This is a genomic window from Enterococcus ureasiticus (genome assembly GCF_001730285.1).
Lineage (GTDB): Bacteria > Bacillota > Bacilli > Lactobacillales > Enterococcaceae > Enterococcus_L > Enterococcus_L ureasiticus.
In genome coordinates this window covers 288,358-519,043 of sequence record NZ_MIJZ01000012.1, presented here as the reverse complement: position 1 = coordinate 519,043, position 230,686 = coordinate 288,358, and the positions used below count along the sequence as shown (strand labels likewise).

The following is a 230,686-nucleotide window of genomic DNA, read 5'->3' as shown; positions in this document are numbered from 1 at the left end:
ACCAAAACATTATATCTAATGAGACATGGCGAAACACTATTCAACCAACAGAAAAAAATCCAAGGCTGGTGCGATTCACCACTAACAGAAAAAGGAATCAAACAAGCCCAAATTGCTGGGAATTATTTCAAAGATGATGCCATTACTTTTGATAGCGCGTACGCTTCTACTTCTGAACGTGCTAGTGATACTTTAGAGCAAGTAACAGATATGCCCTATAAAAGAGTTAAAGGGTTAAAAGAATGGAATTTTGGCCGTTTTGAATCAGAAAGTGAGTCACTGAATCCACCATTACCATATGGGGATTTTTTCGCGGGATATGGCGGAGAAGAAGAATTTCAATTTAGAGAAAGAGTATCTGAAACCTTGATGGACATCATGAAAGAAGCGGGTGAAACAGTTTTAGCTGTATCTCACGGTGCAGCCTGTCGTCAGTTTATGCGAAACTGGGCCCATACCAGTGAAGTTGATCAAAAAGAGCGATTGGGAAACTGTTGCATTTTGAAATTTGAGTTTGAGCATGATACATTTACATTGATAGAAATCATCAATCATGATTTTTCAAGTTTGGAATAAAGGATTAAGGGAGTGAAACAAAGTGAACAGTAAAGAAGCAGCTGAAATGTTTGACCTAACGACAGATACGGTTCGTTACTATGAAAGAGTGGGTGTCATTCCACCAATCAAACGGGATAAAAATGGCTACCGTGTATATACTACGAGAGATCTTAATTGGATTTATTTGGCAAAAAGTTTACGTCAGGCTGGAGTGTCGATCGAATCACTGATTGAATTTGCTACCCTTTCTCAACTTGGCGGAAATGTTGAGAATGCTCAAAAACAAATTCTGCATGATCAACTACAAGAAATCACTGATAAGTTAGAAAAAATGACTAAAACACGAGATTTACTCCAGTACAAAATCGATACCTATGACGAGCATATCGCCAAGTTTAAATCAGGAGAAGTAACCTCAGATAATGTGGAAGAACTTTGGAAGGTAAACGTCAAAAAGTAAGAACAAATCGCTTGCTATGAAGTGGACTTCATCGTTTATAGTATTCTTGTTATGAAATAAGAAGGAGGAAATAAATATGCAAACCGTCACATTGAATAATGGAGTAGAAATCCCGATTTTAGGTTTTGGGACTTATCAAATCACTGATCCAAAAGAAGCAGAACAAGCTGTTGTAGATGCAATCAAAGCAGGATACCGTCATATCGATACAGCCCAATCTTATATGAACGAAGAAGCAGTTGGTCGTGGGATTGCGGCTTCAGGCGTTTCCCGTGAAGAATTGTTTATTACCACTAAAATTTGGGTCGAAAATGTTTCGTATGAAGGCGTCAAAAACTCTTTTCAACGCTCGCTGGATCGTTTAGATCTTGAATATGTGGATTTACTTTTATTGCATCAACCATACAATGATGTTTATGGTGCTTGGCGTGCGATGGAAGAACTACAAGCAGCTGGGAAAATCCGTGCAATCGGTGTGTCAAACTTTGCTGTGGATCGAGCAGTTGATTTAGCTGAGTTTAATAAAGTTGTTCCCCAAGTTAATCAAATCGAGATCAATCCGTTTAATCAACAAACAAAAAATATCGAAGCCTTGAAAGCTGAAGGAATCATACCAGAAGCTTGGGCGCCCTTTGCGGAAGGGAAAAATGACATTTTTACAAATGAAATTTTAACTAAGATTGGCAATAAATACCACAAATCAGTTGCTCAAATCATTGTCCGTTGGCTGATCGAACAAGAAATCGTTGTTCTTGCTAAGTCAGTGAAACCTGAACGCATGGCTGAAAATTTAGCTGTTTTTGATTTCGAGTTATCGGATGAAGACAAAGCAGCAATTGCAACGTTGAATGAAGGTGAAAGTCAATTTTTCTCTCATGCAGACCCAGCAATGATCAAATGGATGGCCAGCAGAAAAATGAATGTTTAATTGAAGACAGATAAATAAGGTCAAAAACTTCGTAGAGTCTACAAGTTTTTGACCTTATTTTTTTAGTTTTAAAAGAGAATGCCCCACTAAAATTTTGCTATAATGTTTAAGTGCTGTTTCCTGAAACCCTTGATAAATCAACATGATACGAATTGTATCAGATAAAAATCTAGAAATGATACGAAAAGTGGCTACCTTTTACCATATGTTATCAAGATAATAAAAAAGAAAGAGGTGATACCATGAACATTGGCGACAAAATCAAAGAACAACGCTTAAAAAAAGAACTGACTCAAGAACAATTAAGTGACTTATTAAATGTTTCTCGTTCTACGGTTTCTAGCTGGGAAGTCGGCAGAAATTATCCGGATTTAGAAACGATTGTAGCGATCAGCGACCTGTTCGGTATCTCTCTTGATAACTTATTACGGGAGGACACAGAAATGACAAAAGATTTATCGAAAAAAATGAGATGGAACAAGTATTATAAGCGGATATTATTAGTTATTGGCATATTAGCCTTGATCTATGTAGGGTTTAATACAAAACTGAGAATGGATGAAAAGCATTATTTAAAGAATCTTGCTGTGCATTCATGGGAGCAAGATGATTATCGGTACTCAGGGAGCTATGCTTTAGAAGAGGATGGCGTTTTGTATACAACCTATATCATAGAAACAGGATTCAATCCTATCCCCTTAAAAGAACACAATCCATGGGTAATCGCTCGAAAAGACAAGTTAGTAGTTGAAGTCAAAGAGAATGACAAACGTTATGTAGTGATTTCAAAAGCGAATGATCCAAAAGTGAAATATGATGCAACAGTTGAAGTAGCTGAGACTGGAAATTTAATAAAAAGCGATCCGAGTTGGTCAGATGCAAAAGAACAGTCTTTAAAAGCTTATTTGAAAAAATACCAAAAAGAATATGTAGAATTGCTGAAAGAGACGGTAAATAAAAGAAAAGAAATCGTTGATTAATTAATAACTAAAAGCGATCCACAACCTTTACTAAAAAAGGTTATGGATCGCTTTGCTATTTTAACGGCTTATTTTTTGCTATTCCGATACAAAATATCTTCTGAATCACCATTAGACCAAATTTTTCCAGAAGTCGCATCGAAATCTTCATTGTCTAATTGAATACAGCGGATCCGTTGATTATTGTATGTTTTATAATAATAATTCAGTGAGCTGTTCACCATAACAGAAGTGTATTGCGTATAATCATAGGCTTGCGTTGTTTTTACGACACCTTTAGGAATGTCAACATTAGCAAGGACATGAAACATTGAAGTCACGCCATCTAATTCTGTTTGAACATCTTGTAAGCAAGCTTTTAAGAAAGTAGCTCTGACAAATCTTGATGGCGGAGTAAAGTCACCAGGAAGACCAAAAGCACCAGCGCCTTCACCAAAAGGTTTCATGACCATATCTTTTAAATGTACTTCAGTTTTTTGTTCAGGTTGAAGACCAATGTAATTTCTTAGATTTGTAGTGTGCCATTTATAATCTGGGCTATTTGTCATGACACCGATCGTATTTTCGTGAATGTGTAATGTTTGTTCTGTGTATTCAATGACAATACTTTTTCCTGTTTTATCCGTCACGACCCAATGAAGAGGCAAGACGATTCCTAAGAAATCCAAGGCTGTGTTTTCAACTTGAGCATTTTCCATTATTCGAGTTACTTCTGCAAGTGTTGAACAGTTAGAGAGTAAAAATGGGACAACATCGTGCGGTGCTAAGGAGTATTTTTTATCGCTGTCTTGACTGTTATAATCAGCATAGCCTGAAAAATAAAGAGCAGCGCAAGAAAGTCCTTTTTCGTTCAAACCATCAGCGAAAACAAAGTGTTCCTTATCTACTTGACGCGCCATTCCCACAAAGGCATATTCGTTTTTTCGATCATAATTTTCATCATTAGCGAATACAAATTTTTTTCTTGGAATAAACGTTGGCTCAGCATCTAAAACAACTGCAAAATCCATTGTTCTAGCTAATAAAACATATTGATCTTTCGTTGTCATTGTCACACTTGTACACATCGATTATCGCTCCCTCTTTTATATGAAATAAATAGTATATCTAAAAAATAAGATTATAAGCTAAAGTGAACTTTCTAAAAGTTTAACGTAGTTTAAATTTATTATCAAATAAATAGTATAAAAGATTTTAATGGTGATGGAAACATATATAGATCGAGTAGCTTTTAAAATATATTCGTTATTGTTAAAAATGCCCAACAAAGGATTGTGGCAAACCAATTATAGATAGTAGGTATTATGAATACGAATAGTTGTTAATCATATTCGCATTCGTTTTTGATTTAAAATAAATAGTCACGCAATGTTGAACTTTTTCTTGCCCTTGTAAGGGATAACCAAAATCATAAAGGATAAAGCATTCAACCACATCAGAGAAGGAAATTCTTATTCTTTCCCACAAATTTAAAATATCAATTAAACACCCAATAAACAATACTTTCTTGTAAGTACCCTCTATTTTCTTTATGTCTAAATCCTCTCTCGGTAGAGTGCTGTCTGGTAAAATCATTCCCTCTAAAATATCGTTATTTTTAGTTAAACAGGAACATTGAGCAACAGAAAAATAATTGTTTTTTGATTCTGAATGAATTGCATTTAGAAGTTTTACTCTACTCGAAAAGAAGATAAAAGTGTAATTTACATACTCCTCAACAATTTCTAAAGAATGTTCAGTATCAATTTTTTGGTATTTTTTTATAATGTTTAAAAAATTGTTTGAATCATTGATTATTTTCTTTAATTTTTTCATTTGAATTTTTGATTGATAAATTTCATCGGTTATTACTGATTCAAATGTTGATAAATCACTATCGTATTGAGCAGATGAAATTTTCTGCAAGGGAACATTTAATGATCTAGCAGTTAGAAGCAATTCTAACTTGTCTAGTTGATCCCAACAATAGTAACGATAACCATTTTTTTTTCTAACTCCAGGTTTCAATAATCCAAGTTTGTCGTAGTATCTTAATGTATCGATTGAGACATTATATAAACTAGCTACTTCACCGATTGAAAAAAATTCATTCATAAAAACTCACTTCCCCTAGACTCTAGAGCAACTCCATAGTTTATAGTTGTTGTATTACATTCTTGTTTTACAAGAATGTATATAAAATACTCTACGGAATGCATATATCTATTTTTTATCAAATTATCTTATCATAATTGTTATAACGTAACAATTTAATATTTTTTTCGTCTATATTTTGAAAATATTTTTAAATAGGATCCTGAGGAAGTATTTATTGAACAGAGGATGGAATGATAAGTTGTTGAAATGATGGCTAAGTAATTTTTTAGAGATAGTTATGTAAAAGTAAGGGTATATCAAATTCTGAAGGAGAGAAAAATTTATATGAAAAAAATGTTGCGATTCGTTATGGTACTATTTATAGTAGCAAGCCAAATCCCTTTTAGTGTAGTATTTGCAGAAACCAAACCATTGATAAGTTATGGAAATCAATTTATAACCAATGTTAAAATAGTAGATAAAAATGGGAATGAAACATCTAACATTCCTATTAATTCAAATTTCAAGGTACGATATGACTGGTCAATACCAAATGATATCGATGTATATGAAGGCGACCAAATGGAAATTATTCTTCCCTCTGAACTCCAGACTATACAGAATACAGTTCTTGAATTTAAAGATTCAGCGGGAAACATTATAGCTTATGGACAAGCCACTAGCTCAGGTGGAAACAATTTTGTAGTGACTTTTACCGATTATGTAGAAACACACTCCAATATTAATGGTTTTTTTGAGTTTTATGTTGAATTTTCAACACAAGTAAAACCAGGCGAAGTAATTGATATAGTTTTTGATATTTCAGGAGCAACAGTTACGATACCAGTAACGCCAGAAGAGCCGGATCCAGGTCCTGGACCAGATCCTGAATCTAAGCCAGAGGAAGATAAGTTTTACAAATCTGGATACTTTGAGATGGATGGACCGGGGACACTTTCATGGTTTGTAAATATAATCCCGCCAAAATTTCAAGAAAATCCAGTATTTCCGAATTTATATGAACCACTGAACAACGTCACTTTATTTGATGAATTAGGAAACGGTCAGGAATTAATTAAAGGAACGGTACAAGTACGTCGAGCTTATGGTTGGACTGGTGGGGTTGTTTCAACAGGGGAATGGGAAGATTTCCCTGTGACAAACTATGACATTGCAAAAGGGACTTTTGAAGTGGAGCTAGGTAATATGGATGATGGTCTAGGAAGGCAAGTAAAATATATTACTCAAATCACTGATCCTTATCAAGAAGTTTTTGATAATAAAGTTACTGCCACCGCTGAATCGTATGAGAGAGAATCAAGTAAAACAATAAAATCAGAGGGAGGATCTGCTGGAGGCTCTGGAACAGTTGCAGGTTTTAGTGTCATTAAGCAAGATGGAGAAGGGAAACCTTTAAAAGATGCAGTTTTTGATCTGTATAGATATTCAAATACGGGAGAAAGAATGCTCGTTGTAAAAGATTTAGTATCAAACTCAGAAGGTGAGGTAAGCTATACTGGACTTAAGTTCGGTAAATATGAGCTAGTTGAAACCAAAGCACCATTGGGATTTGTTTTACTTGAAACGCCTTATGAATTCAATATTATAAAATCTGGTATAAATCAACTCGAAGTACCGATAGTAAATAAAAAAGAAATCACAGAAATCAAAGGCACAAAAACATGGGAAGACAAAGACAACCAAGACGGCAAACGCCCAGAAAAAATTACAGTCAACCTATTATCCAACGGCGCATTAAAAGAAAGCAAAGAAGTAACTGCCACCGATAACTGGGCCTACAGTTTTATAAACTTGCCTAAATATGAAGAAGGCGAAGAAGTAGTCTATACGATAACGGAGAATGCAGTGCCTGACTACACGACTGAAATAAACGGAAGTAATCTAATCAACCGTTATACACCAGGCAAAACCAGCGTGACTGTCACCAAAGTCTGGGACGATAACAACGATCAAGACGGTCTACGTCCATCAAGTATAAAAGTTCAACTATATGGTGACGGCAAGGCAATAGGGAACGAAGTCGAACTGACCTCAACGAGTAAATGGACCCATACATGGCGTGAGCTAGATGAAAAAGCAAATGGAAAAGCCATTGAGTATACCGTAAAAGAAATCAGTAAAGTAGATGGCTATACAACGGTAATAGAAGATAAAGATAAAAGCAATATCATCATTACAAACAGTCATACGCCTGGAAATACAGAAATCAAAGGCACAAAGATATGGGAAGACAAAGACAACCAAGACGGCAAACGTCCAGAAAAAATCACGGTCAATCTATTAGCCAATGGCGTACTAAAAGAAAGCAAAGAAGTATCTGCCGCCGATAATTGGGCTTACAGTTTTACAAACTTGCCTAAATATGAAGAAGGCGAAGAAGTTGTCTATACGATAACGGAGAATGCAGTGCCTGACTACACGACTGAAATAAACGGAAACAATTTAATCAACCGTTATGCACCAGGAAAAACCAGTGTGACCGTCACCAAAGTTTGGAACGATAATAACGATCAAGACGGTCTACGTCCATCAAGTATAAAAGTTCAACTATATGGTGACGGCAAGGCGATAGGGAAAGAAGTCGAACTGACCTCAACGAGTAAATGGACCCATACATGGCGTGAGCTAGATGAAAAAGTGAATGGAAAAGCCCTTGACTATACCGTAAAAGAGATCAGCAAAGTGGCTGGCTATACAACGGTAATAGAAGATAAAGATAAAAGCAATATCATCATTACAAACAGTCATATGCCTAATAAAGTTGAAAGTGCAACTAGTAAGAAGAAAGGGGAAAAATTAAACATAAGCTCAAACGAGAAGCGTTTACTGCCAAAAACGGGTGAACAAATTACTTCATCTATAGCTACTTTAGGAGGTATTTTAGTAATAATATCGCTTTTTGTATTTTCTCTAAAGAAAAACTTAAAAAACAAATCATAGTTTAAAAATTTTAGTTTCATTATAGAAGTCACTATGAGGAGCCAGTAAATACGCAATTTTTCCTCCACCTCCCGTACAAAATTGTATTCATTTGTGCGATCATAATTTTCGTCATTAATAAATAAAAAGATTCCTCAAAACTTTCTATAAGTAAAATCCAAAATAGTGTATTTATACAGAGTTTCAAGATTTAATGCTATGATGAGTTTATAGTTTATCCGTTAGCGAAAAGAGGAGGAGTTACGATGGGGGAACAACAAGCAGTAAAAAGTGTTCGTTTGCGAGCCATGGTTCATTTTAGTAGTTTGATCTATCTTGCAGTATTGCTATTTTTAGTAGTTAATCAACAAGGATTTATTGAAAGGATCGTTCGAAAAAATTTCAGGATCACGTTTAATAACGTATTAACTTTTTTTTCATCTAAAGATTGGCAAGCAAGCCTTGTCGATAATGTTCGGCAGATGATCAATCAATTAGCACTACTAGTGATTATTCAAAGTGTTGTTATAGTGATAGGATTAGTGCTGATCGGGTATTTTTTATGGCGTTTGAGAAAGAACGATCGTTGGCATTTGAGCGAAAAATTACTTGTTATTGGGTATGTATTTTTAATAATCAGCCTTTTGACGATTTTAACAAAAATGGCGATTGAAACGTATCAAACGTATACGATTATCGATCAAAGAATCAATAGTCTGAGCATAAATGAACTAAACACATTTCAAGAAAAGCTTTCTGATATTTTCCTTCAAAGCACTTTTAAGCTAGAGCAGTTGATTCCCAGCATAGCATCATTATTCGAACAACTGAGAGAATTGATCCAAACAACCAAAAATATCGCAGGAATTCCAAATCTGGTACAACAAACTTGGGAACAGTTACTTGTTTTGAAAAACTGGCTGGTTGGGTTAAGCATTAGCTCAGTTGGAATTATTCTGGTAGGGCATTTAATTGAAGGTATTCGTATCATTAAAAATAGTCAGTGGATAGAAGCGAAATTACAGCGGACGAAAAAAAGTCGACAGATCGAATTGAATGAAAGATTGGTAGAAGTGATTGAACAGCAACAACAGCTGATCGAGCTTTTGTCAGAGGATAAAAGTAAAACATAATCAGTATAACAAACGAGTAAAAACAGTTTATTTCCAAGTTTTTACTCGTTTTTATTATGTGAGTTATAGAAGCTAGTAATAGTAAGCTTTTTTGATGAGAACATCAAAATTTTCTCTGCGTGCATCTTCTTTGAAAATCACATCTGTCACATCTCTAGCAGTGATTCTCATTTCTTTGGTCAATTCAAAACCACCGGATAAATCTGCACGTTTCTCTTCCTTTTTTTCATCAGTGATCAAAGGGGGATTATCTAACGAAAAGTAACCAACAAAAATATCCTTTCTTGAAAAAGAAATCGAAGCACAGTTTAATCCAAAATTTACATGTCTCTTGAATCAGGTCAATACGAATGCTACTTGTTTTTTTTAGAAGAATTTGTTTCTCTGAAAAAGAAGTATTCGAAAAATCTTTATCGTATATTAAAACAGTTTGAGAAAAAGGGATATTGGGAAGTACCAATCGAAACATTGACTTTTTTATTAGGAATTCCTAAAAATTATCAAGTAGGATAAATTGACCAAAAGATCTTAAAACCAGCACTTGAAGAAGTAAGTGTATATTTTGATCATTTGTCGGTTTTTTTTATGCAAAATCAGCCGTTAAGAATTGAAATCATCATAATTTAATCTAAAGTGTATATGTTTTGACACAGATTCATTTATTGTTTAACATCAAAAAAGTTGCTTTTTATAAAAGTAATAAAGAATACATACTGGTCTATATCAATCAAAAGAAAGGGACGATGTATAAAAGATGTTAAAAAAATTATCATGGTGTTTAGTAATGTTTGTAGGTTTGTTAGGATTAGTCGGATTTAGCGAACAGTCATTAGCTGCGGAATTAAATAGTGGAGGATTTGTTGATTCGATCCACTTTGATAAAACCGAACTAATGGATGGAGAGCTGACCTCGATTCGGGTAACCTTTAGTGAAAAGTCGGATACCAAGCTAAAAGCTGGAGATGTCTTGACGCTATCATTACCTAAAGAGCTTGAAGGATTAGTAGAATCCGACAGCACGCCACGTGAAATTGATTTAAATGGGTTAGGTGCAACCCGTGTTTATAAAGATAAAGTTGTTTGTATATTTAATGAAAAAGTGAATCAGTTGGATCGTGTTCGCGGCGAGTTTACTTTTGGTGTACGTGTAACAAATATTGAGGAAAATACAACGAAGGAAGTACCAGTAAATTTGGGAACCTCTGTCACTGTAGCAAATATAGTGGTCAATGGACGTTCTGACGGTGATGTTGAAGGAGAGCTGCCGTTCTTTTATAAAACAGGCGATCTATTAGGGAAATCAGGTCAAATCCGTTGGTTCTTAAACGCTAATTTGAATAAAAGTGACCTTGCTAAGGATATTGTTTTGACAGATAAATCAGGTGGCGGCCAAGTATTAAATAAAGATAGTTTTACGTTTACTATCGATAATTATTTAGGGCAATCAACAGTAAGTTTGGAAGAGTTTGAAAATCAGCGATATGGAACAGTTGAGTTTGGAGAAGATAATGCTTTTGTGATCCGTTTATATCGCGACAAAGCACGTTTGGCTTCATTTTCAATCATGTACACAGCAACTATAACTGAAACTGGGAAAAAACAAGCGAACTTTACCAATGATTGTCAAATCGATTACCAACTTTTATATGAAAAAGCAATCAATGAAACGGCAACGCATAAAGTGAAGAATATCTTTTTAGATGGAAATGCTATCGGGGATGAAACTCAATTGATCAAAGAACCAATCGAACAAGAAGAACTCATCGAAGATGAATCAGGTCAGCTAGAAGAAATCACACCGCTTGATCCAGAACGACCGAAAGAAACCAAAGAAGAAGAATTAAATAAACCAAAAGAAGAGCGCCCAGAAATCCATGTTGGTGAGCAAACAGAACTCATCGAAGATGAATCTAGTGAGCTAGGAGAAATCCAACCGATCGAGGAAGAAACGGCAAAAGAAAGTAAAGAAGAAGAGCTAAATAAAGCCAAAGAAGAACGTCCAGAAATCCATGTTGGCGAGCAAATCGAACTCATCGAAGATGAATCCAACGAACTAGGAGAGATTCAACCAATCGAGGAAGAGAAGGTAAAAGTAAGCCAAGAAGAAGAATTAAACAAAGCCAAAGAAGAACAACCAGAAATTCACGTATATGAACAAATCAAAACAATAGAAGATGAATCAAGTGAGTTAGAAGAAATCAAACCAATCGAACCAGAGACCGTTGAAGTAACGGAAGTCCCAACGCTAGAACCTGCAATTTCTGGTAAAGAGGTAGAGGTACACCAAGATAAGCCTGTAAAAGAGGATATTAAACCAAATGGGCATGCAGAAGGTGAACTAATATCAGTAAAAGAAGAAAAAAAACAACCGAAAGCAAATAAAATTCTTTTGAATGCATCTAAAGCTCAATCAAAAGAACAATTACCAAAGGCAGGAAGTAAAGATAGCTACGTTACGATGATTGCTGGTTTTGTAGTCATTTTCCTAACTATGAGTGTTTTTGCATTCAGCCATAAAAGAGTCTAATAATTCGATAAACAAAAGTAATCTGTATAAGCAGGCCACTAAAACTTGGCTGTCTATACAGATTATTTTATGGTTTAAAAAGTAAGCGGTAAAAAATCTCGGTATAAAGAGAATACTTAATCTAATAAAATAGAAGTTAGTTTATTTTCCAGCGAATACGAACTGCCAAGTAATACCAAATTTATCAGTTAGCCATGTTACTTTTTGGAAAATCCCAGCAGGTTCTGGTCCCATCATAACAAAGCCATCTGCAGCTAAAGCTGAGAATACTTGATCAAATTCTTCTTCACTGTCCATTTCCACATATAAGGAAAGATTCCAACCTGGTGCAACTGGATTTTCTGGTCCCATTTCTAAAAAGTAGATTGGGGTTCCATTTAAATCTAATTGTCCGTTTAAGATACGTTCAGGGTATTCATCATAATAAGTGACTGCTTGAATCTTGGTGTTTGGAAATGTTTCTACATAGAAATCCATTTGATTTTTAGCATGTTCAGCTACTGATATAAACGTTATTGGTTGTTTCATTTTGGTCACACTCCTTTTATTTTTACGATAACAGATTTAGCCTTAATATCAATTGATGCGCTCAAAATTTTACAAGAAAAACGGTGTAAGTAACTTGGCTTCGCAAATTACTTATACCGTTTTGTATCAGAAGTGCCTTAAGAAAGATTTTCCCCATTCGATTCGATTACTTGTTTGTACCAATGGAACGATTTTTTTCGACTTCTATCAAGCGAACCATTTCCTTCATCATCGCGGTCAACATAAATGAAACCATACCGTTTACTCATTTCTCCCGTTCCAGCGCTGATTAGATCGATACAGCCCCATGGTGTATAGCCAATCAAGTCGACACCATCATCAATTGCTTTTTCCATTTCAATAATATGGCGTTTGAAGTAATCGATACGGTAATCATCATTGATCGAGCCATCTGCTTCTACTTCATCGAAGGCACCAAGACCATTTTCTACGACCATTAACGGTACTTCATAACGAGAATAGAGTTGATTTAACGTATAACGCAAGCCAACAGGATCAATCTGCCAACCCCAATCACTGGTTTCAAGATATTCGTTTGATACGCCGCCAAACAGATTCCCACCGGTTTTATCGTCACGAGACTCTAAATCATCTGTGATACAAGTGGTCATGTAATAGCTAAATGTATAATAATCCACTGTTCCAGCTTTGAGAAGTGCTTTATCTTCTTCTGTGATTTCTACCTGAATAGTATTCTTTTCAAAATAACGTTTCATGAAGTAAGGATATTTTCCTTTGACTTGAACATCGCCACAGAAAAAATTGAATTTTTCGTTGATTTGCTGTGTTTTCAAGACATCTTCTGGTCGACAAGTTTTTGGATACATAGTGATATAGGCTAACATACAGCCGATTTTAAAGTCTGGATTGATTTTGTGACCCGCAATAACGGCTCGCGCTGAAGCTAGAAAAACATTATGCAGTGCTTGGTATTGTTCAGTTTCGGTATAGTCACGATTGAATAAGCCACTGATTCGTTTACCATGATCCATTGTACCAAAGTTGATTTCATTGAACGTTAGCCAATATTTTACTTTATCTTTATAGCGCTCAAACAGAGTCGTAGCGTAATGCTCGTAAAAACCAATCGTCCGTTTGTCTAAAAAACCATCATAGTTTTTTCCTAAGCTAAAAGGCATTTCAAAGTGGGAAATCGTGACAAGTGGTTCGATCCCATATTTAGCGAGCTCATCAAAAACATCATCATAAAATTGTAAACCTGCTTGATTGGGAGTTGCTTCATCTCCATTAGGAAAGATCCGAGACCAAGCAATCGACATCCGGTAAACTTTAAACCCCATTTCTGCAAATAAGGCAATATCTTCTTTGTAACGATGATAAGAATCGATCGCCGTATGACTTGGATAGTAATATTGGTCTGTATCGATCTCTAAATCGAATGCGCGATGTGTATTGGCTGTTCGACTTCCAGCCCGATTATGATCGCAAATAGAATCTCCTTTGCCATCTTGATCCCAGGCACCTTCACATTGATTAGCAGCTGTTGCGCCGCCCCATAAAAAATTCTTTGGAAAACTCATGTATTTTTACTCCTTTATAAATAAAATTAGTTTTGATTCAATACAATCAATTTGAAATGATCGCAGTGATTAAGAGGTCACCGTGCTTGATTGATGTTTCAGAAGTCGCGATCACATCAGCATAGTCGGGTGTATTTGTAATGATGATCGGAACTTGTGTGCTGTAGCCTGCTTCCTCAATCGCTTTAATATCAAAGGTAACCAGTTTATCGCCTTTTTTGACTTTCGCATTTTGCACAACGAATGATTCAAATCCCTCGCCCTCTAATTGAACAGTATCGATGCCGATATGGATCAATAGCTCAGTTCCATTATCTGAAATTAAACCAATCGCATGTTTGGTAGGGAAAAGAGTCATTACTGTCCCATCAAATGGTGCTACAATTTCGTCACTAGTCGGTTCGACCACCACTCCTTTACCCATGATTCCTTCTGAAAAGGCCCCGTCTCGTGCTTCACTTAACGGCAACACTTTACCTTCTACAGGAGAAAAAACGTCGTCTTTCGCTAATTTCTTTTTGTGTCCTGTAGCGGCAAGTTTTGCTTCTTCTTTTGATAATTGAATTGTCGGTTCATCATCTTTAAAGCCTAATGCCCAAGCCAAAGCAAAACCAGCTGCAAGTGCGCAAATATCTAATATCACATTGTAGATAGCAAATTTTATATCGCCATCTGGTGAAATGGACGATGTATATCTAAAAATACCAAGACCACCCATTTGATAACCTTGAATGCCTAAACCCATGGCAATAGCACCAGTCACACCACCAACAATACAAGAAGCCCAGAAAGGTTTCTTTCTTGGTAAGGTGATCCCGTAAATTGCCGGCTCAGTCACACCAAACAGTCCTGAGATAAAGGCTGGAATGGATAATTCTCTTAATTTCAAATTTTTCGTTTTTAACATGACCGCAAGTACTGCACCTGTTTGAGCAAAAGATACGCTTCCTGATCCAGTTAAAAGAGAGGTTGGTTGCCCTTGAGATAGTGCAATGATAACAAATGGAATAAGCGCCCAATGCATCCCGAACATAACGAGAATTTGCCAAGAGAAACCAAGGATTGCACCAAAGATGATCGGATTGAATGCTTGAATGGCAAGTAACCCATTTCCAAGTCCGTCAGAAACAACATTCATGATCGGTCCAATGACTAGGAAAGTTAGTGGAATCGTGATGATTGCCGTAAAGAATGGGACTAAAAATAGTTTTACAACGTCTGGGATGACTTTTCTTAACTGCTTTTCTAAGAATGCTGCGAATGCAGTTGCTGCAATAATAGGCATAACGGTTGAACCGTAACCCGCTACTGGAATCGAAAACGGAATCCCAAAGAAATTCAATCCACCACTTTCCGCAAATGTTGCTGTAGCAGAACCGTCAATAAATCCAGTGTAAACCAGACTGGAAGCAATCATCATTCCTAAGAATGGTGAACCGCCAAACTTCTTCATTGCTGTATAGCCAATAAAAATCGGCAAGAACAAGAAGAGCCCATCTCCCATTGCATTAAAGACTGCATACGTTGGACTGGCTGAAAAACCAGCTCCTAAAGCAAAGGCCAAAATAGCATTGACCCCTTTTAACATACCTGCTGCAGATAAAGGTGCCAGAATAGGTTGAAAAATGCCTGAAATCATATCTACAAATCGATCGAATAAATTCCCTTTAGGTCCATTGTCCGCAACAGGTTCTAAAACGCCTAAGACAGCATCAACATCTTTGCGAACGTCAGGTACATGATTCCCAATCACGACTTGATATTGTCCGCCAGCTTGCATGACTGTCACGACCCCATCCATATTTTTTAAGGCTTCGGTGTTTGCTTTACTTTCATCTTTTAATTTAAACCGAAGGCGTGTGATACAGTTTGTTAAAGAATTGACGTTTTCTTTGCCCCCAACTTCTTTTACAATATTTTTTGCAAGTTCTTCGTATTTACCCATTTTCGTTCCTCCAAATGATTTATTATTTTTTATTCAGAGGTCTCGCCAACTTAATGTCACGATCCAGCGCCTTTCCACAGGCAAACGATTTCCTACGCTCCTTTTTAGGGAAATAATATAGATGAAGAGAATTTCTCTCTAACTAACTTGTTTTATCGATGATTCGAGCTAAATGGATGGTGATATAGACTTGCTCATCCTTTGATATCGTGTAATTGCGTCTATTTTTTAACAATTCAGTGACTTTTTTTGTTGCCTCGAAAGCTTCTGGGTATTGATTTGTGACAAGTGAAAACAGCTCATTTTCGACTTGGTCTGCAGAGGTCTTGGCGGGATGAGCTTTTAATACTCGTTCAGTGAAGAATTTTAAATGTGTAATAAATCGCTGAAAATAAATATCATTTTCAGCAAAATTAATTCTGAGTGTATATTTGATGATGGTCAATATTTCTTCAATCAACTGAGTCAGACTGACGGCATCTTCATGGTTGCTGTCGAGTTGAGCATTTGTGATGTGCAAAGCTAGAAAACCTGCTTCATCATCAGTCAAATTTACATGTAGTTGCTGATTGACCATTTGGATAGCCGAACGTGCTATATCTAATTCGACTGGAAAAAAACGTTTGATATCCCATAATAAAAAGTTTTTTACTTGGATATTCTTTTCAGCTCGTTGGATAGAGGAGTGTAAGTGATCGGCAATCGCAATAAAAGACGACTCATTTAATTCTTTTTTTAATACATTTTTCGCATGGGATAATATTTTATAGGAAATCTCAATAATTTCTTCTGGGATTTCTGCAAATAATTGTTCGATTTGTTCAGGTTCAACCTGGTTCTCTAATTTAAAAACCTTCTCGATTTTTGCTGTGTCAACTTCTGAGCCAGCTTTCATCTGGAATCCCAAGCCATTGCCCATAAGAATGACTTCTTCATTATCCTCATTACGAACAATGACCACATTATTATTTAAAATTTTTAGAATTTCCAAAGCATACGACCTCCTTTTACATTGACTAAAGAGATTGAAAATAGAAAAAAACCTAAACGAGTCCCTTTTCAGGCATTGTTCAGGTTTAGCTTAACTTAATAATCACTATCCATACAAGACAAATATACACCACTAAGAAAGCGCTGTCAATCGAGTTTTCATAAAAACTATGGGGAAGGATAGAGCAGAATTTTTAAAGGCAAGAGTGGTATACACCCCATTGCTGTTACTAATGTCTAGCAATGGGGTGTTTGCTAATTAAGCATTGATGTTCATTGAGTTGAATGAGGGAATAGTCCATAGAAAAGTAAGTGCAAAAGTTGTTCTATTTGTTCAGAACTGTTTTCGTGAATATAGTGATTCGTCTCATGAAAAAATAACTTAAAATGAGTGATTAAAATTTCCTCTGAGTATGCAGAAGAAATGTAACCTTCTTTTTTTCCTTGGTCTATTAATTTGCTGTAAAAAGACTCCATTTTTTCTTCTGCTTCATGAAGGAAATAATGAGTTGTTATGGGATTTTCTTGATTTAAGGTTATCAGAATTTTAATGTTTTTTGCTTCGTGCATCATTAGATCCTTTATCTTTTGGCTAAAAGAAAGCTCAGAATCCAGTATCATTTCATATTCTGCAATTCTCGAATCAATCCAGTGATCAACTGTTTCTTGAAACAACTGTTCCTTGGTACCAAAATAATTATAAATCGTTGCAGGTGAAACGCGAGCTTTACGTGCAATTTCATCAACTTTAACTTTGTCAAATCCGTATTTCGTAACTAATTCAAATGAAGCTGAAAAAATTTGCTTTATTTTTTGTTGTTTTCTTTTATCAAATCCGTCCATATTTTGCTCACCTCCTAGTTATTATAAAATAGGTTTTGTAGTTATTCAATAATTTAACTACATTTCTTGTTGAAAAAAACAATTTATAGTTATATACTTAATGTATCTATTTACTACATAACTATTTCAAGGAAAGAAGGAAAGAAACATGGATATTGAGATTCCAACGATTTTACACGAGGTTTTTGGTAAGCGGCAGCGCGTAACGCAGCTAATAGGTATTTTGTCCTTTGGAATAATTCTTACTACACTGTTGTTTATGTATTATCCTAGTGTTTATTTACAAATTTCTTTGTGGAGGAGGATAGCAGCATTTGTGTTCGTAGTTGATATTTTTTCTGGATGTATTGCGAATTTTACCAAGTCTACCAATAACTATTATGCAAACGATAAATTGAAACAAATCATATTTTTATCTATTCATTTCCATTTGATCTTAGTGGCAATTTTTCTAGGAATTTCTATTTGGAGTTTTTTATTGGTTTGGTTATATACAATTGTGTGTTCTTTCATCATTATTTTTTTAAGGAAAGATGATCAAATTTTTGTAGGAGGATTCTTATTATGTGTCGGACTAGCGGCTATTGTCATGCTTGAAATGGAAGGATTCATGATGATTGTTAGTATGCTTTTTTTGATTAAGGTATTATTTAGTTTTAGTGTGGATCACTATCAAAAATAAGCCAGAGTGATTTAATCTGAGCATTACCTAGAAAACTTATTTGATAAAACTAAATCTATTTGTTCAGATACTCAGAAATTAAAGGACAGAAAGAGAAGGCATTATTTAGCAGAATACTCAGTACTAAATAACGCCTTCTCGTCTAGTCAGCTGTTGTAACTTTTAAGTCTTTGAAAAATGCTTCCGTGCCAATATCAACAAATAATCCAATCTTGCCTCTAGTATCAGCACCGTGTTTCATATTTTCCACTACTAAAACAGGTTCTTCGCTATTGTTTAGATAAAATTCTCCTTGAGCCCCGTTGATCACAGCTTTTAAGCTGATCCATTCATCAAGTCCAATATCAGCCGGACCTTCAAAATCGGTAATACCAAGATTTCGAAAATAGTCAAACGTGTATTTAGGATAGGAAAAATATTGAACCCCACGATTTTTTCTTACAGGATCTTCTATGCGGCCATTTGTCGGTCTGACGTAGAATGATTCAAATTTTGTATCTGTGTCATTGATTCTAAAGGCAATCCCAATAAAACCACGCGCAAAATCTGGCGCATCTGGTAATAAGCGACTTAACATTTTCACTTCGATTGTGCCATTATGAAAAGATGATTCTGCTAATTTAGCATATGTATTCTCATCAAATTCCATCAGCTTGTCTTTTTTTACAACTCTTAAAACAGGTTCGCCGTGTAGCTTTGTATACTCAACGTCGGTATGAACAGCTTCGATGGGTGTAGTTTCAGTATTCATTTAGATATCCTCCTCATAATTGCGTATCGCTTTAATAAAAGTATAGACAATTTTCCAGAAAATGTTAAGTAGGCACTAATTTGTAACTATCTATCCAAGCTGCTTTTTATAAAACTGCCCCCATTGTCTCATGGATTCAATAACAGGGAGCAACGTTTCTCCTAGTGGTGTTAATTGATATTCAACATGAGGCGGCACTTTTTGAAAATCGACTCGTTCTACAATGCCATCTACTATCATGGAATTAAGACTCTCAGTCAACACTTTTTGGGAGATTCCAGATAATGAGCGTTTTAGCTCAGAATTTCTTTTTGGCCCAGTGATCAGATCTCGCAAAATCAATGTTTTCCATTTACTGCCGATCAATTGAACAGTAGTCGCCACGTCGCAAAGCGGCATTTCTTCTTTTTTTATCATTGAAAATCAGCTCCTATGTATGATGTCTAAGACACTAGCGTCTAGGTTTATTATAGTTTTTTTAGCAACTGAAAATAGATAATTAGACTTAGGAAAATTGACTCTAAAGGAGGGTGCTCTTTTTTTCTTAAAGAGTAGAGTGATAAAAAAATTAATCACTACTACAATATAGTAAGCAACAAGCGTTACTACAATTTTAGAAGTAATATCTTTATGGCTGAAACTCCTTGTTTAGAGCTTCAGCTATTTCTTGACGTATCATTATTATACCAAAGTAATGGGTGTTAGGAATAAACTATTTCACTTTAGACAGTTGTTTATAACGATAAAAAGAAACTGTGAATTCTTTAGTATTAAAGGAATCAGGGTTTTTATATTATTCTTCATTGTTAAATTTTAAAATTCCATATCGTAATCAGCAATAAATAAGTTTATAATAGATGACAGTATACAAATATCGGAGGGTTCTCACGTGAAAAAACTGGGTTTTGATCCACAAAAGTACATTGAAGAACAATCAAAATATATTCTTGAAAGAGTTAATCACTATGATAAATTATATTTAGAATTTGGCGGTAAATTAATCGGCGATATGCATGCAAAACGTGTTTTACCAGGATTTGATGCGGATGCTAAAATCAAACTTTTGCAAAAATTAAAAGATCAAGCAGAGATTTTGATTTGTGTTTATGCAGGTGATATCGAGCGGAATAAAATTCGTGGGGATTATGGCATCACTTATGATATGGATATTTTACGCCAAATCGATGAATTAAGAGAATACGGCTTAGCCGTTAATAGTGTGGTCATTACGCGCTACAGCGGACAGCCTTCTACAAAAATGTTCATTAACAAGTTGGAACGAAGAGATATCAAAGTGTATAAACATGGGGCGATTGAAGATTATCCATCAAATCTTGAAAAAATCGTCAGCGAAGAAGGCTTTGGTAAAAATGATTATATCCCAACAACGAAACCAATCGTGGTCGTGACAGCACCAGGACCTGGTAGCGGGAAATTAGCAACGTGTTTGAACCAACTGTATCATGAAAGTCGTAACGGTAAGACCGCCGGCTATTCAAAATTTGAGACTTTCCCAGTTTGGAATGTTCCGTTGAAACATCCACTAAATATTGCCTATGAAGCAGCGACCGTTGATTTAAAAGATGTGAATATGATCGATTCATTCCACTTTGATAAATACCAACAAGTTGCTGTTAACTATAATCGTGATGTGGAGACCTTCCCAGTAATCAAACGAATCATTGAAAAAATTACCGGCGAAGAATCGGTTTATCAATCGCCAACGGACATGGGAGTTAACCGTGTCGGGTTTGGGATTATCGATGATGATGTAGTGAAAGAAGCCTCTAAACAAGAAATCATCCGTCGCTGTTTTGCCACAGAATGTGACTTTAAAAAAGGCTTGATCGATGAAGAAACAGTTAATCGCATTAAATTGATCATGGAAGAAGTCGAGCTTAAAAAAGAAGACCGCAAAGCGGTATTGCCTGCTAGAGAATATTCAGAACGATTAAGAGAACAAACCCAAAGTAATGATACACCTGCCGTTATTGCGTTTGAGTTAACAGATGGCAGAATTGTAACAGGAAGAACCAGTAGTTTAATGGATTCTTGTTCATCGGCTATTTTGAATTCTATTAAGACATTAGCCAATATATCGGATGAAATTTTATTGCTATCTCCAGTGATTCTTGAAACGATTCAAACGATGAAGAGAAAAGATCTACACAGTAAAATTACAGCTTTAAAAGCTAATGAAATTTTGATTGCTTTAGCGATTAGTGCCGTTACGAACCCGACAGCACAATTGGCGTATGATAAGTTATCTGAATTAAATGATGTACAAGCACATTCTACTGTGATGTTGAGTAAGAATGATGAGCAAACTTTGAGAGAGTTAGGATTGGATATTACGAGTGACGCAGTTTATCCGTCTGAGAATTTGTATTATATTTAGGTTGGTGTGACATTTAGGTATTAATAGAAATAACAGGATATGATCATTTATATTGCTAGTATTTAACTAAAAGACAAGTAGTCGACTATCTGACCACTTGTCTTTTTTTAGACGTTTGATGCAAATTGTTTTTTTGTACTATGCGAAAAAAAGTTTATATTGCTTATCTTTGTGCTATTATTAAATTAGGTTTATTAGTAATCGATGTGGTAATGATGGCAAAAAAACTTATTTCAAGCTTGTTCTAACTAAATTATTATTATGAAGCCAAGAGATACAGTAGTAAATTAAACACAATGGTACGATCAATGATAGTGTACCAGTAAGAGGAGAATCTGCTTATGAACATTTAAAATTACTTTACTTTGAAAGAATTAAGAAAAAATCAAAGAGACAAATTTCTGTTTCTTGATAAGTAAAGGTGAGAAAAAAATGGAAAAGAATAGAGCGTTCAAAAAGCTTGTTATCGGTCAAATGTTTGCGAATATTGGCGATATTATTTACACAATTGCTGTTGTGAGTTCGGTTTTTACATTAACAAACTCTGCATTAGCGGCTTCCTTAGCACCCGTTATTATGACTGTTGGGACAGTATTTTCAGGATTGCTAACGCCGGTATTAATTAATTATGCTACATTGACAGATATTTTACGAAAAACTCAATTATTTAAAACATTTATATTAATAGGATTGGCTGTTTATTTAAACTTAAAAGTAAATACTGAAAATCTGTTCTTTTTATATGCATTTATTTTTAGTATTTCTTTTTTGGACGGTTGTGCAGAACCAATCACGAGGGCACTTATACCTCATTACGCTGCAAAGTCTTATTTGATTCGTGCGAATAGCATTTTTAGTACAATGCTTCAAATTGTCAGTATCGGCGGATGGGCAGTGGGCTCTTCTTTATTGATACTTTTCTTTATATCAGGCCTAATATGGATCAATGTTGGGATATTTACTATTGCTACGTTAGCTTTTTGGTATTTACCAACCGTTTCTACGACTGATAATGCTGATGGAGATAGATGGAAAGACCTGATTTCTGGATGGCAAGAAATACGCAAAAAACCGATTATATTTACAATTGTGAGTATGGATATCCTTGAGAGTATTGCGAATACGGCGTGGATATCAGCCGTTGTATTGGTTTTTGTGAAAGATGTTTTACATGTTTCAGAGAACTGGTGGGGCTACATTAATGCTACTTATTTTCTTGGTGCTGCTCTGGGAAGTATAATTGTATTTTATTTAAATGTAATGGTTGACAAGAATAAATCTAAAGTAATAGTCATCAGTTCAATTTTTGGAGGAGTCATTACATTACTCGTTGCTTTAGGAGGAAATCCGTTTCTTATTTTAGTGTATTCAATTCTGATAGGTGTCTTTTTGCAAATTAAGAATATCCCTCAGGCGACGATCTTACAACAGAAAGTCGATAGAAATAAATTAACATCCGTGTATGCTGCAACAGGTATATTAAATACTGCAACTTTTTCTTTATCCTCACTGTTGATGGGAGCTGTAGCAGATACGTTAGGCGTGAATATTGTTTTTGTCCTTTCAGCAATACTCTTATTTGTGGTTGCTTTTGTAGCGAGAAATAAAAGGAAATTGCTAGATGAGTAGGCAAAGGGAGTAAAATGTCAATTCAACTAATAGTAATGAAGGTAGTTTATAGAATTATAGTGACTATTATGAGATCTGAAGGGAAGTCTACCTCAGGTCTCTTTTCTTGTTGAAAAAAATTGTACTAAATGAATAAAAAAGCCGTGGCCCCTTTTTCAGTAAAGGTTTCATGGCTTTATTAATAGATGTAATTTGATAAATTAAAGTCAGAATTTCTAGAATTAAAAAACGACGTATCATTTATCTGTCATTTTAGAGTTATATTCATTATATAAGCACTGTTTAAATCTATTCTTGAGCGTATAACCAATAGAACGATAACTTATTGCCATCAGGATCAGAGAAATCAACGTATCGAATGATACCTGGTACATCCTCTATCACCTCGTCAACGATTACGCCAAGTGTTTTTAAACGTTCAAATTCTGTGTCTAAATCTTCCACCTCTAAACGTAAAACGTTCTCTGAAATAGTCATTTTTTCTTCGAACAGTTGAATCCAAACCGAACCAATTTGATACTCAATAACGCCTTCAACAGGGATAAGTTTCTCATCACTCATAAGAAGTTTTTCATACCAACTTGCAGCTTCCTCCAAATTACTTACTGGTAGCCCTACAGTGATACTCTTTACATTTAAACTCATAACTATTTCCTCCATTCCATCAACTTACGACTAGTTTATCATTTCACGGTCAAATAATATTATCCTAGATTGTGTTCTTTAAACGGGAGATCAAAAGTTTCCCCACATTCACTAATATGGGTGGGTCTTCTGGTATTGGTTCTCTTAACTTAATCGTGTAATGATTGCCAGAACAATTCGGGAAAGATAATCTTTCATCTTCTTTACCTCGTAAACTATTGCCTAAGTTAAAGTAAGATAGAACATTATTTGAACGGCTTATCCCGCAAGCCAATAAATAATAGTCTCCACTTGGAATATTTTTCAATGTATTTCCTATTAAATTTTTAGTAGCTAATCCAGATATAGGCATATGATTCGGTATAAGTGTATGGAAAAGTCCAATAAATAGGATCCCTTTTTCAAATCCAGCCGGTGCTTCAATCGTTACTGTACAAAAAGAATGACTCTTTTCTTCAAAATGCGCTATCGACTGATCCTTATCATCCGTTTCAAAACGTTTCATATCATCAAAAAGTTCACTCATTTCCGTTTTGTACTTTCTAGGTGAACTACCTGTATATTTTTTAAACGCATTCGTGAAACTACCACTGCTTTCAAAACCTGACTGTTCTTGTAGGTCGATGACTCTCTTTTCTTCATCGAGTTCAATGATTGCCTTTTCAACTTTTAAACTAGAGAGGAATTCAACAACACTGAATCCATTTATTTCTTTAAACTTCCGACTAAAGTGATGTTTATCATAACCAAAGTGAACGGCAATTTCCTCACTTGTCATTTTTCTACGAACAGCTTCTTCTGAAATGAAAGAAAGAATTTCAGGCATCTTCGTTTTCATTTTTGTTCCTCCTTCTCAGAGCGCTAGTTTCTAAAAGTCGCAGCAATAAATAAACTATATCAACTACTTAGTTTACACAAAAAGAAAGAGTTTTCCAATAACATTTAAACGATTCAATGGTTTATCAAAAAGTTACAAGTATACTGAATAATCTGATAAAGTCTATAGTTTTCAATATGGTATTCTTATCTTACATAATATTTTTAAAAGCAATTATATGGTTGGGCAATTTAGCTAAAAAGATGAATATTATGTAGAGGATAAAATCAACTAATCTATCAAAGGAGACATTCAGATGGCAGATAAAATCAGTACCGATGCAGCAACCGTAAATTCCTTAACGAGTAAATTTACAAGCAGTCTCTCATCCTTATCATTCAAACCAAAACAAGCAAGTAGCATGAGCTTTTCTGAAAGTAGTGCAGCTAGTTCAATGAAAAGTAGTGTTTCTTCTCTAAGTTCTATCGTTTCAACTTTCAAAAGTAATGCTTCTAAAGATATTGGAAACTTAGAAAAAATACACCAAGCCATCAAACAGGCTGAAAAAAATGCAGTAAAGTAGGTGCTTTATGGAAGAAAAACAACTACAAGTAAAAATCGAAGAATATGAAGAGCGAAAAACAGCATTAAAGAAAAAAGATACCGAAAGTGATTTTCTAATCAATGATCTACAGCGTGTTTACCAACAACAAGCCGAAATCTTAGAAGAATTTCTTTATTACAGCAAAGGAACGGAAGCAGAACGTTCAGCTAGGATAGATTTAGAAATGCTAGAAGACGAACGAACAGAAGCCTTTCGAACCTTTGATGCTGGCAAAGAAGAGCTAACAGAATTAGTCAGTCAAACAGAACGTAAAAAAATCCAAGCAGAAGACGACCTCCTATGGCTGCAGAAAAAGAAACAAGCACAAGAGGAGGAAAAAGATGCCTAAATTTAGATATACGGAATGGCAAAATGTTGCCAGTGAAGTCCAAACGTTGCGTTTAACTGTGTTAGATCAACTAAATTCTTTTAAAGAGGCGCAACAAGCATTTCAAAGTGCAGGGAAATTATCTGGTACAGGGTGGGAGTCTACCAAAAGTTATTTCGATGCTTACTCAGAAGTGTCAACGACAGTGGGCAATGCCTTAAACACTCTTGATGATGCGATTACCTCTTATTTAAGCGCCTTTACTTCAGAAGTTGGACCAGCAGAAAATGATTTAGATACTGCAAAAATGGAAGGGCTAAAAGCTGAGTTACGTCGTCTACAAGCAGAAAATGATGTGATTATGGAAGCTTTAGCGAAAACTTTTGAAGATGTCCCATTTGTGAATCAATTTTTTAATAAGAGAAGCATGCTAGGGACCGCTAAGAAAATTGAAATTCTCGAAAAATATAGTGCCTTTGAAGCAGCACATGGTAGTGATTTCTCAGATGTCCAAACAGTTATTGCTTCGATTGCCGAAGGATTAGCCTTTCTAGGCAGTGCTGGAAATTTTTCAGGCGGTAAAGATGGTTATAAAACCATTGATTTTAAAAATCAAAAATGGTATAAAGCACTAAAGGACTTTAACAAAGCACAACCGAAAGACCGGATCGATGTGGTGATCAAAGAATTATCGAATGGCGTTGAATATCAGATTTATCGCAATGGGAAACTGGATGTTCAAAGAACCAAAGAGTTGCATGAATTGTTTCGTGTTCATAATATTGAATTGTTTAAAGAGTATGGGCCGGAGATTTTTAAAATTCTGACGAATATTGATGATATTGAGATTCTGCTTGCGAAAGATTCAACAACGATGCAGCGCTCATCTTCTGGTGTGTTCTTACTACTCGCAGTATTGCCGATCGATCGAGTGAAGGATATTTTGAAGTCGGCTAAGTTGCTTAGAAATGGTGACTATACGCTTGATGCGATTAAGTTGACTGCTAAAGAGTGGGAAGCGTTGAAGGAGTTTGAGAAGTCAGCGGATGTTGTTAAGACTGTTGATAGAGGGAAAGATGTAGGGAAAGTTGTTAGAGCTGAATTTGGAGATGCAAAAAAACTTAATGATCATTTTACAAAACATGGTGGAGAATTTAAAGGGTTATATTCTAATGCAGATGAATATCTTGATGGTGCAAGGCATGTAATGAAAAACGGAGAAAAAGTTCAGTACAATTATACCTTAAAAGATGGAACAGTAGAATTAAGAACTGGCTATGTAAAATTTATGGGGAATTCTGGTAAAGGAAAAGCTAAGTTTGAATTTGTTGGAACAAATTTAGCGGGGGATATAACAACTTACCACGTAAAGCGTGGAGAGGACATATACAAATTATTGAATGGCAACAAACATATAAACATAATAAATCCATTAGAATAGGAGAATCTAAGTGAAATATAAAGCTAAAATAATTTCGGAAAATCCCGATATTGAAGAAGAAGTAAGAATTGAAATTGAAGGTATTGAACTTTTATGTTTCGTGGAAGAATATAAATGTCCTATAGAGATTGGTAAGTTGTACGATATTGAATTGGATATAGTAATCTTTGATGATTTAGAAATTGAAAAAAGTGATTTGAAAATTAAAGAACTGGTTCAACAGGGGGATAGCTTTTCATACTACATTCACGGTATTTTTTATCCTGCAGACCAAATAATAGATGCTGGGATAGATATAGATCTGGAAAATGAAGATTTCTCAGATTTTTGGTATTTGGAAAAACAATTTGTCAAAATGAGAGTGGATAGAATTAATGTAAACATTTTAGAAGAAAGCAACGATTAAATGGATTATATAAAAATAACCGAAAACATAGGTTATAGGGAAGAGTATAACTTTTACTACAACGATAAAGAATTTTGGATAAGGGAAAATGTATGTTTGAAGAGTACGATGTTGTATACAGTACAATAGATATAGATAATAAGGTTGTTGTTGGAACTAAAGGCGTAATAATGATGATATTAGATTTGGAAAATGAAGTATATGAAGTGGAATTTGTAGATAACGAAAATGAAACAATTGAAGTTATTGAAGTTAAAGGAACGAAGATAAGAAAGGAAAAAAATTAGAAATCAGAATGATAGAAGTCTTAAAAAAGAGAAAAAACTTAAATATAAATGATGACTTTAGAATTGAAAAGTGTTGGAATGAGATGACAGAATTACTATCTCAAAATGAGGGTGAGACGATACGTTATCTTGTGGACAGTAATAAAGATGATTTATACTATATCAGTGAAATTTTTGAAGATATATCTGAAAAACTTCAAAGTGAACAATTTATTAACTGTTTGAGAGAACTAGATAAAAAATTTCCTGAGTTAGATATGTCTAAAGATATTGATATCGCTGAAAGTTATATTGAAAAATAAATAAACATCTAATTTAGAATCTTATTGATATCAGAGAATACAAAATACTGATATCAATAAGATTTTTAAAATCCTTTTAGTGGTGAAGGCAGTGCCAAATATGCTTTTGTAGGATTAGATAGGACAACTGGTAATATAACAACGTTACATTTGAAATCTGTAAAAGAGCTTGCTAAAAAAGCACCTAGCTTAGGTTTAAAACCATAGGAGGATATATATAATGATTATTGTAAAAAAAGTAAATTGGATAGATATAGATTCAAAAGAGGCAGATATTTTACTTTCAGATGGTACGTATTCCATTGAATGTTTTTGTAGTGATTGTACTCTTTCAGAAGGTGACGCATTTTCAGATATTCTTTATGGATTTAATGTTAGAAATATCATGAAAAGCTTCAATGAGGAATACGTAATAGATGAAAAAAATGGTAGCTACTCTATTCAAGGGAAACTTGTAGATAAGGACAGTGAGATTTTACAAATAGGAGAGCTTAAAATAGATATATCTGATGGCGATATACCTAAGGACATTGATAAAAATGATTATGTGGAAGTTGACATTTCAAGAATTGACATTTATTAATTAAAATAGTAGTTTTTTCACTTCCCTAAAGTATTATTCAACTAAAAAAAGTCTAAAAGTATTTTTGTTAGACTTTTTTTAGTTGAAAGTTAATTTAAATACATAGAAGTTGGTATAAAGGACTTTAGCAAAGCACAACCGAAATAATTATTTAAAGGATGTTATCAATGATTCTTCCAATATTTTAAAAACAGAAACAAGAAGCTATGTGGCTAAAGAATTACTAGGTCGGCCAACCATAAATTATACAGCTACTGTAAGAGAAATTTTTTTAAAAGATCCAAGCAGAGGCGTAAAAATAGAATCTATTTGGGATGGAGACAGATTACTAACAATAATTGTTAAAGGTGGGAAATAAATGGATTCTTGGAAAATAGAGTATTATGAGTCAGCAATTGAATTAGAGAAAAACTTGGGTAAGGATTCTTTCTTATTTAGTGAAGAAGTGTCTGAAAGTAACAAGTTTATAAAATTTAGTAACAATTTATCTGAGGTGGGATTTATTTATTATGATATTGGTTTGGAACCACAAATAAAATTACTAACTCAGTCAAATAAGATATTTTTAGGAATAAATAGTATTTTTGCGTGTATAGACTATACTACTAAATCTGTGCTGTTTGAAGAAAAACTACCTTCATTATTATATGATATATTAATAGATTCTGATTCAAACTATATTATATACGTTTGTGAGTTAGATATATTTGTTTATAAAAACGATGGTTCTTTTTTATGGAAAACAGGATTTAGAGATATAATTGAAGATTATTATTTAGAGGGAAATGATTCTATTTGTATTGAATGTAGTGATGGAGACAATACAACGTTTTCTTTAGTTTCAGGGAAAGTAAGCTAAAAAAGTATTCTGTCAGTAGAGGAATTAAAAGAATAGATATTAACTGATATGCTAAACTCACTCAAAAGCTTTTCGGATAATTGATTTGCAATTTTAGTAGGCTTAAGTAGAAAATATAAAATTATTGAAACGGTCTTAGTGAATGAAAATCGCTGATGCCGTTTCGTAATATATATTTCAACTAACCAACTAAGTGAGTAGGAGATAAAAATGAAAAAAGAAGATTTGATAGAATTTCTGAGTTCAACAATAGAGGAAGATGCAATTGTCTCAAGACTATATAACTTATTTCATGTTGAGTATAAATATGAAATAAAGTTCTTAGATACTTTAGTTCAATATGGAGTTAAAAAGCATTACTTTTCTATAGAACGCGTAGCACATTCAGATGAGACCTACGATAAAGTAGAGTGGAAAAGTGATAATAATTATCAAGAAGTTATTATGACTGATCATGAAGAAATTGTAGAATGTCTGTTTTCAAGTAATCCACAGATACCAGAAGATTTCACAAAATTTCTAAGTAACGAATAATGTGGAATAAGTAAAGCGGGTAATCAAGTTATCAAAAGGTTTCATAGTATTTGTAAACTACAAAGCTGATAAAACAGATATGCAAAAGCAAGATAGATTTACTTCAAAATAAAAATATAAAGCTGTCCAATGGAGAAAATATGAATAACATTAAAATAGAAAAAAATTGGGAAGATTCAAATTTATTAGAAATAAAAGTTAGTGCTAAATCAAAATATATTTCAGCTTATCAATTATGCTATATTGAGAATACAGACTTAGAAATTATTGGAAACAGAATTAAGGAATTTTCTTTTAAATTTAATGATAGTTGTTATGTAGAGTTTGGAAAAAAAGAAGGAGATTTCACGCCAGCTTTTTCGCTGAATTTTTCTCCAGCAGATGCAACAGGAAAAATAGAAATAGAAGTAGACATGGAAATAGATGATAACGATGAACGTAAACATAGATGCTGTTTTTATCTATACAGTGAAATTGGTCTTATAGAGCAATTTGCTAATGGATTGATTCAGATGTCTACGCAAAATGATATAGATGAAATAAATTTAAATATTTAAAGAAAAATAGATCAGTTTAATTGAGGCACTATTTTATTTAGGAGTACAGCAATGAAAAAAATAAAACTATAGTTAGAGTATCACTGTTTTCCTATATGGATATATGCAGATGGGCATTTTCTATATAACGATATACCTAAAGAGTTAGTGGAAGATAAAGAATTAGAAAGAAAATAGTTTCCTTACAAGAAAAATATAATGACCTATTTATTGATACAGATACTGAGTTCAAATACATTGGGTTTAACTCGGATATAGAAAAAGAATTATTTCTTGATGAGTTCAATCAAATAGCAAAGTATCTACAAGAAGCACTTGGAGAAGAATATGCAATAGAGAATGAGATTAAAATCTAATTCATATAGTAGTGGCGAGGTCTAGGGGATTTCCTCTAGGCTTTTTTACGTTGCGCTGGTTACAAGAAAAAAATAATAATCGTTCTAAATATCATGAATATTCTCATTCTACTGCTGATGTGTAATCAAAAAACAAGTAGCTGGTTATCCAACTACTTGTCTAAATCTATCGTTCATTAGTAACAGTTCGGCTAATACTGATGAACTTTAAAATCCCATTTTGCAGCTAGGATTTTAAATCAAAATGTTTTTCAGTTTTTCTTTGCTTTTAAGTTTATGTGTTTCTCGAGTTAATGTTTTTAGTATTCGCTCATGCTCATAGAAGAGGTTATCGGGAATAGAATGATTATGGGTGTTGTTTTTTAGTAAACTGAATGTTTCGTGCCAGTTCTTTAATTGTTGGATTGAATGATTTAGTTTATGTAGGTCTTGATAGGTGATCATTTTTACAGGGTGAGCCATGTTGAACCTCCTGATGATTTCTATTTTTTCGTTTATCATTTTTGTTCTTAAATCTATTTTAGAGTTTATTGCTCTAAAAGTCAATAGAGTTTATAACTCTATCGTAAAATAATTAAAAAGGAGACAGGTCATGCATTATATAAAGCGGATAAGAGAATTACGTGAAGATAATGATTATACACAGAGAGAGGTTGCAGCGTTGTTGAGTGTTGGACAAAGAACTTATGCTGATTATGAATATGGAAAAACGAGAATACCTTTAGGTTCTATGATTATCCTTGCTAAATTTTATGACGTTGATATGAATTATATTTGTGGGATTAGTCATGTGAAGAACTCATTTCCTAAAAAAAAGTTAGTTTAATGCTAAATGATAGATAGTTAATTTAAGAGTTTATAGCTCTAAATGATAATTGAGTTTATAACTCTAGGATAGAATAATCAAAAAGAGGGATGGCTATGGATTATATTAGGCGAATAAGGGAATTACGTGAGGATAACGATTATACGCAAAGAGAAGTTGCAGCATTGTTAAACGTGGGTCAGAGAACCTATGCTGATTATGAATATGGTAAGACGAGGATACCTTTAGACTCTATAATTAAACTTGCTAAATTTTATAATGTTGATATGAATTATATTTGTGGGGTTAGTGATATGAAAATGCAATTTCCAAATAAGAAGGGGAAATGAAATTGCCAATAAACATGAATAAATTATCTTCACGACAAGACGAGATTTTAGATGTCATTGATAACATTTTAGATATTGAGAAAAACAAAAACAATTAAAGACGATGAGTTGGTAGAAGTTTGCATACGCAAGCTTCTTTTTTTACGTGTTTTACTTTTCCAACCGTATGTCTCTCTGTAATGTTCCATTCTGCCCTTTCGAGTTCGGACGATGCAATTTAGCAATTTTGTTTGATTGCCTACAAGGAATCAGGCAAGCCTTCGAATACTTCGCCCTTTCCGTCAATCAAAAAAATTGCTGTGTCAATTGCGCCGAAAGCGAAGAGCAAAATGAACCATTCATTGAAAGTTGATACATAAATTTTGAAAACTAAAAGAGAAGAGAAAATCGTCAGGATTGCATCCTAACAACCTGCGCCTCAGCTCGAAACAAAATGGATGGTCAAAAAGACAAAGAGAGGAAGAATATGATGGAATTAGTAAAAGTAACGGAAAAAATGATGATGGAGCAAGATGGGAAAAGAGTTGGCGGAGATAGCGATCATTGGATATATTTAACTAATTTGAAAGCTTATAATGAAGGATTTTTGTTAGGTGTGTATTTACACTTTCCATTTGATGAGGACGAATTGGCACAAGCCTATCAAACAATTTGTGTAGGAAATGAGTTTGTAGATGAATTTGGTTATTCGTATGAAGAATATTTCATTACTGATTATGACGTGCCTTTTTCTGTTGGGGAATATGACTTTCCTCAATCTTTAGCGGAAAGGTATGATGGTTTAGAAGAATATATGAGTTATCCAGATGAAGTTGTTCGGGTGATTGCTAAGCATCAGGGAGAATCTCCAATTATATATGAGTTATATGAAGGTATGACAGATGAAGAAAGGTTGGGATATATTTTAGTTGAAGAAGGTTTGATAATGGTTCCTGAGCATTTGAGAAGTTATATTGATTATGAAGCAATTGGAAGAGATCATGCAATAAATACGAGCGGAGAATTTGTGGGTGAGTATTTTGTAGAATTTTTATAAAGAATTTAGAGCTGACTTGAAAGTTGGCTCTCTTTCATTTTTAACTATCTGATACGGTTGTCTTTTTTATTATACATATAATTATTTTTATGGTGCTTCATTGAACTCATGAAATAGCAAAAGATTTTTTTGTTTTTACTTTGGGTCTGTTTTTCAATTATTCTAATCTATTTTTCTAAAGTGGTTGTACTGTCTAAAAAATCTTGATAGAAGACATTAAAAATATATGAGTTGGCATTAAATGCTTTGATTTTCTATTTCTTATTTAAAGGAAGTACTCTATTACCGAAAAAAATATTTAATAAGAATAAGGTATATATAATGATAAGTGATTTCCTTAATTGGTAGGTTATTTTTTGTTAACATTATTTCTTTTTATTTTAGAAGCATTAGATGTAGACAATATTGACAAAAATATTCAACTAAATAACACTGAATAACTTTATCTGTATTGTAGTTGATTATAATGTATAATAGATGGTGAAGACTAAATGTTAACATATTTATTCAATATGACGATGGGAAAATGAATAGACTACAAAGAGGAATATAAGTCACTTAGATTATCTAGAGTGAGTAATAAAACTTTACAAAATCGCTGATTGATTATAGTTTTCGATTTCGAAAAAGGATATGTAGATTTTCTATAAATTGAATGTATTTTAAAGTTAACTATATTGATGGGGGTAGGAAGAATATGAGCAGTCGATCAACTCAGGAAAAAATGGCGGCAGACGATAAAATTATTGCTTTTGATTTTCAGTTTCATTATTTTTTACTACAATTATTTTCTTTAAAAACTAATGAAAGTGCTGGATTTGAATATAAGGAAGATGTTCACATAGATCATAGTGATGGATATAGTACATATATTCAAGTAAAACATACGGCCATTGGACAAAATATAACTGATAAAGATGAAGCCTTATGGAAAACGATTTGGTCATGGTTAAATATTATACAAGATAAAGATTGTGGTGGAAAATCTTTATCTGGCCAGTTGGATTTTATTGGACGGACAAATTTTTTGCTCATAACAAACAAACATGATAATCAAAGTAACTCGGTTTTGAAATCATTATCCAATTTTAAAAGCGGTAGTATCACATTGGAACAGGTGATCCAAAATTTAAAAATTTTAATTAAAGATGAAGAAAATCAATCTGAAACAGAGCGCCGAATTACAAAAATTTTAGAACAAGAAAAATCCTTGTTGGATGTTTTTTTCAGAAGTATCGAATTTTCTACAGATTTTTCTGATATTGATCAGCAAATAAAAAAAAGATTAACTGAAATCTATGTTCCAGAAAAGTTACAAACGGGAATGCTTGAAGCTATTTACTATAGAGTCAAACATAATTTATATGAAGTGGTCATGAAAAAAGAACACTTGAGTTATTCTCAAAAAGAATTTTCGGATATAGTAAATAGATATAATCATGCACCATATCTCAATAGGATGCCTGTATATCAAAATTTTGATATCGCTAATGAAGAGAAACCATCCAGTGATATGCTGTTCATTAAACAATTAGAAGATATTGAAGAATTAGATTTAAATGATGATAGAGAAGAAGAATATGTACTAAAACTCTATGAAAATAAGTTACTTTACGAAAATAATAGAATGAGATGGATTCAAGAGTCAGAATTACCTGAAATGGATATTAAGGAAATCGAAGATCAAGCCGAGGAAATATGGATTGATGAATTTCATAAGAGGTATAGAAAGCATAGAAAAAAGAAACTTGATAAGGAGTCCGTGAAAGATACTGCTCGTGAATTATTTTATGAAGTTAAGAAGACGGAATTAGAATTTTCTATGGATGTATCCTCTTCTAGGAAGTTAGGTGAAGGAGTATTTTTATATCTTTCAGATGTTCCAACAATTGGATGGCACTATGATTGGAAGGAGAAGTATAGTAATGCAAACATACAATAATTATTTTTTCTCTGCCGTGGCTATGTTTTCTGTCTTAAAACATAAAAATAAATGGAAACTTAGTGAAGTTGCTTTAATTCTTCCTATGATAACGCAACCAAAAATTGTTAAGTCGTTAAACTTAAGAAGAAAAGATATGTCTTTACTAGACTTAATAGTAGATAAATCTGACTATTTTTATAATTTCAATAAAATGTTTCATTCATATAGATTTACAAGTGCTAATTGTGTATCTTTACTTATTCAAATGGATTTGATAAATTTTGACAAAAATAGTGAAGAAATAATAATCAATGAGAATTATCCGGTAGATAAAATAAGTAGCATAGTAAATAAAGATAGTCGTCTCAAAGCAATAGATAAAAGTAGTGAAAAAATCTGTAAGATGTTGAAAGAAAAAATAAGTATATCAGAGATATACATACAACTTGGGGTGATATTGTGAGATTTTGTATTAATAAAGTTTTATTGTGGCAAAAAAATGGAAAATTACGAGAGCTAAAGTTTAAAGAAAATAAAATTAACGTTATTACAGGAGACAGCAGTACGGGAAAGTCAGAAATTATTTCTATTATTGAATATTGTTTGTTTTCTTCTGAAGCGGATATCACCGAAGTAAAAATTAATGAAAATGTAGAGTGGTATGGAATTAATTTTACAATTGAAGATGATTGTTATACACTGGCGCGTTATCGTATAGAAGATGATGAGCCCTCTAAGTTGTACTATTTTTCTCAACTAGGGTCTATACCTAAAATAGGAGAGATTGCTACAAATGCAGCAGAAGAAACATTAAAACCTATGTTAGAAAGAAAGTTTGGAGTCTCAGATAAGACTATTTTTCAGTATGGTGGAAAAGAAATTAAGTTAGGAAGTAAAATTTCTTTTCGGTATTTTTTGATGTTTTGTATTCAGTCAGCAGATGTAATTACAAGTACAAACATATTTTTTGATACAAAAAACAAGACTAAATATCAGGAAGCTCTTGATAGAATATTTGATTTAGTATTAGGAATCATTGGAGAAGAAGATCTTGCACTCAGAGAAGAATTGAGTAAATACAGAAAAAAATTGACGGCTCTGGAGCGTCGGAAAGATAGAATTGAAAAATCATATGAAGATGCTAGAAAAGAGATAAGATTGTTAGCTAAAAGAGCTGCACATTTAGGTTTAATGACAATAAGTGACGAGAATCTTGAGTTTTTATTATCTGAATTACGTAGAATTCAAAATAATTCAAATCAATATGTAACTTCAGATGACCAACTTGTCAAAGAGTTAAATAAAATGATAAAGTTGAGAAATGAGAAGGTTCGTTACAAAAATAGGTTACTATCTTATTTGGAAGAATTTGAAATTTATATTAAACTTATAAGTGCTGAAAAAGAAAGTATTATCACTGCAAATTACATTACTGAAAAGTTTGATAGTTTATTAGAGTTGCCAGATGTAAACTATCTTCTTGGAGTTCTAAACTATGAATTAGATAGTATAAGTGAAACCATTAAAGAGAAACCTAAGGTGAGAAATAAAATAATTTCGAAACTAAATAAAATAGAGAACGAGATTCAGAATTTAAAGAAAAGTATAGAATTACTAAGTAGAGAACTTACCATAAGCAATGATATTCTTCAAAAGCAATGGACATTTTTAGGAGAATTGCATGTAAGGCTAAATGCTATTGATTTAAAAGAAGATATTAGTCAATTTGATGAAGACATAAAGCAATTTGAAAGTATGATACTTGATCTTGAAAATAAACAATCTTCGTATCCTGATAAAAAGCAAAAGGCTATTTCATTATTAAACGAGTTAATTCAAGTGTATTTAGATCAGGCTAAAGAGTCAATGAGTGACTATGCAGGGTACCTTTCTGACTTTGATTATAGGCAAAAATCATTACGATTAAGAGCGCCAAAATCAGAGAAACCGACAAAAGTTGGTAGTAGCTCAAATCACATGTTTATGCATGTCAGTTTGTTTTTGGGACTTCAAGAATATTTTATCAGGAATAACAATAAATATATTCCGTCATGGTTAGTACTTGACCAACCTAGTAGACCATATTATGGAGGAGATAGTGATGATAAAAAATTAGGAGAGGGTGTTAGTTCTGTTGATCCAAAAACGGATACTGCTAGAATTTTAAATATGTTGAGTCTTTTGGTGAATTTTGCTCATATTGTTAATGATGAATTACAAAAAGAATTTCAAATTATTATGTTAGAACATATACCAATATCAATGTGGGAAGATAATCCGAAACTAAAGGATAAAATTTACTTAGTTGAAGAATTTCGTAATGGGAATGCATTGGTGTTAGAATAGTAAAAATAAATTAAAAATTTGTTGTACACAATTAGGTATAAAAAAGTAGGAATAATAAAAAAAACCCTTGTCAATCATTATCTTGACAAGGGTTTTTGGTAGGGAAAATGGTAGGGAACCATATCATTTTCAATGAAAATCAAGCATTTTAAAAGTTGAAAAACGTTGATTTATCGGCATTCCCCATCCTTATTATGTTGGCTCTTTATTCCCACTCCACAGTAGCAGGTGGCTTACTCGTAATATCATAAACAATCCGATTCACATGATCCACTTCATTCACGATCCTCACAGAAATCTTCTGCAACACATCCCAAGGAATTCTTGCAAAATCAGCTGTCATCCCATCAATCGAAGTCACAGCACGAATGCCCACAGTATAATCATACGTACGACCATCGCCCATCACACCCACACTACGGATGCCAGGTAACACAGTAAAGTACTGCCAAATATCACGATCTAAACCAGCATTGGCGATCTCTTCACGTAAAATCGCATCAGAATCACGCACGATTTCTAATTTTTCTTCAGTAATTTCACCAAGAACACGAATTCCTAAACCAGGACCAGGGAATGGTTGGCGCCAAACTAGCGCTTCAGGCATGCCTAATTCGATTCCTAAGGCACGAACTTCATCTTTAAACAACGTATTCAACGGTTCAATCAATTCAAATTGCATATCTTCCGGCAATCCGCCCACGTTATGGTGAGATTTGATTGTTTGCGCTGTTTCAGTTCCGCTTTCTACGATATCTGTATAAAGGGTTCCTTGCGCTAAGAAATCAATGCCATCAAGTTTTGTTGCTTCATCATCAAAAAGATAAACAAATTCATTTCCAATGATTTTACGTTTTTTCTCTGGATCAGAAACGCCAGCTAATTTATCTAAGAAGCGTTTTTTCGCATCTACTTTAATGATGTTTAAGCCAAATTTCCCACCTAAACTGTCCATTACTTGTTCTGCTTCACCTTTACGCAACAAACCATGATCCACAAAGATACATGTTAATTGATCGCCGATGGCTTTTTGTAAAAGCACACCAACAACGCTTGAATCCACGCCGCCTGAAAGACCAAGAAGAACTTTTTTATCGCCGACTTTTTCACGGATCTTGTTGATTTCCATTTCGATGAAGTTATCCATTGTCCAGTTGCCTTCACATTTACAAATATCAAAGGTAAAGTGACGTAATAAGTCATTCCCATATTCAGAATGACGAACTTCTGGATGGAATTGTACACCGTAAAGGTTGCGAGCAGTATCTTCAACTGCAGCAAACGGACAATCTGCGCTAGTTGCGACAGTTTCAAAGCTATCAGGGATAGCAGCGACTAGGTCACCATGACTCATCCAAGCGATTTGTTTTTCAGGTGTTCCTTTAAAGATAGGTGAATCAGGAATCAAAAGTGATAGCTCTGACTTGCCGTATTCACGGTTGCCGGCAGGCTCAACTTTTCCGCCTAAATTATGCATCATCAGTTGCATACCGTAACAAATCCCTAGAATTGGAATGCCTAATTCATAAATTTCAGGATCGATACTAAACGCATTTTCATCATAAACACTATTTGGGCCACCAGAGAAAATAATTCCTTTTGGTGCCATTTCGCGAATTTCATCCGCTGTGATTCGGTGGCTCAATAATTCTGAGAACACGCCAAATTCACGAATACGTCGAGTAATCAATTGGTTATATTGACTACCAAAGTCTAAAACAATAATTTTTTCGACAGTTGTCAAATCGGCAACATTGGTCACATTTATTACCCCTATCCATTTAGATTTATCTAATAAGAGGTTGTAAAAAAAGCGTTTAGGTTCGAGCAATTGGACTAAATCATGTGGAATCCGTTTTTTGGATTTTATATGATTTAGGAAATTGCCGAGAAACCTGCTTTTTTTACACCGTTTATGGAGAATTTTCTGTTAGGAAAATTCTGACCCCTTTAGAATCAAGTTAAGTATTACATGTTTCTTTTAGTATTTCCGCATAAATATCTCATCAATTATATGATTTTCAGTCTTATGAAGTATAATATCCGCTCTGCCTCGAGTTGGCAAGATATATTCCTCTAAGTTTTTCAAATTCACCGTTTTCCAAACTTCTTTAGCCATTGCAAAGGCATCTTCACGATTGCCGATCGCATATTGATAATAGTAATTATCTGGATCAAGAAAGGCCGTATCGAGTAAGGCACCAAAACGTTCAAGGTACCATTTTTCGATCAATTTCGGTTCAGCATCTACAAAGACCGAAAAGTCAAAGAAGTCGCTGACGTAAATTTGCTGATTGGCAGGCAATTGCAGTGTGTTGATTCCTTCAACGATCAGAATATCTGGTTGTTGGATCACTTCATATTCGCCTTCCACGATATCATAAACACTATGAGAATAAAGTGGTGCTTTGATTTCTTCTTGGCTGTTTTTGACTTGGTTTAAAAAGTCGATCAACTTTTCCATGTCGTAGCTTTCAGGAAATCCTTTACGATCCATAATACCTTTTTCTTCCAACACTTTATTCGGATATAAAAAGCCATCCGTCGTAATCAGTTGGACATTGCGGCGTTTAAAGGTTCTGGATAAAATCAGCTGCAACAAGCGGGCAGTTGTACTTTTCCCAACAGCCACACTACCAGCGATCCCGATGATAAAGGGCGGAACAGGTACATATTCATGCAAAAACAGCCCTTTGCTAACAGTCAAAGATTCAAATTCTTTCATATATAAATGAATCAGATGTGTTAAAGGAACGTAAATGTCCTGCACATCTTGAAGTGAAATTTGATCGTTGAAGCCTTTAATATCTTCTAATTCTTCTTCTGTCAGCGGCGCTTTGCCGTTATGATAGAAGCCCTGCCATTCCTTCCGTGAAATGGGGTAATAATTCATTTTATCGTCCATCGGTTCCTCCACCAAAGCCAACATTTCTTTCCGCTCTTATTTTAACATAATTTAGCTAGACCTAACACAAATTCCTGAAATAATTCTTTGCTTCAGCAAAACAGTCTTTTCAATGGTATGATAAATAAAGAAAACTAGTTTGGAAAGGAAATTGCCAGATGAAAAAAATTGTTTTATTTGGAGATAGTATCACTGCAGGATATGGCGAAGAAGCAATCACACCAATCTTACAGAACTTGATCACAGAAGAGTTAGCCATTAAAAATTATGAAGAAGTTACGATCGTGAATGCAGGTATGCCAGGAGATACGACACAAGGTGCAATGAACCGTTTGGACAAAGAAGTATTGGCAGAAAAAGCAGATATCGTGACGATTTTCTTTGGCGCTAATGACACGAATAGCGATAACTTAGTTCCTTTAGAAAAATATGCAGAAAATATCGAAGCAATGATCACTAAAATCGGTAAAGAAAAAGTCATTCTACTTACACCGCCTTATGTGGATTGTGCTAGAAAACCAACACGAGATGATAAGCGCATTCGTGAATATGCAGAACGAGTGAAAGTGATCGGGGCAAAATATGAAATCCCTGTGATCGATGTATACAAAGCGATGGTCGTTTATCCAGGCACAGATGAATTTCTGCAAGCAGACGGGCTGCATTTTTCAAAAACAGGTTATGATTTATTAGCTGCCTTGATTGTTCGAGAAATAAAAGGTAGACTGGTGACAAAAGAAAATAGTTAGGAAGAAGAAAATGACGAATCATTATTATACAGAAAATCCAGATCTAGCGCATGATTTAGAGCAATGGTCGTTTGAGTTAAGAGGAAAGAAATTCCAATTTTTAACAGATAGTGGAGTGTTTTCCCGTAATACAGTGGACTTTGGTTCTCGTGTATTGATCGATGCATTTGACTGGGAAGAACTACCAGAAGGAAAGTTACTGGATGTCGGCTGTGGCTACGGTCCAATTGGTTTAACGCTTGCAACATTCAGTGGTAGAACGGTGGAAATGATCGATGTCAATCAACGAGCTGTTGCATTGGCACAAGAAAATGCCAAGAAAAATCGGGTAGAAAATGTTGATATTCATACATCGAATATTTACGCTGATGTTCATGAAAAACAATATGCAGCAATCATCAGTAATCCGCCGATTCGTGCAGGAAAAAAAGTGGTTCACGAAATTTTAAGTGAAGCTCATCCGAGACTTTTGGTTGGTGGGACGCTGACCGTAGTGATTCAGAAGAAACAAGGTGCGCCAAGTGCTGAGAAAAAAATGGAAGCAGTCTTTGGTAATGTAGAAATCGTAACGAAAGACAAAGGCTATTATATTTTGAAAAGTGTTAAAGAAGCATAATTTATAATATAAAAAAAACGAGACCATCGAAACGAGGGTCTCGTTTTTTTGCGTATTATTCTATGACGAGCTGTAAAAAAACTATGTATAAATAGCTTTCCAAGTGCTAGCTTCGTTAAATTTTTTTACAAGTGAGAAGGCGGTGTCAGATCTGTCAAACGGTGCCACATAATTTGCGATGATGAGATCTGCGATTGTATCAATGTGGCATTTAAAAAGCTGCAATAGCATCGATTTCTACCTTAAAATCTGGATCAATCAGCCCTGCAACAACGACTAACGTAGCAGTTGGTTTTGACTCCCCTATAAAATCTGCTAATACACTTCTAACGCTTAGTAAATAAGAAATATCTGTAATATATATAGTGATTTTGACTAAATCATCTACTGTTAAATCATGCTCATGTAAAGCGGCTGTGATTTTTTCCAATACAACCTCTGTTTGTTCTTCAATACTTTGTGGTGTGAGTCCCTCTTTGCTTGGTGTTTGACCAGAAATATATAAGGACTTGTTGCTAGCAATTTTTGTGTTTTGATAGATTTGCATGATATTTCCTCCAATCGAGTTTATAAGTTCATTGTATCATACTGATTAACAGTGCTTCGTTAAGTAGGCTATTTGATGCGTTTTTCTCAACATCTATATTTTCTATAAGAATATCTATATTTTGTTTATTTTTATTCCTAATTGAAAGCGCTACAATTCTATTGTAGACAATTTGATGAAAGGAGTTGGGGAAATGAAGAAGAAGTCAAAGAGCTCGCTTTTCTTTACAAATGTTTGGCGGTATAAGGCGTTGATCTTAATGGCTATTCCTGCGATGGTTTGGATGATTTTTTTCTTTTATATTCCAGTTTTGACCAATGTGGTAGCGTTTAAGGATTTTCATATTTCACCAGATGGATTTATTGCTAGTTTAAAAGCGAGTCCTTGGGTTGGCTTAGAGAATTTCAAGTTTTTGTTTTCTTCTAATGATGCGTTTTTGATTACTAAAAATACAGTGTTGTACAACGTGACCTTTATTGTTTTGAACCTTGTCATTTCTGTATTTTTTGCAATCGTGATGAGTGAACTGCGGAATAAGCGTTTGGTGAAAGTGTACCAAACGATGTCTCTTTTGCCGTACTTTTTATCTTGGGTTATTATTGGGTATTTTGTTTATGCCTTTTTAAGCCCGGATAAAGGGATTTTCAATCAGTGGATCACAAGTCGTGGAGGAACACCGATCAATTGGTATAGTGAACCGAAATTTTGGCCGTTTATCTTAGTCTTTATCGGAACGTGGAAAGGAATTGGGTATAATAGTATCATTTATTTCGCCTCTGTTATGGGGATCGATCCGACTTATTATGAGGCTGCGATGGTGGATGGTGCCAGCAAGTGGCAGCAAATCAAGAATGTTACGATACCTCAATTATTACCTCTAATGACGATCTTGACGATTTTAGCTGTGGGAAATATCTTTAGAGCGGATTTTGGTTTGTTCTATAATGTTCCGAGAAACTCAGGTTCGTTGTATCAGGTTACGTCTGTTTTAGATACGTATATCTTTAACGGTTTGACTGCTACCGGAGATATCGGGATGACAGCTGCCGCTGGGTTGTATCAGTCAACGGTCGGTTTTGTCTTGTTGATGGTCACAAATGGAATCGTTCGTCGATTCGACAATGACTCGGCATTATTCTAAGGAGGAGTGAAAACATTGAGGAAAAAGCCAGTTTCAAAAGTAACAATTCGTTCGTTTAATAAACCAGTCAACTTCTTTTTTAATATTTTAATCGCTGTTTTTGCTCTGTCATGCATTTTGCCGTTCTTGTTTGTCGTGGCGATTTCACTTACTAATGAAACAGCGCTAGCAGCGAACGGTTATAGCTTTTGGCCTAAGGAATTTAGTTTATTCGGCTACACTTATTTATTTGATCAGATGCAGGACAAAATTTTTCAAGCGTTATTTGTGACAATGATAGTTACAGTCGTAGGAACCTTGATCAATAGTACAGCGACATCACTGTATGCGTATGTAATTTCAAGATCTAATTTTCCATTCCGTCGTTTTTTCACTGTGTTTTGTTTGATCACCATGTTATTCTCACCAGGAATGGTCGCAAATTATATCGTGATGACGAATTTACTTCAATTAAAAGATACGATTTGGGCATTGATTTTGCCAATGGCGGTCAGTCCGTTTAATATTATTGTGATGCGAACATTTTTCAAACGATCAGTGTCAGATTCGATTATCGAATCGGCTAGGATCGATGGCGCTTCTGAGATGCGGATTTTTATTCAAATCGTGTTACCGTTAGCAGTGCCGGGGATTGCAACGATTAGTTTATTTGCAGCTTTAGGTTATTGGAATGATTGGTTTAATGCACTCTTATATATTCAAAAAGATAGCTTAGTTCCACTACAATATTTATTGATGAAGATTCAAAATAATATTCAATATCTGACTCAAAATGCCGGAGCAAGTAGTCAATTATCTGGCGGGATGGCGGCAATACCAGGAGAATCTGCTCGTATGGCAATCGTAGTTATTTCGACATTACCAATTGCGATCAGTTATCCATTTTTCCAAAAGTATTTTGTCAAAGGGTTAACGATTGGCGGAGTTAAGGAATAAAATATAGGAAATGAGGATGAAGAGAAATGAAGACGTGGAAAAAAGTAGTCGGTTTAAGTACAGCAGTTGTTCTTTTAGGTGCATTAACAGCGTGTGGTGGTGGAAGTAAAGAGAAGACTAGCGGAAGCAGTAAAAAGTCAGATGATAATACATTGTTGATGTATCAAATTGGTGATAAACCAGATAATTATGATGCATTGATGGACGTTGCCAACAAAAAAATTGAAGAAAAAACAGGGAAAAAACTAAACATTCAGTACATTGGCTGGGGCGATTATGAGAAGAAAATGAGTGTTATTGTCTCTTCTGGTGAAAATTATGATATTGCTTTTGCGGATAATTATGTGCCAAATGCTCAAAAAGGAGCGTATGCAGATTTAACTGAACTTGCGCCGAAGTTTGCGAAAGATGCTTATGATCAGTTAGATGAAGCGTATATCAAAGGAAATTTAGTGGATGGTAAACTATATGCGTTTCCAGTCAATGGTAATGTCTATTCACAACAAGTTTTGACATTCAATAAACAATATTTAGATAAGTACAACTTGTCGATCGATGGGATCAAAACATATAAAGATGCGGAAAGTGTGCTAAAAACGTTCCACGAAAAAGAACCGAATATCGCAGCGTTCGCAATCGGTCAAGGATTTAAAGTGCAAGGCGATTTTGATTTTCCAATTGGAAATGGTTATCCGTTTGCCGTTGATTTAAATGGTGATACGAAAAAAATCATCAACCAGTACGAAAACAAAGACTTTATGGATTCCCTAAAAACAATGCATAAATGGTATCAAGCAGGCTACATTCCATCAGATGCAGCAACAAGTAATACAGAGTTTCCATTAGAAGGAAATACATGGTTCATTCGTCAAGAAACACAAGGACCTTATGATTATGGTGATACGATTTTAAGTAATGCGGCAGGTCAAGAATTAGTTTCCAAAGCATTTACTACACCGTTAAAATCAAGCGATCAAGCACGAATGGCGAACTTTGTGGTTTCAAATACCTCTAAAAACAAAGAAAAAGCTGTAGAAGTTTTAGGTCAAATCAATAGTGATCCAGAATTACTGAACGGTTTAGTTTGGGGAATAGAAGGCGAAGCTTGGGAAAAAATTCCTGGTAAAGAGGGTAAAATCAAGCTCTTAGATGGCTATAAACCCAATACGCACTTATCTGCATGGAATACTGGAAATAATAAAATTCTCTATACACAAGATAGCATCACAGATGAAATGATCAAAGAACGTGATGAATCGATTGCTAAAGCAGAGACGTCTCCGATTTTAGGATTCAACTTTGTAACATCTAATGTAAAAACAGAGATGAGTAATATAGCCAACGTTATGAGCCAATATTTGGATGGATTAAACACAGGGACCGTTGATCCAGAAGAAACAGTTCCTAAATTAAAAGAAGCACTTGCTAATGCTGGTTACGACAAAGTTCTGACTGAAATGCAAAAACAATACGATGACTTTTTGAAACAATAGAACAGACCAAGTAGACGGAACCAAGTGATTCGATGATGCATCGTTTTTACTTGGTTCTTTTATAAAAAATAATATCCTGTTTAAACTGCGTAGTATATTATATGCAGTAGTTTTTTATTTGGAATATTCGTAATAGTTATTTATTATACTAATAGAGAAGTAGAAAGGAAGAGTTAGATGGTTGGAAAAGCGTTAGAAACGTTATTCATTAAGATATGGGTCATCGTAAAATTAAATTTATTCTTTTGGTTGTTTAGCTGCTGTGGCTTGATTGTGGCAGGTGTGGGACCAGCCTTGAAAACAGTCAACGAATTATTTGTCAGTCATGAATATAACTACAAAGACATTACGTTAAAAGAAGGTTGGATCAGTTTTAAGCGTAATTTCATTAGGGGAAATATTATTTTTTATGCGTTACTTTTATTGTTAGCATTATTAGCATATAATCTATTTTTATCGGTTCAAATTCAGGGATTGTCGTTTTTGATGATTGATTTTCTCTTAGTTTTTGCCATGATCTATGCAGCTGTTACGTTCCAATACTCGTTATTATTAGATAGCTATTATGAAATTGGTTTAAAGAACTTGTTAAAGCTAGCATTTATCTCAACGTTATCTAATTTTACAAATTTATTAAAAATTGCGATTGGTGTAAGTGTGATTTTATTTGTCACGTGGAAATTCAAAGGCTTGATTTTATTTGGCACTTTTTCTATGATTCAAATCTGGAGTTTCACTGCGACCAAATCGTGGCGGCAAACAATCGATCAACGATTGGAACTTCATGCGTAAAAAGAAACCTTCTTCCTTTAATGAAAAAACTTTGCTGAACCGACTGCTGAAAAATTATGCCTTGATTCTGGTTTCGCTGATTTTGATCGGTATGGTCAGCATTGGGATGAATACCTATTGGCAATCGATGGGAAGAGGGGAGAATACAGCGCAAGAAGCAGTCGATACGATCGGCCAATCGCTCAACGATAAGAATTTACAAGGGAAAACGATGTTGAACGGTTTAACCGATAATCAAGAGAAAATCAACAACTTAAATCGCTACATGGATTTTTCGATTTCAAATTATTTGAATTATTCTTATGATCAACAATTGGAAACGGGAAATTACCTATTTTTACCTAGCCAGGTGAAAAATTTTTATACAATGTATGACAATATCGAATCGATCATTATGGTATTGAACAATTATACCGACTACTATCTTTCAACAGCTGAAGATAAGAGCGGTAGAAAAATCAGTGGAACCCCTCGTTTAAACAACAAATTTTATTTAGCTTATCCCATCACTAACCCAATAACTTTGGAAGTATTAGGGAGCTTCTATGTTGAATTTTCTAAAAAAGATATCGTGGATAGTTTGACTCATTTAACGACATTTGATGGATTATCCGCTTATGTATTTTCAAATACAGGCTATCAACTATTGACGTATACAGAGAAAAATGACGCATTTGATCAACAGCTGATTCAGCAAAAAATGAATGAAACCTCTCAATTGCCAATTCAAAAGTTGGAAGAAAAAAACATATTGGAGCATCTGCAAACAACGAGCGGTTTTGATATTTTAGTAATCGTTTCTAAAGAAAAGATTTTGAAGCATGTTTTTTTTGATTTGCGTATTTTAATGTTAGGCGGTTTGGTTTTAATACTATTATTGTTGTATTTATTGTATCGAACTTTTACTAAATATTCTCAGCAAGTCGATATTATTATGGACTCGATGGCGCTTGTTTCTAAAGGGGATTTGAATACACGAATCAATGATCAGGAGACACAGTTTGAATTAAAGGAGCTTTCCAAAGGCATCAATACGATGTTGGATAACATTGAACAGTATATTGCAGATATCTATAAACTAGAAATCAAGCAGCAAGATGCTCATATGAGAGCACTGCAGTCTCAAATTAGCCCCCATTTTTTATATAACACATTAGAGTATATTCGGATGTATGCATTAAGTGAGGGGAGCGAGGAACTGGCAGATGTTGTGTATGCATTCTCAACCTTGCTAAGGAATAATACGGATCAAGCGAAAACCACAACACTGGAAAAAGAACTGAGTTTTTGCGAAAAATATGTGTATTTATTCCAGATGAGGTATCCAGATCGGATCGCTTATCACTTTGAAATTGATGAAGTATTAGAGGAACTAGTTTTACCAAAATTTTCGATTCAACCATTGATTGAAAATTATTTTGTCCATGGGATTGATTTTTCTAGAAATGATAATGCAATCAGTGTCAAAGCTCATTTAGTAAATGGACAAGTGCGAATTTTGATACGTGATAATGGTAAAGGTATCTCTTTACAGAAACTGAAAGTAATTCAAGCTAAACTTGCAAGCGAGCAGATCAAACTACACGATTCGATTGGGTTGCAAAATGTAAATGAACGGTTACGTGCTTATTTTGGTCCTTCTTTTTTAATGGCAATCACACAAAATGAAACAAAAGGCATTGCAATTGAACTTTCTTTCAATGATCCTACTTCATAAAAAGTAAGGATAGCGATCAACTCATAAAAATATTCTCTGTATTTCACAGCAAAATCATTCTGTGAAGAGTGATTGTAGGAGTAAAGGAGTGATAAAATGAATTATAACGTTTTACTAGTGGATGATGAATATATGATCGTGAATGGGTTAAAAAAAATTATTTCTTGGGAAGCTGAAGGTTTTTCAATCAAAGGGACAGCTAGAAATGCGAAAGAAGCTTTAACGCTGATGGAGACAGAGTCCATTGATTTAGTGATCACAGATATCACTATGCCGGAAATGACAGGGCTAGAGTTTATTGAAGCTGCTCAAAAAGAGGCACGTCAATTTGAATTTATGATCCTTTCAGGTTATCAGAAATTTGATTTTTTAAAAGGGGGATTACAGCTGGGAGCCATCAATTATTTGATGAAACCTGTGGACAAATTAGAACTTTTAAAAAGTGTCAAAAAGGCAAAGAAACGTTTAGATAATCGCAATCAACAGGAAACTAGAAATGACTTATATAGTGAAATTTTATTGTCGCAATGGGTGAATGGTGAGATCGATACGGATAGTTATGAAGAATTGGATCAAGTGGTCAATACGGCAGAAAAAGCTGATTGGACGGTTTTGTTAGTTGAAGTAACCCGTGAAAATAAGGTCAAAGTGATCAAGTGGCTGGAAGAACAACAACAATCATTATTTTTCTCACGAAATCTAGGCGATAAAAGTTTGATTGTACATATTTTTAAAGGTGGTAAATATCAATTAAATCAGCTTCTAACAGCAAATCCTTTACAAACAGATGAGGATGATAGTTGGTTGATAAGTGTTGGTGAGACCGTTAGTGACTGGGAAGATGTCCCAGATAGTTATGAAAAAGCTAATCAAACATTGCAGCGCTATAAGTTTTATGAAGCAAGTGGCAGTAATGTATTATATTCTGTCTTTTCAGATGACTTTGATCTGTCAGCGGACATCATAAATTTTAACAAAACATTGATGGTGGGAGATTTTACCACGATTGAGACGACGATTGCTGAAATCTTTGCGAAAACTCAAAAAATCGGTGCTCGTCCAGAAGATGTTCGCCATATTACTTTTATGCTTTTTATGGATATTTATCGCAGGTTCAATCATTTAGATGAAGAGGAATACCAGCAAGTTTTGGATGATATCAATCATTCATCGAATGCAGATAAACTACATGAGATCTTATCGATTACAGTTAGACAAATAACTCGGGAAAAGATGGCCTACGATTATTCAGAAAATGTTCAAAATGTTATCGATAAAATCCGTTCTGAATACACGAGTGAATTAACCTTAAAATGTGTGGCTCAATCGCTACATCTTAATGTGATGTACTTAGGACAGCTATTTAAGAAGGAAACCAAGAAGAGTTTTTCTCAATATTTGAACCAATACCGTATGAAAAAAGCACAAAATCTGTTACTGTATTCAGATGATAACGTCAACGAGATTGCTGATAAAATTGGCTTTAATAACAGCACATACTTCTCGCAGATTTTTAAAAAAATGAACGATCTTACACCAAAAGAATTTCGAGAAAAATACAAACATCATTATGATTCAGTGGGTGAAGAGTGAGTAAGAAGGAGTTTTATTTTTCTTGCCGACCATTAGGAATTAAAGAGCGAAACAAAACAGATAGTTCGTTTTGTTTCGCTCGTTCTTTTGTCTAAAATGAATCTAGTTAAATACTAAATGGAAGTTGTTCTTCTGTATAAATTCTTGGTCTAGGTACAATCCCTAAACTAAAATCAATCGTTCCTCCGTTCGTTAAGGTGTCGTGGTCAAAAACTAACCTTTCATGAAGCGAACCATTGTAAAGAATATGATCTACAAATTGTTGCTGCTCTTGATTTTGGCTAGTAGAAATCGTCAAGGTTTCACCACTAGATAAATGAATAACAGCTTTATCAAACAAAGGCATCCCAATCACATATTCGCCAGAACCAGGACAAACAGGATAAAAGCCCAATGAACTAAAAATATACCAGCTGGCCATACTGCCGTTGTCTTCATCACCAGGGAAACCAGTTGGACTATCATTAAACTCTTGAATCATTAATTGTTTTAGTAAAGGCTGTGCAAACTCTGGTTTACCAAGATAACTAAACAAGTATGGGAAATGGAAACTTGGCTGATTAGAAATCGCTACCTGACCAAACTCTATCGCCGCCATTTCACTCATTTCGTGAATTTCAAAACCATATCCAGCGACGTTGAACGTCGGTGCCTGATTACATAAATCAATTAACTTCTCCTGAAATTTTTCTGGCCCACCAAAGGCTGTAATCAAGCCTTTAAAGTCGTGATACACAGCAAAACTGCTTTGCCAAGCACTACCTTCAGCATAATCGCCACCCCATTGATGACTGTTAAAAGGTTCTTTGAAAGCTCCGTTTGTTTGTTTAGCCCGCATAAAACCTGTGTTAGGATCAAAAATTGTTAAATAATTCTTGGCTTGTTTTTCATAATGCTCAGATGTGGTAGGTTCATTCAATGTCTTGGCAACTTGGCTGATGCAAAAGTCGCTATAACAATAATCCAAGGTATGATTTACTGACTCATGATAATCGGCAGGAACATAACCGTATGTCAAATAATCTTTGGTTCCTTGTCTACCGTAATTTGAATTTTCACTTTGAATCGTTGCTCCTTTGATCATGGCATTTAAAAATTCAGGCATCAAATCAGGGCGAATATTTTTTACTGCGGCATCAGCAATTACTGCATCGATCAACGTTCCTGGCATCAAGCCCCGCTCATCTGGCGAAAGCCATTTAGGTAAATAACCACTTTCCCGATAACTATTCAAAAAGCCTTCCAACATTTCTGCATATTTTTCTTGCGCAATCAATGAATATAAAGGATATACCGTCTTGTACGTATCCCAGAAACCATTATTAGTATAAAGAAATCCTGGTTTTACTTCTTTGGCTAAGGTATCGTAATGAATAATTCGTTCATCAGAATCTTTTTCGTAGAATGTTTGTGGGAATAAAAAGGCGCGATATAGATTATGATAAAAGGTTGAACGACGTTGCTGATTTTTGTCCTGAATGTCGATTTTATTCAGATAATGCGCCCATTGTTCGTTTGAATCTGATAGATAATCTTGAGGTTGCCAATGAGCTTCACGCGATAAATTCAATTTAGCTTGTTCTAAACTGATAAAAGAAGTACCAAACTGTATAACCTGTTCCTCAATATCCCCAAATGAAAGAGTAATACAATCATCTTCTCCCTTTAACTCAAGAGGGGATTCAAAAAACAAAGGTTGCTTAAAGTACATCGTAAAATAAAAAGAAAAATGATTATCCTCACAACCTGCGTAGTTTATTATAGAGCCGGAAATCGTATGAGCATCCTCGATGTTAAGCGTGTATTTTCCAGGTAATGAAAGCAAAAAACCAGCATCTGATTGTGTATAGCTTGTCGTTAAAACACCGCCATACATACTTGGAATCAGACGAGTAGTCAGTTGATACCGTTGAGCAGTAATTTCTAGATAGCTAGGATTAAAAACGCTTTCATCTGGTCGGTAAGAAGACTGAGCGTGAAATAAAGTCGACTCACTTAGCGTCCCATTAAAAGGCAACATAACCAAATAACTAAAATCCCCCATCCAAGGACTAGGCTGATGGGTCAAACGAAAACCTTGAAAAACGCGATCACGAGGATTGAACCACCAACTGCCGTTATCTCCGTTAGTTTGAGGTGCAAAATAGTTCATACCGAAAGGCACACCAGTATAGGGTAAACAATTACCATTTGAAAAAGAATGTTGATTATCGGTTCCATGTCTAGTATCGATCAAAGTTGATTTCATCTATTAAGTCTCCTTTGTTGAGTGTCGAATAATTTGTTTTACTGAAACTTGTTGATCTGTTGGGATCACTTTCTTTTCGATCCATTCGATCAGCATTGTACCGGCAAGTTTGCCCATCCCTTTGAAATCTTGGGCGATCGTTGTTAGTGAAGGATCAATCAGTGAAGACGCTTGAATATTATCAAAGCCGACAACTGACAGCTGAGTTGGTATATCAATATTGGCTCGTTTAGCTTGATTCATTAAAGAAATCGCCACTAAGTCATTTTCGCAGACCACTCCGGTAATTTCGTTTTCACGAAGATAAGCAATAACATCGGCATTTGAAAAGGCTTGCTTGTCTGTTAAAGCCGTATGAAAAGATAAGTGCTGCTCTTTGGTTGCGTGTATATAGCCTAAATAACGCTGACGCACAGATTGAGGCAAAGTGGGTTCTCCAAAAATATAAGCGATTCGTTGATGTCCTAGAGCAGCTAAATAATTTGTGGCCATTGCGCCACCAGAAAAGTTATCTGATTGGACAGTAGGATAAGGTAGATCGTGAATCTTTTTATCTAAAATGATTACCGGGAATTGCTGAATAGATAGCTCAAATAACGTATCTAAAAAATCTTCAGTGTTGTGAGCATAGTAGATCATTCCATCGAAATCCTCAATGATATCAGCTGCTTGCTTGTTGATCAGAAATTCAGCTGAAGACATGATCACTTCATAATGATGTTCGCTTGTTACAGGTGCCAGACCTTCATTGAAGTTACCAAGAGAAAGATCGTTAACAAATGGAATCAAAAATAAAATACGAGAAACTTTTTTCTTCCTTGGTTTATGCTTTTGTACATAACTGCCTTTTCCTTGGATGCGATAAATCAACCCTTGATTTTCAAGCTCTGTTAGTGCGCGTTTAGAAGTGATGCGACTGACGTTATAGGTTTGGGAAAGTTCCTTCTCTGTAGGAAGTTGTGCATTTTCAGGTAATTGACCAGTTTCGATTGCTGTTAATAAATCGTCTATGATTTTTTTATATAAAGGTTTTGACATCGTTGTTCTCCTAAATGTGAAATGATATATCATTGTTGTTAGTGTAACATAGAAAGAAAAAGAGTTCAATTCAAAAATGTTTGATAAAACAGTAGACAAAACGCTTTCATTAGCATATACTTTCGTTGTGAAATGATATATCAACTATCAGGAGGTAAGTATGACTTATAAAAAAATACCCGAATCGGTTCAAGAATTTATGAATGAGATTACTCAATTGTGTGGAGAAGAACATGCTGGCTGGGCTGAAAATTTTAATGCAGCTTTTGCAAATACACTGACCACAACGGTGAAAAGACAAGCGGATGGCACCACTTTTTTATTAACAGGTGATATTCCTGCAATGTGGCTGAGAGATTCAACTGCTCAAGTTCGTCCTTACTTAGTTATCGCAAAAGAAGATGATGAACTAAGAGACATGATCTGCGGACTGGTCCAACGGCAATTTTACTATATCACGATCGATCCATATGCGAATGCATTCAATGAAACGCCAAATGGTGCTGGACATCAAACCGATCATACTAAGATGGATCCATGGATTTGGGAGAGAAAATATGAGATTGATTCATTATGTTATCCTGTTCAGTTAGCTTATTTATTGTTTAAAAATACTGGTAGCAAAAAGCAATTCGATGAAAATTTTGTTGAAGGCGTGAAAAAAATTCTGACTGTATTTGCGACAGAACAAGAACACCAATATTCTCCTTATACATTTGAACGAGATACAACTCGATTAGAAGATACGCTTCCAAATAACGGTCGAGGCAGCGAGGTCGGCAAAACAGGAATGACGTGGTCGGGTTTCCGTCCTAGTGATGATGCTTGTCGCTACGGCTATTTAGTTCCATCAAATATGTTTGCAGTGGTTGTTTTAGGATATATCGAAGAAATTTTTACAGAGATATTATCAGACCCGCAATTGGTGAAACAAGCGGCTTCACTTAGAAAAGAGATCGATGCAGGAATTAAAGAATACGGAAAAACAGATAATCAAGGTGGAGAACTTGTATATGCGTATGAAGTAGATGGCTTAGGGAACGCCAGCATCATGGATGATAGCAATATTCCTAACTTACTTTCAGCACCGTATCTAGGTTATACAACAATTGATGATTCGGTTTACCAAGCAACGCGTAAAACGGTTTTAAGCAAAGAAAATCCTTATTTTTACGAAGGAAAGTGTGCAAAAGGAATTGGAAGTTCTCACACCCCAGAAAATTATATTTGGCCGATCGCCCTTGCAATGGAAGGGATGACCACAAAAGATAAGGCAGAAAAAGAACGGATTTTGAATTCTTTAGTTGCAAATGATGGTGGAACTCATTTAATGCATGAAGGATTTGATGTGGATAATCCTGCGAACTATACACGGGAATGGTTCTCGTGGGCAAATATGATGTTTTGTGAATTAGTGATGGATTACTTTGACATTCGAGTAGAGGGATAAAAGAAGGAAATGGAGCGTAAAATCATGAAGAAAAAAGTTTATATCATTTCGCATTCTCATTGGGATCGTGAATGGTACATGCCTTACGAACAGCACCATATGCGATTAGTCGAGCTGATGGATGATGTGTTGGAGCTGGCTGAAAATGATCCAAACTTTAACAGTTTCCATCTAGATGGACAAACGATTATTTTAGATGATTACTTACAAGTTAGACCAGAGCAAAAAGCGGCCGTTCAAAAAGCGATTACAGATGGAAAATTGCGAATTGGGCCATTTTATATCCTGCAAGATGATTTTTTGATCAGCTCTGAATCTAATGTCCGTAACATGCTGATTGGTAAAAAAGAGAGCGAAAAATGGGGACCGGCAGTTAAATTAGGTTACTTCCCAGATACCTTTGGCAATATGGGACAAACACCACAAATGATGAAGCAGGCAGGTTTAGATGCAGCAGCTTTTGGAAGAGGCGTAAAACCAGTTGGCTTTAACAATGAAGTATTGGATGATGAAAATTACACGTCTCAGTATTCTGAAATGTGGTGGCAAGGACCTGATGGCAGTACTATTTTAGGCTTGTTGTTTGCTAATTGGTATAGTAATGGTAATGAGATACCAGCTGAAAAAGAAGCTGCTTTAGCTTTTTGGACACAAAAATTGGCGGAAGCCGAAAAGTTTGCGTCTACTGATCACTTGCTGATGATGAATGGCGTCGATCATCAACCGGTTCAAAAAGACGTTACAAAAGCAATCGCCTTAGCGAATGAACTATTTCCTGATTATGAATTTATCCACTCGAATTTTGATGAGTATTTAGAACAGATGGGCCAAGATTTACCAGAAAAAGTTGGAACGGTTCATGGAGAATTAACGAGTCAAGAGACAGATGGATGGTTTACTTTAGCGAATACGGCTTCAGCGAGAGTTTATTTGAAACAATGGAACACGAAAGTAGAACGACAACTAGAAAATGTGACAGAACCACTCGCTGCAATGGCCTATGATTTAACGCAAAGTTATCCTCATGATCAACTAGATTATGCTTGGAAATTATTGTTGCAAAACCATCCACATGACAGTATTTGCGGGTGTTCTGTGGATGAAGTACACCGTGAAATGATTCCTAGATTTGAAAAAGCAGATGAAGTTGGGAAGTTTTTAGCTGAAGAAGCATTGACCCATTTGGCTAAGGCAGTTGATACAGAAAAATTCCCAGAAGCGAGTCATCCGTTTGTTGTGTTCAATACATCTGGCTATCAGAAATCAGAAACTGTAAAAGTAAAAGTAGAAATAGAGAGAAAACAATTCAGAGAAGGGATTCCTCATGAACTGTGGGAAGAACTTTCTGAAAGTGAGACGCCAATAGTTGAAGTAGTCGACTCAGAAGGACAAATAATACCAGCCCTGATTTCAAATCCTGAAGTTAGTTTTGGCTATGATTTACCTAAAGATCGTTTTAGAGTACCGTATATGGCTAAATATGTCGAGGTTGAGATGGCAATAAAAGATATGCCAGCCTTTTCATGGAATACTTTTGCACTACAAGAAACGGAAACACAAGTAAAAGAAACAGATTCAATGATCAAAGATTCAGAAAAGTATGTATTGGAAAACAGTTGTCTAATCGTCACGATCAATGAGGACGGTACGGTAAAAGTCATAGACAAATCTTCAGGCAGAGAATATGACAAGTTATTGACGCTCGAAGACACAGGTGATATCGGCAACGAGTATATTTTTAAACAACCAGAAGGTGCGAACCCTATTTTATCTGGTGGACAACCAGCAGAAATTTCTGTAGTTAAAAATGAATCATTTGTGGCCCAAGTTAAAATTATCCAACGTATGATGTTGCCAGAAGCGGCAGAAGATTTGTTGGAGCAAGAACAAAAAGCTGTAGTTGATTTCCGTTATCGAAAATCTGGACGTTCATCAAAACTGAAAGAAGTAACGAGCGAAACCCTCTTGACGATGGAAAAAGATTCTACTCACTTACGTTTTGAAACGACCTTTGATAATCAAGTGAAAGATCATCGTCTGCGGATGCTATTTCCAACAGGAATTCAAACTGATACACATGAAGCTGACAGCATTTACGAAGTGGTTACAAGACCTAATCAAGTTAGCAAAAGTTGGGAGAATCCAACAAATCCTCAACATCAGCATGCATTTGTCAATATTCATGATGAAAAATCGGGCGTGACCGTTTCTAATTTTGGTTTGAATGAATATGAAATTTTACCTGGAAATAATACGATTGCTTTAACACTTTTAAGAGCTGTTGGAGAAATGGGTGATTGGGGATATTTTCCAACGCCAGAAGCACAGTGTTTGGGCCAACATACATTTAATTATGGTATCGATTTTCACGGAGAAGAAGCAACTCGATATGCTACTTATCAACGAGCATATGCGGCACAAATTCCTTTTAGTGTGAAGCAAACAACCAAACATGCCGGTCAATTAAAGGCTAAAGATACTTATTTAACTGTCAAAGGCCAAACTTTTGCTGTAACAGCAATGAAAAATAGTGAAGATAATTGTATGCTTGTTGTCAGAGGCTTTAATATGAGTGGAAAACAAGATGAAATTGAACTCGAAAAAAATACTAGTGAAGCATCTTATTTATTGAATTTACTAGAAGAAAAGCAACCTGAGAAAGTAATGAAAACTCTAAATGCTTATGAAATTCGCACAATTGGGTTTGACCGATAAGAAGGAACGGTGATTTTGATGGAGTATTATGGATCAATCGAAGCTGGCGGCACAAAATTTGTTTGTGCGGTAGCGGATGAAGAATTAAAAATTGTTGAACGAATCAGCATACCTACGACAACGCCAGAAGCGACGTTGACTCAAGTCGATGCATTCTTTGGTGCATATCAATTAAAAGCTCTCGGAGTAGGTTCGTTTGGGCCAATTGAGGTCAATCGTCAATCAAGCACTTACGGTTATATTACATCTACGCCGAAACCGGGCTGGAAAAATGTAAATCTTTTAGGCGCATTAAAAGAACGTTACGATATCCCGATAGCTTGGACTACGGATGTCAATGCGGCAGCTTATGGTGAGATGCATTTAGGTGCTGGGAAAAAAACGCAAAGCTGTATCTACTTAACAGTAGGCACGGGTATTGGCGGCGGTGCTGTTGTGAATGGTAATGTTTTGCAAGGATTTAGTCATCCAGAGATGGGGCATATCTCTGTTCAGCGCTATAAAAATGATGGATTAGAAAGTACGTGTCCTTACCATGACAATTGTCTAGAAGGTCTGGCTGCTGGACCGGCTTTAGAAAAAAGAACAGGAGTCAAAGGCCAATTATTGGAGATAGATCATGATGTTTGGGAGATCGAAGCTTTTTATCTAGCTCAGGCTTTGATGAACTACACATTAGTGCTTTCGCCAGAAAAAATTATCTTGGGCGGCGGTGTAATGAAACAAACGCACCTTTTCCCAAAAATTCGTGAATCATTACAGCAACAACTAGGTAGTTATGTTTCGCTACCTAATTTAGAAAATTATGTTGTCGGCTGTGATTTAGGCGATAATAGCGGAACGATGGGCTGCTTGTTGTTGGCAAAGGAACAAAGAGGTCTAGAATGAAACAGCCTAGAATATCTTCTTTAGCTAAGCTACAAAAAATCTACTTCTTTTTAGATCAGTCTTTTGCGAAAGAAAAGGAAAAAATTGCCTATCTATACTCGCAGTTATTAAATAAAAAAATCTACTTTGTAGAGACAGTTGAAGAAGCTCAAGTTGTCGTTAACTCTTCCCCAAATTTGAAAGCATCTTTTATTCTGAATGAGGGAGAGACAGTGGTGATACAAGCTAGATGTTCGTTGACAGCTTTTCGAGCCACTATGTACCTAGCAAAGCTATTAAAAACAGACGCTGAAATCAAATCAGGAACATTTCACGACGGTTTGGCTGAGCGGATAATTATGTTGGATATTGGCAGGAAATATTTTTCCCCTTCAGGGCTACGTCTGATTTTGGAGCAAATGGCGTTACATGGATTTAATTACTTACAGTTGCATTTTTCCGAGAACACTGGTTTTCGGATTGAATCAGAGAATTATCCAGAGCTAGTTTCAGAAAAATATTTAACAACTACTGAAGTAAAAGAACTGATTCGTTATGCTGAATATCTATCGATTGAAATTATTCCTGATATTGATACGCCGGGACATATGGAGCACTTGTTGAAAGAATCTCCCGAGTGGCAATTATCTATAGAAAATAAGTATGGAGAAATCCACAAAGTTTCGTCTGCCTTAGACATCACAAACGAACAAGCTGTAGCATTCTCACTTTCGCTGTATCAGGAATATATGCTGTTATTTGCTGGCAGTCGATATTTTCATATTGGTGGAGATGAGTTTGTTGATTTTGATCAGATTAAACAGTATCCTGCATTGGCGGACGAAGGAATAAAAAAATTTGAAGCGTATGTCAATACCGTTGCGGATTTTGTTAAAGGTCACGGTTTTATTCCTAGAGTTTGGAACGACGCATTTTTCAGAAGGGGTAAAAGCTCTACACTGACAAAAGAAGTTGAGATCACCTACTGGACTAAGTGGCAAAAACAAATGGCCCCTGTGCAAACGTTTGTGGATGAGGGCTATTCCGTCATTAATTTCAATGATAACTATCTCTATTACGTACTTGGAGAAAATGCGGGATACACGTATCCGACAACTGAGAAAATAAAGCAAGAGTGGCGTCCAGATTTATTTGCTTCACAACAGCAGATACCCTCAGAACAACAGAGCAAAATCAAAGGCGCTGCGTTGGCAGTCTGGTGTGATAAGCCGGAAGCGAAAGACGAAAAAGAGATAATAACAGATCTTGAAAAATTAATGGAAGGTCTCTCTTTTCATTTGTATAACGTTTAATCAGAGGATGGCTGAAATATAAAGCGTAAAGCTTAATGTTTCAGCTTTTTTTATGGCGGGTCATGAAAGAAACCTATGCTTTTTGATATAAATACTATAGTTTGTCTATTTATAATCAATAAAGAAAGCGTTAACATTTTGTGTAAGAATGAATAATGCTGGAATTTTAGGCAAATGACCAAAGGAGGTTCATTCATTGAAAAGAAAAACTTTGAAAAGTGTGTTTTGCTACTCAGCTACCGTGCTTGCTCTTACGTTTGGAGCAAATCTGTTGTTTACGCCAAATGTTTACGCAGAGTCATATGAATCAAGAACCAATAAGGATAGTGGTATTCCATTGTTTGATCAAGTACCAGAATCGACGGCCTTATTTCCTGAAACATTATTGAATTGGAATCCCAAAAGTGATCCAGATGCACCCTTTAATGTTTCCAAAGTTCCTTTAAGTACACGAGTACAAGGAAAGAAAATGAATCTTGATCAAAGTACCGAAGCAAAAGTATTATCAATCGCAATTGTAAACCAGCATACAAAAGGAACGCCATCTCAAGGTGGAACGGATAAAGCCGTGTATAATTTTACAAATTGGCAATATGTTGACACATTAGTTGCGTGGGCAGGTTCTTCTGGTGAAGGGATCATTGTTCCGCCGAGTGGAGATGTGACCGATTCGGCGCACAGAAATGGCGTGCCTGTAGTTGGAACGGTATTTTTCCCACCAGAAGCTTATGGTGGTAAGAGTGAATGGGTAGAACAATTTGTGCAAAAAGACCGGAAAGGTAATTTTCCGATGGCGGATAAGCTGCTGGAAATGTCTTCAAGCTATGGCTTTGATGGTTGGTTTATCAATCAAGAAACCAATGTCAATGAACAGACAGCCAGCGCTATGAAAGAGTTTATGCTTTATTTACAAGCTCGCAAACCAAAGAATCAGCAGGTTATTTGGTACGACTCTATGATTCCAAGCGGCAATGTAGCTTGGCAAGGAGCGTTGAATGACACGAACCAAGGGTATTTCCAAGAAGGTAAGAAGCGTGTTTCAGATAAGATGTTTATTGATTTCCGTTGGCAAGGACTTGTTTCATCCAGAGAAAAAGCAGCTCAATTAAAACGTGATCCATACGATCTTTTTGCTGGAATCGATGTACAGGCTAACGGTGTAAATAGTAGACGCAAACCAAGCAGTATCATGGGAACTGATGGCAATCCTCTCGTTTCTTTAGGACTTTATTGTCCCGATTGGACGTTAAGAGATGGCGGACAATATGATATTGATCGTTATTGGGAAAATGAAAAGCTACTCTGGATAAACCCGCAAGGAGATCCTCGCGCTGTGGAAAGTCCGAAAACTGAATGGCAAGGAGTCTCTCGCTATTATGTAGAAAAAACACCAGTAACAAGTTTGCCGTTTCTAACGAATTTTAATGTGGGAAATGGGGATGCTATTTATAAAAACGGTACGAAAGTTAAGGAAGGAACCTTTAACAACCGTAGTATTCAAGATGTTATGCCAACCTATCGCTGGGTCATTGATAATGATGAAGAGAACCAATTAGAAGCTGCGATCAGCTATGAAGATGCTTTTAATGGCGGTTCTTCGATCAAGCTAACAGGTCAGATGACAGCGGACAAACAAACCTTTATCAAGTTATATGCTGCCCAAGTAAAAGTGACTGCGTCAGATACAGCAACTGTTGTGACCAAAGGAGCAGACGAAACCTCATTAGTTTTAGAGCTAAAAGGAAAAGAACAACCGCTAACCATTCAAGGGACGCAACGACCTCTAGAAAATGGTTGGGTAGAAACGACGTATTCGTTAAAACCAGCAGCTTGCCAAACAATCACAACAGTTGGCTTGAATCTAAAAAATGCCCAAACAGAAGCGGCTTCGATTTATTTAGGTCAATTAAGAATGGGCAAAGAAAAAGCTACTCCGGTTAGTGCGATCAGTAATCTTACTTTTTCAGGAAAAACAATTGTTGATGATTTGACTGAAAGCATTCGGATGCATTGGGATACAAAAGGCAAGAATACTGCATCTTATCGCATTTATCGAGAGGTAGATGGTCAGCTACAGTTTGAAGGAGAGACGGCTAACACGTCGTACACATTATTAAATCAAGAACGAACAGGAGATACTGCGACGTATCAAGTGATTCCAGTCGATCATTATGGTCGTGAAGAACAACGAAAAGGTGCCGCAGCCGTTTATACGTTTGAAGCATTGAAAAAACCTGAGATAACGATCAATGCCAGTAACACATTGATTTCAGTGGGCGAAACGATTACCTTATCAGCAGATGTTTCAAAATCGACAGATACAGTCAGTTGGGAAGTAGTTGGGGCAACACCTGAAAGTGCATCAGGCAAGGAAGTATCTCTATCTTTTGCTAAAGCAGGCATATACACGGTAAAAGCAATTGCGGCAAATGCAACAGGCGAAACGGAGAATATCAAAGAAAACTATCTTCATGTTTATGATCAAAATGCAGGAATCAAAATAGAAAATCTTTCTACCTTACCAACGACAACCGCTACTCAAGGTTCTGGGTATACCAATGACCGTGAAAGTTATCGTTTTGCTCTGGATGGGAATTTAAATACAAAATGGTGCGATAATGGTAGTGAAAAGCCATGGATGATCGCGGATCTTGGAGCACTGAAAACAATTTCGGGTTTTGAGCTTTTCCACGCTGGGGCAGGTGGTGAGAGTCCAGAATGGAATACTAGAGACTATGATATTTCTGTGAGTAGTGATGGCAATGACTGGACAACCGTTGTTCAGCATCGAGGGAACACAGCTAATAGCAGTAAAGATGCGATTGGACTGGTTGAAGCGAGATATTTCAAACTTTCTCTAGAAAAAGCAGAGCAAAATGGAAAAACAGCAAGAATTTATGATTGGCAGATTATTGGCGTTAATCAAACAGGAATCATCAAACCGTAAGTATGAAGTTAATCTGAACAAAAAAAGGCAGAATGGATCGAAATTAAAGATCCATTCTGCCTTTTTTAGCGGTCGTTCAACTAATAATTGTTCGTTAGTTGATCATGAAGAATTTGTTTTTCACTTTCAGAAATAAAAGCTCCATTAACTGCATTATGATTCAATTGTTCCATATCAGCATATGTAATGCCGTACCATTCATGGAGTTTCATATATTCATCTGTTAACGTTGTATCTGATACTGTGCGATTGTCTGTGTTGACACAAACCTGAATGCCAGCGTCAAGAAATGCTTTAAAAGGATAGTCTGCTAATTTAGTGACAGTCTTTGTTTGAAAATTGCTGGTTGGACACATTTCGATCAAGATATTTTTATCCTGTAATAAGGAAAAATATTCTGGTGTGTCCTTTACAGCGATACCATGTCCGATTCGTTTAGCACCTAAATGAATTGCGTCGGCAACATTTTTTCCACACCTGCATTCGCCTGCGTGAAGAGTCAATGGGATATTCAATTGGTTGACAAGCCCCAGTGTTTCTTCAAAAGTGTATGGCGGGAAATCAATTTCATTTCCTGCAAGATCGAATCCAGCAATACCGTCTGTTTTAAATTGTTCAGCCAAATAAACGATTTTTTCGATATCTGCTAACTCTTCATGGCGCATGCCGCATAAGAGCGCATTGCTTTTTACGTCAAATTCTTGTTGCCCATATTCGAGGCCAGCTAAAACGGCTGTTACGATTTTAGGTAAAGAAAGTCCTTTTTCAGTGTGGAGAGAGGGTGCAAAACGAACTTCGATATAGCGAATATTTTCTTCAGCTGCTTGACTGATAATGTCAAACGCAGCGGCTTTTAAAGCGGCTTCTGTTTGCAAGCAAGACAAAACTAAATCAAAACGTTCTAAATAATCATTTAAATTTTGGCAATCGGCAGGTGCTACTAGTAGATTTTTTAATTGTTCGTTATCTGCGGGCAGTGAAATACCTTGGGGCTCTGCGATTTTTCGTAATGTTTCTGGACGGATAGAACCGTCTAAATGACAGTGCAACTCTATTTTTGGTAGTTTTTTGACATGCTCACGTTTCACGATATCATCCTCTCTTTTCTTGTAGAACGATTACTCTTGTTCGATATGTATTTTGAAGACTTTAACACGCAGAGGTGGCTCTGTCAATAAGTGGAAGAGGCGCTTTGAAAGTAGAGTGGTTTTTTCATACATTTTAAAGTAAAATAGTCCAGTAGAAAACGATCTTTTTAGATTACTTATTGGAGGGATTTTTTTGTTAGGAGTAGGTTTATTATTTGTGGCGATCACGCTAATCAGTAATGGCTATTGCGGTTTAGTTGGAGTGGATAAAAAATCAACAGGCTTGATCAACTTATTTACAGGAAGTTTGTCTTTTATCATTAATACGATTTACCTAATTAGAGGTGCTTATTATGATGCAGGAACAGGCTATTTATTCGCGTTTACCTATTTGATGGTTGGGGTGATTTATGTCTTTGGTCTGGACATGCGGATTTACGGGATATTCGCTTTATTTGTTGCGGTGAATACGATTCCGGCAGCGTATATTTCCTATATAGTAGATGGTGATTGGCGATTTGCTCTGATTTGGTTATCTTGGGGGATTTTATGGCTGACGGGATTCATTGAATATGTCTTGAAAAAGGAAATTGGTAAACCTGTATTGTATTTTGCTATTTTTGAAGGGATCGTTACTTGTTGGATTCCAGGTCTTTTAATGCTAACCAATAATTGGTAAAGATCAGGAATAGAGAGGGAAACGAAACAGTTAACTGAGTATTTTTGGGTTAAGTTTAGGTGTTTTTTTAGTTAAGCTATTTTATTTTATCAAATTCTGATAAACTAGAACCATTCAAAAAGTAATTTGAAAACGTTGACATGGTTGGTAGGTCTTGTCAACGAAGGGAGAATGAAGTATGAAATTGACCATTAAAGAAATTGCGGATATGGCGGGTGTATCGGTGACGACCGTATCTCAAATCATCAACAACAAAGGTAGCCGATTCAGTGAAAAAACGAGAAACAAAGTCTTATCTGTAGTAGAAGAATATGATTATAAACCGGATTATTTTGCATCGAACATCATTACCCGACATTCGAAAACGATTGGTATGGTCGTACCTGATGTGACCGACTTTTTCTTTGCTAAAGTGATCGAGGGTGTCGAAACATATCTAAATTCGTTAGGCTATATGATTTTATTATGTAATTCCAAGCATGATGAAGATAAAGCAGCACAGTACGTAACAGAACTTGTTCATCGCTCAGTTGACGGGATTATTTTTGCAACACCTAATATTTTACCTGCTAATCACATTTTGCGTAATAAAAGCAAACGGAAAGTCCCTGTGATTCTCGTCGATCGCGGCATCAATCCAAGAGAAAGTGGCCGCTTGATCGTGAAAGAATATGAGGGCGCTTATCAGGCGGTGAATTCATTGATCGAACAAGGTCATAGGCATATCGCGATGCTGAAAGAAAATGATGGTTATTATCAACTGACTGAAAGAGTGACCGCTTATCAACATGCACTAAAAGATCATGGAATCCCAGTCAGAGAAGAGTACATGAGTAGTGGAGATTTGAATTTAGGTGGCGGTTATCTAGCAGCTAAAAATGTATTGAAGAATTCCAGAATTACAGCTATCTTTTGCGGGAATGACGAAATGGCGATGGGGGCTTATCAGGCGATTGAAGAATACGGTAAGAAGATTCCTGATGATATTTCTATTATTGGATTTGATGGGTTGGAAATTTCGGAATATTTGGTGCCAGGTTTAACGACGGTTTATCAACCTAGCTTTGATATTGGCTTTTATGCAGCGCAATTTTTAGTGGAGGCAATCAATCATCCAGAGAAAAAAATACCGAATAAAATTTTTGATACAACATTTATTTTAAGAAATAGCACGAAATCGATTGACAATTAGAGTGTTTTGATTTAATGTTCGTGTTATAAGCGTTTTCATTTTATGTAAGCGTTAGTAAACTGTTTTACTAAAAGGTTTTAACCTGAATGGTTTTAGTGTATAATACATCCTTGGGGATTGATTCGGAGGAAAAAAGCATGAGAATGGTAGATTTGATCGAGAAAAAACGTGATGGACAGGTCTTAACAGATGCAGAAATTCAATTCATTGTTTCCGGCTATACCAAAGGGGATATTCCGGATTATCAGATGAGCGCATTTTTAATGACTGTTTTTTACAAAGATATGACGGATAAAGAAATTACGACCCTGACATTAGCTATGGCAAATTCAGGTGAAATGATTGATCTTTCATCGATTCAAGGCATCAAAGTAGATAAGCATTCCACGGGTGGCGTTGGGGACACAACGACCTTGATTTTAGCACCGCTTGTTGCAAGTGTGGGTGCGAGTGTTGCTAAAATGTCCGGCAGAGGACTGGGGTATACCGGTGGTACGTTGGATAAGTTAGAAGCGATTCCTGGATTTCATGTAGAAATACCAGATGAAGAATTTATTCGTTTGGTAAATGAAAGCCATGTAGCGGTCGTTGGTCAATCAGGTGATTTAGCCCCAGCTGATAAAAAACTATATGCATTGCGTGATGTTACTGCAACAGTTAATTCAATTCCGTTGATTGCAAGTTCTATCATGAGTAAAAAAATTGCATCAGGTGCTGATGCGATCGTGTTGGATGTTACGACAGGCGAGGGTGCTTTTATGAAAAACATTGCTGAAGCACGCCGCTTAGCTGAAACAATGGTTCGGATCGGCCGCTTAGCTAATCGTCAGACGATGGCAGTAATCTCAGATATGTCCCAACCGCTAGGTGAAGCAATCGGCAATAGCTTAGAAGTTGTTGAAGCAATTGAAACACTTCAAGGCAAAGGACCAGAAGATTTGATGGAAATGTGCTATATCTTAGGTAGCCAAATGGTTGTTTTAGCTAAAAAAGCTGACACATTAGAAGAAGCGCGTGCAATGCTAAAAGAGGCACTAGAATCAGGTGAAGCACTGGATAAATTCCGTGAGATGATCCGTAATCAAGGTGGAGATGATAGCATCATCGATCATCCTGACCGTTTATTAACAGCCAAATATCAAATAGAATTACCAGCCAAAACATCGGGAGTTGTGCAAAAAATCGTTGCAAATGAAATTGGTATTGCCGCGATGCTTTTAGGTGCAGGTCGCGCAACGAAAGAAGATTCAATCGACCATGCAGTCGGAATCAAGCTCCATAAAAAAGTTGGTATGCCTGTTGAGACAGGTGAGTCATTGCTTACTATCTATTCAAATTCAGAATCAATTGAGGACGTAAAAGAACTTTTATATAAAAATATCGAAATCGGCAGTTCTGGAACTGAACCTGAGCTGATTCATGATATAATAACAGCATAAAGGATGTGTAAAAAAATAATGGAAGTAAATCAAATGATTGACCACACTATTTTAAAAGCAAATGCGAAAAAAGAGGACGTTTTACGAATTGTTGAAGAAGCGAAAAAATATGAATTCTTCTCAGTTTGTATCAATCCATGTTGGGTTGCTTTAGCAAAAGAACACTTGGCAGGAACTTCTGTTGATGTTTGTACGGTGATTGGTTTTCCTTTAGGAGCCAACACGTCAGAAGTAAAAGCCTATGAAGCGGCAGATGCCATCAATAATGGTGCAACAGAAGTCGATATGGTTATTAATGTCGGTGCGCTGAAGTCTAAGCAATACAAAAAAGTTTTAAAAGATATTCAAGCAGTTGTTGATGCAGCGAAAGGTAAAGCCTTAGTTAAAGTAATCATCGAGACGGCTTTACTTACAGATGAAGAAAAGGTCAAAGTTTGTGAACTTGCGAAAGAAGCAGGTGCAGATTTCGTCAAAACATCAACTGGCTTTTCAACAGGCGGAGCAACTGTAGCCGATGTTAAACTGATGCGTGAAACAGTAGGACCGGATATGGGTGTAAAAGCTTCTGGTGGTATCCATAATGAAGCAGAGGCAATTGCTATGATAGAAGCAGGTGCTACACGTATCGGAACAAGTGCTGGTGTTGCAATCATGGAAGGCGCTACCGGAGCAGGTTATTAATCTAAAAAAGAAAGTGGCGGACAAATGACAGCAAAACAAGAATGGCTAGCTATTGCAGATGATGCATTAACAAAAGCATACGTACCTTACTCTCATTTTCCAGTGGGGGCTTGTCTCGTTACCAAAGAAGGACAAACTTATCAAGGTGTCAATATCGAAAATGCTTCATACGGATTGACAAATTGTGCCGAACGAACAGCGATTTTCAAAGCTGTTTCAGAAGGTGAACGCGAGTTTCAACATATAGTGATTGCAGGAAATACACCTGAGCCGATCTCTCCGTGCGGTGCATGCCGCCAAGTGATGGCTGAATTTTTTGCGCCTGAAATGCCGGTTACATTAGTCGGTGAAAATGGTGTGACTAAAGAAATGACTGTCGGCGAATTATTGCCATATGCATTTACAGAAAAAGATTTATGAGATCTAGCTACACGAATCAAACCTCTTCTTAATTGCATAAAAACACAAAGAACAAAGTAATTTGATGTTGAAAAGTACAAGACAAACGAAGAGAGAGTTGTTTCATTATTGCTTAGAAACACAAAGAACAAAGTGATTTGATGTTGAAAAGTACAAGACGAACGAAGAGAGAGTTGTTTCATTATTATCTTGTTTCATTCAGTCATCCGGCTGTTGAAAATATAAAACTATTTTAGGGGGCTTTACAGAGATGAAAAAAGCAAAATTATTTGGTTTTGGCTTGACTGCACTGGCATTAACACTTGTGTTAGCGGCATGTGGCGGGGGTAAAAAAGATTCAACAGATGGAAAATCAGCAGATGGAGACGCAGATCATAGCGTTGTTATCGTTACTGATATTGGCGGGGTAGATGACCGCTCGTTCAACCAATCAGCTTGGGAAGGTTTACAAGCTTGGGGTAAAGAACATGATTTGAAAAAAGGAGCAGATGGATTTGACTACATTCAATCAAACGATGCTTCAGAATACGTAACAAATATTGATACAGCCGTTTCTAACGGATTTAAAACAGTCTTTGGTATTGGCTATCTATTAGCGGATTCTATCAGTACTGCAGCTGATGCAAATCCAGATACACAATTTGGTATCATCGATAGTGTCATCGAAGGAAAAGACAATGTAGTATCTGCAACATTTAAAGATCAAGAAGCATCATACTTAGCTGGTGTAGCAGCCGCATATACAACAAAAACAAACACTGTAGGATTTATCGGTGGTGAAGAAGGCGCGGTTATTGACCGTTTTGAAGCTGGTTTCCATCAAGGTGTAATCGATACAGCGAAAAAATTGGACAAAGACATCAAAGTTGAAATCGAATATGCTGCTTCATTTGGAGATCCTGCTAAAGGGAAAGCATTAGCTGCTTCTATGTACCAAAAAGGCGCAGATATCATTTTCCACGCTTCAGGCGGTACAGGCCAAGGAGTCTTCCAAGAAGCAAAAGACTTGAACGAAACAGGTTCAAAAGACAAAGTTTGGGTTATTGGTGTAGATAGTGACCAAGATAAAGAAGGTAAATACAAAACGAAAGACGGTAAAGAAGATAACTTCACTTTAACGTCAACACTTAAAGGTGTAGGTGCTGCAGTACAAGATATCTCTAATCGTGCATTAGAAGATAAATTCCCTGGTGGCGAACACTTAGTTTACGGTTTGAAAGACGGCGGTGTTGATTTGACAAAAGGTTACTTGTCAGAAGAAGCACAAAAAGCTGTTGATGCAGCGAAAGAAGAAATCATTGCTGGAAAAATCACTGTTCCAGAAACACCAAAAGAAGTAAAAGAATAAATGTCTCTGCTTAGCGCTGTGGTAGTAGCAGCGCTAAGATTTTCTTAAGTATTTAAAGAAGGAAAGCGAATCATATACCTAGTCATTTTCTTTCTTTAAGTGCCTAAAAGCTACTTTATTGTTAAGAAGTACCGTATTAATAGATGATGTAAGTGATTAAATTGTTAGGAAGTGAAAAATGTGGCTCAGGAAAACTATGTAATTGAGATGCGCAATATCACTAAGCAGTTTGGAACATTTAAGGCTAATGATAATATCAACTTAACTGTCCGGCCTGGAGAAATCCATGCATTGCTTGGAGAAAATGGTGCAGGGAAATCGACCTTGATGAATATTTTATCTGGTTTGTTAGAACCAACATCAGGTGAAATCTTTATGAACGGTTCAAAGGTAACGATCAATGGACCAACCGCAGCGAATCGTTTAGGAATTGGGATGGTGCATCAGCATTTTATGCTGGTTGATGCATTTACTGTAACTGAAAACATTATTCTAGGTAGCGAACCGACGAATGCTGGTGTATTGGATCGCAAAAAAGCAACGGCTGAAATCGAACGGGTTTCTGAACAATATGGTTTATCCGTGGATCCGAGTGCTTATATTCGTGATATCTCTGTAGGCGCACAACAACGAGTAGAAATTTTGAAAACGTTGTATCGTGGAGCCGATGTCTTGATTTTCGATGAGCCAACAGCTGTTTTGACTCCTCAGGAAATCGATGAATTGATGGAAATAATGCGTGGACTTGTTCAAGAAGGCAAATCGATCATCTTGATTACACATAAATTAGATGAAATCAAAAAAGTAGCAGATCGTTGTACAGTTATTCGCCGTGGTAAAAGTATTGGTACAGTCAATGTTAAAGATGTTTCTTCACAACAATTAGCAGATATGATGGTAGGACGTTCTGTTTCATTTAAAACAGAAAAGAAAGTAGCAGATCCTAAAGAAGTCGTTCTTTCGATCAAAGATTTGGTCGTTAAGGAAAGTCGTGGCTTAGAAGCAGTCAAAAGCCTTAGTCTAGATGTACGAGCTGGTGAAGTAGTCGGGATTGCTGGGATTGACGGGAATGGACAAACAGAATTGATTCAAGCGCTAACTGGATTACGTAAAGCGGAAAGTGGCTCAGTTGAGTTGCGAGGAACGGCGATTACGAACAAACAACCTCGTGTGATTACAGAAGCAGGTGTTGGACATGTGCCGGAAGACCGTCATAAATATGGATTGATTTTGGATATGACATTAGCTGAAAATATTGCGTTACAAACTTACTATAAAAAACCATTAAGTAATACAGGCGTTTTGAATTACAATCAGATCAACTCATACGCTCGTAGATTAATTGAAGAATACGATGTTCGAACAGTAAATGAATTGGTTCCTGCTAAAGCATTATCAGGAGGAAATCAGCAAAAAGCAATCATTGCGCGAGAAATCGATCGTAACCCTGATTTGTTGATTGTCTCTCAACCGACTCGTGGATTGGATGTTGGAGCGATTGAATATATCCATAAACGTTTGATTGAACAACGAGATAAAGATAAAGCGGTATTGGTTGTTAGTTTTGAATTAGATGAGATTTTAAATGTTTCTGACCGTATTGCAGTTATTCATGCAGGAAAAATCGTCGGAATCGTTGATCCAAAAGAAACAAGTGAAAACGAATTAGGGTTATTAATGGCTGGTTATTCATTAGAAGAAGCTAGAGCCGAATTAAGTCAAAAGGCGGGTGAGGCAGTTGAATAATCGATCAGAAAGAATACGGAATATTTTAGTTCCTATTTTATCAGTATTGATGGGATTTATTCTCGGTGCAATTATTATGTTGATTTCAGGTCAAGATCCGATTGCTGGATACCAAGCGATGCTTAAGACTGCATTTCAAAGTCCAAAAAGTATCGGGGAAATTTTTGTAACAGCAGGACCGTTGATTTTTACTGCATTAGGATTTGCGGTAGCAAATTCAGCCGGTTTCTTTAATATCGGACTTTCAGGTCAAGCATTATGTGGCTGGGTAACAAGTATTTGGGTGGCACTTTCGATGCCCGACGCCCCTCGGATGGTCGTTTTACCCTTAGCCATTTTGACCGGTGCATTAGCTGGAGCAATGGCGGCGGCTATTCCAGGATTGTTACGTGCTTTCTTTGGTACAAGTGAAGTAATCGTTACGATCATGCTGAATTACGTTTTTCTTTATACAAGTACCCACATTGTTAATAATGTAATGTCAAAAGATTTGATGACCAATAAGGGTGTTACAAAAGTAATTGGTGAAAATGCCAGTTTGCGTACAGGATTCTTGAAAGAATTGAGTAGCGGCTCACGTTTGAACATTGGTATTTTTATGGCTCTTATTTTCTTAGTTTTAATTTGGTTCCTGATGAAGAAGACAACCTTGGGTTACGAGATTCGTTCAGTTGGGTTGAATCCATTCGCTTCAGAATATGCTGGGATGAGCAGTAAACGGACAATCGTGATGTCAATGGTGATTTCTGGAACATTAGCTGGTCTTGGTGGTGTTGTTCTAGGTTTAGGAACATTTGGCAACTTCTTTGTTCAAGGTTCTTCATTGAGTATCGGATTTGACGGAATGGCTATTTCCTTACTGGGAGCAGGAAGCTCAGTCGGGATATTCTTATCGGCGATCCTCTTCAGTGTGTTGAAGCTAGGCGGACAAGGAATGCCACTTCGTGCTGGTGTTCCAATTGAACTAGTGGATGTCGTAATTGCGGCGATCATTTTCTTTGTTGCAATTAACTATTTAATTCGCTTCTTATTAGCAAAAGCTTCAGGTAGCAAAAAAGAAGTAGCGATTGTGGAAGAATTAGTTGGAAAATCAGATCCGACAAGTCAAGAAGGAGGAAAAATCTAATGGATATTGCATTAATCGCTGTATTAGCGCCGATTATTACACAAACTTTGGTTTATTCTACTCCTTTAGTTTTCACGGCTTTGGGTGGGACTTTTTCCGAGCGCGGTGGTATTGTAAACGTAGGGCTTGAAGGAATCATGGTGATGGGAGCCTTTAGTTCGGTTGTATTTAATTTAACCTTTGCTGAAACCTTTGGTGCGGCAACACCTTGGCTTGCTTGTTTGGTCGGTGGTGTGGTTGGGATGCTGTTCTCACTGCTTCATGCAGTTGCAACGATCAATTTAAGAGCAGATCATATCATCAGCGGAACCGTGGTCAATTTGATGGCACCAGCTTTAGGGATTTTCTTGATTAAAGTAATTTATGGAAAAGGCCAAACAGATACAATCACAGAATCCTTTGGTTACTTTTCATTTCCAATATTGAAGGATATTCCGATTTTAGGTGATTTATTCTTCAAACAAACGACTTTGCCAGCTTTTGTGGCGATTTTAGTTGCCGTTCTTTCTTGGTTTGTATTGTTCAAAACGCGTTTTGGGTTACGCCTTCGTTCAGTAGGTGAAAATCCACAGGCAGCAGATACACTTGGAATCAATGTGTATGTCATGCGTTATGCAGGTGTTTTGATTTCAGGCTTTTTAGGTGGTATCGGCGGCGCAGTCTTTGCTCAAACGATCGCTGGTCGTTTTGCAGTCACAACAATTGCTGGACAAGGATTTATTTCAATGGCAGCGATGATTTTTGGTAAATGGAATCCGCTAGGTGCAATGGGTGCGGCTTTATTCTTCGGTTTCGCTCAAAATATCAGTATTGCTGGATCAAATTTACCAGTAATTTCATCAATACCAGCTGTTTATTTACAAGCAGCGCCGTATGTTTTGACCATTATTGTGTTGGTTGTTTTCTTAGGAAAAGCTTCTGGACCAAAAGCAATTGGAAAAAATTATATCAAATCTAAATAAAGTAGTATAAAAGGGCGGGGCTATGGGACAATTTCTGAAGTCATGCCCTTTTTATCAATAGTAAGTAAAAATAAGAAAGAAGGATGGTTATGTTTAAACGTGTGCATTTAATAGTTATGGATTCTGTCGGAATCGGGGAAGCACCTGATGCTGAAAAATTTGGTGATGTAGGCAGTGATACATTGGGTCATATTGCCAAAGAAGCAGGTTTGACGATTCCTAATTTAGAAAATCTAGGTCTGGGAACGATCGCACCTCTTCATAATGTCGAAGCAGTAGCAGATCATAAAGGCTATGCAACAAAACTAGAAGAAATTTCGGTAGGAAAAGACACGATGACAGGACACTGGGAAATCATGGGCTTGAATATTCAAAAACCTTTCCGAGTATTTCCAGACGGATTTCCAGACGAATTATTAAAACAAATCGAAGAATTTTCAGGACGTAAAATTGTTTGTAATAAACCCTATAGTGGTACAGCGGTTCTAGACGATTACGGCAAACATCAAATGGAAACAGGTGATTTAATCGTTTATACATCTGCCGACCCAGTATTGCAGATCGCAGCACACGAAGAAATTATTCCGTTGGACGAATTATACCGAATTTGTCAGTACGTTCGTGATATTACCAAAGATGAACCGTATATGATCGGTCGTATCATTGCTCGTCCATATGTTGGTGAACCAGGGAACTTTACTAGAACAAGTAACCGTCACGATTATGCATTAGATCCATTTGGACATACAGTACTTGATTCGTTGAAAGATAACGGCAAAGAAGTGATCGCTGTTGGGAAAATCAATGATATTTTCAATGGTCAAGGCATTACAGATTCTGTTCGTACGAAAAGCAATATGGATGGTGTCGATCAACTACTTAAGGTGATGAAACGTGATTTTGAAGGATTAAGTTTTACTAACTTAGTTGATTTTGATGCATTATATGGTCACCGTCGTGATGTAGTTGGTTATGCTCATGCGATCGAAGCCTTTGATTTGAGACTTCCAGAAATCATCGATTTAATGGAGGAAGATGATCTGCTGATGATTACAGCTGACCACGGGAATGATCCAACTTTCCCTGGAACAGATCACACAAGAGAGTACGTTCCATTATTAGTTTACAGTAAAAAAATGAATGGACAAGGTAGCTTGCCGCAAGGTCATTATGCTGATATTTCGGCAACTGTGGCTGAAAACTTTGCTGTTCCAAAAACAGAAAATGGCGAAAGCTTTTTAAATAAACTGGTATAGGAGAGAAACGATGACAAAACTAGGTGAGATGTTAAAAGAGACAACGGCATTTTTAAAAGAAAAAGGCGTTGGAGAAGTTGAGTTTGGCTTGATTTTAGGTTCTGGTTTAGGTGAGCTGGCAGACGAAGTAGAAGATGCCATTGCCATCCCTTTTTCAGAAGTACCTCATTTTGCGGTTTCAACGGTTGTTGGACATGCTGGTAAGTTAGTTTATGGTACACTTTCTGGGAAAAAAGTATTAGCGATGCAAGGTCGTTTTCATTATTATGAAGGCCATTCAATGCAAAAAGTGACGTATCCAGTTCGTGTGATGGCAGCAATGGGTGCTCATTCAATCATAGTAACTAATGCTGCGGGCGGCGTAAACGAAAACTTCACACCAGGGAATTTGATGTTGATCACGGATCATATCAACTTTACTGGAGATAATCCATTGATTGGGGAAAATGATGAAGCTATGGGACCACGTTTCCCTGATATGAGTCATGCTTATACACCTGAATACTTTGGAATTGCTAAAAAAGTAGCAAAAGAACAAAATGTACCGTTGCAAGAAGGTGTTTATATGGGGTATTCTGGACCAACTTATGAAACACCAGCTGAAATCCGGATGTCTCGTGTGATGGGGGCCGATGCAGTTGGTATGTCGACAGTATCCGAAGTCATCGTTGCAGCACATAGTGGGTTGAAAGTCTTAGGGATTTCATGTATCACAAACTTAGCTGCTGGTATGCAAAGTAGTTTAAACCATGCAGAAGTTGTAGAAACGACTGAGCGTGTTAAATCTCAATTTAAAGAATTAATCAAAGCAACATTAGCTGAACTATAAAAGTTTCATTATAAAGGAGAAAAAATATGAGTGTTCATATCGAAGCAAAACAAGGTGAAATAGCAGATAAAATTTTATTACCGGGAGATCCGTTACGTGCAAAATACATTGCCGAAACATTTTTAGAAAATCCAGTATGCTACAATCAAGTAAGAGGAATGTTAGGCTATACAGGTACCTATAAAGGCGAACGAGTTTCTGTTCAAGGAACTGGGATGGGGATGCCTTCTGCAACTATTTACGCCCATGAATTAATCAATTCTTATGATGTGAAAAAATTGATTCGTGTCGGTACTTGCGGTTCGATTTCTGAGAAAGTCCATGTGAGAGATTTAGTGATCGCTCAAGCAGCAGCGACACCTTCTTCAATGATCCGTAATGATTTCCCTAAATATGATTTTCCGCAAATCGCTGATTTTGATTTGTTGTTGAAATCATATACAACAGCAAAAGAAAAAGGCTTTGTTACTCATGTGGGAAATGTTTTGTCTGATGATGTCTTTTATAAAGATAGTATGGACGGCGTTTTTGAGCTAGGTAAATTAGGCGTCCTAGCAATTGAGATGGAGGCTGCAGCATTATATTATTTAGCAGCAAAATTTGATGTACAAGCGTTAGCGATCATGACCGTTAGTGATAGTTTGGTAACGGGTGAAGAAACAACTGCTGAAGAACGTCAAACAACATTTAATGATATGATCGAAGTAGGATTGGAAACGGCGATCAATAGTTAATAATCAGAAGAGGCCGAGACCAAAGTGTTTAGCTCCAAGAAATAAGAGGGAATTCACGAAAATTGCTCTTCAAATTTTTGTGAATTTCAGCTTATTTTTGAAGGAGTTGCTTTTTTCTCGCCGTTTATTTGGATTTAGAGCGTGACACAAAACTGATTTTTCGTTTTGTCCCACGCTCTTTATTTACTGAGAGCAAAACAAGAGACGTTTCAGAGATCTTGTTCTATCATAGAATACGAAACCTAAATTGAATGGAGGAATAAAAATTGGATAATTTTAGATTTTATGTACCCACAGATATTCGTTTTGGGAAAGACCGTTTGGCAACAGAGCTGACGGATGTGCTAAATACTTACGGCAAAAATGTACTGTTAGTTTGCGGTGGCGGTAGTATCAAGAAAAATGGATTATATGAACAAGTCATCAACTTGCTTGAGAAAAATCAAAATAAAGTGATTGAATTGAGTGGTGTAGAACCAAATCCTCGTATCGAAACGGTTAGGCGCGGTGTAGCGTTATGCCGTGAAAATGATGTGAATGTAATTTTAGCTGTAGGTGGCGGTTCAACGATTGATTGTTCTAAAGTGATTGCAGCGAGCTTTTACAGTGAGGAAGACCCTTGGGAAGTTATAGTAGGACGCAAAGGATTCCAAGGTGCTGCTTTACCGATTGTTACGATCTTAACTTTAGCAGCAACAGGCAGTGAAATGAATATTGGAGCTGTCATCACAAATTTAGCAACAAACCAAAAATTAGGTGTTGGTGGACCCGCAATGATGCCGAAAGTTTCATTTTTGGATCCAACCACGACATTTACTGTACCAGCTTATCAAACAGCTGCAGGTTCCGCTGATATCTTAAGTCATCTATTTGAAAGTTATTTCAACATAACGGAAGGGACAGATGTACAAGACTTTGTTTCAGAAGGATTGATGCGTGCGGTCATTAAGAATTGTCCGATTGCACTTTCTACACCTGACAATTATGATGCCCGTGCTAATCTGATGTGGTCAAGTAGTTTAGCGTTGAATGGATTGACAAGAAACGGCAAACATGGTGTTTGGTCATGTCATGCGATGGAACATGAACTAAGTGCTTTTTATGATATTACTCACGGAATTGGGCTAGCTATTTTAACGCCGCGTTGGATGGATTATGTTCTTTCTGAAAAAACGGTGACTAAATTTGCTCAGTTTGCTCATAATGTTTGGGGAATTGTTGAAGAAGATCCAATGCTTGCAGCGAAAAAAGGGATTCAAGCAACATATGATTTCTTCAAAGCGTGCGATATTCCTATGACATTACCAGCTGTTGGGATCGATGAGGAAAAATTTGGAGAGATGGCCAAACAAGCTGTAGCCCACAGTACAATCAAAACAGATGCTTTTGTTCCTTTAACAGAATTAGATGTTGAAGCAATTTATCGAGCATGTTTAACGGAATCTAGTTTTGTGTAACTAAAATGAACTACTTGAGAAGGGAATAATTCTATGAAGCAGTTGTTTGATGAAACATATTCCGAAAATCGAACGCTTTGGTATGCTTATTTCAAAGATATAGAACAACCAGATTTAATTGAAATGATCGATCAGATTATTCGAACTGATTTGAAAGCATCTAACGATGTTTTAGCTACAAGTTGGATATTTTACCGTGAAGAGTTACAAAAAGATGCGCTACAAGAGGGAGTGAGATCCTCGATCATGGTACGTTTGGTGGATGGACAATATTATGTGCACTATAATATGTCTGATTTTGAATTTGTAACACAGCGGGAAGCTATCGCAAATTGGCTGCAGCACTTAAAAGATGATTTAGAGAAATAAGTAAAAAAGACTCCCGAAACTTTCCAGTTTCAGGAGTCTTAATTTTTTTTATAAGTAGTATTTTTTAGCTACTGTTAGGTCGTCGTTTAATTCATAAACAAGTGGTTGACCTGTTGGGATTTCAAGATCCATGATATCTTCATCTGAAATACCTTCAATATGTTTTGCTAAAGCACGTAAAGAGTTACCGTGAGCTGCTACTAAGACCGTTTTGTTGTCTAATAAAGCAGGTGCAATTTCGTCTTGCCAGAATGGCAATGCACGTTCAAGAGTAACTTTTAAGTTTTCTCCACCAGGAATATCGCGTTGGTCTAGCATTGCATAACGACGATCATTTGCTGCAGAACCTTCATCAGTTACTTCCATCAATGGAGGTAAAGTATCATAAGAACGACGCCAAATGTGTACTTGGTCATCTCCGTATTTTTCAGCAGTTTCTTGTTTGTTTAAACCTTGCAATTTACCATAATGACGTTCGTTTAAGCGCCAAGATTTGATTTGTGGAACCCATAATTGATCTGAGTTTTCTAAAAGTAAGTTACATGTTTTGATAGCACGAGTTAATACAGAAGTATACGCTACATCAAATTCAATTCCAGCTTCTTTGATTTTGCGGCCGCCTTCGATTGCTTCTTCAACACCCTGTGGTGCTAAATCTACGTCAGCCCAACCTGTAAATTGATTCAACGCATTCCATTCACTAAGTCCATGACGAGAAAATACTAATTTTGGCATGTATAGCTCTCCTTTGAGTTGTAGTTTCTGAAACTTTCATTTCCTGTTCTATTGTACACCGTTTTAAAATAGATTTCCATTGTAAATTAGTAAAAAATACTGGAAATCCCAGCTAGTATAGTTCGGTCACGCTAGCTTAATCTGGGCGAAGTGGAACAAATAAGAAGAGTGCAGCCTAATGACTGTACTCTTCTGGAGAATTACTCTGACTACTCTTGAGAAATCTTAGCAATATCCGCTTCAGATAAATTGATGTATTTGTAGCAAGTTCCGACAGAAACATTGCATTTTGAAGAAATGAATTGGATTGTTTCCTTCTTTTCGTGATACAAGTGTCGGATTTTTTTTACGGTTCTTGTATCTATTTTAGGCCGTCCACCAATCTTGCCTTTTCTTCGGGCATTGTTCAATCCGATTAAAGTACGCTCCGTGATTAGATCGCATTCCATCGTCGCCAAACCGTTCATTAACTTGAAGTAAATTTCCCCCATTGGATGCCGAGTGTCGATTTCTTCATCAAGGCTGACTAAATGAATACCGGAGCCTTTGAACGCTTGTGTCAGCTCAGTCAGTTGACGTGTAGAGCGTCCTAGACGGTTTAAACGGCAGATGACTAAGGTGTCGCCCGCGCCTAAACTATTGAGAACAGTCTCAAGCTCAGAGATGGGAGGATTGTCATTTGTGACGTCGAAAGATTCATGATAAACTTCGTTGCAACCGAAGTCAGATAAGATTTTGATCTGAGCATCTAAATCATTGTCAGTGATTGTTGTACGTGCATAACCAATTATTTTCATCGTTCGTCCTTTCTAGTAAAAAAGTAAAATAGGATACTAAAAATGTAGCATATAAACGGATGAAATGATAGCTGTTTTTTTATCTTTTTTTAATCTTATTCTTTCTTTTCAAATCGTCTTCAAATAATTCTCTATTTTGGTACGTGAATGGTTTTAGGGCCTGTTTCTCCGCCGACGATCACAGTTGAAACGATGTTAAGGAATAATCCATGTTCAACGACACCAACTAACTGGTCTAAATAACTACCTAAAGCGATGGGGTCAGTGATTTCTTCTAAATGAAGATCGATGATATAATGACCGCCATCAGTGACCAATGTTTTTTCAGTAGACGTTGTACGTAAAACAGGTGCATAACCCTTTTCTTCGAATAAACGAACCAGTTGTTGGCTACCGTAAGGAACAACTTCGACAGGCAATGGGAATTTACCAAGTTTTTTTACAAGTTTCGAGTCATCAACGATCCAAATACATTTTTTTGAGTACGACGCGACGATTTTTTCGAATAATAAAGCAGCACCGCCGCCTTTGATACCTTGGAAATCTTCGCTGATCTCATCTGCTCCATCAATCGTCAAGTCGACATAAGGAACATCGTCGATCCCTTTTAAAGGAATACCTAATGCTAATGCTTGGCGCTCAGTTTCTTTTGATGTAGTGACACCAACGATCGATAAACCTTCTTCTTTCACACGGCGGCCGATCTCATCCACCATAAATTTCGCTGTAGATCCTGTTCCTAAACCTACGATCATCCCATCTTCTACATATTTTGCTGCTTCGATTCCTGCCATTTGTTTAAGATTCAATATAAACATCCTCTCTATTCAACTCTCACACAAATATAATACATGCAAGCAATCAAAAAAGATAGCCGATTGAATGGGTTTAGTCAGTTTTTTAATCCTAAATTTATTTAATGAAATGGACATTATAGGTTGTGATATCGCAGGGGGTGTTCTGTCAGAGATTGTTTTTGTCATTGTTCTACATAAATAATAGTAGATTTTCATCACTGAGGCGGTAGAATATGTCCGAAAAATATTGTTTAACTGGAGTAACTTGTGTTGTTTTACGAGGAACATATTTTGGTGAAAAACGAAGCAAATAAATAGCGCAATGAGCAATCGTTTTTTTGAATAAAGAGATTGACAAACGAATTATGGCATGATATGCTATCAAAGGTGCTTTATCTACAGGTCTCTCGTTGGAGACGTGCTGACTGTCTATCGAAGCATATTTGATAATGAGTGCAGAGATTGCATTATTTTTTATCGCTAAAAAAGAACCACCTGGATGTGTGGAACTAGATGCGAAATGAGGAAGGAGGAAACAAGGAATGCCTACAATTAATCAATTAGTACGTAAACCTCGTAAATCAAAGGTGGAGAAATCTAATTCACCAGCGTTGAACAAAGGATATAATAGTTTTAAGAAATCTCAAACGAACGTAAACTCACCACAAAAGCGTGGGGTTTGTACTCGTGTGGGAACAATGACACCTAAAAAACCTAACTCGGCTTTACGTAAATATGCCCGTGTTCGTTTGTCTAACTTAATCGAAGTAACAGCTTATATCCCAGGTATTGGTCATAACTTACAAGAACATAGCGTGGTACTATTACGCGGTGGACGTGTAAAAGATTTACCAGGGGTACGTTATCATATCGTACGTGGTGCGCTTGATACAGCCGGTGTTACAGATCGTAAACAAAGCCGCTCTAAATATGGTACTAAAATGCCTAAAGCTGCTAAATAATTTGACAATCACTAAGGTCTTATATAATAAAGAATTTTCGGAAGGAGGAGTTACGGATGCCACGTAAAGGTCCTGTTACAAAACGCGATGTTTTACCAGATCCAATTTATAACTCAAAATTAGTAACTCGCTTGATCAACCGTGTAATGGTTGATGGGAAACGCGGGATTGCTGCTAATATCATCTATAATTCATTTGATATCATCAAAGAATCTACAGGTAACGATCCATTGGAAGTTTTCGAGCAAGCAATGAAAAACGTTATGCCTGTACTAGAAGTAAAAGCTCGCCGTGTTGGGGGTTCTAACTATCAAGTACCAGTTGAAGTTCGTCCAGAACGTCGTACAACTTTAGGTTTACGTTGGGTTGTTAACTATGCTCGCCTACGCGGTGAACATACAATGGAACAACGTCTAGCGAAAGAAATCATGGATGCTGCCAATAACACTGGTGCTTCTGTTAAAAAACGTGAAGACACACACAAAATGGCGGATGCTAACCGTGCGTTTGCACATTATCGTTGGTAAGATCCTCTCTGTATGTAATTTAACTTTACAGCAGACAGTCACTTTACAATCGATTTAAATAAAGAGAGGAGAACAACCTAGAATGGCAAGAGAATTTTCGTTAGAAAACACTCGTAATATCGGTATTATGGCTCACGTTGATGCGGGTAAAACAACAACAACAGAGCGTATTTTGTACTATACTGGTAAAATCCATAAAATTGGTGAAACGCACGAAGGTGCATCACAAATGGACTGGATGGAACAAGAACAAGAACGTGGTATTACCATCACATCTGCTGCGACAACTGCAGAGTGGAAAGGTTACCGTGTAAATATCATCGATACACCAGGACACGTGGATTTCACTATTGAAGTTCAACGTTCACTACGTGTATTAGATGGTGCTGTAACCGTTCTTGATTCACAATCAGGTGTAGAACCTCAAACTGAAACAGTTTGGCGTCAAGCAACTGATTATAAAGTTCCACGTGTTGTTTTCTGTAATAAAATGGATAAAATCGGTGCGGATTTCTTATACTCTGTAAACTCATTACATGATCGTTTACAAGCAAATGCACATCCAATCCAATTACCAATTGGTGCAGAAGATAGCTTTACAGGGATCATCGATTTAATTACGATGAAAGCTGAAATCTATACAAATGACTTAGGTACAGACATTCAAGAAACTGAAATTCCAGAAGAATATATGGAACAAGCGATTGAATGGCGTGAAAAATTAGTGGAAGCTGTTGCTGAAACTGATGAAGACCTAATGATGAAATATCTTGACGGTGAAGAAATTACTATCGAAGAATTAAAAGCGGGTATCCGCCAAGCAACGATCAACGTTGAATTCTTCCCAGTAATGGCTGGTTCTGCCTTTAAAAATAAAGGTGTTCAATTAATGCTTGATGCAGTTCTTGATTACTTGCCATCACCACTTGATATCGAAGCGATCAAAGGGATCGACGTTAAAACAGACGAAGAAACAACTCGTCCTGCTGATGACGAAGCACCTTTTGCATCATTAGCATTTAAAGTTATGACTGACCCATTCGTAGGTCGTCTAACATTCTTCCGTGTTTATTCTGGTGTCCTTGAAAGTGGTTCATACGTATTGAACGCTTCTAAAGACAAAAAAGAACGTATCGGTCGTATTTTACAAATGCACGCGAACACACGTAAAGAAATTGACAAAGTGTTCTCAGGAGATATCGCTGCCGCTGTTGGATTGAAAGATACAACAACTGGTGATACTTTATGTGCGGTAGATTCTCCAGTAATTCTTGAATCAATTGAGTTCCCAGAACCAGTTATCCAAGTTGCTGTTGAACCTAAATCAAAAGCTGACCAAGATAAAATGGGTGTGGCTCTGCAAAAACTTGCAGAAGAAGATCCATCATTCCGCGTTGAAACAAACGTTGAAACTGGTGAAACAGTTATCTCTGGTATGGGCGAATTGCACTTAGACGTATTAGTAGACCGTATGAGACGTGAGTTCAAGGTTGAAGCAAACGTTGGTGCTCCACAAGTATCATACCGTGAAACTTTCCGTGCTCCTGTAACTCAGGCAGAAGGTAAGTTTGTACGTCAGTCTGGTGGTAAAGGTCAATACGGACATGTCTGGGTTGAATTTACACCAAACGAAGAAGGTAAAGGCTTCGAATTTGAAAATGCTATCGTCGGTGGTGTGGTTCCTCGTGAATACATCCCAGCGGTTGAAAAAGGCTTGGCAGAATCTATGAACAACGGTGTTCTTGCTGGATATCCATTAGTTGATATTAAAGCAAAACTTTACGATGGTTCATACCATGATGTCGATTCAAATGAAACAGCCTTCCGTGTAGCTGCTTCTATGGCACTACGTGCGGCTGCTAAAAAAGCAATGCCTGTAATTTTAGAACCAATGATGAAAGTAACGATCACTGTACCAGAAGATTACTTAGGTGATATCATGGGACACGTTACAAGTCGTCGTGGACGTGTTGAAGGTATGGAAGCACACGGTAACTCACAAATCGTTAACGCGATGGTGCCTCTAGCCGAAATGTTCGGTTACGCTACAACATTACGTTCAGCAACACAAGGTCGCGGTACGTTTATGATGGTCTTTGACCACTATGAAGATGTACCAAAATCTGTACAAGAAGAAATCATCAAGAAAAATGGCGGAAACAACGCTTAATAGTTAAGAAATAGCTACATGCTTATTTATGACTAGGATTTTCTAACGATTTCGGTTAAACTAATTAAAGATGATCAGGTAGTTGTCACTATCTATCAAATAAAATAAAATTCATATATTTTAGGAGGAACATTTAAAATGGCTAAAGAAAAATTTGACCGTTCTAAACCCCATGTAAACATTGGTACTATTGGACACGTTGACCATGGTAAAACTACATTAACTGCTGCAATTGCAACTGTGTTAGCTAAACACGGTGGTGGAGATGCTGCATCATATGCTGATATCGATAACGCTCCAGAAGAAAAAGAACGTGGTATCACAATCAATACTTCTCACATCGAATATGAAACTGATATTCGTCACTATGCCCACGTGGATTGCCCAGGACACGCGGATTACGTTAAAAACATGATCACTGGTGCTGCACAAATGGATGGAGCTATCTTAGTAGTATCTGCTGCTGATGGTCCTATGCCTCAAACTCGTGAGCACATCTTGTTATCACGTAACGTTGGTGTACCATACATCGTTGTTTTCTTAAACAAAATGGATATGGTAGATGACGAAGAATTATTAGAATTAGTAGAAATGGAAGTTCGTGATCTATTATCAGAATACGATTTCCCAGGTGACGACACTCCTGTTATCGCTGGTTCTGCTTTGAAAGCTTTAGAAGGCGACGCTTCATACGAAGAAAAAATCATGGAATTAATGACTGCAGTTGATGAGTACATCCCAACTCCAACTCGTGATACTGACAAACCATTCATGATGCCAGTCGAAGACGTATTCTCAATCACTGGACGTGGTACTGTTGCTACAGGCCGTGTTGAACGTGGAGAAGTTCGCGTTGGTGACGAAATCGAAATCGTTGGTATCAAAGAAGATACTGCTAAAACAACAGTTACTGGTGTTGAAATGTTCCGTAAATTGTTAGACTACGCTGAAGCTGGCGATAACATCGGTGCTTTATTACGTGGTGTAGCACGTGAAGATATCGAACGTGGACAAGTATTGGCAAAACCTGCTTCAATCACTCCACACACAAAATTTAAAGCTGAAGTTTATGTTTTATCAAAAGAAGAAGGCGGACGTCACACTCCATTCTTCACTAACTACCGTCCTCAGTTCTACTTCCGTACAACTGACGTAACTGGTGTAGTTGAATTACCAGAAGGTACTGAAATGGTAATGCCTGGTGATAACGTTGCAATGGACGTTGAATTAATCCACCCAATCGCTATCGAAGACGGAACTCGTTTCTCTATTCGTGAAGGCGGACGTACTGTTGGTTCAGGCGTTGTTTCTGAAATCACTAAATAATTTAAATTTAACGATTTAATATAAAGGAACAAAACCGACGTAAAACATCGGCGTACTCGGACGTAAGTCGAAGGGAATTTCCCTTCGGCTTTTTTATTTTGATTTCAAAACTCAAGATCAAGACAAAGAAACAGCTAACTGATGCCGTGATCAGTTAGCTGTTTTTTCGTCTATTTAAAGAATAAAAACCAATACTATAGTAGATATGTTCTTAATTAGTATTCAAAATAGATAATTAGCACCACTTGAGCATCAATAGTATAAAAAAGTGAGCTAATGTATTTAAAAGGCGTTTGAATGTTCATTTCTTTTTTTTGAATTATAGTAATATTGTTTTACAAGGTTGATTTAGGAAAAATACAAAAAAAATATAATTATTATAGTGTTTTTTCTAATAACAAACATATCTCAAATGCAATTAATTCGAGATATAAAATATAGTCTGTTACTTAATGAAATTAATTGTACCCTATTTATATTCAACCGTCTAGACTAGTTTCTATCAGGTTTTTATGCAAATTTAACAATTTTTGATAATAAAATAAAATAAAATTTGAATTTTTGAATTTTTATTGTTTTTTTTATATCGATTTTTGAATATTAGCCGTCAAGATAACCGTCAAATTTTATAAGAAATGGGGAGTTATTTGTGGTAAAAAAAGGCGAAAATATTTATAAAAGAAAAGATGGTCGCTGGGAAGGCCGCTTTACAAAAAATAGAACCACTAAGGGACGGATCATCTATGGCTACGTTTATGGTAAATGCTATTCCGAGGTCAAAGAAAAATTATCCGTGAAAAAAGCACAGTATATTTTCTCTAGTCAGCAAGAAAGTAACTATTCCGGTACAGTTGAAGAGTGGATCACTTATTGGTTAGAAAAATCAATAAAGGAATCGATTAAGATGTCCACTTATTCTAATTATAGAGGGAAGATTGAAAAGCACATCATCCCTCATTTAGGAAACATACCGTTGAAAAAATTAAAAAGAGAAGATATAGAAACGTTCATTCGCCACTTAGCATCTATTCAATTGTCAAATAGTACTATTCAAAATATTGTGAATCTGCTGAAAAGTGCAATAAAAGAAGCTATCAGGATGGAAAAAATCTATCATAACCCATGTAAAAACGTATTACTACCATCCGCTCAGAAAGCTTCTGTCCAAGCACTACCTATAAACAATCAAAGAAAGTTAGAACGAGCAGCTCTTCAAGAAGAAGAAAGTTCAGCGATCATTATTGCCTTATATACAGGGATGAGAATTGGAGAAATCAGCGGACTTCGTTGGACAGACATTGAGTGGAACAAAAATATCATTTATGTACGTCGAACGATTTCTAGAATTCCTTCAACCACACATGTCGGGAAAACAGAACTGGTGATTGATTTACCAAAAACGAAGACATCAATTCGAGCAATTCCACTTTCGAAAAATTTAAAAAAGTACCTTCAAATAAAACGTGAAAATGCAACAGGTAGTTACATCGTGAACTGTAAAGGAACTTTTACAGAACCCCGGATCATCAGCTATCGCTTTAAAAAAGTACTTAAGAACGCGGGTATTGCTCCAATTAGCTTCCATAGCTTACGACACAGCTTTGCAACAAGATGTATCGAAAAGGGAGTCGACATTGCAACATTAAGTAAAATTTTGGGACATGCATCAGTCAAAATGACGTTAGATACGTACGCAGATTCAATGTGGGAAACTAGGAAATCAGCTTTAAATGTCTTAGATAAAAATTTAATCATTTAAAAAAATAAATTAGATAAGCCGTCATCAAAGCCGTCAGCATTTATGAGATACGCGATGCTAAAAGGGTTTAAAAGGTTATATCTCGAATTAATTGCATTTGAGATATTTATTCGTGAGAAATTTAAAAGGAATAGCGTCAATAAACGTACATTTTATTTTAACATAAGGAACAAAGAATTGATAAACTAATCTTTAGACATAGAAAAGAGGAAAGAAATTATGTATAAAATCGGCTATCTACCATTATCAACAGCAACTGAAAAAGAGTATGCGACTGGCTTAGAACAAGTTTTTGAGGATGTCAAAACTCTTGAACAAAGTCGTATGAATTTCGAAGAAATAAGCCAATTAGATGCAATTGTGATTCAAGATGATGAAAATCATTTTGTAGAGGATGTTTGCGAACTCTTAGTTTACCTTAGAAATAATGCTAGAACATTGATCTGGATTGTTTCAGAACAGTTACCTAAGATAAACAGAAAAATCTACTCAAAATTAGGTATCGATGGATTTGCCTGTAAAGAAAGCGAACCAGATGAGCTAGCATCATTACTTTTAAATGGGTTAAAACGCATGAATGCTAAGCCAAAAAGTAAAAAACAAGAATCCGGTGTTGCGCTTGATTCTAATAACTTAAATATTGTAGTAAATGGTCAAGCAATCTGGCTAACTAAATCAGAGTTTTTACTCACAGAGCTTCTATATAAAAACATGAACAACGTGGTCACTTACGAAGAGATACGACAACATCTTTGGGCAGAAAGTGTGGGAAATCAGCAGTACAGGATTACCAACTTAGTCTTTCTTTTAAGACAAAAAATGAGAGTAAGCCCGATTGATGTGATGACCGTCCGTTCCAAAGGGTATATGTTAACGATATAAAGGCTGCGTTTTGGGCCTAACAATAAACATTGTTGAAGGAGGAGACATAATTGACCATTTTCAAAGCGCCTCACTTCGAGGAGGTGAAATACACAATGGATTGTCAAATTAGGACGAGGAAAGTAAAGAGAGGTGAGAAAAAATAATGAAGTTGATACAGTCTGAAAAAATGAAAAAGCGTTTAATAGTAGGGGCTGTGCTAACACTATTAGCAGTAGCAGGTGCTTGGCAATGGAAAACAACCAACCTTTCAGCTGCACCGAAAGAAGAAACAAAAACGGAAAAAGAAACAAAAACGAAAGAAAAGAAAGAGCAAGCCGTACAGAGCAATGATGAGCAGGCAACGGCTACTCGTACAGCACAACCAATGCCACTTGTTTCAAATGAAGAGGGACTCAAAGCAGAGCCTAAAACTTTTAGAATCAACCAAAATGCAGCTTTTCCGACAGCAGGTAGCTCAAAAACAGAATTGGAAAAACTTGTTTCTGGTCTTGAAATTCCACAACCAGCGTCTGGAATTAATTGGAAATATGTAACTGAGTCTGGTGAGGGAGTAGCAACGCCAAGTAGTGCCGAGGTTGGTTTTCAGATGATTTATGTAGAAATTACAGAAATGTATAGTCTAACAAGCATTGTAGTACCAATTCCAGTGTCTGTAACGAATGCTGATACAACAATGATGCTTGCAAACACCGTAGCATTGCAGACGGATACTTTTAACACTCAAATCATTTTGTATCAAAGTGAAACTATTGGTAAAAGTAATGACGAGCTGAAAGAGCTTATCATGACAAAAAGTAATGCGCGAGCATGGGATGTAGTTACGGGGGAAGCTGTATCAACAACTGTTTCTCAAACAAACACTCAAGCAGGTACAGCCGCTGCTTATACTGCGACATTCCGTGTTGAGGCAAATGGTATACAAGGAACGACGCTGAAGAATGTGATTGTCTATGGTGCCAACCTGAAATCGCCGTATTATTTTACCACGGAAGTGAATACTACACTTGATATGGGAACGAATGCTAGCAATCTATTTACCTCATACAGAACAACAACAAACACAGCTGCGTCAAGTTCAACTTATGAATGGGTGACCAGCGAAGGAGAACCAACAAATCCAGTCAATACCTTCAAACCAAGTGAACAAGGTTTCCAATGGGGTTATATTAAAATGACCGAAAAACTTAATCCTCAAATTAGTGGGATTATTCGAATACCGATTATGGTAACTTATATCAATGTATCAGTCGTGGTTAATGGTAAAGCTGGATTGAGCTACACTGGGAGTTCACTAAATGCTAGTGAGGTTAAGGGAAAAACAGTGGATCAGATTATGAGTTTATTGATGAGTAAATACGACCTGAAAGTGTGGGATCTTAAGACTGGAGAAAACTTAGATTTCCAAGCGACAACTCCCAACATCAATCAAGGGTTTCGAGGTAATGGAGACGTGAATCTTAAGATCACATACGGTACAGAGACTTTGAATTACACCATTAGGGCTCTAGTAGTTCCAGATGATGTGTTTGGAGTTAACGGCAGGGAAGGATGGGAGGATCTTCCAATAGGCGCACCTAATGGGCTGCTTGTCAATCCGATTAACAAGTCCAGAATAGGCTTCGCAGAACGTGGAATGCCCGCCTATGGTTCAATTCATGGATTTTTTATTCAAGATGAAAATCAAAAAGGCTATGTTTGGTCATCAGGTACTAATGGGGCTGGGAACGGACGGGTTTCTGATATCCCTGGTGTTGGATCAACTCCTTTGTACGGAACTACATGGAATAGAAATTTTGGATTAGGGTATAAAACTATTAGTGACATAGATGCGCGATTCTCTTTCCGTAAAGGGGATTCATTGAAGCAGGTATTGGTAGACTCGAAGAATAAGGTTCTATATGTCTATGATATAAATTTAGCTGTAAACCTAAATTTTTCAATTTCACTAAACATGTATAATTTAGACACAACGACCCGCAAATTTTCTATGTTAGAAAGTGTGGATACAGATTATCTTACCGATAACGTGCCTATTTATGCATTAGGAAATAATAGTGGTTTTTATATGGAACCACAAGCGAATAGACGATTAACGATTAAATTAAAAGATAATCAAGGGAATTGGTTATCTGATTATACAAAATATATTGCCGGAGATAATAAGAACATCGGAACTAATGGCAACTTTAACTATTTCGGTAATAATTTTTCGGGAACGGGAACGGAAGCTAGGAACTTAAAACAAGGTGCAACAATCATTAGTGGTGTCGATTCGGCTTATCAACTGGGTGCGCCATGGAAACCTATTCCAATGGATGGTGCATTAAAAACAGGCTATCAGGTCTTTGTTGGAGAAGAAATGCCGTATATGAAATTAAAAGCGACACCTGAGACATGGAACATTTATCAGGACGATAGCAGCACGAGTTTTGAAACAGACTATACATTAAGCCAAATTCCCGAACCTACATCTTATGGAACAGTTTATGTAACGTATCCAAACAATCAAAAAGAAACAATCGGTTTTGAATCTAATGCAAATAAAACAACAACGGGACATGTATCTATCCCTAGAAGTACTTTACCAGCTGTCATGAATGATGTTTCTGCTTCAATCAAAACGTATCAAACAGAGCTGGTTGCGATTAATGAAGCGCCTGGAACGATGAAGGGGCTACCTTCTGAAGACTATTCGGTGAATATCAACGTTTATAACTTAGGTGTAACACTAATCGCACAATCAATCAAGAAGGACACTCCTTGGACAAAATCTGCTGCTTCGTTAGTAAAAGATCCAGTAATTCTACCAGGGCATACCGCTACGTTTGAATTTGTAGATGGAACACCAGATACATCGACAGTAGGTGTGCAAATGATCAAAGTTCGTATGACAGATAGTGACGAACCTACCCAAACCAAAATCATTGAAGTTCCATTGAACGTAACAGCAGCTGCACCGCCAACTACAGGTTTGACGATAGCTGCCAATGATTTCACTGTGAGGAAAAGTACTTTAGAAGGCTTATCTACAGATGAGATCAAAGCATTGATCTTGAAAGAATCAAAAGCAATTGGTTGGGATAACGGGACTGGACTAACAGAGGGTGTTAGCGTATTAGTAAATGAAACGACCCTAACAGCTGAATCAGATTCTTCTGGTAGCTATACAGCAAAAATTCGTGCAGAAAAAGGCTCAGACAATGCATCGAAAACAATTAATATTAAAGTAAATGCTGGTTTAGATGCAGCGGCTGTATTGCAGACGGTTACCTTAGGAACAGGTGCTGACTATTGGACAGCTGCACGATTAAAAGCATCGGTCAAAGATGTAAAAATAAGTGATACAGCAGTAACTGATTATTCTGTAACCTTACTAGAAGCGCCAGTTACCAAACGTATTTCAACTACTGCAAATCCTACAGTACCAATGCTGGTGAAAGTAACAGATAATCAAAATCCATCAAATACATTAGAGATTACAACAACAGTTAGAGTCACTTGGGGGAATGCAATTGCCTTTGGTGGCAGCAATACAATCGTCACTTCACCAAATGCGCAATCAAGCTTTGTCTTGTCACTTCACGAAGATAGCGATGGAAAGCCAAGACTTGTCTCTGGCTATGGAAATTTACCAAGCGCTAATGAAGGAACACCATTGTCAAGTAGTACAGGAGCGGCGCCTTATTATCAAGTGACACGCTATGATCTATCTGGACAAGCAACAGGGGTTACAAATGCTAAGGAAGTCACAAGTGGACCAAACGCGGTTGGAGATGTGACCTTCCAAGGATTAGGAACCAATACACCAGCGCAACTAGTGGATACTTTTGGTACTAACGGTCAACTAACGGTCAACTATGGTGATGTTCTGCGTCTCTATACGAAAGACGGTCAACGTGCATTGTATACAAATAATGCAGGTCCAACACAATTATTAGGTGGAGTACCAGATGATGAAACAGTTTTTGTGGTCGTAACAAAAAATGGATTTGAACCATTGTATTTCAACCAACTAGATGCAAAAGATATTTCGATTTCTTCCGAGTTAACAAGTTCAGAAGCAGGATACAACGACAGCTATACAAGTATTAGCTCATATTTCTCTATACCGAATGGTGTATCAGGAACGAACTATACAAGAGTTGCAGCTGCTGGTTTTAAAACATATCCTAAGTTGAACTTAGCCGTTGGCGAAGAAGAGACGGGAAGTGTCTACGTAACAGAACCAACAAGTGCATTAAGCAATCAATACTTGAAATATGCTTACGATGTTACGTTTGTTGGAACAGGACCAGAATTACAAATTGTAGGACCTCTTGCGCCATTAAGCTTTGGAACACAAAAAATCAAGTCGTATACACAAGAAATTAAACGGACGAATTCAGGCTGGGGCTTTACTGTTCTAGACAGCCGCTTAGTTAAAAACGGCTGGGTAATCCAAGCGAAAATGGAAAATCCATTTGAAACAGGTAGCGGAGAAAACATCAAAGAACTTAAAGGTGCTGCACTACAGCTTAAACAAGCAGGCAAAACCTTGAGTTTAAATGACGATTTCCAAACAATCTACCAAAAAGATGCTCCAAGTGCGAGTAACTTTGTATCATGGAGTGCAGATGAAGGCTTCTCTTTACAAGTACCGTCAGGTGCGATTGATAAAGATGCCACGTATAGCAGTCGAGTAGATATGATCTTGACAAATGCACCGACAGAATAGGAGGGAACAAGATGAAGAAGAAAAGAATGAAGTACCTGATTGCCTTCCTTAGCACGTTCCTTCTCATTCTTTTAGTACCTCATGAGGTGTTAGGAGCTGAAAGTGCAGAAATGGATGGTCAAGTAGGGATCCACTTTGAGAATGACTATACACCAACGTCATCTAGTGAATCAGAAGAAATACCCGAAGGCAAAGACCCTGAAAAAGTACTGCCGTCAACTATAAAACCTGTTGGCGGTCAAACAGGGAAGCTACTGAATACCGGAGAATTGGTCACCGCTGGATTTAGTCTGACAGGACTGTTCTTGATCGGTGCAGTACTAGTACTGTTTTATTACAAACGTAGGAAAGAGCAACACCAAAATAAATAATAAAAGAAAATGGAGAGATAATAATATGAAATCAATTAAATTAATGAGTTTAGGTTTAGTAGTGTTAAGTGCAGTAGCTTTAGGAGCGCCATCAGTGCAAGCAGCTGATCCAGTAGCAGAAACAAATGCAGATGTAAAATTTGTAGAAGATAAAGACCCAATAACACCAGATAAACCAGATGTAGTTGATCCAACTAAGCCGACTGAACCTGGTAAAGGTATAGACCCTGATGGTAACGGTAGCGGTGGTAATGGAACGAAATCATTTAATATCAATTGGGTATCAAATTTCAAATTTGGTGAGATCAAAATTGGTAGTACAAATATGACTGCTTTCGCAGCACCAACAACATTAAAATGGACAGACGGATCAGAACCAACAACTGGATTGGCGAACTTCTTGCAAGTAACAGATAACCGTGGGACAAATGCGGGATGGAATGTTTCTGTGGAAGGATCTGCTTTTAAAGAGTTGGATGAGTCAAGTAACCCAACAACGACTGAGCTAAAAGGCGCAAGCATCACCTTGAATGACGCACAAATCGTGGGTGATACAGATGGCGCAGCCCTAGCACCAACTGCTGTATCTGTTGGTGAAGATATTTTAGCAACTGGTTCACATACTGTTTTGGATGCTGGAGCTGGTAAAGGTCAAGGAACATGGGCTGTGACTTGGGGAGCAGATACGGATAAAACGACATTAAAAATGAATGATGATAAAACAAATGCAACTGCTGGTGTTCAATTATCTGTACCAGTTACAGCACAACCAAAAGCAGATAAAAGCTATCGTTCAACACTAACTTGGAAATTAGTAACTGCACCAACTAACTAAGAAATCAAACTAAAAAAAACAGAATTAGGAGAGAATATTATGAAAAAAATGACTTTATTAAGCTTAGGAATCATCAGTTTTAGCGCATTAACATTAGGAGCATCAGCAGCATTTGCGGAAGAGGAAGTAACAAATCCAAATCCAGAAGCAAAATCAGACGCAACAGTATTATTTGAAGCAGACGAAACTGGAAAACCGCCAGTTGTACCACCGACAGATGGCAACGATAAAGATGGTGAAATTGATGAAACAGAAACGGACGGAAATACTGGTAACGGTACAGCGAGTTTTAATATTTTAGTTTCTAATTTCCGTTTCAATGATCGTGCAGACGACGATGGTGAGGGCGATATTGAAAACTTCACTAAATTTAAACCGATCAAATTAAGCGGAAATGGTATGAAATTATGGGCTAAAGGAACACAATTAGGTGTAAAATTTAAAGACGATGAAGATACAACGATTTATAAAAACGTCCCTAACTTTGTTCAAGTAGTTGATAACCGCGGTAAAATGAGTGGTTGGAATCTAAGTGTTACTGCAACACCATTTTCAGGTAAAAACGAAGCTGATATGACGATTACATTGCAAGGTGCTGTTTTAAGCTTAAATAATTTAAATCTTAAAGGACCTACTGGTGTTGCAGCGCCAAGTATTCTACATCAAGGAGTAGAGATTGGTACTGATTCTAAAACGCTACTAAGTGCAGATCAAAGTGTAGCTCAAGAAAATAAACAAGGAACTGGTTCTTGGTCATTGAAATTTGGTAATGAAGAAACTATTGCTCCAAATAACTATGCAACATTAGTACCAGATACTGGCGTACAATTAGATATCCCAGCAAGTGCGCAACCACAAGCGGGTGTTGAATACAAATCTGAATTAACATGGATCTTAGCAGACGGACCAGTATCTGAATAGATAGGTAATTTTCGTGACTGGGACGTAATTCTAAATGTTATATCCCAGTCGTAATGAATCTGCATAAACGACAGAGTTAAAAGCAACTCTATTAAAATAAAATTAGTCTTTTGGAGGAAACAAACAAATGAAAAAAACAGCAATTTTAGCATTATGCTTAATCAGTACAGGAATTTTAGGCGCAAAAAGCGTTCAAGCGGAAGAAGAATTTTCAGCAAAAGCAACGACAGATGCAACAGTTACTTTAGAAGCAGATAACGGTGGAAATGAAGGCGAAAAACCAACAGGCCCTGGTGGTGGAGATGGCGGAGACGGTGGTGGCGAAATCGATCCAACAGATCCAGGAGAAGGTGTCGTTGATCCAGAAATGACCACGTCTTTACGTTTAAGTCTATTAACAGCTTTTGATTTTGGTGAAATCAAAATGTCTGGTAATACGCAAGATTACACAGCAAAATTACCAAAACTAAATTTTGTAGAAGGTGGACTAAAAGAACGTCCAAACTTTGCTCAAGTAACAGATAACCGTGGAAACAATGCTGGTTGGACACTAACAGCAAAAATCTCAGACCAATTTAATAATAAGACCTCTGTTTTAACAGGTAGCACGATTACATTGGATAATGGTTGGGCACAAGCACAATCTGCTGATAATGCAGCTAAACCAACTGTTGCTAAACCAGTTATTTTAACATCAGATGACGATGTATTGATTGCAGGTGCCGAAGAAAACACCGGTATGGGAACATGGAATATCTTATATGGAACTCTTTTAGAATCAGATAAAGAGACATTAGGTGATGCAGCTACTAGTGTACACTTAACAATTCCAGGTTCTATTAAAAAGACTGCAGGTAAATATACTGCTAAAATCGAGTGGACATTGAATAATACACCACTAACAAATTAAAATCATAAATGAGGAGAACGCAACAAGCTTATACGCTTGTTTTTTCTCCATTTTATAAGGAAGTGTAATCATTGAAAAAAGTATTTCTATTTAGCGCATGCTTAGTTGCGGTGTCACTGATCCCTATGGCAGCATCTGCCGACGATAGCAGCAGTATTGAATCAAATGCCTATGTAAGTATTGAAAAAAATGATGGTTCAGAAATTGAAAAACCAGTCAATCCGATTGACCCGACAAAACCAGTCAAACCAGTACCAGAGATTGATGGAGAAGAAAATCCTCATCCACCAAGTACGAAGGGTCCATTGAGCATTAATTATGTTTCAAATCTAAGATTTGGGAGTCAAAAAGCGCAAGGAAATGACGCTATCTATAAAGTGAAACCGGATCAGTTAATGGATGATGAAGAAACAGTTATTGAGGTGCCAAACTACATCCAGATCACAGATAACCGTGGAACTAACGTTGGTTGGCGCTTAACGGTTAAACAAAATGGTGCGTTTAAAAATGGTAGTAACGATTTAGCTGGAACAGAACTTGTTTTCACAAATCCTGTGTTAAGTGCTAAATCAGGTAAAACAGAAACAGCACCGACAGCTAATCCGACATTTACCTTAACCGCGGATGGTCAAGAAGCGCTAGTGATGAACGCAGAAGCAGGTCACGGGATGGGCACTTGGGCAGATCGTTTTGGTGATACTAACGACCAAGCTACTAGTAGCATCCAGTTAAAAATTCCTGGAGATTCAAAAAAAGTTGCTGGATTGTATAAGACAAGTCTTACTTGGACATTAAGTGACAGTCCACAACAATAGACGCAGTAACTAAAACAAGCATTAAAGAAGCAACACCTAGTTCTCGGAGTTGAACACGTCTGTCCCAGCCTCAAGTTCATAGTGTAATTATTTATAATTTACTGCACAAGGGATACATACTTTTTTGATAGGACCTTGTGCAATCAAAGTAATCGATAGTTGAGAGTGAAAGTTACTTCTTTGGTAGTGAGCAGATTAGCTGAAGAAGTCGTTCGCTACCAGCGAAGCGGTTTTCGGCATAAGTCTTCTCTGAGTCGATAAAATGAAACAAAAAATAAAGGGGCAATTTAAACGATGAATAATAAAAAAATGACAAGTGTTTTCTTAGGTATACTAACATTAGTAGCTATGGTAGGAGTAATGTTTACAAGTACTTATAAAGCAGAGGCTGCGACACCGTTTTTAAATGACTTAAGCGTGAAAGAGAGCACTGACAGCTACGTTGTCCGTTATAATTTGACCAAAGTCAAAAAAGGGGCGTCTATTCACTTATCAATCATGAGCCAGCAGGGAAAAGAACTTGCTGACAAGGGGATCATCGCTACACCTGAAAAAGCAGGTGCATATGAATTCGAGATCAGTAAAAAAGATATCAATTTAAATGAAGGATTCTTCATCGAATACCGTACGAACAATGACAAAGTTTTAGATGGATTGGGAAAACATTTAGTTAGTGTTAACGGTATCAATTATTTCTAAACGATTTTATTAAGTTTTAGAAATAAGAGGTTGGGGCAGGCGTGTTTAACTCCGAGGACTAAAGGAATCCCCATATAGTTGTTAATAAATATAAAGAAATTCACGGAAGACTAGAATATAGCTTCCGTGAATTTCAAGTTGTTTTGTATCTTTTATTATTTATATAAAAATTATATTCCAAGCCATTATTCAATATATAAATAAAAAAAAGATATAAAAAGCACCAATGTAGAATATAAACGTTCTAATGTTCACTTTCATTTTTTTTATTGTAGTAATATTACTTTATAAGTTGATTACTAATAGAAATATCTATTAGATATTACATTTTTTTGATGAAGGAGTGAATAAACTATTTCCCCAAAAAACAATAACAAAAAGAATACAATACATAAACGAGTGATTCGTTAGTAGTAAGCGATAACCGTCTTACATGAAATTAATTGTACAACTAAAAAATAAGTTGATAAGAAAAGGAGAAAACAGTATGAAACGATTGATACCAGTTATTTTGACTATGATAGGATTTGTCGCGGTTGGTTTTACAGGAGGACAACATGCATCGGCTGAAGAAATGAGTTTTTCTGTAGAAGCAAAATTACCAGAAAATCAGCGAGATAAAAGCAAAACCTATTTTGATTTACGTGTAAAACCAGGTGAAACTCAAGAACTAGAAGTCGAATTAAAAAATAACACTGATAAAGATGTTACAGTTCAGACTAAAGCGAACACGGCCATCACAAATGACAATGGTGTCATCGATTATGGTGCCGTTGATCCTAAACTAGATAAAACATTGGCCTATCCATTTGGCAAACTTGCAAAAGTTGATCCTGAAGTTCAACTTGCGCCAAAGGAAACTAAATTACTTAAAGTACAAGTAGCACTTCCAAGTGAAACATTCAACGGAATTATTCTAGGAGGCTTACACTTCACTCAAAAAGAAGAAAAAGCTGGAGAAAACAAAGAATCGGGCGTACAAATTGAAAATAAATTTGCCTATGTTATCGGTGTCCGTTTATCAGAAAATGACGATGAAGTAAAACCAGAGTTGCAGTTGACAGGTGCCAAAGCAGGACAACGAAATTATCGTAATAATGTATTGGGAACTTTACAAAACCCAACACCCCGTATTCTAGGTAACATGACGGTAACTGCAGATGTTTTTGCAATCAACAATCAAGAAGCACCTGTATTCCATAACAAACAAGAAAATTTAAATATGGCACCTAATTCAAGTTTTAATTACGGAATTCCAACGGCAAACAAACCATTTAAAGCTGGAAAATATATATTAAAAATGGCAGTAGAAGCAGCCGGAGAAAAATGGGAGTTTGAAAAAGAATTTGAAATCAAAGAAGATGAAGCGAAAAAACTGAATGATGACGCTGTAGAACTCGCAGAAGAAGATAGCGATTATACACTTTATTTCATTATCGGTGGAGCAGTATTTGGCGTTGTGATCATTGGATTGATCATTTGGATGATACGCCAAAGAAAGAAACATCAAGAAGAATTAAGAAGAAAAGAAGCGCGTAAAAAAGCGAAACGTGCGCGTAAAAATAGAGAACAATCAGGTAATAAGAAGAAAAAACCATCTGAGAAAAGACAACCAAAATAAAAAATAACTAATAAAACCAGATAGCATCAAACTGTGACAAAATCGGGAAACGAAGGTGCAATGCACCGAATAACCTGTTCACTTTTTTTGTGAAACTGTGTTTAAAATGGTAGGTAAAACTATTTAATGGTTTTACCTACCATTTTTTGTTATATTAATTCTTATAAGAAGCTTGAGTAGCTTCATTTAGAATGATTCAATTTTCGACTATTCTTTACTTTCTTATTTGATATAGAATCGGTACAATGAACTAGAGGAGTTGGTGCAGTATGTTTGATATTATACGTGTTTATCTAATAGAAGATGAATTTGTTTATAGAAAAAAACTACATGATTTTATTTCTTCACTCCAGCAAAAATCTTTTCAATACACAGTACACATTACTTCAATAGAAGAACTAGAGACTTTTTATTACAGTGAAATAGAAGCATTAACTATTGAGGATAACGATGTTTTTATTGTGGATATTGATTTAAAGTCTCATTTTTCAGGGATTGATATTGCTAAAAAAATTAGAGAAAAAAATAAAAACAGCTTCATTATCTTTTTAACTAATTTAGAAAATAAAGGGATTGAGATTATTAACCAAAACATTCACGCCACATCTTATCTAATAAAAGGAATTGGTTTGAACGATCGCACAGTTGGTAACTTGTTTGCTACTATTAAAAAGGAAATTGTAAATCGGACCCAAGATACCGAAGAATACATTTCTTTAAAAAAATTTGGAAAAACAATATTTGTAAAATATAAAGATATACTCTATATTCAAACGGCATCTGGCATGCGAAATATGTTAGTAGTCAAAACGATTCAGTCCGAACAAATGATAGAAGGCTCGATCAATAAGCTGAAAGAACAAATAGATCCTCAATATCTCTATACCGGTTTACGCTCTTATATTATTAACTTAACCCATGTTTCAGCATTAAGTCGTCCAGAGGGGCTGATCATGTTTGATGATGGTAGTGAATTAGAGGTCGGTTCAAGAATAATTAATAAATTGAAAAGTGTATTATAATCACAATTCTTGAATGGGCGGAAAGAGGCGTTTTATGGGAGTAACAATGGAAGTGATGTTAATATCCTTGAATTATATTCAAGTTCTTTGGTTATTAGGGTATAAAAAGTATTTTAGTTTTCGACAGGTTATTTTTCTAACAGGCTATACACTGGTTGAAGTTCTGATCTATTACGTTTTTCAGGATAGTAGAGCAATCAATTTACTGATCATTTTTGTAGGGCTTGAATTTCTGTTTATTATTCGCTTTTTACAAAGTTGGATATTGGCAGCGCTCTATTTTCTTCTGCAAAATACGATGATGCTTCTTGCGGGGCTGATTGCATGGGACTCACTGTTTATTTTATTGATCAGACGTGTCATCACGGTAGAACAATTCCGACAAATGGATGATATCGCTTGGATTTTTCAACAATTATTACTATTTATTTTTATCCTTATTACGAAAAAAATAAGTAGCAAATTTAATATATTTGAATCTGTCTCACAACTTCAAAAAAAATACATTACGCAATCTATTCTTTGTATTGTTGTGCTTTATTCACTAAATGTCATTCGAACTATTAGTCTTCTACAAATGCAAATTGTAAAATTTGCTTACTTAACAGGTATATTATTAACATTTACAGGTGTTTTTTGTTACGTGATTTATCTGGTCAGTCGATTTTATCAACAACAGCAAAGTATTCGAATTCTTTCTGAGAAATCATTTCAAGAGGAAGAAAAATTACATTTAGCTAATGAGTTTAGGCATGACTACCGAAATATGCTGGTAAGTTTACTGACGTATTTAGAGCAAGGTCAGGTTGTGGAAGCACGCGATTATGTGTCTTCAATCGTCGACTATTCAAATTCTTTTATTGAAACAGATGCTTACTCTCAAGTTGCTGCTATAAAAAGCCCGCCAATTCAAGGGTTGTTGATAAAATTTATAGAAAGTTGCCGTGACAAAAAAATACCAGTACATTTCGTAGTAAAACAAGAAATTTCAGAGCTAGACATTACAATCAATCTATTGGATTTTATTCGTTGTTTGTCAATTCTTTTGGATAATGCAGTAGAAGCATCGAAAGGGATTGAACATCCCTTGATTGAAGTGACAATGGATATTTATGAACAATCAACCGTTGTGGAAGTTAGAAATACATATGTAGGCAATTTATCTATTGAAAAACTACTTAAAAATAATTTCACAACGAAGGAAGGACACCAAGGGAAAGGGCTTCATATTTTTACTAAGTTATTAAAGCACTATCGAAAAGCGTCATATGCTTTTGATATAGAGGATGACTTTTTCGTCGCGAGTTTTTCTTTGCCGAAAATCATGAAAAATATGTAAATAGAACTAAAAAACGTAATTCTTCTATAGTAGTAATTCAAATCAAATTTTTCTGAATTCGCTAAAGTGAATCAAATACTATAAAAAAGACTGTGTTTATTACTTTTTATGTAATAAGCACAGTCTTTTTATGAACGAGTACTCCTTCAGCAAAAAAACAAGTATATAAATATCCTGTTACTTCTATTATAAAGAGGAAACTTAAACCTAAATTGTAACCAATTAAAAAAGTTACTAATGAAAAAAATACCTATAAGAAAAAAACGGATCTTTTCTAAAAAAATCCTTGCTATTACTATGTTTCTATAATATAATTACAAAGGTGCTATTTATAGAAGTGTGAAAAGCACTGGTAAATCAAGCTTTTGATCTACCGGCTAAGAAACGAGAGGTTGCGACACGCCCGGGCGCTTTGCCACGAACGAGCGTGACGGAAAAATTTTCGTGGAGCTATGTCTACTTTCAAAATAGGCGAAGGAGGGAACAAGATGGCAAAACAAAAAATTCGTATCCGTTTAAAAGCGTATGAACACCGTATTTTAGATCAATCAGCGGATAAAATTGTAGAGACAGCAAAAAGAACTGGAGCTGACGTATCAGGACCAATTCCATTACCAACAGAACGCTCACTTTACACAGTTATTCGTGCGACTCATAAATACAAAGATTCACGCGAACAATTCGAAATGCGTACGCACAAACGTCTAATCGACATTGTGAACCCAACACCAAAAACAGTTGATGCTTTAATGAAGCTTGACTTACCATCTGGTGTGAATATTGAAATCAAACTATAAAATCAAGACAATGGAGGTGTACTCATGACCAAAGGAATCTTAGGGAAAAAAGTGGGAATGACACAAATCTTTACTGAGTCTGGTGAATTAATTCCAGTAACAGTAGTTGAAGCTACGCCAAACGTAGTTTTACAAGTAAAAACTGTTGAGACTGACGGATACGAAGCTATCCAAATCGGTTACCAAGACAAACGTGAAGTTTTATCAAACAAACCTGCGAAAGGTCATGTTGCAAAAGCAAACACGGCTCCTAAGCGCTTCATTAAGGAATTCAAAAATGTTGAGCTAGGAGAATATGAAGTAGGTAAAGAAATTAAGGTAGATGTTTTCCAAGCAGGAGACATTATTGATGTTACAGGAACTTCGAAAGGTAAAGGATTCCAAGGCGTTATCAAACGTCACGGACAAAGCCGCGGACCAATGTCTCACGGTTCTCGTTACCACCGTCGTCCTGGGTCAATGGGTCCAGTTGCGCCTAACCGTGTATTTAAAAATAAAAAACTTGCTGGCCGTATGGGTGGCAACCGCGTAACAATTCAAAACCTTGAAATTGTTAAAGTGGACGCTGAAAGAAATGTAATCATGATCAAAGGTAACATTCCTGGAGCGAAAAAATCATTAATCACAATCAAATCAGCTGTGAAAGCTAAATAAGCGTAGGGAAAGGAGGAACTAAGGAATGCCGAATGTAGCATTATTTAAACAAGATGGAACTCAAAATGGTGAAATCACTTTAAACGAAGAGATTTTCGGAATCGAACCAAATGAAACTGTTGTCTACGATGCAATCATCATGCAACGTGCTTCATTAAGACAAGGTACACACTCAGTAAAACACCGCGGAGAAGTTCGTGGCGGTGGCCGTAAACCATGGCGTCAAAAAGGAACTGGTCGTGCTCGTCAAGGTTCAATTCGTTCACCACAATGGCGTGGAGGTGGCGTAGTCTTCGGACCAACACCACGTTCTTACAGCTACAAACTTCCTAAAAAAGTTCGTCGTTTAGCAATGAAATCTGTATTGTCAGATAAAGTTGCTGAAAACAACTTGGTAGCAGTTGAAGCTTTAGGCTTTGATGCACCAAAAACAAAAGAATTCAAACAAGTTTTAACAAACTTATCTATTGATGCGAAAGTATTAGTTGTTTTAGAAACAGGCAATGATTTTGCAGCATTATCTGCTCGTAATCTACCAAACGTTTCTGTAGTAACTTCTGATAACGTAAGTGTTTTAGATATCGTTTCTAATACTAAAGTATTGGCAACACAAACTGCTCTTACTCAAATTGAGGAGGTGCTTGCATAATGAACTTACTAGACGTAATCAAACGCCCAGTGATCACTGAAAAATCCATGCTTGCTATGGACGAAAAGAAATACACTTTCGAAGTGGACACTCGTGCAAATAAAACTTTAGTAAAACAAGCTATTGTAGCAGCATTTGATGTTAAAGTTAAAAACGTAAACATCATTAACGTGCGCCCTAAATTTAAACGTATGGGCAAACATGCTGGTTACACAAAAAAACGTCGCAAAGCTGTTGTGACATTAACAGATGATTCAAAAGAAATTCAAATTTTCGATGCTGCTGAATAAGCAGTCCATGTTAACTATTAAATGGGAGGGAAAAAGACGTGGCGATTAAAAAGTATAAACCTACCACAAATGGCCGTCGTAATATGACAGCATCTGATTTCGCTGAAATCACGACATCAACACCGGAAAAAACGTTGTTGGCGCCATTAAAAAACCATGCCGGTCGTAACAACAATGGTCGTATTACAGTTCGTCATCAAGGTGGCGGTCACAAACGTCAATACCGTATGATCGACTTCAAACGTAATAAAGATAACGTTGTAGCGGTTGTCAAAACTATCGAGTATGATCCAAACCGTTCTGCTAACATCGCGTTAGTACATTACGAAGATGGAATCAAAGCATACATTCTAGCACCAAAAGGATTGGAAGTAGGCATGCGCCTTGTTTCCGGTACTGAAGCAGATATTAAAGTAGGGAACGCACTACCATTGGAAAATATTCCAGTAGGTACTGTTGTCCACAACATTGAAATGAAACCTGGTAAAGGCGGTCAATTGATTCGTTCTGCTGGAACAAGTGCTCAAGTACTTGGTAAAGAAGGCAAATACGTATTGATCCGTTTGAACTCTGGTGAAGTTCGTATGATCTTAGCAACTTGCCGTGCAACTATCGGTTCTGTTGGTAACGAACAACACGAATTAATCAACATTGGTAAAGCAGGCCGCTCTCGTTGGATGCGTAAACGCCCAACTGTACGTGGTAGCGTAATGAACCCGAACGATCACCCACACGGTGGTGGTGAAGGTAAACAACCAATCGGACGTAAAGCTCCAGTATCACCTTGGGGTCAACCAGCTATCGGCTTGAAAACTCGTAACAAAAGAGCAAAATCCGACAAATTTATCGTTCGTCGTCGTACTAAATAATTTTTTTGACCATGTGTCGTACATTTTGAGAGGAGGTTCACCATGGGTCGTAGTTTAAAGAAAGGGCCTTTCGCAGATGAGCATCTAATGAAAAAAGTAGAAGCTCAACAAGGTGCCGAAAAGAAGAAAGTAATTAAAACTTGGTCTCGCCGTTCTACAATTTTTCCAACATTCGTTGGATTTACAATTGCCGTATATGATGGACGTAAACACGTTCCAGTATACATCCAAGAAGACATGGTAGGACATAAATTAGGTGAATTTGCACCAACTAGAACTTATCGTGGCCACGGAGCCGACGATAAGAAAACTAGACGTTAATTTTGAGGGGAGGAAATGCAAATGTCAGAACAAATTACATCAGCTAAGGCAACTGCTAAAACAGTTCGCACTTCACCTCGTAAAGCCCGTTTAGTAATCGATCTTATCAGAGGTAAAAGCGTTGCGGATGCAATTTCTATCTTGAAATTCATGCCAAACAAATCTGCTGGAATCATTGAAAAAGTTTTAATGTCAGCAGTTGCTAACGCAGAAAATAACTTTGACTTAGACGTTGAAAACTTAGTAGTATCTGAAGCATTTGTTAACGAAGGACCAACAATGAAACGTTTCCGTCCACGTGCAAAAGGTTCAGCATCACCAATTAACAAACGTACAAGTCATCTTACAGTAGTCGTATCAGAAAAATAATCTGTTTTAAACAGATGTCACTTGATAAGAGGAGGTCCATTATTCTTAATGCATTAGCATTTTGAAATAGTGGCAACCGAACCTTAAAAGATTAAGAGGAGGGACAATCAGTGGGTCAAAAAGTACATCCAATAGGAATGCGTGTAGGCATCATCCGCGACTGGGATGCAAAATGGTATGCTGAAAAAGAGTATGCTGAGTTCTTACACGAAGATTTAAGAATCCGTAAATTTATCGCGACAAAACTTGCTGATGCCGCTGTGTCTACAATTGAGATCGAGCGCGCTGCAAATCGTGTGAACATTTCAATCCACACAGCTAAACCAGGTATGGTTATCGGTAAAGGCGGATCTGAAGTCGAAAACCTAAGAAAATCATTAAATTCATTGACTGGTAAAAGAGTTCATATCAACATCATTGAAATCAAAAAACCAGATTTAGATGCAAAATTAGTAGGCGAAGGAATTGCACGTCAATTAGAAAACCGTGTTGCTTTCCGTCGTGCTCAAAAACAAGCGATTCAACGCACTATGCGTTCAGGCGCTAAAGGAATCAAAACACAAGTATCAGGTCGTTTAAACGGTGCTGATATTGCTCGTTCAGAAGGTTACTCTGAAGGTACAGTTCCACTTCACACTTTGCGTGCTGATATTGATTACGCATGGGAAGAAGCAGACACAACTTACGGAAAATTAGGAGTTAAAGTGTGGATTTACCGTGGAGAAATTCTTCCAACGAAAAAAAACACTGAGAAAGGAGGGAAATAATCATGTTAGTACCTAAACGTGTAAAACACCGTCGTGAATTTAGAGGTAAAATGCGTGGTGAAGCCAAAGGTGGAAAAGAAGTAACATTTGGTGAATGGGGCTTACAAGCAACTGAATCTCACTGGATTACTAACCGTCAAATCGAAGCTGCCCGTATTGCTATGACTCGTTATATGAAACGTGGCGGGAAAGTATGGATTAAAATTTTCCCTCACAAATCATACACAAGTAAAGCTATCGGTGTTCGTATGGGTAAAGGTAAAGGGGCTCCTGAAGGCTGGGTTTCACCAGTTAAACGTGGTAAAATCATGTTTGAAATCGCAGGCGTACCTGAAGAAGTAGCTCGTGAAGCTCTTCGTCTTGCATCCCACAAATTACCGGTGAAAACCAAAATTGTAAAACGTGAGGAAATGGGTGGTGAATCGAATGAAGGTTAAAGAAATCAGAGAATTAACCACTGCCGAAATGCTTGAAAAAGAAAAGCAATTCAAAGAAGAATTATTTAATCTTAGATTCCAACTAGCAACAGGTCAATTAGAAAACACTGCACGTATTCAAGAAGTACGTCAATCGATTGCACGCATCAAAACAGTATTGCGTGAACAAGCTAACTAATAGTGGAAGGAGGCCAAACGCGTATGACTGAAGAAAGAAATCAACGCAAAGTTTACCAAGGTCGTGTTGTTTCAGATAAGATGGATAAAACTATCACTGTTGTCGTAGAAACAAAGAAAAACCATCCTATTTATGGTAAACGTATGAAATATTCTAAGAAATATAAAGCTCATGATGAAAACAACACTGCAAAAGTTGGAGACATCGTAAGAATCATGGAAACTCGTCCATTATCAGCTACAAAACGTTTCCGTTTACTAGAGGTAGTCGAAGAAGCAGTTATTATCTAATAAAAACGAGATTTTCCTATATAGATTGAGACATAAAATCTGAAAGGGGGATACACATCGTGATCCAACAAGAAAGCCGATTAAAAGTCGCAGATAACTCAGGTGCTCGTGAAATCTTAACGATTAAAGTACTAGGTGGTTCTGGACGTAAAACTGCTAATATTGGTGACGTGATCGTTGCTACCGTTAAACATGCAACGCCAGGTGGGGTTGTCAAAAAAGGTGAAGTCGTAAAAGCCGTTATCGTTCGTACTAAATCAGGAGCTCGTCGTACAGACGGTTCATACATTAAATTTGATGAAAATGCTGCTGTAATCATTCGTGATGATAAGAGCCCGCGTGGAACTCGTATCTTCGGTCCTGTTGCACGTGAATTACGTGAAAACAACTTCATGAAGATCGTTTCTCTAGCACCAGAAGTATTATAATCAGGACACGTATCAAAGGAGGTGCGAAACAGTAATGTTTGTTAAAAAAGGCGATAAAGTGAAAATTATCACTGGTAAAGACAAAAATAAAGAAGGCGTTGTATTAGCAGCGTTTCCTAAAAAAGACAAAGTCATCGTTGAAGGTGTTAACATCATGAAAAAACACCAAAAACCAAATCAAGCAGCGCCGCAAGGCGGAATCCTAGAAGTCGAAGCGCCGATTCATGTTTCTAATGTAATGGTGATTGACGGAACAGGTGTAGCTGGTCGTGTAGGTTACAAAGAAGTCGATGGAAAAAAAGTCCGTGTTTCTAAAAAAACCGGTGAAGTCTTAGATAAATAGATTAAAAGGAAGGAGGGGCTTACTAAATGAACCGCCTGAAAGAAAAATATATTAAAGAAATTACTCCAGCATTAGTGGAAAAATTTAATTATAGTTCAGTTATGCAAACACCAAAAGTTGATAAGATCGTTATTAACATGGGTGTGGGTGACGCTGTTTCAAACGCAAAAAATTTAGATAAAGCAGTTGAAGAATTAGCATTGATCACAGGTCAAAAACCATTGATCACTAAAGCTAAGAAATCAATCGCTGGTTTCCGTCTACGTGAAGGCATGCCAATCGGTGCAAAAGTTACTTTACGCGGAGAAAGAATGTACGAATTTTTAGATAAATTAGTATCTGTTTCTCTACCTCGTGTACGTGACTTCCACGGAGTAAGCAAAAAAGCTTTTGACGGACGTGGTAACTATACTTTAGGTGTTAAAGAACAATTAATCTTCCCAGAAGTTGATTATGATTTAGTAGATAAAGTACGCGGTATGGACATCGTTATTGTAACGACAGCAAACACAGATGAAGAATCTCGTGAATTGTTGACACAATTAGGTATGCCATTCCAAAAATAATAAAAGGAGGCGAACTACGTGGCTAAAAAATCAATGATTGCTAAAAACAAACGCCCTGCAAAACATTCAACACAAGCATATACTCGTTGTGAACGTTGCGGACGTCCACATTCAGTTTATCGTAAATTTCATCTTTGCCGTATTTGCTTCCGCGAACTTGCCTATAAAGGTCAAATTCCCGGCGTGAAGAAAGCTAGCTGGTAAACAAGTAAACTCGCATAAAGGAGGTAAATAGTTCAATGGTCATGACAGATCCAATTGCAGATTTTCTAACGCGCATTCGTAATGCAAACATGGTTAAACATGAAAGCTTAGAAGTGCCTGCGTCAAAAATCAAACGTGATATCGCTGAAATCTTGAAACGTGAAGGTTTTGTACGCGATGTAGAATATATCGAAGATGACAAACAAGGCGTGATTCGTGTTTTCCTAAAATACGGTAAAAACGAAGAACGTGTTATCACAAACTTAAAACGTATCTCTAAACCAGGTTTACGTGCTTATGTCAAATCTGACGAAGTACCTAAAGTATTGAATGGTCTAGGAATCGCGATTATCTCTACTTCTGAAGGTGTTGTAACTGATAAAGAAGCAAGAGCAAAAAACATCGGCGGCGAAGTAATCGCCTACGTATGGTAATTTAAAAAAACACACAAGGAGGTGTCTCTAAGTGAGCCGTATTGGTAATAAAATCGTTGTACTTCCTGCTGGCGTTGAAGTCAAACAAGAAGGAAACAACATTACTGTAAAAGGACCTAAAGGTGAATTAACACGTGAATTCTCTTCTGATATCACGATGAATATCGAAGGGAACGAAGTAACATTCACTCGTCCAAACGATAGCAAAGACATGAAAACAATCCACGGAACAACTCGTGCAAACTTCAACAACATGGTTGTTGGTGTAAGTACAGGCTTTGAAAAAGGTCTTGAACTTATCGGGGTTGGGTACCGTGCTCAAATGCAAGGGACTAAATTAGTTCTTAACGTTGGGTATTCTCATCCAGTAGAAATCACACCACCAGCTGGTGTAACTGTAGAAGTACCTTCGAATACACAAGTAGTTGTAAAAGGCGCTAACAAAGAACACGTTGGTGAATTAGCAGCAAATATTCGTGGTACTCGTCCTCCAGAACCTTATAAAGGCAAAGGAATCCGTTATGTTGGCGAATTCGTACGTCGTAAAGAAGGTAAAACTGGTAAATAATAGCAGCTTGAGAGTTATTTTTCAACTTAGTTTGAAAAATAACAATCCGTTGTCTATCGCAGCTTAGTAGCTAGCAAATATAAAGAGGTGACAATTGTGATTACAAAACCAGACAAAAATAAAACACGTCAAAAGAGACATCGTCGTGTACGTAACAAAATTTCTGGTACTGCTGAGTGCCCACGCTTGAACGTATTCCGTTCTAACAAAAACATCTACGCGCAAATCATTGATGACGTAGCGGGTGTAACGCTAGCAAGTGCCTCTGCCTTAGATAAAGAAATTTCAGGTGGAAACAAAACAGAAACAGCCGCAGCTGTTGGTAAATTAATCGCTGAACGTGCCGCTGAAAAAGGCGTTAAAGTAGTAGTCTTTGACCGTGGTGGATACCTTTACCATGGCCGCGTGCAAGCTTTAGCTGAAGCAGCGCGTGAAAATGGACTAGAATTTTAGGAGAAGGAGGAACACCATTCATGGTTTATATTGATCCAAAACACTTGGAATTAGAAGACCGCGTGGTTTCTATCAACCGTGTAACTAAAGTTGTTAAAGGTGGACGTCGTCTACGCTTTGCAGCACTAGTTGTTGTGGGAGATAAAAACGGTCACGTTGGCTTTGGGACTGGTAAAGCACAAGAAGTGCCAGAAGCAATCCGTAAAGCAATCGAAGACGCGAAGAAAAACTTAGTTGAAGTGCCTATGGTTGGTTCTAGTATCCCTCACGAAGTGATCGGGGTATTCGGTGGTGGCCGTATCCTTATGAAACCTGCAGTAGAAGGTTCTGGGGTAGCCGCTGGTGGACCAGTTCGTGCCGTATTGGAATTAGCTGGTGTAGCTGATATCACATCAAAATCATTAGGTTCGAATACACCAATCAACGTTGTTCGCGCAACTGTTGATGGTTTAAAACAATTAAAACGTGCCGAAGAAGTGGCAGCACTTCGTGGTAAATCTGTAGAAGAAATTTTAGGATAAGGAGGACAAAAGAATGGCTGAATTAAAAGTTACATTAAAACGCAGCATCATCGGACGTCCTCAAAACCAAAAAGATACAGTAAAAGCATTAGGTTTAGGAAAAGTAAACAGCTCTGTTGTCAAACCTGCTAATGAAGCAATCAAAGGTATGATCAACACTGTGTCACATTTAGTGGACGTTGAAGAAGTTTAATTTACAATAGTACATTGTTAAGGAGGTGCCAAACCAATGAAACTTCATGAATTGAAACCTGCTGAAGGTTCACGCCAAGTACGTAACCGTGTTGGACGTGGTACTTCATCTGGTAATGGTAAAACATCTGGCCGTGGACAAAAAGGGCAAAAAGCTCGTTCAGGCGGTGGTGTAAGACTAGGATTTGAAGGGGGTCAAACTCCATTATTCCGTCGTTTACCAAAACGCGGCTTCACGAACATCAACCGTAAAGATTATGCAGTCATCAACCTAGATGTCTTAAATCGTTTCGAAGATGGAACTGAAATAACACCTGCAGGCTTGATCGAAGCTGGAATCGTGAAAAACGAAAAAGCTGGAATCAAAGTTCTTGCCAATGGTGAATTAACAACTAAAAAATTAACTGTGAAAGCAGCTAAATTCTCTAAAGCAGCAGAAGAAGCAATTGTTGCAGCTGGTGGAACAATCGAGGTGATCTAATGTTTAAACTATTAAAAGATGCTTTTAAAGTAAAAGACATTAGATCAAAAATTTTGTTTACTGTATTCATTCTTTTTGTATTTCGTTTAGGTGCGCACATAACTGTACCTGGCGTAAATGCAAAAGGTTTGCAAGACTTAAGCAATTTGCCATTTTTAAATATGTTGAATATGGTCAGTGGTAGTGCTATGCAAAACTTCTCTATCTTTTCGATGGGGGTTTCGCCTTACATTACAGCATCGATCATCATCCAATTATTACAAATGGATATCGTACCAAAATTTGTAGAATGGTCGAAGCAAGGTGAAGTTGGACGTAAGAAATTGAATCAAGCAACAAGATATCTAACGATTGTCTTGGGTATTGCTCAATCTATTGGGATTACTGCTGGATTTCAACAATTAAGTTCAGTTGGGATCGTAAAAAATCCTAACATCAACACTTTTGTGATGATCTCTGTAATTTTAACTGGTGGAACAATGTTTGTTACATGGTTAGGAGAACAAATTACTGAAAAAGGAATCGGTAATGGGGTTTCAATGATTATCTTCGCTGGGATTATTTCTCGGTTACCAGAAGGAATCAAAGAGATCGTTGATGATTACTTTATCAATATTGAATCTTCTAGAATTTGGCAATCTGCTATTTTTATTGCAGTTTTAATCATTGCAATTTTGGTTATTGTTACATTAGTAACATTTTTCCAGCAAGCAGAACGAAAAATTCCGATCCAATATACAAAACGTGTTTCTGGTGCGCCTACTAGTAGTTATTTACCGTTAAAAGTAAATGCTGCAGGGGTTATCCCAGTTATCTTTGCTAGTTCGTTGATTGCAACGCCGAATGCTGTTTTACAAGCCTTTTCTAAGAGTTATTCTGGTGAAGGTTGGTATGATGTAATGACGCAAATTTTTAGTTACAATACCGTTCCAGGTGCGATTATTTATACTGTACTGATCGTGGCTTTCACATTCTTCTATGCTTTTGTTCAAGTTAACCCTGAGAAATTAGCGGAAAACTTACAAAAACAAGGAAGTTATATTCCAAGCGTACGACCAGGTAAAGGGACAGAAGAATATATTTCTGGAATGTTAATGAGACTAAGTGTTGTCGGTTCGATATTCTTAGGTTTAGTTGCGCTATTACCGATCATTGCTCAAATGATTTGGAAATTACCGCAGTCTATTGGTCTAGGAGGAACGAGCTTGCTGATTGTAATAGGTGTTGCTTTAGAAACAGCGAAACAATTAGAAGGTTTAATGTTGAAACGTCAATATGTTGGCTTTATCAATAAGTAGGAGTCGTGTGTTGAGGATCATCCTCAGCACCCATTCTCTCGCTAGGCTAGCTTCAAAAGCCAGCCTTTAAAATTAGGAGGAAATGAAATGAACCTCATTTTAATGGGATTGCCTGGGGCAGGCAAAGGAACTCAAGCAGAACAGATCGTGGATACTTATGGTATTCCTCATATTTCTACAGGAGATATGTTCCGTGCTGCTATGAAAAACGAAACTGCTCTTGGCTTAGAAGCGAAATCTTATATCGATAAAGGTGCTTTGGTTCCGGACGATGTAACAAATGGAATTGTCAAAGAACGTTTGGCAGAACCTGATACTGATAAAGGTTTTTTATTAGATGGTTTTCCACGTACTTTGGATCAAGCAGAAGCATTAGATAAAATGTTAACAGAATTAAATAAAAAAATTGATGCTGTCATCGACATCCATGTTGAAGAAGAGATTTTGGTTGAACGCTTAGCTGGCCGGTTTATTTGCCGCTCATGTGGAGCAACGTATCATAAAATCTTCAATCCTCCTACTGTAGAAGGAACATGTGATCGTTGCGGCGGACATGAATTTTATCAAAGAGAAGATGATAAGCCTGAAACGGTCAAAAACCGTCTGGCAGTCAACATCAAAAGCAGTGCACCTATTTTAGACTTTTACAAGGCTAAAAATGTATTGCATACAATAGATGGGAATCGCGAGATCGATACTGTTTTTTCTGAAGTGAAAGAAATCATTGAAAAAAAATAGTTATCTGATTTGCCGCATGCTTACCATTTGTGTTTGATTCAGATTCTCTTGCCAAATAGAATAGTTTATGATAGAATATATCAGTCCGACTTCTACCTTTTTGTGGGAGCTTAATTGAAAATTCTAGGTGGGAGCTGAAGTTTCCGCCATTTTATCGTGTGAAAATGCGAAACAAGTACAAGGAGGTACTGTGCGTGGCTAAAGAAGATATGATTGAAGTCGAAGGTACAGTCGTCGAAACTTTGCCGAATGCAATGTTTAAAGTTGAACTAGAAAATGGACACCAAGTTCTTGCTACTGTTTCCGGTAAGATTCGTATGCATTATATTCGTATTTTACCTGGAGATAAAGTAACTGTAGAGTTATCTCCATATGATTTAACTCGTGGTCGAATCACTTATCGCTTTAAATAATTGTACTCCGTAAAATTCAGGGAGGTATTATCATGAAAGTAAGACCATCAGTAAAACCAATGTGTGAACATTGTAAAGTAATTCGCCGTAAAGGACGTGTTATGGTCATTTGCCCAGCAAATCCAAAACATAAACAACGTCAAGGATAATAGGAGGTGTAACGTAGAATGGCTCGTATTGCAGGAGTAGACATCCCTCGTGATAAACGTGTAGTGATTTCCCTTACTTACATTTTTGGTATTGGTAACACTACTGCTAAAAAAGTTTTAGCAAACGTTGGCGTATCTGAAGATATTCGTGTTCGCGATTTAACAAACGAACAAACAGATGCTATCCGTGCGGAAATTGATAAGTTAAAAATTGAAGGTGATCTTCGTCGTGAAGTGAACTTGAACATCAAACGCTTGATGGAAATCGGTTCATACCGTGGAATCCGTCACCGTCGTGGATTACCAACTCGTGGACAAAACACGAAAAACAATGCACGTACTCGTAAAGGCCCAGCTCGTACTGTAGCAGGCAAGAAAAAATAATTCCTAAGTGAAGGAGGTTAGATCTTCATGGCAGCAAAAAAAGTTAGTCGTAAACGCCGTGTGAAAAAGAATATAGAAACTGGGATTGCACATATCCATTCTACATTCAACAATACAATTGTAATGATCACTGACAGTCATGGTAATGCATTAGCATGGTCATCTGCAGGTTCATTAGGTTTTAAAGGAAGCAAAAAATCAACACCGTTTGCAGCTCAAATGGCCGCAGAAGCTGCAACTAAAGCAGCACAAGAACACGGACTTAAAACTGTTGATGTAACAGTTAAAGGACCTGGTTCTGGACGTGAAGCAGCGATTCGTTCATTGCAAGCAACAGGTTTAGAAGTGACTGCAATTCGTGACGTGACTCCAGTTCCTCATAATGGATGCCGCCCTCCAAAACGCCGTCGTGTTTAATGAGTGCCACTCATTCTGAGTTTGAATTAAGAACGTCATTGAACAAGACACTTTTCGTTTTGAAAGGGGTATAGATAAGAATGATTGAATTTGAAAAACCAAGAATCGAAAAAATTGATGAGAATAGAGATTATGGCAAGTTCGTCGTTGAACCACTGGAAAGAGGTTACGGGACTACTTTAGGCAATTCTCTACGTCGTATTTTATTATCTTCTTTGCCGGGAGCCGCTATTACCAATATTCAAATCGATGGTGTGTTGCACGAATTCTCTACCATTAAAGGTGTAAGAGAAGACGTAACTCAAATTATCTTGAATATCAAAGGTTTAGCATTAAAGCTTTATGCAGAAGAAGAAAAAACCCTTGAGATCGATATTACAGGACCTGCTACAGTAACTGCTGGCGATATTATCGTTGACAGCGATGTTGAGATCTTGAATAAAGATTTAATTATCTGTAGTGTCTCTGAAGGAGCTACTTTCCATGCTCGCTTAACAGTGAAACCTGGTCGTGGCTATGTTCAAGCAGACGAGAACAAAAAGGAAGATATGCCAATTGGTGTTCTACCTGTTGATTCCATCTATACACCAGTTCGTCGTGTGAACTACCAAGTAGAAAACACTCGTGTTGGTCGTCGTGATGACTTCGACAAATTAACAATGGAAATATGGACTGATGGTTCAATCATTCCTCAAGAAGCCCTTAGCTTAGCTGCTAAGATTATGACGGAGCATTTAGACATCTTTGTTAACCTTACTGATGAAGCGAAAAACGCTGAAATCATGGTTGAAAAAGAAGAAACACAAAAAGAAAAAATGCTAGAAATGACCATCGAAGAACTAGACTTGTCTGTTCGTTCATACAATTGTTTAAAACGTGCAGGTATCAACACTGTACAAGAACTTACAAATAAATCTGAACCAGAAATGATCAAAGTACGTAATTTAGGTCGTAAATCTCTTGAAGAGGTTAAACTAAAACTACATGATTTAGGTTTAGGCTTACGTAAAGACGATTAATACTTTTTACGAAGGAGGAAAACCAACGTGGGTTATCGTAAATTAGGACGCACATCAAGCCAACGTAAGGCAATGTTGCGTGACTTAACAACTGATTTAATTATCAATGAACGTATCGTGACGACTGAAGCTCGTGCGAAAGAAATCCGTTCTACAACAGAAAAAATGATTACTTTAGGCAAACGTGGAGATCTTCATGCTCGTCGTCAAGCAGCTACTTTTGTACGTAACGAAGTTGCTAGCGTACGTGAAGAAGACGAAAAAATCGTTGTTGAATCAGCTTTACAAAAGTTATTCAATGACCTTGCACCTCGTTACGCTGAGCGCCAAGGTGGTTACACTCGTATCTTGAAGACAGAACCAAGACGCGGAGATGCAGCACCAATGGTAATTATCGAATTTGTTAAATAATCAAACTATACCGTCACTTTATAGATGATTCTTTTAGAGTGTTATGATGTTGGAGGCGACTCCTAGTCTAGCTCAACGCTTTCCCTGTCGAACTTGGTTTGGCAGGGGAGCACTCATCATATTATAAGGTGTATTTTTTTGTCCTGAGAATTTATTCTCAGGTTTTTTTAGTTGTTTAAAAAAAATTTGAACATATTTTCAATTTTTGAAAAATAGATCATGATTCACACCCCAGCTCACTTTAAGAGACACATATGGTAATATGAAGACACTAAAATGAAAGGGGATACATTTATGAAAAAAATAGTTTTTAGTGGGGTAATTTTATGTAGTAGCTTATTTTCTTTTGCTTTTCAGTCACATGCAGCCCAGACATCTATAGAGAAACCAGGCTACACGTTGGATTTTAATGATGAATTTGATGGTGATCACTTAGACACGAGTAAGTGGACAGATTATTATCTTCCACATTGGACAAGTAACCCTGAAAATGCAAAAGCAAATTATCGTTTTGAAAATGGCACACTAGTACAGTATATAAAAAAAGATCAAAAACCCTGGTCTCCCGAATTAGATGGAAATGTAAAATCCAGTGCAATTATGTCATTTAATAAAAACTGGATTCATAATTTTAGCGGTAGCCAAAAGGTTTTAAGTAATCAAAAAGAATGGACTGGTTACGCTACTACTTATGGTTATTTTGAATTAAGAGCAAAACTATCCAATGTTGGTGGTGGTGGACACCAAGCGTGGTGGATGGTTGGAATGCAAAATGATACAAATGACTGGTTTAATTCGAAACAAACTGGAGAAATTGATGTTATAGAAACTTTTTTTAGCAAACCTAATACTTGGCGAATTGCTGCATTTGGTTGGAACGACCCTGCCTTTCAAACTAATTGGAAATTAATTGAAGATCCTGTACCATATGGAAATCAGACGGAAGAATTTCATACCTACGGTTTAGATTGGTCACCAGGCTCGTTGAAATTTTACTATGATGGCGTATTATATAAAGAAATAGCACAGGCACCAGATTATCCAATGGGAACAATCTTAAATATTTATACGGATGCAGGCTCTGGTGTTGGGAATGATAAGTATCCGAAAGAATGGGCAATCGACTATTTTAGAGTGTATAAAAAAAATGAAGGATATGATATTTTAAAACAACCTATACAAAGTAGAGAGACTAAGGAATACGTCAGTTTTGATACAAGTTCTGATAAGGTGAAGCTAGTCACTTCTGCAGGAGAAAATGAGCAATGGCAATTGGTACCTAAGGGAGAATATTTTCTGATCAAGAATGTTAAGACAGGAGAATTATTGCACAACGAGCATCAAAAAGACTATGTTGAACATGGTGCTGTTCCAGAGACATTTTACAGTGCTCAATGGAAAAAACAATCCGTTGATGGATATGTTAGGCTGATAAATAGATGGAAATCAGATCAGGTCATTCATATTGAAAATAACTTGGGGTACTTAGAGAGCGGTCCTATTCATGAAGGCGCATGGCGAAGCCAGTGGTCAATTAAGTAGAGAGGCAGAAGCGTTTGATTTTAAGAATTAAATGCTCCTGTTCTACATCGATTTATTTCCGAATAATTACTTTTGTGTACTCTATATTTTTCATATTTTTAGGTGACAGGGACATGGCTCTAAGTGCTATGTCCCTGTCACCTATTTATTTGAGTACTTACTAATCAGATATTCTATTAAATTTAAACTATTACCATAAAAGTAATTCAAATTTTTGTTTTCTTGATCCAAGCTAGCTGGTCCACTTTCTATAATAAAAGAGAGATCTCCTTCTCTGGCATAGGAGCTGTTTGGTGTGGCAGTAAAAGTAATCACATTCCCATTAAATTTTCTACATTCATTGATTTTAATCAGGCCATGGTCATTTTCACCTGACTGTGAGAATGTCAAAAGAGTGTGTGGCGTATTATCAGAAACTAGACTTATTTCAACACCGTCAAGATTAACAGCGTAGATTTTGTTTAACAATAATTTTCGATAAGCATAATTTACAAGGAATTGACAAAAACCTTCTCCAAAAAGATAAATTTTACGCTGAAAGAGTGCATCTAAAAACAATTGATCGATTGTTTCCCAGCTCTTATTGCATGTCACAAATGGTAAATCAGGTAGATGCTCACTTTGTTTGTTCGAAAATTTAGTAGATAAGAAAAAAATGAGTTCCTTGAAGTTGTTAAAGCCACCTCTTTTCGCCAAACGGCTAATGGAAGCAGGAGAAGTAAAATTTATTTTAGCAATATTACGGATATCCAAACTTTCATTGTTTTTAATAGCTCCAACTATCCGTTCAATCATTATTTCATCATCATTGCGAAACGTATTTCCTGGTATAAGACGATCTAAGTAATAAATAATAGACATATGATTCCTCCGGCTGTGAAAATATTTTCTGTTGTAGAAAACGGTATCATTGTTGCTTTTATTGGTTGCTGTGCCCTATTGAATATAATATACTTCATTTGTAAATAGAAAACAACAGAGAATTGAAATCATTTTCACTTATAGAAGAGAGGTTTTTAGTATGAAACAAGTAATTATAAATGCAGATGACTTTGGTTACTCAGCGGGTGTAAATGCGGGAATAATAAAGTCATTTAAGGAGGGGGTTTTATCTTCAGCTACACTGATGGCAAATATGCCTGGACGAGAAGAAGCTATTCAATTAGCCAAAGAGCATCCAACTTTAGGGGTTGGCGGACACTTAGTGTTGACTTGTGGGGAGTCATTAAAAAATAGGAAGACTATTACGGATTCGACGGGTAATTTTCTTAATTTGAACCAATATAAGAATTATCGGTCTCAAATGGATTCGGAGGAGATTTTTGACGAATGGAGTGAGCAGATTGATTATTTATTAGGAAAAGGTCTAGTCCTCACTCATTTAGATAGTCATCATCATGTTCATACATTTAAAGAGAACTTAGCCATTACTAAAAGAATTTCTGAAAAGTATCATTTGGCGTTTAGAAATGCATTTAATTTAGAAAAAAATCTTACGTTAAATTACCAAAAACAAATCACAGGATTTTACGATTTAATGAATTATCCGAATATCCGTAATATAGGGATTCCATATGAGCAGAATAAAGAGAACTGCTTAAATGAAATCCAAACAGTTTTGAATCAGCTGGAAAATGAAGAAGTAACTGAACTGATGGTACATCCTGCTTTTGTTGACGAGACATTGTACAATAATTCTTCTTTTAATTTGGCAAGAATGAAAGAAGTAGAGGTATTATGTGATGCAGAATTGAAAACGCTTTTAGAACAAAATGGAGTGGAAATAATCAATTATCAGGATGTAGTAGCTCCTACTTTAAAGTAACATGATGAAAAAATCATAAAAATGAAATACCATTCGGGAGGGAAGGTCAATGAAAGAAAAGTTAATGAAGTCGGCCGCGGTTTTTTCAAAAGCAATTATTCAACCAGTGATGTTTATGGCTGTAACAGGGATTATCCTATCAGTTTGTGCCATCTTAAAGCTAGATATGATGCCATCGGTTACAAAAGATATCGGAAATTTTGTTTTTAATATTTTGTCTGGAGGAATGATTGGGCAATTAAGTAGCATCTTTTGTGTAGGGATTGCTGCTGCTCTAGCTAAACCAAAATATAAAACGGATGCTGCAATTTTAGGAATTATAACGTATTTACTATTTTTGTATGCGAATCATTCTTGGTTAGATATTACTGGACGTTTAGCTGAAACGGGAGAACAAGGATTGTATGGGACCGGGCAAGGAATGGTATTCGGTATCCAAGTAACGGATATGGGTGTTTTTCTAGGGATTTCTTTAGGAGTACTAGTGGGATGGCTAGTTAATAAATTTGGTGATATCAAGTTACATCGATATCTGGCTCCGTATTCGGGGACGAAAACTGTGTATATATTTATTGTGTTTATAACAATTCTGTTTGCTATGGGGATCACGTATGTTTGGCCCGTAGTCAATTCGCTTGTTGAATCAGTTGTAAGAACAACGACAACAGCTGGGTCAGTAGGATTCTTTTTCTATGGATTCTTAAATAGATTGTTATTACCATTAGGCTTACATCATTTCTTATGGATGCCGCTATTTTATACGCCTTTGGGTGGAACAGCAGAAATTGCGGGACAAGTATACAACGGTGCTTTTAATATTTGGCTAGCTGAATTGGGCAATGCTAGTCAAATTACAACGATGCATCCATCAATTGGTTATCTCTCTAATTTCGGCTCAATTTCATTACCGATTGGAATTGCATTTGCTTTTTGGAAAACTTCACGACCAGAAAACCGTAAAAAAGTAGCTGCGTTGTTGATTCCAACTGTTACAACAGCCTTTTTAGCAGGAGTGACTGAGCCGCTTGAATTCCTATTTCTTTTCCTATCACCTGTATTATGGCTAGCTCATTCAGTTGTTTATGGATTGAGTTTATTCCTAACCAATTTAGTTGGAATCAATATTCAGTTTGATACAGGAATCAATATGATCATTAATAGTTTGGCTTTTCCTATTCGATTAGGACATCAGTATTTGATTCCAATTATGTTTATTGTTACTGGCGTTTTAGAGTATTTTGTATTCAAAACCTTAATCGTTAAATTAAATATTCCAACATTAGGAAGAGAAAATCTAGAGGATACGGCAGAAGAAAGTACAGCTGAAGTAATCGAAATACAAACACAGGATGAGAGATTTGAACCACAAATTCAAAATATTGTGGAAGGCCTAGGCGGGGTAGATAACATTTTAGATATAATCAATTGCTATACTCGACTTAGGATAGATGTAGAGGATGAATCAAAAGTAAACTTGGATATACTCAAGGAAAAAGTCAAGGCATCTGGGATTGTTGATAAAGGAAAACATATTCAAATTATTATAGGTGTCGGAGTGGAAGAAGAACATGAGAAAGTCGAAGCTTATATGGAATATCTAAGAGCAAAAAGTTAAATGATAGTAAGACACACAATGAAAGTATGTAATAACTACAGGAGGTTTTTTTATGAGTAATAAATTTGTCATGGTGGGCGGAGGTTCTACCCAATCACCAGGGATTTTAGAAGTCTTAAGACAGCGAGCAGAAGAATTAAATTTGACTGAGTTAGTGTTATATGACATAGATGAAGAAAGGGTTTCTCTTTTAGGTCAATACACAAAGATGTATTATCAAGAAACAGGTTCAAAAATAAAAGTATCTTTTACTACCAATATAGATGAAGCTTTAGTCGATGCAGATTTTTTATTTATGCAAATTCGTCCAGGGTTGAATAGACAACGAGCAATTGATGAAAAAATATGTCTAAAACATGGTGTGGTAGGACAAGAAACATGTGGATTAGGTGGTTTTTCTTTTGCGATGAGAGTGATTCCCGCTGTGTTGGAAATTATAAAAAAAGTGAAAGAAATCTGTCCGAATGCGTGGATTTTAAATTATACAAACCCAGAAGCAATTTTATCAGAAGCAATTTATCGGGTATTTCCAGAAGCGAAAGTATTATGTATTTGTGATATGCCAATTTCTATTGAAGGTGCGATTGCTAGCTACTTTAACAAAGATTTACGTGATTTAACCTTTAAGTATTTTGGAATGAATCACTTTGGTTGGTGGACCAACATTATTGATGCTGACGGCACGGATTTATTACCTCAGTTAAGAGAAGATGTCATAAGCGGAAAAATTGATACGTTGTTGCAGTCTAATGAAGAAACAAAAGAAGACCAGTATTGGATTGACACGTATCGCCAAATGATTAGTCTATTTAAACGATTTCCCGAGTATTTTCCTAATTGCTATTTGCAATACTACTTGACGCCAGATGAAATGGTAGCCCATGAAGATCTTAACTTTACACGTGGAGACTATGTTATGCAAGGGAGAGAAAAAAGAATATATGATGAATGTCGCCGTGTTATCGATGCAGGATCTGCAAAAGACTCATCCTTACATGCAGGTGTACATGGGAATTATATTGTAGATATTGCCTATGCGATTATTCATAATACCAGAGAACGATTTACCGTGAATCAAAAAAATCATGGCGCGATTTCTAACTTCGATTCGGAAGCTGTTATTGAAGTTCCAGCATATGTTGGGAGTATGGGAGCTGAAACAATTAATATTGGTGAGATTCCTACTTTCCAAAAAGGGCTAATGGAAATGCAAAAAGCGTATGAAAAAATGACCGTAGATGCCGCTTTGTCTGGTTCATATCAAGCAGCCCTTGAAGCAGTGTTGCTTAATAAGACGATCCCGAATTATACAGTAGGAAAAAAAGTATTAGATGAACTTTATGAAGTAAATAGAGAATTTTGGCCAATATTGATTTAATTTACAGTAAATAAAAAGAGCGAATATCTGTTGAAATTTTTAAATATATGGTTACTAGCTAAAAGTTTAGCGTGTAGGACAAAAGGGGGTGTCTTATACGCTGGACTTTTGTTGTGTTATTGACTCTAAGTGTAAATTTTAGTATACTTTAACCGGTCGGAATTTTCTGACAAAAAAGAGTTATAAGGAGTAGTAACATGGCGCAAATGACAGCTTTTACGTTGCTGATGGGAATTTTATATATCGGTGATGTTGTATCAAGTAAAACAAAAGCATGGATTTCCTCTGTTTTTGTCTGTGCAGTATTATTTGTTATAGGTTATTGGACATTTTTTCCAGAGAACATCGTTGAGATTGCTGGGATCCCGCCAGTAGTTGCAACATTATTGATGTATCTGCTGATTACAAATATGGGAACATTATTATCGATCAAAGAACTAGCAAATCAATGGAAAACAATCGTGATCACACTTTCTGGGATTCTAGGAATCGTTGTATTATTATTGACGGTAGGTTCATTGGTTTTTGATTACAAAACTGTTCTAGTCGCTGTTCCACCACTCGTTGGAGGTGTTGTGTCTTCACTGATCATGTCAGAAGCGGCTCAAACAGCTGGCTTAACGTCACTATCAGTATTAGCAATTTTGATTTATGTGATGCAGGGCTTCGCTGGTTATCCGTTAACTTCGATCATGCTGAAAAAAGAAGGAAAACGAATGCTTGAAAAGTACCGCAGTGGGGAATGGATACCTGTTCACGAACAAGAAAATGGACAAACTGAAACTGATGAAGAGATACCAAGGTTATTTAAAAATATTCCGGCAAAATACCACACTGATTTTTCTCGGATCTTTCGGTTGGCAATTGTGGCATTGGCTGCGTATTATGTTTCAGCGTGGTGTGCACCTTTTGTTTCAATTAGCCCATTTGTTTTATGTTTATTCTTTGGTGTTGTAGCGTCTTCACTAGGCTTTCTAGAGAAACAACCATTGAAAAAAGCGAATAGTTTTGGTTTTGCGATTTTAGGATTAATGTTATTTATTTTTGATGGATTGAAAAAAGCCACGCCAGAGATGCTAGAAGAATTATTTTTACCAATGGTCGGTATTATTGTGATCGGTGTTATTGGGATGTATATCTTTTCTGCAGTCGTCGGGAAGTTGTTAGGTGTTAGTAAAGAAATGGCTTTTGCAGTTTCATTAACGGCCCTATACGGATTCCCAGCAGATTATATCATTACAAATGAAGTCATTCAGTCATTGACCGAAGATGAAAAAGAAAAAGAAGCACTGACAAGTCACATGATGCCGCCGATGTTAGTGGCTGGATTTATAACAGTTACGATCGTATCCGTTGTTCTTGCAGGAATCTTTTCAAGTATCTTATTGAGTCTATAGAAATGAGGGAATAAAATGAAAGAATTAAAAGTGTTGATTCAAAAGTATAAGAAAGAAATGATCGATTTTAGAAGAGATCTCCATCAACATCCTGAATTGCAATTCGAAGAATTTAGAACAACAGAAAAAGTTGCTGAAACGTTAGAAAAAATCGGTATCCCTTATCGTAAGACGGAACCAACAGGAATCATTGCAGAACTTGTTGGCGGTCAACCAGGAAAGACCGTTGCTTTACGGGCGGATATGGATGCGTTACCTGTTCAAGAATTGACTGACGGAATTTCTTACAAGTCATTGGAAGATGGAAAAATGCATGCATGTGGTCATGATGCCCACACAGCAATGCTGTTGACTGCAGCAAAAGCGTTAAAAGAAGTACAAGCAGAGATCAAGGGAACTGTTCGTTTTGTTTTCCAACCATCAGAAGAAAATGCTCAGGGAGCTAAAGCAATGGTCGCTCAAGGTGCAGTTGAAGGTGTGGATGATGTTTTTGGGATTCATATTTGGTCACAGATGCTTTCTGGAACGGCTTCTTGTGTTGTGGGCTCATCATTTGCTTCAGCAGATATTTTCTCAATCGACTTTAAAGGGCGCGGTGGACATGGTGCAATGCCGGACGCTTGTGTAGACGCAGCTGTGATTGCTTCTTCTTTTGTGATGAATGTGCAAGCAGTCGTTTCTAGAGAAACGAATCCGTTAGATCCGGTTGTCGTGACTGTGGGTAAAATGGATGTTGGTACACGATTTAATGTGATCGCTGAAAATGCTCGATTAGAAGGCACTGTGCGTTGTTTTAGTATTGAGACGCGTAATCGTGTGGAAAAGGCTTTAAAACGCTATGCTGAGCAAACAGCAGCTATGTACGGTGGCACAGTTACTGTAGACTATAATTATGGTACAGTTCCTGTAATCAATGATGAAGAAGACGCATTATTTGCTCAAGCAATCATCAAAGAAAGCTTTGGTGAGTCAGCGCTGATTCAAGAACCCCCAACCACAGGAGGGGAAGATTTCAGCTACTTTACTGAGAATATATCGGGCTGTTTTGCTTTGGTCGGTTGTGGAAATCCAGAAAAAGATACACAGTGGGCTCATCACCATGGACGCTTTAATGTGGATGAAGATGCTATGGAAATTGGTGCGGAATTATATGCGCAATATGCATTTGAGTATTTGAATAAATAGCGACTGCTTAAAAGGATGTGAGAAGACTAATTTAGTTTTCTTTCATCCTTTTTAAGTTACTATAAGTAAAATAAGTTAATTAGCTAAAAAAACTTTCTGTCATGACAGATAAGAATACACATAAATTGACTTATTTTGTTATAATAGAGAATAGTGCAAGGTTAAGAAGAGATGATTGAAAAAACACTGATTTTTTGTTAGTGTTAGAAAGACTAAATAATTGAGGGAGTACGCGATGCAACCGATAATTGAATTAAAAAATATCGATTTTAACTATCAACCAGAAGATGCTTCTCCCGCTTTGAAAGATGTATCTTTTTCCATCCAACAAGGTGAGTGGATTGCAATTATTGGACATAATGGGTCCGGGAAATCAACATTGGCAAAAACAATCAATGGATTGCTGTTACCTGCTTCAGGCAGTATTTCAGTTGGTGGTAAAGAGCTGAATGAAACCAATGTTTGGGATATTCGCAAAATGGTAGGAATGGTGTTTCAAAATCCTGATAACCAGTTTGTTGGATCGACAGTAGAAGATGATGTTGCATTTGGCTTAGAGAACCAAGGGATTCCTCGTGATGAAATGCTTGGCAGAGTTAATGATGCGTTAGAAAAAGTTCGAATGAGTACTTTTGCTACACGTGAACCGGCTCGTTTGTCTGGTGGCCAAAAACAGCGTGTAGCAATTGCTGGTGTTGTGGCTTTGCGCCCAGATATCATCATTTTGGATGAAGCGACAAGTATGCTTGATCCTGAAGGACGGGAAGAAGTTATTTCAACAATCAAAAAAATTAAAGAAGAAAGTAATTTGACGGTTATTTCAATTACCCATGATATTGATGAAGCGGCAAATGCCAATCGAATTTTAGTGATGAAGCAAGGGGAATTGGTTAGTGAAGGCACACCAGAGAAAATTTTCTCAGCTGGAACTGAATTGATCCAGATGGGTTTAGATCTTCCTTTTCCAGAAAAACTAAAAATTGCTTTAAAACAACGTGGCGTTGATGTGCCAGATGACTATTTGACTGAAGAAAGGATGGTGGATTGGTTATGGACATCCGTTTTGAACAAGTAGATTTTACGTACCAACCCAACACACCATTTGAACAACGGGCATTATTCGATTTGAATTTGACGATAGAAAATGGTTCTTATACAGCGATCGTTGGGCATACTGGTAGTGGGAAATCCACTTTGCTGCAGCACTTGAATGCTTTAGTAAAGCCAACAAAAGGTACCGTAACGATTGGGGATAGAGTGATCGTTCCTGAAACAAATAATAAAAATTTAAAGCCAATTCGTAAAAAAGTTGGTATTGTCTTTCAATTTCCGGAAGCACAATTATTTGAAGAAACAGTCGCAAAAGATATCGCCTTTGGTCCAAAGAACTTTGGCGTATCAGGAGAAGATGCTGCGAGATTAGCTGCTGAAATGCTTGATTTAGTTGGCCTAGATGCTAGTTATTTAGAACGCTCTCCATTTGAATTATCAGGGGGCCAAATGCGTCGTGTAGCGATTGCTGGTGTTTTAGCGATGGAACCGGAAGTGTTGGTTTTGGATGAACCTACAGCAGGGCTCGATCCACAAGGACGCAAAGAAATGATGGAAATGTTTCAGCGCTTACATGAAGAACGTGGAATGACGATTGTTTTGGTAACTCATTTAATGGATGATGTGGCTAATTATGCAGATCATGTGATCGTATTAGAACAAGGTCAAATCGTTAAGGCAGGCACACCACAAGAAGTTTTCCAAGATATTGATTGGCTGAAGGAAAAACAATTAGGTGTACCAACTGCTGCGACCTTTGCAGAAAAATTACAAGCGAAAGGTTTTTCTTTTGAAGAATTACCATTAACTGCTGAAACTCTAGCGGATGATTTATTAAAAGGATTGAAAAAGGCAGGTGAAGGCCTGTGATGAACAAACTGATTTTTGGTCGTTATATTCCGGGAGATTCATTTATTCATACGATGGATCCAAGAGCAAAATTGATCGCTAGTTTTTATTTTATCGGTATCATATTTTTAGCGAATAATTGGCAAACGTATGCCGTACTAGCTATTTTTACATTATTTGCAATTTTTCTTTCCAAAGTGAATATTCGCTTCTTTATTCGCGGAATCAAACCGCTGATTTGGCTGATTTTATTTACGGTCGCTTTACAGATGTTGTTTACTCAAGGTGGAGAAGTATACTTTAATTGGGGGATTTTTACGATCACGGAATTTGGGGTGATCAATGGTTTGTTTATTTTCTGCCGTTTTGTGTTGATTATTTTCATGTCTACATTATTAACACTAACAACACCACCTCTTGATTTGTCAGATGCGATCGAGTATTTATTGCGTCCGCTAAAAGTGGTGCGTTTTCCTGTTCATGAAGTCTCATTGATGTTATCGATTGCTCTTCGTTTTGTCCCAACATTGATGGATGAAACAGAAAAAATCATGAACGCTCAACGTGCCCGTGGCGTCGATTTCGGTGAAGGGAATTTGATTCAGAAAATGAAAGCTGTTGTTCCATTATTGATTCCACTGTTTGTTAGTAGTTTTAATCGAGCAGAAGATTTAGCAACTGCAATGGAAGCACGCGGCTATCAAGGTGGAGACGGTCGGACGAAATATCGGATTCTTCATTGGCATTTGACTGATACAGTTGTGATGCTGGCATTTGCTGTGTTAACTGCAGTGTTGATTTTTATAAGAAGTTAGAAGTAAAGGTGGAAAAGAAATGCCGCGCTATAAAGCAATAATCGCGTATGATGGAACGAATTTTAATGGATTTCAGTCTCAACCAAATGGACGAACGGTTCAAGCAGAAGTTGAAAAAACATTAAGAAAAATGAATAATGGTAAAACAATCACGATTTTTGGTTCAGGTCGGACGGATGCCGGTGTTCACGCTTTAGGACAGGTTATTCATTTTGATTACCCACAGGCGAGAGAGTTAGAGAGGATGCGTTATGCATTAGATACTCAAACACCTGAAGATATTGCGGTGAGAAGTGTGGAAATCGTTTCAGATGAGTTCCATGCTCGTTATCATGTTATTGAAAAGACCTATCAATTTCGGGTAGATATTGGTAAACCAAGAAGTCCGTTCAAACGATTTTATGCTAGTTATTTTCCTTATGAAGTCGATACTGAGAAAATTCAACGAGCACTGACCGATTTAGTAGGAACACATGATTTCACGTCATTTTGTGCTTCTGGAACTGAGATAGAAGATAAAGTTCGAACGATTCATGAAGCAAGTCTTGAGGTCAATGAAGCTGGGAATGAATTGATTTTTACGTTTCGCGGGGATGGTTTTTTGTATAAGATGATCCGAATTTTAGTAGGAACGCTACTTAAAATGGGAAATGGACGAATGGATGAAACCCTTATTCCTGAAATTATTGCAGCAAAAGATCGAAATTTAGCTGGACCAACGGCTCATCCAGAAGGATTGTATTTGGTCGAAGTGAAATATGAACAATAGGAAAAAAGTTCTTAGCTTTAATAGGCTGAGAACTTTTTTCTAGTTATGAGTGAGGGTAAAAAATTATTGATTCCCTTCTTCTGCATGTAATTGTTCGGCCTGTGTCCTGGAAACTCGTTCGGAAATTTTCAAGAATGGAAGATAGAAAAATAACGTTACTATCAGAATGATGACCTGTAAAAAAGCGACTTTCCAATCACCGGAACTGGCAAGGAACCCGCTAATAATCGGGGGTGTTGTCCAAGGAACTAATACAGAGAGTGGTTTAACAAAGCCAATTGCAGTAGCAAAATACCCAATTAAAGCACCAATTACTGGACTAAAAATAAAAGGAATCATCATTGGGATATTAAAGACAATCGGTAAACCAAAAATAATAGGTTCATTTATTTCAAAGATACTTGGTGCAACAGACAAACTAACCACATCTTTATAAGGTTTATATTTAACAAATAAAATAACTGCAAGGATCAAAGCTATAGTACCACCTGTTCCGCCCATTTGACTATATACAGTAATGAACGAACTATTGATAATATGAGGTGCTTCTTTTCCTTCGTTAATAGCCGCCATGTTTTCATTCATATTGACTAATAAAAGTGGATCGAGTAAAGAACCATTGATGACTGTTTGATGAATTCCTAAGGTAAATAAGAAATTACCTGTAGAGTAAATCAATAAAAAACCTAAAAGTGATGTATTAACTTTTCTTAAAGGTTCTTGAATTAATGTCGAGATCAGTGTGATAAGGTCAGTATCAAAAAGAGTAATTAAAATTGCTGAAATAACAGCAAAAAAGCTTAACGTGATGAGTGAAGGAAGCAGTGAACTGAAACTACGACCAACAGCTGGTGGCACTTGATCGCCTAAATTGATCTGCAACTTTTTGATAGAAGAGATTCGCATGTATAGCTCCGTTGCAAGTAGACCGATAATAATTCCAGAAAACATTCCTTGTGTACCTAAATTACTATAGGTCAAAATTCCATCAATAGTGACAGTTGTTTCTGAACCAACCGGAGCTACAGTATACGTCATCGCCATCATGATAACCAAGGTTGATGTAGCGACGGCAGTAGCGGAAATTGGATTATTAAAGTTTTTATTTTTTGCAAGATAATAAGCAATCATTGGTGCGATCAACAATCCAGCAATATTCAATGTGCCATTTGTAATCACGTTCCCAAAAGTTTGCAACTTAGATAAAGTGTCGTCTTTAAAAGCAAAAGGAAACAAAACATTATTTACTAAAACAGCTAAACCAGCTAAAATAAACATCGGCATAATGGTGGTAAAGGCATCTCGCAAAGAGCGAAGATGCACTTGATTCCCAACTTTGATAGAAAATTCCGTGAATTTATCTAGAAAACTTTTTTTGTTTGCTTCCATAACGACTATTCCCCTTTGCTGTAAATGCTCTCTCCATTAGTAGCTATCACCTGCTTAAACCAGTCGTAACTTTTCTTAGGGACACGTTTCATATCTAGTAAATCATGATTTGTTCGGTTGACATAGACGAGTCCATATCGTTTCCGCATATCTCCTTGAGAACTTAAGATATCAATCAATCCCCAGCCAAGATAACCAATAACGTCTACACCATCAATAAACATGGCATCATACATTGCTTTTAAGTGATCACGATGGTAGTCGATTCTGTAATCATCTTGGATTGGATTTATACCATTCCATTCTTCTTGAACGCCAATACCATTTTCAATAGGAAATACTGGTAAACGATAGCGTTGGTACATTTTATTTAAAACGTCTCTAAAGCCGAGTGGATCAATTTGCCAATTCCATTCGGTTGTACCGATATTGGGATTGTCTTCTTTAGCATAATCAAGGAAAAAGTTTGGCGGAGTTCCAACTGGGATTTTCTCAGCATTAATAGTTGTTGATGCATAATAACTAAAGCTTAAGAAATCGTTTTTTTGCCTTCCAATATCTTCTAATTCACCAGGAAGAATCCCCATGTCGATTTGATTATTTTTTACAAAGGTCATCATTTCGTGAGAATATACACCCTTAGTATAGGCATCGAGTAGCGTATAATTAACAAATTCATCCCATTTTCTAGCAGCTAAAATATCTTTAGGATTGCTTGTAGCGGGATAGACTTCGGAATAAGCGAGCATCCCACCAATTTTAGCATCTGTAGTTTCATGAATATAGTTAGCAATTCGAGCATGAGCGGTCATTACATTGTGTAGAATTTTATAAAGATCATCAATAGATCGTTCTCCTTTTAAATAACCACTAATTTTGAATGCTTCTGAAACATGGTACAAATTTTGCTCATTAAAGACGATCCAATACTTAACTTTCTCGGCAAAACGATCAATCATTTCTTTTCCATAACGAACAAATGCATGCAATACCTCTTTACTCATCAAGCCATTGTATTTTTCTGCTAGACGCAAAGGCATATCAAAATGATACAAACAAATCATAGGTTCGATACCACGAGTCAACAATCCATCGATTAAACGTTCATAGTAGGCAATTCCTTCTTCGTTGAACGCGCCATCACCATCTTTGACAACACGGCTCCATGAAATCTGAAAACGATACATATTCATGCCTAAATCTTTAATGTAATCCAAGTCTTCATCAAAATGGTGGAAGTTATCATTGGCATAATGCCAGTCACTAGCAAATTCAGAGGCTTCACGAATGTCATAAACAGATAAGCTCTTTCCGCCTTCATCCCATCCGCCTTCCGTTTGCATACTTGATACAGAGTTCCCCCAAAAAAAATTTTCAGTAGGTTTCATACTGATCCTCCTATTTCCATTTTTGTAGTAAACGTTTACAAAAAGAGTTTACAATATAAAAAAAGAAATGTAAAGTCATTGTAAAATAAATGAACAACATTTCGGAGAGTTGATAATGCATATAATCCGTTTTATAATGAACGAAAGAGAAATGAATGCGAGGATTTGTTATGTCAAGATACAAAGAAGTTGCGGATGATATTCGTGCAAAAATCATTAATGGTTTCTATAACAGTGAAAAGTCAATGCCAGAGCAAATAGTTTTAGCTAAAGAATATAAAACAAGTCGAATGACAATACAAAAAGCATTGGAGATTTTGAGAATTGAAGGCTTAGTATATAGTCGCCGTGGTTCAGGTACATTTGTGAGGAAAAATGCTCGTACATTATCAGAACTTGATAGTAAAGCAGATATTTATGATGGCGTGACCAAACATTTAGGCTCAAAAGGAAAAATAACAAGTAAAATTATTTCCTTTTCAATTCGTTTTCCTAATGAAATTGAATGCGAAAAACTAATGATCGATCCCTCAAAACCAGTGTATGATATTATTCGTCTGCGTTATTTTAAAGGGGAACCATTGCTATTGGAGTATACAATCATGCCGATTGAAGTAATCACTGGTATCACAGAAAAAGTGTTGTATCACTCGATATATAGCCATATTGAAGACGTATTAGGTTTTGGTATAGGGGTTGCTAATCGAAGAATTCATGCAGACCGACCAAATGAGAACGATAAAAAATATTTGGAATGTGAAGATATTGACCCCATTTTGGAAGTGGATCAAGTTGTATTTTTAGATTCAGGTGTTCCGTTTGAATATTCGCAAACACGCCATAGATATGATAAAGGAGATATCGTTGTAGTGAATTTAAATGCAAAACGAGGCTAAAAATAATTAAATAAATTTTACTAAAAAGGACTGAGATGCAGCGATAAAAAAAGCTGAGTTTCAGTCCTTTTTTATAACTAAATATGTGAAAAAGAATAAAAAAAGATAATATTTGTAAATAAGGACATTTAAGAGTAGAATACTTACTATATAAGGGTTTTTCCTTAACAAAATGGAGAGATTATATAAATAAATGTTTTATTATATATTTATATGTTTAACATTCTTGGTTTTAGTTATTTATTTAGTGTGAAAATAGCCTTGTTTTTTTTGAATAGAAATCAAAAAACATTTAAAGAATGTTGGTTAAGTCAATATAGATGTTTTTTTTATACGTAATCATATAAAAAAATCATATAAATTATCGAGGTATTTTATATATAGTAAGACAGGAGGATGACAATGCTTGGAGTTATTTTATTGTATGTAGGAATGGTATTGATGAGTAATGGGCTGTATCGGCTTCAAGGAACCAAAGATAAATCCATCGTGGTCATGAATCTATTTACAGGCGGATTAAGTTTATTTTTAAATTTGGTGGCACTATCTTATGGAATAGTTGCTAGCAAAGATTCGTCTTGGTTCTATGCAAGTGCGACGGGGTTATTATTTGCGTTTACTTATCTTTATACAGCTATCAATGCTATGTTTGATTTGGACCAGAAACTCTATGGCTGGTTCAGTTTATTTGTTGCCATTAACGCTATTCCAGCAGGAATATTATGTTTTTATGGATATGGCGGCAATGCATTATTTGGAATAATTTGGTTTCTCTGGGGAATCCTATGGTTTACAGGATTTCTTGAAAATACATTTGGAAAAAATCTAGGGAAATTTGTAGGTTATCTATTAGTCGGTGAAGGAATTGTTACAGCTTGGATTCCAGGATTCCTGATGTTACTTGATTTATGGCCTAAATAAAAATAAGAGGGGAGCATTTAATATGCAGTTGACAACAAGAGAACAAGAAAAAATGATGATCAGTTTGGCAGCAATGATTGCCCAACGAAGAAAAGACAAAAAAATTAAATTAAACCATCCTGAAAGCGTAGCGCTAATTACCGATTTAGTTTTAGAAGGAGCACGCGAGGGAAAAACGGTTTCGCAATTAATGAATGATGGCAGAAATCTTTTGACAAAAGATGATGTTATGGAAGGTATTTCTGAAATGATTCCGATGATCCAAGTAGAAGCAACTTTTCCAGATGGAACAAAATTAGTGACGATTCATGATCCGATCCAATAAATGTATGGTTAGTTATTTGATGAAGGAGGAAAAGATATGATTCCAGGAGAATATAAATTAGCAAAAGAGCAAGTAGTTTGTAATGAAGGATACGATGCAATCACATTAGAAGTGAAAAATGTTGGTGACCGTGCTGTTCAGGTGGGCTCACATTTTCATTTTTATGAAGCGAATGAAGAGGGTTTGAAATTTGACCGTGAAAAAGCAAGAGGGAAACGTTTAGATATTCCAGCAGGAACGGCGATTCGTTTTGAGCCGGGCGAAACACGAAAAGTAAATCTAATCGATGTAGGCGGAAAGCGCCGCATTTTTGGCTTCAATGATAAAGTGGACGGCTATTTGGATGATAATCGGGTACAATAAGTAAAAATGAGGGAAAAGAGGGAAAAATATGAGCTTTAAAATGGATAGAACTAAATATTCGCAAATGTTTGGCCCGATAGTCGGAGATAGTGTTCGATTAGGGGATACTGATTTATTTGCGGCAATTGAAAAAGATTATACTGTTCACGGGCAAGAAAGTAAGTTTGGTGGAGGAAAAGTGCTAAGAGATGGCATGGGACAAAGTGCTACTGAAACTCGTGCAGCAAATCCTTTAGTTGCAGATACAATCATAACGAATGCGACAATTATTGATTACACTGGAATTATTAAAGCTGATATAGGTATTCGTGACGGCAAAATCATAGCAATTGGTAAGGGCGGAAATCCAGATAATATGGATGACATAGACTTTGTTGTTGGTGCTAGTACAGAAGCGATATCCGCTGAAGGTCTGATCGTCACAGCAGGTGGATTGGATATTCATGTACATTTTATTTCACCAGGATTAGCACAAGCAGGACTTGATAACGGTATTACAACATTATTTGGTGGGGGAACAGGACCAGCTGATGGTACTAACTCAGCCACTACTTCACCAGGGAAATGGCATATCGAACGAATGCTCCAATCGGCTGATAACTTGCCAATCAATATGGGTGTGATGGCTAAAGGTGCAGGAGCTGTACCAGAGACTATTACTGAACAAATTGAAGCAGGTGCAATGGCGATAAAAACCCATGAAGATTGGGGAGCAACTAGTGCAGGGATTGATAACTCACTGAAAGCGGCTGACAAATACGATGTTCAATTTGCGGTCCATACAGATTCGCTAAATGAAGGTGGGTTCGTTCAAAATACATTAGATGCATTTCAAGGTCGAACAGTGCATACCTTCCATACTGAAGGTGCTGGTGGCGGACATGCGCCAGATATTATGGTTGTAGCAGGACATGATAATGTTTTACCTTCATCAACAAATCCAACAAATCCTTACACGATCAACGAAATTAGTGAATTATTTGATATGGTTATGGTTTGTCATAATTTAGATCCTAAATTGCCAGAGGATGTCTCTTTTGCAGAGTCTCGTGTACGTAAACAAACGATTGCTGCAGAAGATGTTTTACACGATATGGGTGCACTAAGTATCATGACGTCTGACGCGATGGCTATGGGACGTGTTGGTGAAGTTGCCATGCGCTGCTGGCAGTTAGCGGATAAAATGAAAAAACAACGTGGTTCATTAGATGGAGATAGTGAATTTAGCGATAATAATCGTATCAAACGATATATTGCCAAGTACACAATAAACCCAGCTATTACTAACGGTGTATCAGATTATATCGGTTCGGTCGAAGTCGGTAAATATGCTGATTTAGTGATTTGGGAACCTGCGAAGTTTGGTGCAAAACCAAAAATGGTATTAAAAATGGGGATGATCAGTTACGGTGTTATGGGAGATGCAAGTTCAAGTCTACCTACACCACAACCTCGCTTAATGAGAGATCTTTTTGGTGCATGTGGTAAAGCTGTGACTGCCACGAATATCACATTTGTTTCGCAGTTCGCGTATGATCATGGAATCAAGGAAACGATTGGACTAGAAAAAATTGTTTTGCCTGTCCATAATACAAGAAACTTGACTAAACGTGATATGAAATTAAATAATTTTAGTCCAAAAACAATTACCGTTGATCCACATACCTTTGATGTGAAAATTGATGATGAATTGATTACTTGTGATCCCGCTGATACTGTAGCTTTAAGCCAAAGATATTACTTATTCTAAACAGAAAAATCCTGGAACAAAAGTGGCAAGCTATCAAAAATTCTTTTAAAAGAAATGTTATATATGTGCATTTAGAAGAAATTTTAAGAAAGCTATTGCCACTTTTGTTCTGTTAAATTATCAATCTGTTATTACAGGAGGAAGAATATGATTTTAACAACTATTGATTCAAACATTGATGAAATCGATGATATCACTAAATACCATGTTGAAACAGTTGTGTTAAGCAGCGATGATTTAAATAAAAGAATTTTACGAGTGACCACGGACCATAGCAATGATTATGGTATTCGATTAACAAGTGAAAGTGAAGCGTTACGTAATGGATCGATCTTCTTCATCGATGACCACAATGTTTTAGTCATTGCAGTACGTTCGGAAGAAATGATTATTATTAAACCATCAACGATGGATGAAATGGGCGAAATTGCTCATTTACTTGGAAACACACATAAACCTGTCGTTGTGGAAGATGGAAAAATTGTGTTAGAAGTAGATCCAACCGTAGTTGATCTTTTGATTAAAAAGAATATAAGCTACGAGATAAAAAAAATCAAATTAAGAAAAGCTCTGAAACATGTGGACTTGTCACATGAACATTAAGGCAAAAGGGTTTGGAAATTTTTTAGATGTTGTACAAGTCTGTGATTCTACTTTTCCTATAGGAACGTTCAACCACTCTTTTGGCATGGAAAACTATTTAAGAACAGATAAAATAGTAAATGCAGATGATTTTGAAATTTGGTTGGATACATATTTAAAAACACAATTTAAATATGGTGAAGGATTACTTATAAAACTTTGTTTCAAAGCGTTGGAAGAAGAAAAGATAGAAGATATTTGGGAATACGATAAAATCATCACATGTTCTTCGCAAGCCGCTGAAACAAGAAACGGGACGAAAATGATTGCGAAACAAATGATTGATTTAGTTCAAACATTACATGATATTCCATTACTAGATGAGTATAAGCAACGAATCAAACAAACGAGTGTTTATGGAAATCCAGCGATTGTATTTGCTATTTTTGCACATTATAAAGGGCTAGAAGTAGACGAAGCAACGTTACTTTACGGCTATAGTATAAACTCTACAATGATTCAAAACGCTGTAAGGGCGGTACCACTAGGACAAAAAAGTGGACAATTAATCTTACAAAGAACAATCCCATTGTTAGAAGAGATTTTAGCAGAAATTGAGCAATTAGACTCTTCATATCTAGGGGCAAATGTACCTGGAATTGAATTATCCCAAATTAATCACGAGACACAGATTTTTAGACTTTTTATGTCATAGGAGGAAATAAAAGATGAAAAAAACAGTAATAATTGGTGTCGGTGGGCCTGTTGGATCAGGAAAAACGCTCCTGATTGAACGCTTAGTTAGACAAATGAATGAGGACTTAAACGTTGCTGTAATCACAAATGATATCTATACAAAAGAAGATGCAAAATTTTTGTGTGATAACTCTGTTTTAAGTGAAGATCGTATTATCGGTGTTGAAACAGGCGGTTGTCCACATACTGCCATTCGCGAAGATGCATCAATGAATTTTGCGGCAATCGAACAATTAGAAGAACGTTTTGAAGATTTAGATGTTATCTTTTTAGAGAGTGGTGGCGACAATTTAGCAGCAACATTCAGCCCAGAACTAGTCGATTCATCCATTTACATTATTGACGTGGCGCAAGGAGAAAAAATTCCTAGAAAAGCAGGTCAAGGAATGATCAAAAGTGATTTATTTATTATCAATAAAATCGATTTAGCTCCTTATGTAGGTGCTGACTTAGAAGTTATGAAAAAAGACACGGAAGTCTTCAGAGATGATAATACCTTTTTATTTACTAACTTAAAGGACCAAGAAGGGGTAGCAGCTGTAAATGAGTGGATCCGCAAAAATGTTTTACTAGAAGGATTATAATATGAGGCAGGATACAGACGGACTTATCGAAATGGCATTTTCTAACCGGAATGGTCGGACAATCGCTTCCAGAATTTATCATGAAGGAAATTCTCGTGTATCATCGAATATTCCTTTAGCAGCTGAAAAAACGCCCTACTACTTTTTTATTAGTACTGGTGGAGGTTTCATTGAGGGAGAAAAATATGAACTTGATGTGAACATAGCCGAAGAAGCGCACGCTATCGTAACAACTCAAGCTCCGACATATGTATACAAATGCGATAATAACATACAAACAACACAAAAAACACAACTTGTTTTAGAGGAAAATAGTACATTTGAATATTTAACGGATGAAGTGATTCCTTATAAAAATTCAATCTATAAACAAGAAACGATCATTCATATGAAAGAAAATGCTAATTTAATCTTGATGGATGGTGTAACAGCAGGCTGGTCTGCTGATGAGCAACCATTTCAGTATGCCAAATTACAGATGAAAACGACTATATTTATGGATGAGGAATTAATCTATAATGATCATTTAATATCGGAACCGTCGAAAAATGAGATGTCTGCACTCGGTTATTTTGAAGAAAATTTGAATTATAATACTCTGATTATTATCAGTCCTCAATGCACAAAAGAGGTTATTGAAACAATCAGAAAAAAATTAGACATGATTGAGACGACTGTCAATTATGGCATTTCAAATCTAGAAAAACCTGGTTTTGTGCTTCGAGTATTGGGAAAAAGTGGAGAAGAAAATCGCCATATTCTTATGCAAGCATTAAATCATTTTCGAATAGAACAGCTTAATTATCCTGAATTGATTCTCAGTAAAAATGACAGCTATGTTCATAGTTAGTTGATGAGATAGGTGTTTTTTTATTGAATCTTTAATAGGAAATATAAATGTATTTTTTCTATTATATGGTAAAAAGGGGAAATTAGTATGGAAATGGCTAAGAAGACATTTAAAAATGAAATTATTGATTATTGGTCGGAGAGATCTGAAACCTATGGACAACAGCACCATGAAGAATTGCTAGGGGAACAAAAATCGCTATGGCAAAATGTTATTGTCAATGCGTTGACCGCAAATGAGCAACCTGTTCAAAAAATTCTTGATATTGGTACGGGACCAGGTTTCCTATCTATACTGCTTGCTGAAAAAGGGTTTGAAGTGACGTCAATCGATATGACAGAAGAAATGCTGATACAAGCAAAGTTAAATGCTGGTGATCTTGCTGAAAAAATTGAATGGAAACTAATGGATGCTCATAATTTGACCTTTGATACAGCAGATTTCGATGCAATTGTCACAAGAAATGTCACATGGAATCTAGAAGAACCAAAAGAAGCGTATAAGGAATGGTATCGAGTATTAAAACCAGGCGGTATCTTACTAAATTTTGATTCCAATTGGTACAAATATCTTTATGATGAAACCCTCCGAGAGAAATATGAAAAAAATAGAGAATTAACACAAGAAATGGCCATCAAAGATTATTATGTAGGAACAAATATTGATTGGATGGAAAACTTAGCCAAAGAAATGCCTTTATCAAAAATTACTCGTCCTAATTGGGATAAGAAGGTATTGAAAGAATGCGGTTTTCAAACGATTGCAATCCATGAGAATATGAATGATCAATTACTAAGTGATATTCAAAAAATTAATTTTTCGTTTTCACCTATATTCCTGATACAAGCAGTAAAATAATGAACAAAGGAGATGAAATGAGTTGTTGTTAAAGGAAAAAAAATGGGTTTTAGTCTTCGTTTTTACTTGTTCTATCATGCTAATAATACTAGCAGGCTGTAATGCATCAAAAAAAGATAGCCAATCTTCTGGTCAAATAAATTATGGAAGTACAAAAGATCCACGAGATATTAATCCACATTTATATGACGGGGAAATGGCTGCGCAAAATATGGTTTTTGAAGGATTGACTAAAAATGAAGACGGGAAAGTCAAACCTGCTTTGGCAAAAAGTTGGGATATTTCTGAAGATGGAAAAGAATATGTCTTTTATTTACAAAATAACGTGAAATTTACGGATGGAACTGCATTTAATGCTGATGCTGTGAAGAAAAATTTTGATGCGGTTTTAGCAAATATAGAACGTCATGCTTGGTTAGATATGGCCAACGAAATTGAATCGACACAAGTAATTGATGATGAGACATTCAAATTGACCTTAAAACATCCCTACTATCCAACCTTGACTGAGCTTGGCTTGACTAGACCTTTTCGCTTTATTTCGCCTAAAAGTTTTATTGACGGAGAAACTAAAAACGGTGTATCAAGTTATGCAGGTACAGGGCCCTATATACTTGAAAAACACAAGGACAATCAGTACGCACAGTTTGTAGAGAACAAAGACTATTGGGGCGAAAAACCTAAAAATTCAAAAGTGAATTGGAAAGTTATTCCAGATTCACAAGCATTATTACTTGCCCTAAAAAAAGGAGAAATTGATCTTATTTACGGTGCAGATGGTGACCAATTAAATATGGATGCTTATAATTCAATGAAAGCAGATAAGGCTTCTTTTACAGCACTATCAAGTCAACCTATAGCTTCTCGTGCAATACTATTAAATAGTAAAAGAGAAAATCTGAACAACTTAAATGTAAGAAAAGCAATTACTTACGCAGTCAATAAAGATAATATCATTGCAGGGGTATTAAATAATTCAGAAGACAAAGCAGACATGTTATTGTCAAAAACTGCCCCTTATAGTGATATTGAGTTAACAAAATATGATTACAACATAGAAAAAGCGAAACAGTTACTAGATGAAGCTGGATGGAAAGTAGGAAAAAATGGGATTCGTATGAAGAATGATAAACCCTTGGCACTAACGTTTTCCTATAATTCTCAAAATGCACAAGAAGGAACGATTGCCCAATCTATTCAAGCTGATCTTAAAGATGTAGGAATTGACCTAGCAATTATTTCTGAGGAAAAGCAGAATTTTCTTGATCGTCAACAAGATGGGGATTTTGATTTACAATATTCACTTTCATGGGGAACCCCATATGATCCGCAATCGTATCTCTCTTCATGGCGAATACCAGCACATGGAGATTATCAAGCACAATTAGGCTTAGATAAAAAAGCCTGGCTAGATGAGAAAATTACACAAGTGATGATTGAGTCGGATGAAAAACAAAGACAAACTGATTATAGTGAAATATTGACGTATATCAATGATCAATGCGTATACATTCCTATTTCTTATTCGAAAACAAAAGCAATTGGCACATCAAATCTCAAGAATATTGAATTTAATGATTCACAGTATGAGATACCATTTGAAAAAATGTTCTTGGAATAAGGATGGGAAGTTGGATGGAAATGATTAAAGCTATTATTAAAAATTGTGGAAAAATTCTCCTTCTTCTGTTTTTAGTAACATTTATTCCTTTTTTTCTATTGACGTATCTATCTAATGACCCAGCAGAAGTAGCATTACGTGTTCAAACTATCACACCAACTGAGCAAAATGTGCGGCAGATGCGTTCAGAATTGGGGCTAGATCAGCCTTTTTTTGTAAGATATGTTGAATGGATTCGACATGCATTAAAAGGAGATTTAGGTAAAAGCTACGCTACTGGTAAAAATATTATGGGAATGATCAGTGAGGCTTTACCTTATACATTATTTTTGGCTATCGTGACCTTGATCATCGTTTTTGCTACGTGTTTAGTACTAGGCATTTTAGCGGCTAACTATCAAAATCATTGGACCGAAAAAACCTTAAGGATGATTACGTTTATCTTAGATGCGATTCCTTCATTTTGGCTAGGGTTGCTATTGATCTTTTTATTTTCTATAAAGCTAAATTGGTTTCCAACAGGCGGAGCTGTCGGTTTAGTGTCAGTTTTTTTGCCAGCGTTGACTCTTTCTTTGGCCTATTCTAGTTCATATATACGACTGATTCGGAATGATTTATTGCAGAATAAACAATTACCTTATGTCGACTATTATTTTACAAGAGGATTTTCAAAAAGAGCAATCACGAAACATTTATTGAAAAATTCTTTACGCTCTTCTATCGTTTCAATCGGAGTAAGTATTCCAAGACTCATCGCGGGTAGTGTCATTATAGAAAGTGTTTTTGCTTGGCCTGGGATGGGACTTCTATGTATTATTGCAATAAGAAACCGTGATTTACCTGTGTTACAAGCGTATATTGTGATTATGTCTTTGTTCTTTATTAGCAGTAGTTTATTGATCGATTTGTTAATCAAACGGATTGATCCAAGACTAAGAGAGCGAGGCAGATAATGGAGACAGTGAAAAAAATAGTTCAGGATAAAGTAGTACTTGTTTCTGTTATTTTCTTAAGTCTTTTAACTTTTGGGATTATTTTTGCTGATGTATTGTCGCCATATGATCCAAATAAACAAGAGATTATGAATAAATTGGCACATCCAAGTAGTGAACATTTTTTTGGAACAGATTTGTTAGGTCGAGATATCTTTTCGAGGGTCTTGTATGGCGGTAGGGTGACGCTACTGCTATCATTTTTTATTGTTTTCTTGATTCTTTTGATGGGCATCATTTTTGGCGGGATTTCTGGGATTTTTGGTGGTAAGATCGATGCAATAATGATGCGTTTTTGTGACCTGATACTTTCTTTACCAAATGAAATGATGTCTTTATGCATTATTGGTATTTTAGGTCCCAGTTTGCTGACGATTATTTTAGCACTGACGATTGTAAGATTTCCTTGGTACATTAAAATGATTCGGACGGAAGTCCTTAATTATAAAACTAAAAATTATGTTATCTTCTCAATAAGTTCTGGAAAGTCCAAATTCTGGGTATTTAAAGAGCATATTTTTCAACCCATTATCCGTTCAACCATTGTTTACTCTACATTAGATATCAGTGCGGTGATTATGAGTATCAGTGCGCTATCTTTTTTAGGCATTGGAATTCAACCGCCAACAGCTGAGTGGGGCAGAATGTTAAATGAATCAAGAGAAATCGCAGTAGTTGAGCCTTGGCAAATTATTCCTGCGGGCGCCACAATATTTATCGTGATCGCAATGCTTAATTATATAGGGGATGCTGTCGCAGAAACGATCAACGAAACAAGTAGCGAATAAATGGAGGAGGAAGCAATGGGAAATACACTAATTTTGGGAATTGATGATCTGACAGTGGATGAAATCAAAACCAATAAACAAGTGCTTGCCAATCTAACATTTCAAGTGGAGAGAAACGAATTTTTAGGGATTCTGGCACCAAGTGGGAGTGGGAAGACCACACTGCTTAAAACGATCATGAGAATCTGTCCAAAATCACTTCATACAAGCGGCATCATCACCTATCATTCGGATACTCACGATAAAATCCTTATCCAGGAGAAAAACAACGTGAATGATTCAGCAGTATTAAGCCGGGAATTAGCGTACATCCCACAAAATGCATCAGAGGCATTTGATCCAATTGAAAAAATGGCTGTTCAATTTAAAGAAACATTGGCAGAAAATCAGTTTCCAATAAGTGAAAGAACAGAAATGATCCAACAATTATTGGAAAGTATGGATTTACCTGAGAGTATTTTAAAAAAATATCCATTTCAATTGTCGGGCGGCACGTTACAACGTTGTGCAATTGGTTTAGCACTTATTTTAAAACCTAAAGTCATTGTTGCAGATGAGCCAACAAGTGCATTGGATACTGTAAACAGAAAGAGAGTGTTGGATATTTTTTTGCAATTAAAAAAACAGAATAAGACGACACTACTCCTAGCGACACATGATATTGCAATTGTAGATTATTTGTGTGATACGGCGCTTGTTTTGCAAGAAGGTAAAAAAATTGAGCACCAAAAAGTAGATAAATTGGCTATTGATTCAATCACCTATTTAGGAAATATGCGTAGAATAAAAAATAAAATTGGCTCGACATTTTGGGGATTAAAAGATGAAAAATTGGCTGGTTCTTGAGCAAATATCAAAGACGTATTATAAAGAGAAGTTGTTCAAGTCAAAAGAAAAAATCGATGGTGGACTAAAGCCGTTGTCATTTTGCGTTTCAGAAGAGATTGTTGGCATTCTAGGGGAAAGTGGTAGTGGAAAAACAACGTTGGCTAAACTAATTGCTGGTATTGAAAAACCGGATAAAGGTTCAGGCAAAGTTGTTTTGAAATTGGGCGAATTACCCAAAGAAAAGAATCCTGTGAGCATGATATTTCAAGATTATGTATCTGCAATCAATCCAGAGTTTACCGTAGAAAAAGCATTATTAGAATCAATTAGTGGGAAAAATAAAAAAGTAGAATCAAAAGAAAAAATAATCGCAATTTTGAATAAAGTGGGATTATCAGAAGAGTTATTAGATAAGAAACCAAGAAAGTTAAGTGGTGGACAGATTCAACGTATTTGTATTGCTAGAAGCATTTTGACAGAAGCAAAGGTATTGATTTTTGATGAAGCATTTAGTTCGTTAGATTTAGTCAATGTGGATCGCTTACTTGAGTTGTTAAATAATTTAAAAAAGGAGTTTAACTTGTATTATATAGTGGTTACACACAATTTAGAAGTAGCGACTTATTTTTGTGATAAACTTATTTTTTTAAAAGAAGGACACTTAGAAGAAGTGATAGAAACAAGTCGTCTGATGCATACGAAATCATCCTATGTTCAAGCACTAATCGATGCTCAGATTTAATACTCAATAAATAGAATAAGTTGTTATCGATTCATTAACATGTAATTTTGTATTTAAATAGTCTCAGAGAAAGGAATGAACTTTATGGCAAATTCAATTAATACAGGTGATACAGCATTTATGATTTTATGTACGGCAATGGTGAGTTTAATGACACCAGGATTAGCTTTTTTCTATGGAGGCTTGGCGCGTAAAAATAATATTTTGGTTATTATGGGACAATCATTTATTTCAGTTGGCGTAACAACGTTAATGTGGATTTTTGGCGGATTTGGACTTGCTTTTGGATCAGATTTTCACGGCATTATTGGAAATCCGGCCGATTTTTTCCTTATGAAAAATGTGGGCACATTAGCGAATCTTTTACATGGCGCAACGATTCCATTTTTGATGTTTTTTGCCTTCCAATTGATGTTCTGTGTTATTACAGTTCCTCTTATGACAGGAGCTTTTGCTGATCGATTGACTATGAAGGGCTATATTTTATTATTAATTGGCTGGAATTTATTGATTTATTTTCCTGTCTGCCATTGGGTTTGGGGTGGTGGATTCTTAAGTGATTTCAATTTCAAAGACTTTGCTGGGGGAACAGTTATTCATACGACAGCTGGATTTGGTTCTCTTGCAACCATTCTTTACTTAGGGCAAAGAAAGTTAACGGAAAAACAAAAAAATCAACACAATAATTTGATGGTTGCTGCAATTGGAACAGGCCTTTTATGGTTTGGCTGGTTTGGGTTTAATGCTGGTGGTGCATTACGTGCAGACGTTCAAGCAGCGAATGCATTTGTTTCGACCTTTGTTGCATTAGCTACCTCTTTAACTGTGTGGATTTTATTTGCAAAATTCAAAAAAGGTTACTATGATTTTGTTGATATATTGACAGGTTCCGTTGCAGGACTAGCAACGATCACACCTTGTGCGGGATATGTAACACCAGCACAAGCAATAGTAATTGGTGCTATTGCGGCAATTATTTGTACTCTTGCTGTTGATTTTCGTAAGAAAAAAGGATGGGATGATGCATTAGATGTTTGGGGTGTTCATGGTGTCGGAGGATTCACTGGAACTATTTTAATTGGCATCTTTGGAACCGGGGCTTCATTGGTAACATCCGTTGGCTTGAAGGCACTACTTGTTCAAATTTTAGGTGTCTGCTTTGTTGCCGCCTATGCGTTTATTGTAACCAGACTTATTTTGATTGTTGCATCAAAAATTACTAGAATAGAAACAACAAAAGAAGAACAAGAAAAAGGATTAGACGTAGAATTTTTTCACCAGTCTACTTATGATGAGTAAACTTCACATTATATGAGTAGTCAATATAAGGGTCGGAGCAAAGCGAACAAAGCTTACTCTCGACCCTTATATTTTTTACTGTTTAGTCTTGAATCATATTCTTTTTCTCAAAAAGTTGCTGTAATGTCCGATATAAATCAGCTAACTCTTCTTCATCATAAGATAAATCCCAGAAGTAAAGTGGTAATTCTGGATATTTTTTTCTAGGTAATAGAGAAGAACTGATCACTAAATCATATTGTTCATTTAAGTCTTCCTGATAAGGAGCAGAATCTACAAAGCCTAAATCATTTAAAAACTGATAGATCCTTCTAACTAAAAGAAAATTATGTTCAAAAGCAACGCCGATTTTTAAATGCTCAGAATGTTTTGGTTTATCATAAGCAGGGAGTAACACACTTTTGAACGTTTTGACCAGTGAGTTTTTGATCGTATAAATAAATTTATATTCTTTTTCCTTTGCTTTTTCATCAAAGAAGGCTTGAATCTTTGTTTCAAGAAGCTCGTCTGCTTTTTTCTTTTTACGTGGTAATTCCACCAATGTTTGAAGATTAGGGAAAGGTTGGCGCAAGACAAAAAAAGTAAAGGTAATATTAAGCAAATTCCCAATAATAATGGGTTTATTGAGAACTTCTGGCTCTTTTTTGAAGATATCAATCTTAGCATATTCCAGAAATTCCTGAACCAACTCATACACAGGATTTGGTCGTGTTGAGAAATCATGTAGTGTTTGAGACAGTGATGGATCATCATCTAGGGTATAAAAAGGAGCATAGTGAGCTAAGAAAAAGATAAAACTGCTTTCTCCTTTACTGTATTTAGGAGGTAATGCTTGAACAGGACCGAGCTCTTTATTCAGACGTTCAAAATCATAGTAAGGGTTATCCATCATCAAAAAGTCATACTTGTCATCATAACAAACATAAATTTTTTTGCGAGTACGACAAAGAAAAATCGCCGCAAAATAGGTCAATTCTTTAGAACCTAAATATGTTCTGGATAACGGAAAATATTCAGAAAATGCACTGGCAAGTCTTTCTGCATCTTCACGGGCAACAATTTTAAATGGCCAAACAGTTCCTCTTGTTCCTAACCACAAAGCATCGAAAAGTGCGACTCTGACAGCACGTTCATCACCAGTCAAGTTTGCTTCGGTATATGTAAATCGCAGATTATATTGTTTTACGTGTTTTTTCAAAGGCAGCATCTTTCTAGAGACTGTCGAACGACTCACGTAGTAACGTTGACAAAAATCATCTATGTTAGGAGAATCATGGTTTAAAAAATAAAGAATAAATTGAAATGGAACCGATTTTTTTAATAGAAAATATCGGTATTCATCAATTGTTACAAGCAATTTAGTACTGTCGATTTTTCCTGCTTTTTGCAAAATCGATTGGTGAGTATAGATTACTTTAGCTAAATCATGATTGATTTCATTTATGATAATAAATGCCTGCTGATAATTCAAAGATAGTTCTTCAGATAATTGAGTAATAGAAATATCTGATTGACTGATTTGTGTAATTCGTTTGAATACTTTAAATTTTGTAAGCATTCCCGAATCCATCATCAATTCCTCATATAGCATGCTAATCACTTCCTTGCCCCTATTCTACTGTACTTTATGGTCAATTGTCAGCTAAGACGATAATTGCAGGATATTTAGTTATTTATTTTAGTCAAAAAGATTAAAATTATATCAGAAAGAACAAAAGATAAAATAGAGATGAACATTATTTCTCTTTTTGGCCAAAAAAAGTATCTGTATGAAAGATAAGATTGTGTACGAATTAAGTCAAAAAAGAGATAAGATAAAACCCAATGAGCTCTATCTTATCTCCGTTATCAGTTAAGAATTGTTTCTTTTTTTAGTTTGACCCAAATCAAACCAATCATAAAACCAAGGACTGAGGGAACGACCCACCCCATACCAATTGCAAATAAAGGCAAGTAATTCTCAGCGGTTTTTAAAAGGGTTGTAACAAGTGCATTTGATTTGATAAAATCAGGCGCACTATTCAAAGCGTCAAGTAATGCAGCAAATAGTGTCACATATGTCGTCATGCGATAGACTTCCTTACGATGGTGAAAAAGCGGGCTGATGATCACTAAAATCATCAATGTCATTGCTAATGGATAAAGAAACATCAATACAGGGACTGAAAATTGAATAATATTCGTTAACCCAACATTGGCAAACAGACAGGGTAAAATACTAGCTGCTGCAATGTAAAATGCATAAGAACCTTTTGGAAATAGCTCGCTGAACGTTTCAGAACAAGCTGTAATTAATCCAATTGCTGTTTTCAAACATGCGAGAATCACAATAAACGCAAGCAAAATACTACCTAAATTGCCCAAATAATGGTTAGCAATCTGGGCTAAAGCAATCCCACCATTCTCACTAAGAGGGAATTTGCCTAAACTCATCGTTCCCATATAGGATAACAATGTATAGATGATTCCCATCAAGACAATACTGATTGCACCAGATTTTATTGTATCTTTAGCAATATCATTTGGTTTTTCTACACCCATACCTCTAATCGTCGAAACAATGATGATTCCGAAAGCCAGAGAAGCTAATGCATCTAATGTATTATATCCTTCAGTAAAGCCCTTGAAAAAAGGATTTGTTGCATAAGTTTCAGTGACAGGCGCAGAAGATATAGATCCTAACGGAGTCAGGAAAGCAAATAAAATCAAAATCGCTAATAAAAATAGAAATAATGGATTTAAAAATTTGCCAACATAACCTAATAACTTAGTTGGTTTACGTGAAAAGGCCCAGGCAACTAAAAAGAACAGCGCTGAAAAGATTGCTAAAATCAATTTATGCTGATCACTTGGAATAAAAGGCGCTAACCCAATTTCAAATGATGTCGTTGCTAAACGCGGTAATGCAAAGAACGGACCGATCGTCAGATATAATAATACAGTAAAAGCAACGGCATAGCGTCGGTTGACCCGAGTCGCTAAATCAAAAACCCCATTACTTTTGGAAATACCGATAGCAATCACACCTAAGAACGGTAAGCCGATTCCTGTAATCAAAAAGCCCAGATTAGCTAGAAAAATGCTAGCGCCAGCCTCTTGTCCCATATGAACAGGAAAAATCAGATTTCCCGCTCCGAAAAATAAGCCAAATAGCATGGAACCTACATAAAGGTAATCACGCCACGATAATTTCTTTGTCACATTTCAACACTCCTTAAACTTTGTCCTTACTAAAAGTACCAGAATAAGAAGAGCACAGCAAGTTAATTTTCAGAAAAAGCTTGAGGTTTTCTGAGAACATTAAAGAACGCTGAGACTAATCGACAAAATAGGCAAATTGATAATCATCACAGAATGTTCCGTTGATAAAAAATTCATCTTTAAATAAAGCCTCTTGGATAAACCCATTTTTACGGTAAAACTGAATTGCTTTAGTATTTGGTCCCATGACACGCAAAGAAATTTTATGAATCCCTTCTTTAGCTGCGGCATCTTTTAAATAATCCAGTAATTGTCGACCAATACCCAATGACTGACTATCTGGATGAACACCGATACCAAACATCCATTGTTTTTTATGAGAAAGCAGAGGTGTTGGATGATGAACATCAACAAATCCATGAACGTTGTCCCCATCAGCAGCGACAAAAATGATTCGTCCATCTGTTTTTTCTTTGTATTCATCAACAGACTCATAATAATGAAGTACTGGAGAATTTTCATTTGACCAAATCGTATTTTCTATCTCGAGTAATGCTGGAAAATCACTTTCTTTAATTGGTCGAACCATTATATTTTTTTTCATTCTATACCTTCTTTTGTAGTATTTATTTCAGAGAAACGTTCTTCTAGTTTTTGTTTATGTGAGGTTAAAATATCTTCAAAACGAATATCGTATTTGTCGGCCAAAATAAAAATATTATCTAAAACATCGCCGAGCTCTTCGGTTAAATCCTGAACTAGACTTTCTGTTGTTTTTTCTTCTTCATCTGGACGATCACGACCAATTTCTATAGCACGTACAGCACGAGCAACTTCTCCAGTTTCCTCAGATAAAAAGCCTACACGAATAAACGAATTGAGTTCGTACCATCCTCTTTTTTTGTAAAATTCACTGATCCATTCTTGGTAGTGTTGAAGTTTCACATAAATCCCTCCAGTCTATTTTACTATGGTAGCATAGAGAATCGGAAAAGTGAAAACACCCAAGTAAATGTTTTTTTAAAATAACAGTCGTTTTGTATGGAAGGTTTATAAAAATATTATTTAATTGTGGAAAAAAATTTCTCTTTCTTGGATAAAATACTGTTTAGATGTTTATTTATAAGGGTTTGTATAATTTTTGTATAATTTCCCCTTGCGTTTACTTTTATATATCAAGATGCTATTATGAGTTGGAAAAATAACTAATTAGGAGCGTTTTATGAAAAAACAAACAAAAGTCGTTTTGGTGAGTGGTTTAATTTTATTAGGGGTTCTAATGAATAGTGGTCAAGTTTTAGCGTATGAAGCAGGTGATGTTGATCCAATTCAAAATAATCAGCAAATCTTGGATAAAGTGGACAATGGTGATATAGAATTAAAAGGTTGGATAGGAACGTTTGATCCAACAGAAGCACCAGATCCAGAACAGCCAACACCTAGTGATACAGATGCTTCATGGGTCAATGTGATGATGCCTGTTACTGTTTTATTTGGATCATTAGAATCAGATAAAGGATCTGTTTATGGACCAACATATGAAATTAAAAATAATTCTGTTAAAGGTGTTAAAGTCTCAGCACAAAATGTGACAGCTGTTGCTAATGCGATTGATTCAGGGCTTGATTTGAATATGGTAGCAGATAACGGCGCAGTGACTATTCCTTTGGTCAAAACGGATGGCTCACTTTTAGATACTGCAACAGAAGTTAAAGCCTTGACTACAGGGGGAAGTGTTGATTTCACTTTACAAGGACAATTTTCAGGTGTTTATCCGACTGTTGAAACGGGCCCGCTTACACCGAAATACAACTTATCTTTAAAGTTTGACGTACAATAATTCAACTAAGAATTAAACTTCTTTATCCAGTTTAATCGAATGAAGAGGTTGAAAATAAGAAGTGAAGCATACATATCAACTTTCTTCATTCGTAAAACTTTTTAAGTGAGGTAACAATGATCATGAAAAATAAACAATACATATTTTTGGTGTTTCTCCTTACGTTCCAATCACTAGGACAAATTAGTCCAGTATTTGCTGAAACAATTGCAAGTGAAGAAGAAAATTTGAGTGAACTGGAGAACGACCAACAAAAAAATGAACTTCAAGATAACTTACATATAATAGAACTTCCCAAAGTCAATACAGATTCTCCAAATCAACCAGCAAGTGACTATTCCGAAACAGAAGCTCTCGATAAGTTAGAACCACCCAAAAATGAGAATCAGCTGGAACCCGTTGCACTAGCTGAAGAAATAGTTATTGAGGGATACACTTATGTAAAAGTGAGCACGCGCCAAGCATTTCTAGAAGCAGCCAAATTGAAGAAAAATATTGTATTGACTGCAGATGTAGAATTGCTATCAGGTGATCAAGCTGAAATAATTGCTGGTTTTCGCTTACTGGGGCGTGTCAATAAAGCAGATAAAAAAAATAAGCTGACGTTAAATACTTTTGCTGAAACAGAACAGCACAGGGGGCTTTATGCATTAGATGCAACATTTGGGTATGGTGATGTTTTTGTGTCAGATATTGTTATTGATAACAAAGACAATGGCGGGATTATTTCATTTGAAGAAAAGATTATAGGTACACAATATTTTGATGCTGTGGAGTATACGTCTAATGGTGGTCAAGCCTTTGTTGCTAAAAACGGAATAATCGTTATCAACGATTCTAGTTTCACTCAAACAAGCACTCTAGAACGCTACAATAAAGCATTTGCGGAAACATCTCATTTATTCTTATCTGGAAAAACAACCATCAATCACGATGGTTTCTCCAATGATGTTCGAGTAGGTCCTTTTTTATCTATACAACAAAGCTCAATAAGTTCTGGAAGGGTTGAGATTTTAGAAAATGCTGTCGTTTCAATTGAAACCAAAAAGTCGTTTGTTTCAGGGACTGGCTATGAAAACTTTACATTAGATGTTGGGGAGAACGCGACATTCACATTGAAAGTTTCTGGTGATTTAATTGAGTCACCAACTTCTAAGAGACCGTTACATTATATATTTGGGGAAGGATCTTCTGTTACTCTAATGGATGAAAGTAAAAAAAATAAAAAAACAGGGATGGATTTGACAAGATTCATTCCGTTAAGAGGTACGACTGGTGAATTTGTGATCAGTGCAGGGATGGATTTGGTGGTCGATTCGAATAATCGTTATAGTATATTTGAACAAGAATCGCTAGAAGATGCTATTCCAATTGTGATTCCTGCAACCACCAAAAGAGTGATTCTTCAAAATGGACGTTCTGACAGTAATCCTGCTACTACAGGGAAAATTTTCAATTTAATCGGCAATGGACAAGGAAATCTGTTTGTGAACAGCAGCCGAATTGATTTATACCGTAAAGGAAATTTATCTGTTGCAACAGGCGCATTTATTAATGTGACGGCCGCAATCAATCACGATGGACGGGAAAAAGGAAATACTCAGATTATTTCCTCTACAAATAGTAACTTTGCTGATACTTACGCTGCAATTTATGATGACGAGACAGCCAAAGTTAGATTTGCTGCAGAAGTGATTGTTCCGCTAACCGTTGAAGAACTAAAAGATACAGCAACGAAAATTACAGGAACCTCTCACCCAGATGCTACAGTAAATATGAAGGGATTCTTCATAGATGGCACTCCTTTTGAACAAGCTATAAAAGTTGCTAAAAATGGTACGTTTACCTATGAATTACCTCAAGCACTTCAAGTAGGCTCAACGGTAAAATTTTCAGCTTCTGTTGGAGGAGAAGGCGCCGTAACTCAAATTGATAAACAGGTTATTGATACGTTACCGCCCACCGCTAAACCAATACTACAAGGCATTTCGATCAATGAAATCGCTGAATTAGATGTCTCCAAATTACTAAAAGATATTCATGACAACAGTGAAATACCTCCAACTGTTGAAGTGATCAATCCATTAGAAGCAAAGGTTGGACGACAAGAAGTGATGGTTAAATTGACAGACTCAAGTAATAATACTAGTGAAATCATGGTTCCGATTTTTGTGTATGATGACCATAGTCAAGTGGTTTTAACCTCAGAAACAACAGGATTTTTACTTTGGGGATTAGATATAGACGTTTATCCAGAAGATGTGACAGGTGATATATCGGATTATTTAAATCAACGAATTGAAAGAAAGATTTGGTCCGAAAAAGAAGAACTATCAAACGATGACTTTAAAGTTCAATCAACAGATTTAGAGGAAATCCCTTTACCGGGAAAGTATCAAGCTAGTTTTGCATACAAGGAACAAATTCTGATCATAAAAATTAATGTGCTGGATAAAAAGGAAAAAATCAACGTTATGATTCCAAAAAAAGTTTTGTTTGGCACTAACGATCTACTAGCCAATCAAATTATTTCTCCCCAATATGAAGTGAAAAACAACAGTTCCGCTCCGATTACATTACGTGTTTTAGGGCTGACAGAAGAAGCCGTTTCAGATTTTGAACTCGTCGATTTATTTGATAAAGATAAACAGAAACAACAAGCAAGTATGAGTATTAAAACCGAAGATGCAGAAGTCCATTTAAATACAGCAATGGATGAACAAGTTTTAGGTCAACTCTCCGGAGAAAGCAGTAAAACCTTCACTCTTCAAGGGTCATATTTTGGCACATACGAAAAATTGTTACAACCACAGTATAAAATTAAACTAGGATTTCAGGTGAATGATGAAAACTAAAAGACAACGAATGTATTTAGATCCAAAAAAATACACAACAAAGCAAGAGTTGATCACAGCTATAAAAAAAGTGGACCCAAAAATTGAGGATATAAAAGAATTTGACTTTGAGGTAGCGACCAATCATATCCCATTGCTCATAGAAGTTAAGAAAAAAGATAGCGAGCAATTCCAGGGCATTTCAATACAAAAACATTCTTTTAAAAAATGGTTATATCTGACTTTATTAATCGTCTTGATTTGTACTTTAGGAGGTTACTTATGGCACATAAAAAATCAAGAAGAACTAGTTCAGACAAGCATAATCCCAAGCGAACTTGCGCCGGATATCAAGGATGCAAAAAAAATCGATAAAAATGAACTAATCAAAAAAATGCAATCGGCTGTAGATGATGGTTATTTTAATCTGCAGATGGATACTGAACTGATTTTCAATTCAGCAAAAGAAAATGGAAAAATCCAGATAATCAATCCAGAACAAAACAAAAGTATCATTGCAGTAGAAGTTTTTTTACAAGAGGAAAATGATTTGATCTATGAATCTGGCAGTATCTACCCAGGTCAATATATCAATAAAGGAAAGCTAACGAAGGATTTAGCCCAAGGGGAATATCAAGCATATGCTAAGGCGAAGATCTATGATCAAAAGACAAAAAAGGAACAAACAACCTCGATTGTTAATTTAACTGTTCAAGTAAAAAACTAAGAACCTAAAAAATGATAAAATAAGATCTGAACAAAATGCTAGATGTGTTGTTTAGGTCTTTTTCTGCAGAACTAAGAAGTGCCAAAAATAAAATAGTAGAAGTGGCGCAAAATGATTATATTTGTAGTATCATAATCAAGTGTAAGGAACAGTTAGAAAAAATGGAGGGGATAGAACAAATGACTACATTTTATTTTGTTAGACATGGTAAGACTGAACTGAATTTAAGTTTACGATTCCAAGGCGGAGATATCGATTCACCCTTATTGCCAATCGGAATTGAACAAGCGATTCAAGCAGGACGCTATCTAAGTGATATTTCGTTCGATGTAGTAGCTGTCAGCACTCAAAAAAGAGCAATGGACACCGCAAATTACATTCTTAAAGAAAATAATTTTTTAGATGGACTAACACTTCAGTACCATGACAATTTAAGGGAAATCAAATTCGGTAAACGTGAAGGTGTCGAAATTGATCATACAGATGAACAAACAGATCATTTGCGAACGCGACCAGACTTATATGATCCTACAGCTTTTATGGGAGAAACGATTGATTCTTTAGTGACACGTTCAACCCAGACCATAGAAAAACTCAGTGAAGAATATCCAGATGGGAAGGTGTTGATCGTCGCTCACGGCGTTTTACTGATTACACTGATCAATTCACTAGTAGGAAAAGAAAAAGCAAAATGGCGTGAAGGCGGACCGCTTGCGAATACAAGTATCACGATTTTAGAAAAAGAAAATAATCAAAAGAACTATACGATAAAATCATTTAACGATAGTTCATATCAAACGAAAAATGAAGAGGCATAAAAAATTTAACTAGCGTAAGTGGGGATTTCATGAAGAAAATGGCAGTTTATTGTGGTGCCAGTTTAGGAAACAAGGAAATTTATAAAGAGCAAACAAAAGAATTAGGACAATGGATGAGTCAGAACGATTACGATCTTGTTTATGGCGGAGGGAACGTTGGCTTAATGGGTATTTTAGCGGACACGGTCATTGAAAATGGTGGGAAGGCAATCGGAGTTATGCCAACTTTTTTATTAGAGCGAGAGTTGGCGCATCAAAATATTACTGAGATGCATATTGTGAGTGATATGCATGAACGCAAACGTAAGATGATCGATTTAGCAGACTGTTATTTAGCGTTACCTGGTGGTCCTGGAACATTAGAAGAAATATCGGAAGTCGTTTCCTGGGGACGTGTAGGGGAACATCAAAATCCATGTATCTTTTTTAATGTTGATGGATATTATGATTTACTAGCTGATTTCTTTGATAAAATGGTTTTAGATGGATTCTTAACAAAGGAAGATCGGTCCAAAATTTTCTTTTCGGATTCGTTGGATGAAATCCAACAATTTATTGATGCATTCATACCACCAGCGGTTAGACAATATAAATAAGCAAAAACTCGTTTGAATATGTACCATTCAAACGAGTTTTTTGCTTAGGATTTAGATAAGATACGGTGTAAAAATTCTTTCGTTCGAACTTCTTTTGGATGAACGAAAATATCTTCCGCTGTTCCTTCTTCCGCGATCACACCTTTATCCATAAAAATCACACGATCAGAAACTTCTTTCGCAAATTCCATTTCATGGGTTACGACGATCATCGTTAACCCTGTATGAGCTAAATCCTTCATTGTTTTCAATACTTCGCCGACCATTTCAGGATCAAGTGCTGAAGTGGGTTCATCGAAAAGCATCACATCAGGATTCATCGATAATGCTCGAGCTATTGCGACACGTTGTTTTTGCCCGCCAGAAAGTTGAGAAGGTTTTGCATCTACAAAACGCTCCATACCAACTTTTACAAGATTCTCTAGAGCAACTTTTTTAGCTTCTTCTTTATCTCGTTTTAAGACGGTAATTTGTCCAGATGTACAATTTTCTAAAACATTCATATTATTAAACAGGTTGAACGATTGGAATACCATACCTAAGTGCGTTCGATATTTTGGTAAGTTATAGCCACGTTCTAAGACATTTTCACCATTATAGATGATTTTGCCACCTGTAGGTTTCTCTAATAAGTTTATGCAACGTAAAAGGGTTGACTTACCCGAACCAGAAGAGCCGATGATCGTCACGACTTCTCCTTTATTTACTGCCACATTGATATCTTTTAACACTTCATTTTCACCAAAGCTTTTTCTTAGATGCTCGACTTCAATAATTTGGTTCATCATGCTCTCCTCTTAGCTTTCTTTTAGATTTTCTGCTTCATCTAGTTTTACATAGGCAGAAGGTCCATCCATTTTCTTCTCAACGACACGTAATACACGAGTGATTGCATAGGTCATGATCAAGTACATGATCCCAACGATCGTAAATGTTTGGAAGAATTGGAAGTTTGCGCCAGATGCAGAATTCCCTTGGAAGAATAAGTCAGCTACTCCAATAACACTCAAAACAGCTGTATCTTTAATATTGATGACAAATTCATTCCCTGTAGCGGGTAAAATATTACGCAATACTTGAGGAACGACAACTTTGCGCATCGTTTGGCCATGTGTCATCCCAATTGCTTGTGCTGCTTCAAATTGCCCTTGATCAACAGCGAAGATTCCACCACGGACGATTTCAGACATATAAGCACCAGTATTGATAGAAACGATAAACAAGGCTGCGACTGTTCGATCCAGAGAAATCCCGAAGGCTAAGGCTAAACCATAGAAGATAACCATTGCTTGTACCATCATTGGTGTACCACGGAACACTTCAATATAAATAGAAAGCAAGGCATTGCCTAATTTTTGGAAGAAACGTTTCACTTTATTTTCAGATTCTGGAACCGTGCGAACAACGCCGATCAATAAACCTAAAGCCGTTCCGACAAAGGTTCCTATCAAGGCGATAAATAAGGTTAAACCTGCACCACGTAAGAACATACCACCATATTGATCCCAGATGTTTTTAAAATCAGCTAAAACACCCGTTTTTTCGCTATCACTTGTTTCAGCCGCAGGTTGATCTTTGACAGCTTGATCCATGATTTTTGTCCGTTCATCTGAGGAAATACCAGATAGGATCTGATTGACTTTAGCGATTTCAGGATCAGCTTTACGCATACCCACTGCGATTTGAACATCTTCTGCATTTGTTTGGAAACCATTTTCTTTAGAGAACTCAAGCATTTCTAAGTCTTTATTAACACTTGTCGCCGTTACGCCTTCTGGACGTTCACTGACATAGCCATCGATCATACCAGAAGCAAGTGCCGTTCTCATCGCGGAGAAATTATCCATCGCTTGTTGTTTGCTAACGCCAGGAATTTGATCGATTACACTATAATGGAAAGTATTTAACTGCGCAGTGATTTTGGCACCTGATAAATCTTTCAAATTTTTCGCATCTGCAAACTTGCCTTTTTTCTGAACGACAACGACTAATTGTGATTCATAATAAGGATCAGTAAAGTCGATTTCTTTACGACGTTCAGCAGTTGGGCTCATCCCAGCAATGATCGCATCGATTTTTCCAGATTGTAAGGCAGGGGCTAAACCGTCCCATTTTGTTTGCACGATAACGAGTTTTTTATCCAGTCCATCCGCAATTTTTTTCGCGATTTGGACATCATAACCTCCTGCATAGGAAGAATTTCCTTGAATAGGTACAGCGCCATTTGCGTCTGTTTTTTGTGACCAGTTAAACGGGGCGTAGCCTGCCTCCATCCCAACACGGAATTCACCGTTTGTATTTGTTTCTGCTTGGCTAAATATTGGCGCACAGAACACGCTTAAAATGATTGCGAAGAATAAGCCAAGTGAAAATGATTTCTTGTTCATGTTTTTCTTCCTTTCTTTTAACTCTTGAATTTTTTCTACTATAATTTAGTTTAAAGAGTTTTGAAGAATGTGTCTAACATATTCTTCTTTACGCAAAAAACAACCATACAAAAATGCATGGTTGCCTACTATCGTCAGGTACTCTCAACAAAAACATAGCGCAACTTAGCATCACTACTAAGACAGTCCGTAAGTTGTTCGCTTACGTCCCAACACATAACAGGGAGGCTGTTATGCATTTCGGCGATTTTTCCTAGACTTGCTTCGACGTGTCCTCTCACTCCGCAAGCTTAATAAAAAACGCAACCTCTACCTCAATTTGAGGTACTATTTAATTATCAGATTCAAGTTCATAGTGTACGATAATTACCTTGAAAAGTCAATATTTGGCTTAGGTAGATTGAGTATTTTCTAATCTACGTGATAACGAGAAAAGGCAGGCATTCTTTTTCAAGTACTTGGATATTGTTGAAAAAGAAACAAAAAGTCATTATACTAGAATAAATGATTCAACGGTGAAAGGGAGAGCGGTCATGAATAAAAAACAACAGACAACGTTGGAATTGAGAAAGCTATTTAACAAACTATCTTGGTTAAATAAACAAAAGATGGAAGCAGCGCTTAAAGAATACAAACCTTCTGAAGTTCATTGTATCGAATCAATCGGTAAAACTGTAGATCCCAATGTGACTAAACTTGCGGACTCTTTGTATATGACAAGAGGCGCTATCAGTAAAATTACGAAGAAACTTCTAAAAAAAGACTTAATCGCAAGCTACCAAAAACCAGAGAACAAAAAAGAAATCTATTTTCGGCTTACGGAGCAAGGGCAGCGGATTTTTAATATCCATGAAACCCTTCATAAAGAGTTTCGAGAACGTGATCAAGTGGTCTTTGAAGATGTTACGGAAAAGCAATTTGATGACATGCTTCGTTTCGTAGAAAAATATAGTGAGCATTTAGATGAAGAAATGAGGAAACAAGGCATAGATATCAAGTCAGAATAAAATATTTCTATTCAGCAAGCCAATTCTTTAAGAGTTGGTTTGTTTTTTTTGTTGACAAAGAAACAAAACGGAAGTAAGATGTATATGTTTCCAAGGAAACTAAAAATGATCAAGGAGAACTATCTATGTCTAAATTTAAATCACAAAATAAAATAAAGAGGGAGCCAACCAAAGATAAACATGCGTTAGTCTTTGGACTGATCTCTGTATTTCTAATCGGAATAGGATTTAGTATCATCACACCTGTCATCCCGTTTTTAGTCCAACCGTATATCGTTAATCCAAATAATCAAGCAATTGTTGTTACCCTTTTAATTTCAGTGTATGCTGTCTGCATGTTTTTTTCAGCCCCAATTCTTGGCGCTTTAAGCGATAGGTTCGGGCGACGTCCGTTGCTATTATTCAGTCTTTTAGGAGCTGCAATGGGCTTCTTAGTTTTTGGAATCGGCGGTTCTTTATGGGTGTTATTTGCTGGACGAATCATTGAAGGGATCACAGGAGGAAGTATTAGTACCATTTTTGCTTACTTTGCCGATATCACCCCAAGAGAACAACGAACGAAATACTTTGGCTGGGTCAGTGCAGTCACAGGCGTGGGTTCGGTTATGGGACCTGCATTAGGTGGTGTGTTAGCGGCAAAATTTGGATATGCTGCGCCCTTGTATTTTGGTGCGGTGATCACATTGCTGAATGTTGTTTATGGCTACTTTTTTATGCCGGAAAGTCTAGATAAGAATAATCGTCTAAAAGAAATTACTCTCTCAAGATTAAATCCGTTTCTTCAACTATTCCATGTATTATCTATGAAAAATTTAAATCGTCTGCTTATCTCCGCATTCTTACTTTGGATTCCGAGCGGTTCGCTACAGGCTATTTTGTCACAATTTACAATCGATACATTTAATTGGAAACCTGCTCTGATCGGTCTGGTCTTTTCGATTATGGGGATTCAGGATATTCTTTCGCAAGGCTTTATTATGCCGCGGCTCTTACTGAAACTGAGTGATAAACAGATTGTTATTTTAGGTATGAGTTCAGAGATTATAGGGTATGGCCTGATTGGGGCATCTGCAGTATTTTCTTTCTATCCATTTTTCATTGTTGGGATGTTTATCTTTGGTTTTGGTGATTCGATTTTTGGCCCAGCTTTCAATGGAATGGTCTCAAAATCAGCTGATTCGAGTGAACAAGGCCGTGTTCAAGGCGGGAGCCAATCGATTCAATCGTTAGCAAGAATCATCGGACCAATTATTGGTGGGCAACTTTATGTAATACTAGGATCGGCTGCACCTGCTTTTATGGGAATGATTTTGCTTGCAGCTGCAATTGCTGTTTTGGTTAAGGGAAGGGCAGCAGCTTAGATCAAAAGCATTAACCGAGTACAATTTTCCTATGTAGAAGAAAGAGAAAACAATCATACATCGCCTTCTTTCAAGAGTAAATAGACAAATTGAATTATACTCGTTCAGGCTATGCATTTGGTAAGAAATTACGTACTTTTCCTGTTGATTGTAGCGCTAAAATAAGGTATAACTATATGTATAGGAACGTTAATTATCCTATGAAGTTTAAAACAAATAGTTGCTTACCTAGTGTTAGCATAAATGGTAGAATTATGATGAAACGGTATGAAAGAATCGATAAGCAACTATTTGAAATCAGCAGACTCTGCAAAATCTGCTATTTTTTGCTTAAAAACCCATCTTCCGCCAGACGGATTTTTAAGAGTACTGATGTACTGAGAATAAATCGTTACATTGCACCACCCAATCAAGTAAACTTAAGAAATTTTTTATTTATCTGTTACCGACCATTTTTATACGCATTGACTCGGCTGTCTTTTTAGATTGAATGGGGAAAGTATGGTAGTAATCAAATCCAGTAACACCAGCTCGCAAGCACCCAATGCGAAAGAACGTATTGAAAAAGGATAAAAAAGGTGCTTACTATTTATAAAAAGAGCGAAAAAATACAGCATTAGCTACCAACTAATACTGTGCAAAAGTTCAACAAATAACCACCAACTGCTCTAAAATAACAAAATCTGTAAAAAGTACTAGTATTTCTTACAAAAATTGAGTAAAATGAAAGAGTTGATATGAAAATATCGACTTGGGCAACTTATATTATTAGTTTGTGCTGATAATATAGGGCTCTGTAATTGGGTTACCGCCCATTTACAGAGTGCCTTTTTATTTTGTTTTCGCTCTAATTACTTGATTTCAACACAAAAAAATGATATTAGTCAGCTACTAATACCATGAAGCGTTCGCTAAATAACCATTAACTAATCTTATTGAGGAAAATGAACAATAAGAGTAATCAATATCCTATATTGACGAGGCAACTTGTATTATTAGTTTGTGCTGATAATACAGGGCTCTGTTTTGAAGATTACCGTCTTCTGACAGGGCGCCTTTTTTTATTTTATGTTGTAAGGTAATCTTAACTTAAAGACGCGATGACAGTCAAGAGAGAATTTGCAAGTTATCAAAATTGGCCGAAAAATAGGACAATTTTGACAAAATACAAAATATTCTCATATTTTTCTTGCTAATCAGAAAATTTAGCAAAATTGAAAAAAATCCGTATGGTAACATTAATATGTCTTTAAGAATTGATTATAAAATTTTTTAGACACCATTAAAGGAGTGAATGGAATGAAAGGAATTAATAGCGATAGCGCTGTAGCTGGCGAGTTGGCGTCAGGGATTTTTACAGCGATGTCTGGGTTAAGCAGTGGCGGGCTGATAGTCAGTGATGGACAATCAACCATTGCTGGAAACGAGACCGCACAACAAGCGATCGAAGAGATGCGTGCGATGATCATGACAATCAATGCGGCAATTGCCACAGATGCCAATAATCTAAAAAGTGTTGCCGCAGAATTTGAAGCAGTTGACGCAACCATTAGCAAACTGATGAGTGCACCATGGTAAATAATGTGGAGAACGAAATGAACAAATGGGATGAGCTTTCATTAAAAGAGCGACAAATTGAAAACCAATTAGATGAAACAGCCCAAACAAAACGGATTGTGCAACGAATGGAAGAAACCTATCAAGAACTTTTTTATGAAGGGAATCAACTTATTCAACGCTTTGAAACATTTGTAGGCGACGCAGAAGGAAATTATTTAGCAGAAGAATTACATTGGCAAACCAAACAAAAACAACAAGCGATTTTCTATCAATTAGAAGATGAAAAAGAACGATTACACAAAGAAAGTCGTCAGTTAGAAGATGAGAAAGATCACTTATATTATGAAAAAAAGAAAGTATTAATCGAAATGGAGGACGAAGATGAGCGTTGATATGTATCTAGGCCCTTCAAAAACACAAGGCAGTACGACGACTACCGTTTGTGACAACTATGGAAATGGTCTTAACAGCTTACAAGATGCTGTGGGCAATTTTACAGCGGATCAAGTATTAAGAAGTTTAGCGTATGATTCAGCGAAAGGCTATTTCAAAGAAGCCTATGTTCCACTAATCCAAGGGGCAATCCTTGTTGTCGAAGCAACTGCAAAAGCCGTAGCAAAGCTGCCATCTGACTATGTTTCAGAAGTTGACAGTTGTGATTTGAAATCATCAGAACTAGAAAGAGAAATCCAACGCTACGAAACTCAGATACAAGGCATGCAAAATCAAATCAATCAAGTTAAACAATTACTACCAGTCTCAAGTGAGCGAGCGCAACATCTCCGAGAAGCCAACGGACTGATTAGTGATTACACCAGCGCCAAAGCAAAATTAGAAAAACAATTACAAAAACTCTTGGCATTTCACGCATTTTCCACTATGATTTTTACAGAGGTCACAAGTTTAAAAAGTGCAGTGAATCAAGGATTGGCACAAGTCAGTGGGGGAAAAGGATTTAACGCCAATAAAGGCACCTTTTCAAATGCCAATTTAAATGACCGTTCTTGGATGGATACAATCGGTAAAAAGTGGCAAGATCGAGAGAAAGAACGACTTAAAGATCAAATGCCGAATATGGATGGCTTAGAATATAAGCAAATTGATTTTAACGGCGGAAAAGTCTGGTGCTGGGTCAAAAAAGGTCGAACGACAGCTGATCCAGAAGATATCGAGAAATCATTTCTATTTAATGACTGGGTTGCTCGGATGCTGGAAAAGTATGGTCCAGATTACTTCAAGACAGACAGAGAAAAAGGTGTGACAGATCTTTTAGTAGAACAGAATTTACGACTGTTTGAAGAAGTGAGAACAGGAATCGATAGTAAGACAGGGAAAAAATTAACACCAGCAGAAAGACTTGCAAGAGGAGCGTCGTTAGTCAATAGTTTAGCAGCGTTAGGTGTTGGAGCTAAGCAGATTACGAATGTGGGTAAAGGAAAAGCGGGACAAACGCCGAAAAAACCACCGATCGTGGGTAGTGGGCGAAAAGTTCCAGCTATTGGAAAACCTAAAAAAACGATCAGTGCGCCAGGTAAGAAGATTCAGAGTGTGAAGGGGAAACCATCGAAGGTGAAGGCTCCTGTGAAAGGGACTGGAAAAATATATAATGCAAATGGAAATCCTGATTTAAGAGCATTAAGAAGACCACAATTTGATGAAGTATTGAAAAATGGATTTCCTGATGGAACAAAACTAAACCAACATGCATACAATTCTCTTTTCAAGTCTGGTAGAAAAGATATCATGATTGATGACATTATTGATGCTTTAAATAGTAAACCAATTTCAGCTAAACCAGGAAGTGTTGAATATATTAATCCAAAAACAAATACTTCTGTTTTTGTTAATCCTACAACTAAAGAAATAGTGGGAATTTGGCCAGCAAGTTTTAAAAAATAGAGGAGGGTACATTGTTGAAGATAAAAAATAAATTAGATGAAGTCGTAGCTAGTGAAAATATTTATGAGGAATCTGTTGAAAACTTTGATATTTTAACGGAGAGAATGAATGATGATTTCATTCCATATCGTGTTGAACAAAATGTAATGATGTGGCTGGATGAAGAAGGCGTGCTTGGAGAAATTGAGTGTATATTTCCCGTACAATTAGATGAAGAAATTTCTTTAGTAAAGAGCAAAAATACTTTAGTTCAAAATGGCTTCCCTCTGATAGACACAGAAAAATCTGTAGAAGTTCCAGTGGTGCGGGTTTTTAAAAACAAAGAATATTTTATTTTATATTTTTCTGAATTAGAATTGTATGATAAAAGTATTATTTCTAAAAATCTTTCTTTCTATATAAATAATAACGAGTTGATAGCGATAAAAGCTGAAATTTCATAATTAAACAAAAAAAGGCGCTTTATCACGAGACTGATAATAAAGTGATAAAGCATTGATACACTCACTAATCAGGTTATCAATAGCTAACAAAAGCGAGTCGTATTTATTGTGAAAAAATTCCAGAGATTTTTCTAGACATTTCAAAGGTTTATTTGTTGAATAATCAGATGAAATTTAGATTATTGAAACGGTACAGTAAAAAAATACTGATACCGTTTTTTAGGGCATCAAAAAAATTAAGAAAAAATCAAATGCCGAATATGGATGGCTTAGAGTACAGGCAAATTGATTTTAAGGGCGGAAAAGTCTGGTGTTGGGTCAAAAAAGGTCGAACGACAGCTGATCCAGAAGATATCGAGAAATCATTTCTATTTAATGACTGGGTTGCTCGAATGCTGGAAAAGTATGGTCCAGATTACTTCAAGACAGACAGAGAAAAAGGTGTGACAGATCTTTTAGTAGAACAGAATTTACGACTGTTTGAAGAAGTGAGAACAGGAATCGATAGTAAGACAGGGAAAAAATTAACACCAGCAGAAAGACTTGCAAGAGGAGCGTCGTTAGTCAATAGTTTAGCAGCGTTAGGTGTTGGAGCTAAGCAGATTACGAATGTGGGTAAAGGAAAAGCGGGGCAAACGCCGAAAAAACCACCGATCGTGGGTAGTGGGCGAAAAGTTCCTGCTATTGGAAAACCTAAAAAAACGATCAGTGCGCCAGGTAAGAAGATTCAGAGTGTGAAGGAGAAACCATCGAAGGTGAAGGCTCCTGTTAATGGAGAAAAACAAAAAATAAATATCAAAGATTTTGAAATTAAAAATAAACATTTGAATGGTTCAACTGCTAAACGTGCTAGAAAATTTAATGTTTCAACAGCTGAAGAAGCTAATAAAATAGTTGAAGATGCATTAAAGAACGGGAAAATAGTAGAAACCATACCTAATGGAGTAGGAAGTCAAGGTCAAAATTCTTTTTCTAGAATCATTGATACTGGAAAAATTGTTGGAACAAAAGGTGAAACGTATATAAAAATCGTTTATGATGAATTGAGTAACGTTTGGACTACGTATCCTGTTCCAAAACCTTGATAGGGGGAATTTTAATGGAAAATAACAAAATAAAAAGTATTCTGTGTGGACTTAGCGAGCAAGAGAGAGTTAAAATAGAAGATTTTTTACTTTCTGAAATTGATGATGAGAATTTACAAGAAACAATAGATTTTATAAATTCAGATAACGAAACTAAAATAAAAGAATATAAAGATATTCTTTATGAAGGAGATCAGTATGAGGGGGTATTTTTGGAAGGTAATCAATATTTACTTTCTAATACGGAAAGTAAAGTTTTAATAATTGATGTGTTAAGTGAAGAACATGGTGTTGATAAAAGCAATACAAGAGTACAATTAAACAGAGAAAATTTTATTGACTTGATAAAGAATAGAAAAGAAGTAATTGACTGTATAAGAAACATGCACCAACAAAAATAGCAGAAATATTTAATATATTTCATAAGATTCTATTCTCTTGTCTAATTGGAGCCTATTGAAACGGTACAGTAAAAAAATACTGATACCGTTTTTTAGGGCATCAAAAAAATTAAGAAAAAATCAAATGCCGAATATGGATGGCTTAGAGTACAAGCAAATTGATTTTAACGGCGGAAAAGTCTGGTGTTGGGTCAAAGAAGGATGAACGATAGCTGATCCAGAAGATATCGAGAAATCATTCCTATTTAATGACTGGGTTGCTCGAATGCTGGAAAAGTATGGTCCAGATTACTTCAAGACAGACAGGGAAAAAAGTTAACACCAGCAGAAAGACTTGCAAGAGGATTGTCGTTAGTCAATAGTTTAGTAGCGTTAGGTGTTGGAGCTAAGCAGATTACGAATGTGGGTAAAGGAAAAGCGGGACAAACGGCGAAAAAACCGCCGATCGTTGATAGTGGGACTAAGGTTGCAGTGGAAACAACTACGAATAATAAATTGCCTACAATACACAAACCAAATACTGTTATAAAAAGAGTAGATGAAAATGGTAAATTAATTAGCGAAAGAATTTTTGATGAGAATGGAAGAGTAATTAAAGATATTCATCATACTGACCATGGTAATCCCAAATTACACCCCAAAGTTCCTCATGAACATACCTGGGATTGGTCGGATCCCAAAAAACAAGACCATCAAAATAATAGAATAGGAGTTCAACATGAAAGGATTAATAATTAGAGAATTAAAAACAAGTTATATAGCAAATATGGCAGAAATATTTAATTTGCTCCCACAAAAAGAATTAGACAAATTTTGGCTTATTAGTAACTATGAATGTAATATTTATCCATTTGAACAGATACCAATAGACAAAGATTATGTTTGGATGAAAGGTACAGAGTTAAAAGAGCTTTTTAATCAAGAAGAAATAATGTTTATTTGGGGTGTATTTACAAGTTTTCCAAATGGAACTACACTAAATGATGTTTTGAATGTTCCTCTACCAACAGCAGATGGTAATGAATCATTGTGGAGTCCCAAAGTAGAAATAATTCATCCTTTAGGAGATACGGAATTTATTTCATGGGATGGTACAGTGTTATTAGTCAAGGCAAAAGATATGAATATTCTTGATAAATTTACAGAGGTATATTCTTCTGTATCTAAAGATTTAGAAGAGTATAATTCAAATTAAATGAAAAAGGCATTTTATGAAAAGTTTGGTAATCAATTGATAACACCTAGAATAATAAAACTTAGCCTCATGAATCAAGTGGCCAATAAATACTCAAAAACTGGAATGACTGTATTTGTCTGTTCAGAGACAAATACAGTATTAAATAAAAAAAGGAATTTATCACAAGACTGGTAATTAAATGATAAAGCCTTGACTAGTAAGCAGAAAATCGCCAATCAAGTTACCAATAGCTGACAAAAATCGAACTGTATTCATTGTAAAACCATCTAAAGAAAATTTGACTATAAGAAGAACTATTCGTGATGTAGATATGACTAATCACGGAAATTCTAAAAAACATCCTGAATACACTCTTGAACACAAATGGAAATATGATCCAGATGGAAATCCTAGCAGAAAATAAAGACTAAGGAGAAAAAACAATGGAATATAAAGAAATGGCAAATAGTTTATCTTATGGTGAAGAATATAACTTTTATTATAATGGAGAAGAATATTGGATGAGTAGAAATGATGATGGTAACTATCTAACGACTGTATCTAGTGAGGAAACTCAAGAGTTTAAAACTGCAACAGACTTATTGGAGAAGGCTCGAATAGGAGATAAAACTATTTTGAATATTTGGGAAGAAATAAAGGATCAGTTTTAGAATTAATAAAAGAGAGAAATATATTCTTATATTATCCTAAAATTAATGAAATCTTATATGATAAGTTTGGAGAATTTATTTTGGACATGATAAATGGAGAGCTAAATTAATGTTAGAGCATAGAGAAACAGCTGAAAAAATAAAAAATATTTACCAGATTGATGATACTTTTCCTATTACAGATGAAAAGTATGATAATTGGCTAAAAAAGTTGCTGAACAAAACAGAGGACGAAGTAGACGAAAATGATGTATACACAATGTTCTCACAGCATGAACTAGAAGATTTAGCAATAAAAAAAGCAATATCGTTTATTATAGAAGATCCACTAGCAGGAGAAATGTGGGATGGTCAATTTTTGGAGCAGTTAGCTAAAGAACCTATAGAAAAATTGAGTGCATATAAGGCGCAACTAAAGGAACTAACTACTTATATAGAACAGAACATAGACGAATCTATGTGGGATTTTGATTTTGAACGAGATGAGATTATGGAAGGATACGATGAATTCAGAAGAGCAGTATCCAAATTATAAGGCTACAAAATAAGTTGGGCAAATAATATTATGTCTCCAATGGAAAACAATAAAGGGAGAAATGTGTTATGTGGAAAAATTTATCTTTAAAAAATGTTTCAAAAATTGAACGATGTGTCGGTGAGTAGAATATTTGGATGGTAGGAATTCTTCCTTATGGAAAAATGAAAATAAAGATTTATGAAGATAATACAGATACGTTCTCTGGATACACAGATGTTAATATAAAATTGAGATCTGATGATAATTATCCAGAGAGTGCTGTTGGTTTTGGTAAAACTCAAGAGGAAGCACTCACAGAAACCATAAACAATTTTAATGATCTTTTAGAAAGAGAGTATCCGAAAGAACAATATCCGAATGGTTTGTCAGAAAGTCATATTGAATATACAGAACCATCAGATTTCTAATGAAGTATAGAATAAAAAAGGCAGTTTATTATCCGATTGATTTTAGTTAGTAAGCTCTTGATTAATAAGCATATACTCACTAATCAAGTCATCAATAGCTAACAAAAGCGAGTCGTATTTGTTGTGAAAAAATTCCAGAGATTTTTCTAGACATTTCAAAGGTGCATTATTGCATATTATCAAACGTAAAAAAGATATTATGAAGTAAAATTTTTAAGAAGCAAATAATGAAAGAATAGATGTTAAAGAAGTCAAAAGAGTATAATTAAGAAAATAATAAAAGTTGGAGAAAACAGGTTGAATTTTAGAAACATACTAAATGACGTAAAATCAAAAATAACTAAATTGAAAAAAGTCCCACTACTCATTTTTTCCATACTACTACTCTTCACTATCTATATATACAACAACCAGAACAACCTCAAATCAAAATACAAAAGTGATAAATTTGAATACACTGTATATTACGAATCATTCGTAGGGCAAAGCTCGGAGAAGTTCCTTCTATTTGATGATGATGGAAATGAAGAACTTTGCACAGTCGTATTAAAAATCGATGCTCAAAAGCAATTCGGTAAAAATTATCTATACATCTATCAAGAAACGGACAACGACGAAGGCGAGTTCATGGCTTATTCAACGACTAGTAGTAAAGATGGGGTAGGAATGGACAATGGTCTCAGGCATATAGAAACAGATGAGGAATGGGAGTTGCTTGAGGAAGTATTTGATACCTATCTAGCACAAGAATAAAAAAACGGAGGAAAAAACAATAGAATTAAACGATATGGAGTCACTGTATAACCATCTGAAAAAAAGAAAAGAGGATTATGTGCTTACTGGTGAAATTGTCGGACGGCTACCTGAATTAATCACTCACTGCCCAACAGAAGTAGATCAATTCGTTTGGTTTTCTGGCGGTATTCTTTTTTGGCTGATTCATTGGAGATCACAGCGTAAAGTGTATGAAAAACTTGGAATCAGTAAATTAGAACAAAAAATTATCCGTATTCTAGGAGATTATGAAGCGAATTTTAAAAATGAATATTGTGTTTTAGTTCGAAAAGAAATTTAAAAATACGGAATGCCTGTACAATTAGTAGGATATACTAATTGTTATAGAGAAGTTATGATGGTGGCTACTTCTGAAAGGTGGAGGTGCTTATGAATGTAAGTACTAAAATCTATGGAAGGAGAAAGCCTTTTGTCTGCATTAGAGACAATTAAGTTGATTCTAAGCTTTGGTATGTTTACCATTACTTTGATCAAATTGATTGTTGCTTTGCTTAAAGACAAAAAGAAATGACCGTTCAATAACTTTGGCAAGTTAGCGATCATTTCAAAATGATATAAGATTTGCTACCGTCTTAAACAGCTCTATACCAGAGGGATATGTTAACGCATATCCCTCTTTTCATCTACATTACACTAAATTTTTCAATAAAAAACAAGCTGGCTACTCATTTAAAAAGAGTAACCAACTCATAGAATTCTACTTAAGTTTGCTGAAACTGACTATTATACAACGATGCATACAACGAAGGTTTCGCCAATAATTCTTGGTGATTGCCTTTTTCCACAATATCGCCATCTTTCATCACTAAAATCAAATCAGCATTTTCAATCGTAGACAAACGGTGTGCAATCACAAAGCTTGTTCGATTATTTGTCACTTCGTCCATTGCTTTTTGAATATGAGCTTCCGTTCGAGTATCCACGCTAGACGTCGCTTCATCCAAAATAACCACAGGAGGATTTGCCAATATGATTCTGGCAATCGTCAATAATTGTTGCTGTCCTTGTGACAATGAGCCGTTTTCGCTGGAAATGATCGAATCATAACCATTTGGCAATGTTCGAATAAAGTGATCACATTGCGCAATTTTAGCAGCTTCAATGACTTCTTCCCGTGTTGCGTCCATTCGTCCATACGCGATATTCTCCGCAATCGTTCCTTCAAACAGCCACGTATTTTGTAAAACCATTCCAAACATGGCACGTAGATTTGTTCTTGAAAGATCTGTGATATCCACGCCGTCAAAGGTGATTCGACCGCCATTTAATTCATAAAAACGCATCAGTAAGTTCACTAACGTTGTTTTACCGGCACCAGTTGGTCCAACGATTGCCACCATTTGTTTCGGTTTAACCGTGAAATCAACTTGTTTCATCAACATTTTTTCTTCTGTATAACCAAACTGAACCTTATCAAAAGCAATGGCGCCAGTTGGTTGATCGATGATTTGTACGTTTGCTTTTTCTGGAACATCATCTTCGGCATCTAAAATCTCAAAGATCCGATCAACAGCTGCCAACGCTGCTTGAATCGAGTTAATGACGTAAGAAGCGGTAGAAATTGGTTCAGACACTTGATTGATATATTGTAGATAAGCTTGAAGCAACCCAATCGTGATACCACCTTGTAAAACTAAGAACGCACCAATGATTGCACTGACGATAAAAGCCAATTGATTGATCAAACGAATCGCTGGATAAATCGCAAAGTTCATAAATTGCGCACTTAGAAAGGCTTTGTAATGCTGTTGATTCGTTTGTGCAATAACCTCTTTCGCATGAGCTTGTTGATTGAATGTTTTTGTCACTAAATTACCTGATAAAAACTCTTCTGTTTTGTTATTTAAAATCCCAAGTTCTGCCTGACTTACTTCGGCCAGTTTCTTATTTTTATTCGCAATTTTTCCTGTTAAGAATGAACTTCCTGCAATCAGTAAAACTACGATCAATGTCAGTTTTACGTCGATGTAGAATAACATGATCCCAGCAAAGACGATCGTTGAGATCGATGTGAAGAATTGATTGATCCCAGTTAGGAAAACTTGTGACAATTGATTTAAACTAGTTGTTGTTCGGCTTAAAATATCCCCAACTTGGTGTTGGTCAAAAAAGGCCATTGGCAATGATTTGAACTTTTTCGTGACTTCTTTTCTGACTCTTAATGTGATCCGTTCGCTTAAAGAAGCCATCACACGTTCTTGGGTGTATGACATTAAACTACTGATGATCGAAAATACGATCAGAATCAAAACAGGTGTCAATAAAGCTTCTTGCACCATTGGGAAGGTAATATGACCGACTCCATGAGTTTTGATTAGTGTAAGCAAATCATCGATGGCGATACCCATGATGAAAGGCATGGCAATGACTAAGGCATTACCGATCAAACTACATAAAATCAAACCGAAAAATATCGGGCGTTCAGGTCGAATCAATTGAAAGAATCGTTTTAATGTTTGTTTATTTAATTTTTCCATCAGACTAGCGCTCCTTCCTTGATAATCCCTTGTGAGCGGGCAAACTCTTGGTATGTTTTATTACTTTGTAAGAGTTGATTGTGAGTTCCTTGACCTACGATTTTTCCTTCATCTAGGACAATAATGTTATCAGCTTGTTGGATCGTGCTTAATCTTTGTGCAACAATCAGCAATGTTTTATCTGCCATTTCTTCTTTTAAAGCGAGTCTTAATGCGGCATCGGTTTGATAATCAAGCGCTGAAAAGCTATCGTCAAAGATATAAATATCGGCAGGTTTGATCAACGCTCGAGCGATACACAAACGTTGTCTTTGACCACCAGAGAAGTTCGTTCCACCTTGAGCCACAAATGAATCGTAGCCATCTTCTAAGGTAGCAAGGTAGGATGCAAGTTGAGAAATTTCAGCTGCTCGATCCATATCTGCTTTCGTTGCTTCAGGATAGCCCATCAATAAATTGCTCTTGATGGTTCCGCTAAATAGAAAGGCTTTTTGAGGAACGTAACTGATTTTAGAACGTAATTCTTCTTGCGTAACATTTCGAATATCCACGCCATCAAATAATATCGCACCATCTGAGACGTCGCTAAGTCGTAATAACAATTTAGCAACCGTACTTTTACCAGATCCTGTTCCGCCAACGATAGCGGTTGTTTTTCCTTTAGGAATACTGAAATGGATGTGCTCTAAAACGGGTTCATCAGCTTGATCATAACTGAATGTCACGTGATTTAACTCGATCAAAGCGTCTTGTGAACTTGAGTTTTCAAGTAAAACTGGTTGATCAGTATCAAGAATTTGGTCTTGCGTATTCAAAATTTCTTCGATTCTTTTTACTGAAGCAAGGGATCTAGGCAACATAACTAAAACCATTGCTGCAATCATCAAGTAAGCGAGCGTTAGTAAAGAATATTCCACGACGGCTGAAACAGTACCAATTTGCAAAGTCCCAAGCGCAACTAAATTTCCGCCAAACCATAGAATAGAAGAGAAAACGATCCCCATAAGCAAGAAGGCAACCGGCGTAATAAAAGCAAAAATACTATTTACTCGAATCATGCCATTCGCATAGTCTGAAAATGTTTTATTTGTTCGTTCTTCTTCATAATCTTGATTATTAAAAGCCCGAATCATATTGATCCCAGTAAAAAACTCTCGTAAAGTCACGATGATCTTGTCCATTTTAGGTTGGATCAATAAGGAAAGAGGTGTCCCTTTTTTCATTAAGATATAAACGATCAATCCAAAAGCTGTAATTGCGATCAGTGGAACTAAAGCTAATGTCGCTGAGTAAGTGAAGGTCATATAAAGTGAGAATATGGCAATGATCGGAGCTGGTAAAATTAGCTGTAGAAACAACACGATCATTTGCTGAATATTGTCAACGTCATTTGTCATTCGTGTCAATAGCGAACCAGTTCCAAAATTGTCTGCATCTTTAATAGAAAATATTTGAAGCTTGTTGAAAAACATCTCCCGTGTTTCTAAACCAAATTTCGCTGCTACTTTAGCTGAAAGATAACTTCCAGCAATGGCTGAGAGCGCACCAAATAAAGCCATTGCGAGCATTTTAATTCCAATTGTTTTGATCGATTGCTCGTCGTCGCTCGCAATCCCCACATCGATCAATTGAGCAACGAGTAACGGTACCCCAAGTGTCCCGATAATTTGCAAACATAAGCAAATTACTGTAGTAAAAATAAGTGTCCTATTCTTTTTAATGAAAAACTGAATGATTTTCATGTAAATTCCTCCTTTTAAAGACTCAAAGGGAATTCTACACCTTCAAGTCACTTGAATGTCAACGGTTTTTGTTTATAATTAAAATAAGAGGTGAGCTTATGGAAAAAGAGAAATTATTGACGGTAGGACAAGTGGCTGAAATCATGAAATTACCCAAGTCAAAGATTCGTTATTGGGATGATATGAATTTACTGACATCCTCTAGAAATAGACATAATGGTTATCGGATGTTCGATATGGAGGATATTCTAACAATCAGTGATATTGATTTTTACCGTAAGCTTGATATACCCATCAATAAAATGACGAACCTTTATCGAAAATCGCCAGAGGAATTATGGACTATATTAGATGAAACAGAAACGAGAGTTGCTGCAGAGTTAGCTGAACTTGAGAAAAAGCAACGAGGAATCAAACACAGAAAAGACCAATTATTGAGCTTGATCGAGTTGAAAGAAAAAGAATTTCTTGATGAGCCATTAGATGTAGAACGAATTATTCCGATTGATTTAAAAGATCCAAATGAATTACAGACGTATATTGACAATCCTTCTAGTCTAGTGGTTTGCATCGATCCTAAAAATGAAAAAGAAATCATCTACGGTTTTGCCGTAACTACAAAAGAATTTGTAGAAGAAGCCACAATTTGGCAACAAATAGAGCAACCAAAATATTCATATAAACAATTTCTGCTGACAATCAAATCAGATGATCCTTCAGAAAATAATTTCCGGTCGATGAAAGAAAAATTGGAGAAACAAGGCTATCAGACAGGAACAATGGTTGGACGCTATATCATGACTGCGGAGGATCAAGAAGGATTTTACCGTGATTATTACAAAGCGTGGATCGAAGTAAATAAGTAAAGTAGGGCATAAATATCGTAAACTTACTGAGAAGATGCTATGATTTAGCCAATCAAAAAAGGATGATCGACCAATGAAAAAATTGCAAACAATTCAAGAGGTATTAACCTTTATAAATGAAACACATCTGGCTTTTTTATATGTCTCACAAGAAAATTGCTCTGTGTGTCACGCGCTTAGACCTAAATTGACCGAACTATTAAAACACTATCCTAAAATAAAATTAAGAGAAGTGGAAGCGGATAAAGTCAAAGCAATTTCAGCTGAATATTTAATTTTCTCAGCACCGACCTTACTTTTTTTTGTCGATGGAAAAGAGTATCTTCGTGAAGGGAAATTTGTTCAGTTTAAAAAATTAGCTAATTCGATTGAGCAAGTGTATTCGTTTAAAGAGAGCCAAATATAATGTGTGAGGGTATCTGTTATCAAAATGTAAGCGTACTATTGACAAAGAAAATAAGACGTTGTATACTTTGGTCAACGGATCGTTACTGGTTAAGCAGGCGTGACCTCTCACATTACTTTTTTTGGTGATGTTTGATATGGTCAGGTCTTTTTTCGTTTTTCAAGTCAAGAACAGGAGATAATTTCAATGAAAATACTGAAAGTTTTTAATAATAATGTTTCTTTGGTTTTAAATGATGACAATATCGAAGAAATCATTATGGGCAAAGGCGTCGGCTTCAACAAGCGTGAAGGTGACGTGATCGATTCAGCCCTGATTGAAAAAAGATTTGTTCTTGAAGGTAACAATTCCGTTAATAACTTAGACAACCTGCTTGCACGAATCGATATTGAAGATATTGAACTGGCCAGTGATATTATTCAATTAGGCGAAGCAGAATTAGAACAGTCTATTGATGATTCTATTTTGCTGACATTGTCCGATCATATCGGTTTTGTCTTAAATCGAGCAGCAGAAGGGTTGCAAATGCGCTCACCATTGGAGTGGGACATCAAACAGATTTACACAAAAGAATATGCCTTTGCATTAAAAGCCGTTCAGATGATGCGAGAGAAAACAGGTATTGAGATTCCAGACCAGGAAGCAGCCTTTATTACCCTTCATTTTGTAAATGCCTATAACTCAACTAGTAATATGAACGAAACAATGTTGACAACCAAAATCATTCAAAGCATTATCGATATTATTAAATACCATTATGGGAAAGAGTATGATGAAACGTCTTATGATTTTACTCGTTTCATTACCCATATTCGTTACTTTGTCAAAAGACAGTTGGATAAAGAAGTTTCATCAAATGAGGATTCATCCTTGATCAATCTGATCGCTGTCAAATATGAACAAGATTATCAGTGTGCAGTCAAAATCAAAACATTTTTGGAACAACAATATGATTGGAAAATTTCCAATGATGAATTGATGTACTTAACTCTTCACTTAAATCGCTTATCAAGCAATCAATAGGATCGTTACTGGTGAAGCAGGCGTGACCTAAGAAAAACACTTAGTTTATAAGTGTTTCTTAGGTCACTTTTTTTATAAAAAAAATGAATCGAAGAGAGGAACTACCATCATGCGTTATGAAGAAGAGAGTAAAAAAATCATCGAACTTGTCGGTGGCAAGTCGAACATCAATAGTTTAGTTCACTGTGCGACGCGTTTAAGATTCAGTTTGAAGAATACAAAAAAAGCGGATAAAGAAGCTTTGGAAAAACTACCGTATGTAATGTCTGTGGTCAATAGTGGTGGACAGTATCAAGTAGTGATCGGTAGTAAAGTACCAGATTATTATGCGGCGATCCAATCGTTGGCTGACTTAAATGAAGATGCACCTAAGACTGAAAAAAAACTAAGTTTCAATTATGTGTTTGAAGTGATCTCTGGTGCCTTTTCACCATTGATTCCAGCAATGGCAGGTTCTGGAATGATCAAAGCTGTATTAACGATTTTAGTTGAAATGAAACTCTTAGCGGATACTAGTTCAACTTACATGGTATTGAGTGCTGCGAGTAATGCAATCTTTTACTTCTTACCTGTTTTTCTGGGAATCACGTTGACTAAAAAAATTGGCGGCAATATGTATGTGGGTGGGGTAATCGGTGCAGCGTTACTGGAACCGTCATTTACTGGAATGATTGGTCAGGAAAAACTTGATTTTCTAGGAATCAATTTAAATGTTGTTGATTATGCAACGACTATTTTCCCGATTTTTGTAGCAATTTTTATCTACTCATTTGTGGATAAACTTTTACGGAAAATTATATTTAGAGACCTACAATTATTTGCAGTGCCGATGTTTAGTTTGATGATCATGGTTCCGTTGACAGCCTTACTTTTCGGTCCTTTTGGAACAGTGATCGGTGATGCATTATCACAAGGTGTTATGTGGTTGATCGGCAAAAGTGCGCTGCTTTCAGGAATCGTATTAGGCGGCGGAATGCCATTCATGGTCATGTTTGGTCTGCATTGGGGCTTTTCACCAATTACGCTTGAAAACTTGACTGTTATGGGTGGTGATTCCATTGAAGGAATGGCTGTTGCGGCTGTTTTTGCTCAAATTGGGATCGCAATCGGTTTTTATTTAAAATCGAAAAAACATTCTAAAATGAAAGCTTTAGCTGGACCGTTAGCGTTGACTGGTTTATTTGCAGGGGTAACAGAACCAATCGTTTATGGGCTGATTTTAAGATACAAACGTTTATTGCCAATCGTAGCAATTTCTGGTGCCATTGGTGGTGCAATATGTGGTGTGACCGGTGTTACGATGAATGCTTATGTGTTCCATAATATTTTCTCTATTCCAGTTTATACACCTAAAGTTGGTTATTTCATCGGAGTGGGTGCCGCTTTGATCGCAGGTGCAATATTGACGTATTTCTTCGGTGTCAAAGAAGATGAAATGACAGATTTCTTACCAGAAACAGATCAAGGGGAAGATGATTTTCAAGAAGAACCGTTGAGCGAACAAGTAATGAATGAAACGACGGTTTATGCACCACTTGAAGGAACTGTGATTCCATTGAAAGAAGTAGATGATGATGTATTTTCGAGTGAAATTGCTGGAAAAGGAGTAGCCATTATTCCGACTGACAATAAAGTAGTTGCGCCATTTGATGGAACCGTCGTAGCGATTTTCCCGTCAAAACATGCAATTGGATTAAAATCAAATGGAGGCAGTGAATTATTGATCCATATCGGAATCAACACAGTCAATTTAAATGGCGAACACTTTGAAACAAAAGTTGAAATGGGCGATACGATCAAACGTGGGCAAACGTTACTAGTATTTGATCGTGAAAAGATCGAACAAGAAGGCTATGCAATGACATCACCAGTGATTTTAACAGATGGTCAAAGTATGGAAACGATGAACATTATCAATACCACTGAGTCAGTAACTCCCGCAACAAAACTATTTGTTGTAGGCTCAAGCAAGGAGGAAACGGATAAATGAGAAACGATTTCTTATGGGGTGGTGCAGTAGCTGCTCATCAAGTCGAAGGCGGTTTTAATCAAGGTGGTAAAGGCGTGAGTATTGCAGATGTAATGACCTCTGGTTCAAAAGATCACGCTAGAGAAATTACAGATGGTATTATAGAAGGGAAATTTTACCCTAACCATGAAGCAATCGATTTTTATGGTCATTACCAGGAAGATATCCAATTGTTTGCTGAGATGGGCTTTAAATGTCTAAGAACGAGTATTGCCTGGACGAGAATTTTTCCAAATGGTGATGAACAAGAACCGAATGAAGCTGGACTAGCGTTTTATGACGATTTATTTGATGAATTATTGAAACATGGCATTGAGCCTGTTATTACGTTGTCACACTTTGAGATGCCGTATCATTTGGTTAAACACTATGGCGGCTGGCGTAGTCGTGAACTGATCGGATTTTTCACTAAATTTGCAGTGACCGTGATGGAGCGTTATAAAGACAAAGTAAAATACTGGATGACCTTTAATGAAATCAATAATCAACGCATTTTGGAAAATCCAATCTATTCCTTTACCAACTCAGGTATTCTTTATCATGAAGGCGAAGATAAATTAAAAACGATGTATCAAGCAGCGCATTATCAATTTGTGGCGGGGGCAATTACAGTTGCTGAAGGGAAAAAAATCAATCCTAATTTTCAAATCGGTTGTATGCTGGCGGCAACACCAAACTATCCGCTGACGAGTGACCCTAATGATATTATCGCGGCTCAGCAAGAAGATGAAAAGCAATTATTCTTTACGGATGTCCAAGTAAGAGGAAATTATCCACGGTGGTCAATTAAAGAATGGGAAAGAAACGGCTATGAACTGGATATTACGGATGAAGATTTACAGACATTAAAAGCTGGAACCGTAGATTATATTGGCATCAGCTACTATTTAAGCAATACGATTTCAACACGACCAGAAGCGATTCGTTTGGAAGATGATTTGCTTGGAGACAGCTCTCTGGTTGAAAATCCTTATGTTAGTATGACGGAATGGGGCTGGTCGATTGATCCGGCTGGATTACGTCACTATCTAAATCTTTTAAGTAATCGTTATGAGCGCCCGATCTTTATTGTAGAAAACGGTTTTGGTTATGCGGATACTTTAATAGAAGATAAAGTACACGATACAGAAAGAATCGATTTTCTTAGCCAACATATCAAAGAAATGAAAAAAGCAATTGAGCTAGATGGTGTAGATGTTTTAGGCTACACGGTTTGGGGCTGTATCGATCCAATTTCATTTACAACTGGAGAAATGCGTAAGCGCTACGGGTTTATTTATGTAGATCGTGACAATCAAGGGAATGGTTCATTAAAACGCATTAAAAAAGATTCGTTTGAGTGGTACAAACACTTGATCCAAACGAATGGAGCAGAAATCTAAACTACATTATTATAGAAGTTTCTCTCACTGTATTTTAGTAAAATAAATACAGTGAGAGCTTTTTTCTGTAAAAAAGCATAAAATAGAGTGGATAGATAGAGAATGGGGAATTAATGAATGAAAAAAAAGATCGGATTTATTTTACTTAGTATAGTAGTAATAGTAGGGGCAATCATTTATTTTAATCGGAATCAAGAACAGCAAGAAGAGGCATTATTCAAAAAAGAAGCCATTGAATTTTGGGTAATCAGTGATCCGCATTATATCGATAAAAGTTTAACGGATTCAGGGATCGCATTCAAAAAAATCAAAGAAACAGCAGCAGGAAAAGAACTGGATTATCAAAAAGAAAGCTGGCAGTCATTTATCAACAAAGCCATTAAACAAAAACCAGATATGCTGATCATTACAGGAGATTTAACGTTAAATGGGGAAAAAGTCAGTGCTGAAAAGCTAGCTGAATTACTCAAACAATTAACAAACAAAGGAATCAACGTTTTTGTCATTCCAGGAAATCACGATGTCAATGACGGCTGGGCTAGAAAATTTGTTGGGGATAAACAGGAAAAAACAGAGGCGATTTCAATCGCTGATTTTAAAGAAATATTTGCTGACTTTGGGTATCAAAATGCTACGAACTACGATAAAAATTCATTAAGCTATTCAGTGTCAGTCAATCAAAAATATAATTTTCTGTTCCTTGATTCCAATATATATCCAGAAGATAATCAGCCTCAAACAAGCCCCACAACTGGTGGTACGATTCGCGGTAAAACAATGAAATGGGTCAAAAAGCAACTAGAAAAAGCAAAACAAGAAAAGAAAAAAACGCTGGTTTTCGTGCATCACAATATTTATGCTCATAACAAGCTATTATCAAGCGGCTTTGTTCTCAACAATGCAGACGAATTCAAGCAAGTATTAGTAGAATATCAAGTACCGATTGTTTTTTCTGGCCATATCCATGCTCAAGATATCATGACTGAAACGATAAAAGATCAACCGCTAACTGAAATTGTATCCAGTTCCTTTTCGATTGCACCTCAAGCTTATGGTGTAGTCAAACTAAATGAAAATTCATTTGACTATCAAAAACAAGAAAATACGCATTCCGTTTCTGAAATAGAAAATTATCCTCAATACATCAAAGAACTTTTTATTGAAGATGGAAAAAGACTAGGCTATTCTCAATTGATCGATGCTGGCTTATCAGATAGCCAAAAATTAGATACGGCAGCTGAATTTGTGGGGCAGGTCAATTATCGCTTTTTCTCTGGGAATGATTTTATTACAGATAAAGAAGTAGAAAAAATCAAAGCAGAAGCTGGGTATCAAATCATTACTGAACATAGCAAATTTTTAAAAGAATACATCGATTCGATTATTCAAGACAACAACCAAGAAGATAATCGATTAAAACAGAATTTTGATTAATATATTCTTTACAGACTTCCCAAATTTCAGATGAATGAGGGGAGTTTTTTTATTGATAGCTTTTGGTTATCATACCTGCGAATAAACTATTATCAGTTTCACGCGTTTTGTACTATCATAATAAGATAAAGAAAACGCTATAAAAATAAACGATAAATGAAGCAGAGGAGCGAAAATCATGGAATTGATTTCAGGTGAAAAGGGATTTGAATTGGTACACCAAAGTGGCAACTGGTTATTAAAAAAGGATATCGGGTTTTCGCCAGTTGAAATGTTAGTTGCATCTATCGGTGCCTGCGGAGCCTATGTTTATGAAAAAATATTAACCAATTCTAACATCGATTTTACGATTGAAAAGGTCGATATCTCTTATGAACGAGCAGAAGCTAAACAAGCGAAACCTTTAAGTCGCGTCGTGATTACTTTTTCAATCCATATTGCAGAAGATGAACAGGGGAAAGCTGAGCGAGCACTGAAATTGATTGGAAAGAACTGTCCAGTCATGCAATCGCTAGACCCAGAAATAGCAGTTGTTGAAAACCTGATTTTTGTTTAGTTTAGCATCAATTGTTCCATAAGGAGGAATAGAATGAAGAAGTTTTTTGTAATTAGTACACTTTCACTCTTAGTTTTTGTGACAGGTTGTAATTCGGCTGGAAAAACAGAAGTGAATGAATCGAAAAAAGCAGTTGTTCACTTTACCGAACCAGCAGAACTGCTCACTCTTGATACAACGCAGGAAGAAGATTTCACTAGTTTCAATGCTCAAAATCAAGTCCTTGAAGGGCTTTACCAATTAAATGAAAAAGATGAAGCAATTCCAGCTGTAGCCAAAGAATTACCAGAAATCAGCGGAGATAAGCAAACATATACGATTTCTCTAAGAGAAGATGCAAAATGGTCAAATGGCGATCCTGTTACAGCTAAGGACTTTTTATACGCCTGGAGACGAGCAGTTACACCAGAAACGGCACCGTCCTATGCGAGTCTATTCGTTTCTTCTATCAAAAATGCAGATGCTATTTATCAGGGGCAAATGGAGCCAGAGCAACTTGGGGTAGAAGCGCCCGATGAGCATACATTAGTGATCCATCTGATCAAACCAATTCCTTACTTTACTTCTTTACTGACGTTTGAAACATTTTTCCCAATCAATCAAGCGTTTGCTGAAAAACAAGGGAGTGACTATGGAACTTCTGCTAAAACAACTATTTATAATGGCCCCTTTGTTCTAGAAGATTGGGAACAAAATTCTGATACTTGGAAATACGTCAAAAATCCAGAGTATTGGGATAAGAAGAATGTGAAAGTTGATGAAGTTCAAACAACCGTTGTAAAATCAACAAGCACAGCAGTTAATTTATATCAAACGGATGAGTTAGATCGAGTTGTGTTAGATGGAGAATTTTCTAAACAATATAAAAATGATCCTGATTTTCAAAATCAAAATGACACAAAAATGGGGTATCTACGGTTTAATCAAGGTCAAGGCAAACCGTTGGCAAATCTTAACTTACGCAAAGCAATCTCTTTAGCAATCGATCGAGAAACCTTCGTGAAGAATGTCTTAGGAGACGGTTCTATTGCAGCAACAGGATTCGTTCCAGAGAACTTTGTTCAAAATCCAAAAACAAACGAAGATTTCCGGAAAGAAAGTGGCGTTCAGCAAATATTCGATAAAGCCGCAGCACAAAAAGCGTATACACAAGCGAAAGAAGAGTTGAATAAAGAAAATATCACATTAGTTTATCTAACTAAAGATACAGATACAGAGAAAAAAACAGCTGAATATTTGGCTAGTCAAATCGCTGAAGTATTGCCAGGTATCAAATTTGAAATCACCACATTACCAAGTAATAATGTGCAGGAACGTTATTTATCTGGGGATTATGACATTGCTTTTGGTCAGTGGATGCCCGATTTTAAAGATGCGATCACATTTTTAGATATGTTTGCCTCTAATTCAGGGTTAAACCACGTCAATTACAAAAATCCAGCATATGATCATTTGATTCAAGCTGCATCTGATACGGATGCAGCGGATGAAGAAAAAAGATGGTCAGATCTATTACAAGCAGAACATCTTCTATTAGCAGAAGATTATACGATCTCACCGATTTATCAACAACAAACAGCATTACTGCAAAAGAAAAATATCAGTGGGGTAGTCAAACATAGTTTTGGTTCGCCGTATAGCTTTAAATATATTCAAGTAGAAGAAACCAAATAATTAAAAGCTAGAGCAAAGTGTAAAAACCTTGCTCTAGTTTTTTTGTGAAAAAAAGAATTATTTTTCACTTGACACATGAACGATTATTCATGTATTATAGGTTTATGATATATGAACGAATATTCATTTGAAAGAAATAAGATGTATTTTTTCAGAAAGCAACCAAAAAGGAGGAAGAGTAAAATGGAAACAACAAAAGCACACAATCACAATTGCTCAAATGAAAAAGGACATGACCATGACAGTAGTCATGGACACGATCATAGCCATGGAAAATCCCCAGTTATTTTATTTTTTACAGGATTAGCTATTTTTATTGGGGCATTCTTCATTAATGAAGGCTCTTTATTACAGAATATTCTCTTTGTCAGTGCGATGTTACTATCTGGTTATCACATCATTATAGAGGGTATTGAAGATACGATCAGTGAATCAAAAGAGCAAAGAAAGTTTGTACCGAATGTCCATATTTTGATGACCTTAGCCGCATTTGGTGCAACGATCATCGGAAATTATGAAGAAGGAGCATTACTGATTATCATTTTTGCAGCAGCACATTTTCTTGAAGAGTATGCAGAAGCCCGCAGTAAAAGAGAAATTACCAATCTACTTAAAATGAACCCAACAGAAGCTCGCCTGATCCAAGCTGATGGCAGCGTGAAGACAGTTGACGTGGCTACTCTAAAGATCGGTGACAAATTACAAGTATTAAATGGTGACCAAATTGCGACAGATGGCATTATTCTATCGGGAAGGACTTCAATCGATGAATCGTCTATCAATGGTGAAAGTATCCCTAGAGAAAAAACAGTTGGTGACGAAGTATTTGGTAGTACCATAAACGGCAGCGGTACATTTACGATGGAAGTTACGAAAGACAGCGATGATACAGTGTTTGCCAAAATTCTTCAATTAGTTAATCAATCGCAATCGAACTTATCCAAAACGGCAACTAAGATTCAAAAATTAGAACCTTATTATGTGACGATCGTTTTAATTGTAGTACCGATTTTTATTGCAGTGGGTCCGTTTTTATTTAATTGGTCATGGGATGAGAGTTTTTATCGCGGGATGGTATTTTTGATTTCAGCATCACCGTGTGCACTGGCAGCTAGTGCTGTACCAGCAACGTTATCAGGAATCTCCAATTTAGCGAAAAGAGGTGTTTTATTTAAAGGTGGCTCTTATCTAGCCAACTTGGCAACGATCAAATCAGTCGCTTTTGATAAAACGGGAACATTGACGAAAGGCAAACCATCCGTAACAGATTTTTATTTCTTGACCGATACAGCACAATTAACGGAGCAAACGTGTATCGATTTAATTGTTGCAATGGAAAAAACAGCTAATCATCCTTTAGCTAATGCAATCTTGGCCAAATTTAATGCTACAACAGAATTGACATTAACAGTGGAAAATGAAATTGGTAAAGGGCTAGTGACAGAATATCTTGGTGATACTTATCAAATCGGTAAACCAGAAATTTTTGGTCTAGTGAATACCCAAATCAATGCTCATAATGAACAATACGCAAAAGAAGGTAAAACCGTTGTTTATTTTGCTAAAAATAATGAAGTAATCGGTTTGATTGCGATGATGGATGTACCAAATGAAAATGCAAAGAACGTGATCAGTTATCTGAAATCACAAGGTATCCACACAACAATGATCACTGGCGATGCGGAATTAACAGGACAAGCAGTTGGACGTCAAATTGGAATCGACGAAGTTGTTGGGAATGTCTTACCAGAAAATAAAGCCGCGATCATCAAAGACCAACAAGTTCGTTTTGGCAATGTAGCGATGCTAGGTGATGGTGTCAACGATGCACCAGCGTTAGTAACAGCAGATATTGGTGTAGCGATGGGAGATGGTACAGATATCGCAATCGATGTAGCGGATGCGGTATTGATGCAAAATGATTTGACTAAATTCAGTTATGCTCATAAAATTTCTAAACGTTTGGATCGAGTTGTTTGGCAAAACATCATCTTTTCAATGTTTATCGTAGTTCTATTGATCACCTTGAATATTCTTGGAAAAATGGATATCACGATTGGTGTTATTGCGCATGAAGGTAGTACCTTGCTAGTTATTTTGAACGGGCTACGCTTATTGCTTCCATCGAAAGAATAGAAAAATGAAGAAATTGATTTATCGTCAGCTGGTTATCAAGATCCATTTGATTGGGATATGACTCACAGAGTCGTATTCCAATCATTTTTTATACTAGATTGAATTGTTGTGATTGAAAAGTGGCTTTTAAACGGTAAATCCAATTATTGCCATCAATGATTTATTATTAAAATGCTTCATACGGATAGTTTAGTTAAAAATGAACTTGTAAACTGTGAATATTTCCAAGGTTTTATGTGAAAAAACAGTGAACGATGAAAAAAATCATCTAATACAATTGCTCTTTTATAATTAAATTAATAACAAATAAATAGAGGGTTTTAATTTATTAAAAATGAATAATATTATTTTTAATATTTGGGAACGGTATTTTTAATAATAGGATATTTTTATTTTTTTTAAAAAACATACATTTTTTGTTGTATTCAATTATTGGTTTTGATTGATTTTTGTATATAATAAGGGCGTTTTTTCACGATAGGGAAGGCGAAATGATTATTTAGTTGTTTAATCAATTATACATATATGATGGATTGAATCTATTTGTTTTTATATCATGAAACAAAAAATAATGACGATTTTTGGTTATGTTTATAATAAAAAAACATTATTTCCTTTTTTATAAATGTGTTTTTTTAAAATAATAGACTAGACAGTAATTTTAGGTTCGCTAAAATGAAAATAAACTGCTCTTTCAGTTTGTTTGTTTGAGCTTTTTCTGATAAAATAGAAAGAGGTAGGCACGTTTTTTTAAGGTTTTGGAGTATCGTTTTTTATCAAACGTATAATAGCGATATATGATGAGCATGTTTAGCTGAGTGAGGTGTATTGACAGTTACTGAAAAACACACTTAGTAGTGAAGTTGATTATTTTTACAATAAAAAGTTTACTGCACGTGTCACTATAGTTACATATATAGACAAACACATAAATTACTTAGTATTTAATTAGCACGTTTAGAAAAATAATCAATAAAATAAGAGATAGCCCCATTTTTGTAGAAGGAAGTGAGCATATGCTAAAAATTTTTGGCAAAGGTAAAAAAAGAAAAAAATATGAAGATTACGATGAATATGATGACGAAGATTACGACGACGATGAATATGATGATGATGAAGATTATGACGACGAAGACTACGACGATGATGATTATGATGACGACGAAGACTACGACGATGATGATTATGATGACGACGAAGACTACGACGACGATGATGACGATGATGAAGACTACGACGATGATGATGAAGATTATGATGACGATGATGACGATGAAGAAGAAGCTCGCTCATTATTCTCAATGAAAAAGAAAAAGCAGGCTCCAGTACCTAGAAAGCCTAAACCAAAGAAAAAGAGACCGCCAGTCAACGAAGTGATCGATGATGACGAATTAGAAGAACTTCAAGAAGAAAATGAACAGCTTCAAAGCCAACTTCGAGAGCTAAAAGTAGAGCTACGTAAGAGTAAGAGAGAAAATTCTCAATTACAAAATGAAGTAGAAGCTGCACGTCAAACAAGTGAATCATTGGAAAATGAATTGTCAATGGTACAAGCTGTACCAAAAGATTATGATGCTCGTATGGCAGAACTGGAACAAGTAAAAAGTAAATACAATAGCTTACTACGTGAAAGTAATCGTCAAATCGATGAAACTGACTTAAACCGTAAAAAAGCAGAACGCTTTGCAAATAAAATCAGACAGTACGAACAAGAGCTTCTAGCAAAACAAGAAGAAATCGATAAACTTTCAGAAGATCGTATCGTGATCATGGCATCAGATACACCAACAGATACAGGTGCCTATGAAGAATTAGCGAAAGTTCGTCAAGAGCTAGAAATGACAAAACGTCAACTTGCTCAAAAAACGATGGATGTTGATCAACAATTATCTAAAGAAGACATTGGCGAAGTTTTATTGGATGCCAAGAGACAAGCAAAAGAAATCATCAATCAAGCAAATCAACGTGCACAGCTTATCAATGAAGAGACTAAGAAAAAAGCTGGAGTTTTAAAACGCTTAGAACGCGCAGAACAAGAATACCAAAACTATTACAAACGCATCAAAGATGTTAAAGAAGAATCAGAACAAGCATTCAACCAAATCATCAACTTGGTGAAAGACGATCCGTATCAATAATGAAGGAGAGGACACAAAATGAAAAAAAGAAATCTAAACAGTAAAAAGTTACGATTATTAAGTGTAGGGTTACTTACTTCAAGTGCTGTCCTTTCTGTTACCGATGTTGAACCAATCGTTGCTAAAGAAATTGACAATCAAGCAACTTCTGGTTCCGAAGAACACGAGAGTGTGGCAATTTTATCTTCAACTAAGGAACATGAAACAACAGAAAGTACAGTAGAAGGCATAGAATCTAGTTCCTCTACCGAAAATAGTACCACTTCTTCAACAGCTGATTCGACTGAAGAAACAAGTAGTGAATCGTCCAGTTCATCAGATGAAACTAGCTCTACACAAGACACAACAGAGTCAACAAATACATCTGACACGAATACGTCAACAACAAGTACGTCAACGACTGGCACAACGACAAGTACAACAAGTAGCAGTACTGACTCAAGTACGACGAGTTCAACAACAACTCCGTCAAAACCGAAACCAAAGCCAAAACCAACTAAACCGAAACCTGCACCAAGCAGACCAACACCACCGGTTCAAGGTCCAATCCAACAACGTCCGAGTGTAACAACTCCGCAACCAAGTACTGGTTCTACAGTTGGAACGGTTACCGGAAACAACACCAGTGGAAGTTCAGCTAGCGGATCAGATCAGGTATTCCATATCAGTCCCAATCTGACAACTAAAAGTTTTGTAAAAGTAATTGGTGAGGATGCCCGCTCGATTGCTGGTGAGAACAATTTATATGCGTCAGTAATGATTGCTCAGGCGATTTTGGAAAGTGCTTCTGGAAATAGTGCATTAGCTTCTGCGCCAAATTATAATTTATTTGGTATCAAAGGTAGTTATGAAGGATCAAGTGCGAATTTCTTGACCAGTGAAGATAATGGCTCTGGCGGTATGTTTACGATTCGCTCTAATTTTAGAAAGTATCCCTCTTATAAAGAATCTTTAGGTGACTATGTGAAGCTTCTTAGAGGTGGTACCGATTCTAGCAGCGGATTTTATAGCGGTACCTGGAAAAATAATACAAAATCATACAAAGATGCGACGAAGTTTTTAACAGGACGTTATGCAACCGATACTAGTTATAATTCAAAACTGAATGGCTTGATCGATGCCTATGACTTAACGCAATATGATACGTTAAAAGATAAAAAGAAAACTAAAAAAGCTAAAAAAATTACCTTGAATACTTCTTTTGATAAGTTAGAGAAGAAAGAAGATCAAAAAGATGCAAATATCGAGTACCTTACACACGTCGTGAAAAAAGGTGAATCGCTAAAATCAATCAGTGATCTATATAATATTTCTACACTAGCTATTCTGGAGAAAAATCAATTGGACCGACGTATGTTATTCATTGGTCAAAAATTAAGTGTTCCTAAGCAAGAAGACAAAGAAACAACTGTAGCAAAAGAAGATGCTGTAGATCGTTCATTGGATATGGTTCAAAAATTATCTAATGCTTTTAATGATCAAGAAACTAGTCAAACAAACGCTAAAAAAGAAATAAAAACAGCATCATCGACTAAAAAGGAAACTACTGTCAAACAAGAATCAAAAACATCAAAAGAAACAACTACTAAAAAAGAATCAAAAGATTATCAAGTAAGTGCAACTCGTAAGAAGACAAAAGAAACATATGAAGTGAAAAAAGGAGATACTTTAGCAAGTATTTCTAAAAAGACTGGTATTTCAGTTTGGTCGTTAAAAGAGTGGAACGACTTAGATCAATACTTCTTAACTGAAGGACAGCAGCTTATCTTAGCGCCAGTTTATGATCTTCAATCATAAAAAACAAGAAAGGAGAACGGTTTAATGAATGATTATTTCGATGTTTTTTTTCATCAACAAGCAATCCCATTCACACTGGGGACCGTTCTCTACCAAAAAGATAACGCGGAAGAAATCGTTGAGGCGTGTGAAACACTCTATGAACGCTCAACAGGAGATTTCCTTACTTTTCGGGAGAATGATGAAATTTCCCGAAAAGTTATTTCTTCGCCTATCAAAAAGCATGTGGAAATTCAGTTTTTTCAGGCTCAATTAAATTGGGATGTTCTATTGGAAGAATTAGAAGAGCTTTTCCCACAATTTGTTTGGACCAAAATAGTCGAAGAAGTCGATGGTATTTTTAGTACATATTTCTGTGAATTGATTCCTGTTTCTTTTAGTTCTGAGGAAGAAGATGAGCCGATTCAATTTATCGTTTCAGCTAGCTTGGAACAGATGGGTTATTCAAAAGGCGAGTCTGTCAGCAGTATTCTAGAGGCAAAACTTCTTTCTGTTTTTCAGGAAGAAGAAAATGTACCTTTTTCTGGTGAAACACTAAGTTTTCCAGTAGAAGTATCTATAGAAGAAAATATTGAAAAAAAAGCAGAATTTACTCGCTCATTTTTAGATGAAGAAGAAACTGAATTAGATGAAGAAGAACCTGAAGATGAGGAAAGACTTGAAATTGAGCCAAAAGATGAAATTGAGATATTGGATATTGTTCGCTCAGAAGAAAGCGAAGTCCTTTTCTTAAAAGAAAGTTTAAAGCGAGAGAAAGCGTCAAAGGAACGTGTGCGGGTAGCAAAAGAAAAATTGGAGCACGAGCTGCTCGCCATAGAAAACAGCTTACTCGTTAGTGGCTTAAAACGGTTCAAGAAGTATCAGAAAACGTCAATTGACGAAGAAGACTGGTATAAACCTGTGCGTATTGATTTAATTCAGTATGATGATTTGTATAAAAAGGCGAAGTTTATTGAACAATCATGGCGGTTGAATCGGCAATTAGTAACAACCACTGAAAAAATGACCGTAACAAAAGATCAATGGACCTATGAACGAGCGCGTATTGAGAATATTAAAAATAGTGTCTCAGAAATGGATTTACGATCAATGATGGAGCAATGTCATTTAATTAATGAACGAGTTAAAATTCGTCCTGGGTTCCTGTTTTTGAAACCTAGAGTAAAATTATATCAAATCGATTATGAACAATTAGAGAAAATCAGTGCCTTTTTTGATATCATTCAAACTGAAAACAGACTATTGGAATCAGTGATTGAACAAAGAGAACACAATGTATAATCATTAATAAAGACAGCAGAAACACTAGGAAACTATAAGTGTTTCTGTTTTTTTTGTTAATAAATGGGGCAAAATAGCTCAGATTGCTGGATTTTATCTTTTGAAAATACATAGATTCTCCTAGAAAAGTACATTATTCAATGAAAAATTAGGTAGAAAATCTGTAACAATTCTAGATTTTTGTAACATTACATTCGTTATTAATTTGAATGATTGAAAATTTCAGAAAAAATCATGTTTTTTTCCATTCTTAAAATCAAACATAAATCCAGTGGGAACAGGTGTTTTGCTGCTTGTTTTTTACAGACTGTTACGCAACGAAAATACTCGTAACGAATTGTCACTGTATGTTCACCTATGAAATATTTTTAGATGTTAAAGTATGCAAAGTCGATAAACAAACGACGAAAATATTTTTTACAAAGGAGAAACAACATGAAATCACTTAAAACGATTTTATTAGCAACAACTTTGACTGCAGGATTTGGAATTTTTATGGGAACGACTGACGCGCACGCTGATAGCTTATATACAGTAAAATCTGGTGATACATTATCTACTATCTCTCACCAATTTAATGGAGACAATAGCTTGATCGATCTAATTGCAAAAGTTAATAATATTTCTAATATAAATATGATCTTTGAAGGAGAACAGTTAACGATCCGTACTGCTGAAGAAACGGTACAAGCACCAGCTCAAAAACAAGCAGCAGTTCCTGTACAGGAAACGCAAGCACCAGCCGCACCAGTTGTAGAAGAAGCACCAGCTACATCAACAACTGCTGCGACTACCTCTTCTGCAAAAGAATGGATCGCACAAAAAGAATCTAGCGGTTCTTATAGTGCAACTAATGGTAAATATATCGGTAGATATCAATTAGATGCTTCTTACCTAAATGGAGATTACTCAGAAGCCAACCAAGAAAGCGTAGCAGATAGCTATGTGGCAGGACGTTATGGTTCATGGGAAGCAGCACAAGCATTCTGGATGGCCAATGGTTGGTATTAAGCAAAATAGACCAAACATGAGTGTCTTATAGAGCTTTTAAAGTGAAGGTAGAATCGAAGGATATTTCGTTTCACCATTGTTTATCTAGATTCCATATGACTGGGATATGACTCTAAGAGTTATATCCCAGTTGTTTTTTTATTTAATAACCTAAGTGATATTAGGAGACCTTATATAAGAAGTGGTATAATTTAATTAAAAGGACTCTGTTCAAGAAAGGATGAAGGGAAATGCCTAAATTTTATAAAAATCTCCAAACAGGAGCAGTAATCACCGCTGCAGAATACAAGGCAAAAATCATGAATAACATGACAGAAACAAGTACGGATATAGGAACGATGGGTGTAGGGTCTTATAGTAATTTTGCCAATGATGTGTTTGAAGGGGAATTGGATAATTACAGTCAGTATATTCCGTATGATCCAGAGGAAAAAGAACAATAACCATTTTAATTAGGAGGATTTAAATGAAAAAGCAAACATTACTGAACAGTATTTTTAGATTATTTCGGTTTATTTTTATCATTATTTTAGGTTATTTAGTTTATAAGTCACTATTCTCAGAAATTTTAACAAGGAAAATCCATATTTTTTTGTACATTATTTTATGGTTATTTAGCTCTTATCTGGTGATTCCTTTTATTAATAAATTATTGACAGGTCGCTATCTGCCAGATTATTTTATTGGTCGCTCTAGAACTAGTGATGGATTGCTTGGTGATCCTATCAATATAGCTTTTACAGGATCAGAAGCTGATTTGGAACAACTCTTTTTAAGCTCTGGCTGGACAAAAGCTGAACCCTTGTCATTACGTTCTAGTTTGCACATGGTCACGGCAAGTGTATTTGGAAAATCTTATCCTAGCGCACCGGTCAGTTCCTTATTTTTATTTAATAAAAAACAGGATCTAGCATTTGAAAAAGAAATTGAAAATAATCCAAGAAGAAGACATCATGTCCGCGTTTGGAAAACACCTGATAACTGGTATTTACCTGGAGGAAGAGAAGCAGATTGGTTAGGGGCTGCAACTTATGATAAAAAAGTTGGATTTTCATTTTTTACAGGGCAAGTCACACATAAAATCAATTCAGATGTTGATCAAGAACGGGATTTTGTACTAGAAACATTCAAACAATCGAATAAATCAATTTCAATTGAAGTAGTGGAACACTTTACAACCAGTTATCATGGTCGCAACGGCGGTGGTGATGAAATTTTTACTGACGGTGCATTGCCTTTTATTAAAATGGACTAATAACAAAAAACGGAAGAAGAGATGATTTTACTTTTCTTCCGTTTTTTTGCTGTTTTTAACTTTTTTGATTGAGTAAATAGGTTTCGTAATTTGCCTTTGTCTTAGAAATAACCCCAGATAATAAGAACAAACTGATAAGCGTTCCTTCTCTGACAAAAATTGGTAGACCGTAAATAAATGAAAGCGCGAATGAAACGATGACAGAGAACAAATCAATACCGTATCTAAACTTGGCGAAAGAGTGCCCTGTCAACTCTGATAAGGCAATACAGACACTTTCGATAGGAAATGGCAAAACGCCCAGTGAAACGACCATCCCAGTAGCAACACCTGACACACACGTACCAAAGACAAAAATGGCTAATCTAAGAAAATAATTATCCAAACGTAAAGGTGCCAATACGGTGTATGAAAAGAAGTTGATGATACTGCCCAGACACAGTATTGAAAGGAACATCAATAAATAGTTGAAGAATTGCTTTTGTTTTGATAATGAAATAAAGAGAATCAAAAATAAGCTATTCAATAAAAAAGTGACTGTGCCAACTTGGATGCCACTAATCTGAGCAATAGCAACATTCAATGAATTGAAACTACTGACCCCAATATCGGCTTTTAGAGTGAAACTAATCCCAATTCCACTAAGTGTGTAAAAGAAAAGAGAAGACAAAACCTTTTTCATAATAACCTCCTAAATTTAAAAGCTGAACCGGCTCGTTTAACCTTGACGGAAAAATAGGAAAATGGGCGAGTGCGCTTTTTGCACAATCCTATTTTATCTTTTTACCGAAAGGTTAGCCTGAGAAGCTAGATAACATAAAAGCTGAACCGGCTCGTTTAACCTTGACGGAAAAATAGGAAAATGGGCGAGTGCGCTTTTTGCACAATCCTATTTTATCTTTTTACCAAACGGTTAGCCTGAGAAGCTAGATAGTATAAAAGCTGAACCGACTCGCTTAGCCTGAGAAGTTAGACGTTATAAAAGATGAATCAAATATCACTCAAATTTTACAGAAAAATAATGAAGTCCAACTACCTCTTAGTAGTAATTTACTGGATAGTCAGTCATAATAATAGGAGATATCTCATGTTTTAAGGAGGAGAAATGAAAACATATCGTTTAGATCAACTAGCTGAATTAACTGGAGGAAGCGTAACTAGTCTACGTGACTACTTTTCAGATGCATTGTTACAACATGCCAAGCTTAGTGTTTATGATAAAAAAGAATATATTGTTCGATTTGATAAACAAGTAGAACATCTTTTTTTCTTGATCGAAGGCAGAGCTAAAATTTATAAAATACACGAAAATGGCCGACGTTCTCTGATACAATTTTTAGGACAAGGCGATTTTATCGGTGAACTTTCTCTATTAGAAGTGGAAGAACAAGTCAAAGATGTACAAGCAATTGATCAGTGTATTTGTCTAATGTTACCTTATCATGCGATAAAGCAAGAATTATTGAATGATAACCATTTTCTGAGAATTATTGCCAAATATTTAGGTGAAAAAGTCTTATCAAGAGTGGAACACTTTTCAAATAATCAAAATTATGAACTAAAATATCGTTTATCTGCTTACATGCTGCAAACAGAAGTTGAAGGAATATACGCAGAGAAACAAACAGAAACTGCTGAGTTTCTCGGTGTTAGTTACAGACATTTGATTTATACTCTGACCGAGTTTCAAAAAGCAGGATTGGTTACAAAGCAGGGCAAAAACTATCAGTTAAACCGAGATAAATTAAAAGAATTAGCTACAGGATTGATCGAATATTGAAAGATAGAGTACATGACGTGCTGATACCCAATGTTTTTCTTTTTTTAAGCAGACAAAGAGGAAGAGATACTCTCAAGCAAGATTTACTTCAAAAAAATTTATAAGAAGAAAGTCACACCTATTCTTAGAGTGACTTTTTTTACTTTATAAGGAAGTTGGATTATTTTTTCAGTAGAACAAGGAATATAAACGTTATCAAAAAAAGATAATATTTACACTTGATTTTAATAATAAAAGTGCTCTATTTTTTTTATACTAATTATTAGAAAGAAAATAATTGAAAATGCTTTGAAAAAATTTGTGATACGTGAAATAAAATCTAAATCATCATTAAAAAGGAGTAAAAATGTTTAACATAGCTGTAGTAAACGAAGTTGAGATTAATAAATTAGAATGTATATCAGAATTAAAAGAAGGGGGATATTTGGTTCATCAAATTGATTCTGGTGAATTAGACGAAAGAATATCTGAAATGAACGCTGTAATTATCATCGAATCAGGATTAGAAGATATTGGTCTGACATGCGAATTAATTATCAAAGTAAGAAGTTTATCGAATTGTTTTATCTGGGTTTTATCTGAGGAGTCAACGAAAGTCAAGCGGGTCATTCATCTTCAATTTGGGGCAGATACCACTTTTGACAGTCACACAGATGCATATGAATTTTGTTTGTTTATTACAAAGACTCTGGAAAGAAGATCAGATAGACAGGTAAATCAGGGTAAAAATGAACGTACTAAGCAGTCAACAGAAGCAGAAAAGGCTTTTGAAATAGAATTGATTCCTACGAATTTTTCAGTGAAAATTGGAGAAAAAAACGAAATAGCACTAACTAAATCAGAATTTAAAATATTGGAATTGTTGAGTGATAAAAAAGGTGAAGCAATTTCTTATGAAGAACTATATATGAACATATGGGGAAAAGAAAAAGGGGATAAAAAATATCGAGTGGCTAGTTTGATCTTTCATTTGAGAAAGAAACTTGAGGACGATTCTTTCGAACCAATATATATCCGAACGGTACGCTCAAAAGGATACATGTTGGTTAATTGATCAAACAAAGTAAAAATGACTTTCAAGGTAGTTTATTTTTTACAGACGTTACTTGGGAGTCATTTAGGTTGTTCTCACATTTTGCTATCTACTTAATCGATATATTTTTTGAATAATAAAAAAATATTTTTTAAAGATGTATATCGTTAGCGCTTTCACGCGAAATGTTATATTATTATGAAGTGAAATGAAAAGAACAACAGGAGGTGCTAGTCAAAAGTAAAAACAGTTTTCTTTTTGCTACATGAAGAAAGCTGAGAGTCATTAAGTACGGTTAAACTGCACAATAAAACTTAAAACGAGGTGGAGAATTTGAAAAAAGTATTTAGAAAAAATGTAAATGTTTTGTCTGCTCTAGTACTTGTTGTTTCTAGTTTAGTTTTATCCTTATCCGTGTTAGTACCAAGTAAGACTGTGGAAGCGGCAGAACCTTCGCAATACCGCAATGTAATGTACTATGGTGATTGGTCGATTTGGGGTGGGGAAGATAATTTCTATCCTAAAGATATTCCAGCAGATCAATTGACTCATTTAAACTATGCTTTTTTAGATTTTGACAGCAGCGGTAATTTGAAATTTACAGACAAAGATGCAGCAGTTGGCGCACCTGTTGGGCAAGAGGGTGTTCAGTGGAATAGTGCCAGTGCAGGTGTTTTAAATGCCATTCAAGATATTCGGGCGAAAAACCCTAACTTAAAAATTGGTATTTCAATCGGTGGCTGGTCTAAATCAGGTGATTTTTCTGATGTGGCAGCGAACCCTGCGATTCGAGCGAATTTTGTCAGCAATATTGCTAAATTCATCAAATATACAAATATGGACTTTGTCGATTTAGATTGGGAATATCCTGCTTCTGTTCGTGAACCGGATAAGGTTGATAATACCAATGACGAAGGCACACCACATGCAAAACCTGAAGACAAACAAAACTTTATCACACTCTTACAAGATATTCGTACAGCAATTGACAAACAGGGAAAAGATTTAGGAAAGACCTATGAACTTTCAGTTGCCTTACCTGCTTCACAAAATACCTTGAAAAATGGTGTAGATGTTGCGCAATTATTTAAAGTAATCGATTTTGCCAATGTGATGACCTATGATATGAACGGTGCTTGGACACCGAACAGTGCACATCATAGCGCGCTTTATGGCAATCCAGCAGATCCCAATTATGCGAGTGGATTTTCTGTCGATCAAACAGTGAAATACTTGCAAACAAATGGTGCACCATCAAGTAAAATCGTGATTGGAGCAGCTTTCTATACTCGTGGCTGGAACAAAGTAGCACAAGGGACAGACGCAGCTCATCCTGGTTTATTCCAAGCCGCAGAAAAAAATAATAAAGATGCAGATTTATCACCAACCTATGGTGCCAATAATAAAAATCCATTAAAATCAGGTGATGGCGGACGTGCTGGTGGCGTTTGGCCTTATCGTAATATTGCTGATCTTAAAGTGAAATCACCTGACTTAAAAGAATATTGGGATGATGTAGCTAAAGCGCCTTACATGTACAATCAAAAAACTGGCGAATTTTATACCTATGACAATCCTCGTTCAATCGGTTATAAAGCAGAATATGTGAAAAACAACCAATTAGGTGGCGTGATTTCATGGATGCAGTCACAAGATAAAGCGACAGATACAACGAAACGTGACGAATTAACGAAAGCGATCAAGACAGGTCTATTTGGTTCAACTGCTCTACAAGCAAATAAAACTGTTTATGCAGACTTAAATGTCAAAGCAACGATTACACCATATAGTGAAAATGGCGCTGGTTATGAAATAACAGTCAAAAATAATGAAACTTCTGGAGAAACAGGAGATGTTTTAAAAGCAGTTGAAGCAGCTTTTGAAACGGTGAAATTACCAAAATTATATATCCCAGTCAATGCAGCAGAAACGTTGACAGCAGGTGATTATAAAGCAGGAACCGTAACGGTAGAAAATGGTAATGTAGTGGTCGATTTATCTTCTGTATACGATGCACAGCAAATTCCACAAGGTGCAAGTTATACCTTTAGATTGAAGTCTAGTGCAGCCGCAGTTGATGTGAATCGTATCAGCAGTATTGCGTTGACTCAGCGGATTGCTAAAAATGGTGCAGAACTTAGCAAACAAACGATTTATGGTGGAGGAGCAGTCAATCCAGATCCGACAGATACAACACCACCGACAACACCTGCAAATCTAGTTGCTGGAACAGTTACCGAAAATAGTGCTGCATTAAGCTGGTCAGCTTCTACTGACAACGTGAAGCTCGTTGGTTACAAAGTATACCGTGATGGTGTATTAGTAGGAACGGTTGCTGAAACAAGCTACACGGATGCAAATTTAATCGCGAATACAACTTATAATTACACAGTGAAAGCGTATGATGCTGCGGGAAATCTTTCAGCAGATAGCAATTCAGTCGCTGTGAAAACAAAAGAAAGCACAACTCCTCCTGTAAGCAATGCATGGGATGCAGCTAAGGCTTATAATGGCGGAGATGTTGTAACCTACCAAGGTAAAACATACAAAGCAAAATGGTGGACGCAAGGAAACGTACCAGGAACAGAACAATGGGGTCCTTGGGAGTTAGTTGGATAAAAATAAAAAAGAAGCTGGACCGACATTTAATGTTAGTCCAGCTTCTCTTTTATTTTGGCGGAGTGTCTAAATAGTCATGAATAACATCCGCATATTTTCCAACAATTTTTTGTCCTTTATCCATTAAAATATAAATGCCAGGATCGACCATATTGAGAATATAATCAGTAGTAAATTCTTTTTTTAGTAATTGAACGGCTTGTTCTTTGGTGTCACATTTAGTTAATCCGTTTTCTTTCAATACCTCATTCAATTGAAACAAAGTCCAAGAATTGATAACCGAAGCATCATTCAAAATATCTAAATAGTCAGCAAAAAGCAGTTCATTTGTTGTTTCTACTGGATCGATCCCTAACTCCATTTCAAAGAATTCCGGAAAAATTGCAGTAGTAGAATCTTTTCCATTGACCCAATCGAGTATAATCACTTCGCCAGGAAGTAAACCATCTTCATTACGGATCATGCTTTCTCTGGGAACAATTTTACTTGTACCTTTGGCAATCGATTCTAGCCATTCATCCACATTTCGATCTTCCGACATCGCTGGAAATTCAGGATAGGTTTCATAGATTGCGACAATTTTTGCTACTTCCTCATCTAAATTGATGACATCTTTTGGTTCTGTGTGTTTAAAAAAATCAAATAACCCCATATTTTTCTCCTTTTTTTAATAGTTAATGCATAAATGATTTTACCTAAATTTCTTGATATAAACTGGCATACCGACGTGCAAAATAATCTAGAAAAAAGGTTAACGGATAATTACCGATACGCACATAATTTGTTGTAGTCACATTAACGGACAGATCGAATTGAGTGGTCAGCGTATTTTGTGTATGTTGCGTTAAAAGAATCGATTTAGCTGGACTATCACTGATTTTTCTCATTAGGTCACTACTGCGGTTAAGTAGTGAACCGTAAGATGAAATGACGATCACAATTGATTTTTCGCTAAGCTCTGTAACAAAAGCTTGCTGTGTTTCCTCAGTTTCACCCACAAAAATCAGCTTTTGACTTAGTAGAAAAGAAGTTTGTAGGTCTTTTGCTAGTTCCAATGTTGAGCTGTAGCCGATCAGAACAACTTCTTCTGCTTGATGGATATCCGCCAAAATTTGATCGACTTGCTCAATATCGATTGTTTGCTGAACATCGTTGATTGCTGTGATAATTTCGGTTCCATAAGAGGCAAGATAGCCCTTAGGATCACTTTTTAGATCACTTAATTCTTGTTCTTTCATTCGTAAACCGCTGTGTTTTTTCATTGTTCCCAAAGAAACCAAAGATTCCCGTAAAGAAGCAAAGCTTGATATCCCAAAGTGACGGCAGAATCGTGTTAGCGTTGCTGGTGAGACAAAGCAACGTTCCGCAACCTCGGTAATGGTTAGTGTCCGAATTTCATTGAGATGAGAAAAGAGATAAATGATGATTCGTGAATAGGTTGCATCTCGTTTATTTGTATTTAAATAATGGAGAAAATCAAATAGATCAAGCATCAAAAAAACTCCTTTAAGATAATTCATTTTCACAAGTATGAAAATGGATCGAAATAATGAAAATCACGCAAGAAACATAAAAATAACTTCGCATCTTCTCGTGTTAAGATAAGTTTATTAAATCAATTATACACTAAATCAATGACCGAGAGGATGGAAAAATATGAGTGGATTTCCACAAAATTTTTTATGGGGCGGCGCAACTGCGGCCAATCAATTTGAAGGAGCATTTTTAGAAGATGGTAAAGGGTGGTCAACGGCTGATACAGCACGTTTTATCAAAGAAAATGGTATTAGTATGGCAGAATTGTTGAAACCCACAACAAAAGCAGACGTCGAATTTGCGATGAATGATAAAGAAGGTGTTTATCCTAAACGTCATGGCATCGATTTTTATCATAGATATAAAGAAGATATCGCATTATTTGCCGAAATGGGCTTCAAAACGTTCCGCTTATCGATTTCTTGGCCGCGAATTTTTCCAAATGGGGATGAACTAGAGCCAAACGAAGCAGGTCTCGCATTTTACGATGCGGTTTTTGATGAATGTTTGAAATATGATATTGAGCCGTTAGTGACGATTTCTCATTATGAGTTTCCTTTAGGTTTAGCATTTAAACAAAATGGTTGGGAAAGTCGTGAAACGATCGAAGCTTTTGAACGTTATGCCCGTGTCTTGTTCAATCGTTACAAAGACAAAGTGAAGTATTGGCTGACCTTTAACGAAATCAATATCATCGGCATGACAGGCTATTTAAGTGGTGGTATTTTAGCTGATGGAGAGAAAAACATGTTGCAAGCCCAATATCAAGCAGCACATCATCAATTTATCGCAAGTGCTTTAGCAGTCAAAGCGTGTCATGAAATCATTCCTGATGCACAAATTGGGTGTATGTTAGCGAGAATGGAAGCTTATCCTGAAACCTGTAATCCGCTAGATGTGATGGAAAGTGTAAATAGTGACCATAATAACTTATTTTATTCAGATGTCCAAATTCGCGGCTACTATCCAAGCTATATGAATAAATTTTTCCGTGATCATAATATTACCATCAAAAAAGAAGCGGGTGACGATCAAATTTTACGTGAAGGAACGGTTGATTTTATGTCGTTTAGCTATTACATGAGCAGTATCGCTTCTCATAAAAAAGATGGGGATACGACAAGCGGAAATCTTCTTAGCTCTAAGAAAAATCCATATTTAGAAGCAAGCGATTGGGGCTGGCAAATCGATCCAGTTGGACTTCGTGTAACTTTGCATAAGCTGTATGATCGTTACCAAGTTCCTTTGTTTATCGTAGAAAATGGCTTAGGGGCTAAAGATGTTGTTGAAGCAGATGGCAGCATCCATGACAGTTATCGCATCGATTATCTAAGAAGTCATATCGAGCAGATGGAACAAGCCATCGATGAAGGCGTGGATTTGATGGGCTACACACCGTGGGGCTGTATCGATTTAGTTAGTGCAAGTACAAGTGAAATGTCCAAACGTTATGGCTTTATCTATGTTGATTTAGATGATGAAGGGAAAGGTAGTTTAGATCGTTCTCGCAAAGATTCTTTCTACTGGTATAAAAAAGTAATTGAAACAAATGGAGCTGACTTAGACTAAACGATACAAAAGGAAGCAATCAAAATATCTACTGACTAGAAAAATAGCAGATAAAAATAAAAAAATGGACTAAAACGATAATCGTTTTGGTCCATTTTTTCGTAGAGAAAGTGGAAACTATAAGGATGACTTACTTATCTTGTTCTATTTCTTCTTTTAAAATCCAAGCAGATAAAAGAGAAAGTCCACCCATTAAACAATAACGTTTCTTTTTGGTCATCAAACCATAGCAAATCGCTGTTGTTCCTAATATGAAGTTAGCAGCAGAAGCTTTGGCTATACGTTCTTCACTGGGTTTGGGTAAAGAAACGTTTACATGTAATGAATCGTTGACTTTGTTCAAATTAGAATTAATTTCAGATAACATCATTATTCCTCCTCGTATGTGGTTATTCAATCACGTTATTAATGGTAGAATCTAAAATAAACTCAAAAATACTTTCAAAATCATCCGTTACTCTATCACGAATAATAATGATACTTAATAAGGTATTGATAATTTCAAAAGCTTTTTTAGGACTTACCTTAAGGTTTAAATTGGCAATCTGTAATGCTTCTTCAAAAAACTTCCAGTTATCCGTTTTAAGTTCAGCAATGAGGTTAGGCGGTAATTTCCCAACAAAGGCTAAAAAATCAGGATTTGAGAAATCGTAAAGAAAAGGTGAATTTTTATATTCTCTGAACAAAAATTTCATCGCTTCAACAAATCCTTCTTTAGAAGGGGAGGCATTTAAAATAGTGCGCCAGTTTGTTTTCAAACGGTTCTGTACTCTGTTTAAGGTATCAACAAATAAGTCTTCTTTTGTTCCATATAATAAATAAAATGCACCAGTAGAGATAGAGCATTTCGACGTCAATTCAGCAATATTTGTCTTCTTATACCCATTGATACCCCAGCTTTTTTCACATTCCATGCATAGAGTATTTCTTAGTTCTGATCTCTTTTCTTCCGAAAATCCCTTAGTACCTATTTTCATTACTAGCCTACTTTCTAACCTTTGAATATATTTGTCTTAATATTCATAATTGTAGATTAAAAAAATATTTTGTCAAGTTTTTGTTATATTTGTTCTTATGGAAGTTGATTAAAATCAGAGGATGACATAAAAATGTTAAAAACACTTGACAATAAAAAATGCTGGCACTATTATGAATATAAAGTTATGAATATTCATAATGAAATATTCAAAAAAGAAATGAGTGGAATTGTTAGTGGATAATGTATTGGAAATCAAAAAGTTGACGAAATCATTTGGAACACAACTTGTTTTAGATGACGTATCCCTTTCATTGAAGAAAGGAGTGATTTATGGGCTACTAGGTGCAAATGGTGCTGGAAAAACAACGATTATCAAATCAATTTTTGATCTTGTAAAACCCAATAGTGGCGAAATTTATCTCTTTGGTGAACAGATGCCTCAGTCTGTGGAGCAGTATAAAAAACTAGGTAGTATCATTGAAATGCCTGTCTTCTATGAGAATATGACGGTGGAAGAAAATTTGCTGCTCCATTGTGATTATATGGGGGGACAGTTTAAAGGTAACATAGACAATGTATTGCAGAACGTTGGCTTGATCAATGAAAAAAAGAAAAAAATCGATCAATTGTCAGTAGGAATGAAACAACGGCTTGGGCTAGTTCGTGCCCTTTTGAATGAACCAGAGTTATTGATTTTAGATGAGCCGATAAATGGGTTGGATCCAGAAGGAATTATTGATTTTAGAAATTTGATTTTATCCATTAATCAAACCTACGGAACAACAGTCTTGATTTCCAGCCATATTTTGATTGAAGTATTCAAAATAGCTGATACGATCGGTATCGTCGCGAAAGGAAAATTAGTCAAAGAAGTCAGTAAAATAGCAATAGAGGAGATGGGTGTGGGGATTGAAGAATATTACCTATCCTTGGTCAAAGAAGGAGTGAGTATATGATGAAATTGCTGAAAATTGAATTGAAAAAAATCAATGTGAAAAGTCAGATCATCTCACTGATTGTAATGAATATCATTGTACTCTTACTTTCCGTTTTTACAGCGACATTATTAGCTGGTCCAGCAAGTGAAATCAATCCAATCGGTAATGTGGTTCAACTGACTACATCAGAGGTAGCTTTACTGATTACACGGGCTATATTGATCGTTTGGCAAGCAATTTTAATTGTCCAAATCATTATTGAAGAGTACAAATCAAAAACAATCACAGTATTATTTACGTATCCATTCAGTAAAAAGCAATTGATTTTAGCAAAATTTCTACTTGTTTTTCTATTAACTGTAGCATTTGCTTTATTCTCAACACTCTTTCAGGGGGGAAGTACTTATTTGTTAAGTCAACGATTGTCATTTGTTACATTTGCTTCAGAAAATCTAGGGTCATTACTGATCGTACTTATTTCAAATAGTTGTCTTGGTTTTTTGCCGTTATTTATCGGAATGAAAAACGTTTCGGTTATTGCAACCGTCGTTTCGTCATTAATCATTGTGGTGATTGGATCTAATTCTCAAGCATATCCTACTGGATTACTGGGAATTCCTATTATTTCATTATTTTTAGGGGCGGTTAGTGTAGGATTGGTGATCGTGACCTATCGTTCAATGTTAGTTAAAGAAATGTAAAGTCTAGCTTGTAGGCAAAACTGTTCAATTGACATTGGATGCATCTACTATGCTTTTATATTAAGGAGAGTAAAACTTATGCGAAACAAACTTACAGAAAATTCGTTTATTACAATTCCAGATCGATCAGTCTTAATTTATATATGGAGTGGGGCAATTATTCTAGGGATCGTACTATTTATTATTGGATTGATTTTAGCGAAAAGAAATAAGAACAAAAATATTTCTAAAGTCTTGATTTGGGGTGGAAGTATCATTGTTCTGGCACAAGGTGCACAGCTGTTAACTAGCTTATTATAGAGAGAAAGGACTGATTTGAAATGGATCAATTGACTCGCTTTTTTGAAAATATCGGCCAAAATTTAGGCGTTAAAGTGAAGTTGCCAAAAGTAACAAACAAATATTCTGTTATTAGTCTGGTTATTGTGGTAATAAGCATTATTTGTTTGAAATTTTCATGGGGATTCTTAATACCGTGTGTATTAGCTGGAGTAAATATTTTCTTAGTGAATACAAAATAATAATAGAAAAATAGCTGGTTTGGTAGGCTTGCTACTTGGAATAAAGACCAAAATGAAGTGAGGGAAAAAGTGTTGCTTACCGTTTCCCTACTTTTCAGTCAGAGTCGGTTACACTTTTAAATTTAGGAGGAAAATATGGAAGTTAAAGGTCATGCGATTTGGAATAGAAATTTTGCTTATATCATTATGGGACAAACATTATCTGTTTTAGCAAATTCTGTGATGAAATTTGCTCTGTCTCTGTATATTTTAGATTTAACAAAATCGGCTGCATTATTCGGTACTCTTTTAGCGATATCGATTATCCCCACAATTATTTTTTCACCAATTGGCGGTGTGTTAGCAGATAATTTTAATAAAAAAAATATGATGGTCATTATGGATGGCTTGTACGCGTGTATTGCGGTTTTGATTTATTTTGCAGTAGTTTCAAAGGCGAATATAGCGATGGTTGCGATGTGTTTATTGTTAATGTCAGTTGTTTCGGCATTTGAGACTCCGATCGTTCAATCAAGTATGCCATTGTTATTTAAAGAAGATAAGTTACTAAAAGCAAACTCGGTTGTCAATCAAATTCAGTTGTTTGCAAATTTTGTAGGGCCCATACTTGCTGGATTTTTATATAGTTTAGTAAAAATCGAGTGGATATTTGTTATTTGCTTTCTCTTGTTCTTTGGTGCTGCCTGCGTAGAATGTTTTATTAAAATTCCGATTTTAGTAGTCAAATTTGAAAATGGAGCAATTGCAACGGTAATCAAAGATTTAAAGGAAAGTTGGGTTTTTATTAGAAAAGAAGAACCTGCTATTGTAAAAATCATTTTTATTTTAGGTGCAATCAGCTTCTTTATTTCGGGTCTGCTATTTGTTGGTATTCCTTATATCATCAGAATTGTATTAGGGTTGAATAGTCAGTATTTAGGGATCAACCAAGGCTTGATTTCTTTGGCTGGAATTGTAGGTGCACTTATGGTTGGTGTGCTAGCTAAAAAACTGAATATGAAAAATAGTTACTTAATCGTTGGCTTATCCAGTTTTTTGGTTCTAGTTATGGGAATTATTTTTATGCTCAATTTGCCTGCTACATTAACTTTTGTATTATTTACATTAACAATCATGCTTTTACAGGTATTGTTTACCTTATTTTCTATATTTGTTGTTTCAAATATTCAAGCCAATACACCTGTTCAATTAGTTGGAAAAGTAATGTCATACGTTACGACTTTAAGCTTATGTGCGCAGCCACTTTCTCAAGCAGTCTATGGTTTTTTATTCGAGATATTTTCAAATTCAGTTTATATTTTATTTCTATTTACGGGATTGGTCATGCTTTTAGTGAGTTATCTTTCCAGGAATTCATTTAAAAATTTTAATCAATAAAAAAGCAGCTTGCTTCCAAAGAGGCTGTTTTTTTGTGCTTTTTTTAAAAGGGAATGGTTTTAATAAATTCAGTCAGAGTTAAATGTTTTTCAATATTTTCAGAAAGAATGGGTGAGCAAAGAGCCAGTTTATATTGATCACCAATGCTACTAGAGTGAAAGTGAGCATTATTTTTTATTTGGGTGGAAAGAGAAATTTTTTTTTTGTTTAGAAAAAAAGAATAAGTATCCAAGGGAATCGATAATCCACTGCCTATATATTTACTGAAAGCTTCTTTTAGTGTCCATAAAGAATAAAAGGCATCTAAGCGTTCTTGTTCAGTATCTTTGGAGCAGATGTATTTTTTTTCATGAATTGAAAAATAGGAGGCAATACTTTCAATATCAAGTGTTTCCATCTTCTCAATATCTACGCCTACAGGAGAGCTGCTTAGTGAGCAACAAACATAATCGCCAGAATGACTCAGATTGAAAAATAACTCTGGATGAGAAACTAAGAATGGTTTTCCCTTTTTATTCGTTGAGAAAACTAACTCGGATGGTAATACTTGACAATGATTGAATAACATCGATCGTAAAAGAATTCCAGCTGTAAGACAACGCAATCGATCATCAGCAAATCTTAAGGTTTTTATCTTATTTTGTTTTTCTAATTCAAGTAAGTGAAACCACTTCGACCAAATGTCAGAATTTAGTGAGTTATTTAATTTTAATATAACTGTATGTAACATATGCACCTCGATAATAATAATGGAAGTAAATTATCGTAAGTATATTTTACATACCGGTGAAAGTCAAGTTTGTTTTTCTTATTATTAATATTTAATTATTTTAAAAGAAATAAATTTGACATTTAGTTGAATTTTAAATAAACTTTGAATTAATCGACCTGAATATTCATGTGATTTTATTCACTGGTAAGCGCGTAAACGAAAATATCATATTTGGGAAGTTTAATATAACAAGATGGAGTGAGTAGAGAGTTGGATAATGTATTAATCAATAAATTAGAAGCAAGCGAGTATGAAAAAGTTATTCATAAGTTTAATTCAAATAAAAATACCGTGCATGATGAAGTGGATGTAGTTACATGGTTTGAAAATGAAGTTGAAAAACATCCACAAAGAATAGCAGTTGGTATCAGTGGTGAGATGTTGACGTATGAAGAACTAGATAGAAGAGCAAATTATGTTGCAAAAATATTGGTAGAAGAAGGGATTGAAAAAGAAGATATAGTAGGAATTATTTTAAATCGTTCCATCGAATTAATTATAGCAATCTTAGGAATATTAAAAACTGGGGCTGCATTTTTATCTATAGATTCTGAAAATCCTGAAGAACGAATCAACTATATAATCAAAGATAGCCACGCGAAACAAATAATTACGAATAGAAATACAAGAAAAAAATGGGAAAAATCATTAAATAAAAACATTATTTCACCAGATTTCACCAGCAAGAGTATCAAAAATTCAAATATTTCATATTCCCCGAACCAATTAGCCTATGTTATTTATACTTCTGGAACAACAGGTAATCCCAAAGGCGTTATGATCGAACATAAAGGATTAGTAAATTTTATCAAATGGAAACTTGGAACAGCAAAATTTGACGAAAAAAGTGTCATGCTTCAAAAAGCGACTAGTTCTTTTGATGCAGCAGTTGGCGAGATTTTTCTAGGATTATTAGGTGGTGCCAAACTACAATTATTGACGGATCAAGAAAATAACAACTTTAGCATGCTGCTTGATGTTATCAAAATAAATCAAGTAACCCATATGGTCATGATCCCAACGGTGCTCTCTGTCTTTTTGGATTATGTTGTTGAAGTGGGTAAAGCCTCCTATTTAGCATGTTTAAACACACTCTATATTGCTGGTGAAAAATTAGAAGAATCTCTAGTTAAAAAGATTTGTAAATTGACCTCCTTAACACAAGAACATATTTATAATCTATACGGTCCAACAGAAGCTTCGATTGGCGCAACTTATTTTCATCTTAGTGAATTAAAAGATCAGTCAACCGTTTCAATTGGCAAAGGGATTGACAATGTTGCTATCTATATAATGAACGAGAATCAGTTGTGTGGTGTTAATGAAGCAGGCGAGCTTTGTATTGGCGGAGTTGGTGTTGCTAGAGGATACTTGAATCGTCCAGAGTTGACTGAAGAAAAATTTGTGGATAACTATTTTGGCCTACCAGGTAAAATATACAGAACAGGTGACTTAGCAAAATGGCAGGAAAATGGAAATTTAGAATATTTGGGTCGAATCGATGAGCAAGTCAAAATCAATGGATTACGAATAGAATTAAGTGAAATTAAAAATACCTTAGCTAGTTATTCCTTAATTGATGATGCCGCAATTATTGTGACTGAAAAAAATCAAATCATTGCTTATTTTGTTTCCAAAGAAAATTATCAAGAAAGACAATTACAAGAATTTTTAGAGGAAAAATTACCGCAATACATGGTTCCAAAAAGGTTCATAAAAATTGCCGCTTTACCTGTAAATAACAATGGAAAATTAGATAGAAGTAAATTACCTGTTATTGAAGACGTGGCAATTGTTGCTTCAAAAGCAATTGAAATACCTAAAACCGAAAAAGAACGCGTGCTTATTTCTGTTTTTTCTACAGTGTTGAATAATTCAGCTATTGGGTGCAATCATAATTTTTTTGAAATTGGTGGCGATTCAATCAAAGCAATCAGAATTGTATCAAAACTAAGAGAGATCGGCTATAACTTAAGTGTTCCAACAATTATGGTAGAAAAAAATCTTAGCAATATTGCAGCGCGCATGCTATTGATCGAACCAGATTCAATAGAGCAAAACGAGCAAATTGTTGTTGGTGAAAGTCCGTTATCCCCCATTCAGAAATACTTCTTCGACAGCAAACTTCCAGCATTAGAACATTTCAATCAGACCTTTTTATTAGAGTTTAAGAACCTAAGTATTGATTATTTAAAGCAAGCATTACAAGCTGTCTGCAACCATCATGATTTGTTAAGAGCTGTTTATGTAAATGAAAAACAAATCATCAAAGAACAAAATGGACCAGAGTTATTTGAGCTGATTTCATTTGATTTAATGGGTGAGAAAATGGCCTCTGTTTTTGAAAAAATGAAGAGTCTAAGCAACAAAATCCAAGCAACATTAAGCTTAGCGGAAGGACCATTGATAAAAGCAGTCGTATTTCATACTTTGGAAACGGACTATATTGTGTTGATCGTTCATCATTTAATGGTAGACGGTATTTCTTGGCGGATTTTAGTGGAAGATATCAATACGGTATACAAGCAATGTCTGGGAGAAAAAGCAATTGAATTGCCAATGAAAACAGCATCCTTTTCTAGATGGTGTGAGACCTTAGAAGAGTTTAGTACATCTGAAATGCTAGAAAAAGAGCGTCCTTACTGGAATAAAGTCAGCAAACTAGCTCATCAGGCGAATACCACGCTATGTGCACCACAAGTTGATCAAGGCACTGGTTTTGATGAAATCATGCTATCTAAAAAATTGACTGAAAATCTTATTCTCTATTCCAATCAAGCCTATAATACAGAGATCAATGATCTATTGGTGACAGCCTTATTCAGAACAATTAACAAATTGACGGCAACAGATACAATCAGTGTTCGGATGGAAGGACATGGTCGTGAGCCGATACATAAATCCATTCACATCGATCGAACGATCGGTTGGTTTACTACGATTTATCCAGTTATTTGTACTGGAATTGGGGATACCTTACAACACGATATAAAAAAAGTGAAGGAAAACTTACGTCGTATTCCTAATCATGGATTAGGTTATAGTGTTTTGAATTGTTATGATGAACGGTTTGAAGGTGTTCAGACAGAGATAACCTTTAACTATCTAGGTGACTTTGAACAAGAATCTTCAGACTATGAGATTAAAATAAATGAAGTAGAATATGGCTATCAAATTGCGGATAATAATCATTTTGGCACACCGATTTCCATTGATGGTTTTTTAAATAATGGAAACATTTCCTTTGTTTTTATTTATGATAAATCACAATGTAATCAAACTATGATTAAAGAGCTTAAAACTTTGTTTGAAGAAGAGCTAGAAATGGTTGTAGAGCATTGTTTGGAGAAAGAATCAATAGAAAAGACTGCTTCAGATTATGGTGAAATAGATTGGAATGAAGCGGAATTTAGACAGGTGGAAACACACTTTTCTGAGCATAAAGCTCAAATCGAAAAAATCTATCCGCTAACGCCACTTCAAGAGGGCCTATTATTCCATGAACAGGAAAAAGTGTCCTCAAGTGCCTACATTGTTCAGACTATTTATGGATTAGGAGCTGTCAAAGTAGCAGAATTTAAGCAAGCACTTGATTTATTAGTGCAAAAACATAGTGCGTTAAGAACCAATATTATCTATAGAGACGTCAGTATTCCAAGGCAAGTTATTCGTCAACAGGCTGTTTGTGCTATTGAAACAATTGATTTAACAGAGATTCCAGACAAAGATAGTGCAATGCAAAAAATCGAACAAGAGAATATTCAAAGAGGATTTGATCTTGAAGCAGACTTCTTGTTTCACATCAAATTAATCAAAGTAGCAACAAACGACTACAAGATGCTGATGAGTTTCCACCACATTATTTTGGATGGCTGGTGTAATGCAATTTTACTGAGCGATCTTCGTGCGTTTTATCAACAGTTAATTACTGGACAATCATATGAAACAATCAAACAAACAATTAATCCAGATTATGCGCATGCTGATTATGTAAGGTATTTAGCTAAAAGGAATACGAGAGATGCCAAGGAATATTGGCATACATTATTAGAAGACTACACGACCATTGCAAGTGTTTTACCAACAGCCGTAGAAGCGGTCGAATCAGCTCAAAACCAAATTAAACAAGTATTAGATAAGCAAACATGTGAGAAAATCCGTATATTGGCAAAATCGCTTAATGCTACAGTTAATACTATTTTTGAATCAGCGTGGGGGCTTCTTTTACAAAGCTATACAAATACTGAAGATGTTGTTTTTGGTCAAGTTGTGTCAGGCAGAAATAGTCCAATTGCCAATATTGAAGAAAAGGTCGGACTTTTTATCAATACGATACCCGTTAGAGTACAGAATGAAAAAGACGCTGATTTTACTACGGTCGTAACGAATTTGCAAACCCAATTAAACCAGAGTGGATCGTATGATTTATATCCATTAAGTGAAGTTCAAAATGAACATGAACTGGGAAATAAATTAGTTCAGACGATTGTCGCTTTTGAAAACTACGAAGAAGATGCACTAGTTGATTCAGAAGCACCTAAGTTTTTACTAGAAAGTATAAGAGAAGAAACTAATTATGATCTAACGCTTTCCATACAAAATGGGGAAAACTTTACCGTAAACCTTTTATTTGATCCATCCCTTTATTCAGTACAAGGCGTAGAGTATATTTTGACTCATTTTTGTCAACTACTGAAATCAGTCACGGACGCACCTAAACAATCAATTTCAACGATCGACTTTCTGACAGAGCACGAACTGGAAATGATTGAGATCGGTTTTAATCAAACAACGACGGATCATCCTGATAATTCTTCGATTGCCGCGGTATTCAATGAACTTTTACCAAGCTACACAAAACAAGTAGCAGTAGCTTCTGAGGAGCAAATTTTAACCTATGAGCAATTGGATCGACTTTCAACAAATTTGGCTTATAAATTGAGAAATCTCGGGATTGTTAAAGGCGATATAGTCGCTGTGGTTGCGGATCGAAAAGTAGAAACAGTCGTGCTCTTTTTAGGAATTTTGAAAGCTGGCGCTGCGTATTTACCAATCGATGGTGACAGTCCGCTAGAAAGAATCAAGTTCATCCTCAATGATGCAAAATGTAAAATTTTGTGTGATTTTAATCAGCAGTTAAAAGATAGTCAGTCCTTAGAAAATTGTATTGTTATTACGAATAACGCATTTGAAGAAAGTCAGACAAGTGAGGAATTACCTTCTCTTTTAGGTGAGGATCTAGCTTATGTTATCTATACTTCTGGCACAACGGGTGTACCAAAAGGGGTTATGATCACCCATAAAAATGTTCTTCGCTTGGTTAAAAATACGAATTATGCCGATTTTAAAGAGATTCATATATTGCAAACGGGTTCCTTAACTTTTGATGCCTGCACATTTGAAATCTGGGGTGCTTTATTAAACGGAGGAGAGTTATTTATGACGACTTCTACTGTTTTACTGGACCCAGAATTACTAGAAGAAGTGATTGTAGCTCAAAAAATAAATACTTTATTTATGACGACGGCCTTATTTGTAAATATTGTTGAAATGCATCCTAAAGCCTTTCATTCGTTAAAACGAATTTTAGTTGGTGGTGAGAAAATCGTTTCAGCACCAATCAAACGATTTAAAGAATACAATCCAACTGTCAGTATTTGCAATATCTATGGACCAACGGAAAACACGACTTTCTCTTTATTCGAAGACTTAGATTATGAAATTGAAACGATTGTGCCTATTGGAAAACCAATCTCAAATACAACGGCTTATGTTATGAAAAATGAGCAATTGTGCGGTATAGGAATTCCTGGAGAATTGTATTTAGGTGGAGCTGGGTTAGCATCAGGTTATCTAAATCTCAAAGATATTACAGCTGAGAAGTTCATTATATCCGCTTCAAATCAGCGCTTATACAAAACAGGAGATCTTGTTCGATGGTTGGAAAATGGTTCGATCGATTATCTTGGTCGTGTAGATGATCAAGTGAAAATCAGAGGATTTAGGATTGAATTGGAAGGGATCACTACAATCATTAAACAACTTCCATATGTGAGTAACGCAATGTCGCTTATTTTTGAAGAAAATGGACAAAAAGATATTTGTTCCTATGTCCAACTAGAAAACTGGGTAGACCTTGAAACAATCCGCCATGAATTGATGGTGAAATTGCCTCACTACATGGTGCCAAAAGTAATCATGAATGTGGACAAATTTAAGCTTAATAAAAATGGGAAAATCGATAAAGCTTCCTTGCCTAAACCCGAGATGCCGGAGACGATTACGTTTATAGCACCTAGAAATGAAGCTGAAGTACTTGTCAGTACAACCTTTGCTGAAATTTTGAACAGACAACAAGTCAGTGCGCATGATGATTTCTTTGCATTAGGTGGGCATTCGCTAAAAGTAATGCAGTTATCTAGTCAGTTAGCTGCCAAAACAGGAATTAAATTATCTTTAGAAGAAATAATGACAGGCCGGACAGTGGAAAAAATTGCACTGGCTCTTCAAAAAGGAGAAGCTTACCAGCCGATCGAGCAAGGCACAAGCTTAGCTGTAAGTCCGGCTCAAAACCGCATACTTTTGGTAGAAGAAACAATGGCAAATAGTACGACTTACAATATTCCAGTGGTGTTGACGATTGAAGGTGAATTCTCGGCTGGGCAACTGAAAGATGCGTTGCAGAAATTAAGTGAAAAACATGAAATTTTAAGAACAACTTTTGACTTTAAAGAAGGAACTTATTTTCAAAAAATTGCTGAGCAAGTAATGATTCCAATTACGACTTCAGCAACTGAAAAAGCAAGAGTAAATCAAGCTATTTTTGATTTTATTCAGCCATTTGATATGACAAAAGGTCCGCTACTCAGGGCTCATGTATTCACTATTTCACCGAATGAGCATATTTTTGTTGTCGATATTCACCATGCTATTTTTGATGGAGAATCAATCCCAGCTTTTGTTGCTGAATTAGCAGCGCTATATAACGGTGAGGAAACAAAAGAAGCCTCTATTCAATACAAAGACTACAGCTCTTGGAAAAATCAATTAGATTTACAAAAACAAGAAACATTCTGGTTGGATAAATTAACGCCAGCAGAATTAAATACGGAGTTTCCAACTGATTTTATTAGAGGATCAGAAGCGAGTTTTTCAGGTGAAAGTTTTTCTATAGAGTTACCAGAACATTTAAATATAAAAATTCAAGAATTTGGGAAGAAAAATGGGGTAACAAGTTATATCTTTTATGCTGCGATCTTCAATTTATTGCTTTCAAGATATACAAGAAAAGAAGAAATTATTACAGGAACGGTTATTTCAGGCCGAAATCATCCAGATCTAGAACAAATGCTGGGAATGTTTGTGAACACGGTCGCTTTAAAACAAGAAGTGGAAGCCAACGTAAAATTTACTCATTACGTAAAACAAGTTCAATCTAATTTCTTTGAAATGTTCAACAATCAAGATTATCCATTTGAAACATTAGTAGAGAAATTAGCAATCAAATCCAGTCAAACGCGCAATCCAATTTTTGATGTGATGTTTTCTTATGAAAATTTAACAGATGAATGTTACCTATTAGGCAACGCTGTAATGAGTTATTATGAACTGCCCAATAATACGGCAAAATTTGATTTAACGTTAACGATCAAAGAGCATCCTGAAAAAATTTCAATCAATTGGGATTATAATGTCGAATTATTTAAAGAAGAAACACTGAAAAAAACGTCCGAACATTTTATTACACTGATTACCAATGTACTTGAACAGCCAGAAAGTATATTAGCTGAACTTTCGATGATTAGCGAAATAGAAAAAGAACAACTTTGCTATACATTCAATACCCAAGAAAAAATACCTTTACAACACGATACGATTGTTTCGTGGTTTGAAGAAAATGTGCAGAAATACCCAGATCGAATTGCTGTAAGTATTGAAAATGATGAAGTGACTTATACGGAATTAAATCAAATGGCCAATGCTATTGCTAAAAAATTAGAAGTATCAGGGGTCAAAAAAAATGATGTAGTAGGGCTATTATTCACTCGTTCGATTGAATTTGTAGCAGCGATCTATGGTGTTTTAAAGGCAGGAGCGGCTTATCTGCCAATCGATGTTGCACTTCCATTAAAGAGAATCGATTACATTTTGGAAAACAGTCATACAAAAGTGATTCTAACGAATGCATCGTCAAATAGATTGAATGTCAAAGCGATTGCAGTATCATCAGACGAAAGAATAGATGAAAACCCGCCACTGGATAATGCAGCAGATGATTGCGCCTATATTATTTACACTTCCGGAAGTACAGGTCATCCAAAAGGAGTCAAAATCAAACACAATAGTTTGGTCAACTTGATCGAATGGCAAAAAGAGCAGAGCAAAATTACCAGTGACAGTGTTGTTTTACAAAAAGCAACTTGTTCTTTTGATGCCTCTGTTTGGGAGATTTTTCTAGCAACATTATCTGGAGTCAAGCTTCAATTACTTACAGAAGATGAAAATCAGGATTATGCAAAATTGCTGCAAGTGATTCAAGAACAACAAGTCACCCACACATTGATCGTTCCAACTGTTTTTGATTCTATTTTAGATTATATGAAGGTTGAAAATGTTCCCTGTGCTTTGGAGGGATTGGAAAAAATTTATCTAGGTGCCGAAGCTTTGACAACACAACTTTTAGAAAAATACGTGGAAGTTACCGGAAATAAAAAGAATTTAACCAAAATCACAAATCTATATGGACCAACCGAAACAACTGTTTGTGCCACATTTTATGAAGTTAATGTGGAGGATCTAAATACAAGAGTGGCGATTGGCCAACCTGTTCGAAATACGCAAGTTTATATTATGAATGAGGGTAAATTATGTGGAATCGATGTCGTGGGAGAAATTTGTGTCGGCGGAATCGGTGTATTCAAAGAATATCTAGGTTCAGAAAGTCTAACGAAGGAAAAATTGATTCAAAGCGAAATCAATGCAGGGCAATATTTATATCGAACAGGTGACCTTGGAAAAGTAGATGAGAACGGCCAGATTCATTATCTTGGGCGAATCGATAAACAAGTCAAAATTCGTGGTTTTAGAATTGAAACCGAAGAAATCGAAAAAGAACTTCTGAAATCATCAGGGATATTGAGTGCGGCAGTGATTGTCAATGAAAATCTTGGTAGCCCACGATTGTGCGCTTATATAGTCAGTAATTCTACCTTGGATATTCCCACAATTTCAGCTGAATTAAAAGAAGTTTTTCCAGACTATATGGTCCCTAGTTTTATCAAGCAAATCGATGAACTACCCAAAAATCATAATGGCAAATTAGATGAAAAAGTCTTGCAAGAAATGCCGATGGAATTCAATACAACGATCGTTCCACCGAAAACGAAAGATGAAGTGAAATTATTACCACTGTTTAAAGATGTACTGAATATTGAAAATGTTGGTGTAACGGATAGTTTCTTTGAACTTGGCGGCCACTCAATCAAGGCGGTTGAATTATCTCGACGCATCGAAAAAGAATTTGCTGTGCGGGTATCGCTAAAAGATATCATGAAAGAACAAGATGTGGAAAATATCGCTAAAATCATTAAGACAAAAAATAAAAAAGTCTTCAAACCGTTACTAAAAGCTGCAGAGGAGTGTTTAGATGAGTAAAAAGTATTTAATGAGTTCAAACCAAAAAAGGATTTATACGCTTGAACAAACGCAAGAATCAAGTGTCACGTATAATATGCCGATTATTTTGAAGGTTGAAAATGTACTAGATGAGGCTCGTTTGAACCGAGCATTTAATCAATTATGCGCGCGGCATGAAGCGTTTCGGACTAGTTTTTCGATTGAAAAGGATAAATTTGTGCAACAAATCCATCCAGCAAAGAACGTTCAGATCGAGAATCTTGAAGGACAGACCTCGGAAGAAATGGTTGATAAATTTGTCCGACCGTTTGACTTAAGTCAGGCGCCTTTGATGAGAATGGGGGTAGGCAAAGATCAAGAAGGCCTCACGTTATTGATTATGGATGTACACCATATCATCTCGGATGGTGTATCGATGGGCATTTTACTAGAAGAATTCAGCGCACTTTATGATGATAAAGATTTAGAACCAGTAGAGCTACACTATAAAGATTTTTCAGCTTGGCAAAATAGTTTGGATTTAGAGGAGCAAGAAGAATTTTGGCAAGAAGAATTTAGTGAACTGATTCCGGAAACAGCACTCCCTGTCGATTTTAAAACACAGGATAGCCAATATTTTGAAGGAAATCATGTAGAAATGAAAATCAGTGCCTCGACCAAAAGAAAAATTAAAGAGCTTAACAAACAAAAACAAACGACTAGTTTTATGGTCTATTTAACGGCCTTGATGATTTTTCTAACCAAGTTAAATCGTCAAGAACGTGTCGTAATTGGAACAGTTGCTGAAGGTAGAAATCATCCTTCAGCACAAGAGATGATTGGGATGTTTGTTAATACTTTACCGATCATAGGGACAATTGATTCACAAAAAAGTTTTAATGAAATTTTAGAGGATGTAAAAAATAAGAGTTTAGATGTTTTTGAAAACCAAGATTATCCTTATGAAAAAATTGTAGAACTAGCGCCGAAAAATTCTATTTTTGATGTGATGTTTTCTTATGAAGTAGGGTATGATGAGACGATTTATTTGGGTGGACAACTTGCTAAAGTAGAACAAGTTCAATTAGAGGTAGCAAAGTTTGATCTAACAGTCACATTGATTGAACATGCTGCCGATTATACGATCAATTGGGAATACAATTCAAGTCTTTTTAAAGAGGAGACGATTCAACGATTGGCCGAATATTTTGAAGTGTTGCTGGATAATTTACTCGCAACTCCAGATGGGGCAGTTTCTGAGCTTCAGTATTTGAACCAAGCGCAGATCACACAAATAAAAGAAGAGTTCAATCAACCGAATGAACGACTGAATCAAGAAGCGTTTGTTTCTCCGATTCAACGTTTTGAAGAACAAGTATTAAAAAATCCCAATCAAGTGGCCGTTAATTACCTACAAGAAAAAGTAACATACAGACAATTGAATGAACGAGCCAACGCTGTAGCACTACAGCTAAATCAGAAAAATGTGGGGAAAAACGACGTTGTGGCATTGATTGTTGAGCAATCTTTGGAGTTGATTATTGGTATTTTAGGGATTTTAAAGACAGGAGCGGCCTATCTACCTATTGCACCAACAACACCGACTGAGCGAATCAATTACATGATAAAAGATAGCCAAGCAAAAGCAGTTCTTTGCTCAGCAAAAACAGAAGCACTTATTTCCGAAGAACTCATTTGTACGGCTACGATTTTTCAGGCGGAAAATAATCAAAAAGAATCTGTTGTGCGAGAGTTGATCGAAGGAACTGATCTTGCTTATATTATTTATACTTCTGGCAGTACAGGCAATCCCAAAGGCGTGATGATTGAAAATCATTCTTTGATGAATTTAATAGAATGGCAAAAAAATGAAGGCAATGTCACAGAAAATAGTACTATTTTACAAAAAGCCATCTATACTTTTGATGCGTCTGTTTGGGAAATATTCTTAGCATTACTTTCTGGCGCATCACTTCAGATGTTAGCCCCCAAAGAGCATGATGATTTTGGTAAGTTATTAGATGTGTTTGAAAAGAATCATGTGACTCACTTCTTGTTGGTCCCAACATTTCTAGAGGCATTATTGAATTATACGAAAGAAAACAAACGGGAAAAAGCGTTTGAGTCAATTGAAGCTGTCTATGTGGGCGCTGAAAAGGTGACGAATCATTTGCTCAATCAATTTGTTGAGAGTACTGGAAAAAAACTATCGATCATTCGTAATTTATATGGCCCGACAGAAGGTACAGTCTGTGCTACGTATTATCGATATCCTGATCAGTTAGATAGCCAAGATACCTTGATTGGCTATCCAATTCAACAGGTTCAAGTTTATGTTATGAATGACCAGATCTACTGCGGTGTTGGGATTCCAGGAGAATTATGCATCGGTGGTTTAGGTGTTGCTAGGGGCTATTTAAATCAGCCTGATCTAACGGCTAAACAATTCGTGTCATTAGATGGACAAACTATATACAAAACAGGTGACTTAGGCAAGTTTAGAGAAGATGGTTCAATCGATTATCTTGGCAGAATCGATAACCAAGTCAAAATCCGTGGATTTCGTGTAGAGCTATCTGAAATCAGTCAAACACTTTTACAAATACCCGCTGTAATGTTAGCCGCTGTAACGATTAAAAAGCAAAATGGAACAGATCATCTTTGTGCCTATGTGGTAGCAGACCCTTCAGTTACAGAGAAGGAGCTAAACGTATATTTAAAACGAAAACTGCCAGACTACATGGTCCCAACTTATTTTAGTTTCTTAGACCAATTACCGATTACGGCCAATGGTAAACTAGATGAAAAGCAGCTTCCTATGCCTAATATATCTAAAGGAAATATCTTTTTGGAACCAACAACTGAAAAAGAAGAGCAGGTCGCATTTGTATTCAAAGAAATTTTACAGTTAGAGCAAGTCAATCTTTTAGATAGTTTTTATGAACTAGGCGGAGATTCGATCAAAGCGATACGTATCGTTTCCAAAGCAAGGGAAATCGGCTATCAACTAACGGTAAAAGAGATCATGCAAGCTAGAACGATCAAGGAAATCACACAAAAAACGAATGTTATCACACAGAAAATGGATCAAGAAATGGTAACAGGCCCAGTACCTTATAGTCCGGTGCAGCAATTCTTTTTTTCAAGCTATTTAAATAAACCAGAACATTTTAATCAGTCATTGATTTTAGAAACAAACACATCAATTGACGAGATACTTTTGAAAAAAGCCTTAGATGAACTTACCAGCCATCATGATATGCTAAGAATGCGCGTCGATCAAAGTGAACAAACAATTTTTGAGTGGGAAAAAGAAGCGGATTTTGAGTTTCATTCTTTCTACTTAGATGAAGAGGACATAGATATAACCCAAGAAATTCAAACGATTGGTGCGCCATTTCAGTCAATGTTTCGCTTTGATCAGTCACCGTTGGTTAGAGTGTTAGTCTTTCATTCTAAACGCACATCTTATCTTTGGATCCAAATGCATCACTTGATCGTAGATGCTGTTTCGTGGCAAATTTTTATTGAAGATTTAAATCGTAGTTATGAAACTTTGATTAATGGACAAACGGTTCAGCTTCCTCAAAAAACGATTTCCTACAAAGCGTGGAGCGAAGGCTTGAAAGAATTGACCGAACGCTATGAAATCAGAAAAGACGAAGCCTATTGGCAAGAGATCAATCAGAAAATAGAAAATACAACGTTATTTGATCAAACAATTCCAACAACCCAAAGTCACACGTTTACCTTTGAATTAGGGAAAGAAGAAACCAAGCAATTGCGTTTTGAGGCTAATCAGGCATTTTTCACAGAAATCAGTGATTTATTGTTAACAGCTTTAGCGAAGGCGTTAGGAAATACCTTTGATAAAACGAGCATTTCCTTTACTTTGGAAGGACATGGACGTGAATTATTTGAATCACTTGGTTCAGTAGATCGAACGATTGGCTGGTTCACTTCAATGTACCCATTAAGAGTCACGCTAGAAGAAACGCTGCCTGAAATGATTAAAAAGGTGAAAGAATCTATTAGAAAAATTCCAAATAAAGGAATGAGTTATGGATTATTAGCATTGTACGCAGATACGATCACAACTAAAAAAACAGATGTAGTATTTAATTTTCTAGGAGAACTGGGCGATTCCAAAGAAGAATCACAGCAGTTTACAATCAGTACGATCGCAAATATAAATGATAGTGCGAAAGAAAATACGATAGGTAATCCATTATCGGTAAATTGCTATATTCAAAATGAACGATTGATTATGGATTTAGTCTATGTGACGCCGATTCTTACAACTGAAGAAATCCTTGCTATAAGCAGCCGTTACCAAAAAGAATTGTCAGCGATCATTGACTATTGCACAACGGTCAATGAACCGCAAAAAACAGCATCTGATTTGGGTGAGCTTTCATGGGAACAAGATGAATTTGATTTGGCTGAGCGAAAAGCTGCTGATCTTTTAACCGGAGAAATTCAAAGGATCATTCCACTGACTTCGATGCAAGAAGGATTGCTCTATCATAAACTATTAGACGAAGCTTCGACGAGTTATGTGATCCAATGTTCTTATGAAGTAAATACGCAAATGGATCAAAAGCTGTTAGAGAAAAGCTTGAAACATCTTGCTGAAAAACATCCTGCGTTAAAAACGAATATCTTATACAAAGAAATCAAAGAACCTAGACAAGTGATTTTTTCTGAGCGCACATTAGAAAGCACCAGGCACGATTTTTCAAAAGAAGCCGATGCTAACGGACAGCTAGCTCAATACAAAATTGCGGATGTAAAAAGAGGATTCGATTTAGAAAAAGAAGCATTATTTAGAGTTTCACTTATAGAAATGCCCGAAGGTCAACGGCTTATTTTTACCTTTCATCACATTATTATGGACGGTTGGTGTTTATCGATTGTTTTAAATGACTGGATGAAGATTTACACTATGCTAGAAAATGATGGAGAATCAGCTGTTTTTGCTCAAATAGAAACAGATACACTTTATGAAGACTATGCAAGAATCGTTGCAGATTTAGACAAAGAAGCAAGTTTGACTTATTGGGAAAATCTATTGGAAGAATATGAAACACAAGCTAGTTTTACCGGAATGTATCCTAAGAATGATCAAAAAGCCGAAGTTAAAACCATCTTTGAATCCATTTCAAAAGAAGAGACACAGGTGATCCAAGCCTTTGCTAAGGAAAACAAGGTCACGATGAATACGGTCGTAGAAGCTATTTGGGGTCTTGTGTTACAAAGGTACAACCATACAAATGATGTTGTTTTTGGGAAAATGGTTTCCGGTAGAAACTTGCCTTTGAGAGGGATCGAACATGCAGTCGGGCTGTTTATCAATGCAATACCAGTTAGAGTTAAAAACGAAGAAAAAGAGTCATTTGTAACATTAGTGCAAGAAATTCAAAATCAATCGATTGAAAGTGAGGAACATACGTATTGTTCATTATCTGAAATTCAAAATAGAAGCCTACTCGGAAAAGATCTGATTCACACACTGATCGTATTTGAAAATTATGCTGTGCAAGAAGCCGATGAATCACTTGCTTTGCTAGGGGAAATGGAAGATTATCGTGAACAAACCAGCTATCCGATTTCTCTAAGTGTAAGTTCCTCAGATGAGCTGAGTTTCAAATTGATGTTTGATGAGCGCTTATATACAACGGTCGAAGCGGATCTTATTTTGTCTCGGATCATTTGTGGTTTAAAAGAATTAGCAGCAGATCAATCATTGACATGCAGCGACTTTTCTTTAGTAAATGGGGAAGAACAACAGCTGGTAATAAATGCATTCAATCCAGAAAAACAAGAAAATAATCGCTATCCAACGATACTAGCGGTTTTAAAAGTACAAGCTCAGAAACAGCCAAACAAAGTAGCAGTTGTTTTTGAACAGGAGCAGTTAACGTATGCTCAATTAGAAGAAAAATCAACAATTCTAGCAAAACGCCTACTTGCTTTGGGTGCGGGGGAAACAGAATTTATCGGGTTATATTGTGACCGAACAATCGAAATGCTTGTGGGAATTTATGGAATCATGAAAGCCGGATCTGCGTATATTCCGTTATCGCCAACCTTACCGGAAGAAAGAATCGCTTATATTTTAAAAGATAGTGGGATTGAATTTGTATTGAATGGTCAAGTGGATTTAGGGACGTTGATGGAAGCTACTGTGATCGATTATACAGTCGCAGATTTACAAGCGGATGAATTAGTTCAAACGGATTTACCGGAGCTTAAAGCAGAAGACAAGGCCTATGTGATCTATACTTCTGGAACAACGGGTAAGCCTAAAGGTGTGGTTGTCAGACATGCTTCTTTGATGAATTTTGTTCATTGGCAAAAAAATTATTTTGATCTTGATTCCGAACAGACAGTCCTGCAGCAATTTTCATTTATTTTTGATGGCTCACTCCTCGAACTATTTGCTATCTGTCTGGCTGGTGGAACACTTGAAATAATTTCAGATGAAATTAAAAATGATCCAGATTGTTTCTTGAAAAAGCTAAATCAAAAAATCTTGATCACAGTGCCGTCTATTTTCAAAATGTTAGTGGAATTTGCACAAGAAAATGGACGTCAAAATGAACTCAATCAATTAAGCAAGGTCGCATTTGGAGGGGAAGCTGTGACGACGGCTTTAGTTGAGAAGTTTTATCAAGTAATGACTATAGGTGAAACACCTCTTTACAATTTATATGGACCAACCGAAGCTACGGTCTGTGCAACGGCTTATCAAGCGGAAAATCAACTCTATAAATCTGTTCCGATTGGTAGTGCAGTTGCCAATTCTAAGCTATTTGTCTTCCAGCAAGAAAAATTATGTGGAATTGGGATGGTAGGTGAGTTGTGTATCAGCGGCGATAACTTGGCATTGGAGTATTTAAACAATCCTGAGACAACCGCAGAAAAATTTGTTCAAAATCCATTTAACCCGACAGAGCGGATGTATCGGACGGGTGATTTAGTGAAATGGCAGGAAGATGGTGAACTTCAATATGTAGGAAGAATCGATGAGCAAGTAAAAATTCGTGGATTTAGAATTGAATTAGGGGAAATCGAAAATCAACTAAGCCAAATTCCTGCCGTTAGAGATGCTTGTGTGATCACACGAACAATCAACAATGAAGTGACCTTGTGCGCCTATCTTGTAACAAATGAAGAATTGACTGCGGCCAAAGTAAAAGCGCAATTGAAAAAAATAATACCAGACTATATGATTCCAGCCTATATAACGATTATTGACAAGCTACCTGTTACAAAATCAGGAAAAATAGACAAACGGAATTTACCTGAACCAGAGCAGAATCAACGTGATACTTATGAGGCGCCAAGAAATGAATTGGAAGCCATGATTTGTGGTTTATTTGAAGAGATATTAAAAATTAAACAAGTGGGGATCGATGATGATTTCTTTGAACTAGGCGGTCATTCATTAAAAGCAGTTCAGTTGGCAAATGGTATTTCAAAATTCTCAGGGGTAAAAGTTCCATTAAGTGATATCCTTCAAGAAAAGAATGCTAGGAGTTTAGCAGAAAAAGTCAAAGAATCAATAGCAGAAGGTTCGTTAGTGCTTGATAGTATTGAAATTGTGGATGATGAGGAGTTGTAAAGATGAGTAAAAAGTATTTAATGAGTTCTGCTCAAAAAAGAATTTATACGATTGAGCAGGTACAAGGAAATAGCATCACATACAATATCCCGATTGCTTTTCAATTATCTCAGTCGATTGATGTAGAAAAACTAACAATAGCATTGAATGAAATGATCAAACGTCATCAAGTATTAAGAACCTATTTTGAAATGATCGACGGTAAATTTGGCCAAATCGTGGAAGAGGAGTATCATTTCAAAATTGAAATGAGAACCGATTCAATACAACCTCTTTCTAAGATCATGGATGAATTTGTTCGACCTTTTTCCATCGATCTATTGCCTTTATTACGAGTGTGTTATTGCACACTCGTAACAGGTGAATGCTATCTAATAGTTGATGTCCATCATATTATTATGGATGGTGGTTCAATGGGGATTTTTTTAGAAGAATTAAGTCAGCTATACAATAATGAACAGTTACAACCCGTGAAGTTACAATATAAAGATTACAGTGCTTGGCATAGAAAAAAAGATAAAGGAGCAAGTAAACAATTTTGGTTAGATGAATTTGCAAACGGACTACCAGAATTTGAATTGTTCTACGATTATCCACGTCCTAAAGAACGCGAATATCGTGGTGAGACAATCAGTACTTGCTTATCTGTCGAGCAAACCAAGCAATTAAACCAATTGACTGAAAAAACGAGTACAACAAACTATATGGTTTTTATTGCTTGTTTTATAATCTTCTTATCGAAATATTCAGGTAGTGAAGAAGTTGTGATTGGTACTACGATGTCTGGTCGAAATCATCCAGATATTCAAAACTTATTAGGGATGTTTGTGAATACAGTTCCAATCAACGATACTATACAACCAGAAGAAAACTTTATTACGTATTTGGATAGAATGAAGCATAAGCTGATCAGGATTTTTGATCACCAAGATTATCCATTAGATGAGATCATTGAGGATTTGAACGCACCTGTTTGCGAAAATAAAAACCCTATTTTTGATATTTTATTTAACTATCAAAGCAACGGAAAACTAGATGTAGCGTTAGGCGATAGTCAATTAACCGAGGTACCAAGGGATTCTCATGTGGCAAAATTTGATTTGATATTTAACCTAGGGACAGTAGAAAATCAGATAGAACTAGTTTGGGAATACGATGTAAACTTGATGAAAAAATCAACTGTTGAACGAATGCAGCAGCATTTTGTCACGATGATGGATGCTATTTTGGCGGATACAACCAAACCGATTGGCGCGCTTTCTTGTTTAGAGCAAGAAGAAGTAGACAAAATCATGACTCAATTTAACAGGTTGGAATGTGAATTAAAAAAAGAGGCTACAGTCATCAACTATTTCAAAGAACAAGTAGAGAAATCGCCTCAAAGTATTGCCATAGTAGGAGTAAATCAAACTCTGACCTATGCTGAATTAGATCATGAATCAACGAAGATCGCTTCTTTGATTCAAGCAAGAAAAGCGGAATCAGAGATTGTTGCTATCATTGCTGCGAGAGAAATTCAAACGATCACAGCCTATTTAGGTATTTTAAAAGCAGGTTATGCGTATCTGCCATTAGATCCTAAAAGTCCAAAAAAGAGGAACAAGGAAATCGTGGAAAAAAGCCAAGCAGCACTATTGATTGATTTTACTGTAGCTCAACAAGATGATGATTTTTCTATAGCCCAAGTAACATCAGCTGATCTGAAGTCTGTAGATGATCTGCCTCACTATCAGCCCACCGTACTATCAAAAGACTCGTTAGCCTATGTGATTTATACATCTGGTACGACAGGGGAACCCAAAGGAACGATGATCGAGCATAAAAGTATTATCCGCTTAGTCAAAGAGCCTGATTATGTCCAACTTGATCAACCGAATATTTTACAAACAGGCTCGCTAACCTTTGATGCAAGTACCTTTGAAATCTGGGGAGCATTATTGAATGGTGGAACCTTGTATTTATCGGAAATCGAAAATTTAGTTGATCCTGACAAATTAAAAGAAATGATTGAAACAAATCAGATCGATGTAATGTGGTTGACGTCTTCGTTGTTTAACCAATTAGTTTCCTTGAATGATCAGATTTTTTCAGCACTAAGCTATCTACTTATCGGTGGTGAAAAGCTATCAAATTATCACGTTTCTAAATTTAAGCAAGCCAATCAAAACACGCATTTAGTGAATGGATATGGTCCAACTGAATGTACAACGTTTGCTTTGACTTACGAAATCACTGACTCATTTATGCAAGTGATCCCAATCGGTAAGCCGATCAATTACACTCAAGCCTTAATTTTTTCAGAAGATTCACTTTGTGGAATCGGAATGCTAGGAGAATTATATTTAGGTGGTGTTGGACTTGCACGAGGGTATTTAGGCCAAGCAGAACTAACAAATGCAAAATTCGTAGAAAATCCTTTTAAACGTGGTGAAAAACTATACAAAACTGGAGATTTGGTTCGCTGGAATGAAGACGGACAAGTTGAATTTTTAGGTCGAATCGATCAACAAGTAAAAATTCGTGGTTTTAGAATAGAGCTTAAAGAAATTGAAGTACATTTATTGAGTATTTCTGAAATCAAAGAAGCTGCTGTACAAGTGGTTGAAAGTAAAACGTCAGCTGAAAAGCAACTCATTGCCTATGTATGTTCCACAAATGACCTATCGAGTAAACAGATCAAAGAACAGTTAAGAGAGCAACTGCCAGAATACATGATTCCAAAAGAGATTATTCTTTTAGATTCGTTACCGATTACTAAAAATGGAAAATTAGCAGTCGATCAACTACCTGAATATAAGGATAATCTGAATAAAGAAGAAAAAGAACGACCGGAAACACAAGTCCAAACGAATATTTTAGCAATTTTTAAGGAAATTATTAATCTAGATGAGATTGGGATAAATGAAGATTTCTATGATTTAGGTGGCGATTCAATCAAAGCTATTCGCATTGTATCAAAACTGAAAGAACAAGGTTATTCCTTAACGATCAATGATATTCTTCAATATCGCACGATCAAGGAACTAAGTCAAAATCTTAAACAAAATAAAAAAATAGCTCTCGACCAAAGCGAAGTGACAGGAGCGGTTCTTTTTACGCCGATTCAAAAAAAATTCATTGATGAACAATTAGCTGAGCCAAATCACTTTAATCAATCGATCATGCTAGAATTTTCGACAGAGCAATTAAATAAAGCAAAAATAACAAAAGCATTACAAGCAATAATGAGCCATCATGATATGTTAAGAGCAGAATATAGTGGCGGGCAATCAATAAAAACGATAGATACGGTAGCCTCTTTTACCGTAGATCATTACGACTTTGAACAAGAAAGTCAGCCAATCGACTGGTTTGATCAAACAACAGAAATCTATCGAACCGTACAAAAATTGAGCAATAGCGCTCAGGCAAATCTTTCGTTAGCAAATGGCCAAGTTTTTAAAGCAGTTATATATCAATTTAAGGAACGGAGTTTGTTGTTGTTGATTGCGCACCATTTAGTTGTGGATACAATTTCTTGGAAGATCATTTTAGAAGACCTTGAAGCAGCATATAAAAAACTTATGAAGAACCAGCAAATCAAATTGCCTTTAAAAACAATGGCCTATCAAAAATGGAGTCAAGAATTAGCGGATTATAGTAAGAGCGCAGCGCTAGCAAAAGAACTATCATTTTGGCAAGAAACAGCAGCGATTGTTGAGAAGAGTCAGTTGCAAGATCACGTAAGCGCTGAAAGAAATAATCGCTCAATGATCCTTTCCACTCAGTTGGGTGTAGAAAAAACAAGTGAACTTTTAACACAGAAAAATCGTTTCAATCATTTCTATGTCAATGAAATCTTGATTACGGCTTTAACCAGAACACTTGCTAATGTTACTGGAAATTCAGCTGTTTCATTATTGATGGAAGGACATGGAAGAGAACAATTGACAGAAGAAATTGAAATCGATCGGACAGTAGGTTGGTTTACGATTACTTATCCAGTTGCTTTTTCATTAGGAAATTCTAGTTTAGAAGCTGATATTTTAGAAGTCAGCCGTTCATTGAATGAAGTTCCTAAAAATGGCATCGGCTATGGACTGGCTAAGACTATACGACCAGAAATTTCTAAAAATGAACCAATGGTGACGTTCAATTATTCAGGTGAGTTTAATGAGTCACAACAATCAGAGCAGTTATTTACGATGAGCCCAGCACCGCAAGGCGATGAAGTTAGTCCTAACAATCAATTTGGAACACCGATTGCAGTCAATTTAGTGATTGTAAACAAGAATTTGAATAGTAATATCGTTTATGATAATCGTCTCTTTTCAGAAGAATTTATCAAAAAAGTAAGCGAACGATTTTTAGTAGAAATTGACCAAATAGTACGCTTTTTACAAAGTGAACCGCCGCAAACGACAGTTGAAGCCGATTTGTTTATTCCACTCAGTTGGCAGGACTGTCCGGTTAAGCAAACAATCCAACCTTCAGCAATGCAAAGAATGTTTTTAGACACCTTGGAAGAGACCATGGTCTATGCGCCATTTGAACTGCACACAACGGATCAAGAACGAATAGAGAAGGCTATAAAACAAGTAGTTGAAGAACAAGCAATGTTGCGAACAAGTTATAGCTATCAGGGAAATCAGTATGTTTTGCATGAGCACCAATTGAATGAGACCCTTACTATTCCGTTCGTTGATTTAAGTACCAGATCTGAAGAGGAAAGGTTCCTTTTCCAACAAGAAATAAAAGGCAAAATGGCTGCAGGATTTAAAAATGGAAAATCAAATAATCTGTATCACATGCTGCTTACCAAAATAAATAAACAAACAACGATTTTACATCTGCTGATTTCTCATAGTATTTGGGATAAGTATAGTGAAGGGATCTTTTATGATCACATAAAAGAGTACATCATGAACCCAGTAAAAAATCCCAAAGTCGTAATCGACTATACTCTGCTTCAATCTAATAACAAAGAGAAGGCAGATTTGAAAGAACTTGAGGAACATCTTTCACTATTTAAGAAAAGCAAAGAGTATCTGTATGCTAACCAAGAGCCAGAAGAACAATTTTCCATTAGTTTTTCTACACTAAATTTAGGTGAAAAGACAAAAAACTATTATGCTGAAAATCATTGGGCATTTATTTTGTATTTAGCTCAAATAGTCATTCGGAAAAATCAGAAAATCGATAATTTTAAAGCAGTCCCAGTCTATGTAGTGCACGAAAATAGAAAGTACTTACCAGCTGATTTTGCGCAATTGATTGGACCATTTATCGATCTATGGCCTATGTTACTTGATCAGTCAAACAGCAGTATACAAGAGCAAATGCAGCAATTACAGCAATTAAAGCTAGAGAATCAAATCAGCTTGATCGATGAGTTAAGTAAAATCGATAGTCGTTATACAAGTAAAGAAATTTATTCAATCAATAATCAAACGTCTTTTGAATTGACGACGGAGACTTTTGCGATGACCAAAAAACAAGTGGAAAAAATGACTCATATTGACGGATTCGAGATCGTGATCAACAAGTATTTAGATCAATTAGTACTGATTTATCCAGAAAATATCAGCCAGAAAAATCAATTGGATAAGCTCCTGCAAAAAGCTTGCGATCAATTTGAACTGGAATTACGTTAGAGAATGGAGAGCGGAGAAAAAGATGATTCAATTAGTAATGTTTCCTTATGCAGGAAGTATCGTAAATCCGTATAAAGAATGGCTGGCATTGAATGATTCAGAAGTTGAAATTATTCAAATTGAATATGACGGACGCGGTCGTAGAAGCTTTGTTGAAAGAGCGGACACTTGGCGGACATTGATTGATAAAACCATGAAGCAAGTATTAGAATGTGTGGATTTTACCAAAGAATATATTTTGTTTGGTCATAGTATGGGAGCAAGAGTTGTTGCAGATATTTATAAAAAAATCGAAAAAATGACAATCAAGCAACCAAAATTGTTAATATTTTCTGGAAGCGAAATATTTCGTTCAAAGAGCTATGAAGCGATTCTAAGTGCGCCAGCTAAAAAATTCAATCAATTTTTCTTTAAACTAGGCGGGATTCCTAAAGAAGTGATTGAAGAGGTTGAACTTTTAGAGCTAGTAACTGACTATTTAAGAGAAGACTTGACCTTATTAAATCAATTCAGTTTTAACTGGCAGAAAACAAGAATAGCTTGCCCAGTGTTGATCTTTAACGGAACAAAAGAGGACAAAAGTGAGTTGAAGGAGTGGATCGATCTAATCGGACCCGACTGTCAACAAGTGATTTTCCAAGGAGATCACTTCTTTATTAGAAATAATGTACAGGAGATTCTTTCGGTTATTAAGAATAAAATAAAGTAAATGTGCGATGTAGGTGTTCAATCTATGTCTTAGTTACTTATAACCTGACTATAGGGTGAGACAAAAGTTTTTTTTACTTTTGTCTCACCCTTTTCTTGCGCTATGAGAATGATGTGGAATTTTAATTTTTGTATAGTCATTGAAATTGATTCCTCTCAACTAAACTACAATTTTTGTGTACTAAAAACTGTATTAAATACAAATTTCTGTTATATAAAATATCGATTTTCCTCATAATATAGAGCTTTTTTGAGCATATATATGTAATATTATAATTAGGAATGATAGACTAAATCTGTTGTTGGAATTATCAGAAAATTTTTGCCTTTTCTATTGAAAGCACTTTTATCAGAAAGCTAAATTATGAGAAAAGAGGAATAAAATGTATTTTGTTATTATGCCCTCTCAGGATATCCGCCGGAATTTAGCGACGGAACAATATCTACTAAATCAACAAACATTCGATGAACCGCTTGTTTTATTTTATATTCAAAAACCTTGTGTTATCGTTGGGCGCAATCAGAACGTACGAGCAGAAGTCGATTTGAATTATGCAAAGGATCATCAGATCACGATTACTAGAAGATTGTCTGGTGGTGGCGCGGTGTATGATGATTTGGGGAATTTGAGTTTTAGCTTTGTTGTGAATGCAGACCATGAGTCTTTTGGGGATTTTAAGTTATTTACACAGCCAATCATCGAGGCGTTACATGAGATGGGCGCAACAGGTGCTGAAATCAGCGGCCGAAATGACTTACTGATTGATGGAAAAAAATTCTCTGGAAATGCTATGTATACGAAGAATAAAAAAATGTATTCACATGGAACCTTGATGCTAGATGTTGATTTAGATGAGGTAAGTCGAGTTCTGACGGTTTCTGAGAAAAAGTTAGCATCAAAAGGAACGAAGTCTGTCAAAAGCCGAGTGACCAATCTCAAACCTTATCTAGCGAAAGAATATCAAGCAATGTCCACTGAAGGATTCCGAGATCGATTATTGCTACATCTATTTAACGCTAAAACCATGGAAGAGATCAAAAAAAAGGAGTATCAGTTAACACAAGAAGATGAACTGGCAATCGATCAATTAGTCTTAGAGATTTATGGAAATGAGGCTTGGGTATTTGGTGAGGAACCAAAGTATACGATAAAGAGAGAGGAGAAATTCAAAGCTGGCTTAATAGAAGCCAATATTTCTGTAGAAAAAGGTCGAATTTCATCCATTGCGATTTACGGTGATTATTTTAGCCAAAAAGAAACAGAGGAAATAGCGGATTTATTGATTGGGTGTCAATATGATCAGGAAGCAATTAAGCAAAGATTAGCTGAAATCACAGTAGGCGATTATTTTAACAATGTTTCTAAAGCTGAATTTATTCAGTTATTGGTCGATTAAGTTGGAGGAAATAACATGATTACTTTTGAACAAGTTTCGAAAAACTATAGCCATAATAAAGCGACTGTTAAAGTCCTAGATAATGTCAACCTGCAAATAAAAGACCATGAATTATTTGGTGTGATCGGTGAAAGTGGTTCTGGAAAATCAACGCTATTACGAATGATCAATACGTTAGAACAACCAAGTCAAGGTACAGTCAAAGTAGCTGGAGTTGATGTG

At 36.0% G+C, this 230,686-nt stretch carries 214 protein-coding genes and 1 riboswitch (2 of these 215 running past the window's edge); of the genes, 175 read left to right on the top strand and 39 right to left on the bottom strand.

Annotation, left to right across the window (positions count from 1 at the left end; genetic code table 11):
* The 4 genes from BCR21_RS08440 to BCR21_RS08425 all read left to right on the top strand — a co-directional run.
* Positions 1 to 576: the 3' portion of a histidine phosphatase family protein gene (locus BCR21_RS08440; RefSeq protein ID WP_069646021.1), read on the top strand. The gene continues 3 nt to the left of window position 1, outside the view; 576 of the gene's 579 nt are visible here — the last part of the coding sequence; its start codon lies beyond the left edge, outside the window; its stop codon occupies positions 574 to 576.
* Positions 577 to 598: 22 nt separating this feature from the next.
* On the top strand, positions 599 to 1,018 hold the full coding sequence (locus BCR21_RS08435; protein ID WP_069646020.1) for a MerR family transcriptional regulator: 420 nt from the start codon (positions 599 to 601) through the stop codon (positions 1,016 to 1,018).
* A gap of 76 nt (positions 1,019 to 1,094) precedes the next feature.
* Positions 1,095 to 1,946, top strand: a complete 852-nt coding sequence (locus tag BCR21_RS08430) for an aldo/keto reductase (RefSeq protein WP_069646019.1) — start codon at positions 1,095 to 1,097, stop codon at positions 1,944 to 1,946.
* A 242-nt stretch (positions 1,947 to 2,188) separates the two neighbouring features.
* The gene (locus BCR21_RS08425) at positions 2,189 to 2,926 is read left to right on the top strand and encodes a helix-turn-helix domain-containing protein (RefSeq protein ID WP_069646018.1); all 738 of its coding nucleotides are present in this window, start codon (positions 2,189 to 2,191) and stop codon (positions 2,924 to 2,926) included.
* A gap of 68 nt (positions 2,927 to 2,994) precedes the next feature.
* On the opposite strand, the gene BCR21_RS08420 is transcribed toward BCR21_RS08425, so the two are convergent.
* Positions 2,995 to 3,993: a linear amide C-N hydrolase gene (locus BCR21_RS08420; protein WP_069646017.1), complete on the bottom strand. Its 999-nt coding sequence runs from the start codon at positions 3,991 to 3,993 to the stop codon at positions 2,995 to 2,997.
* A gap of 235 nt (positions 3,994 to 4,228) precedes the next feature.
* Positions 4,229 to 5,020, bottom strand: coding sequence for a MerR family DNA-binding transcriptional regulator (locus BCR21_RS08415; protein ID WP_069646016.1), 792 nt, complete (start codon positions 5,018 to 5,020; stop codon positions 4,229 to 4,231).
* Between the two features lie 327 nt (positions 5,021 to 5,347).
* Between BCR21_RS08415 and BCR21_RS08410 the strand changes: the two genes are divergently transcribed.
* Positions 5,348 to 7,963: a Cna B-type domain-containing protein gene (locus tag BCR21_RS08410; RefSeq protein ID WP_069646015.1), complete on the top strand. Its 2,616-nt coding sequence runs from the start codon at positions 5,348 to 5,350 to the stop codon at positions 7,961 to 7,963.
* Between the two features lie 245 nt (positions 7,964 to 8,208).
* Positions 8,209 to 9,075: a hypothetical protein gene (locus BCR21_RS08405; RefSeq protein WP_069646014.1), complete on the top strand. Its 867-nt coding sequence runs from the start codon at positions 8,209 to 8,211 to the stop codon at positions 9,073 to 9,075.
* A gap of 72 nt (positions 9,076 to 9,147) precedes the next feature.
* Here BCR21_RS08405 and BCR21_RS16640 read toward each other — a convergent pair whose 3' ends face one another.
* The gene (locus BCR21_RS16640) at positions 9,148 to 9,315 is read right to left on the bottom strand and encodes a hypothetical protein (protein WP_240488079.1); all 168 of its coding nucleotides are present in this window, start codon (positions 9,313 to 9,315) and stop codon (positions 9,148 to 9,150) included.
* Positions 9,316 to 9,829: 514 nt separating this feature from the next.
* Here BCR21_RS16640 and BCR21_RS08400 point away from each other — a divergent pair.
* A complete protein-coding gene (locus tag BCR21_RS08400) occupies positions 9,830 to 11,602 on the top strand; it encodes a collagen binding domain-containing protein (protein WP_069646013.1) in 1,773 nt (590 codons plus the stop codon).
* A gap of 141 nt (positions 11,603 to 11,743) precedes the next feature.
* On the opposite strand, the gene BCR21_RS08395 is transcribed toward BCR21_RS08400, so the two are convergent.
* The 5 genes from BCR21_RS08395 to BCR21_RS08375 all read right to left on the bottom strand — a co-directional run bounded on the left by BCR21_RS08395 (position 11,744) and on the right by BCR21_RS08375 (position 17,470).
* Positions 11,744 to 12,130, bottom strand: a complete 387-nt coding sequence (locus BCR21_RS08395; protein WP_069646012.1) for a VOC family protein — start codon at positions 12,128 to 12,130, stop codon at positions 11,744 to 11,746.
* Positions 12,131 to 12,267: 137 nt separating this feature from the next.
* Positions 12,268 to 13,692: a glycoside hydrolase family 1 protein gene (locus BCR21_RS08390; RefSeq protein ID WP_069646011.1), complete on the bottom strand. Its 1,425-nt coding sequence runs from the start codon at positions 13,690 to 13,692 to the stop codon at positions 12,268 to 12,270.
* 46 nt (positions 13,693 to 13,738) lie between these two features.
* Positions 13,739 to 15,637: a beta-glucoside-specific PTS transporter subunit IIABC gene (locus BCR21_RS08385; RefSeq protein ID WP_069646010.1), complete on the bottom strand. Its 1,899-nt coding sequence runs from the start codon at positions 15,635 to 15,637 to the stop codon at positions 13,739 to 13,741.
* Between the two features lie 142 nt (positions 15,638 to 15,779).
* Positions 15,780 to 16,628, bottom strand: coding sequence for a BglG family transcription antiterminator LicT (licT, locus tag BCR21_RS08380; RefSeq protein WP_069646009.1), 849 nt, complete (start codon positions 16,626 to 16,628; stop codon positions 15,780 to 15,782).
* A gap of 272 nt (positions 16,629 to 16,900) precedes the next feature.
* Positions 16,901 to 17,470 (bottom strand): TetR/AcrR family transcriptional regulator, encoded by a 570-nt coding sequence (locus BCR21_RS08375; RefSeq protein WP_069646008.1) that lies wholly within the window; start codon positions 17,468 to 17,470, stop codon positions 16,901 to 16,903.
* A 148-nt stretch (positions 17,471 to 17,618) separates the two neighbouring features.
* Here BCR21_RS08375 and BCR21_RS08370 point away from each other — a divergent pair, with 148 nt between their 5' ends.
* A complete protein-coding gene (locus BCR21_RS08370; protein WP_069646007.1) occupies positions 17,619 to 18,152 on the top strand; it encodes a hypothetical protein in 534 nt (177 codons plus the stop codon).
* Positions 18,153 to 18,294: 142 nt separating this feature from the next.
* Here the strand turns inward: BCR21_RS08370 and BCR21_RS08365 are convergent, their stop codons facing one another.
* Entirely contained in the window at positions 18,295 to 18,903 is a 609-nt protein-coding gene (locus BCR21_RS08365) for a hypothetical protein (protein ID WP_069646006.1), read from the bottom strand.
* 90 nt (positions 18,904 to 18,993) lie between these two features.
* Entirely contained in the window at positions 18,994 to 19,320 is a 327-nt protein-coding gene (locus BCR21_RS08360) for a winged helix-turn-helix transcriptional regulator (RefSeq protein ID WP_069646005.1), read from the bottom strand.
* Positions 19,321 to 19,792: 472 nt separating this feature from the next.
* Between BCR21_RS08360 and BCR21_RS08355 the strand changes: the two genes are divergently transcribed.
* Entirely contained in the window at positions 19,793 to 21,301 is a 1,509-nt protein-coding gene (locus BCR21_RS08355; protein ID WP_069646004.1) for a DUF1846 domain-containing protein, read from the top strand.
* 432 nt (positions 21,302 to 21,733) lie between these two features.
* Positions 21,734 to 22,930: an MFS transporter gene (locus BCR21_RS08350; RefSeq protein WP_069646003.1), complete on the top strand. Its 1,197-nt coding sequence runs from the start codon at positions 21,734 to 21,736 to the stop codon at positions 22,928 to 22,930.
* A gap of 288 nt (positions 22,931 to 23,218) precedes the next feature.
* On the opposite strand, the gene BCR21_RS08345 is transcribed toward BCR21_RS08350, so the two are convergent.
* Together BCR21_RS08345 and BCR21_RS08340 are read right to left on the bottom strand one after the other, a co-directional pair.
* The gene (locus BCR21_RS08345) at positions 23,219 to 23,575 is read right to left on the bottom strand and encodes a VOC family protein (protein ID WP_069646002.1); all 357 of its coding nucleotides are present in this window, start codon (positions 23,573 to 23,575) and stop codon (positions 23,219 to 23,221) included.
* Between the two features lie 64 nt (positions 23,576 to 23,639).
* A complete protein-coding gene (locus BCR21_RS08340; protein WP_069646001.1) occupies positions 23,640 to 24,413 on the bottom strand; it encodes a helix-turn-helix domain-containing protein in 774 nt (257 codons plus the stop codon).
* Positions 24,414 to 24,708: 295 nt separating this feature from the next.
* On the opposite strand from BCR21_RS08340, the gene BCR21_RS08335 reads away from it, so the two are divergent.
* From BCR21_RS08335 to BCR21_RS08290, 10 genes are all read left to right on the top strand, one after another.
* A complete protein-coding gene (locus BCR21_RS08335) occupies positions 24,709 to 24,975 on the top strand; it encodes a DUF3130 family protein (RefSeq protein ID WP_069646000.1) in 267 nt (88 codons plus the stop codon).
* Between the two features lie 7 nt (positions 24,976 to 24,982).
* The gene (locus tag BCR21_RS08330; protein WP_025869957.1) at positions 24,983 to 25,345 is read left to right on the top strand and encodes a hypothetical protein; all 363 of its coding nucleotides are present in this window, start codon (positions 24,983 to 24,985) and stop codon (positions 25,343 to 25,345) included.
* Positions 25,338 to 26,765, top strand: coding sequence for a T7SS effector LXG polymorphic toxin (locus BCR21_RS08325; protein WP_069645999.1), 1,428 nt, complete (start codon positions 25,338 to 25,340; stop codon positions 26,763 to 26,765). Before BCR21_RS08330 ends, BCR21_RS08325 begins: the two co-directional genes overlap by 8 nt.
* Positions 26,766 to 26,775: 10 nt before the next feature.
* Positions 26,776 to 27,171: a hypothetical protein gene (locus tag BCR21_RS08320; RefSeq protein WP_069645998.1), complete on the top strand. Its 396-nt coding sequence runs from the start codon at positions 26,776 to 26,778 to the stop codon at positions 27,169 to 27,171.
* 92 nt (positions 27,172 to 27,263) lie between these two features.
* Positions 27,264 to 27,458, top strand: a complete 195-nt coding sequence (locus tag BCR21_RS08315) for a DUF4926 domain-containing protein (RefSeq protein ID WP_069645997.1) — start codon at positions 27,264 to 27,266, stop codon at positions 27,456 to 27,458.
* An 8-nt stretch (positions 27,459 to 27,466) separates the two neighbouring features.
* Positions 27,467 to 27,760, top strand: a complete 294-nt coding sequence (locus tag BCR21_RS08310) for a hypothetical protein (RefSeq protein ID WP_069645996.1) — start codon at positions 27,467 to 27,469, stop codon at positions 27,758 to 27,760.
* A 220-nt stretch (positions 27,761 to 27,980) separates the two neighbouring features.
* Positions 27,981 to 28,343: a hypothetical protein gene (locus tag BCR21_RS08305; protein WP_069645995.1), complete on the top strand. Its 363-nt coding sequence runs from the start codon at positions 27,981 to 27,983 to the stop codon at positions 28,341 to 28,343.
* Positions 28,344 to 28,701: 358 nt separating this feature from the next.
* Positions 28,702 to 29,202, top strand: a complete 501-nt coding sequence (locus BCR21_RS08300; RefSeq protein ID WP_069645994.1) for a hypothetical protein — start codon at positions 28,702 to 28,704, stop codon at positions 29,200 to 29,202.
* Positions 29,203 to 29,412: 210 nt separating this feature from the next.
* Positions 29,413 to 29,736 carry a hypothetical protein gene (locus BCR21_RS08295; protein WP_069645993.1) on the top strand — a complete coding sequence of 108 codons (324 nt, stop codon included), beginning with the start codon at positions 29,413 to 29,415 and terminating at the stop codon, positions 29,734 to 29,736.
* Positions 29,737 to 29,876: 140 nt separating this feature from the next.
* Positions 29,877 to 30,293: a hypothetical protein gene (locus BCR21_RS08290; protein WP_069645992.1), complete on the top strand. Its 417-nt coding sequence runs from the start codon at positions 29,877 to 29,879 to the stop codon at positions 30,291 to 30,293.
* 590 nt (positions 30,294 to 30,883) lie between these two features.
* On the opposite strand, the gene BCR21_RS08285 is transcribed toward BCR21_RS08290, so the two are convergent.
* The gene (locus BCR21_RS08285) at positions 30,884 to 31,111 is read right to left on the bottom strand and encodes a hypothetical protein (RefSeq protein WP_069645991.1); all 228 of its coding nucleotides are present in this window, start codon (positions 31,109 to 31,111) and stop codon (positions 30,884 to 30,886) included.
* Positions 31,112 to 31,241: 130 nt separating this feature from the next.
* Between BCR21_RS08285 and BCR21_RS08280 the strand changes: the two genes are divergently transcribed.
* The 6 genes from BCR21_RS08280 to BCR21_RS08255 all read left to right on the top strand — a co-directional run bounded on the left by BCR21_RS08280 (position 31,242) and on the right by BCR21_RS08255 (position 37,110).
* Positions 31,242 to 31,475 (top strand): helix-turn-helix domain-containing protein, encoded by a 234-nt coding sequence (locus BCR21_RS08280; RefSeq protein ID WP_069645990.1) that lies wholly within the window; start codon positions 31,242 to 31,244, stop codon positions 31,473 to 31,475.
* Positions 31,476 to 31,570: 95 nt separating this feature from the next.
* Positions 31,571 to 31,804 carry a helix-turn-helix domain-containing protein gene (locus tag BCR21_RS08275; protein WP_069645989.1) on the top strand — a complete coding sequence of 78 codons (234 nt, stop codon included), beginning with the start codon at positions 31,571 to 31,573 and terminating at the stop codon, positions 31,802 to 31,804.
* 466 nt (positions 31,805 to 32,270) lie between these two features.
* Positions 32,271 to 32,840 (top strand): antirestriction protein ArdA, encoded by a 570-nt coding sequence (locus BCR21_RS16630; protein WP_240488077.1) that lies wholly within the window; start codon positions 32,271 to 32,273, stop codon positions 32,838 to 32,840.
* A 697-nt stretch (positions 32,841 to 33,537) separates the two neighbouring features.
* Positions 33,538 to 34,782: a dsDNA nuclease domain-containing protein gene (locus BCR21_RS08265; RefSeq protein ID WP_069645988.1), complete on the top strand. Its 1,245-nt coding sequence runs from the start codon at positions 33,538 to 33,540 to the stop codon at positions 34,780 to 34,782.
* Positions 34,766 to 35,227 carry a three component ABC system middle component gene (locus BCR21_RS08260; RefSeq protein ID WP_069645987.1) on the top strand — a complete coding sequence of 154 codons (462 nt, stop codon included), beginning with the start codon at positions 34,766 to 34,768 and terminating at the stop codon, positions 35,225 to 35,227. The genes BCR21_RS08265 and BCR21_RS08260 overlap by 17 nt, the downstream gene beginning before the upstream one ends.
* Positions 35,224 to 37,110, top strand: a complete 1,887-nt coding sequence (locus BCR21_RS08255) for a DUF3732 domain-containing protein (protein WP_069645986.1) — start codon at positions 35,224 to 35,226, stop codon at positions 37,108 to 37,110. The genes BCR21_RS08260 and BCR21_RS08255 overlap by 4 nt, the downstream gene beginning before the upstream one ends.
* Before the next feature lie 205 nt (positions 37,111 to 37,315).
* On the opposite strand, the gene guaA is transcribed toward BCR21_RS08255, so the two are convergent.
* A complete protein-coding gene (guaA, locus tag BCR21_RS08250; RefSeq protein WP_069645985.1) occupies positions 37,316 to 38,872 on the bottom strand; it encodes a glutamine-hydrolyzing GMP synthase in 1,557 nt (518 codons plus the stop codon).
* 219 nt (positions 38,873 to 39,091) lie between these two features.
* Positions 39,092 to 40,015 (bottom strand): type I pantothenate kinase, encoded by a 924-nt coding sequence (gene coaA, locus BCR21_RS08245; RefSeq protein WP_069646039.1) that lies wholly within the window; start codon positions 40,013 to 40,015, stop codon positions 39,092 to 39,094.
* A 158-nt stretch (positions 40,016 to 40,173) separates the two neighbouring features.
* On the opposite strand from coaA, the gene BCR21_RS08240 reads away from it, so the two are divergent.
* Positions 40,174 to 40,764, top strand: a complete 591-nt coding sequence (locus tag BCR21_RS08240) for a GDSL-type esterase/lipase family protein (protein WP_069645984.1) — start codon at positions 40,174 to 40,176, stop codon at positions 40,762 to 40,764.
* A gap of 10 nt (positions 40,765 to 40,774) precedes the next feature.
* The gene (locus tag BCR21_RS08235; protein ID WP_069645983.1) at positions 40,775 to 41,380 is read left to right on the top strand and encodes a class I SAM-dependent methyltransferase; all 606 of its coding nucleotides are present in this window, start codon (positions 40,775 to 40,777) and stop codon (positions 41,378 to 41,380) included.
* A gap of 211 nt (positions 41,381 to 41,591) precedes the next feature.
* Here BCR21_RS08235 and BCR21_RS08230 read toward each other — a convergent pair whose 3' ends face one another.
* On the bottom strand, positions 41,592 to 41,927 hold the full coding sequence (locus BCR21_RS08230) for a RidA family protein (protein ID WP_069645982.1): 336 nt from the start codon (positions 41,925 to 41,927) through the stop codon (positions 41,592 to 41,594).
* Between the two features lie 193 nt (positions 41,928 to 42,120).
* Here BCR21_RS08230 and BCR21_RS08225 point away from each other — a divergent pair, with 193 nt between their 5' ends.
* The 6 genes from BCR21_RS08225 to BCR21_RS08200 all read left to right on the top strand — a co-directional run bounded on the left by BCR21_RS08225 (position 42,121) and on the right by BCR21_RS08200 (position 49,599).
* The gene (locus tag BCR21_RS08225; RefSeq protein WP_069645981.1) at positions 42,121 to 43,068 is read left to right on the top strand and encodes an ABC transporter permease; all 948 of its coding nucleotides are present in this window, start codon (positions 42,121 to 42,123) and stop codon (positions 43,066 to 43,068) included.
* Positions 43,069 to 43,083: 15 nt separating this feature from the next.
* Positions 43,084 to 44,004 carry a carbohydrate ABC transporter permease gene (locus BCR21_RS08220; RefSeq protein ID WP_069645980.1) on the top strand — a complete coding sequence of 307 codons (921 nt, stop codon included), beginning with the start codon at positions 43,084 to 43,086 and terminating at the stop codon, positions 44,002 to 44,004.
* Positions 44,005 to 44,030: 26 nt separating this feature from the next.
* Positions 44,031 to 45,497, top strand: a complete 1,467-nt coding sequence (locus BCR21_RS08215) for an ABC transporter substrate-binding protein (RefSeq protein ID WP_069645979.1) — start codon at positions 44,031 to 44,033, stop codon at positions 45,495 to 45,497.
* A gap of 177 nt (positions 45,498 to 45,674) precedes the next feature.
* Positions 45,675 to 46,289 (top strand): YesL family protein, encoded by a 615-nt coding sequence (locus tag BCR21_RS08210; RefSeq protein WP_069645978.1) that lies wholly within the window; start codon positions 45,675 to 45,677, stop codon positions 46,287 to 46,289.
* Positions 46,282 to 48,006, top strand: coding sequence for a sensor histidine kinase (locus BCR21_RS08205; RefSeq protein ID WP_069645977.1), 1,725 nt, complete (start codon positions 46,282 to 46,284; stop codon positions 48,004 to 48,006). Before BCR21_RS08210 ends, BCR21_RS08205 begins: the two co-directional genes overlap by 8 nt.
* A gap of 96 nt (positions 48,007 to 48,102) precedes the next feature.
* Entirely contained in the window at positions 48,103 to 49,599 is a 1,497-nt protein-coding gene (locus tag BCR21_RS08200) for a response regulator transcription factor (protein ID WP_069645976.1), read from the top strand.
* Between the two features lie 106 nt (positions 49,600 to 49,705).
* Here BCR21_RS08200 and BCR21_RS08195 read toward each other — a convergent pair whose 3' ends face one another.
* Both BCR21_RS08195 and BCR21_RS08190 read right to left on the bottom strand, forming a co-directional pair.
* Positions 49,706 to 51,847, bottom strand: coding sequence for a GH92 family glycosyl hydrolase (locus BCR21_RS08195; protein ID WP_069645975.1), 2,142 nt, complete (start codon positions 51,845 to 51,847; stop codon positions 49,706 to 49,708).
* A 3-nt stretch (positions 51,848 to 51,850) separates the two neighbouring features.
* Positions 51,851 to 52,885: a GntR family transcriptional regulator gene (locus BCR21_RS08190; RefSeq protein ID WP_069645974.1), complete on the bottom strand. Its 1,035-nt coding sequence runs from the start codon at positions 52,883 to 52,885 to the stop codon at positions 51,851 to 51,853.
* A gap of 160 nt (positions 52,886 to 53,045) precedes the next feature.
* Between BCR21_RS08190 and BCR21_RS08185 the strand changes: the two genes are divergently transcribed.
* From BCR21_RS08185 to BCR21_RS08165, 5 genes are all read left to right on the top strand, one after another.
* Entirely contained in the window at positions 53,046 to 54,335 is a 1,290-nt protein-coding gene (locus BCR21_RS08185; protein ID WP_069645973.1) for a glycoside hydrolase family 125 protein, read from the top strand.
* Positions 54,336 to 54,359: 24 nt separating this feature from the next.
* Positions 54,360 to 57,050 carry an alpha-mannosidase gene (locus tag BCR21_RS08180; protein WP_069645972.1) on the top strand — a complete coding sequence of 897 codons (2,691 nt, stop codon included), beginning with the start codon at positions 54,360 to 54,362 and terminating at the stop codon, positions 57,048 to 57,050.
* 18 nt (positions 57,051 to 57,068) lie between these two features.
* Complete coding sequence (locus tag BCR21_RS08175; RefSeq protein WP_069646038.1) at positions 57,069 to 57,938, top strand: ROK family protein; 870 nt, start codon at positions 57,069 to 57,071, stop codon at positions 57,936 to 57,938.
* Positions 57,935 to 59,230, top strand: a complete 1,296-nt coding sequence (locus BCR21_RS08170) for a family 20 glycosylhydrolase (protein ID WP_069645971.1) — start codon at positions 57,935 to 57,937, stop codon at positions 59,228 to 59,230. Before BCR21_RS08175 ends, BCR21_RS08170 begins: the two co-directional genes overlap by 4 nt.
* 196 nt (positions 59,231 to 59,426) lie before the next feature.
* Positions 59,427 to 62,177: an endo-beta-N-acetylglucosaminidase gene (locus tag BCR21_RS08165; protein WP_069645970.1), complete on the top strand. Its 2,751-nt coding sequence runs from the start codon at positions 59,427 to 59,429 to the stop codon at positions 62,175 to 62,177.
* 80 nt (positions 62,178 to 62,257) lie between these two features.
* Here BCR21_RS08165 and add read toward each other — a convergent pair whose 3' ends face one another.
* Complete coding sequence (add, locus tag BCR21_RS08160; RefSeq protein WP_084013267.1) at positions 62,258 to 63,265, bottom strand: adenosine deaminase; 1,008 nt, start codon at positions 63,263 to 63,265, stop codon at positions 62,258 to 62,260.
* A 193-nt stretch (positions 63,266 to 63,458) separates the two neighbouring features.
* On the opposite strand from add, the gene BCR21_RS08155 reads away from it, so the two are divergent.
* The 14 genes from BCR21_RS08155 to BCR21_RS08090 all read left to right on the top strand — a co-directional run bounded on the left by BCR21_RS08155 (position 63,459) and on the right by BCR21_RS08090 (position 77,503).
* Positions 63,459 to 63,944, top strand: a complete 486-nt coding sequence (locus tag BCR21_RS08155) for an AmiS/UreI family transporter (protein ID WP_069645968.1) — start codon at positions 63,459 to 63,461, stop codon at positions 63,942 to 63,944.
* Positions 63,945 to 64,122: 178 nt separating this feature from the next.
* On the top strand, positions 64,123 to 65,136 hold the full coding sequence (locus tag BCR21_RS08150; protein ID WP_069645967.1) for a LacI family DNA-binding transcriptional regulator: 1,014 nt from the start codon (positions 64,123 to 64,125) through the stop codon (positions 65,134 to 65,136).
* A gap of 137 nt (positions 65,137 to 65,273) precedes the next feature.
* Complete coding sequence (locus tag BCR21_RS08145) at positions 65,274 to 66,575, top strand: pyrimidine-nucleoside phosphorylase (RefSeq protein WP_069645966.1); 1,302 nt, start codon at positions 65,274 to 65,276, stop codon at positions 66,573 to 66,575.
* An 18-nt stretch (positions 66,576 to 66,593) separates the two neighbouring features.
* Positions 66,594 to 67,256 (top strand): deoxyribose-phosphate aldolase, encoded by a 663-nt coding sequence (gene deoC / locus BCR21_RS16840; protein WP_069645965.1) that lies wholly within the window; start codon positions 66,594 to 66,596, stop codon positions 67,254 to 67,256.
* Between the two features lie 24 nt (positions 67,257 to 67,280).
* Positions 67,281 to 67,676, top strand: coding sequence for a cytidine deaminase (locus tag BCR21_RS08135; RefSeq protein WP_069645964.1), 396 nt, complete (start codon positions 67,281 to 67,283; stop codon positions 67,674 to 67,676).
* A 250-nt stretch (positions 67,677 to 67,926) separates the two neighbouring features.
* Entirely contained in the window at positions 67,927 to 69,024 is a 1,098-nt protein-coding gene (locus BCR21_RS08130) for a BMP family lipoprotein (protein WP_069645963.1), read from the top strand.
* A 180-nt stretch (positions 69,025 to 69,204) separates the two neighbouring features.
* On the top strand, positions 69,205 to 70,770 hold the full coding sequence (locus tag BCR21_RS08125) for an ABC transporter ATP-binding protein (protein ID WP_069645962.1): 1,566 nt from the start codon (positions 69,205 to 69,207) through the stop codon (positions 70,768 to 70,770).
* The gene (locus BCR21_RS08120) at positions 70,763 to 71,896 is read left to right on the top strand and encodes an ABC transporter permease (protein WP_069645961.1); all 1,134 of its coding nucleotides are present in this window, start codon (positions 70,763 to 70,765) and stop codon (positions 71,894 to 71,896) included. The genes BCR21_RS08125 and BCR21_RS08120 overlap by 8 nt, the downstream gene beginning before the upstream one ends.
* On the top strand, positions 71,896 to 72,858 hold the full coding sequence (locus BCR21_RS08115; protein WP_069645960.1) for an ABC transporter permease: 963 nt from the start codon (positions 71,896 to 71,898) through the stop codon (positions 72,856 to 72,858). The genes BCR21_RS08120 and BCR21_RS08115 overlap by 1 nt, the downstream gene beginning before the upstream one ends.
* A gap of 89 nt (positions 72,859 to 72,947) precedes the next feature.
* On the top strand, positions 72,948 to 74,114 hold the full coding sequence (gene deoB, locus BCR21_RS08110; protein WP_069645959.1) for a phosphopentomutase: 1,167 nt from the start codon (positions 72,948 to 72,950) through the stop codon (positions 74,112 to 74,114).
* Positions 74,115 to 74,124: 10 nt separating this feature from the next.
* Positions 74,125 to 74,943, top strand: a complete 819-nt coding sequence (locus BCR21_RS08105) for a purine-nucleoside phosphorylase (RefSeq protein WP_069645958.1) — start codon at positions 74,125 to 74,127, stop codon at positions 74,941 to 74,943.
* Positions 74,944 to 74,969: 26 nt separating this feature from the next.
* Positions 74,970 to 75,677 carry a purine-nucleoside phosphorylase gene (gene deoD, locus BCR21_RS08100; RefSeq protein WP_069645957.1) on the top strand — a complete coding sequence of 236 codons (708 nt, stop codon included), beginning with the start codon at positions 74,970 to 74,972 and terminating at the stop codon, positions 75,675 to 75,677.
* Positions 75,678 to 75,943: 266 nt separating this feature from the next.
* A complete protein-coding gene (locus BCR21_RS08095) occupies positions 75,944 to 77,134 on the top strand; it encodes an iron-containing alcohol dehydrogenase (RefSeq protein WP_069645956.1) in 1,191 nt (396 codons plus the stop codon).
* Positions 77,135 to 77,167: 33 nt separating this feature from the next.
* A complete protein-coding gene (locus BCR21_RS08090; protein ID WP_069645955.1) occupies positions 77,168 to 77,503 on the top strand; it encodes a hypothetical protein in 336 nt (111 codons plus the stop codon).
* A gap of 48 nt (positions 77,504 to 77,551) precedes the next feature.
* Here BCR21_RS08090 and gpmA read toward each other — a convergent pair whose 3' ends face one another.
* From gpmA to rpiA, 3 genes are all read right to left on the bottom strand, one after another.
* Complete coding sequence (gene gpmA, locus BCR21_RS08085) at positions 77,552 to 78,238, bottom strand: 2,3-diphosphoglycerate-dependent phosphoglycerate mutase (RefSeq protein WP_069645954.1); 687 nt, start codon at positions 78,236 to 78,238, stop codon at positions 77,552 to 77,554.
* Between the two features lie 209 nt (positions 78,239 to 78,447).
* Entirely contained in the window at positions 78,448 to 79,035 is a 588-nt protein-coding gene (locus BCR21_RS08080) for a recombinase family protein (protein ID WP_069645953.1), read from the bottom strand.
* 131 nt (positions 79,036 to 79,166) lie between these two features.
* Complete coding sequence (rpiA, locus tag BCR21_RS08075; protein WP_069645952.1) at positions 79,167 to 79,844, bottom strand: ribose-5-phosphate isomerase RpiA; 678 nt, start codon at positions 79,842 to 79,844, stop codon at positions 79,167 to 79,169.
* 530 nt (positions 79,845 to 80,374) lie between these two features.
* Here rpiA and rpsL point away from each other — a divergent pair.
* The 46 genes from rpsL (at position 80,375) to BCR21_RS07845 (ending at position 116,890) form a co-directional block, all read left to right on the top strand.
* Positions 80,375 to 80,794, top strand: coding sequence for a 30S ribosomal protein S12 (gene rpsL, locus BCR21_RS08070; RefSeq protein ID WP_010761696.1), 420 nt, complete (start codon positions 80,375 to 80,377; stop codon positions 80,792 to 80,794).
* A 56-nt stretch (positions 80,795 to 80,850) separates the two neighbouring features.
* Positions 80,851 to 81,321, top strand: a complete 471-nt coding sequence (rpsG, locus tag BCR21_RS08065) for a 30S ribosomal protein S7 (protein WP_010761695.1) — start codon at positions 80,851 to 80,853, stop codon at positions 81,319 to 81,321.
* An 82-nt stretch (positions 81,322 to 81,403) separates the two neighbouring features.
* A complete protein-coding gene (gene fusA, locus BCR21_RS08060) occupies positions 81,404 to 83,491 on the top strand; it encodes an elongation factor G (protein ID WP_069645951.1) in 2,088 nt (695 codons plus the stop codon).
* 138 nt (positions 83,492 to 83,629) lie between these two features.
* Positions 83,630 to 84,817 carry an elongation factor Tu gene (tuf, locus tag BCR21_RS08055; RefSeq protein WP_069645950.1) on the top strand — a complete coding sequence of 396 codons (1,188 nt, stop codon included), beginning with the start codon at positions 83,630 to 83,632 and terminating at the stop codon, positions 84,815 to 84,817.
* A 649-nt stretch (positions 84,818 to 85,466) separates the two neighbouring features.
* Positions 85,467 to 86,576, top strand: coding sequence for a tyrosine-type recombinase/integrase (locus BCR21_RS08050; protein ID WP_069645949.1), 1,110 nt, complete (start codon positions 85,467 to 85,469; stop codon positions 86,574 to 86,576).
* 219 nt (positions 86,577 to 86,795) lie between these two features.
* Entirely contained in the window at positions 86,796 to 87,458 is a 663-nt protein-coding gene (locus tag BCR21_RS08045; RefSeq protein WP_069645948.1) for a winged helix-turn-helix domain-containing protein, read from the top strand.
* A 145-nt stretch (positions 87,459 to 87,603) separates the two neighbouring features.
* Positions 87,604 to 92,175, top strand: a complete 4,572-nt coding sequence (locus BCR21_RS08040; RefSeq protein ID WP_069645947.1) for a hypothetical protein — start codon at positions 87,604 to 87,606, stop codon at positions 92,173 to 92,175.
* A gap of 11 nt (positions 92,176 to 92,186) precedes the next feature.
* Positions 92,187 to 92,546 (top strand): LPXTG cell wall anchor domain-containing protein, encoded by a 360-nt coding sequence (locus BCR21_RS08035; protein ID WP_069645946.1) that lies wholly within the window; start codon positions 92,187 to 92,189, stop codon positions 92,544 to 92,546.
* Between the two features lie 25 nt (positions 92,547 to 92,571).
* Positions 92,572 to 93,381, top strand: a complete 810-nt coding sequence (locus tag BCR21_RS08030) for a WxL domain-containing protein (protein WP_069645945.1) — start codon at positions 92,572 to 92,574, stop codon at positions 93,379 to 93,381.
* A gap of 39 nt (positions 93,382 to 93,420) precedes the next feature.
* Positions 93,421 to 94,302: a WxL domain-containing protein gene (locus BCR21_RS08025; RefSeq protein WP_069645944.1), complete on the top strand. Its 882-nt coding sequence runs from the start codon at positions 93,421 to 93,423 to the stop codon at positions 94,300 to 94,302.
* A 127-nt stretch (positions 94,303 to 94,429) separates the two neighbouring features.
* Positions 94,430 to 95,212 (top strand): WxL domain-containing protein, encoded by a 783-nt coding sequence (locus BCR21_RS08020; RefSeq protein ID WP_069645943.1) that lies wholly within the window; start codon positions 94,430 to 94,432, stop codon positions 95,210 to 95,212.
* Between the two features lie 71 nt (positions 95,213 to 95,283).
* Positions 95,284 to 96,027, top strand: coding sequence for a WxL domain-containing protein (locus BCR21_RS08015; RefSeq protein WP_069645942.1), 744 nt, complete (start codon positions 95,284 to 95,286; stop codon positions 96,025 to 96,027).
* Positions 96,028 to 96,321: 294 nt separating this feature from the next.
* Positions 96,322 to 96,726 (top strand): hypothetical protein, encoded by a 405-nt coding sequence (locus BCR21_RS08010; RefSeq protein ID WP_069645941.1) that lies wholly within the window; start codon positions 96,322 to 96,324, stop codon positions 96,724 to 96,726.
* A 487-nt stretch (positions 96,727 to 97,213) separates the two neighbouring features.
* Complete coding sequence (locus BCR21_RS08005; RefSeq protein WP_069645940.1) at positions 97,214 to 98,347, top strand: WxLIP family cell surface protein; 1,134 nt, start codon at positions 97,214 to 97,216, stop codon at positions 98,345 to 98,347.
* Between the two features lie 269 nt (positions 98,348 to 98,616).
* On the top strand, positions 98,617 to 99,369 hold the full coding sequence (locus BCR21_RS08000) for a LytR/AlgR family response regulator transcription factor (RefSeq protein WP_069645939.1): 753 nt from the start codon (positions 98,617 to 98,619) through the stop codon (positions 99,367 to 99,369).
* A gap of 34 nt (positions 99,370 to 99,403) precedes the next feature.
* Entirely contained in the window at positions 99,404 to 100,708 is a 1,305-nt protein-coding gene (locus tag BCR21_RS07995; protein WP_069645938.1) for a sensor histidine kinase, read from the top strand.
* Between the two features lie 488 nt (positions 100,709 to 101,196).
* Positions 101,197 to 101,505, top strand: a complete 309-nt coding sequence (gene rpsJ, locus BCR21_RS07990; protein ID WP_002389727.1) for a 30S ribosomal protein S10 — start codon at positions 101,197 to 101,199, stop codon at positions 101,503 to 101,505.
* Positions 101,506 to 101,529: 24 nt separating this feature from the next.
* A complete protein-coding gene (gene rplC, locus BCR21_RS07985; RefSeq protein WP_010761690.1) occupies positions 101,530 to 102,159 on the top strand; it encodes a 50S ribosomal protein L3 in 630 nt (209 codons plus the stop codon).
* 25 nt (positions 102,160 to 102,184) lie between these two features.
* Positions 102,185 to 102,808, top strand: a complete 624-nt coding sequence (rplD, locus tag BCR21_RS07980) for a 50S ribosomal protein L4 (protein ID WP_010761689.1) — start codon at positions 102,185 to 102,187, stop codon at positions 102,806 to 102,808.
* Positions 102,808 to 103,098, top strand: a complete 291-nt coding sequence (rplW, locus tag BCR21_RS07975; protein ID WP_069645937.1) for a 50S ribosomal protein L23 — start codon at positions 102,808 to 102,810, stop codon at positions 103,096 to 103,098. The genes rplD and rplW overlap by 1 nt, the downstream gene beginning before the upstream one ends.
* A 38-nt stretch (positions 103,099 to 103,136) precedes the next feature.
* Positions 103,137 to 103,967 (top strand): 50S ribosomal protein L2, encoded by an 831-nt coding sequence (gene rplB, locus BCR21_RS07970; RefSeq protein WP_069645936.1) that lies wholly within the window; start codon positions 103,137 to 103,139, stop codon positions 103,965 to 103,967.
* Between the two features lie 42 nt (positions 103,968 to 104,009).
* Positions 104,010 to 104,288, top strand: a complete 279-nt coding sequence (gene rpsS, locus BCR21_RS07965) for a 30S ribosomal protein S19 (protein WP_010761686.1) — start codon at positions 104,010 to 104,012, stop codon at positions 104,286 to 104,288.
* 21 nt (positions 104,289 to 104,309) lie between these two features.
* Positions 104,310 to 104,657, top strand: coding sequence for a 50S ribosomal protein L22 (rplV, locus tag BCR21_RS07960; RefSeq protein WP_010761685.1), 348 nt, complete (start codon positions 104,310 to 104,312; stop codon positions 104,655 to 104,657).
* A gap of 110 nt (positions 104,658 to 104,767) precedes the next feature.
* A complete protein-coding gene (gene rpsC / locus BCR21_RS07955; RefSeq protein ID WP_010766221.1) occupies positions 104,768 to 105,424 on the top strand; it encodes a 30S ribosomal protein S3 in 657 nt (218 codons plus the stop codon).
* Positions 105,425 to 105,426: 2 nt separating this feature from the next.
* On the top strand, positions 105,427 to 105,861 hold the full coding sequence (rplP, locus tag BCR21_RS07950) for a 50S ribosomal protein L16 (protein WP_010761683.1): 435 nt from the start codon (positions 105,427 to 105,429) through the stop codon (positions 105,859 to 105,861).
* Positions 105,851 to 106,039: a 50S ribosomal protein L29 gene (gene rpmC / locus BCR21_RS07945; protein WP_010761682.1), complete on the top strand. Its 189-nt coding sequence runs from the start codon at positions 105,851 to 105,853 to the stop codon at positions 106,037 to 106,039. The genes rplP and rpmC overlap by 11 nt, the downstream gene beginning before the upstream one ends.
* 23 nt (positions 106,040 to 106,062) lie before the next feature.
* Positions 106,063 to 106,329: a 30S ribosomal protein S17 gene (rpsQ, locus tag BCR21_RS07940; protein WP_010761681.1), complete on the top strand. Its 267-nt coding sequence runs from the start codon at positions 106,063 to 106,065 to the stop codon at positions 106,327 to 106,329.
* Positions 106,330 to 106,388: 59 nt separating this feature from the next.
* Complete coding sequence (gene rplN / locus BCR21_RS07935) at positions 106,389 to 106,757, top strand: 50S ribosomal protein L14 (protein WP_010761680.1); 369 nt, start codon at positions 106,389 to 106,391, stop codon at positions 106,755 to 106,757.
* 34 nt (positions 106,758 to 106,791) lie between these two features.
* Positions 106,792 to 107,100, top strand: a complete 309-nt coding sequence (gene rplX, locus BCR21_RS07930) for a 50S ribosomal protein L24 (protein WP_010761679.1) — start codon at positions 106,792 to 106,794, stop codon at positions 107,098 to 107,100.
* A 26-nt stretch (positions 107,101 to 107,126) separates the two neighbouring features.
* Positions 107,127 to 107,666, top strand: a complete 540-nt coding sequence (gene rplE, locus BCR21_RS07925; RefSeq protein ID WP_010770625.1) for a 50S ribosomal protein L5 — start codon at positions 107,127 to 107,129, stop codon at positions 107,664 to 107,666.
* Positions 107,667 to 107,684: 18 nt separating this feature from the next.
* Positions 107,685 to 107,870, top strand: a complete 186-nt coding sequence (locus tag BCR21_RS07920) for a type Z 30S ribosomal protein S14 (RefSeq protein ID WP_002356214.1) — start codon at positions 107,685 to 107,687, stop codon at positions 107,868 to 107,870.
* Positions 107,871 to 107,905: 35 nt separating this feature from the next.
* The gene (rpsH, locus tag BCR21_RS07915; RefSeq protein WP_010761677.1) at positions 107,906 to 108,304 is read left to right on the top strand and encodes a 30S ribosomal protein S8; all 399 of its coding nucleotides are present in this window, start codon (positions 107,906 to 107,908) and stop codon (positions 108,302 to 108,304) included.
* 31 nt (positions 108,305 to 108,335) lie between these two features.
* A complete protein-coding gene (gene rplF / locus BCR21_RS07910) occupies positions 108,336 to 108,872 on the top strand; it encodes a 50S ribosomal protein L6 (protein WP_069645935.1) in 537 nt (178 codons plus the stop codon).
* 96 nt (positions 108,873 to 108,968) lie between these two features.
* On the top strand, positions 108,969 to 109,325 hold the full coding sequence (gene rplR / locus BCR21_RS07905; protein ID WP_010761675.1) for a 50S ribosomal protein L18: 357 nt from the start codon (positions 108,969 to 108,971) through the stop codon (positions 109,323 to 109,325).
* 20 nt (positions 109,326 to 109,345) lie between these two features.
* Entirely contained in the window at positions 109,346 to 109,846 is a 501-nt protein-coding gene (rpsE, locus tag BCR21_RS07900; RefSeq protein ID WP_069645934.1) for a 30S ribosomal protein S5, read from the top strand.
* Between the two features lie 13 nt (positions 109,847 to 109,859).
* Positions 109,860 to 110,039, top strand: a complete 180-nt coding sequence (gene rpmD, locus BCR21_RS07895) for a 50S ribosomal protein L30 (RefSeq protein WP_069645933.1) — start codon at positions 109,860 to 109,862, stop codon at positions 110,037 to 110,039.
* Positions 110,040 to 110,075: 36 nt separating this feature from the next.
* A complete protein-coding gene (gene rplO, locus BCR21_RS07890; RefSeq protein ID WP_069645932.1) occupies positions 110,076 to 110,519 on the top strand; it encodes a 50S ribosomal protein L15 in 444 nt (147 codons plus the stop codon).
* Positions 110,519 to 111,817: a preprotein translocase subunit SecY gene (secY, locus tag BCR21_RS07885; RefSeq protein ID WP_069645931.1), complete on the top strand. Its 1,299-nt coding sequence runs from the start codon at positions 110,519 to 110,521 to the stop codon at positions 111,815 to 111,817. The genes rplO and secY overlap by 1 nt, the downstream gene beginning before the upstream one ends.
* Before the next feature lie 87 nt (positions 111,818 to 111,904).
* A complete protein-coding gene (locus BCR21_RS07880; RefSeq protein ID WP_010766212.1) occupies positions 111,905 to 112,555 on the top strand; it encodes an adenylate kinase in 651 nt (216 codons plus the stop codon).
* Positions 112,556 to 112,749: 194 nt separating this feature from the next.
* The gene (infA, locus tag BCR21_RS07875) at positions 112,750 to 112,968 is read left to right on the top strand and encodes a translation initiation factor IF-1 (protein WP_002356224.1); all 219 of its coding nucleotides are present in this window, start codon (positions 112,750 to 112,752) and stop codon (positions 112,966 to 112,968) included.
* A 32-nt stretch (positions 112,969 to 113,000) separates the two neighbouring features.
* Complete coding sequence (rpmJ, locus tag BCR21_RS07870; protein ID WP_002288710.1) at positions 113,001 to 113,117, top strand: 50S ribosomal protein L36; 117 nt, start codon at positions 113,001 to 113,003, stop codon at positions 113,115 to 113,117.
* A gap of 18 nt (positions 113,118 to 113,135) precedes the next feature.
* Positions 113,136 to 113,501, top strand: coding sequence for a 30S ribosomal protein S13 (gene rpsM, locus BCR21_RS07865; protein ID WP_010766211.1), 366 nt, complete (start codon positions 113,136 to 113,138; stop codon positions 113,499 to 113,501).
* Positions 113,502 to 113,528: 27 nt separating this feature from the next.
* Positions 113,529 to 113,918 carry a 30S ribosomal protein S11 gene (gene rpsK, locus BCR21_RS07860; protein ID WP_010761668.1) on the top strand — a complete coding sequence of 130 codons (390 nt, stop codon included), beginning with the start codon at positions 113,529 to 113,531 and terminating at the stop codon, positions 113,916 to 113,918.
* Between the two features lie 80 nt (positions 113,919 to 113,998).
* The gene (locus BCR21_RS07855; RefSeq protein ID WP_010761667.1) at positions 113,999 to 114,937 is read left to right on the top strand and encodes a DNA-directed RNA polymerase subunit alpha; all 939 of its coding nucleotides are present in this window, start codon (positions 113,999 to 114,001) and stop codon (positions 114,935 to 114,937) included.
* A 27-nt stretch (positions 114,938 to 114,964) separates the two neighbouring features.
* Positions 114,965 to 115,348 carry a 50S ribosomal protein L17 gene (gene rplQ / locus BCR21_RS07850; RefSeq protein ID WP_010761666.1) on the top strand — a complete coding sequence of 128 codons (384 nt, stop codon included), beginning with the start codon at positions 114,965 to 114,967 and terminating at the stop codon, positions 115,346 to 115,348.
* A gap of 294 nt (positions 115,349 to 115,642) precedes the next feature.
* Entirely contained in the window at positions 115,643 to 116,890 is a 1,248-nt protein-coding gene (locus BCR21_RS07845; protein ID WP_069645930.1) for a glycoside hydrolase family 16 protein, read from the top strand.
* Between the two features lie 141 nt (positions 116,891 to 117,031).
* Here BCR21_RS07845 and BCR21_RS07840 read toward each other — a convergent pair whose 3' ends face one another.
* Positions 117,032 to 117,751, bottom strand: coding sequence for a MurR/RpiR family transcriptional regulator (locus BCR21_RS07840; RefSeq protein ID WP_069645929.1), 720 nt, complete (start codon positions 117,749 to 117,751; stop codon positions 117,032 to 117,034).
* Between the two features lie 160 nt (positions 117,752 to 117,911).
* On the opposite strand from BCR21_RS07840, the gene BCR21_RS07835 reads away from it, so the two are divergent.
* The 9 genes from BCR21_RS07835 (at position 117,912) to truA (ending at position 127,773) form a co-directional block, all read left to right on the top strand.
* A complete protein-coding gene (locus tag BCR21_RS07835; protein WP_069645928.1) occupies positions 117,912 to 118,715 on the top strand; it encodes a carbohydrate deacetylase in 804 nt (267 codons plus the stop codon).
* Positions 118,716 to 118,764: 49 nt separating this feature from the next.
* Positions 118,765 to 120,330, top strand: a complete 1,566-nt coding sequence (locus tag BCR21_RS07830) for a PTS transporter subunit EIIC (protein WP_069645927.1) — start codon at positions 118,765 to 118,767, stop codon at positions 120,328 to 120,330.
* A 52-nt stretch (positions 120,331 to 120,382) separates the two neighbouring features.
* Positions 120,383 to 121,708 carry a family 4 glycosyl hydrolase gene (locus BCR21_RS07825; RefSeq protein ID WP_069645926.1) on the top strand — a complete coding sequence of 442 codons (1,326 nt, stop codon included), beginning with the start codon at positions 120,383 to 120,385 and terminating at the stop codon, positions 121,706 to 121,708.
* A gap of 197 nt (positions 121,709 to 121,905) precedes the next feature.
* Complete coding sequence (locus tag BCR21_RS07820; RefSeq protein ID WP_069645925.1) at positions 121,906 to 123,105, top strand: hypothetical protein; 1,200 nt, start codon at positions 121,906 to 121,908, stop codon at positions 123,103 to 123,105.
* Between the two features lie 15 nt (positions 123,106 to 123,120).
* On the top strand, positions 123,121 to 124,290 hold the full coding sequence (locus tag BCR21_RS07815) for a M20 family metallopeptidase (RefSeq protein ID WP_069645924.1): 1,170 nt from the start codon (positions 123,121 to 123,123) through the stop codon (positions 124,288 to 124,290).
* A gap of 235 nt (positions 124,291 to 124,525) precedes the next feature.
* Positions 124,526 to 125,365: an energy-coupling factor ABC transporter ATP-binding protein gene (locus tag BCR21_RS07810; RefSeq protein WP_069645923.1), complete on the top strand. Its 840-nt coding sequence runs from the start codon at positions 124,526 to 124,528 to the stop codon at positions 125,363 to 125,365.
* The gene (locus BCR21_RS07805; RefSeq protein ID WP_069645922.1) at positions 125,341 to 126,210 is read left to right on the top strand and encodes an energy-coupling factor ABC transporter ATP-binding protein; all 870 of its coding nucleotides are present in this window, start codon (positions 125,341 to 125,343) and stop codon (positions 126,208 to 126,210) included. Before BCR21_RS07810 ends, BCR21_RS07805 begins: the two co-directional genes overlap by 25 nt.
* Entirely contained in the window at positions 126,207 to 127,004 is a 798-nt protein-coding gene (locus BCR21_RS07800) for an energy-coupling factor transporter transmembrane component T family protein (protein WP_069645921.1), read from the top strand. Before BCR21_RS07805 ends, BCR21_RS07800 begins: the two co-directional genes overlap by 4 nt.
* A gap of 19 nt (positions 127,005 to 127,023) precedes the next feature.
* Positions 127,024 to 127,773, top strand: a complete 750-nt coding sequence (gene truA, locus BCR21_RS07795; RefSeq protein ID WP_069645920.1) for a tRNA pseudouridine(38-40) synthase TruA — start codon at positions 127,024 to 127,026, stop codon at positions 127,771 to 127,773.
* Positions 127,774 to 127,836: 63 nt separating this feature from the next.
* On the opposite strand, the gene BCR21_RS07790 is transcribed toward truA, so the two are convergent.
* Positions 127,837 to 129,162: a PTS sugar transporter subunit IIC gene (locus tag BCR21_RS07790; protein ID WP_069645919.1), complete on the bottom strand. Its 1,326-nt coding sequence runs from the start codon at positions 129,160 to 129,162 to the stop codon at positions 127,837 to 127,839.
* Positions 129,163 to 129,167: 5 nt separating this feature from the next.
* Positions 129,168 to 130,550 carry a glycoside hydrolase family 1 protein gene (locus tag BCR21_RS07785; RefSeq protein WP_069645918.1) on the bottom strand — a complete coding sequence of 461 codons (1,383 nt, stop codon included), beginning with the start codon at positions 130,548 to 130,550 and terminating at the stop codon, positions 129,168 to 129,170.
* 170 nt (positions 130,551 to 130,720) lie between these two features.
* Here BCR21_RS07785 and BCR21_RS07780 point away from each other — a divergent pair, with 170 nt between their 5' ends.
* From BCR21_RS07780 to BCR21_RS07705, 16 genes are all read left to right on the top strand, one after another.
* Entirely contained in the window at positions 130,721 to 131,446 is a 726-nt protein-coding gene (locus BCR21_RS07780) for a GntR family transcriptional regulator (protein ID WP_069646037.1), read from the top strand.
* 402 nt (positions 131,447 to 131,848) lie between these two features.
* Entirely contained in the window at positions 131,849 to 132,367 is a 519-nt protein-coding gene (locus tag BCR21_RS07775; RefSeq protein ID WP_069645917.1) for an AmiS/UreI family transporter, read from the top strand.
* 22 nt (positions 132,368 to 132,389) lie between these two features.
* Positions 132,390 to 132,692: an urease subunit gamma gene (locus BCR21_RS07770; RefSeq protein WP_069645916.1), complete on the top strand. Its 303-nt coding sequence runs from the start codon at positions 132,390 to 132,392 to the stop codon at positions 132,690 to 132,692.
* Between the two features lie 36 nt (positions 132,693 to 132,728).
* Complete coding sequence (locus BCR21_RS07765; RefSeq protein WP_069645915.1) at positions 132,729 to 133,055, top strand: urease subunit beta; 327 nt, start codon at positions 132,729 to 132,731, stop codon at positions 133,053 to 133,055.
* A 28-nt stretch (positions 133,056 to 133,083) separates the two neighbouring features.
* On the top strand, positions 133,084 to 134,805 hold the full coding sequence (ureC, locus tag BCR21_RS07760; RefSeq protein ID WP_069645914.1) for an urease subunit alpha: 1,722 nt from the start codon (positions 133,084 to 133,086) through the stop codon (positions 134,803 to 134,805).
* A 147-nt stretch (positions 134,806 to 134,952) separates the two neighbouring features.
* Positions 134,953 to 135,408, top strand: a complete 456-nt coding sequence (locus BCR21_RS07755; RefSeq protein WP_069645913.1) for an urease accessory protein UreE — start codon at positions 134,953 to 134,955, stop codon at positions 135,406 to 135,408.
* Positions 135,398 to 136,102 (top strand): urease accessory protein UreF, encoded by a 705-nt coding sequence (locus tag BCR21_RS07750; protein ID WP_069645912.1) that lies wholly within the window; start codon positions 135,398 to 135,400, stop codon positions 136,100 to 136,102. Before BCR21_RS07755 ends, BCR21_RS07750 begins: the two co-directional genes overlap by 11 nt.
* Before the next feature lie 13 nt (positions 136,103 to 136,115).
* Complete coding sequence (gene ureG, locus BCR21_RS07745; RefSeq protein ID WP_069645911.1) at positions 136,116 to 136,727, top strand: urease accessory protein UreG; 612 nt, start codon at positions 136,116 to 136,118, stop codon at positions 136,725 to 136,727.
* A 1-nt stretch (position 136,728) separates the two neighbouring features.
* Positions 136,729 to 137,577 carry an urease accessory protein UreD gene (locus BCR21_RS07740; RefSeq protein ID WP_069645910.1) on the top strand — a complete coding sequence of 283 codons (849 nt, stop codon included), beginning with the start codon at positions 136,729 to 136,731 and terminating at the stop codon, positions 137,575 to 137,577.
* Between the two features lie 87 nt (positions 137,578 to 137,664).
* A complete protein-coding gene (locus tag BCR21_RS07735) occupies positions 137,665 to 138,435 on the top strand; it encodes a class I SAM-dependent methyltransferase (protein ID WP_084013264.1) in 771 nt (256 codons plus the stop codon).
* A gap of 25 nt (positions 138,436 to 138,460) precedes the next feature.
* Positions 138,461 to 140,056 (top strand): nickel ABC transporter substrate-binding protein, encoded by a 1,596-nt coding sequence (gene nikA, locus BCR21_RS07730; RefSeq protein WP_205684837.1) that lies wholly within the window; start codon positions 138,461 to 138,463, stop codon positions 140,054 to 140,056.
* Between the two features lie 14 nt (positions 140,057 to 140,070).
* Complete coding sequence (locus BCR21_RS07725; RefSeq protein ID WP_205684836.1) at positions 140,071 to 141,009, top strand: ABC transporter permease; 939 nt, start codon at positions 140,071 to 140,073, stop codon at positions 141,007 to 141,009.
* Positions 141,009 to 141,836: an ABC transporter permease gene (locus BCR21_RS07720; RefSeq protein WP_069645908.1), complete on the top strand. Its 828-nt coding sequence runs from the start codon at positions 141,009 to 141,011 to the stop codon at positions 141,834 to 141,836. The genes BCR21_RS07725 and BCR21_RS07720 overlap by 1 nt, the downstream gene beginning before the upstream one ends.
* Before the next feature lie 15 nt (positions 141,837 to 141,851).
* Positions 141,852 to 142,682, top strand: coding sequence for an ATP-binding cassette domain-containing protein (locus tag BCR21_RS07715; RefSeq protein WP_069645907.1), 831 nt, complete (start codon positions 141,852 to 141,854; stop codon positions 142,680 to 142,682).
* Positions 142,660 to 143,406 (top strand): ABC transporter ATP-binding protein, encoded by a 747-nt coding sequence (locus BCR21_RS07710; RefSeq protein WP_069645906.1) that lies wholly within the window; start codon positions 142,660 to 142,662, stop codon positions 143,404 to 143,406. Before BCR21_RS07715 ends, BCR21_RS07710 begins: the two co-directional genes overlap by 23 nt.
* 84 nt (positions 143,407 to 143,490) lie before the next feature.
* The gene (locus tag BCR21_RS07705) at positions 143,491 to 144,705 is read left to right on the top strand and encodes an ammonium transporter (protein WP_139125631.1); all 1,215 of its coding nucleotides are present in this window, start codon (positions 143,491 to 143,493) and stop codon (positions 144,703 to 144,705) included.
* 82 nt (positions 144,706 to 144,787) lie between these two features.
* Here BCR21_RS07705 and BCR21_RS07700 read toward each other — a convergent pair whose 3' ends face one another.
* The 4 genes from BCR21_RS07700 to BCR21_RS07685 form a co-directional block, all read right to left on the bottom strand.
* Complete coding sequence (locus tag BCR21_RS07700; protein ID WP_069645904.1) at positions 144,788 to 146,296, bottom strand: helix-turn-helix domain-containing protein; 1,509 nt, start codon at positions 146,294 to 146,296, stop codon at positions 144,788 to 144,790.
* A gap of 257 nt (positions 146,297 to 146,553) precedes the next feature.
* Positions 146,554 to 147,906, bottom strand: a complete 1,353-nt coding sequence (gene brnQ / locus BCR21_RS07695; protein ID WP_069645903.1) for a branched-chain amino acid transport system II carrier protein — start codon at positions 147,904 to 147,906, stop codon at positions 146,554 to 146,556.
* A gap of 115 nt (positions 147,907 to 148,021) precedes the next feature.
* The gene (locus BCR21_RS07690; protein WP_069645902.1) at positions 148,022 to 148,510 is read right to left on the bottom strand and encodes a GNAT family N-acetyltransferase; all 489 of its coding nucleotides are present in this window, start codon (positions 148,508 to 148,510) and stop codon (positions 148,022 to 148,024) included.
* Positions 148,507 to 148,851, bottom strand: a complete 345-nt coding sequence (locus BCR21_RS07685) for a MazG nucleotide pyrophosphohydrolase domain-containing protein (RefSeq protein WP_069645901.1) — start codon at positions 148,849 to 148,851, stop codon at positions 148,507 to 148,509. The genes BCR21_RS07690 and BCR21_RS07685 overlap by 4 nt, the downstream gene beginning before the upstream one ends.
* Positions 148,852 to 149,128: 277 nt before the next feature.
* Between BCR21_RS07685 and BCR21_RS07680 the strand changes: the two genes are divergently transcribed.
* From BCR21_RS07680 to BCR21_RS07660, 5 genes are all read left to right on the top strand, one after another.
* Positions 149,129 to 149,746 carry a hypothetical protein gene (locus BCR21_RS07680; RefSeq protein WP_069645900.1) on the top strand — a complete coding sequence of 206 codons (618 nt, stop codon included), beginning with the start codon at positions 149,129 to 149,131 and terminating at the stop codon, positions 149,744 to 149,746.
* 122 nt (positions 149,747 to 149,868) lie between these two features.
* Positions 149,869 to 152,601 (top strand): hypothetical protein, encoded by a 2,733-nt coding sequence (locus BCR21_RS07675; protein ID WP_139125630.1) that lies wholly within the window; start codon positions 149,869 to 149,871, stop codon positions 152,599 to 152,601.
* Complete coding sequence (locus BCR21_RS07670; protein ID WP_069645898.1) at positions 152,588 to 153,307, top strand: hypothetical protein; 720 nt, start codon at positions 152,588 to 152,590, stop codon at positions 153,305 to 153,307. Before BCR21_RS07675 ends, BCR21_RS07670 begins: the two co-directional genes overlap by 14 nt.
* A gap of 179 nt (positions 153,308 to 153,486) precedes the next feature.
* Positions 153,487 to 154,125, top strand: a complete 639-nt coding sequence (locus tag BCR21_RS07665) for a histidine phosphatase family protein (protein ID WP_069645897.1) — start codon at positions 153,487 to 153,489, stop codon at positions 154,123 to 154,125.
* A gap of 29 nt (positions 154,126 to 154,154) precedes the next feature.
* A complete protein-coding gene (locus BCR21_RS07660; protein ID WP_069645896.1) occupies positions 154,155 to 154,721 on the top strand; it encodes an LOG family protein in 567 nt (188 codons plus the stop codon).
* Between the two features lie 44 nt (positions 154,722 to 154,765).
* On the opposite strand, the gene BCR21_RS07655 is transcribed toward BCR21_RS07660, so the two are convergent.
* The gene (locus BCR21_RS07655; protein WP_205684835.1) at positions 154,766 to 155,509 is read right to left on the bottom strand and encodes an amino acid ABC transporter ATP-binding protein; all 744 of its coding nucleotides are present in this window, start codon (positions 155,507 to 155,509) and stop codon (positions 154,766 to 154,768) included.
* Positions 155,510 to 155,518: 9 nt separating this feature from the next.
* On the bottom strand, positions 155,519 to 157,108 hold the full coding sequence (locus BCR21_RS07650) for an ABC transporter permease subunit (RefSeq protein ID WP_069645894.1): 1,590 nt from the start codon (positions 157,106 to 157,108) through the stop codon (positions 155,519 to 155,521).
* Positions 157,109 to 157,256: 148 nt separating this feature from the next.
* Positions 157,257 to 157,428, bottom strand: a riboswitch (Lysine riboswitch).
* A gap of 213 nt (positions 157,429 to 157,641) precedes the next feature.
* On the opposite strand from BCR21_RS07650, the gene BCR21_RS07645 reads away from it, so the two are divergent.
* The 16 genes from BCR21_RS07645 (at position 157,642) to BCR21_RS07570 (ending at position 168,963) form a co-directional block, all read left to right on the top strand.
* Positions 157,642 to 158,115 carry a MarR family winged helix-turn-helix transcriptional regulator gene (locus tag BCR21_RS07645; protein ID WP_069645893.1) on the top strand — a complete coding sequence of 158 codons (474 nt, stop codon included), beginning with the start codon at positions 157,642 to 157,644 and terminating at the stop codon, positions 158,113 to 158,115.
* Positions 158,116 to 158,240: 125 nt separating this feature from the next.
* Entirely contained in the window at positions 158,241 to 159,476 is a 1,236-nt protein-coding gene (locus BCR21_RS07640) for an MFS transporter (protein WP_069645892.1), read from the top strand.
* Between the two features lie 1,299 nt (positions 159,477 to 160,775).
* Complete coding sequence (locus BCR21_RS07635; RefSeq protein WP_069645891.1) at positions 160,776 to 161,054, top strand: TIGR04197 family type VII secretion effector; 279 nt, start codon at positions 160,776 to 160,778, stop codon at positions 161,052 to 161,054.
* A gap of 17 nt (positions 161,055 to 161,071) precedes the next feature.
* Positions 161,072 to 161,428 (top strand): DUF3958 family protein, encoded by a 357-nt coding sequence (locus BCR21_RS07630; protein ID WP_069645890.1) that lies wholly within the window; start codon positions 161,072 to 161,074, stop codon positions 161,426 to 161,428.
* On the top strand, positions 161,418 to 162,935 hold the full coding sequence (locus BCR21_RS07625) for a hypothetical protein (RefSeq protein ID WP_069645889.1): 1,518 nt from the start codon (positions 161,418 to 161,420) through the stop codon (positions 162,933 to 162,935). The genes BCR21_RS07630 and BCR21_RS07625 overlap by 11 nt, the downstream gene beginning before the upstream one ends.
* 14 nt (positions 162,936 to 162,949) lie before the next feature.
* Complete coding sequence (locus BCR21_RS07620; RefSeq protein ID WP_069645888.1) at positions 162,950 to 163,378, top strand: hypothetical protein; 429 nt, start codon at positions 162,950 to 162,952, stop codon at positions 163,376 to 163,378.
* Between the two features lie 251 nt (positions 163,379 to 163,629).
* The gene (locus tag BCR21_RS07615) at positions 163,630 to 164,463 is read left to right on the top strand and encodes a hypothetical protein (protein WP_069645887.1); all 834 of its coding nucleotides are present in this window, start codon (positions 163,630 to 163,632) and stop codon (positions 164,461 to 164,463) included.
* A gap of 14 nt (positions 164,464 to 164,477) precedes the next feature.
* On the top strand, positions 164,478 to 164,864 hold the full coding sequence (locus BCR21_RS07610) for a hypothetical protein (RefSeq protein ID WP_069645886.1): 387 nt from the start codon (positions 164,478 to 164,480) through the stop codon (positions 164,862 to 164,864).
* Positions 164,865 to 165,209: 345 nt separating this feature from the next.
* On the top strand, positions 165,210 to 165,602 hold the full coding sequence (locus BCR21_RS07605; protein WP_069645885.1) for a hypothetical protein: 393 nt from the start codon (positions 165,210 to 165,212) through the stop codon (positions 165,600 to 165,602).
* The gene (locus tag BCR21_RS07600) at positions 165,583 to 166,059 is read left to right on the top strand and encodes a hypothetical protein (RefSeq protein WP_069645884.1); all 477 of its coding nucleotides are present in this window, start codon (positions 165,583 to 165,585) and stop codon (positions 166,057 to 166,059) included. The genes BCR21_RS07605 and BCR21_RS07600 overlap by 20 nt, the downstream gene beginning before the upstream one ends.
* Before the next feature lie 425 nt (positions 166,060 to 166,484).
* Positions 166,485 to 166,712 (top strand): hypothetical protein, encoded by a 228-nt coding sequence (locus BCR21_RS07595; protein ID WP_069645883.1) that lies wholly within the window; start codon positions 166,485 to 166,487, stop codon positions 166,710 to 166,712.
* 109 nt (positions 166,713 to 166,821) lie between these two features.
* Positions 166,822 to 167,247 (top strand): contact-dependent growth inhibition system immunity protein, encoded by a 426-nt coding sequence (locus BCR21_RS07590; protein WP_069645882.1) that lies wholly within the window; start codon positions 166,822 to 166,824, stop codon positions 167,245 to 167,247.
* A gap of 137 nt (positions 167,248 to 167,384) precedes the next feature.
* Positions 167,385 to 167,657, top strand: coding sequence for a hypothetical protein (locus BCR21_RS07585; protein ID WP_069645881.1), 273 nt, complete (start codon positions 167,385 to 167,387; stop codon positions 167,655 to 167,657).
* Between the two features lie 297 nt (positions 167,658 to 167,954).
* A complete protein-coding gene (locus BCR21_RS16620; protein WP_167351771.1) occupies positions 167,955 to 168,410 on the top strand; it encodes a DUF1292 domain-containing protein in 456 nt (151 codons plus the stop codon).
* Positions 168,411 to 168,444: 34 nt separating this feature from the next.
* Positions 168,445 to 168,732, top strand: a complete 288-nt coding sequence (locus BCR21_RS07575) for a hypothetical protein (RefSeq protein WP_069645880.1) — start codon at positions 168,445 to 168,447, stop codon at positions 168,730 to 168,732.
* Positions 168,733 to 168,861: 129 nt separating this feature from the next.
* A complete protein-coding gene (locus BCR21_RS07570) occupies positions 168,862 to 168,963 on the top strand; it encodes a putative holin-like toxin (RefSeq protein ID WP_420809824.1) in 102 nt (33 codons plus the stop codon).
* A 190-nt stretch (positions 168,964 to 169,153) separates the two neighbouring features.
* Here BCR21_RS07570 and BCR21_RS07565 read toward each other — a convergent pair whose 3' ends face one another.
* Positions 169,154 to 170,929, bottom strand: a complete 1,776-nt coding sequence (locus BCR21_RS07565; RefSeq protein WP_069645878.1) for an ABC transporter ATP-binding protein — start codon at positions 170,927 to 170,929, stop codon at positions 169,154 to 169,156.
* A complete protein-coding gene (locus BCR21_RS07560) occupies positions 170,929 to 172,671 on the bottom strand; it encodes an ABC transporter ATP-binding protein (RefSeq protein ID WP_069645877.1) in 1,743 nt (580 codons plus the stop codon). The genes BCR21_RS07565 and BCR21_RS07560 overlap by 1 nt, the downstream gene beginning before the upstream one ends.
* Before the next feature lie 98 nt (positions 172,672 to 172,769).
* On the opposite strand from BCR21_RS07560, the gene BCR21_RS07555 reads away from it, so the two are divergent.
* From BCR21_RS07555 to BCR21_RS07485, 15 genes are all read left to right on the top strand, one after another.
* Positions 172,770 to 173,537, top strand: a complete 768-nt coding sequence (locus BCR21_RS07555) for a MerR family transcriptional regulator (protein ID WP_069645876.1) — start codon at positions 172,770 to 172,772, stop codon at positions 173,535 to 173,537.
* 73 nt (positions 173,538 to 173,610) lie between these two features.
* Positions 173,611 to 173,943: a thioredoxin family protein gene (locus BCR21_RS07550; RefSeq protein WP_069645875.1), complete on the top strand. Its 333-nt coding sequence runs from the start codon at positions 173,611 to 173,613 to the stop codon at positions 173,941 to 173,943.
* Positions 173,944 to 174,129: 186 nt separating this feature from the next.
* Positions 174,130 to 174,966 carry a BglG family transcription antiterminator LicT gene (gene licT / locus BCR21_RS07545; RefSeq protein ID WP_069645874.1) on the top strand — a complete coding sequence of 279 codons (837 nt, stop codon included), beginning with the start codon at positions 174,130 to 174,132 and terminating at the stop codon, positions 174,964 to 174,966.
* Between the two features lie 109 nt (positions 174,967 to 175,075).
* Positions 175,076 to 176,956, top strand: coding sequence for a beta-glucoside-specific PTS transporter subunit IIABC (locus BCR21_RS07540; protein WP_069645873.1), 1,881 nt, complete (start codon positions 175,076 to 175,078; stop codon positions 176,954 to 176,956).
* Complete coding sequence (locus tag BCR21_RS07535) at positions 176,953 to 178,377, top strand: 6-phospho-beta-glucosidase (protein WP_069645872.1); 1,425 nt, start codon at positions 176,953 to 176,955, stop codon at positions 178,375 to 178,377. Before BCR21_RS07540 ends, BCR21_RS07535 begins: the two co-directional genes overlap by 4 nt.
* 117 nt (positions 178,378 to 178,494) lie before the next feature.
* A complete protein-coding gene (locus BCR21_RS07530; RefSeq protein ID WP_069645871.1) occupies positions 178,495 to 179,811 on the top strand; it encodes a metallophosphoesterase in 1,317 nt (438 codons plus the stop codon).
* Positions 179,812 to 179,989: 178 nt separating this feature from the next.
* Entirely contained in the window at positions 179,990 to 180,367 is a 378-nt protein-coding gene (locus tag BCR21_RS07525; RefSeq protein WP_069645870.1) for an OsmC family protein, read from the top strand.
* Between the two features lie 33 nt (positions 180,368 to 180,400).
* On the top strand, positions 180,401 to 182,041 hold the full coding sequence (locus BCR21_RS07520; RefSeq protein ID WP_069645869.1) for a peptide ABC transporter substrate-binding protein: 1,641 nt from the start codon (positions 180,401 to 180,403) through the stop codon (positions 182,039 to 182,041).
* A gap of 183 nt (positions 182,042 to 182,224) precedes the next feature.
* On the top strand, positions 182,225 to 184,177 hold the full coding sequence (locus BCR21_RS07515) for a heavy metal translocating P-type ATPase (RefSeq protein WP_069645868.1): 1,953 nt from the start codon (positions 182,225 to 182,227) through the stop codon (positions 184,175 to 184,177).
* A gap of 1,016 nt (positions 184,178 to 185,193) precedes the next feature.
* Positions 185,194 to 186,315 (top strand): hypothetical protein, encoded by a 1,122-nt coding sequence (locus BCR21_RS07510; protein ID WP_069645867.1) that lies wholly within the window; start codon positions 185,194 to 185,196, stop codon positions 186,313 to 186,315.
* Between the two features lie 18 nt (positions 186,316 to 186,333).
* Positions 186,334 to 188,112: a glucosaminidase domain-containing protein gene (locus BCR21_RS07505; protein WP_069645866.1), complete on the top strand. Its 1,779-nt coding sequence runs from the start codon at positions 186,334 to 186,336 to the stop codon at positions 188,110 to 188,112.
* Between the two features lie 24 nt (positions 188,113 to 188,136).
* On the top strand, positions 188,137 to 189,393 hold the full coding sequence (locus tag BCR21_RS07500) for a hypothetical protein (RefSeq protein ID WP_069645865.1): 1,257 nt from the start codon (positions 188,137 to 188,139) through the stop codon (positions 189,391 to 189,393).
* A 435-nt stretch (positions 189,394 to 189,828) separates the two neighbouring features.
* On the top strand, positions 189,829 to 190,404 hold the full coding sequence (gene apf / locus BCR21_RS07495) for an aggregation-promoting factor (protein WP_069645864.1): 576 nt from the start codon (positions 189,829 to 189,831) through the stop codon (positions 190,402 to 190,404).
* Between the two features lie 230 nt (positions 190,405 to 190,634).
* Positions 190,635 to 190,847, top strand: coding sequence for a hypothetical protein (locus BCR21_RS07490; protein ID WP_069645863.1), 213 nt, complete (start codon positions 190,635 to 190,637; stop codon positions 190,845 to 190,847).
* 23 nt (positions 190,848 to 190,870) lie between these two features.
* Positions 190,871 to 191,659, top strand: coding sequence for an LssY C-terminal domain-containing protein (locus BCR21_RS07485; RefSeq protein WP_069645862.1), 789 nt, complete (start codon positions 190,871 to 190,873; stop codon positions 191,657 to 191,659).
* Positions 191,660 to 191,714: 55 nt separating this feature from the next.
* On the opposite strand, the gene BCR21_RS07480 is transcribed toward BCR21_RS07485, so the two are convergent.
* Positions 191,715 to 192,341, bottom strand: a complete 627-nt coding sequence (locus BCR21_RS07480) for a YczE/YyaS/YitT family protein (protein WP_069645861.1) — start codon at positions 192,339 to 192,341, stop codon at positions 191,715 to 191,717.
* Positions 192,342 to 192,764: 423 nt separating this feature from the next.
* On the opposite strand from BCR21_RS07480, the gene yeiL reads away from it, so the two are divergent.
* From yeiL to BCR21_RS07465, 3 genes are all read left to right on the top strand, one after another.
* On the top strand, positions 192,765 to 193,439 hold the full coding sequence (yeiL, locus tag BCR21_RS07475) for a transcriptional regulator YeiL (RefSeq protein ID WP_084013261.1): 675 nt from the start codon (positions 192,765 to 192,767) through the stop codon (positions 193,437 to 193,439).
* Between the two features lie 346 nt (positions 193,440 to 193,785).
* On the top strand, positions 193,786 to 194,493 hold the full coding sequence (locus tag BCR21_RS07470; protein WP_069645860.1) for a winged helix family transcriptional regulator: 708 nt from the start codon (positions 193,786 to 193,788) through the stop codon (positions 194,491 to 194,493).
* 312 nt (positions 194,494 to 194,805) lie between these two features.
* Positions 194,806 to 197,091, top strand: coding sequence for a glycosyl hydrolase family 18 protein (locus BCR21_RS07465; protein ID WP_069645859.1), 2,286 nt, complete (start codon positions 194,806 to 194,808; stop codon positions 197,089 to 197,091).
* A gap of 49 nt (positions 197,092 to 197,140) precedes the next feature.
* Here BCR21_RS07465 and BCR21_RS07460 read toward each other — a convergent pair whose 3' ends face one another.
* Together BCR21_RS07460 and BCR21_RS07455 are read right to left on the bottom strand one after the other, a co-directional pair.
* The gene (locus tag BCR21_RS07460; RefSeq protein ID WP_069645858.1) at positions 197,141 to 197,743 is read right to left on the bottom strand and encodes a hypothetical protein; all 603 of its coding nucleotides are present in this window, start codon (positions 197,741 to 197,743) and stop codon (positions 197,141 to 197,143) included.
* Between the two features lie 43 nt (positions 197,744 to 197,786).
* Positions 197,787 to 198,584 (bottom strand): MurR/RpiR family transcriptional regulator, encoded by a 798-nt coding sequence (locus BCR21_RS07455; protein WP_069645857.1) that lies wholly within the window; start codon positions 198,582 to 198,584, stop codon positions 197,787 to 197,789.
* Between the two features lie 163 nt (positions 198,585 to 198,747).
* Here BCR21_RS07455 and BCR21_RS07450 point away from each other — a divergent pair, with 163 nt between their 5' ends.
* Complete coding sequence (locus tag BCR21_RS07450) at positions 198,748 to 200,196, top strand: glycoside hydrolase family 1 protein (RefSeq protein ID WP_069645856.1); 1,449 nt, start codon at positions 198,748 to 198,750, stop codon at positions 200,194 to 200,196.
* 130 nt (positions 200,197 to 200,326) lie between these two features.
* Here the strand turns inward: BCR21_RS07450 and BCR21_RS07445 are convergent, their stop codons facing one another.
* Together BCR21_RS07445 and BCR21_RS07440 are read right to left on the bottom strand one after the other, a co-directional pair.
* A complete protein-coding gene (locus tag BCR21_RS07445) occupies positions 200,327 to 200,563 on the bottom strand; it encodes a hypothetical protein (RefSeq protein WP_069645855.1) in 237 nt (78 codons plus the stop codon).
* A 22-nt stretch (positions 200,564 to 200,585) separates the two neighbouring features.
* On the bottom strand, positions 200,586 to 201,173 hold the full coding sequence (locus BCR21_RS07440) for a TetR/AcrR family transcriptional regulator (protein WP_069645854.1): 588 nt from the start codon (positions 201,171 to 201,173) through the stop codon (positions 200,586 to 200,588).
* 235 nt (positions 201,174 to 201,408) lie between these two features.
* Here BCR21_RS07440 and BCR21_RS07435 point away from each other — a divergent pair, with 235 nt between their 5' ends.
* From BCR21_RS07435 to BCR21_RS07415, 5 genes are all read left to right on the top strand, one after another.
* Entirely contained in the window at positions 201,409 to 202,131 is a 723-nt protein-coding gene (locus BCR21_RS07435; RefSeq protein WP_240488076.1) for an ABC transporter ATP-binding protein, read from the top strand.
* Positions 202,128 to 202,814 (top strand): ABC transporter permease, encoded by a 687-nt coding sequence (locus BCR21_RS07430; protein WP_069645852.1) that lies wholly within the window; start codon positions 202,128 to 202,130, stop codon positions 202,812 to 202,814. The genes BCR21_RS07435 and BCR21_RS07430 overlap by 4 nt, the downstream gene beginning before the upstream one ends.
* 78 nt (positions 202,815 to 202,892) lie before the next feature.
* Positions 202,893 to 203,114, top strand: coding sequence for a hypothetical protein (locus tag BCR21_RS07425; RefSeq protein ID WP_069645851.1), 222 nt, complete (start codon positions 202,893 to 202,895; stop codon positions 203,112 to 203,114).
* Between the two features lie 20 nt (positions 203,115 to 203,134).
* Positions 203,135 to 203,335 (top strand): hypothetical protein, encoded by a 201-nt coding sequence (locus BCR21_RS07420; protein WP_069645850.1) that lies wholly within the window; start codon positions 203,135 to 203,137, stop codon positions 203,333 to 203,335.
* Between the two features lie 135 nt (positions 203,336 to 203,470).
* A complete protein-coding gene (locus tag BCR21_RS07415) occupies positions 203,471 to 204,712 on the top strand; it encodes an MFS transporter (protein WP_069645849.1) in 1,242 nt (413 codons plus the stop codon).
* Between the two features lie 43 nt (positions 204,713 to 204,755).
* Here the strand turns inward: BCR21_RS07415 and BCR21_RS07410 are convergent, their stop codons facing one another.
* Positions 204,756 to 205,442, bottom strand: a complete 687-nt coding sequence (locus BCR21_RS07410; protein ID WP_069645848.1) for a 4'-phosphopantetheinyl transferase family protein — start codon at positions 205,440 to 205,442, stop codon at positions 204,756 to 204,758.
* A gap of 252 nt (positions 205,443 to 205,694) precedes the next feature.
* Between BCR21_RS07410 and BCR21_RS07405 the strand changes: the two genes are divergently transcribed.
* The 6 genes from BCR21_RS07405 to BCR21_RS07380 all read left to right on the top strand — a co-directional run.
* Positions 205,695 to 215,138 carry a non-ribosomal peptide synthetase gene (locus BCR21_RS07405; RefSeq protein ID WP_069645847.1) on the top strand — a complete coding sequence of 3,148 codons (9,444 nt, stop codon included), beginning with the start codon at positions 205,695 to 205,697 and terminating at the stop codon, positions 215,136 to 215,138.
* Positions 215,131 to 222,726: a non-ribosomal peptide synthetase gene (locus tag BCR21_RS07400; protein WP_069645846.1), complete on the top strand. Its 7,596-nt coding sequence runs from the start codon at positions 215,131 to 215,133 to the stop codon at positions 222,724 to 222,726. The genes BCR21_RS07405 and BCR21_RS07400 overlap by 8 nt, the downstream gene beginning before the upstream one ends.
* 2 nt (positions 222,727 to 222,728) lie before the next feature.
* On the top strand, positions 222,729 to 228,359 hold the full coding sequence (locus BCR21_RS07395; RefSeq protein WP_069645845.1) for a non-ribosomal peptide synthetase: 5,631 nt from the start codon (positions 222,729 to 222,731) through the stop codon (positions 228,357 to 228,359).
* Positions 228,360 to 228,381: 22 nt separating this feature from the next.
* On the top strand, positions 228,382 to 229,068 hold the full coding sequence (locus tag BCR21_RS07390) for a thioesterase II family protein (protein WP_069645844.1): 687 nt from the start codon (positions 228,382 to 228,384) through the stop codon (positions 229,066 to 229,068).
* 382 nt (positions 229,069 to 229,450) lie between these two features.
* Entirely contained in the window at positions 229,451 to 230,464 is a 1,014-nt protein-coding gene (locus BCR21_RS07385; protein WP_069645843.1) for a lipoate--protein ligase, read from the top strand.
* Between the two features lie 15 nt (positions 230,465 to 230,479).
* A protein-coding gene (locus BCR21_RS07380; RefSeq protein WP_069645842.1) for a methionine ABC transporter ATP-binding protein crosses the window boundary here: on the top strand, positions 230,480 to 230,686 show its start. Its footprint extends 525 nt past the window's final position; only the first 207 of its 732 coding nucleotides appear in the window; its start codon is at positions 230,480 to 230,482; its stop codon lies beyond the right edge, outside the window.

What these genes read in the sequence shown, in the direction of transcription:
- BCR21_RS08430 (WP_069646019.1), top strand. Translation starts at nt 1,095, where the DNA reads ATGCAAACCGTCACATTGAATAATGGAGTAGAAATCCCGATTTTAGGT.
- BCR21_RS08425 (WP_069646018.1), top strand. Translation starts at nt 2,189, where the DNA reads ATGAACATTGGCGACAAAATCAAAGAACAACGCTTAAAAAAAGAACTG.
- BCR21_RS08420 (WP_069646017.1), bottom strand. Translation starts at nt 3,993, where the DNA reads ATGTGTACAAGTGTGACAATGACAACGAAAGATCAATATGTTTTATTA.
- BCR21_RS08415 (WP_069646016.1), bottom strand. Translation starts at nt 5,020, where the DNA reads ATGAATGAATTTTTTTCAATCGGTGAAGTAGCTAGTTTATATAATGTC.
- BCR21_RS08410 (WP_069646015.1), top strand. Translation starts at nt 5,348, where the DNA reads ATGAAAAAAATGTTGCGATTCGTTATGGTACTATTTATAGTAGCAAGC.
- BCR21_RS08405 (WP_069646014.1), top strand. Translation starts at nt 8,209, where the DNA reads ATGGGGGAACAACAAGCAGTAAAAAGTGTTCGTTTGCGAGCCATGGTT.
- BCR21_RS08400 (WP_069646013.1), top strand. Translation starts at nt 9,830, where the DNA reads ATGTTAAAAAAATTATCATGGTGTTTAGTAATGTTTGTAGGTTTGTTA.
- BCR21_RS08395 (WP_069646012.1), bottom strand. Translation starts at nt 12,130, where the DNA reads ATGAAACAACCAATAACGTTTATATCAGTAGCTGAACATGCTAAAAAT.
- BCR21_RS08390 (WP_069646011.1), bottom strand. Translation starts at nt 13,692, where the DNA reads ATGAGTTTTCCAAAGAATTTTTTATGGGGCGGCGCAACAGCTGCTAAT.
- BCR21_RS08385 (WP_069646010.1), bottom strand. Translation starts at nt 15,637, where the DNA reads ATGGGTAAATACGAAGAACTTGCAAAAAATATTGTAAAAGAAGTTGGG.
- BCR21_RS08375 (WP_069646008.1), bottom strand. Translation starts at nt 17,470, where the DNA reads ATGGACGGATTTGATAAAAGAAAACAACAAAAAATAAAGCAAATTTTT.
- BCR21_RS08370 (WP_069646007.1), top strand. Translation starts at nt 17,619, where the DNA reads ATGGATATTGAGATTCCAACGATTTTACACGAGGTTTTTGGTAAGCGG.
- BCR21_RS08365 (WP_069646006.1), bottom strand. Translation starts at nt 18,903, where the DNA reads ATGAATACTGAAACTACACCCATCGAAGCTGTTCATACCGACGTTGAG.
- BCR21_RS08360 (WP_069646005.1), bottom strand. Translation starts at nt 19,320, where the DNA reads ATGATAAAAAAAGAAGAAATGCCGCTTTGCGACGTGGCGACTACTGTT.
- BCR21_RS08350 (WP_069646003.1), top strand. Translation starts at nt 21,734, where the DNA reads ATGGAAAAGAATAGAGCGTTCAAAAAGCTTGTTATCGGTCAAATGTTT.
- BCR21_RS08345 (WP_069646002.1), bottom strand. Translation starts at nt 23,575, where the DNA reads ATGAGTTTAAATGTAAAGAGTATCACTGTAGGGCTACCAGTAAGTAAT.
- BCR21_RS08340 (WP_069646001.1), bottom strand. Translation starts at nt 24,413, where the DNA reads ATGAAAACGAAGATGCCTGAAATTCTTTCTTTCATTTCAGAAGAAGCT.
- BCR21_RS08335 (WP_069646000.1), top strand. Translation starts at nt 24,709, where the DNA reads ATGGCAGATAAAATCAGTACCGATGCAGCAACCGTAAATTCCTTAACG.
- BCR21_RS08330 (WP_025869957.1), top strand. Translation starts at nt 24,983, where the DNA reads ATGGAAGAAAAACAACTACAAGTAAAAATCGAAGAATATGAAGAGCGA.
- BCR21_RS08325 (WP_069645999.1), top strand. Translation starts at nt 25,338, where the DNA reads ATGCCTAAATTTAGATATACGGAATGGCAAAATGTTGCCAGTGAAGTC.
- BCR21_RS08315 (WP_069645997.1), top strand. Translation starts at nt 27,264, where the DNA reads ATGTTTGAAGAGTACGATGTTGTATACAGTACAATAGATATAGATAAT.
- BCR21_RS08310 (WP_069645996.1), top strand. Translation starts at nt 27,467, where the DNA reads ATGATAGAAGTCTTAAAAAAGAGAAAAAACTTAAATATAAATGATGAC.
- BCR21_RS08305 (WP_069645995.1), top strand. Translation starts at nt 27,981, where the DNA reads ATGATTATTGTAAAAAAAGTAAATTGGATAGATATAGATTCAAAAGAG.
- BCR21_RS08300 (WP_069645994.1), top strand. Translation starts at nt 28,702, where the DNA reads ATGGATTCTTGGAAAATAGAGTATTATGAGTCAGCAATTGAATTAGAG.
- BCR21_RS08295 (WP_069645993.1), top strand. Translation starts at nt 29,413, where the DNA reads ATGAAAAAAGAAGATTTGATAGAATTTCTGAGTTCAACAATAGAGGAA.
- BCR21_RS08290 (WP_069645992.1), top strand. Translation starts at nt 29,877, where the DNA reads ATGAATAACATTAAAATAGAAAAAAATTGGGAAGATTCAAATTTATTA.
- BCR21_RS08285 (WP_069645991.1), bottom strand. Translation starts at nt 31,111, where the DNA reads ATGGCTCACCCTGTAAAAATGATCACCTATCAAGACCTACATAAACTA.
- BCR21_RS08280 (WP_069645990.1), top strand. Translation starts at nt 31,242, where the DNA reads ATGCATTATATAAAGCGGATAAGAGAATTACGTGAAGATAATGATTAT.
- BCR21_RS08275 (WP_069645989.1), top strand. Translation starts at nt 31,571, where the DNA reads ATGGATTATATTAGGCGAATAAGGGAATTACGTGAGGATAACGATTAT.
- BCR21_RS16630 (WP_240488077.1), top strand. Translation starts at nt 32,271, where the DNA reads ATGATGGAATTAGTAAAAGTAACGGAAAAAATGATGATGGAGCAAGAT.
- BCR21_RS08265 (WP_069645988.1), top strand. Translation starts at nt 33,538, where the DNA reads ATGAGCAGTCGATCAACTCAGGAAAAAATGGCGGCAGACGATAAAATT.
- BCR21_RS08260 (WP_069645987.1), top strand. Translation starts at nt 34,766, where the DNA reads ATGCAAACATACAATAATTATTTTTTCTCTGCCGTGGCTATGTTTTCT.
- coaA (WP_069646039.1), bottom strand. Translation starts at nt 40,015, where the DNA reads ATGGACGATAAAATGAATTATTACCCCATTTCACGGAAGGAATGGCAG.
- BCR21_RS08240 (WP_069645984.1), top strand. Translation starts at nt 40,174, where the DNA reads ATGAAAAAAATTGTTTTATTTGGAGATAGTATCACTGCAGGATATGGC.
- BCR21_RS08235 (WP_069645983.1), top strand. Translation starts at nt 40,775, where the DNA reads ATGACGAATCATTATTATACAGAAAATCCAGATCTAGCGCATGATTTA.
- BCR21_RS08230 (WP_069645982.1), bottom strand. Translation starts at nt 41,927, where the DNA reads ATGCAAATCTATCAAAACACAAAAATTGCTAGCAACAAGTCCTTATAT.
- BCR21_RS08225 (WP_069645981.1), top strand. Translation starts at nt 42,121, where the DNA reads ATGAAGAAGAAGTCAAAGAGCTCGCTTTTCTTTACAAATGTTTGGCGG.
- BCR21_RS08215 (WP_069645979.1), top strand. Translation starts at nt 44,031, where the DNA reads ATGAAGACGTGGAAAAAAGTAGTCGGTTTAAGTACAGCAGTTGTTCTT.
- BCR21_RS08210 (WP_069645978.1), top strand. Translation starts at nt 45,675, where the DNA reads ATGGTTGGAAAAGCGTTAGAAACGTTATTCATTAAGATATGGGTCATC.
- BCR21_RS08205 (WP_069645977.1), top strand. Translation starts at nt 46,282, where the DNA reads ATGCGTAAAAAGAAACCTTCTTCCTTTAATGAAAAAACTTTGCTGAAC.
- BCR21_RS08200 (WP_069645976.1), top strand. Translation starts at nt 48,103, where the DNA reads ATGAATTATAACGTTTTACTAGTGGATGATGAATATATGATCGTGAAT.
- BCR21_RS08195 (WP_069645975.1), bottom strand. Translation starts at nt 51,847, where the DNA reads ATGAAATCAACTTTGATCGATACTAGACATGGAACCGATAATCAACAT.
- BCR21_RS08190 (WP_069645974.1), bottom strand. Translation starts at nt 52,885, where the DNA reads ATGTCAAAACCTTTATATAAAAAAATCATAGACGATTTATTAACAGCA.
- BCR21_RS08185 (WP_069645973.1), top strand. Translation starts at nt 53,046, where the DNA reads ATGACTTATAAAAAAATACCCGAATCGGTTCAAGAATTTATGAATGAG.
- BCR21_RS08180 (WP_069645972.1), top strand. Translation starts at nt 54,360, where the DNA reads ATGAAGAAAAAAGTTTATATCATTTCGCATTCTCATTGGGATCGTGAA.
- BCR21_RS08175 (WP_069646038.1), top strand. Translation starts at nt 57,069, where the DNA reads ATGGAGTATTATGGATCAATCGAAGCTGGCGGCACAAAATTTGTTTGT.
- BCR21_RS08170 (WP_069645971.1), top strand. Translation starts at nt 57,935, where the DNA reads ATGAAACAGCCTAGAATATCTTCTTTAGCTAAGCTACAAAAAATCTAC.
- BCR21_RS08150 (WP_069645967.1), top strand. Translation starts at nt 64,123, where the DNA reads ATGAAATTGACCATTAAAGAAATTGCGGATATGGCGGGTGTATCGGTG.
- BCR21_RS08145 (WP_069645966.1), top strand. Translation starts at nt 65,274, where the DNA reads ATGAGAATGGTAGATTTGATCGAGAAAAAACGTGATGGACAGGTCTTA.
- deoC (WP_069645965.1), top strand. Translation starts at nt 66,594, where the DNA reads ATGGAAGTAAATCAAATGATTGACCACACTATTTTAAAAGCAAATGCG.
- BCR21_RS08135 (WP_069645964.1), top strand. Translation starts at nt 67,281, where the DNA reads ATGACAGCAAAACAAGAATGGCTAGCTATTGCAGATGATGCATTAACA.
- BCR21_RS08130 (WP_069645963.1), top strand. Translation starts at nt 67,927, where the DNA reads ATGAAAAAAGCAAAATTATTTGGTTTTGGCTTGACTGCACTGGCATTA.
- BCR21_RS08115 (WP_069645960.1), top strand. Translation starts at nt 71,896, where the DNA reads ATGGATATTGCATTAATCGCTGTATTAGCGCCGATTATTACACAAACT.
- deoB (WP_069645959.1), top strand. Translation starts at nt 72,948, where the DNA reads ATGTTTAAACGTGTGCATTTAATAGTTATGGATTCTGTCGGAATCGGG.
- BCR21_RS08105 (WP_069645958.1), top strand. Translation starts at nt 74,125, where the DNA reads ATGACAAAACTAGGTGAGATGTTAAAAGAGACAACGGCATTTTTAAAA.
- deoD (WP_069645957.1), top strand. Translation starts at nt 74,970, where the DNA reads ATGAGTGTTCATATCGAAGCAAAACAAGGTGAAATAGCAGATAAAATT.
- BCR21_RS08090 (WP_069645955.1), top strand. Translation starts at nt 77,168, where the DNA reads ATGAAGCAGTTGTTTGATGAAACATATTCCGAAAATCGAACGCTTTGG.
- gpmA (WP_069645954.1), bottom strand. Translation starts at nt 78,238, where the DNA reads ATGCCAAAATTAGTATTTTCTCGTCATGGACTTAGTGAATGGAATGCG.
- BCR21_RS08080 (WP_069645953.1), bottom strand. Translation starts at nt 79,035, where the DNA reads ATGAAAATAATTGGTTATGCACGTACAACAATCACTGACAATGATTTA.
- rpsL (WP_010761696.1), top strand. Translation starts at nt 80,375, where the DNA reads ATGCCTACAATTAATCAATTAGTACGTAAACCTCGTAAATCAAAGGTG.
- rpsG (WP_010761695.1), top strand. Translation starts at nt 80,851, where the DNA reads ATGCCACGTAAAGGTCCTGTTACAAAACGCGATGTTTTACCAGATCCA.
- fusA (WP_069645951.1), top strand. Translation starts at nt 81,404, where the DNA reads ATGGCAAGAGAATTTTCGTTAGAAAACACTCGTAATATCGGTATTATG.
- tuf (WP_069645950.1), top strand. Translation starts at nt 83,630, where the DNA reads ATGGCTAAAGAAAAATTTGACCGTTCTAAACCCCATGTAAACATTGGT.
- BCR21_RS08045 (WP_069645948.1), top strand. Translation starts at nt 86,796, where the DNA reads ATGTATAAAATCGGCTATCTACCATTATCAACAGCAACTGAAAAAGAG.
- BCR21_RS08040 (WP_069645947.1), top strand. Translation starts at nt 87,604, where the DNA reads ATGAAGTTGATACAGTCTGAAAAAATGAAAAAGCGTTTAATAGTAGGG.
- BCR21_RS08035 (WP_069645946.1), top strand. Translation starts at nt 92,187, where the DNA reads ATGAAGAAGAAAAGAATGAAGTACCTGATTGCCTTCCTTAGCACGTTC.
- BCR21_RS08030 (WP_069645945.1), top strand. Translation starts at nt 92,572, where the DNA reads ATGAAATCAATTAAATTAATGAGTTTAGGTTTAGTAGTGTTAAGTGCA.
- BCR21_RS08025 (WP_069645944.1), top strand. Translation starts at nt 93,421, where the DNA reads ATGAAAAAAATGACTTTATTAAGCTTAGGAATCATCAGTTTTAGCGCA.
- BCR21_RS08020 (WP_069645943.1), top strand. Translation starts at nt 94,430, where the DNA reads ATGAAAAAAACAGCAATTTTAGCATTATGCTTAATCAGTACAGGAATT.
- BCR21_RS08010 (WP_069645941.1), top strand. Translation starts at nt 96,322, where the DNA reads ATGAATAATAAAAAAATGACAAGTGTTTTCTTAGGTATACTAACATTA.
- BCR21_RS08005 (WP_069645940.1), top strand. Translation starts at nt 97,214, where the DNA reads ATGAAACGATTGATACCAGTTATTTTGACTATGATAGGATTTGTCGCG.
- BCR21_RS08000 (WP_069645939.1), top strand. Translation starts at nt 98,617, where the DNA reads ATGTTTGATATTATACGTGTTTATCTAATAGAAGATGAATTTGTTTAT.
- BCR21_RS07995 (WP_069645938.1), top strand. Translation starts at nt 99,404, where the DNA reads ATGGGAGTAACAATGGAAGTGATGTTAATATCCTTGAATTATATTCAA.
- rpsJ (WP_002389727.1), top strand. Translation starts at nt 101,197, where the DNA reads ATGGCAAAACAAAAAATTCGTATCCGTTTAAAAGCGTATGAACACCGT.
- rplC (WP_010761690.1), top strand. Translation starts at nt 101,530, where the DNA reads ATGACCAAAGGAATCTTAGGGAAAAAAGTGGGAATGACACAAATCTTT.
- rplD (WP_010761689.1), top strand. Translation starts at nt 102,185, where the DNA reads ATGCCGAATGTAGCATTATTTAAACAAGATGGAACTCAAAATGGTGAA.
- rplW (WP_069645937.1), top strand. Translation starts at nt 102,808, where the DNA reads ATGAACTTACTAGACGTAATCAAACGCCCAGTGATCACTGAAAAATCC.
- rpsS (WP_010761686.1), top strand. Translation starts at nt 104,010, where the DNA reads ATGGGTCGTAGTTTAAAGAAAGGGCCTTTCGCAGATGAGCATCTAATG.
- rplV (WP_010761685.1), top strand. Translation starts at nt 104,310, where the DNA reads ATGTCAGAACAAATTACATCAGCTAAGGCAACTGCTAAAACAGTTCGC.
- rplP (WP_010761683.1), top strand. Translation starts at nt 105,427, where the DNA reads ATGTTAGTACCTAAACGTGTAAAACACCGTCGTGAATTTAGAGGTAAA.
- rpmC (WP_010761682.1), top strand. Translation starts at nt 105,851, where the DNA reads ATGAAGGTTAAAGAAATCAGAGAATTAACCACTGCCGAAATGCTTGAA.
- rpsQ (WP_010761681.1), top strand. Translation starts at nt 106,063, where the DNA reads ATGACTGAAGAAAGAAATCAACGCAAAGTTTACCAAGGTCGTGTTGTT.
- rplX (WP_010761679.1), top strand. Translation starts at nt 106,792, where the DNA reads ATGTTTGTTAAAAAAGGCGATAAAGTGAAAATTATCACTGGTAAAGAC.
- rplE (WP_010770625.1), top strand. Translation starts at nt 107,127, where the DNA reads ATGAACCGCCTGAAAGAAAAATATATTAAAGAAATTACTCCAGCATTA.
- rpsH (WP_010761677.1), top strand. Translation starts at nt 107,906, where the DNA reads ATGGTCATGACAGATCCAATTGCAGATTTTCTAACGCGCATTCGTAAT.
- rpsE (WP_069645934.1), top strand. Translation starts at nt 109,346, where the DNA reads ATGGTTTATATTGATCCAAAACACTTGGAATTAGAAGACCGCGTGGTT.
- rpmD (WP_069645933.1), top strand. Translation starts at nt 109,860, where the DNA reads ATGGCTGAATTAAAAGTTACATTAAAACGCAGCATCATCGGACGTCCT.
- rplO (WP_069645932.1), top strand. Translation starts at nt 110,076, where the DNA reads ATGAAACTTCATGAATTGAAACCTGCTGAAGGTTCACGCCAAGTACGT.
- secY (WP_069645931.1), top strand. Translation starts at nt 110,519, where the DNA reads ATGTTTAAACTATTAAAAGATGCTTTTAAAGTAAAAGACATTAGATCA.
- BCR21_RS07880 (WP_010766212.1), top strand. Translation starts at nt 111,905, where the DNA reads ATGAACCTCATTTTAATGGGATTGCCTGGGGCAGGCAAAGGAACTCAA.
- rpmJ (WP_002288710.1), top strand. Translation starts at nt 113,001, where the DNA reads ATGAAAGTAAGACCATCAGTAAAACCAATGTGTGAACATTGTAAAGTA.
- rpsM (WP_010766211.1), top strand. Translation starts at nt 113,136, where the DNA reads ATGGCTCGTATTGCAGGAGTAGACATCCCTCGTGATAAACGTGTAGTG.
- rpsK (WP_010761668.1), top strand. Translation starts at nt 113,529, where the DNA reads ATGGCAGCAAAAAAAGTTAGTCGTAAACGCCGTGTGAAAAAGAATATA.
- BCR21_RS07855 (WP_010761667.1), top strand. Translation starts at nt 113,999, where the DNA reads ATGATTGAATTTGAAAAACCAAGAATCGAAAAAATTGATGAGAATAGA.
- BCR21_RS07845 (WP_069645930.1), top strand. Translation starts at nt 115,643, where the DNA reads ATGAAAAAAATAGTTTTTAGTGGGGTAATTTTATGTAGTAGCTTATTT.
- BCR21_RS07840 (WP_069645929.1), bottom strand. Translation starts at nt 117,751, where the DNA reads ATGTCTATTATTTATTACTTAGATCGTCTTATACCAGGAAATACGTTT.
- BCR21_RS07835 (WP_069645928.1), top strand. Translation starts at nt 117,912, where the DNA reads ATGAAACAAGTAATTATAAATGCAGATGACTTTGGTTACTCAGCGGGT.
- BCR21_RS07830 (WP_069645927.1), top strand. Translation starts at nt 118,765, where the DNA reads ATGAAAGAAAAGTTAATGAAGTCGGCCGCGGTTTTTTCAAAAGCAATT.
- BCR21_RS07825 (WP_069645926.1), top strand. Translation starts at nt 120,383, where the DNA reads ATGAGTAATAAATTTGTCATGGTGGGCGGAGGTTCTACCCAATCACCA.
- BCR21_RS07820 (WP_069645925.1), top strand. Translation starts at nt 121,906, where the DNA reads ATGGCGCAAATGACAGCTTTTACGTTGCTGATGGGAATTTTATATATC.
- BCR21_RS07815 (WP_069645924.1), top strand. Translation starts at nt 123,121, where the DNA reads ATGAAAGAATTAAAAGTGTTGATTCAAAAGTATAAGAAAGAAATGATC.
- BCR21_RS07810 (WP_069645923.1), top strand. Translation starts at nt 124,526, where the DNA reads ATGCAACCGATAATTGAATTAAAAAATATCGATTTTAACTATCAACCA.
- BCR21_RS07805 (WP_069645922.1), top strand. Translation starts at nt 125,341, where the DNA reads ATGGACATCCGTTTTGAACAAGTAGATTTTACGTACCAACCCAACACA.
- truA (WP_069645920.1), top strand. Translation starts at nt 127,024, where the DNA reads ATGCCGCGCTATAAAGCAATAATCGCGTATGATGGAACGAATTTTAAT.
- BCR21_RS07790 (WP_069645919.1), bottom strand. Translation starts at nt 129,162, where the DNA reads ATGGAAGCAAACAAAAAAAGTTTTCTAGATAAATTCACGGAATTTTCT.
- BCR21_RS07785 (WP_069645918.1), bottom strand. Translation starts at nt 130,550, where the DNA reads ATGAAACCTACTGAAAATTTTTTTTGGGGGAACTCTGTATCAAGTATG.
- BCR21_RS07780 (WP_069646037.1), top strand. Translation starts at nt 130,721, where the DNA reads ATGTCAAGATACAAAGAAGTTGCGGATGATATTCGTGCAAAAATCATT.
- BCR21_RS07775 (WP_069645917.1), top strand. Translation starts at nt 131,849, where the DNA reads ATGCTTGGAGTTATTTTATTGTATGTAGGAATGGTATTGATGAGTAAT.
- BCR21_RS07770 (WP_069645916.1), top strand. Translation starts at nt 132,390, where the DNA reads ATGCAGTTGACAACAAGAGAACAAGAAAAAATGATGATCAGTTTGGCA.
- BCR21_RS07765 (WP_069645915.1), top strand. Translation starts at nt 132,729, where the DNA reads ATGATTCCAGGAGAATATAAATTAGCAAAAGAGCAAGTAGTTTGTAAT.
- ureC (WP_069645914.1), top strand. Translation starts at nt 133,084, where the DNA reads ATGAGCTTTAAAATGGATAGAACTAAATATTCGCAAATGTTTGGCCCG.
- BCR21_RS07755 (WP_069645913.1), top strand. Translation starts at nt 134,953, where the DNA reads ATGATTTTAACAACTATTGATTCAAACATTGATGAAATCGATGATATC.
- BCR21_RS07750 (WP_069645912.1), top strand. Translation starts at nt 135,398, where the DNA reads ATGAACATTAAGGCAAAAGGGTTTGGAAATTTTTTAGATGTTGTACAA.
- ureG (WP_069645911.1), top strand. Translation starts at nt 136,116, where the DNA reads ATGAAAAAAACAGTAATAATTGGTGTCGGTGGGCCTGTTGGATCAGGA.
- BCR21_RS07740 (WP_069645910.1), top strand. Translation starts at nt 136,729, where the DNA reads ATGAGGCAGGATACAGACGGACTTATCGAAATGGCATTTTCTAACCGG.
- BCR21_RS07735 (WP_084013264.1), top strand. Translation starts at nt 137,665, where the DNA reads ATGGAAATGGCTAAGAAGACATTTAAAAATGAAATTATTGATTATTGG.
- BCR21_RS07725 (WP_205684836.1), top strand. Translation starts at nt 140,071, where the DNA reads ATGGAAATGATTAAAGCTATTATTAAAAATTGTGGAAAAATTCTCCTT.
- BCR21_RS07720 (WP_069645908.1), top strand. Translation starts at nt 141,009, where the DNA reads ATGGAGACAGTGAAAAAAATAGTTCAGGATAAAGTAGTACTTGTTTCT.
- BCR21_RS07715 (WP_069645907.1), top strand. Translation starts at nt 141,852, where the DNA reads ATGGGAAATACACTAATTTTGGGAATTGATGATCTGACAGTGGATGAA.
- BCR21_RS07710 (WP_069645906.1), top strand. Translation starts at nt 142,660, where the DNA reads ATGAAAAATTGGCTGGTTCTTGAGCAAATATCAAAGACGTATTATAAA.
- BCR21_RS07705 (WP_139125631.1), top strand. Translation starts at nt 143,491, where the DNA reads ATGGCAAATTCAATTAATACAGGTGATACAGCATTTATGATTTTATGT.
- BCR21_RS07700 (WP_069645904.1), bottom strand. Translation starts at nt 146,296, where the DNA reads ATGCTATATGAGGAATTGATGATGGATTCGGGAATGCTTACAAAATTT.
- BCR21_RS07690 (WP_069645902.1), bottom strand. Translation starts at nt 148,510, where the DNA reads ATGAAAAAAAATATAATGGTTCGACCAATTAAAGAAAGTGATTTTCCA.
- BCR21_RS07680 (WP_069645900.1), top strand. Translation starts at nt 149,129, where the DNA reads ATGAAAAAACAAACAAAAGTCGTTTTGGTGAGTGGTTTAATTTTATTA.
- BCR21_RS07675 (WP_139125630.1), top strand. Translation starts at nt 149,869, where the DNA reads ATGAAAAATAAACAATACATATTTTTGGTGTTTCTCCTTACGTTCCAA.
- BCR21_RS07670 (WP_069645898.1), top strand. Translation starts at nt 152,588, where the DNA reads ATGATGAAAACTAAAAGACAACGAATGTATTTAGATCCAAAAAAATAC.
- BCR21_RS07665 (WP_069645897.1), top strand. Translation starts at nt 153,487, where the DNA reads ATGACTACATTTTATTTTGTTAGACATGGTAAGACTGAACTGAATTTA.
- BCR21_RS07660 (WP_069645896.1), top strand. Translation starts at nt 154,155, where the DNA reads ATGAAGAAAATGGCAGTTTATTGTGGTGCCAGTTTAGGAAACAAGGAA.
- BCR21_RS07655 (WP_205684835.1), bottom strand. Translation starts at nt 155,509, where the DNA reads ATGATGAACCAAATTATTGAAGTCGAGCATCTAAGAAAAAGCTTTGGT.
- BCR21_RS07650 (WP_069645894.1), bottom strand. Translation starts at nt 157,108, where the DNA reads ATGAACAAGAAATCATTTTCACTTGGCTTATTCTTCGCAATCATTTTA.
- BCR21_RS07645 (WP_069645893.1), top strand. Translation starts at nt 157,642, where the DNA reads ATGAATAAAAAACAACAGACAACGTTGGAATTGAGAAAGCTATTTAAC.
- BCR21_RS07640 (WP_069645892.1), top strand. Translation starts at nt 158,241, where the DNA reads ATGTCTAAATTTAAATCACAAAATAAAATAAAGAGGGAGCCAACCAAA.
- BCR21_RS07635 (WP_069645891.1), top strand. Translation starts at nt 160,776, where the DNA reads ATGAAAGGAATTAATAGCGATAGCGCTGTAGCTGGCGAGTTGGCGTCA.
- BCR21_RS07630 (WP_069645890.1), top strand. Translation starts at nt 161,072, where the DNA reads ATGAACAAATGGGATGAGCTTTCATTAAAAGAGCGACAAATTGAAAAC.
- BCR21_RS07625 (WP_069645889.1), top strand. Translation starts at nt 161,418, where the DNA reads ATGAGCGTTGATATGTATCTAGGCCCTTCAAAAACACAAGGCAGTACG.
- BCR21_RS07615 (WP_069645887.1), top strand. Translation starts at nt 163,630, where the DNA reads ATGCCGAATATGGATGGCTTAGAGTACAGGCAAATTGATTTTAAGGGC.
- BCR21_RS07610 (WP_069645886.1), top strand. Translation starts at nt 164,478, where the DNA reads ATGGAAAATAACAAAATAAAAAGTATTCTGTGTGGACTTAGCGAGCAA.
- BCR21_RS07600 (WP_069645884.1), top strand. Translation starts at nt 165,583, where the DNA reads ATGAAAGGATTAATAATTAGAGAATTAAAAACAAGTTATATAGCAAAT.
- BCR21_RS07595 (WP_069645883.1), top strand. Translation starts at nt 166,485, where the DNA reads ATGGAATATAAAGAAATGGCAAATAGTTTATCTTATGGTGAAGAATAT.
- BCR21_RS07590 (WP_069645882.1), top strand. Translation starts at nt 166,822, where the DNA reads ATGTTAGAGCATAGAGAAACAGCTGAAAAAATAAAAAATATTTACCAG.
- BCR21_RS07585 (WP_069645881.1), top strand. Translation starts at nt 167,385, where the DNA reads ATGGTAGGAATTCTTCCTTATGGAAAAATGAAAATAAAGATTTATGAA.
- BCR21_RS07575 (WP_069645880.1), top strand. Translation starts at nt 168,445, where the DNA reads ATGGAGTCACTGTATAACCATCTGAAAAAAAGAAAAGAGGATTATGTG.
- BCR21_RS07565 (WP_069645878.1), bottom strand. Translation starts at nt 170,929, where the DNA reads ATGGAAAAATTAAATAAACAAACATTAAAACGATTCTTTCAATTGATT.
- BCR21_RS07560 (WP_069645877.1), bottom strand. Translation starts at nt 172,671, where the DNA reads ATGAAAATCATTCAGTTTTTCATTAAAAAGAATAGGACACTTATTTTT.
- BCR21_RS07555 (WP_069645876.1), top strand. Translation starts at nt 172,770, where the DNA reads ATGGAAAAAGAGAAATTATTGACGGTAGGACAAGTGGCTGAAATCATG.
- BCR21_RS07550 (WP_069645875.1), top strand. Translation starts at nt 173,611, where the DNA reads ATGAAAAAATTGCAAACAATTCAAGAGGTATTAACCTTTATAAATGAA.
- licT (WP_069645874.1), top strand. Translation starts at nt 174,130, where the DNA reads ATGAAAATACTGAAAGTTTTTAATAATAATGTTTCTTTGGTTTTAAAT.
- BCR21_RS07540 (WP_069645873.1), top strand. Translation starts at nt 175,076, where the DNA reads ATGCGTTATGAAGAAGAGAGTAAAAAAATCATCGAACTTGTCGGTGGC.
- BCR21_RS07535 (WP_069645872.1), top strand. Translation starts at nt 176,953, where the DNA reads ATGAGAAACGATTTCTTATGGGGTGGTGCAGTAGCTGCTCATCAAGTC.
- BCR21_RS07530 (WP_069645871.1), top strand. Translation starts at nt 178,495, where the DNA reads ATGAAAAAAAAGATCGGATTTATTTTACTTAGTATAGTAGTAATAGTA.
- BCR21_RS07525 (WP_069645870.1), top strand. Translation starts at nt 179,990, where the DNA reads ATGGAATTGATTTCAGGTGAAAAGGGATTTGAATTGGTACACCAAAGT.
- BCR21_RS07520 (WP_069645869.1), top strand. Translation starts at nt 180,401, where the DNA reads ATGAAGAAGTTTTTTGTAATTAGTACACTTTCACTCTTAGTTTTTGTG.
- BCR21_RS07515 (WP_069645868.1), top strand. Translation starts at nt 182,225, where the DNA reads ATGGAAACAACAAAAGCACACAATCACAATTGCTCAAATGAAAAAGGA.
- BCR21_RS07510 (WP_069645867.1), top strand. Translation starts at nt 185,194, where the DNA reads ATGCTAAAAATTTTTGGCAAAGGTAAAAAAAGAAAAAAATATGAAGAT.
- BCR21_RS07505 (WP_069645866.1), top strand. Translation starts at nt 186,334, where the DNA reads ATGAAAAAAAGAAATCTAAACAGTAAAAAGTTACGATTATTAAGTGTA.
- BCR21_RS07500 (WP_069645865.1), top strand. Translation starts at nt 188,137, where the DNA reads ATGAATGATTATTTCGATGTTTTTTTTCATCAACAAGCAATCCCATTC.
- apf (WP_069645864.1), top strand. Translation starts at nt 189,829, where the DNA reads ATGAAATCACTTAAAACGATTTTATTAGCAACAACTTTGACTGCAGGA.
- BCR21_RS07490 (WP_069645863.1), top strand. Translation starts at nt 190,635, where the DNA reads ATGCCTAAATTTTATAAAAATCTCCAAACAGGAGCAGTAATCACCGCT.
- BCR21_RS07485 (WP_069645862.1), top strand. Translation starts at nt 190,871, where the DNA reads ATGAAAAAGCAAACATTACTGAACAGTATTTTTAGATTATTTCGGTTT.
- BCR21_RS07480 (WP_069645861.1), bottom strand. Translation starts at nt 192,341, where the DNA reads ATGAAAAAGGTTTTGTCTTCTCTTTTCTTTTACACACTTAGTGGAATT.
- yeiL (WP_084013261.1), top strand. Translation starts at nt 192,765, where the DNA reads ATGAAAACATATCGTTTAGATCAACTAGCTGAATTAACTGGAGGAAGC.
- BCR21_RS07470 (WP_069645860.1), top strand. Translation starts at nt 193,786, where the DNA reads ATGTTTAACATAGCTGTAGTAAACGAAGTTGAGATTAATAAATTAGAA.
- BCR21_RS07460 (WP_069645858.1), bottom strand. Translation starts at nt 197,743, where the DNA reads ATGGGGTTATTTGATTTTTTTAAACACACAGAACCAAAAGATGTCATC.
- BCR21_RS07455 (WP_069645857.1), bottom strand. Translation starts at nt 198,584, where the DNA reads ATGCTTGATCTATTTGATTTTCTCCATTATTTAAATACAAATAAACGA.
- BCR21_RS07450 (WP_069645856.1), top strand. Translation starts at nt 198,748, where the DNA reads ATGAGTGGATTTCCACAAAATTTTTTATGGGGCGGCGCAACTGCGGCC.
- BCR21_RS07445 (WP_069645855.1), bottom strand. Translation starts at nt 200,563, where the DNA reads ATGTTATCTGAAATTAATTCTAATTTGAACAAAGTCAACGATTCATTA.
- BCR21_RS07440 (WP_069645854.1), bottom strand. Translation starts at nt 201,173, where the DNA reads ATGAAAATAGGTACTAAGGGATTTTCGGAAGAAAAGAGATCAGAACTA.
- BCR21_RS07430 (WP_069645852.1), top strand. Translation starts at nt 202,128, where the DNA reads ATGATGAAATTGCTGAAAATTGAATTGAAAAAAATCAATGTGAAAAGT.
- BCR21_RS07425 (WP_069645851.1), top strand. Translation starts at nt 202,893, where the DNA reads ATGCGAAACAAACTTACAGAAAATTCGTTTATTACAATTCCAGATCGA.
- BCR21_RS07420 (WP_069645850.1), top strand. Translation starts at nt 203,135, where the DNA reads ATGGATCAATTGACTCGCTTTTTTGAAAATATCGGCCAAAATTTAGGC.
- BCR21_RS07415 (WP_069645849.1), top strand. Translation starts at nt 203,471, where the DNA reads ATGGAAGTTAAAGGTCATGCGATTTGGAATAGAAATTTTGCTTATATC.
- BCR21_RS07410 (WP_069645848.1), bottom strand. Translation starts at nt 205,442, where the DNA reads ATGTTACATACAGTTATATTAAAATTAAATAACTCACTAAATTCTGAC.
- BCR21_RS07400 (WP_069645846.1), top strand. Translation starts at nt 215,131, where the DNA reads ATGAGTAAAAAGTATTTAATGAGTTCAAACCAAAAAAGGATTTATACG.
- BCR21_RS07395 (WP_069645845.1), top strand. Translation starts at nt 222,729, where the DNA reads ATGAGTAAAAAGTATTTAATGAGTTCTGCTCAAAAAAGAATTTATACG.
- BCR21_RS07390 (WP_069645844.1), top strand. Translation starts at nt 228,382, where the DNA reads ATGATTCAATTAGTAATGTTTCCTTATGCAGGAAGTATCGTAAATCCG.
- BCR21_RS07385 (WP_069645843.1), top strand. Translation starts at nt 229,451, where the DNA reads ATGTATTTTGTTATTATGCCCTCTCAGGATATCCGCCGGAATTTAGCG.